The 230686-nt window shown below is 69.8% G+C and carries 186 protein-coding genes, 1 tRNA gene, 1 other RNA gene, 6 pseudogenes and 1 riboswitch (2 of these 195 running past the window's edge); of the genes and pseudogenes, 93 read left to right on the top strand and 101 right to left on the bottom strand.

The genetic code is table 11. The features are described from left to right. Positions 1-162 carry the beginning of a bifunctional [glutamine synthetase] adenylyltransferase/[glutamine synthetase]-adenylyl-L-tyrosine phosphorylase gene (locus OHT21_RS34250; RefSeq protein ID WP_328772129.1) on the bottom strand. Its footprint begins 2844 nt before the window's first position, so the window shows 162 of its 3006 coding nt (coding positions 1-162); the start codon lies at positions 160-162; its stop codon lies beyond the left edge, outside the window. A gap of 175 nt (positions 163-337) precedes the next feature. Here OHT21_RS34250 and OHT21_RS34245 point away from each other — a divergent pair, with 175 nt between their 5' ends. Both OHT21_RS34245 and OHT21_RS34240 read left to right on the top strand, forming a co-directional pair. Next, positions 338-841 carry a pyridoxamine 5'-phosphate oxidase family protein gene (locus OHT21_RS34245; protein ID WP_328772128.1) on the top strand — a complete coding sequence of 168 codons (504 nt, stop codon included), beginning with the start codon at positions 338-340 and terminating at the stop codon, positions 839-841. Between the two features lie 34 nt (positions 842-875). Then, positions 876-1325 (top strand): VOC family protein, encoded by a 450-nt coding sequence (locus tag OHT21_RS34240; RefSeq protein WP_328772127.1) that lies wholly within the window; start codon positions 876-878, stop codon positions 1323-1325. A gap of 89 nt (positions 1326-1414) precedes the next feature. Here the strand turns inward: OHT21_RS34240 and OHT21_RS34235 are convergent, their stop codons facing one another. The 3 genes from OHT21_RS34235 to OHT21_RS34225 form a co-directional block, all read right to left on the bottom strand. Next, the gene (locus OHT21_RS34235; RefSeq protein ID WP_328772126.1) at positions 1415-3169 is read right to left on the bottom strand and encodes an NAD+ synthase; all 1755 of its coding nucleotides are present in this window, start codon (positions 3167-3169) and stop codon (positions 1415-1417) included. Between the two features lie 198 nt (positions 3170-3367). Then, entirely contained in the window at positions 3368-3988 is a 621-nt protein-coding gene (locus tag OHT21_RS34230) for a DUF305 domain-containing protein (RefSeq protein ID WP_328774333.1), read from the bottom strand. 53 nt (positions 3989-4041) lie between these two features. Next, positions 4042-4704, bottom strand: a complete 663-nt coding sequence (locus OHT21_RS34225) for a DUF3105 domain-containing protein (RefSeq protein ID WP_328772125.1) — start codon at positions 4702-4704, stop codon at positions 4042-4044. A gap of 317 nt (positions 4705-5021) precedes the next feature. Between OHT21_RS34225 and glnA the strand changes: the two genes are divergently transcribed. Then, positions 5022-6383, top strand: a complete 1362-nt coding sequence (gene glnA, locus OHT21_RS34220; protein WP_328772124.1) for a type I glutamate--ammonia ligase — start codon at positions 5022-5024, stop codon at positions 6381-6383. A gap of 336 nt (positions 6384-6719) precedes the next feature. Here the strand turns inward: glnA and OHT21_RS34215 are convergent, their stop codons facing one another. The 4 genes from OHT21_RS34215 to OHT21_RS34200 form a co-directional block, all read right to left on the bottom strand. After that, entirely contained in the window at positions 6720-7937 is a 1218-nt protein-coding gene (locus tag OHT21_RS34215) for an MFS transporter (protein ID WP_328772123.1), read from the bottom strand. A gap of 89 nt (positions 7938-8026) precedes the next feature. Continuing rightward, complete coding sequence (locus OHT21_RS34210) at positions 8027-9064, bottom strand: endonuclease/exonuclease/phosphatase family protein (RefSeq protein WP_328772122.1); 1038 nt, start codon at positions 9062-9064, stop codon at positions 8027-8029. Positions 9065-9339: 275 nt separating this feature from the next. After that, positions 9340-9960: a TetR/AcrR family transcriptional regulator gene (locus tag OHT21_RS34205; RefSeq protein ID WP_443050475.1), complete on the bottom strand. Its 621-nt coding sequence runs from the start codon at positions 9958-9960 to the stop codon at positions 9340-9342. A 42-nt stretch (positions 9961-10002) separates the two neighbouring features. Then, complete coding sequence (locus OHT21_RS34200; protein WP_328772120.1) at positions 10003-11595, bottom strand: MFS transporter; 1593 nt, start codon at positions 11593-11595, stop codon at positions 10003-10005. Between the two features lie 252 nt (positions 11596-11847). Between OHT21_RS34200 and panB the strand changes: the two genes are divergently transcribed. The 4 genes from panB to OHT21_RS34180 all read left to right on the top strand — a co-directional run bounded on the left by panB (position 11848) and on the right by OHT21_RS34180 (position 15682). Beyond that, a complete protein-coding gene (gene panB, locus OHT21_RS34195) occupies positions 11848-12711 on the top strand; it encodes a 3-methyl-2-oxobutanoate hydroxymethyltransferase (protein WP_328772119.1) in 864 nt (287 codons plus the stop codon). Positions 12712-13613: 902 nt separating this feature from the next. Continuing rightward, the gene (locus tag OHT21_RS34190) at positions 13614-14687 is read left to right on the top strand and encodes a sialidase family protein (protein ID WP_328772118.1); all 1074 of its coding nucleotides are present in this window, start codon (positions 13614-13616) and stop codon (positions 14685-14687) included. Between the two features lie 37 nt (positions 14688-14724). Next, a complete protein-coding gene (npdG, locus tag OHT21_RS34185) occupies positions 14725-15441 on the top strand; it encodes an NADPH-dependent F420 reductase (protein ID WP_328772117.1) in 717 nt (238 codons plus the stop codon). A gap of 58 nt (positions 15442-15499) precedes the next feature. Beyond that, positions 15500-15682, top strand: a complete 183-nt coding sequence (locus OHT21_RS34180) for a hypothetical protein (RefSeq protein WP_328772116.1) — start codon at positions 15500-15502, stop codon at positions 15680-15682. Between the two features lie 45 nt (positions 15683-15727). On the opposite strand, the gene OHT21_RS34175 is transcribed toward OHT21_RS34180, so the two are convergent. Next, a complete protein-coding gene (locus tag OHT21_RS34175) occupies positions 15728-16528 on the bottom strand; it encodes a site-2 protease family protein (RefSeq protein ID WP_328772115.1) in 801 nt (266 codons plus the stop codon). Further along, positions 16525-17892, bottom strand: coding sequence for an RNA-guided endonuclease InsQ/TnpB family protein (locus OHT21_RS34170; protein ID WP_328772114.1), 1368 nt, complete (start codon positions 17890-17892; stop codon positions 16525-16527). The genes OHT21_RS34175 and OHT21_RS34170 overlap by 4 nt, the downstream gene beginning before the upstream one ends. Before the next feature lie 24 nt (positions 17893-17916). Between OHT21_RS34170 and OHT21_RS34165 the strand changes: the two genes are divergently transcribed. Next, entirely contained in the window at positions 17917-18069 is a 153-nt protein-coding gene (locus OHT21_RS34165) for an Arc family DNA-binding protein (protein WP_328772113.1), read from the top strand. A gap of 486 nt (positions 18070-18555) precedes the next feature. Next, positions 18556-22119 (top strand): AfsR/SARP family transcriptional regulator, encoded by a 3564-nt coding sequence (locus tag OHT21_RS34160; RefSeq protein WP_328772112.1) that lies wholly within the window; start codon positions 18556-18558, stop codon positions 22117-22119. Positions 22120-22195: 76 nt separating this feature from the next. On the opposite strand, the gene OHT21_RS34155 is transcribed toward OHT21_RS34160, so the two are convergent. From OHT21_RS34155 to OHT21_RS34145, 3 genes are all read right to left on the bottom strand, one after another. Next, positions 22196-23011, bottom strand: a complete 816-nt coding sequence (locus tag OHT21_RS34155) for an ABC transporter permease (RefSeq protein WP_328772111.1) — start codon at positions 23009-23011, stop codon at positions 22196-22198. Then, positions 23008-24036: an ATP-binding cassette domain-containing protein gene (locus OHT21_RS34150; protein ID WP_328772110.1), complete on the bottom strand. Its 1029-nt coding sequence runs from the start codon at positions 24034-24036 to the stop codon at positions 23008-23010. Before OHT21_RS34150 ends, OHT21_RS34155 begins: the two co-directional genes overlap by 4 nt. A 566-nt stretch (positions 24037-24602) precedes the next feature. After that, a complete protein-coding gene (locus OHT21_RS34145) occupies positions 24603-24821 on the bottom strand; it encodes a hypothetical protein (RefSeq protein ID WP_328772109.1) in 219 nt (72 codons plus the stop codon). A 61-nt stretch (positions 24822-24882) separates the two neighbouring features. On the opposite strand from OHT21_RS34145, the gene map reads away from it, so the two are divergent. Then, the gene (gene map, locus OHT21_RS34140) at positions 24883-25740 is read left to right on the top strand and encodes a type I methionyl aminopeptidase (protein WP_328772108.1); all 858 of its coding nucleotides are present in this window, start codon (positions 24883-24885) and stop codon (positions 25738-25740) included. A gap of 222 nt (positions 25741-25962) precedes the next feature. Continuing rightward, complete coding sequence (locus OHT21_RS34135) at positions 25963-26622, top strand: biliverdin-producing heme oxygenase (RefSeq protein ID WP_328772107.1); 660 nt, start codon at positions 25963-25965, stop codon at positions 26620-26622. Positions 26623-26848: 226 nt separating this feature from the next. Here the strand turns inward: OHT21_RS34135 and OHT21_RS34130 are convergent, their stop codons facing one another. Together OHT21_RS34130 and OHT21_RS44835 are read right to left on the bottom strand one after the other, a co-directional pair. Beyond that, complete coding sequence (locus OHT21_RS34130; protein WP_328772106.1) at positions 26849-27493, bottom strand: PhzF family phenazine biosynthesis protein; 645 nt, start codon at positions 27491-27493, stop codon at positions 26849-26851. A gap of 37 nt (positions 27494-27530) precedes the next feature. After that, a pseudogene (locus OHT21_RS44835) lies at positions 27531-28511 on the bottom strand (HtaA domain-containing protein); the annotation flags it as partial. A 305-nt stretch (positions 28512-28816) separates the two neighbouring features. On the opposite strand from OHT21_RS44835, the gene OHT21_RS34115 reads away from it, so the two are divergent. Continuing rightward, positions 28817-29812 (top strand): hypothetical protein, encoded by a 996-nt coding sequence (locus OHT21_RS34115; RefSeq protein ID WP_328772105.1) that lies wholly within the window; start codon positions 28817-28819, stop codon positions 29810-29812. Positions 29813-30020: 208 nt separating this feature from the next. On the opposite strand, the gene OHT21_RS34110 is transcribed toward OHT21_RS34115, so the two are convergent. The 3 genes from OHT21_RS34110 to OHT21_RS34100 all read right to left on the bottom strand — a co-directional run bounded on the left by OHT21_RS34110 (position 30021) and on the right by OHT21_RS34100 (position 33260). Next, a complete protein-coding gene (locus OHT21_RS34110; RefSeq protein ID WP_328772104.1) occupies positions 30021-30755 on the bottom strand; it encodes a bifunctional DNA primase/polymerase in 735 nt (244 codons plus the stop codon). 213 nt (positions 30756-30968) lie between these two features. Continuing rightward, positions 30969-31613, bottom strand: coding sequence for a TetR/AcrR family transcriptional regulator (locus OHT21_RS34105; protein WP_328772103.1), 645 nt, complete (start codon positions 31611-31613; stop codon positions 30969-30971). 657 nt (positions 31614-32270) lie between these two features. Then, on the bottom strand, positions 32271-33260 hold the full coding sequence (locus OHT21_RS34100; RefSeq protein ID WP_328772102.1) for a small ribosomal subunit Rsm22 family protein: 990 nt from the start codon (positions 33258-33260) through the stop codon (positions 32271-32273). A 78-nt stretch (positions 33261-33338) separates the two neighbouring features. On the opposite strand from OHT21_RS34100, the gene OHT21_RS34095 reads away from it, so the two are divergent. Next, entirely contained in the window at positions 33339-33638 is a 300-nt protein-coding gene (locus OHT21_RS34095; protein ID WP_328772101.1) for a zinc-ribbon domain-containing protein, read from the top strand. 144 nt (positions 33639-33782) lie between these two features. Here the strand turns inward: OHT21_RS34095 and argS are convergent, their stop codons facing one another. The 3 genes from argS to OHT21_RS34080 all read right to left on the bottom strand — a co-directional run bounded on the left by argS (position 33783) and on the right by OHT21_RS34080 (position 38608). Continuing rightward, on the bottom strand, positions 33783-35444 hold the full coding sequence (gene argS / locus OHT21_RS34090) for an arginine--tRNA ligase (RefSeq protein WP_328772100.1): 1662 nt from the start codon (positions 35442-35444) through the stop codon (positions 33783-33785). A gap of 639 nt (positions 35445-36083) precedes the next feature. Beyond that, positions 36084-37265, bottom strand: a complete 1182-nt coding sequence (locus tag OHT21_RS34085; protein ID WP_328772099.1) for a serine hydrolase domain-containing protein — start codon at positions 37263-37265, stop codon at positions 36084-36086. Then, positions 37217-38608, bottom strand: coding sequence for a Bcr/CflA family multidrug efflux MFS transporter (locus OHT21_RS34080; protein ID WP_328772098.1), 1392 nt, complete (start codon positions 38606-38608; stop codon positions 37217-37219). Before OHT21_RS34080 ends, OHT21_RS34085 begins: the two co-directional genes overlap by 49 nt. 89 nt (positions 38609-38697) lie before the next feature. Here OHT21_RS34080 and OHT21_RS34075 point away from each other — a divergent pair, with 89 nt between their 5' ends. Further along, complete coding sequence (locus tag OHT21_RS34075; RefSeq protein ID WP_328772097.1) at positions 38698-39699, top strand: Gfo/Idh/MocA family protein; 1002 nt, start codon at positions 38698-38700, stop codon at positions 39697-39699. 265 nt (positions 39700-39964) lie between these two features. Here OHT21_RS34075 and OHT21_RS34070 read toward each other — a convergent pair whose 3' ends face one another. Next, entirely contained in the window at positions 39965-41626 is a 1662-nt protein-coding gene (locus OHT21_RS34070; RefSeq protein WP_328772096.1) for an alkaline phosphatase D family protein, read from the bottom strand. Positions 41627-41777: 151 nt separating this feature from the next. Between OHT21_RS34070 and OHT21_RS34065 the strand changes: the two genes are divergently transcribed. Next, positions 41778-42536 carry an SDR family oxidoreductase gene (locus tag OHT21_RS34065; protein WP_443050687.1) on the top strand — a complete coding sequence of 253 codons (759 nt, stop codon included), beginning with the start codon at positions 41778-41780 and terminating at the stop codon, positions 42534-42536. A 417-nt stretch (positions 42537-42953) separates the two neighbouring features. Continuing rightward, a complete protein-coding gene (lpdA, locus tag OHT21_RS34060) occupies positions 42954-44366 on the top strand; it encodes a dihydrolipoyl dehydrogenase (RefSeq protein WP_328772095.1) in 1413 nt (470 codons plus the stop codon). A 48-nt stretch (positions 44367-44414) separates the two neighbouring features. Here lpdA and OHT21_RS34055 read toward each other — a convergent pair whose 3' ends face one another. The 4 genes from OHT21_RS34055 to OHT21_RS34040 form a co-directional block, all read right to left on the bottom strand. Continuing rightward, a complete protein-coding gene (locus OHT21_RS34055) occupies positions 44415-44780 on the bottom strand; it encodes a MazG-like family protein (RefSeq protein ID WP_328772094.1) in 366 nt (121 codons plus the stop codon). A 100-nt stretch (positions 44781-44880) separates the two neighbouring features. Continuing rightward, on the bottom strand, positions 44881-45171 hold the full coding sequence (locus tag OHT21_RS34050) for a hypothetical protein (RefSeq protein WP_328772093.1): 291 nt from the start codon (positions 45169-45171) through the stop codon (positions 44881-44883). Continuing rightward, positions 45168-45908 carry a SigE family RNA polymerase sigma factor gene (locus tag OHT21_RS34045; protein ID WP_443050473.1) on the bottom strand — a complete coding sequence of 247 codons (741 nt, stop codon included), beginning with the start codon at positions 45906-45908 and terminating at the stop codon, positions 45168-45170. The genes OHT21_RS34050 and OHT21_RS34045 overlap by 4 nt, the downstream gene beginning before the upstream one ends. Beyond that, the gene (locus OHT21_RS34040; protein ID WP_328772092.1) at positions 45905-47467 is read right to left on the bottom strand and encodes a sodium:solute symporter family protein; all 1563 of its coding nucleotides are present in this window, start codon (positions 47465-47467) and stop codon (positions 45905-45907) included. The genes OHT21_RS34045 and OHT21_RS34040 overlap by 4 nt, the downstream gene beginning before the upstream one ends. A gap of 227 nt (positions 47468-47694) precedes the next feature. On the opposite strand from OHT21_RS34040, the gene OHT21_RS34035 reads away from it, so the two are divergent. The 5 genes from OHT21_RS34035 (at position 47695) to OHT21_RS34015 (ending at position 53410) form a co-directional block, all read left to right on the top strand. Continuing rightward, complete coding sequence (locus tag OHT21_RS34035; protein WP_328772091.1) at positions 47695-47970, top strand: DUF3311 domain-containing protein; 276 nt, start codon at positions 47695-47697, stop codon at positions 47968-47970. 178 nt (positions 47971-48148) lie between these two features. After that, positions 48149-50326: a carbon starvation CstA family protein gene (locus OHT21_RS34030; RefSeq protein WP_328772090.1), complete on the top strand. Its 2178-nt coding sequence runs from the start codon at positions 48149-48151 to the stop codon at positions 50324-50326. Positions 50327-50337: 11 nt separating this feature from the next. Next, a complete protein-coding gene (locus tag OHT21_RS34025; protein WP_328774330.1) occupies positions 50338-50535 on the top strand; it encodes a YbdD/YjiX family protein in 198 nt (65 codons plus the stop codon). 388 nt (positions 50536-50923) lie between these two features. Continuing rightward, positions 50924-51817: an LLM class F420-dependent oxidoreductase gene (locus OHT21_RS34020; protein ID WP_328772089.1), complete on the top strand. Its 894-nt coding sequence runs from the start codon at positions 50924-50926 to the stop codon at positions 51815-51817. Between the two features lie 132 nt (positions 51818-51949). Beyond that, positions 51950-53410, top strand: coding sequence for a hypothetical protein (locus tag OHT21_RS34015; RefSeq protein ID WP_328772088.1), 1461 nt, complete (start codon positions 51950-51952; stop codon positions 53408-53410). 73 nt (positions 53411-53483) lie between these two features. Here the strand turns inward: OHT21_RS34015 and OHT21_RS34010 are convergent, their stop codons facing one another. After that, a complete protein-coding gene (locus OHT21_RS34010) occupies positions 53484-54935 on the bottom strand; it encodes a family 43 glycosylhydrolase (protein WP_443050472.1) in 1452 nt (483 codons plus the stop codon). A 57-nt stretch (positions 54936-54992) separates the two neighbouring features. After that, positions 54993-56480: a family 43 glycosylhydrolase gene (locus OHT21_RS34005; RefSeq protein ID WP_328772087.1), complete on the bottom strand. Its 1488-nt coding sequence runs from the start codon at positions 56478-56480 to the stop codon at positions 54993-54995. 341 nt (positions 56481-56821) lie between these two features. Between OHT21_RS34005 and OHT21_RS34000 the strand changes: the two genes are divergently transcribed. Next, complete coding sequence (locus OHT21_RS34000; protein WP_328772086.1) at positions 56822-58288, top strand: alginate lyase family protein; 1467 nt, start codon at positions 56822-56824, stop codon at positions 58286-58288. A gap of 230 nt (positions 58289-58518) precedes the next feature. Next, positions 58519-61176: an FG-GAP-like repeat-containing protein gene (locus OHT21_RS33995; protein ID WP_328772085.1), complete on the top strand. Its 2658-nt coding sequence runs from the start codon at positions 58519-58521 to the stop codon at positions 61174-61176. Between the two features lie 380 nt (positions 61177-61556). On the opposite strand, the gene OHT21_RS33990 is transcribed toward OHT21_RS33995, so the two are convergent. Further along, positions 61557-61793: a hypothetical protein gene (locus tag OHT21_RS33990; protein ID WP_328772084.1), complete on the bottom strand. Its 237-nt coding sequence runs from the start codon at positions 61791-61793 to the stop codon at positions 61557-61559. Positions 61794-61814: 21 nt separating this feature from the next. On the opposite strand from OHT21_RS33990, the gene OHT21_RS33985 reads away from it, so the two are divergent. Continuing rightward, the gene (locus OHT21_RS33985) at positions 61815-62168 is read left to right on the top strand and encodes a hypothetical protein (protein ID WP_328772083.1); all 354 of its coding nucleotides are present in this window, start codon (positions 61815-61817) and stop codon (positions 62166-62168) included. Between the two features lie 26 nt (positions 62169-62194). Here the strand turns inward: OHT21_RS33985 and pgm are convergent, their stop codons facing one another. Continuing rightward, a complete protein-coding gene (gene pgm, locus OHT21_RS33980; protein ID WP_328772082.1) occupies positions 62195-63832 on the bottom strand; it encodes a phosphoglucomutase (alpha-D-glucose-1,6-bisphosphate-dependent) in 1638 nt (545 codons plus the stop codon). Between the two features lie 274 nt (positions 63833-64106). Between pgm and OHT21_RS33975 the strand changes: the two genes are divergently transcribed. Next, the gene (locus OHT21_RS33975; RefSeq protein WP_328774328.1) at positions 64107-65462 is read left to right on the top strand and encodes an FAD-dependent oxidoreductase; all 1356 of its coding nucleotides are present in this window, start codon (positions 64107-64109) and stop codon (positions 65460-65462) included. 62 nt (positions 65463-65524) lie between these two features. Here OHT21_RS33975 and OHT21_RS33970 read toward each other — a convergent pair whose 3' ends face one another. Continuing rightward, the gene (locus tag OHT21_RS33970) at positions 65525-65743 is read right to left on the bottom strand and encodes a hypothetical protein (RefSeq protein ID WP_328772081.1); all 219 of its coding nucleotides are present in this window, start codon (positions 65741-65743) and stop codon (positions 65525-65527) included. A gap of 23 nt (positions 65744-65766) precedes the next feature. Between OHT21_RS33970 and OHT21_RS33965 the strand changes: the two genes are divergently transcribed. Further along, positions 65767-66315, top strand: coding sequence for a pyridoxamine 5'-phosphate oxidase family protein (locus tag OHT21_RS33965; RefSeq protein ID WP_328772080.1), 549 nt, complete (start codon positions 65767-65769; stop codon positions 66313-66315). Positions 66316-66537: 222 nt separating this feature from the next. Here the strand turns inward: OHT21_RS33965 and OHT21_RS33960 are convergent, their stop codons facing one another. After that, entirely contained in the window at positions 66538-66822 is a 285-nt protein-coding gene (locus tag OHT21_RS33960; RefSeq protein WP_443050471.1) for an AMP-binding enzyme, read from the bottom strand. A gap of 269 nt (positions 66823-67091) precedes the next feature. Here OHT21_RS33960 and OHT21_RS33955 point away from each other — a divergent pair, with 269 nt between their 5' ends. The 4 genes from OHT21_RS33955 to OHT21_RS33940 all read left to right on the top strand — a co-directional run bounded on the left by OHT21_RS33955 (position 67092) and on the right by OHT21_RS33940 (position 71594). Continuing rightward, positions 67092-68195, top strand: a complete 1104-nt coding sequence (locus OHT21_RS33955; protein WP_328772078.1) for a sugar ABC transporter substrate-binding protein — start codon at positions 67092-67094, stop codon at positions 68193-68195. 126 nt (positions 68196-68321) lie between these two features. Then, a complete protein-coding gene (locus tag OHT21_RS33950) occupies positions 68322-69098 on the top strand; it encodes an ATP-binding cassette domain-containing protein (RefSeq protein WP_328774327.1) in 777 nt (258 codons plus the stop codon). Next, positions 69095-70375 (top strand): sugar ABC transporter permease, encoded by a 1281-nt coding sequence (locus tag OHT21_RS33945; protein WP_328772077.1) that lies wholly within the window; start codon positions 69095-69097, stop codon positions 70373-70375. Before OHT21_RS33950 ends, OHT21_RS33945 begins: the two co-directional genes overlap by 4 nt. A gap of 13 nt (positions 70376-70388) precedes the next feature. After that, on the top strand, positions 70389-71594 hold the full coding sequence (locus tag OHT21_RS33940; protein WP_328772076.1) for an ROK family protein: 1206 nt from the start codon (positions 70389-70391) through the stop codon (positions 71592-71594). Between the two features lie 114 nt (positions 71595-71708). Here OHT21_RS33940 and OHT21_RS33935 read toward each other — a convergent pair whose 3' ends face one another. Both OHT21_RS33935 and brxD read right to left on the bottom strand, forming a co-directional pair. Beyond that, the gene (locus OHT21_RS33935; RefSeq protein ID WP_328772075.1) at positions 71709-73907 is read right to left on the bottom strand and encodes a DEAD/DEAH box helicase; all 2199 of its coding nucleotides are present in this window, start codon (positions 73905-73907) and stop codon (positions 71709-71711) included. Next, on the bottom strand, positions 73907-75256 hold the full coding sequence (brxD, locus tag OHT21_RS33930; RefSeq protein WP_328772074.1) for a BREX system ATP-binding protein BrxD: 1350 nt from the start codon (positions 75254-75256) through the stop codon (positions 73907-73909). Before brxD ends, OHT21_RS33935 begins: the two co-directional genes overlap by 1 nt. A gap of 181 nt (positions 75257-75437) precedes the next feature. Here brxD and OHT21_RS33925 point away from each other — a divergent pair, with 181 nt between their 5' ends. Both OHT21_RS33925 and OHT21_RS33920 read left to right on the top strand, forming a co-directional pair. Continuing rightward, positions 75438-77255 (top strand): GmrSD restriction endonuclease domain-containing protein, encoded by a 1818-nt coding sequence (locus tag OHT21_RS33925; protein WP_328772073.1) that lies wholly within the window; start codon positions 75438-75440, stop codon positions 77253-77255. After that, the gene (locus tag OHT21_RS33920; RefSeq protein ID WP_328772072.1) at positions 77252-78298 is read left to right on the top strand and encodes a CBS domain-containing protein; all 1047 of its coding nucleotides are present in this window, start codon (positions 77252-77254) and stop codon (positions 78296-78298) included. Before OHT21_RS33925 ends, OHT21_RS33920 begins: the two co-directional genes overlap by 4 nt. 49 nt (positions 78299-78347) lie before the next feature. Here OHT21_RS33920 and pglZ read toward each other — a convergent pair whose 3' ends face one another. From pglZ to OHT21_RS33885, 7 genes are all read right to left on the bottom strand, one after another. Next, positions 78348-81251, bottom strand: coding sequence for a BREX-2 system phosphatase PglZ (gene pglZ, locus OHT21_RS33915; protein WP_328772071.1), 2904 nt, complete (start codon positions 81249-81251; stop codon positions 78348-78350). Next, complete coding sequence (gene pglY / locus OHT21_RS33910; RefSeq protein ID WP_328772070.1) at positions 81248-85126, bottom strand: BREX-2 system ATPase PglY; 3879 nt, start codon at positions 85124-85126, stop codon at positions 81248-81250. Before pglY ends, pglZ begins: the two co-directional genes overlap by 4 nt. A gap of 395 nt (positions 85127-85521) precedes the next feature. Then, positions 85522-86748 (bottom strand): tetratricopeptide repeat protein, encoded by a 1227-nt coding sequence (locus tag OHT21_RS33905; RefSeq protein WP_328772069.1) that lies wholly within the window; start codon positions 86746-86748, stop codon positions 85522-85524. A 182-nt stretch (positions 86749-86930) separates the two neighbouring features. Continuing rightward, complete coding sequence (locus tag OHT21_RS33900) at positions 86931-87587, bottom strand: class I SAM-dependent methyltransferase (RefSeq protein ID WP_328772068.1); 657 nt, start codon at positions 87585-87587, stop codon at positions 86931-86933. Positions 87588-87661: 74 nt separating this feature from the next. Further along, positions 87662-88162, bottom strand: coding sequence for a hypothetical protein (locus tag OHT21_RS33895; RefSeq protein WP_328772067.1), 501 nt, complete (start codon positions 88160-88162; stop codon positions 87662-87664). 202 nt (positions 88163-88364) lie between these two features. Further along, positions 88365-88601, bottom strand: coding sequence for a hypothetical protein (locus tag OHT21_RS33890; RefSeq protein ID WP_328774470.1), 237 nt, complete (start codon positions 88599-88601; stop codon positions 88365-88367). Beyond that, on the bottom strand, positions 88594-88803 hold the full coding sequence (locus tag OHT21_RS33885; RefSeq protein WP_328772066.1) for a hypothetical protein: 210 nt from the start codon (positions 88801-88803) through the stop codon (positions 88594-88596). The genes OHT21_RS33890 and OHT21_RS33885 overlap by 8 nt, the downstream gene beginning before the upstream one ends. 175 nt (positions 88804-88978) lie before the next feature. Here OHT21_RS33885 and OHT21_RS33880 point away from each other — a divergent pair, with 175 nt between their 5' ends. Both OHT21_RS33880 and OHT21_RS33875 read left to right on the top strand, forming a co-directional pair. Continuing rightward, positions 88979-89731 carry a DUF6879 family protein gene (locus OHT21_RS33880; RefSeq protein WP_328772065.1) on the top strand — a complete coding sequence of 251 codons (753 nt, stop codon included), beginning with the start codon at positions 88979-88981 and terminating at the stop codon, positions 89729-89731. 10 nt (positions 89732-89741) lie between these two features. Continuing rightward, positions 89742-90593: a helix-turn-helix domain-containing protein gene (locus OHT21_RS33875; protein ID WP_328772064.1), complete on the top strand. Its 852-nt coding sequence runs from the start codon at positions 89742-89744 to the stop codon at positions 90591-90593. Positions 90594-90621: 28 nt separating this feature from the next. On the opposite strand, the gene OHT21_RS33870 is transcribed toward OHT21_RS33875, so the two are convergent. From OHT21_RS33870 to OHT21_RS33855, 4 genes are all read right to left on the bottom strand, one after another. Further along, positions 90622-91542, bottom strand: coding sequence for a hypothetical protein (locus OHT21_RS33870; RefSeq protein WP_328772063.1), 921 nt, complete (start codon positions 91540-91542; stop codon positions 90622-90624). 56 nt (positions 91543-91598) lie between these two features. Then, positions 91599-92474: a hypothetical protein gene (locus tag OHT21_RS33865; RefSeq protein WP_328772062.1), complete on the bottom strand. Its 876-nt coding sequence runs from the start codon at positions 92472-92474 to the stop codon at positions 91599-91601. A 170-nt stretch (positions 92475-92644) separates the two neighbouring features. Continuing rightward, positions 92645-92839, bottom strand: a complete 195-nt coding sequence (locus tag OHT21_RS33860) for a DUF397 domain-containing protein (RefSeq protein ID WP_328772061.1) — start codon at positions 92837-92839, stop codon at positions 92645-92647. Further along, positions 92836-93666, bottom strand: coding sequence for a helix-turn-helix domain-containing protein (locus OHT21_RS33855; RefSeq protein ID WP_328772060.1), 831 nt, complete (start codon positions 93664-93666; stop codon positions 92836-92838). Before OHT21_RS33855 ends, OHT21_RS33860 begins: the two co-directional genes overlap by 4 nt. Positions 93667-93871: 205 nt before the next feature. Between OHT21_RS33855 and OHT21_RS33850 the strand changes: the two genes are divergently transcribed. Next, on the top strand, positions 93872-94456 hold the full coding sequence (locus OHT21_RS33850) for an ATP-binding protein (RefSeq protein ID WP_328774326.1): 585 nt from the start codon (positions 93872-93874) through the stop codon (positions 94454-94456). Here OHT21_RS33850 and pglX read toward each other — a convergent pair. Both pglX and pglW read right to left on the bottom strand, forming a co-directional pair. Then, complete coding sequence (pglX, locus tag OHT21_RS33845) at positions 94383-97973, bottom strand: BREX-2 system adenine-specific DNA-methyltransferase PglX (protein ID WP_328772059.1); 3591 nt, start codon at positions 97971-97973, stop codon at positions 94383-94385. The two genes, OHT21_RS33850 and pglX, sit on opposite strands and share 74 nt — an antisense overlap. Then, on the bottom strand, positions 97970-102685 hold the full coding sequence (gene pglW / locus OHT21_RS33840; protein WP_328772058.1) for a BREX system serine/threonine kinase PglW: 4716 nt from the start codon (positions 102683-102685) through the stop codon (positions 97970-97972). Before pglW ends, pglX begins: the two co-directional genes overlap by 4 nt. Before the next feature lie 416 nt (positions 102686-103101). Here pglW and OHT21_RS33835 point away from each other — a divergent pair, with 416 nt between their 5' ends. Then, the gene (locus tag OHT21_RS33835) at positions 103102-104904 is read left to right on the top strand and encodes an HNH endonuclease (RefSeq protein ID WP_328772057.1); all 1803 of its coding nucleotides are present in this window, start codon (positions 103102-103104) and stop codon (positions 104902-104904) included. Between the two features lie 169 nt (positions 104905-105073). Here the strand turns inward: OHT21_RS33835 and OHT21_RS33830 are convergent, their stop codons facing one another. Next, positions 105074-106960 carry a DUF2075 domain-containing protein gene (locus OHT21_RS33830; protein ID WP_328772056.1) on the bottom strand — a complete coding sequence of 629 codons (1887 nt, stop codon included), beginning with the start codon at positions 106958-106960 and terminating at the stop codon, positions 105074-105076. 348 nt (positions 106961-107308) lie between these two features. Next, a complete protein-coding gene (locus OHT21_RS33825) occupies positions 107309-108508 on the bottom strand; it encodes a DUF6183 family protein (protein ID WP_328772055.1) in 1200 nt (399 codons plus the stop codon). An 89-nt stretch (positions 108509-108597) separates the two neighbouring features. Here OHT21_RS33825 and OHT21_RS33820 point away from each other — a divergent pair, with 89 nt between their 5' ends. Further along, the gene (locus tag OHT21_RS33820; RefSeq protein WP_328772054.1) at positions 108598-113172 is read left to right on the top strand and encodes a DUF6531 domain-containing protein; all 4575 of its coding nucleotides are present in this window, start codon (positions 108598-108600) and stop codon (positions 113170-113172) included. Between the two features lie 64 nt (positions 113173-113236). On the opposite strand, the gene rnpB is transcribed toward OHT21_RS33820, so the two are convergent. The 4 genes and pseudogenes from rnpB to OHT21_RS33795 form a co-directional block, all read right to left on the bottom strand. Continuing rightward, positions 113237-113649: RNase P RNA component class A (gene rnpB / locus OHT21_RS33815), an RNA gene on the bottom strand. Between the two features lie 196 nt (positions 113650-113845). Beyond that, a pseudogene (locus tag OHT21_RS44830) lies at positions 113846-114565 on the bottom strand (DMT family transporter); the annotation flags it as partial. An 82-nt stretch (positions 114566-114647) separates the two neighbouring features. Beyond that, entirely contained in the window at positions 114648-115532 is an 885-nt protein-coding gene (locus OHT21_RS33800) for a helix-turn-helix domain-containing protein (RefSeq protein ID WP_328772051.1), read from the bottom strand. A gap of 64 nt (positions 115533-115596) precedes the next feature. Next, positions 115597-116175, bottom strand: coding sequence for a Uma2 family endonuclease (locus OHT21_RS33795; protein WP_328772050.1), 579 nt, complete (start codon positions 116173-116175; stop codon positions 115597-115599). Between the two features lie 167 nt (positions 116176-116342). On the opposite strand from OHT21_RS33795, the gene OHT21_RS33790 reads away from it, so the two are divergent. From OHT21_RS33790 to eda, 4 genes are all read left to right on the top strand, one after another. Beyond that, the gene (locus OHT21_RS33790; protein WP_328772049.1) at positions 116343-117143 is read left to right on the top strand and encodes a MerR family transcriptional regulator; all 801 of its coding nucleotides are present in this window, start codon (positions 116343-116345) and stop codon (positions 117141-117143) included. A 20-nt stretch (positions 117144-117163) separates the two neighbouring features. Beyond that, positions 117164-117781: a hypothetical protein gene (locus tag OHT21_RS33785; protein WP_328772048.1), complete on the top strand. Its 618-nt coding sequence runs from the start codon at positions 117164-117166 to the stop codon at positions 117779-117781. 12 nt (positions 117782-117793) lie between these two features. Next, complete coding sequence (gene yaaA, locus OHT21_RS33780) at positions 117794-118576, top strand: peroxide stress protein YaaA (protein WP_328772047.1); 783 nt, start codon at positions 117794-117796, stop codon at positions 118574-118576. Between the two features lie 404 nt (positions 118577-118980). Further along, entirely contained in the window at positions 118981-119625 is a 645-nt protein-coding gene (gene eda / locus OHT21_RS33775; RefSeq protein ID WP_443050686.1) for a bifunctional 4-hydroxy-2-oxoglutarate aldolase/2-dehydro-3-deoxy-phosphogluconate aldolase, read from the top strand. Here the strand turns inward: eda and OHT21_RS44825 are convergent. From OHT21_RS44825 to OHT21_RS33760, 4 genes and pseudogenes are all read right to left on the bottom strand, one after another. Continuing rightward, positions 119600-119800: pseudogene (locus OHT21_RS44825) on the bottom strand (histidine phosphatase family protein); the annotation flags it as partial. The gene eda and the pseudogene OHT21_RS44825 sit on opposite strands and share 26 nt — an antisense overlap. A 258-nt stretch (positions 119801-120058) precedes the next feature. Then, a pseudogene (locus tag OHT21_RS44820) lies at positions 120059-120508 on the bottom strand (histidine phosphatase family protein); the annotation flags it as partial. A 55-nt stretch (positions 120509-120563) separates the two neighbouring features. Continuing rightward, positions 120564-121307 carry a zinc ribbon domain-containing protein gene (locus OHT21_RS33765; protein ID WP_328774325.1) on the bottom strand — a complete coding sequence of 248 codons (744 nt, stop codon included), beginning with the start codon at positions 121305-121307 and terminating at the stop codon, positions 120564-120566. Beyond that, positions 121304-122149: a Nif3-like dinuclear metal center hexameric protein gene (locus OHT21_RS33760; RefSeq protein WP_328772045.1), complete on the bottom strand. Its 846-nt coding sequence runs from the start codon at positions 122147-122149 to the stop codon at positions 121304-121306. Before OHT21_RS33760 ends, OHT21_RS33765 begins: the two co-directional genes overlap by 4 nt. 304 nt (positions 122150-122453) lie before the next feature. Here OHT21_RS33760 and OHT21_RS33755 point away from each other — a divergent pair, with 304 nt between their 5' ends. Further along, a complete protein-coding gene (locus OHT21_RS33755) occupies positions 122454-123737 on the top strand; it encodes a hypothetical protein (RefSeq protein ID WP_328772044.1) in 1284 nt (427 codons plus the stop codon). A gap of 962 nt (positions 123738-124699) precedes the next feature. Here the strand turns inward: OHT21_RS33755 and OHT21_RS33750 are convergent. From OHT21_RS33750 to OHT21_RS33740, 3 genes are all read right to left on the bottom strand, one after another. Beyond that, positions 124700-125641: a 3-oxoacyl-ACP reductase gene (locus tag OHT21_RS33750; RefSeq protein ID WP_328772043.1), complete on the bottom strand. Its 942-nt coding sequence runs from the start codon at positions 125639-125641 to the stop codon at positions 124700-124702. 117 nt (positions 125642-125758) lie between these two features. Then, complete coding sequence (locus OHT21_RS33745; protein ID WP_328772042.1) at positions 125759-126835, bottom strand: Zn-dependent alcohol dehydrogenase; 1077 nt, start codon at positions 126833-126835, stop codon at positions 125759-125761. A 21-nt stretch (positions 126836-126856) separates the two neighbouring features. Next, positions 126857-127714 (bottom strand): MaoC/PaaZ C-terminal domain-containing protein, encoded by an 858-nt coding sequence (locus OHT21_RS33740; RefSeq protein WP_328772041.1) that lies wholly within the window; start codon positions 127712-127714, stop codon positions 126857-126859. A gap of 323 nt (positions 127715-128037) precedes the next feature. Here OHT21_RS33740 and OHT21_RS33735 point away from each other — a divergent pair, with 323 nt between their 5' ends. Genes OHT21_RS33735 through OHT21_RS33720 form a run of 4 tightly spaced genes read left to right on the top strand, consistent with a single transcriptional unit; the run spans position 128038 to position 131785 of the window. Continuing rightward, the gene (locus tag OHT21_RS33735; RefSeq protein ID WP_328772040.1) at positions 128038-128976 is read left to right on the top strand and encodes an ABC transporter ATP-binding protein; all 939 of its coding nucleotides are present in this window, start codon (positions 128038-128040) and stop codon (positions 128974-128976) included. Positions 128977-128993: 17 nt separating this feature from the next. Then, positions 128994-129713 carry an ABC transporter permease gene (locus OHT21_RS33730; RefSeq protein ID WP_328774324.1) on the top strand — a complete coding sequence of 240 codons (720 nt, stop codon included), beginning with the start codon at positions 128994-128996 and terminating at the stop codon, positions 129711-129713. Positions 129714-129756: 43 nt separating this feature from the next. Then, positions 129757-131100 (top strand): sensor histidine kinase, encoded by a 1344-nt coding sequence (locus tag OHT21_RS33725; protein WP_443050470.1) that lies wholly within the window; start codon positions 129757-129759, stop codon positions 131098-131100. Between the two features lie 52 nt (positions 131101-131152). Further along, positions 131153-131785 (top strand): response regulator transcription factor, encoded by a 633-nt coding sequence (locus OHT21_RS33720; RefSeq protein WP_328774323.1) that lies wholly within the window; start codon positions 131153-131155, stop codon positions 131783-131785. A gap of 310 nt (positions 131786-132095) precedes the next feature. On the opposite strand, the gene OHT21_RS33715 is transcribed toward OHT21_RS33720, so the two are convergent. The 6 genes from OHT21_RS33715 to OHT21_RS33690 form a co-directional block, all read right to left on the bottom strand. Further along, positions 132096-133532, bottom strand: coding sequence for an MFS transporter (locus OHT21_RS33715; RefSeq protein WP_328772038.1), 1437 nt, complete (start codon positions 133530-133532; stop codon positions 132096-132098). Between the two features lie 166 nt (positions 133533-133698). After that, positions 133699-135750: an RICIN domain-containing protein gene (locus OHT21_RS33710; protein ID WP_328772037.1), complete on the bottom strand. Its 2052-nt coding sequence runs from the start codon at positions 135748-135750 to the stop codon at positions 133699-133701. 112 nt (positions 135751-135862) lie between these two features. Beyond that, positions 135863-137923, bottom strand: a complete 2061-nt coding sequence (locus OHT21_RS33705; RefSeq protein ID WP_328772036.1) for a beta-galactosidase — start codon at positions 137921-137923, stop codon at positions 135863-135865. A gap of 60 nt (positions 137924-137983) precedes the next feature. Continuing rightward, positions 137984-139315: an ABC transporter substrate-binding protein gene (locus tag OHT21_RS33700; RefSeq protein WP_328772035.1), complete on the bottom strand. Its 1332-nt coding sequence runs from the start codon at positions 139313-139315 to the stop codon at positions 137984-137986. 83 nt (positions 139316-139398) lie between these two features. Then, positions 139399-140349 (bottom strand): carbohydrate ABC transporter permease, encoded by a 951-nt coding sequence (locus tag OHT21_RS33695; RefSeq protein ID WP_328772034.1) that lies wholly within the window; start codon positions 140347-140349, stop codon positions 139399-139401. Between the two features lie 4 nt (positions 140350-140353). Beyond that, positions 140354-141280: a carbohydrate ABC transporter permease gene (locus OHT21_RS33690; protein ID WP_328772033.1), complete on the bottom strand. Its 927-nt coding sequence runs from the start codon at positions 141278-141280 to the stop codon at positions 140354-140356. Positions 141281-141475: 195 nt separating this feature from the next. On the opposite strand from OHT21_RS33690, the gene OHT21_RS33685 reads away from it, so the two are divergent. Continuing rightward, positions 141476-142558, top strand: coding sequence for a LacI family DNA-binding transcriptional regulator (locus tag OHT21_RS33685; RefSeq protein WP_443050685.1), 1083 nt, complete (start codon positions 141476-141478; stop codon positions 142556-142558). A gap of 864 nt (positions 142559-143422) precedes the next feature. On the opposite strand, the gene OHT21_RS33680 is transcribed toward OHT21_RS33685, so the two are convergent. Further along, entirely contained in the window at positions 143423-145612 is a 2190-nt protein-coding gene (locus OHT21_RS33680; protein WP_328772031.1) for an acyl-CoA dehydrogenase, read from the bottom strand. A 194-nt stretch (positions 145613-145806) separates the two neighbouring features. Here OHT21_RS33680 and OHT21_RS33675 point away from each other — a divergent pair, with 194 nt between their 5' ends. The 8 genes from OHT21_RS33675 (at position 145807) to OHT21_RS33640 (ending at position 152693) form a co-directional block, all read left to right on the top strand. Next, complete coding sequence (locus OHT21_RS33675; RefSeq protein WP_328772030.1) at positions 145807-147327, top strand: MFS transporter; 1521 nt, start codon at positions 145807-145809, stop codon at positions 147325-147327. 584 nt (positions 147328-147911) lie between these two features. Then, positions 147912-148565 (top strand): class I SAM-dependent methyltransferase, encoded by a 654-nt coding sequence (locus tag OHT21_RS33670; protein ID WP_328772029.1) that lies wholly within the window; start codon positions 147912-147914, stop codon positions 148563-148565. A gap of 91 nt (positions 148566-148656) precedes the next feature. After that, positions 148657-148890 carry a FitA-like ribbon-helix-helix domain-containing protein gene (locus tag OHT21_RS33665; protein WP_328772028.1) on the top strand — a complete coding sequence of 78 codons (234 nt, stop codon included), beginning with the start codon at positions 148657-148659 and terminating at the stop codon, positions 148888-148890. Beyond that, positions 148887-149171 carry a hypothetical protein gene (locus OHT21_RS33660; protein ID WP_328772027.1) on the top strand — a complete coding sequence of 95 codons (285 nt, stop codon included), beginning with the start codon at positions 148887-148889 and terminating at the stop codon, positions 149169-149171. The genes OHT21_RS33665 and OHT21_RS33660 overlap by 4 nt, the downstream gene beginning before the upstream one ends. Next, positions 149159-150142, top strand: coding sequence for an N-acetylmuramoyl-L-alanine amidase (locus OHT21_RS33655; protein WP_328772026.1), 984 nt, complete (start codon positions 149159-149161; stop codon positions 150140-150142). The genes OHT21_RS33660 and OHT21_RS33655 overlap by 13 nt, the downstream gene beginning before the upstream one ends. A gap of 161 nt (positions 150143-150303) precedes the next feature. Further along, positions 150304-151200 carry a hypothetical protein gene (locus OHT21_RS33650; RefSeq protein ID WP_328772025.1) on the top strand — a complete coding sequence of 299 codons (897 nt, stop codon included), beginning with the start codon at positions 150304-150306 and terminating at the stop codon, positions 151198-151200. 127 nt (positions 151201-151327) lie between these two features. Continuing rightward, positions 151328-152335 (top strand): LLM class F420-dependent oxidoreductase, encoded by a 1008-nt coding sequence (locus OHT21_RS33645; protein WP_328772024.1) that lies wholly within the window; start codon positions 151328-151330, stop codon positions 152333-152335. Positions 152336-152396: 61 nt separating this feature from the next. Beyond that, positions 152397-152693, top strand: coding sequence for a hypothetical protein (locus tag OHT21_RS33640; RefSeq protein WP_328772023.1), 297 nt, complete (start codon positions 152397-152399; stop codon positions 152691-152693). A gap of 150 nt (positions 152694-152843) precedes the next feature. On the opposite strand, the gene OHT21_RS33635 is transcribed toward OHT21_RS33640, so the two are convergent. Genes OHT21_RS33635 through OHT21_RS33625 form a run of 3 tightly spaced genes read right to left on the bottom strand, consistent with a single transcriptional unit; the run spans position 152844 to position 156126 of the window. Then, positions 152844-153929 (bottom strand): prenyltransferase, encoded by a 1086-nt coding sequence (locus tag OHT21_RS33635; protein ID WP_328772022.1) that lies wholly within the window; start codon positions 153927-153929, stop codon positions 152844-152846. Continuing rightward, positions 153926-154684 (bottom strand): class I SAM-dependent methyltransferase, encoded by a 759-nt coding sequence (locus OHT21_RS33630; RefSeq protein WP_328772021.1) that lies wholly within the window; start codon positions 154682-154684, stop codon positions 153926-153928. Before OHT21_RS33630 ends, OHT21_RS33635 begins: the two co-directional genes overlap by 4 nt. Next, complete coding sequence (locus OHT21_RS33625) at positions 154678-156126, bottom strand: glycosyltransferase family 4 protein (RefSeq protein ID WP_328772020.1); 1449 nt, start codon at positions 156124-156126, stop codon at positions 154678-154680. Before OHT21_RS33625 ends, OHT21_RS33630 begins: the two co-directional genes overlap by 7 nt. Before the next feature lie 416 nt (positions 156127-156542). Between OHT21_RS33625 and OHT21_RS33620 the strand changes: the two genes are divergently transcribed. Next, the gene (locus tag OHT21_RS33620) at positions 156543-157154 is read left to right on the top strand and encodes a TetR family transcriptional regulator (protein ID WP_328774322.1); all 612 of its coding nucleotides are present in this window, start codon (positions 156543-156545) and stop codon (positions 157152-157154) included. A gap of 41 nt (positions 157155-157195) precedes the next feature. Here OHT21_RS33620 and OHT21_RS33615 read toward each other — a convergent pair whose 3' ends face one another. Next, on the bottom strand, positions 157196-157429 hold the full coding sequence (locus tag OHT21_RS33615) for a ferredoxin (RefSeq protein ID WP_033324547.1): 234 nt from the start codon (positions 157427-157429) through the stop codon (positions 157196-157198). Positions 157430-157432: 3 nt separating this feature from the next. Then, positions 157433-158896 (bottom strand): aldehyde dehydrogenase, encoded by a 1464-nt coding sequence (locus OHT21_RS33610; RefSeq protein ID WP_328772019.1) that lies wholly within the window; start codon positions 158894-158896, stop codon positions 157433-157435. Between the two features lie 194 nt (positions 158897-159090). Between OHT21_RS33610 and OHT21_RS33605 the strand changes: the two genes are divergently transcribed. The 3 genes from OHT21_RS33605 (at position 159091) to OHT21_RS33595 (ending at position 162719) form a co-directional block, all read left to right on the top strand. Beyond that, positions 159091-160116, top strand: a complete 1026-nt coding sequence (locus OHT21_RS33605; RefSeq protein ID WP_328772018.1) for an MBL fold metallo-hydrolase — start codon at positions 159091-159093, stop codon at positions 160114-160116. Between the two features lie 105 nt (positions 160117-160221). Continuing rightward, the gene (locus tag OHT21_RS33600) at positions 160222-161766 is read left to right on the top strand and encodes a fused MFS/spermidine synthase (protein ID WP_443050469.1); all 1545 of its coding nucleotides are present in this window, start codon (positions 160222-160224) and stop codon (positions 161764-161766) included. Beyond that, positions 161763-162719, top strand: a complete 957-nt coding sequence (locus OHT21_RS33595) for a hypothetical protein (RefSeq protein WP_328772016.1) — start codon at positions 161763-161765, stop codon at positions 162717-162719. Before OHT21_RS33600 ends, OHT21_RS33595 begins: the two co-directional genes overlap by 4 nt. Before the next feature lie 221 nt (positions 162720-162940). Here OHT21_RS33595 and OHT21_RS33590 read toward each other — a convergent pair whose 3' ends face one another. Next, positions 162941-163546 carry a helix-turn-helix transcriptional regulator gene (locus tag OHT21_RS33590; RefSeq protein WP_328772015.1) on the bottom strand — a complete coding sequence of 202 codons (606 nt, stop codon included), beginning with the start codon at positions 163544-163546 and terminating at the stop codon, positions 162941-162943. Between the two features lie 98 nt (positions 163547-163644). Between OHT21_RS33590 and OHT21_RS33585 the strand changes: the two genes are divergently transcribed. Together OHT21_RS33585 and OHT21_RS33580 are read left to right on the top strand one after the other, a co-directional pair. Continuing rightward, positions 163645-164658, top strand: coding sequence for an NAD(P)/FAD-dependent oxidoreductase (locus OHT21_RS33585; RefSeq protein ID WP_328772014.1), 1014 nt, complete (start codon positions 163645-163647; stop codon positions 164656-164658). Between the two features lie 106 nt (positions 164659-164764). Next, positions 164765-166387, top strand: coding sequence for an MFS transporter (locus OHT21_RS33580; RefSeq protein WP_328772013.1), 1623 nt, complete (start codon positions 164765-164767; stop codon positions 166385-166387). A gap of 45 nt (positions 166388-166432) precedes the next feature. Here the strand turns inward: OHT21_RS33580 and OHT21_RS33575 are convergent, their stop codons facing one another. Then, positions 166433-167122 (bottom strand): aminoglycoside phosphotransferase family protein, encoded by a 690-nt coding sequence (locus OHT21_RS33575; RefSeq protein ID WP_328772012.1) that lies wholly within the window; start codon positions 167120-167122, stop codon positions 166433-166435. 88 nt (positions 167123-167210) lie between these two features. Next, positions 167211-167293: riboswitch (cobalamin riboswitch) on the top strand. A gap of 124 nt (positions 167294-167417) precedes the next feature. Here OHT21_RS33575 and OHT21_RS33570 point away from each other — a divergent pair. From OHT21_RS33570 to OHT21_RS33545, 6 genes and pseudogenes are all read left to right on the top strand, one after another. Beyond that, positions 167418-168677: a prenyltransferase/squalene oxidase repeat-containing protein gene (locus OHT21_RS33570; protein WP_328772011.1), complete on the top strand. Its 1260-nt coding sequence runs from the start codon at positions 167418-167420 to the stop codon at positions 168675-168677. Between the two features lie 62 nt (positions 168678-168739). Beyond that, positions 168740-169384 (top strand): SCO2322 family protein, encoded by a 645-nt coding sequence (locus OHT21_RS33565; protein ID WP_328774321.1) that lies wholly within the window; start codon positions 168740-168742, stop codon positions 169382-169384. A gap of 471 nt (positions 169385-169855) precedes the next feature. After that, positions 169856-170965 (top strand): CbiQ family ECF transporter T component, encoded by a 1110-nt coding sequence (locus OHT21_RS33560; protein WP_328774320.1) that lies wholly within the window; start codon positions 169856-169858, stop codon positions 170963-170965. Further along, positions 170962-172713 (top strand): ABC transporter ATP-binding protein, encoded by a 1752-nt coding sequence (locus tag OHT21_RS33555; protein WP_328772010.1) that lies wholly within the window; start codon positions 170962-170964, stop codon positions 172711-172713. The genes OHT21_RS33560 and OHT21_RS33555 overlap by 4 nt, the downstream gene beginning before the upstream one ends. Continuing rightward, a complete protein-coding gene (locus OHT21_RS33550; protein ID WP_328772009.1) occupies positions 172710-173567 on the top strand; it encodes an ECF transporter S component in 858 nt (285 codons plus the stop codon). The genes OHT21_RS33555 and OHT21_RS33550 overlap by 4 nt, the downstream gene beginning before the upstream one ends. 19 nt (positions 173568-173586) lie before the next feature. Beyond that, a pseudogene (locus OHT21_RS33545) lies at positions 173587-173757 on the top strand (type II toxin-antitoxin system Phd/YefM family antitoxin); the annotation flags it as partial. Positions 173758-173835: 78 nt separating this feature from the next. Here the strand turns inward: OHT21_RS33545 and OHT21_RS33540 are convergent. From OHT21_RS33540 to OHT21_RS33525, 4 genes are all read right to left on the bottom strand, one after another. Beyond that, positions 173836-174822: a serine hydrolase domain-containing protein gene (locus tag OHT21_RS33540; protein WP_328772008.1), complete on the bottom strand. Its 987-nt coding sequence runs from the start codon at positions 174820-174822 to the stop codon at positions 173836-173838. Then, a complete protein-coding gene (locus OHT21_RS33535) occupies positions 174819-175055 on the bottom strand; it encodes a helix-turn-helix domain-containing protein (RefSeq protein WP_443050468.1) in 237 nt (78 codons plus the stop codon). The genes OHT21_RS33540 and OHT21_RS33535 overlap by 4 nt, the downstream gene beginning before the upstream one ends. Before the next feature lie 220 nt (positions 175056-175275). Next, on the bottom strand, positions 175276-176259 hold the full coding sequence (locus OHT21_RS33530; RefSeq protein WP_328772007.1) for a phosphotransferase family protein: 984 nt from the start codon (positions 176257-176259) through the stop codon (positions 175276-175278). A 114-nt stretch (positions 176260-176373) separates the two neighbouring features. Further along, positions 176374-176583, bottom strand: coding sequence for an integrase core domain-containing protein (locus OHT21_RS33525; RefSeq protein ID WP_328772006.1), 210 nt, complete (start codon positions 176581-176583; stop codon positions 176374-176376). Between OHT21_RS33525 and OHT21_RS33520 the strand changes: the two genes are divergently transcribed. Then, positions 176561-177292 (top strand): alpha/beta fold hydrolase, encoded by a 732-nt coding sequence (locus tag OHT21_RS33520; RefSeq protein WP_328774318.1) that lies wholly within the window; start codon positions 176561-176563, stop codon positions 177290-177292. The two genes, OHT21_RS33525 and OHT21_RS33520, sit on opposite strands and share 23 nt — an antisense overlap. On the opposite strand, the gene OHT21_RS33515 is transcribed toward OHT21_RS33520, so the two are convergent. Continuing rightward, positions 177275-177559: a Rieske (2Fe-2S) protein gene (locus OHT21_RS33515; RefSeq protein WP_328772005.1), complete on the bottom strand. Its 285-nt coding sequence runs from the start codon at positions 177557-177559 to the stop codon at positions 177275-177277. The two genes, OHT21_RS33520 and OHT21_RS33515, sit on opposite strands and share 18 nt — an antisense overlap. Before the next feature lie 218 nt (positions 177560-177777). Beyond that, positions 177778-179022: a monooxygenase gene (locus OHT21_RS33510; RefSeq protein WP_328772004.1), complete on the bottom strand. Its 1245-nt coding sequence runs from the start codon at positions 179020-179022 to the stop codon at positions 177778-177780. A gap of 284 nt (positions 179023-179306) precedes the next feature. On the opposite strand from OHT21_RS33510, the gene OHT21_RS33505 reads away from it, so the two are divergent. Beyond that, entirely contained in the window at positions 179307-180134 is an 828-nt protein-coding gene (locus OHT21_RS33505; protein WP_328772003.1) for an FAD-dependent monooxygenase, read from the top strand. A gap of 86 nt (positions 180135-180220) precedes the next feature. Continuing rightward, entirely contained in the window at positions 180221-182371 is a 2151-nt protein-coding gene (locus OHT21_RS33500; protein WP_328772002.1) for an MMPL family transporter, read from the top strand. Positions 182372-182576: 205 nt separating this feature from the next. On the opposite strand, the gene OHT21_RS33495 is transcribed toward OHT21_RS33500, so the two are convergent. The 5 genes and pseudogenes from OHT21_RS33495 to OHT21_RS33475 form a co-directional block, all read right to left on the bottom strand. After that, positions 182577-184028 (bottom strand): sensor histidine kinase, encoded by a 1452-nt coding sequence (locus tag OHT21_RS33495; protein ID WP_328772001.1) that lies wholly within the window; start codon positions 184026-184028, stop codon positions 182577-182579. Beyond that, positions 184025-184717 carry a response regulator transcription factor gene (locus OHT21_RS33490; RefSeq protein ID WP_328772000.1) on the bottom strand — a complete coding sequence of 231 codons (693 nt, stop codon included), beginning with the start codon at positions 184715-184717 and terminating at the stop codon, positions 184025-184027. The genes OHT21_RS33495 and OHT21_RS33490 overlap by 4 nt, the downstream gene beginning before the upstream one ends. 130 nt (positions 184718-184847) lie before the next feature. Continuing rightward, positions 184848-184961, bottom strand: a pseudogene (locus OHT21_RS33485) (IS5/IS1182 family transposase); the annotation flags it as partial. Positions 184962-185092: 131 nt separating this feature from the next. Continuing rightward, positions 185093-185614 (bottom strand): hypothetical protein, encoded by a 522-nt coding sequence (locus OHT21_RS33480; protein WP_328771999.1) that lies wholly within the window; start codon positions 185612-185614, stop codon positions 185093-185095. Positions 185615-185849: 235 nt separating this feature from the next. Then, complete coding sequence (locus tag OHT21_RS33475) at positions 185850-186284, bottom strand: ATP-binding protein (protein ID WP_443050467.1); 435 nt, start codon at positions 186282-186284, stop codon at positions 185850-185852. A gap of 387 nt (positions 186285-186671) precedes the next feature. On the opposite strand from OHT21_RS33475, the gene OHT21_RS33470 reads away from it, so the two are divergent. Together OHT21_RS33470 and OHT21_RS33465 are read left to right on the top strand one after the other, a co-directional pair. Next, complete coding sequence (locus tag OHT21_RS33470; RefSeq protein WP_328771998.1) at positions 186672-189167, top strand: beta-glucosidase family protein; 2496 nt, start codon at positions 186672-186674, stop codon at positions 189165-189167. Then, complete coding sequence (locus OHT21_RS33465; protein WP_328771997.1) at positions 189164-190774, top strand: carboxylesterase/lipase family protein; 1611 nt, start codon at positions 189164-189166, stop codon at positions 190772-190774. Before OHT21_RS33470 ends, OHT21_RS33465 begins: the two co-directional genes overlap by 4 nt. A gap of 81 nt (positions 190775-190855) precedes the next feature. Here OHT21_RS33465 and OHT21_RS33460 read toward each other — a convergent pair whose 3' ends face one another. After that, a complete protein-coding gene (locus tag OHT21_RS33460; RefSeq protein ID WP_328771996.1) occupies positions 190856-192025 on the bottom strand; it encodes a steroid 3-ketoacyl-CoA thiolase in 1170 nt (389 codons plus the stop codon). Positions 192026-192379: 354 nt separating this feature from the next. Between OHT21_RS33460 and OHT21_RS33455 the strand changes: the two genes are divergently transcribed. The 3 genes from OHT21_RS33455 to OHT21_RS33445 all read left to right on the top strand — a co-directional run bounded on the left by OHT21_RS33455 (position 192380) and on the right by OHT21_RS33445 (position 196478). Continuing rightward, positions 192380-193615 carry a cytochrome P450 gene (locus OHT21_RS33455; RefSeq protein WP_328771995.1) on the top strand — a complete coding sequence of 412 codons (1236 nt, stop codon included), beginning with the start codon at positions 192380-192382 and terminating at the stop codon, positions 193613-193615. A 507-nt stretch (positions 193616-194122) separates the two neighbouring features. Next, a complete protein-coding gene (locus tag OHT21_RS33450) occupies positions 194123-194590 on the top strand; it encodes a hypothetical protein (RefSeq protein WP_328771994.1) in 468 nt (155 codons plus the stop codon). A 226-nt stretch (positions 194591-194816) separates the two neighbouring features. Beyond that, positions 194817-196478 carry a hypothetical protein gene (locus tag OHT21_RS33445; RefSeq protein WP_443050684.1) on the top strand — a complete coding sequence of 554 codons (1662 nt, stop codon included), beginning with the start codon at positions 194817-194819 and terminating at the stop codon, positions 196476-196478. On the opposite strand, the gene OHT21_RS33440 is transcribed toward OHT21_RS33445, so the two are convergent. Next, the gene (locus OHT21_RS33440) at positions 196432-198480 is read right to left on the bottom strand and encodes a bifunctional glycosyltransferase 87/phosphatase PAP2 family protein (protein ID WP_328771993.1); all 2049 of its coding nucleotides are present in this window, start codon (positions 198478-198480) and stop codon (positions 196432-196434) included. The two genes, OHT21_RS33445 and OHT21_RS33440, sit on opposite strands and share 47 nt — an antisense overlap. A gap of 292 nt (positions 198481-198772) precedes the next feature. Between OHT21_RS33440 and OHT21_RS33435 the strand changes: the two genes are divergently transcribed. After that, positions 198773-199453, top strand: a complete 681-nt coding sequence (locus tag OHT21_RS33435) for an O-methyltransferase (RefSeq protein WP_328771992.1) — start codon at positions 198773-198775, stop codon at positions 199451-199453. A gap of 208 nt (positions 199454-199661) precedes the next feature. On the opposite strand, the gene OHT21_RS33430 is transcribed toward OHT21_RS33435, so the two are convergent. Further along, the gene (locus OHT21_RS33430; protein ID WP_328771991.1) at positions 199662-200057 is read right to left on the bottom strand and encodes a hypothetical protein; all 396 of its coding nucleotides are present in this window, start codon (positions 200055-200057) and stop codon (positions 199662-199664) included. Between the two features lie 125 nt (positions 200058-200182). Here OHT21_RS33430 and OHT21_RS33425 point away from each other — a divergent pair, with 125 nt between their 5' ends. Next, positions 200183-200584: a J-domain-containing protein gene (locus OHT21_RS33425; RefSeq protein ID WP_328771990.1), complete on the top strand. Its 402-nt coding sequence runs from the start codon at positions 200183-200185 to the stop codon at positions 200582-200584. Between the two features lie 264 nt (positions 200585-200848). Here OHT21_RS33425 and OHT21_RS33420 read toward each other — a convergent pair whose 3' ends face one another. Together OHT21_RS33420 and OHT21_RS33415 are read right to left on the bottom strand one after the other, a co-directional pair. Then, positions 200849-201250, bottom strand: a complete 402-nt coding sequence (locus tag OHT21_RS33420) for a hypothetical protein (RefSeq protein ID WP_443050466.1) — start codon at positions 201248-201250, stop codon at positions 200849-200851. A 5-nt stretch (positions 201251-201255) separates the two neighbouring features. After that, positions 201256-201933, bottom strand: a complete 678-nt coding sequence (locus OHT21_RS33415) for a hypothetical protein (protein ID WP_328771989.1) — start codon at positions 201931-201933, stop codon at positions 201256-201258. Between the two features lie 133 nt (positions 201934-202066). On the opposite strand from OHT21_RS33415, the gene OHT21_RS33410 reads away from it, so the two are divergent. Next, a complete protein-coding gene (locus OHT21_RS33410) occupies positions 202067-202588 on the top strand; it encodes a GNAT family N-acetyltransferase (RefSeq protein ID WP_328771988.1) in 522 nt (173 codons plus the stop codon). 14 nt (positions 202589-202602) lie between these two features. Here the strand turns inward: OHT21_RS33410 and OHT21_RS33405 are convergent, their stop codons facing one another. Beyond that, on the bottom strand, positions 202603-203415 hold the full coding sequence (locus OHT21_RS33405; RefSeq protein ID WP_328771987.1) for a peptidoglycan-binding domain-containing protein: 813 nt from the start codon (positions 203413-203415) through the stop codon (positions 202603-202605). A 1482-nt stretch (positions 203416-204897) separates the two neighbouring features. Here OHT21_RS33405 and OHT21_RS33400 point away from each other — a divergent pair. After that, the gene (locus tag OHT21_RS33400; RefSeq protein WP_328771986.1) at positions 204898-206979 is read left to right on the top strand and encodes an MDR family MFS transporter; all 2082 of its coding nucleotides are present in this window, start codon (positions 204898-204900) and stop codon (positions 206977-206979) included. A 543-nt stretch (positions 206980-207522) separates the two neighbouring features. Here the strand turns inward: OHT21_RS33400 and OHT21_RS33395 are convergent. After that, entirely contained in the window at positions 207523-208203 is a 681-nt protein-coding gene (locus tag OHT21_RS33395; RefSeq protein ID WP_328771985.1) for an HAD-IA family hydrolase, read from the bottom strand. A gap of 379 nt (positions 208204-208582) precedes the next feature. Between OHT21_RS33395 and OHT21_RS33390 the strand changes: the two genes are divergently transcribed. From OHT21_RS33390 to OHT21_RS33370, 5 genes are all read left to right on the top strand, one after another. Beyond that, entirely contained in the window at positions 208583-209227 is a 645-nt protein-coding gene (locus tag OHT21_RS33390; protein ID WP_328771984.1) for an HNH endonuclease family protein, read from the top strand. A 99-nt stretch (positions 209228-209326) separates the two neighbouring features. After that, positions 209327-211060 carry an alkaline phosphatase D family protein gene (locus OHT21_RS33385; protein WP_328771983.1) on the top strand — a complete coding sequence of 578 codons (1734 nt, stop codon included), beginning with the start codon at positions 209327-209329 and terminating at the stop codon, positions 211058-211060. Positions 211061-211251: 191 nt separating this feature from the next. Further along, positions 211252-213201: an FAD/NAD(P)-binding protein gene (locus OHT21_RS33380; protein ID WP_328771982.1), complete on the top strand. Its 1950-nt coding sequence runs from the start codon at positions 211252-211254 to the stop codon at positions 213199-213201. An 85-nt stretch (positions 213202-213286) separates the two neighbouring features. Further along, complete coding sequence (locus tag OHT21_RS33375; RefSeq protein WP_328771981.1) at positions 213287-213739, top strand: DoxX family protein; 453 nt, start codon at positions 213287-213289, stop codon at positions 213737-213739. 318 nt (positions 213740-214057) lie between these two features. Then, complete coding sequence (locus OHT21_RS33370) at positions 214058-214681, top strand: DedA family protein (protein WP_328771980.1); 624 nt, start codon at positions 214058-214060, stop codon at positions 214679-214681. 147 nt (positions 214682-214828) lie between these two features. On the opposite strand, the gene OHT21_RS33365 is transcribed toward OHT21_RS33370, so the two are convergent. Both OHT21_RS33365 and OHT21_RS33360 read right to left on the bottom strand, forming a co-directional pair. Further along, on the bottom strand, positions 214829-215062 hold the full coding sequence (locus OHT21_RS33365; protein ID WP_328771979.1) for a DUF2277 domain-containing protein: 234 nt from the start codon (positions 215060-215062) through the stop codon (positions 214829-214831). An 89-nt stretch (positions 215063-215151) separates the two neighbouring features. Further along, on the bottom strand, positions 215152-215508 hold the full coding sequence (locus OHT21_RS33360; protein ID WP_328771978.1) for a YciI family protein: 357 nt from the start codon (positions 215506-215508) through the stop codon (positions 215152-215154). A gap of 216 nt (positions 215509-215724) precedes the next feature. Between OHT21_RS33360 and OHT21_RS33355 the strand changes: the two genes are divergently transcribed. Both OHT21_RS33355 and OHT21_RS33350 read left to right on the top strand, forming a co-directional pair. After that, positions 215725-216063 carry an ArsR/SmtB family transcription factor gene (locus tag OHT21_RS33355; RefSeq protein ID WP_328774314.1) on the top strand — a complete coding sequence of 113 codons (339 nt, stop codon included), beginning with the start codon at positions 215725-215727 and terminating at the stop codon, positions 216061-216063. Between the two features lies 1 nt (position 216064). Then, positions 216065-216790, top strand: a complete 726-nt coding sequence (locus tag OHT21_RS33350) for a cation transporter (protein WP_328771977.1) — start codon at positions 216065-216067, stop codon at positions 216788-216790. A 58-nt stretch (positions 216791-216848) separates the two neighbouring features. Here the strand turns inward: OHT21_RS33350 and OHT21_RS33345 are convergent, their stop codons facing one another. Continuing rightward, positions 216849-217334 carry an SRPBCC family protein gene (locus tag OHT21_RS33345; RefSeq protein ID WP_328771976.1) on the bottom strand — a complete coding sequence of 162 codons (486 nt, stop codon included), beginning with the start codon at positions 217332-217334 and terminating at the stop codon, positions 216849-216851. A gap of 46 nt (positions 217335-217380) precedes the next feature. Continuing rightward, positions 217381-217953, bottom strand: a complete 573-nt coding sequence (locus OHT21_RS33340) for a GNAT family N-acetyltransferase (RefSeq protein WP_328771975.1) — start codon at positions 217951-217953, stop codon at positions 217381-217383. A gap of 137 nt (positions 217954-218090) precedes the next feature. Between OHT21_RS33340 and OHT21_RS33335 the strand changes: the two genes are divergently transcribed. After that, on the top strand, positions 218091-218438 hold the full coding sequence (locus OHT21_RS33335) for a hypothetical protein (RefSeq protein ID WP_328771974.1): 348 nt from the start codon (positions 218091-218093) through the stop codon (positions 218436-218438). An 86-nt stretch (positions 218439-218524) separates the two neighbouring features. Here the strand turns inward: OHT21_RS33335 and OHT21_RS33330 are convergent, their stop codons facing one another. Beyond that, positions 218525-219916, bottom strand: coding sequence for a Tat pathway signal sequence domain protein (locus OHT21_RS33330; protein WP_328771973.1), 1392 nt, complete (start codon positions 219914-219916; stop codon positions 218525-218527). A gap of 201 nt (positions 219917-220117) precedes the next feature. On the opposite strand from OHT21_RS33330, the gene OHT21_RS44815 reads away from it, so the two are divergent. Beyond that, the gene (locus tag OHT21_RS44815) at positions 220118-220546 is read left to right on the top strand and encodes a GntR family transcriptional regulator (RefSeq protein WP_443050465.1); all 429 of its coding nucleotides are present in this window, start codon (positions 220118-220120) and stop codon (positions 220544-220546) included. A gap of 85 nt (positions 220547-220631) precedes the next feature. On the opposite strand, the gene OHT21_RS33325 is transcribed toward OHT21_RS44815, so the two are convergent. Beyond that, positions 220632-220703, bottom strand: a tRNA-Val gene (locus OHT21_RS33325). A gap of 231 nt (positions 220704-220934) precedes the next feature. Between OHT21_RS33325 and OHT21_RS33320 the strand changes: the two genes are divergently transcribed. The 4 genes from OHT21_RS33320 to OHT21_RS33305 all read left to right on the top strand — a co-directional run bounded on the left by OHT21_RS33320 (position 220935) and on the right by OHT21_RS33305 (position 225177). Then, positions 220935-221702 (top strand): DUF4097 family beta strand repeat-containing protein, encoded by a 768-nt coding sequence (locus OHT21_RS33320; protein WP_328771972.1) that lies wholly within the window; start codon positions 220935-220937, stop codon positions 221700-221702. A gap of 74 nt (positions 221703-221776) precedes the next feature. Continuing rightward, positions 221777-223231 (top strand): hypothetical protein, encoded by a 1455-nt coding sequence (locus tag OHT21_RS33315; protein ID WP_328771971.1) that lies wholly within the window; start codon positions 221777-221779, stop codon positions 223229-223231. A 67-nt stretch (positions 223232-223298) separates the two neighbouring features. Then, complete coding sequence (locus OHT21_RS33310; protein WP_328771970.1) at positions 223299-223523, top strand: FmdB family zinc ribbon protein; 225 nt, start codon at positions 223299-223301, stop codon at positions 223521-223523. An 832-nt stretch (positions 223524-224355) separates the two neighbouring features. Further along, positions 224356-225177, top strand: a complete 822-nt coding sequence (locus OHT21_RS33305) for a DedA family protein (protein WP_328771969.1) — start codon at positions 224356-224358, stop codon at positions 225175-225177. Here the strand turns inward: OHT21_RS33305 and OHT21_RS33300 are convergent. The 3 genes from OHT21_RS33300 to OHT21_RS33290 all read right to left on the bottom strand — a co-directional run bounded on the left by OHT21_RS33300 (position 225086) and on the right by OHT21_RS33290 (position 229770). Next, on the bottom strand, positions 225086-225925 hold the full coding sequence (locus OHT21_RS33300) for an HAD family hydrolase (protein WP_328771968.1): 840 nt from the start codon (positions 225923-225925) through the stop codon (positions 225086-225088). The two genes, OHT21_RS33305 and OHT21_RS33300, sit on opposite strands and share 92 nt — an antisense overlap. Next, entirely contained in the window at positions 225925-228441 is a 2517-nt protein-coding gene (locus OHT21_RS33295; RefSeq protein WP_328771967.1) for a phosphoribosyltransferase, read from the bottom strand. The genes OHT21_RS33300 and OHT21_RS33295 overlap by 1 nt, the downstream gene beginning before the upstream one ends. Before the next feature lie 156 nt (positions 228442-228597). Further along, the gene (locus OHT21_RS33290) at positions 228598-229770 is read right to left on the bottom strand and encodes an HpcH/HpaI aldolase/citrate lyase family protein (protein WP_328771966.1); all 1173 of its coding nucleotides are present in this window, start codon (positions 229768-229770) and stop codon (positions 228598-228600) included. A 197-nt stretch (positions 229771-229967) separates the two neighbouring features. On the opposite strand from OHT21_RS33290, the gene OHT21_RS33285 reads away from it, so the two are divergent. Next, a protein-coding gene (locus OHT21_RS33285) for a TerD family protein (RefSeq protein WP_328771965.1) crosses the window boundary here: on the top strand, positions 229968-230686 show its 5' portion. Its footprint extends 112 nt past the window's final position; the window shows 719 of its 831 coding nt (coding positions 1-719); the start codon lies at positions 229968-229970; the stop codon falls past the right edge of the window.

Genomic DNA, 230686 nt, shown 5'->3' with positions numbered 1-230686 from the left:
GTCCGGATCGGCGGTCTCCCCGAGTGCGTCGAGCAGCACCGGGTCGTTCCGTATCGGCGCCAGCTCACCGCTCTCCAGCAACCGCTCGGCAGCCGACGGATCGGTGAAACCGTGCCGCAGCAGCCGCGAGAAAGTACTGCTCCTGCGCCCCGGCGTCGCCATCCCCGGCCTCCCCTCGGATCAAGGTCGTACGGCCATGAGCCTAACCGGAGTGCTTGCGGGAAGCGCCCGGACGGGAGTGCATGCGGTGCGAGCGATGAGTTCGGTCGGGCGGCGGAGTCTGCCCTGGTGAGGAGAAGTCTGCCCTGATGAGGATGAAGAGAAAGGGAGAAGTCGTATGGAACCACTGGCCGAACTCGACGCCCGCTACAGCAGCGAAGACGCGACCGCACCCCCCTGGCCGGAGGCGGAGGCGATGCTCGCAGCGGCCGAGCTGTTCTGGATCTCGACGGTACGGCCCGACGGGCGGCCGCATGTCACACCGCTGCCCGCGGTGTGGTCCGAGGGCGCGCTGCACTTCTGCACCGGGCCGGAGGAGCGCAAGGCGCGGAACCTGGAGCGGAACGCGAACGTCGTGCTGACCACCGGCACCAACACCTGGAACAAGGGTTACGACCTGGTGGTGGAGGGCGAGGCGGTCCGGGTCACCGACGACGGCCGGCTGCGGGAACTGGCCGCCGCGTGGGAGGAGAAGTACGGCAGTTTCTGGCACTTCGAGGTACGGGAGGGGTATTTCCACCACGGTGCCGGACACGCCGTCGTCTTTTCGGTGGCGCCCCGGGTCGTTTTGGGCTTCGGTAAGGGGGAGCCGTTCAGTCAGACCCGCTGGCGGTTCGAGTGACTCTTTCGTCGGGGCGAACTGGAGGACACCAGTGATGGAGTACACGCTCGAAGTGATCCCGCTGCCCGTGAGCGACATCGACCGGGCCCGCGACTTCTACCGGGACAAGGTGGGCTTCCACGTCGACATCGACCAGGAGGTCATGCCCGGCATGCGCATCGTCCAGCTGACGCCTCCGGGCTCCGGCTGCTCGATCGCCCTCGGCGACACCCTCTGGGAGACGATGGACGGCCCGACGCCGGCCCCCGGCTCGTACCAGGGCCTTCAGCTGTGCGTCACGGACATCAAGGCGGCCCACGCCGAACTGACCGACCGCGGCCTGGAGGTCTCCGACCCGGTGCAGTACACCCCGGAGGACGGAGCCACCTTCATGCACTTCAAGGACCCGGACGGCAACGGCTGGTCCATCCAGGAGTACCGCCGCCGGGCCACGGAGCCCTTGCACGAACTGCTGGCCGAGCAGAGGCGGCAGCGGGAGAGCTGAGCAGGTACGGGGTAGGGCGGGGGTGCTCTCGGAGATCCTTCTGAAGGATCTCCGAGAGCACCCCTGCCGCCGCCCTTCCAGCGGAGCGCTTACGCCTGCTCCCGCCAGCGGTTCGTTATCGGCAAGCGCCGATCCTTGCCGAAGCCCTTCGCTGAGATCTTCGTGCCCGGCGGGTACTGGCGCCGCTTGTACTCGGCCGCGTCGACCATGCGCAGGGTCTTCACGACCAGGTCGCGGTCGAAGCCGGCCGCGACGATCGCGTCGGCGCCCGTGTCTCGGTCGACGTAGAGCTCCAGGATCGCGTCCAGGACCGGATAGTCGGGAAGCGAGTCCGTGTCGACCTGGCCGGGGCGCAGCTCCGCGCTCGGCGGCTTGGTGAGGGAGTTCTCGGGGATCGGCGGGGTCTGGCCCCGCTCGGCCGCCGCACGGTTGCGCCACGCGGCCAGCCGGAAGACCGATGACTTGTAGACGTCCTTGATCGGCCCGTACGCCCCCACCGAGTCTCCGTACAGCGTCGAATAGCCCACCGCCAGTTCGGACTTGTTGCCCGGCGCCAGCACGATGTGCCCCTCCTGGTTGGAGATCGCCATCAGCATCGTGCCGCGCAGCCGCGACTGGAGGTTCTCCTCGGCGAGACCCGTGAGCCCCAGCGACCCCATATACGCGTCGAACATCGGCTCGATCGGTACGGTCCGGAAGTTGAGTCCGGTCCGCCGCGCCAGCTCGGCCGCGTCCCCCTTGGAGTGGTCCGAGGAGTACTTGGACGGCATCGAGACTCCGTACACGTTCTCCGGCCCGAGCGCGTCGCAGGCGATCGCGGCCACGAGCGCGGAGTCGATGCCGCCGGAGAGCCCGATCAGCACGGAACGGAAACCGTTCTTCGCGACGTACGCCCGAAGGCCCACCACCAGCGCCGAGTACACCTCTTCGTCGTCGTCCAGCCGCTCCGCGTAGCCACCGGCCAGCTCCGGCTCGTACGCGGGCAGCGGGTCCTGGGAGATGACGAGGTGCTCGATGCGCATCCCGTCATCGACGATGCCCGACAGCGGCTCGGCGGCAGCGGCCGGCAGATCCAGGTCGAGTACGACGCAGCCCTCGGCGAACTGCGGGGCCCGCGCGACGACTTCACCGTTCCGGTCGACCACGATCGAGTCGCCGTCGAAGACCAGCTCGTCCTGCCCGCCCATCATGGCGAGATACGCGGTCGTGCAGCCGGCCTCCTGCGCCCGCTTGCGCACCAGCTCGAGACGGGTGTCGTCCTTGTCGCGCTCGTACGGGGAGGCGTTGACGGAGAGCAGCAGCCCGGCCCCGGCGGTGCGGGTGGCCGGTACGCGCCCGCCGTCCTGCCAGAGGTCCTCGCAGATGGCGAGGGCGACGTCGATGCCGTGGACCCGTACGACGGGAAGGGTGTCGCCGGGTACGAAGTAGCGGAACTCGTCGAAGACGCCGTAGTTCGGCAGGTGGTGCTTGGCGAAGGTGAGCGCGACCTCGCCGCCGTGCAGCACGGCGGCGGCGTTCTGCGGCGCTCCGGCCGGTTGGCCGAACTTCGGCTGGGCGGCCTCGGACCGGTCGAGGTAGCCGACGATCACCGGCAGTCCGCCGAAGCCCTCGTCGGCGAGGCGCGCGGCGAGGTCCCGCAGGGCCGCGCGGGAGGCCTCGACGAAGGACGGCCGCAGGGCCAGGTCCTCGACGGGATACCCGGTCAGCACCATCTCCGGGAACGCCACCAGATGCGCTCCCTGCTCGGCGGAGTGCCGGGTCCAGCGGACGATCGACTCGGCGTTCCCGGCGAGATCGCCGACGGTCGAGTCGATCTGGTTCAGGGCGAGGCGTAGTTGAGGCACGGGGCCCAGTGTAATCGTCAAACCGACACAATGGGGTGTGGGCCAGCCCACGTGGGCGCTCCGCTGGGTTGCGCGGATTCAAGGTGCGGGTCCGTTGTGGCTGGTCGCGCCCACGCGGCAGAGCCGCAAATTGATACAGCCCCGCGCCCCTAAGAGGCCTGCGACCTCCTTAGGGCGCGGTGCCGCAGCTGGCCTCGCCTACTCGGGCGGCTTAGCCCCCCGCTTCTTCAGCAAGTCCGTCATCAGCCTCATCTCCGACTCCTGGGCCTCGACCATGCCCCTCGCGAGGTCGCGTTCCACGTCGACCTCGCAGCGCTTCACGCAGCCCTCGGCCATGTGCACTCCGCCCACGTGATGGGTGTACATCAGCTGGAGGAAGCGGATCTCGGCGGCCTTGCCGCTTGCCTTCTCGAGCGACTTCAGCTCGGTGTCGGTCGCCATCCCGGGCATCAGGGCGCCGTCCTCCCCGGACGGCGCGTTGCCCATGCCCATCCACGTCATCGGCGGGTCCGAGGACACCTTCGGCAGCTGCCACAGGTCCAGCCAGCCGATCAGCATGCCGCGCTGGTTGGCCTGCGTCTGCGCGATGTCGTACGCGAGACGGCGTACCTCTTCGTCCTCGGTGCGGTCCCGCACGATGTACGACATCTCGACGGCCTGCTGGTGGTGGACCGCCATGTCACGCGCGAACCCCGCGTCCGCGGAATCGGCCGCGGGGACCGGCGTGCCCGAGTCGCCGTCGGCGATCGCGTAGGTGATCCCGCCGGCCGCCACGAGGACGGCCGCGGCGGCTCCGGCGATCCAGCCGACGTGCTTCATCGTTGCCACAGCTTCCTACTTGCCTTCGTGCGTACGTATTTGCAGCTCGGCTGCTACTTGGCGAGGCCGCCGGTGCAGGCGGCGCCCTTCTCCGGCGTCTGCTCGCCCTGTACGTACTTCTCGAAGAACTTGTTCACGTTCGGGTCCTTCGCGCTCGTCACCGTGCGCTGCGCGCCCCAGGCGGAGAGCATGATCGGGTCCTTCTGGTCCTCGACCGGGCTCATCAGCGAGTACGGGGTCTTCTCGACCTTCTCCGCGAGCGCCTTCACGTCCGCGTCCGAGGCCTTGCTGTTGTACGTCACCCAGACCGCGCCGTGCTCCAGGGAGTGCACGGCGTTCACCTTCTTGATCTCATCGGTGTAGACGTCGCCGTCGCAGTTCATCCACACCTGGTTGTGGTCGCCGCCCACCGGGGGATTCATCGCGTACTTGACGTCGCCGGCGACGTGGCCCTGGGTCAGCTTCGTGTTCCAGGTCCTGACGCCGTCCTCGCCCGTGACGAACTTCCCCTTCTGGGCGGCCGACGAGGTGCTGCTGTCGTCCTCGGACTGCGTGCTTATCAGGTACGCACCGCCGGCCACGAGGCCGCCGACTATGACCACGCTGGCGGTGATCGTGAGGATCCGGTTGCGGCGCTCGCGGGCCTTTTCAGCGCGGCGCATCTCCTCTATGCGCGCCTTGCGTGACGCGGACGCTTTGTTCTTCGCGGAACCCATGGTGAGTCCTTCGTGGCCTTGGGGGAGAGACGGTCGGGTGAGGTTGATCGTAGTCCGGCCGGCAGCGGCGTACGTAGTGGCCCTGGTGGTCGGCCGCACATTTCCCGCCCCGGCATTACAGGGGCGCGAGTGAGCAGGCACTATGGGCAGAAGAGCAGGACACCTGCTGTACGCGAGGCGTTCAGACCGAGGTCGGCCGCCCGATCAAGGTCCGCAACGCGCACGAAATGGTGTTGTGGTGGGATGCTCATGTGCCCGACCGCCTTCCTGGCGCGGGAGCAGGCGGCCTGACCAGCAAGGATGGGTGGAAGCGGAAGATGGACAAGCAGCAGGAGTTCGTACTCCGGACCCTGGAGGAGCGCGACATCCGGTTCGTACGGCTGTGGTTCACGGACGTGCTGGGCTTCCTCAAGTCCGTGGCCGTGGCCCCGGCCGAGCTGGAGCAGGCCTTCGACGAGGGCATCGGCTTCGACGGTTCCGCGATCGAGGGCTTCGCCCGGGTCTACGAGTCCGACATGATCGCCAAGCCGGACCCGTCGAGCTTCCAGGTCCTGCCGTGGCGCGCGGAGGCCCCCGGTACGGCCCGTATGTTCTGCGACATCCTCATGCCGGACGGCTCCCCGTCCTTCGCGGACCCGCGGTACGTACTGAAGCGCGCCCTCGCCAAGACCTCCGACCTGGGCTTCACCTTCTACACCCACCCGGAGATCGAGTTCTTCCTGCTGAAGGACCGCCCGCTGGACGGCTCGCGCCCGACGCCCGCCGACAACTCCGGCTACTTCGACCACACCCCGCAGAACGTCGGCATGGACTTCCGCCGCCAGGCGATCACGATGCTGGAGTCGATGGGCATCTCGGTCGAGTTCTCGCACCACGAGGGCGCGCCGGGCCAGCAGGAGATCGACCTCCGCTACGCGGACGCGCTGTCCACCGCCGACAACATCATGACGTTCCGCCTGGTCATGAAGCAGGTGGCGCTGGAGCAGGGCGTCCAGGCGACGTTCATGCCGAAGCCGTTCTCCGAGCACCCGGGCAGCGGCATGCACACCCACCTCTCGCTCTTCGAGGGCGACCGGAACGCGTTCTACGAGTCGGGTTCGGAGTACCAGCTCTCCAAGGTGGGCCGCTCCTTCATCGCGGGCCTGCTGAAGCACGCCGCCGAGATCGCGGCGGTCACGAACCAGTGGGTCAACTCGTACAAGCGCATCTGGGGCGGCGCAGCCCGCACCGCCGGCGCCGGCGGTGAGGCTCCCTCGTACATCTGCTGGGGCCACAACAACCGCTCGGCCCTGGTCCGCGTGCCGATGTACAAGCCCGGCAAGACCGGCTCCGCGCGGGTCGAGGTCCGCTCCCTGGACTCGGGCGCGAACCCGTACCTGGCCTACGCGGCCCTGCTGGCCGCCGGCCTCAAGGGCATCGAGGAGGGTTACGAGCTCCCGCCGGGCGCCGAGGACGACGTCTGGGCCCTCACGGACGCCGAACGCCGCGCGATGGGCATCGAGCCGCTGCCGCAGAACCTCGGCGAGGCCTTGTCTCTGATGGAACGCAGCGACCTGGTCGCCGAGACCCTGGGCGAGCACGTCTTCGACTTCTTCCTGCGCAACAAGCGGCAGGAGTGGGAGGAGTACCGCAGCGAGGTCACGGCCTTCGAGCTGCGGAAGAACCTGCCGGTTCTGTAGGTGTCTCAGGCGTAGACGGTCGGGGCGCCGGGTTCCGGCGCCCCCTTCCCGTCCCTGGGGCGGCTGCCGTCCCTGCCCCCCTCGGGGCTCCGCCCGGGACCCGTTTCGGGGGCCAGCCCTCGAACCCCCGGTCCTCAAGCTCCCCCAGCTACCTCCCCCAGCTACCGCTGGGGGTGCCCCCAGAGGTGCCCCCAGACGGGCTGAATTTCAGCCCGTCCGGCGCTTGAGGACGAGGCCGCCAGGCCGATAGCGGGGTCTGGGGGCGCAGCCCCCAGCGGGGTCCAGCGGCGGAGCCCCTTGGAATGGGACGGGTAGGGGCGGCGGGGGCGAAACCCTTCAGCGGCGAGCCGCCTCCCGTCGCTGCGGTACATGTGCGGCCACCACACGACCGGTGTGCGTCGACACCCGCCGCCGGTCCACCGCGTACGCGACCGCCGCGACCCCAAGCCCCAGCACCGCGAGCCCCGCACCCGCCACCGCCGGCGACGTCGCCCCGAAGCCCGCCGCCAGAGCGAGCCCGCCGACAAGCGCACCACCCGCGTTGGCAAGATTGAACGCGGCCTGGTTCGCCGAGGAGGCGAGCGAAGGCGCCGCAGAGGCCTTCTCCATGACCATCAGCTGGAGCGGCGAGCCGGTGACGAAGGCCGCCATGCCGAGCAGGAGCACCGCCAGCGCGGCGCTCCACTGCGTGGTCATCAGCAGGGGGAACAGTGCAAGCACCGCGGCCAGCGCCGTGAGGCCGCCGAAGAGCGTGCCCCGCAGGGAGTGGTCGGCCAGCCGCCCGCCGAGCAGGTTCCCGACGGTGGCACCGACGCCGAACAGCGCCAGCAGCACGGTCACCCGGGAGTCGGCGTACCCGGCGGAGTCCGTCAGCATCGGCGTGATGTAGCTGTACGCGGAGAACAGCGCACCGAAGCCCGCGACGGTCGTCGCGAGAGCGAGCCAGACGGGAAGCGGGCGCAGCGCGGCCAGTTCACCGCGCAGCCCGGCGGCCGGAGACTGCGTGTGGTCGTGCGGCAGAAGCAGCGCCAGCGAGGCGATGGCCGCGAGCCCGATCGCGCTGACGCCGAGGAACGTGGCACGCCAGCCCAGGTGCTGGCCCATGAGGGTCGCCACGGGAACCCCCGCGATGTTCGCGACGGTCAGACCGAGGAACATCAGCGAGACCGAGCGCGCCTTGCGCTCGGGAGCGACCAGGCCGGTGGCGACGACGGCGCCCACGCCGAAGAACGCGCCGTGCGGCAGACCGCTCAGCAGCCGGGCGGCCAGCAGCCAGTGGTGATCGGGCGCGAACGCCGAAAGCGCGTTGCCCGCGACGAACAGCGCCATCAGACCGATCAGCACCTTGCGGCGCGACATCTTCGCCGTCACCGCGGCGAGCAGCGGCGCGCCGACGACGACACCGATCGCGTACGCCGAGACGAGGTGCCCGGCGGTGGGGATGGATATGTGCAGGTCGTCGGCGACGTTGGGCAGCAAGCCCATCATTACGAATTCGGTGGTGCCGAGGCCAAAGGCGCCCACGGCGAGCGAGAGCAGGGGTGCCAGGGGCATGGAGGGCCTTTCAAGTGGAGCGAGCGGAGTTCCGTACATCGTATGTTCAAGTACGGAACAAACTCTCTCAGGCCCACTATTCCCAGGGGTTACGAGCCGGTGTCCGCAAGCTTCACGCGGGCGGCGATCGGGAGATGGTCGCTGCCCGTCTCAGGCAGCGACCAGGAGGTGACCGGCTCGACGCCCTTCACCAAGATCTGGTCGATCCGCGCCATCGGGAACGACGCCGGCCAGCTGAACCCGAAGCCGCTGCCCGCCGCGCCCTGCGTGGAGCGCATCTGCGAGGTGATGCCGTTGAGCGCACGGTCGTTCATCGTGCCGTTCAGATCGCCGAGCAGGGCGGCCTGCGGCAGCTTCTCGTCGGAGATGGCGTCACCCAGGGCGTCGGCGCTCTTGTCGCGCTGCCGCGCGGTGAACCCGGCCTCGATCTTCACCCGTACGGAGGGCAGATGTGCCACGTACACCGCGAGCTGCCCGTCCGGCGCGGTGACGGTCGCCCGCATGGCACGGGTCCAGCCCAGCTTGATGTCGACGGCCTTGACCTCGCTCAGCGGGTACTTGCTCCACAGGCCGACGGTGCCCTGCACGGAGTGGTACTTGTACGTCGAGGCGAGGGCCTTCTCGTACACGGGGACCGCGGTCTCCGTCAGCTCCTCCAGGGCCACCACGTCGGCTCCGGAGGCGGCCACGGCGCGGGCGGTGCCGGCCGGGTTCGCGTTGTCCGCGTTGACGTTGTGGGTGGCGACGGTGAGGTCGCCGCCGCTGCCGGTCTTGTCGAAGACCAGTCCGCCGAAGAGGTTGAGCCAGACGATCGCGGGCACGAGCACTGCGATCAGCGCGGTCGCGGACCGCCTCAGCAGGGCGAGGCCGAGCAGCAGCGGGATGAAGACGCCCAGCCAGGGCAGGAAGGTCTCGTTGAGGGAGCCGAAGTTGCCGACCGCGTTCGGGATCTGTGAGTGCAGCAGCATCACGAGGGCGATGAGGACCGCGAACACGGCGAGGATGATGCCTCGACGCCAGATACGGCGGTCGTTGCGCAGGGCGTCGATCAGGCGCTGAAGCCGGGGCTCTCTGCGGTCGGGCTCCTGCCCGCCGCTGCCCGTCTCCGTCTTGTACGCCTGCGCCATGCTCTCGACCTCACAACGTGCCGTTCACCCATCCCCCGCACCCAAGAACCCTAGGGGATGATCGCGTTCAGTTCGGCCGCCTCGGGGACGGCGATACGGGCACGATGACGTGCCTGCCTGCATGCCCAGTTCCGATGGTCCACCCGGCGGTTGTGGTCTGTGACAAAACACTCACATTCATTCAGGGGTCAGCCGGACTTCATGACTTGGGGCCTCTACGGCACGGCACCTTCACGACTGGCGCCTGTACGAAGTGTCGCCTTTACGACGTGCCTCTACGACTTGGTGGGGCGCAGTCCCTCCAGGACGGCGTCGACGATGTTCTCGGCGAGGTTCTCGGGGAGTTCGGCGTCGGGGCGCATGACGGTGCGTACGAGCATGGGGCCGCTGAACAGGTCGCCGATCAGCTCGACATCCACGTCGGAACGGAGTTCGCCGTCCTCCTGGCCGCGGCGCAGCACTTCGTAGGTGAGCCGGCGCCGTGGCTCGATCACGTTCGCGTGGTACGAGCTCCACAGCTTGGGGCTGCTCTTCATCTGGGCGAAGACGTTGTGCACGAGTGCCGAGGTGCGGCTGGCCAGGCCGCGCCTGCGTATCGACTCCAGGAGGGCGATCAGGTCGTCGCGCATCGAGGTGCCGGGCAGCTCCGGGTCGGCCTGCTCGGCGGCGCGCATGACGTCGCAGAAGAGCTCCTCGCGGTCGCTCCAGCGGCGGTAGATGGTGGCCTTGCCCACGCCCGCGGTGCGGGCGACGCGCTCGATGGAGATCTCCGCGAGCGGGACGCCGTCCTCCAGCAGCCCGATGACGCCCTCGATGATGGAGCGCTCCACGCTCTCACTGCGCGGGCGCCCTCTCACTGCCCCACCCCGTCCGGCCCCCTGCTCCGCGAGGTCCACGCCAACTCCGTTCGTCCGCCGCCCTGTTCGGGCCCGATTGTCTCAGTGCTCGGCAGCCACCAGTTCGGTTTCCTCTCCCCCGGGCTCCTTCGAGGCCGGTTCCCGGCCGGGCAGGAACAGCGCCACGACGAGGGTTCCGACGAGGGCGACTCCGGCTCCGCCGAGGGCGGTGAGATGCATGGCGTGCAGGAAGGCGTCGTGCGCCGGGGTGACCAGGGCCTCGCCCTGGGGCCCGAGCTTCGCGGCGGCGCCGAGGGTGGCCTCGATGGACTCGCCCGCGTGGTGCCGCAGGTCCGCGGGCAGCAGGGTGAGCTTGTCCTCGATGCCCGAGCGGTACGACGCGGACAGGACCGAGCCGAGTACGGCGATCCCCAGGGCGCCGCCGACCTGGCGGAAGGTGTTGCTGAGCGCGGAGGCGGAACCGGCCTTCTCGCGGGGCATCGTCTGCATGATCACGACGCTGGTGGGTGTCATGACGTGGGCCATCCCGGTGCCCATCAGGAAGAAGATGACCTCCAGGATCCAGATCGGCGTATCGGCGTCCAGGAAGGTGAACGCGGCCAGCGTCGCGGCGATGAGCAGCATGCCGCCGGCGGTCGTGACCCGGTAGCCGAAGCGGTCGACGACCAGTCGGGCGCGCGGCGCGAAGGTGAGCTGCGCCGCGGCCAGCGGCAGCATCAGCAGGCCGGTCTGGAAAGGCGAGTAGCCGCGCACGGTCTGCGTGTAGAAGACCGCGAAGAACGTCACGCCCATCAGAGCGAAGAAGACCAGCCCTATGGCGCCGATCGCCGCCGAGAAGACCCGGTTCTTGAAGTATGTGACGTCGATGGACGGGTGGTCGATGCGCTTCTCGTACCAGACGAATCCGACGAGTACGGCGAGTCCGGCGCCCATGGTCGCCAGCACCTCGACGTCGGTGAAGTCGGCGAGCTGGCCGCCCTTGATGATGCCGTACACGAGCAGGACGAGCCCGACGACGGACAGCAGTACGCCCACCGGGTCGATCCGGCCGGGCTTCGGGTCGCGGGAGTCGGGGACCAGCCACAGCATGAGCCCGAGCGCGAGGATCACGATCGGGACGTTGATGAGGAACACGGACCCCCACCAGAAATGATCGAGCAGCACCCCTCCGGTGATGGGCCCGATCGCGATGGCGAGTCCGACGCCGCCCGCCCAGATGCCGATGGCCTTCGGCTGCTCGTCCCGCTCGAAGACGTTCATGAGGACGGCGAGGGTCGCGGGCATCACGAAGGCGGCACCGAACCCCATCAGGGCGCGAAAGCCGATGAGCTGCTCCGGTGAGCCGGAGAAGGCGGCGAGCGCCGAGGCACCGCCGAAGACGACGAGCCCGCCGAGCAGCACCTTCTTGCGACCGAGCCGGTCGCCGAGGAGGCCGGCGGTGAACAGCAGTCCCGCGAAGACGAGCGTGTACGCGTTGATGGCCCACTCGAGCTCGCTCTGGGTGGCGCCAAGACCGGTCGGGGCGGGCGTAGAGATGGTCTTGATCGCGACGTTCAGGATCGAGTTGTCGAGTACGACGATCAGCAGGCTCAGCATCAGCACGCCGAGGATCAGCCAGCGACGCCGATGCACGGCCTCCGGTACACGGGGCTCGGTGGCGGCGGGAGTAGTCATGCCGTCGAGGCTAGCGAATAACGATACGAGACGGTCTCGTATCGGAACTCTTTTACCGAGTCCTTACGCGGGAGGGGGCGGGAGGAGCGCGCGAGGTGCGGGCGGGGCGGGAGGAGCCCGTGGGGTTAGGGGGATCACAACGGGCGGCGGGTGAGGGCGGACCCCTAGCCGTTCCATGGCACGAGGTGCCACCATGGAAGGGATCCGGGGACGCCGTCAGGGCGCCTCGAGATGACAGAAGGAGCCGTTGCGATGACGCAGCTCTCGGCTGCCCAGAAGGCCCCCGACAGCAGCAAGGCGCTGTACGGAGGGAAGGGCACCCGCCGCATCACTGTCCGCGACCTCAACGCCGCCAAGGAACGCGGCGAGAAGTGGCCCATGCTCACCGCGTACGACGCGATGACCGCGTCCGTCTTCGACGAGGCCGGCATCCCGGTCATGCTCGTCGGCGACTCGGCGGGCAACTGCCACCTCGGGTACGAGACGACCGTGCCCGTCACGCTCGACGAGATGACCATGCTCTCCGCCGCGGTCGTACGGGGCACCTCGCGCGCCCTGATCGTCGGCGACCTGCCTTTCGGGTCGTACCAGGAGGGCCCCGTACAGGCCCTTCGATCCGCCACCCGCCTGGTGAAGGAGGCGGGCGTCGGTGCCGTCAAGCTGGAGGGCGGTGAACGGTCGCACCGCCAGATCGAGTTGCTGGTCGAGTCCGGCATCCCGGTCATGGCGCACATCGGTCTGACCCCCCAGTCCGTGAACACCATGGGCTACCGCGTGCAGGGTCGTGGCGAGGAGGCGGCAGCGCAGCTGCTGCGTGACGCCAAGGCCGTGCAGGACGCGGGCGCGTTCGCGGTCGTGCTCGAACTCGTGCCGGCCGAGTTGGCCGCGGAGGTCACGCGTGTCCTCCACATTCCGACGATCGGGATCGGGGCGGGGCCTGACACCGATGCGCAGGTCCTGGTTTGGACGGACATGCTGGGACTGACGTCCGGGAAGGTGCCGCGCTTTGTGAAGCAGTACGCGGACCTTCGGTCGGTGATGACGCAGGCGGCGCAGGCGTTTGCGGAGGACGTGGTCGGCGGGACGTTCCCGCAGGAGGAGCACTCCGTCCACTGAGCCATTGCGGCACCGAGGCAGCCCGCCGATCTTCCCCCGTCGGCGGGCTGCCGTTTGCCTCCGGCGGTTGGGGGGTTTCTTTCCCCAGCCCCGCCCCTTCCCGAAACTGGGGGCTCCGCCCCCAGGCCCCCGCCAGGGGGTGGTGGGTGACACTGCGTGTCGCGGCTGCGGGTTGAGTGTGGTTGCTCGCGCAGTTCCCCGCGCCCCTGAGGTGCGTGGTGGGTGCGGGGCCGCGGGCCGGTGCGTCAGCCCGTCGCCAACAGGGCATACGACCCCGTGCTTCCACAGGGTTCTGGTGTGCCCAGACCGAAGCTAAGCGACGGGCATACGACGCACCGGCCCACGTCCCCTCCCGCCGGCGGGAAGCCGCGGGTAGTCGGGGGTCCGGGCTTTTCCGCGCGGGCGGGTACGGGGGCTCGGGCCCCTTCCGGGTCGCGGGCCGGTACCGGGCGCGGGCCCATTCGGGCCGCGGGCTGGTTCGGGGCGCGGACCCCTTCCGGGTCGCAGGCTGGTACCGGGCGCGGGCCCTTCCGGGCCGCGGGCGCCTTCCGGGGCGGGGGCCTTTTCGGTTCGCTTGCTCTTCGGGGTGCGGGCAGTCGCAGGTTTTTAGGGGCGCGGGGAACTGCGCGACCAGCCACAACGCACCCGCAGCCGCGACACGACATGTCACCCACCACCCCGGCAGGCACCCCACCCACCTGCCGTAGGCGCCCCACCCAGCCGGAGGCTGCGGGGCCTGGGGCGCAGCCCCCCACGCGGCGGAGCCGCAAATTGATACAGCCGGGAAGGGGCGGGACTGGGGAAAGAAAAACCCAACCGCCCACTCGTAACGTGGCGTTCACCCCGAATTGGCCCCCCGCGGGCAAGGGGCCCAACCACCCCACAACGCGGCGGAGGCCCCGATGGCAGAAGCATCCGTACCCTTCCGCGCAGGCCAGCACGGCTACGCAAGCTTCCGGATCCCGGCCGTCGTCACCACGTCGGCCGGAACCCTGCTCGCCATGTGCGAAGGCCGCGTCGGCTCCCACGACGACTTCGGCAACATCGACATCGTGCTGAAGCGCTCCACGGACGGCGGCCGAACCTGGGGCCCCCTGGAAGTCGCCGCCAAACACGGCGACAACCTGGCCGGCAACCCCGCCCCGGTCGTCCTGGACACCGGGCGCCTCCTCCTCGTCCACGTACGCAACGCCGCCCTCGCCACCGAAGACGCCATCCGGCGCGGCAAGGTGAGCGCCGCCGACGGCCGCCGCGTCTGGGTCCAGCACAGCGACGACGACGGAGTCACCTGGTCCACGCCACGCGACATCACCGCCCAGACGAAGAAGGCGAGTTGGCGCTGGTACGCCACCACCCCCGGACACGCCGTCCAACTCGCCGGCGGCCGGGTCGTCGTACCCGCCAACCACTCACTCCCCCCGACCGGCAGGGACAACGGCACCGAGGGCAAGTACAACGGCGGCCACTGCCTCCTCAGCGACGACCGCGGCGAAACCTGGCGCATCGGCTACCTCGACGACAACACCGACGGCTACATCAACGTGAACGAGACGACCGCCGCCGAACTCCCCGACGGCCGCGTCTACTTCAACACCCGTAACGACGCCACAGCACCCGGCACCCGCGCCGACGCCTACTCCACGGACGGCGGCCAGACGCTCGTGAAGCCCTTCCGGCCGCAGGCGGGGCTGGTCGCGCCCGTCTGCGAGGGCAGCGTTCTCCAGCTCCGCGACCCCGATGTGCTGCTCTTCTCCGGCCCCGCCGTCCCCGGCTACCGCGCCCTCATGACGATCCGCGCCAGCACCGACGCCGGCCTCACCTGGCGGCCCGTACACACGGTGGACGGACTGCCCGCCGCGTACTCCGATCTCGTACGCCTCGACGCCTCCACCGTCGGCCTCCTCTACGAGACGGGCGACTTCAGCGCGTACCAGACGATCACCTTCCGCAGAGTGCCCGTGACGGACCTCACCTGAGCGCCGGGGCGGGGCGGCGCGGACGTAAAGTCGGGCCATGACCTCTACCGACAACAGTGCACAGCAAGCCGCCAAGGCCCCGGCCAAGGACCCCTGGGACCTGCCCGACGTGTCGGGGCTCGTCGTGGGCGTGCTCGGTGGCACCGGACCGCAGGGCAAGGGTCTCGCCTACCGGCTGGCCCGCGCCGGCCAGAAGGTGATCATCGGCTCGCGGGCCGCGGAGCGCGCGCAATCCGCCGCGGACGAACTCGGGCACGGCGTCGAAGGCGCCGACAACGCCGAGTGCGCGCGGCGCAGCGACATCGTGATCGTGGCGGTGCCGTGGGAGGGCCACGGCAAGACGCTGGAGTCGCTCAGGGAGGAGCTGAGCGGGAAGCTCGTCGTCGACTGCGTCAACCCGCTCGGTTTCGACAAGAAGGGTGCGTACGCGTTGAAGCCGGAGGAGGGCAGCGCCGCCGAGCAGGCCGCCGCGCTGCTTCCGGACTCGCGCGTCACCGCCGCCTTCCACCATCTGTCCGCCGTACTGCTCCAGGACCCGGAGGTCGAGGAGATCGACACTGATGTGATGGTGCTCGGCGAGGTACGGGCGGACGTCGAGATGGTGCAGGCGCTGGCCGGCCGTATCCCCGGCATGCGCGGCATCTTCTCCGGTCGGCTGCGCAACGCCCACCAGGTCGAGTCACTGGTCGCGAACCTGATCTCGGTGAACCGCCGCTACAAGGCCCATGCGGGCCTGCGCGTCACCGACGTGTGAGCGGTTGGGGGACACTGGTGGGCAGGAAAGCAGTGTCCCCCTGACAGGAGTCCGTCCGATGCCCCGCCTTGCCCTCTACGCCCTCGCCGTCTGCGTCCTCTCCGTCGCCGCGGCCGTCGTCTCCTTCGCCAAGGGCTACTGGCTGGGCATCGTGTGGGTACTGCTCGCGGGTCTGTCGTCCAACATGACCTGGTACTACCTGCGGCGCGGCAAGGCGCGGAACGGCTCCGTCACGAACTGACGGTCACGGACTGACGGTCATGCGCAGACAGTCATGCACTGGCGGTCAGGAACCGACGCCGCAGAACTGGTCGGTCTCCGTCCAGAAGCGGTAGAGGTTCTGACCGCAGTACGTACTGATCTCGTCGATCCCCAGGCCGCGCAGCAGCGTGTCGATCACGTCGAAGAACACGCTGTTCACGGCCGGTATCCACAGGATGGCGATCACGAGGAGCAGCCCGAAGGGCGCGAGCGGCTCCACCTGGCGGCGGATCTTGTACGACAGCCAGGGCTCGATCATGCCGTAGCCGTCCAGGCCCGGCACCGGCAGGAAGTTCAGCAGCGCGGCCGTGACCTGGAGCAGCGCCAGGAACGCCAGGGCGAACCGGAAGTCGGCCGGCACACCGTCGAGCGCGTCCAGCCAGAACGGGGCCGTGCAGACCACCGCGAACAGCACGTTCGTCAGCGGGCCCGCCGCCGAGATCAGGCTGTGCTTCCAGCGGCCCTGGATGCGGTTCCGCTCGATCCAGACCGCGCCGCCGGGCAGACCGATACCACCCATGATCACGAAGAGGACGGGCAGCACGATGCTCAGCAGGGCGTGCGTGTACTTGAGCGGGTTGAGGGTCAAGTAGCCCTTCGCGCCTATGGAGATGTCGCCGCTGTGCAGGGCCGTACGCGCGTGTGCGTACTCGTGCAGACAGAGCGAGACGATCCACGCGGCCGTCACGAACAGGAACACGGCGACGCCGGGCTGTTCCGCGAAACCGGTCCAGGTGGCCCAGCCCGTGACCGCCATGACGGCGACGATCCCGAGAAAGACGGGACTGATCCGCCGGTCGCTGTGCCGGGTGGTGGCGGTGGTCATGGGGTCGGGCTCCCTGGGGTTCGTACAAACGGGCGTGCCCGACCGTACCGGGCGTAATTGACATCCTCCCCCTCTTGGAAGAGGGGGATTCCTACCCGTGCGGGGTGAGGTTCACGGGCGCTCGAACGGCTGGTGGCCGCTGTCACCCCTCCGGCACCGGCTGAGCGCCGGGGGCGGGGGATCCCGCCCTGTCCTGCCGCGACGTTGGTTGCTGCGTTGGTGTCCGCGTTGCAGGTGAAGCCGCAGGATACGCAGACGAACTCGGCTTGGCTCTTGCGCGAGTTCTTCTCGATCCATCCGCAGGCGCTGCATCGCAGGCTGGTGTACGGGGCGGGTACGTCCTCGACGCGGCCGGGGGCCTTGTGTTCGGTGCGCTGGCGCAGGAGGCCCCAGCCCTGGGCGAGGATGGCCCGGTTGAGTCCGGCTTTCTGCCGGACGTTCGTGCCCGGTTCGGCGACGGTGCCCCTGGCCGAGCGGGTCATGTTCTTGATGTTGAGCTTCTCGAACCGGATCAGGTCACAGGTGCGGGCGAGCATGGTGCTGGTCTTCTCGCACCAGTCCTTGCGCCGGTCCGCTTCGCGCGCCTTGAGCCGGGCGACCTTCGCATAGGCGGCGGACTTCTCCGGGCTGCCCTTTTCCGCCCGCGCTGCACGCCGCTGGTGTTTGCGGATCTGGGCCCGCTCCTTGACGGTGAGCTGGGGGCAGTTGAGGGTGCGGCCGTCGGAGAGGGCGGCGGTGATGGTGACGCCCCGGTCGATGCCGATGACCTTGCCCGTGCCGGGCGCGGAGGTGGCCTCGGGGAGGACCGCGAACGCGATGTGCCACTGGCCGTTGCGGTAGGTGACGCGGTACGTCTTCGCGGCGGGCACCTCGGCCCGGGTGAGGCGAAAGCGCAGCCAGCCGCATCCGGGCACCTTGACCTGCGCCCACCGGCGGTTCAGCTTCTGCACCACCACGGAGCGGCCCATGACCTGCTTGCCGGTCTTGGCGTTCAGTTTCAGCGATCCGTCCGCTTCGGACTCCGGCACGCGGTCGGTGCCGATGACACGAAAGCCCTCGTGCACAAACTTCCTGCGCCAGGTCGGCTCGCCGAACCCGCAGGTGAACCGGGCGTTCTTGGCCTGGGCGAAGTCCTTCAGCGCCTGCTGCTGCACGTCGGCGTTGCCCTCGCGCAGCCATTCGTTCTCGCGCCGGGCCTCGGTGAGCTGGCGGCACTGCTCGGCGAAACCGGGCGCGGCCTTGCGGCCCTTGTGCCAGTGCGCGTGCTGCTCGACGGCCAGGTTCCACACGTACCTGGCGTGCGCGCAGTGCGAGAGCATCTGCTCCTCCTGCGCGCGCGTCGGGTACATCCGGAAACGTGACATGGCCTCAATCTAGCCTCTGAGGCCATGGTCAACTTCACGTTCCGTATCCCCGAGGACCTGTACGCCCAGCTGAAGGCCCTCGCTACCGCCGACGACCGCTCCGTCAATGCCGAGTTGCTGTATCTCGTACGACGCGCTCTCGCGGATGGTGAACCCCGCTCCGCCCAGGGGGCGTAACGGCTGTTCCCGCCCTGCTCCGCGGGGGCTCGCATTCACACCCGGCCTGAAGGGCTCTGCTAGGGGCAAGTCCTCTGCCTGCGAGACCTGACGAACACTGATTCCACAGAAACTTGAAGATGCTCCAGCGGCAGATGTTCGGCCGAGCCAACTCCTACCGGCCGTCGTCGAGAGCACCGCGAGCGTCCCTTTGGGGAACGCCGCCCGTACCACCCGAACTCTCAGCTCCGGCACTCCCGAATCAGCCCGAGGCTCCAGCGGCGGCCTTCTTGGCCCCCACGATCGCAGCAACCGTGTAGGACCAACAACGCCTGCCTGCTCGAATCACGTCTTTCTCAGCAGAGTTCTGAAGGCCGGGACCCACTGCGAAGAACCGAGGTGGAAAACGTCTCGCGCTCGGCTGTGAGTTCCGTACAGGGTGGGGAGATGTCCGCTCGCCGGCCACGCCGCTCAACCCTGTGACCTCGCCCCAACCCACCAGAGACAATGGACCCCGTGCGCTATCGCATCCTCGGTACCACCCAGGCTCTTCGTCCCGACGGCAGCACCGTTCCCGTCGGTGGGGCGCGGTTGCGTGCTCTGCTGACCGTGCTTGCGATGCGGGCCGGTCGTACCGTTCCCGCGGGGCTGCTGGTCGACGAGGTGTGGGACGGGGATCCGCCCGCCGATGCCTCGGGGGCGTTGCAGGCCTTGGTCGGGCGGCTGCGGCGGGTGCTCGGGGCGGAGGCGGTCGTGTCCGAGGAGGGCGGGTACCGGCTTGCCGCCTCGGCCGACGACATCGACGTGCACCGGTTCGAGCGGCTCGTCGGCGAGGGTACGCGTGCGTTGGGCGACCGTGACCCCGCCAAGGCGGCCGACGCTCTCGACGACGCCCTCGCTCTGTGGCGCGAGCCCGCCCTCGCCGATCTCCCGGACCGCACCGCCGAGTCGGCCCGTCTGGAGGCCCGGCGGCTCGACGCCCTCCGTGCCCGGCACACCGCCGCCCTCGCCCTGGGCCACGCCGAGCAGTCCCTGCCCGAGCTGACCGCCCTGTGCGACAGCCACCCCCTGGACGAACCTCTCCTGGCCCTCCGCCTGCGTGCCCTGCGCGACGCGGGCCGCCCGGCTCAGGCGCTGGCCGCCTACGAGGACGTACGACAGCTCCTGGCGGACCGGCTGGGATCGGATCCCGGGCCGGAACTGCGGGCGCTGCACACGGAGTTGCTCCAGCCGGGAGGGTTGGGTGAAGAGGCGTCCCGGGGCGAGGGCGGCGGCCGTCCCGGCGGTCCGTACGGCGGGACGCGCGGGGCCCGGGGTCCGTACGGGGCCGGGCATCGTGCGGGCGAGACGGGCGCGGACGGCTTGCCGCCCGGCTCCCGCGCGGGTACTGACGGTCGGTGGCCCGGCTCCGGCCGGGGCACGGGTGCCGACCGTCCATCGCCTGGACCCGGTGCCCTCCCGGCGAGCCCCGGCGGTAGCGCGGACGCCGTCGCCCCCGGGGCCGGCGGACACGCGACGACGGGAGCCGAAAGCCCGGCCGCCCCGCCCCGCGACCGCGCGTCGGCTGCGCCCGGCAACCTCCGCGCCCGCCTCACCTCCTTCGTCGGGCGTGAGGGCGATATCGAGGCCATCCGTGGTGACCTCGCGACCGCGCGGCTCGTCACCCTGCTCGGGCCGGGCGGGGCCGGGAAGACGCGGCTTTCGCAGGAGGCCGCCGAGACCGTACGGGATGTCGTCCGGGACGGGGTGTGGCTGGCCGAGCTCGCGCCCGTGGACGACCCGGACGCCGTGCCGGAGGCCGTGCTCACCGCCGTCGGGGCCCGCGAGACCGTGCTGTACGGCGCCGGGGCCGAGGCCATGCGGGCCGGATCCGAACGGCACGACGACCCCGTCGAGCGGCTCGCCGAGCACTGCGGCAAGCGGCGCATGCTGCTGATCCTCGACAACTGCGAGCACGTCGTCGACGCCGCCGCCCGGCTCGTCGAGGAGCTGCTGGAACGCTGCCCGGAGCTGACGGTGCTGGCCACCAGCCGCGAACCCCTCGGCGTACCGGGGGAATTGCTGCGGCCCGTGGAGCCGCTGCCGGAGCCGTACGCGCTGCGGCTGCTCGCCGACCGGGGGGCCGCCGCCCGGCCGGGGTTCCGGATCGAGGACGATCCGGAGGCGGCGGCCGAGATCTGCCGGCGCCTCGACGGTCTCCCCCTCGCCATCGAACTCGCCGCCGCCCGGCTGCGGATGCTCACGCCCCGGCAGATCGCCGACCGGCTGGACGACCGTTTTCTGCTCCTCACCTCGGGCAGCCGTACGGTCCTGCCGCGCCAGCAGACGCTGAGGGCCGTCGTCGACTGGTCCTGGGAGCTGCTGGACGAGGGCGAACGGGACGTGCTGCGGCGGTTGTCCGTCTTCGCCGGCGGCTGCGACCTCGCCGCCGCGGAGGCGGTCTGCGGCCCGAAAGCCCTCGAAGCGCTCGGCTCGCTCGTCGACAAGTCCCTTGTCGTGGCGGCTCCTTCGGGCGACGGCGAGATGCGGTACCGGCTTCTGGAGACCGTCGCCGAGTACGCGGGCGAGCGGCTCGACGAGTCCGGGCGGCGGGCGGAGGCCGAGCGCGCGCATCTGACGTACTTCCGTGAACTCGCCCGCACCACCGAGCCGTTACTGCGCCGCCATGGTCAACTCGCCGCCATCGAACGCCTGGAGCGCGAGAACGAGAACATCCGCGCCGCCCTGCACCATGCCGTCGCCGCGCGCGAGGAGCAGGAGGCGCTGTGCCTCATCCTGTCGATGGCCTGGTACTGGCAGATGCGTGACCTGCGGATCGTCGCCCGCAACTGGTGCCGCGAGGTCGAGGCCCTCGGCCCCGACCCCTTCACCGAGCCCGTGCGGCCCGCCGCCCCGCTGTGGGAGCGCTGCACGGACACGCCGCCTCCGTGGAGCGGCGAGGTCCTCGACGAGGCCCGGCGCCAGCTGCAACTGATCCATCTCGCCTGCATAGACACCGAGTTGCCTGCCTGGCAGACAACCGAGGCTCAGACGAAGCTCCGAGTCATCTCCGAGACGTACGAGCCGGGACTTCCGCAGGTGAGCCGTTTCCCCGGCGCGGTGTGGTTCTTCGCCGTCATGCTCACCGGTGACATGGAGCGGGTGCGGACGATCGTCGACGCGGCCATCGACACCTGCCGTGGTGTGCCCGGATACGAGTGGGATCTGGGCTCCAATCTGCAGATGCGCGCCAACCTTCTCGCCAACCGCAGCGAATGGGAGGGCGACGCCACCCGGGACGCCGACGAGGCGCTGGAGATCTACCGCCGCTTCGGCGATCTCTGGGGCATCGCCGATGCGCTCGCGGCGCGCGGAGAGGCGTATGAGCGCAAGGGCGAGTACGGCAGGGCCGTCGCCGACTTCGAGGCGGCCATCGAAAGTGCCGAACGTCTCGGTGCCCGCGCCCAGATGGCCGTGCTCACCGCCCGGCTCGGCGGCTCGTTGATCCAGGGGGGTGAGGCCGAGCGGGGAGAGCGCCTGCTGCGCGAGGTCATCGAGCAGGGGCGCGCCACGAACGACCAGTCGATGCCCTTCGCCCGGCTGTTCCTGGCCAGTTGGCTCACCATGACCGACCGGACCACCGAGGCGCGTGAGCAACTCCGGCTGTTGCGTGAGGAGTTCACGATCGCCTACTTCATCATCTTCGACGCGTACATCCTCGGCGCCGAGGCCTTCGTGGACGCGGTCGACGGCTGCCACGCGGAGTCCCTGGAGACGATCAGGCGGGCGCTCGAACTTGCCGAGAACCCGCTGTCCGAGGCCATCGCCCCGCAGATGCGCTCCACGTACCTGACCACCGCCGCGTACGCCCTCGCCCGCGTCGACGGCGGCAGCCGTGCCGGCGACGCAGCCCGCTGCCTCGGCGCCGCCGAAGCGCGGCTGCCGCCCCGGCACCGCTGGTCGCCCCTGGAGCGTGACGTGTACCAGCGGGCGGTTGAGCGCACGCGCGCCGTGCTCGGCGACGAGGCGTACGAGGCGGCGTACGCGGAGGGCGGCGGCCTCTCCTCCGTAGAGGCCGCCGGCCTGGTCTGATCCTCCGCAGAGGCCGCCGCTCTGGTCTGAGACGCACCGGCGCGGGGCCGGGTACGTCAACCTCAGGTCTTCAACCTCAGGTCTTCGTACGGAACTTGTGGATCGCGATCGGTGCCATGACCGCCGTGAGCCCCACCGACCAGGCGACGGTCACCCACAGGTCGTGCGTGACGGGACCGCCCACCATCAGCCCGCGCGCGGCGTCCGCGAGCGAGGACAGCGGGTTGACGTCGGTGAAGGACTGCAGCCAGCCCGGCATCGAGTCGGTCGGCGCGAAGATCGACGAGCCGAACTGGAGCGGCATCAGCACCAGGAAGCCCAGCCCCTGCACGGACTGCGCGGTCTTCAGCACCACGCCCAGGGTGAGGAACACCCACATCAGCGCCGAGCCGAACAGCGAGGCCAGCGCGATGGCCGCGAGCAGCCCACCCCAGTTGGTGATGTCGAAGCCGACCAGAACGCCGACGACCAGCATGATCGTGGTGGCGAGCAGCATCCGCAGCAGTTCCACCGCGATCTTGGCGAAGAGCACCGAGCCACGTCCGATGGGCAGGGACCGGAAGCGGTCCATGACACCGGAGTTGAAGTCCGTGTTGAAGCCGGTGCCGACCGACATGGCCATGCTCATGCCCATCATGGCCATCATTCCGGGCACGACGTACTGCACGTAGTCTTCCTGGCCGCCGCCGAGCGCCTGCCCGATCGAGCCGCCGAAGACGTACACGAACAACAGCGTGAACACGATCGGCATCAGGATGGCGTCGAACATCGACTCCGGGTCCTGCCGGATCCACAGCAGATTGCGGCGGATCAGGGCGCCGGTGTGCCGCAGATGGGCGCGCGGACTGATCCGGGCGTCGCCCTTGATGATGTCGGTACTGATGGCACTCATACGGAGACCTCTTCGCGGGCGTCGGTGGGCACGGCGTCCTGCGGGGCGCTCGCGCGGTGGCCGGTGAGGGACAGGAACACCTCGTCCAGGCTGGGCAGTTCGGTGGTGATCGAGGCGATCGTGATCCCGCGTACGGTGACCGCGCCGACCACGGCGGTCAGCTGCTCGTCGCTGAGGATCGGCACGAGGAGGGTGCCGTTCGCGCTGTCCACCGTCGTGCTGGCAAGCCCGGTGATACCCAGCTCGTCGAGCGCGCCGGCCAGCGGGCGCAGCTCGAGCGGGTCGGCCGGGCGGATCCGCAGGGAGCGGCCGCCGACCTTCGCCTTCAGCTCGTCGATGGCGCCGTTCGCGATGACCTTGCCGTGGTCCACGACGGTCAGCTCGGAGGCGAGCTGCTCAGCCTCCTCCATGTACTGGGTGGTGAGCAGTACGGTCACGCCGTCGCCGACCATGCGCTTGATCTCCGTCCACACCTCGTTACGGGTGCGGGGGTCGAGGCCGGTGGTCGGTTCGTCGAGATACAGCACGGTCGGCTGCCCCATCATCGACGCGGCCAGGTCCAGGCGCCGCCGCATCCCTCCGGAGTACGTGTTCACCGGCCGCTTCGCCGCATCGGTGAGCGAGAAGCGCTCCAGCAGCTCGTCCGCGCGGGACCTTGCGTCCTTGCGGGGCAGGTCGAGCAGGCGGCCGATCATGTAGAGGTTCTCCCAGCCGGGGAGCTTTTCGTCGACGGAGGCGTACTGGCCGGTGAGGCCTATCACGCGGCGCAGCTGGCGGGGCTGCCGTACGACGTCGTAGCCGGCGACGGTCGCCTGGCCGGCGTCGGGCTGGATGAGGGTGGACAGGATCCGTACGAGGGTGGTCTTGCCGGCACCGTTCGGCCCGAGCACGCCCATCACTGAGCCCTCGCGTACGTCCAGGTCCACGCCGTCCAGTGCCTTGGTCTCGCCGTAGTGCTTGACCAGTCCCCGCACGGTGACCGCACTGCCTGCGCGGGCGCTGGGGTTGTTGTCGATTCGCGTCATGCCGCCACGGTGCCAGGGGGCACTGACAAACCGCCGACAGGTCGCCGACAGGGGCTGTCAGTTCCCCAGCCCCGCCCCTTCCCGGCTGTATCAATGGCGGCTCCGCCGCGTGGGGGGCTGCGCCCCAGGCCCGCCAGGGGGTGGTGGGTGACACTGCGTGTCGCGGCTGCGGGTGCGTTGTGGCTGGTCGCGCCCACGCGGCGGAGCCGCATATTGACACAGCCCCGCGCCCCTAAGAAGCAAAAGCCTGCGACTGCCCGCACCCGAGCAAGCGAACCGAAAAAGCCCGCACCCCGATGAAACCGGCGCCCTCCCACCGGCGGGAGGGGTCGTGGGCCGGTGCGTCGTATGCCCGTCGCTTAGGTTCGGTCTCGGAGAACCAGGGCCTTGTACCAGGCCAGGGCCGTATGCCCGCCCTGCGACGGGCTGACGCACCGGCCCACGGCCCCGCACCCACCACCCACCCAAGGGGCGCGGGGCTGTGACATTTGCGGCTCCGCCGCGGGACGCGAGCAACCACAACGAACCCGCACCCGACAACGAACCCAACCGCCCAACCGACGGAGTCACTCGCGCGGAGTGCCGTCGTGCCAGCGGGGGTCCGTCTCCCATTCCACATTGCGCTCGCGGGCGATCTCCAGCGCGTGTTCGGCCTCGCCTCGGGACGCGTACGGGCCGATGCGGTCTTTCGCGGGGCACTCGGGGCCCTCTTCGACCTTCTTGTGCTCCAGGCAGTAGTACCACTCGCCCGGTTTGCCGACCGTGCGCTTCTTGAACAGGGCCATGGCTCCGGCTCCTTTCGCCAGGGTCATCGTCCCCCAGCCGCCGCTGGTTAGACTCGCTGGCATGTCTGGCCAGTCGCTGCTCGTACCAGGGGAGCTCTCTCCCACCCGTCCCGTCCCGGGAAACATCCGGCGTCCCGAGTACGTGGGCAAGCCCGCCCCGACGCCGTACAAGGGTCCGGAGGTGCAGACCCCCGAGACGATCGAGGCCATGCGGTTCGCCGGGCGGATCGCCGCGCGGGCGCTGGCCGAGGCCGCGAAGAAGATCGCGCCGGGGGTGACGACGGACGAACTGGACCGGGTCGCCCATGAGTACATGTGCGACCACGGGGCCTACCCGTCCACGCTCGGTTACCGCGGTTTCCCCAAGTCCTTGTGCACCTCGGTCAACGAGGTGATCTGCCACGGCATTCCGGACTCCACGGTGCTGAGGGACGGCGACATCATCAACCTCGATGTGACGGCGTACATCGGCGGGGTGCACGGCGACAACAACGCCACGTATCTCGTGGGCGAGGTGGACGAGGAGTCGCGGCTGCTCGTCGAGCGCACCCGCGAGTCCCTGAACCGTGCCATCAAGGCCGTCAAGCCCGGCCGGCAGATCAATGTCATCGGGCGGGTCATCGAGTCGTACGCGAAGAGGTTCGGCTACGGGGTCGTACGGGACTTCACGGGGCACGGGATCAACTCGTCGTTCCACTCCGGGCTGATCGTTCCGCACTACGACAACCCGAACGCGACCACCGTCATGCAGCCCGGGATGACGTTCACCATCGAGCCGATGCTCACGCTGGGCTCGTACGAGTACGACATGTGGGACGACGGGTGGACGGTCGTGACGAAGGACCGTAAGCGGACGGCTCAGTTCGAGCACACGCTGGTCGTCACCGAGAGTGGGGCCGAGGTTCTTACGTTGCCCTAGGCCGTTGCCCTAGGCCGTTGCCCTGCTGCGTCACGGTGTGAGAGCCGCCCGCTCCCTCCCCCTGGGAGCGGGCGGCTTTTTCATGTGGTCCGGCATGTGGGTGTGCTGGTGATTCGGGGTAGGGTTTTGCCGACAGGGTGTCGGGAAATCCATTGACTTAGGTAAGCCTAACCATAGAAGATGAGCTCGGCTCTCGTCTTCCCTTCGGCCTCGGAGGTCCACATGAACTCGTCGAGTACACCGTTCTCGACGCTCATCCGCACGGCGTCGCATGAGCAGCATGTGGAGGCGGAGACGTCGACGTTCATGAGCGACCTGCTCGGTGGGCGGCTCGGTGTGGACGCTTACGCGCGTTACACCGAGCAGTTGTGGTTTGTGTATCGGGCGCTGGAGGAGGGGGCGGAGCGGTTGTCTGGCGACTCGGTCGCCGGGCCTTTTATCCAGCCCGAGTTGCTGCGGCTTGCTGCGCTCGAGCGGGATCTTGCGCACTTGCGTGGCGCCGACTGGCGGGCCGGGCTTACGGCGTTGCCTGCGACGGAGGAGTACGCACGGCGCGTGACGGAGTGCGCGGTCACCTGGCCGGGGGGCTATGTCGCCCACCACTACACGCGTTATCTCGGTGATCTCTCCGGGGGGCAGATCATCCGTGACAAGGCGGAGAAGACGTGGGGGTTTGCGCGCAAGGGTGACGGGGTGCGGTTTTACGTGTTTGAGCGGATCGCCAACCCGGCGGCGTTCAAGCGGGGTTATCGCGAACTGCTGGACGGTGTTCGCGCCGATGACTTGGAGAAGCAGCGGATTGTTGCTGAGTGCAAGCGGGCGTTCGCGCTTAACAGCGCGGTCTTTTCTGCGTTGGGGGAAGAGTTTCGCGTCAGCGCGTGAGCGCTCCGCTGGGGGTGCGGTTTGAACGTGCGGGTTCGTTGTGGCTTATCGCGCCCGCGCGGCTGAGCCGCAAATTGACACAGCCCCGCGCCCCTGGGTGGGTGGGGGTCACGGTTTGTATCTCGAGTGCCGGTCCGTCGTGGTTGATCGCACAGTTCCCCGCGCCCCTAAAAAAGGGGCTCCGCCCCTTCCCAGGACGCGTCCGCGTAAAGAGGCCCCGTAGCCCTCAGTGCTCCAGGAACACCCTGCCGCCTACCTCTACCCATCCCTCCGGCTGTGGTGCCGTCAGGAGTTGGGAGCCCGCGCCCTGGGTGATGTTCAGGGCTCGGCCCAGTTGGGCTGTCAGCTGGAGGGCTGCCGCGCCCGTTGCCTCGTCCTCCTCTATGCCGTCGCCTCGGCCTGGGAAGCCTCGGGCTCGGACACGGCCCGCTGCCTCGTCCTGCCAGGCCCAGACGTAGAGCCACTCCCCCGGTGGGGGCACCTCCAGTGCGTCGACCTCGGCTGCCGAGCCGTACTGGCGCAGCGTGCGCGGCAGGGCCCACTCGGGGCGGGCCTCGATCCAGCTGAACTCGCCGTCCAGGCGGGTGCCCACCGTGCCTGCGGGGGTGACGAGTTCTGGTACGTCGAGGAGCCAGGCCGCGCCGACGCAGGGGTAGCCGGCGAAGGGGAGGCGTGCGCTGGGGGTGTAGATGTCGATGACCCCGCGCTCGGGGTCATCGACGAACACCGTCTCACTGAAGCCGAGTTGGGCCGCGAAGGCCTGGCGGTCGTCGCGTTGCGGCATTCGGGAGCCGTCGCGTACGACCGCCAGGGCGTTTCCGTGGCGCTCGCCGGGGCCGCAGAACACGCGCAGCACGTCGTAGTCAGTCACTCGGGCATTCAAACATCCCCCCGCGGGCGGCTATCGATCAGCCCTTCTCCCCCGCCCTGCGCCGGCGTACCGCGAAGACCACGCCCGCGCCCGCCGCGACCGTCACGGCGGCCACCGCGCCGAGGGCGCCGGCCGGGACGGAGGAGCCGGTGGCGGCCAGGCCGCCCGTTACGCCGCCGGTGGTGCCGCCCGTGGTGGAGCCGGTCGTGCCCACGCCCGTGCCGCCAGCCGTGCCGGAGGCATCCGTCGGGGTCGCGGAAGCGCTCGGGTCGTCAGTCGGCGGGAGCTCGGCGTCAGCCGAAAGGGCTACCGCGAGGTCCAGCGGGTCGAGTTCGGCGCCGGCCTTGTAGAAGCCGCCGAAGGCGTCCGAGCCCGCCGCGGTGAGCTTGGCGGTGACATCCTGCAGCGTGATGACGTCGTCCTCGGCGACCAGGTCCGCCGACCCCGGCTGAAGGTCGGCGAGGACCACGTCGCCGGACTTCTCGCCGAGGCTGTTCACGTCGGCGGTCAGTGAGCCGGAGTCGCCGCTCTTGGGCCCCGACTCCTTGGCCGCGTCGGCCTTCGGTGTGGCGGTGGGTGTGGCGGACTCGGTGCTGCCCAGGTCGGGCAGTGCGGGCAGTTGGGCGCTGTCGGTCAGGGCGACGGCGAGGGAGACCCGGTCCATTTCCGTGCCCGCCTTGTACATCCCGGCGAAGGCCTTCGCGCCCTCGGCGGTCAGTTTCGCGGGTGCCTCCGTCAGCGCGGCGAGGCCGTCCTTGGGCTTGAAGTCCTTGGCCTCGAAGGTGACCAGCGGGACCTTCTTCTCCTCCAACTCGGGGCCGGTCACGTCGGCGTAGAGCGTGCCCCGGCCATCGGCTACTGCCGCCTTGATCGCGCTGAGCCGCAGGTCGAGGCCGTGTTCGCCGGTGAAGCGCACCGCTCCGGTGAAGGACGCGTCGAGGGTCTGCTCCTTCTCGTCGTACGTTCCCGTTCCCTCGGGGAAGCGGAAGAGGGCGCCGCCATCCTGAGCGCCAACCGCGTCCACCACGATGTGGCGCGCGGCCGCTGGTACGTCACCGCCTCCTGGCAGCGCGCCGCCACAAGTCATCGCGTGGGCGCTGTACTTGGTGCCGACGCTCGCCCTCTTCCTGTCACCGATGCGGCTCGGCGGCGGGACGGCGAAGACGCCCGCTCCGGTGCGCGAGAAGGTCGAGGAGGCCAGAGGAACGGTCGAGGAGGCCTGAGAGGGGCCTGAGGTGGGCTCTCGTACGTGGTCCCGTGTGCGGCGCGTTTCCCCGCCCCGATAGGGTTCGCCTCCGGGAAGGGGAAGGTGAAGACGATCCGATGAAGACGCCGCAGACACTTCGCAGGTGGGGCCGGTTGGGCACGTCGGCGGCAGCGGTCACCGTGCTGTCGGTGACGGCGAGCGGGTGCATGGTGGTGCACGGGGAGCGGGAGATCCTCCCGGGGGCCACGAAGCCCGAGGCCGCGCGTGCCCTCAAGGACTTCACGGCCGCCTACAACGAGGCCAACGCGGCCAACGACCGGGCCCTCGACGCCGCCCGGGTCACCGGCCCGCTCGCCGACATCGACGGCGCCAAGCTCAGGGCGGGCGCGAAGAACCAGCCGGGCGGCAATCCCGACTACGCCCCGCTGAAGCTGACGGACACCGAGTTCACCATCCCCAAGAAGGCGGGCTGGCCGCGCTGGTTCGTGGCCGACTCGAAGGCCAACAAGGGCGCCGGCAACACCCGTTGGCTGCTCGTCTTCACCCGGGGCGGCGCCGACGAGGTGTGGGAGGTCGCGTATCTGACGATCCTCGCCGCCGACGACGTACCGGAGTTCAAGAAGGACAAGGACGGCTGGGCCGAGCCGGTCACCGCGAACGCCGCGGATCTGGCCGTACCGCCGCGGGACCTCGCCGAGACGTACGCGACGTATCTGAAGGACGGCGGCGCCGCCTTCGCGGAGGGCCCGCACACCTCGGCTTGGCGGGACCTCCGCGAGAAGAACGCGGAGAAGCCGGGCCTGGTCCGCCAGTACCTCGACGAGCCGCTGACCTCCGGCGACTACGCCCCCCTGGGCCTGCGCACCACGGACGGCAGCGCCCTGGTCTTCTTCACCACCCGCCACTACGAGAAGCAGACGGCGGCGCAGGGCGTCCCGCTGAACGTCTCCGACGCGAACGTAAAAGCCCTGATGACGGGCGAGGCCAAGCAGTCGATCACCCTGGAGTCGGTGTCGAACCAGGCGGTACTGGACCCGGGGCCGGGCTCGGCGGACCAGAAGGTGCAGTTCTTGGCGAGGATTCAGGGGCTTACGGGGGCGAAGGGGGAGTAAGGGCGCCTTTGGAAGCGGCGGCGACGGGCGAGCAAGAGCCCCTTTGGGGACGGGGCCAAGGGCGAGTTCGGCTGCCCTTGGAAGCGAGGATGCGGGCAGCGCCCCTTTTAGGGGCGCGGGGCTGTATCGAATTTGCGGCTCCGCGCGTGGGCGCGATCAGCCACAACGCACCCGCAGACGAATCACGCCCCCGCGAGAGCGCTCGGCGTCAGCCCCGCAAGGGCCAAGCCAAGTGCTCCGGCTGCGCCCCCGCGTACCGGCCGCACTCATCCGTAAGGATCTCGAGCAGCGTCAGCGGATCCGGGAGCGGATGCTCAGGCCCGCGCACCCACGTGACCGAAAGGTCACCGGGAAGCTGCGCGGGCGGCACCAGCACGTACGACCCACGGCAGTGCCACCGCAACCCCGGATGCTCATCCATCGTCTCGGGATGACAGTCCAGCTCACAGGGCCACCACTCGTCCTCGTCCTCAGGCGTACCACGCGTCGCCGTGAAGAAGAGCATCCGGTCACCGCCGGACTCGGCCACGGGCCCGACCTCGATCCCGGAGGCGAGCAGCCGCTCCAGCGCCTCACGACCCGCGTCGAGGGGCACATCGAGTACGTCGTGAACCATCCCCGTCGCGGTGATGAAGTTGGCCTGCGGTTGATGCCGGGCCCACCGCTCGATCTGCGCGCGGTCGGTCGTGGACTGGGTCTGCCAGGCGAACGACACGGGGTGCCGGGCGGGGGTGGGACAGCCGACGCGGTCGCAGGAGCACCGGTAGCCGGAGGGGTGGGCGGCGGGCGCGAGCGGCAGCCCGGCGCCTGCGGCGGCGAGGAGCAGTTCCTCACGGCTGGTGTCGTCGGCGGCATCGCTCGTCGAGGGACGTCGGCGGCCGCGCAGCCACTGGGAGATCCTGCCCTGCCCGCCGCTCGAACGGCGGCCGAACTCTGCGCTCATCTATCCCCTCGCCTCGCTGTTGTGCGGACAGCGTGTTGCGGACAGCATGCCTCATGGTCTCACCATTCGGCGGCACGGGGTGCCGAAGCGCCCGTCCTGGGGTGGGTGGGGCGATGCGTGCGCGACACAGGGATCAGGCGCTATCACGCACTTTGAGGGGATTTGGCGGCCGGTTCTACGTACCCCCGGTGTCGCCCTGGTCACAATTGCGAGTCAGCGCGGGGCGAGGCCGTGGAGCGCGTAGTCGACGAGGGTGTCGACGTACTCGTACGAGATCGGCCCCGTGCGCTGGAGCCAGCGCTGGGCGAGGGGTGAGACGAAGAGCTCCAGGGCGATGCGCGGGTCGATTTCGGGGCGTACGGCGCCCTGGTCCTGAGCGGCGCGCAGGCGTTGAACGTAGAGCTGGAGCGAGGGTTCGAGGAGCTTGGCCACGAAGACTGCGCCGAGTTGTTCGTTGACGACTCCCTCGGCGGCCAGTGCGCGGCTCGGCGCCTCGAACCGGGGGTTGAGCAGTTCGTCGACGGTGGCGCGCAGCACGAACTTGAGGTCTGCCGCGAGGTCGCCGGTGTCCGGGAATTCGTAGGGCTCCTGTCCTTCCTTCACGGCCAGTTCCGAGGCCTGCTCGCTCAGATCGAGAAAGGCCTCGAGGAGTACGTCGGCCTTGGACGGCCACCAGCGGTAGATCGTCTGCTTGCCGACTCCGGCGCGGGCGGCGATGCCCTCGATGGTGGTCTTGGCGTAACCGACCTCGCCGACGAGGGTGAGGGCGGCGGCGTAGATGGCACGCCGGGATCGCTCGCTGCGGCGGGTGGAGTTGGGGGCGGGCTTCTGCGAGGGCTGGGCGGACTTCTGGGCCATGCGCCGAATTTACCAGGGCGACAAGACGTGCCGTCTCGCCACGGGCCGCCTCCGGCGCGGGGGGGTTCGCCCCCGCCGCCCTTACCCGTCCCATACCAAGGGGCTCCGCCCCTGGACCCTGCTCGGGGCTCCGCCCCCAGACCCCCTCGGGGCTCCGCCCCGGACCCCGTTTCGGGGGCCAGCCCCCGAACCCCCGCTCCTCAAACGCCGGAGGGGCTGAATTTTTGCGGCCGGGCCGAATTTCCAGCGGGGCAGAGTTTTCGCGGCCGAACTTTTTCAGCGCAGGCCCGCATCAACCAGCCCGTCCGGCGTTTGAGGACGAGGCCGTTCAGGCCGATGCGGGGTCTGGGGCGGAGCCCCAGCGCGGTCCAGGGGCGGAGCCCCAGGTGGGGTTCGGGGCGCAGCCCCAGCCGGGTCCAGGGACGGAGCCCCAGGTGGGGTCTGGGGCGGAGCCCCAGCGCGGTCCAGGGGCGGAGCCCCAGGTGGGGTTCGGGGCGCAGCCCCAGCCGGGTCCAGGGGCGCAGCCCCAGGTGGGGTTCGGGGCGCAGCCCCAGCCGGGGTCCAGGGGCGCAGCCCCAAGTGGGGTTCGGGGCGAAGCCCCGAGGATGGGACGGGTAGGGGCGGCGGGGGCGAAACAAACCCCGCCGCGAGTCGGCGCTACGCCCCCGAGGGAGGCCACCCGTCGCCCCAATCCACGTCGCGAGCCGCCCGGTACAGCGGGCCATGGCGCTTCGTCACCGTCTCGCGTCGCAGGCGCTCCTCGGTGTCGCAGAGGTCTAGGAGCACCTGGCCCTTGCGGATCTGCGGGCGACGGACCACGCGGGCCGGAGCCGGAGTCGTCGGGAAGCGGGCGGCGGCTACGTAGCTGAACTTCTCGTCCTCGTAGGGCAGGGAGCCGCCCTTGACCTGCCGGTGCAGGGAGGAACGGCTGACCCGGGCCGAGAAGTGGCACCAGTCCTGGCCGGGGACGATGGGACAGGTCGCGCTGTGGGGGCAGGGGGCCGCGATGTGGAAGCCGGCGTCGATGAGGCGGTCGCGGGCCGCGATGACGCGGGCGTAGCCGTCGGGGGTGCCGGGCTCGACGACCACGACGGCCTGGCCGGAGGCCGCGGCGGCGTCGACGACGGCGGCACGGTCGGTCTCGGTCAGCTCGCCGAGGACGTACGAGATCGTCACGAGATCAGTGCTCTCGATCGTGAGCGCCGCTCCAATACGAGAGCGCTGCCACTCGGCCGCCTTCAACTCCGGGTTGGCGGCGGCGATTTCACGCCCGACCGCCAGCGCGGGCTCGGCCCAGTCGAGCACGGTAACCGCCCGCTCCCCCGCCCAGGTGGCGCTCACGGCCCAGGTCGCCGCCCCGGTCCCGCCCCCGACATCCACATGACCGGCGGGCACCCACCCGGGCACCGCCTCCGCGAAGGCCTCCAACGCCGAGCACACCGCCTCGTACGTCGCCGGCATCCGGTACGCCGCATACGCGACCACATCGGAACGATCCCGCAACACCGGCGCATCCGTCGGCGTACGCCCCCGATAGTTCGCGATCAACCGCTCGACCGCCTGAGCGGCCACCCGCGGCGGCAGTCCGTCGACGAGCCCGGCCAGGGCGGTGCGCAGGGAGTCATCAGGGGATAGTGGGACGTTCACATGGTGATTCTAGGGTTGGGGCCACGACGGTTGAGGCCGCGACGACGACCGAGAGCAGTCCGGGAAGGACAGGCCGACATGATCATCTTTGGCACCAAGGGATACCTCTACCAACTCGCGATACTGACGGTGATGTGCGGCCGCTGCGGCAACCCCGCCGCGCACACCCTCAAGAAACGCGTCACGAAGTTCACGCTGTTCTTTGTGCCGCTCTTCCCGTTCTCGACGAAGTACATGACGCAGTGCACCTTCTGCGGCGCGGAGACGAAGATCAGCAAGGAGCAGGCGGAGCAGCTGCAGGCACAGGGCACGAACGGACCCGGCGGCCAGGCGTACGGACAGGGACAGCCGCATCAACAGCAGCCGTACCAGTCCTGAGGAGCCGAAGGAGCCGAAGGAGCCGAAGGAGCCGAGCGGACGCGGACAGACCGCTCAGCCCTCCCCGCCCTTCAGCAGGTCCGCATATCCCCGCGCCCGCTCCGACGCGTTGAGCGTGCTATTGGGTGGTCAGCGGTTGCGCGCTCACATTCGTTCCGGTGCCGAGACCCCGAGCAACTGGAGCCCGTTGCTCAGCACCAGCCTGCTGGCGTCCGTCAGCCACAGCCTGGCCCGGGTGCGGTCGTCCGGGTCCTCGCCGGCCCGCGGCAGGACCCGGCAGGCGTCGTAGAAGCGGTGGTACGTGCCGGCCAGCTGCTCCAGGTAGTGCGCGACCCGGTGCGGCTCGCGCAGCGTGGCGGCGGTGGCCACGACCTGCGGGAACTCGGCCAGCATGCCCAGCAGGTCGGCCTCCCGCTCGTGGGTGAGCAGGGAGGGGTCGAAGTCCTGCGGTGTGCCCTTCTCGATCCCGGCTTCCTCCGCCCTGCGCTGTACGGCGCACGGCCGCGTGTGCGCGTATTGGACGTAGTAGACGGGGTTGTCGTTCGACCGCCGGGTGAGCAGGTCGATGTCGAGGTCGATCATCGCGTCCACGCTGGCCCGCGCGAGCGCATACCGCGCGGCGTCCACGCCGACCGCCTCGACCAGGTCGTCGAGGGTGAGGACGGTGCCCGCCCGCTTGCTCATCCGGACCGGCTCCCCGTCCTTGACCAGGTTGACCAGCTGGCCGATCAGGATCTCCAGGTGCGTGTCAGGGTCGTCACCGAAGCAGGCCGCCATGGCCCGCATCCGGCCCACATAGCCCGAGTGGTCGGCGCCGAGCATGATGACGACCCGCTCGAAGCCCCGGGACCGCTTGTTCAGGTAGTACGCGCAGTCCGCGGTGAAGTACGTCCAGGACCCGTCGCTCTTCACCAGGACCCGGTCCTTGTCGTCACCGAAGTCCGTGGTGCGCAGCCAGACCGCGCCCTTGTCCTCGAAGACGTGACCGCCCTCCCGCAGGCGGGCGACAGCAGCGTCCAGGTCCCCCTGGTCGTGCAGGTCCTTCTCGTTGAAGTAGACGTCGAAGCGGGTACCGAACGCGGCGAGCGACGTCTTGATCTCGTCGAACATCAGCGTCGTGCCCTCCGTCCGGAAGGCGGCAAGAGCCTCGGACTCCGGCAGTTCCAGGGCCGCGGGCCGCCGACGCAGTACCGCTGCGGCAATCTCCTCGATGTACGCCCCGCTGTAGCCGTCCTCGGGCACCGGCGAGCCCTGCGCCGCGGCGAGCAGCGAGCGGGCGAAACGGTCGATCTGCACGCCGGCATCGTTGAAGTAGTACTCCCGCGACACGTCTGCGCCCGCTGCCTCGAGCAGCCGGGCGAGCACATCGCCCACGACCGCCCACCGGGCCCCGCCGATGTGCACCGGCCCGGTGGGGTTCGCCGAGACGAACTCCACATTGAGCCGAAGGCCTTCGAGCCGGTCCGTGCGGCCATAGGCGTCACCGGCCAGGACGATGTCGCGCGCGAGGGCGCCGATCGCCGCGCTCTCCAGCGTGATGTTGAGGAATCCGGGGCCCGCGACCTCGGCCTTCGCTACTCCGGCGGCCGCGCTCACCAGCGGGGCCAGCACTTCGGCGACGGCACGGGCTGGCAGACCCGCGGACTTGGCGAGTTGCATGGCGACGTTGGTCGAGTAGTCGCCGTGGCTGCGGTGGCGGGGGCGTTCCACGCGGATCTCCTTGGGCACCGCTGCTGAGATGCGTCCGGACTGGATGGCCGTGTGTACGCCGTAGGAGATGGCGGCCGCGAGATCTGCTGGAGTCACGGCGGCGACGCTACCGGGGCGGACGCCGCAGGAGACACCGATTATTCGGGCGGAGCCCCAGCCCTCTCGAACCACGTCGCTCATCGCGCTCGCCCGGACTGCTCGAGGCAGCGGCGGGTCGGCGGGGGCGCTCCACCATGACAGCCGCGCCCGTTCGCCGTCTCGGTACGTCCCGGACGCGATGGCCCTGTGACCAGGGCGATGCAGGTTCGGTGAGACGAGTTGGGCGAAGGGTCGACGGTGCTCTCGTGGGATGTCGTCCGTGGCAAGGCAGTCCCCGTCGAGGCGGTGTGACGGCGTTCGCCGCCGCAGAGGACGGGCCAACGTCCGCGCACGAGAGCACCGCTCACTGGATAGAGCGCTGCTCACTGACCAGAGTTGCGCTCACACTCGAGAGCACCGCTCACTGGTCAGAGCGCAGCTCGCACTCGAGAGCACTGCTCGCAGCCAAGAGCACCGCTCGCGGTCAAGGCCCCACCCCAATCGCGAGCACCGCTCACACCCAAGAGCGCCGATCACCCTCGAGAGCACTGCTCTCCCACAGAGCGCCCCTCACCCCCGAGGCTGTTGCGGGAACTTGTGACACCTTCACGTGTAAGTGTCACAAGTTCCCGCAACAGCCATGCCACCCCCCACCTCTCACATCCCCCGCACCGCCCCCGCCAGCCGCGTCCCCGCCGCGGCTCGCGGGCCGTTGTCCGGGGCGGGGCGCCGTCGCGGATGGACCGCGTTCGTCAGCAGTACCAGGAACGTGTCCGTTGCCGGGTCCAGCACCAGCGACGTACCGGTGAAGCCCGTGTGCCCGGCTGCTCCCCGGCCCGCCAACTCCCCCATGAACCATGGCTGGTCGAGTGCGAAGCCCAGCCCGGGTGGGGTGAACAGCAGCTCGACGTAGTCGGGGCTGAGGACGCGGGCAGTGCCGTACGAGCCGCCCACGAGTAGCGTGCGGCAGAAGACCGCCAGGTCGCGGGCGGTTGAGAAGAGGCCGGCGTGGCCGGCGACGCCGCCGACAGCCCAGGCGTTCTCGTCGTGGACGACGCCGCGCAGCATGCCGCGGTCCGCCTTGGCCCAGGGTCTTCGCTGGTCCTCGGTGGCCGCCGCAGCCGGGCACGGCCCGAAACGGGTCGCCGTCATCCCGAGCGGCCGGGTGATCCCCTCCCGTACGAGGACGTCGAGCGGGCGGCCGGTGGTCCGTTCCAGGACGTGCTGGAGGAGGAGCATGTTGAGGTCGGAGTACGTCTGCTCCTCGCCCGGCTCCGACACCGGCGCCTCCGCCCGCAACAGGTCCAGCCGTGCCGCGTTGCTCCGGCAGTCGTACAGCGGGAGTTCGGGGCGCAGCCCGGAGGTGTGGGTGAGTAACTGCCGTACGGTGATGCCGTGTTCGGCCGCGGCCGTGAAGTCCGGGAGGTACGCCGCCACGCGCGCGTCGATGCCGAGCGTGCCGCGTTCCAGTTGCTGGACGGCGGCGACGCTCGTGAAGAGCTTGGTCAGGGACGCGAGGTCGAAGGGCGTGTGCACGCTCACCGGAACCCATGCGCTGCGCGGCAGTTCGAGGCCGCGGCCGGTGTCCTCGTCGTAGGCGGCGTATCGCACCGCCCAGCCGGCGGCCTCCTCGACGGCGATCAATGGGCCGCGTCCGGCGATGACCACGGCGCCGGCGGCCCAGGGCGGGTCCCCGCTGGTGAGTTCGCGGACCTCCCGTACGAGTTGAGCCAGTTCATCGGGATCGAGCCCGGCACGTTCCGGTGTGCCGGGGCGCAGTCTCGGTGCGCTCAGCTGTCCTCTCCTTTCAGCTCCGCGCGTCGCTGCCAGGGACGGCACAGTCCCATGAAGCAGCCCACGGCCACCAGTGCGCAGGCCAGTTGGACGACGGCCATCGGGACGGCCGTGTGTTCGCCGGCGATGCCCACCAGGGGTGTGGCGATCGCGCCGACGAGGAAGGAGGAGGTGCCGAGCAGCGCGGACGCGGAGCCCGCGGCGTGCAGGGTGCGCATCAGGGCGAGTGCGTTGGTGTTGGGCAGGCACAGGCCCATCGCGGACATCAGCACGAACAGGCCTACGGAGATCGGTACGAGGCCCACCTCGCCGAAGGCTCCCGCCGCCATCAGCAGCAGCGCGGCCGACGCGGCGGTGACGATCGCGAGTCCGGCCGAGAGCACCTTGTCGAGGCTGACCCGGCCGACGAGGATCTTGCCGTTGATCTGGCCGAACAGCACGAGGCCGACCGAGTTGACGCCGAAGAGGATGCTGAACGTCTGCGGAGAGGCGCCGTAGATCTCCTGGATCACGAACGGCGAGGCCGAGACGTACGCGAAGAGCGCGGCGAAGGCGAAGCCACCGGTGAGCATGTAGCCGGTGAAGACGCGGTCGGCGAGCAGTCCGCGCATGGTGCGCAGGGCTTCCGCGACGCCTCCGCTGTGCCGTTGTTCCGGCGCGAGCGTCTCGGGCAGCAGACGCCAGACGACGACGGTCAGTACGACGCCGACAGCCGCCAGGATGTAGAAGACGCCCCGCCAGTCGGTGATCCGCAGCACCTGTCCGCCGATGAGCGGCGCGATGATCGGCGCGACTCCGGAGATCAGCATGAGCGTGGAGAAGAACCGCGCCATGTCCACGCCGTCGTACAGATCGCGTACGACGGCCCGCGCGATCACGATCCCGGCCGCGCCCGCGAGCCCCTGGAGCAGCCGGAAGGCGACGAGCAGTTCGATGGTGGGTGCGAACGCGCAGACGGCGGTGGCGACGATGTAGATCAGCAGCCCCACCATCAACGGCCGCCTGCGCCCCCATTTGTCGCTCATCGGCCCGACGACCAGCTGCCCGAGCGCCATCCCCGCGAGGCACGCGGTGAGCGTCAACTGCACGGTGGCCGCGGGCGCGTGCAGCGAGTCGGTGACCTCCGGGAGCGCCGGGAGGTACATGTCCATGGACAGCGGCGGTACGGCGGTGAGGCCACCGAGGATGAGCGTGACGAGCAGGCCTACGGAGCGGCGGGCGCCCGGCGGCCGTACGCCCGGTTCCACACTCGCCCGGGGCGAAGGGATCGCGTCCGCGGCGGCCGCTCCCGTAGCCGAAGCGATCGCCGCGCCCGGCATGTGGCCCTTTCCGTCCTCCTGGCCGCCCTGCCCGTCCTCGTCCCGTCTCGTACCGCCCTGCTCGGGCATATGCCCCTCCCTGCCGGTTGAACGTTGGACCTATGCTCTCAGCTCGTACAGGGTGGCGAATCACAGATCCGTGGAGCGAGGGGTCGGGGATGGCGGAAGTGGCGGCGGAACGCGTGCGCTGGGGCGTGCTGGCGACCGGCGGGATCGCGGCGGCGTTCACGGCGGATCTGGTGGATCTGCCGGACGCGGAGGTCGTGGCGGTGGCGTCGCGGACCGAGGAATCGGCGAAGGCGTTCGCGGACCGGTTCGGGATACCCAGGGCGTACGGCGATTGGAGCGCCCTCGCGCAGGACGAGGACGTGGATGTGGTGTACGTCGCCACGCCGCACTCGGCGCACCGGGCCGCGGCGGGGTTGTGCCTGGAGGCGGGGCGCAATGTGCTGTGCGAGAAGGCGTTCACGCTGAACGCGCGTGAGGCCGAGGAACTGGTCGCCCTCGCGCAGGAGCGCGGCAGCTTCCTGATGGAGGCCATGTGGATGTACTGCAATCCACTGATCCGGCGCCTCAAGGAACTCGTCGACGACGGGGCCATCGGTGAAGTCCGCACGATACAGGCCGACTTCGGCCTCTCCGGCCCCTTCCCGCCCACTCACCGGCTGCGCGACCCGGCGCAGGGCGGTGGCGCACTGCTCGATCTGGGCGTCTATCCGGTGTCGTTCGCGCACCTGCTGCTCGGAGAGCCCTCGGAGGTAGTGGCGAGAGCAGTGCTCTCCGACGAGAGCGTCGATCTCCAGACGGGAATGCTGCTCTCCTGGGAGAGCGGCGCTCTCGCTTCGCTGCACTGCTCTCTAGTCGGCGGCACATCCACCTCCGCCTCGGTCACCGGATCACAGGGCCGCATCGACATCCCGTACGGCTTCTTCCACGCCGACCGCTTCGTCCTGCACCGCGACGGCCGCGACCCGCAGGAATTCACCGCGGCCGACGCAACAAGGGCCAGCCTCAAACACGAGGCCATAGAGGTCATGCGCTGCTTGCGCGCGGGCGAGACGGAGTCTCCGTTGGTCCCGCTGAACGGCACGCTGGCCGTGATGCGAACGCTCGACTCTGTACGGAAGCACATCGGCGTCACTTATCCGGGGGAGGCGTGACCTTCCGGGGAGGCGTGACCTTCCGGGGAGGCGTGACCTTCCGGGGAGGCATGGCCTTTCCCGGGGAGGCATGACTTATCCGGGGGAGGCGTGACCTGTCCGGGAGAGGCCAGCTGAAGGAGCGCCCCTTTCAGGCGGGTCCAGCCCGGACAGCGGACGCCCAGGCAAGCGCCCCTACTAAGGGGCGCGGGGAACTGCGCGACCAGCCACAGACGGCCCGCAGCCAACGAACAACCGCAGTTCCCCGCCCAACCCAGCGGAGCGCCTACGCGGGCTTCAAGCCCTGATCCCCCACCTCGGTGACAAACGACGCGGCGGTCGTGATCGGCGCCCCCGGCGTCGTAACGGCCGACACCGTCTTGAAGTCCACATTCGCCGCCCCCTGACCAAGCGCAACGGTCACATACCCCCGCTGCCCGTTGTAGTGCTTCATGTGCGGATTGGCGGCCAAGTACCCCGCCCAGTTCGGCGGCTGCGCAGCCCCGTTCTGCCCACTGGAGATCGACGTAGTAACGATCTCCGTCCCCATCGTGCGCGACTCCTGGTTGTCGAAGTCCCGCTTGATGTCGAAGCCGTACGACACATGGACGTCACCGGTGAGCACCATCAGGTTCTCCACACCGGCCGCCTCGGCCCCCTTGAGGAGCCGCTCGCGGGAGGCCGGGTAACCGTCCCAGGCGTCCATGCTGCGCGTGGTGTTGCCAGGAGTGGCATGGTTGCGGCGGGCGAAGACGACCTGCTGCGGAAGGACGTTCCACAGCGCGTTCGACTGCTGCCAGCCGTCGGTCAGCCAGCGCTCCTGCTCAAGGCCGGGCAGCGTCTGCGACTCGGCCTCGGACTCGGGCGTGGGCGTCTTCCAGCCGTCGCCGTTGGCCTGGTTGGTGCGGTACTGCCGGGTGTCGAGGATGTCGAACTGTGCGAGCCGCCCCCAGCGCAGCCGCCGGTAGAGCCGCATATCGGGACCCTGCGGCTGCTGCGGACGGCGCAGCGGCTGGTTCTCCCAGTACGCCCGGTACGCGGCGGCGCGGCGCAGCAGGAACTCCTCCGGCGGGACGTTGTTCTCGGGGATGTCGTCGGCGTAGTTGTTCTCGGTCTCGTGGTCGTCCCAGGTGACCACGAAGGGGTGCGCGGCGTGTGCGGCGCGCAGGTCCGGGTCGGACTTGTAGAGGGAGTACCGCAGCCGGTAGTCCTCCAGCGTGATCGTCTCGCGGTTGAAGATGTCGGGCAGCGTGCGGTCCGTGTAATTGCGGGCGCCGCCGACGGAGTTGACGGCGTACTCGTAGAGGTAGTCGCCGACGTGGAAAACGATGTCGACGTCGTCCTCGGCGAGGTGCTGGTACGCGGTGAAGTAGCCGTCGTGGTACGCCTGGCAGGACACGGCGGCCAGCGTCAGTTCGGCTACGCGGGCGCCGGACGCGGGCGCGGTGCGCGTACGGCCGGTCTCGCTGACCCAACGGCCCGTACGGAAGCGGTAGTAGAAGGTGCGGTCGGGGTCGAGGCCGGTCACCTCGACATGTACGGCGTGGTGGAACTCGGGGTGCGCGGCGGTCGTCCCGCGTCTGGCGATCCGGCGGAACTTCGCGTCGTGGGCCAACTCCCACTGCACGGAGACGCGCTGCGGGGGCAGTCCGGAGCCGGCTTCGAACGGGGCCGGAGCGAGGCGGGTCCACAGCAGTACGGAGCCGGGCTGCGGGTCGCCGGAGCCGACGCCCAGGGTGAAGGGGTCGTCGGTGATCTTCGCCGCGTCGAGTTCGGCGGCTCCGGCCACGCCCGCGGTCGGCAGGTTGGTGGCGAAGGCGAGCGCGGCGGCAGCGCCGGTGACGGTGAGGAAGCGGCGCCGGCCGAGGTGACGGGCGGCGGCGCGAAGCTCGGGGGCGTGCCGTGAAACGCTTTCCTGCGGCGGTAGTTGACGGGCTGCGGGTGTCATCTGGCCCTCCCCTGACGGTTGTTGTACAGCGCATTGGAGTGGCCAGGGTCGACGGCAGCCTGTCGCGTACACAACAGGTAGATGGCCGAAGGATGAGTTCCGGATGGCGGGCCCTCCCGTACGCTGCGGGCCCATGGACGACATGGACGACATGGACGACATGGAAACGAAGATCGCGCTGGTCACCGGAGCAGGTTCCGGCATCGGCCGGGCCGTGACCGTGGAACTTCTGCGCACCGGTTGGTCCGTGGCGCTCGCGGGCCGCCGCGCACAGACCCTGGAGGAGACGGCAGCCCTGGCAGAGAAGGGCAACTTCCTTTGCGTACGCGCCGACGTCTCACGACCCGACGACGTGGCCGGACTGTTCGCCGCCGTACGGGACCGGTTTGGGCGGCTCGATCTGCTCTTCAACAACGCGGGTACGTTCGGGCCTGGCGGCGTCCCGTTCGAGGAACTGCCCTACGACGCCTGGCGCCACGTGGTCGCCACCAACCTCGACGGCGCGTTCCTGTGCGCGCAGGCGGCGTACCGGCAGATGAAGGAGCAGACCCCGCAGGGCGGCCGGATCATCAACAACGGTTCGATCTCGGCGCATACGCCCCGGCCGCACTCGGCGGCGTACACCGCGACCAAGCACGCGCTGACGGGCCTCACCAAGTCCCTGTCCCTGGACGGCCGTCCGTACCGGATCGCCTGCGGCCAGATCGACATCGGCAATGCGGCGACCGACATGACCGAGCGCATGCGGACGGGAGCATTGCAGGCAAACGGCGAGATGGTTCCGGAGCCCGTGATGGATGTCGCGGATGTGGCCCGGACGGTGCGGCACATGGCGGAGTTGCCGCTGGAGGCGAACGTGCAGTTCGCGACGGTGCTTGCGACGACGATGCCGTTCATCGGGCGCGGCTGAAGCCGCCGTAAGCGGAATCTGCACAATCGGAATGGAAACATCCGGGGAATTCAGGCCGGTGACAGGCTTATGCTCGACACTCCTCCACCAGAGCTTCACATTTGGAGCACGAAACTTCCTGATCCACTTTCAAGGGGGATGGGGGGGTGGGCAGCCGTTCCGGGCCGCACGAATGGGGTGGGCTCCCGCGCGGGACCGCGGGAAGACCCGGCCACGGAACGGCTGCCCCGTACACGAACGCCGACGCCCCCGCATGACGAGACGAGTCAGCGGGGCCAGGGTTGTGTCCAGCGCCATTGCGCCGCACGGGTGACCGGGTCACCCGGCTGTCACCCCCGATAGCGCATGCTGTTTTGAGGACGAGGGCGGTCACGGCGAGGTGCCGGGTCGCCATCCCTCATTGGAAAGGACACCCCCATGGACGAGCAGGGCGAGCGCTTCGATGTCGTCGTACTCGGTGCGGGACCCGGCGGCTACGTCGCCGCCATCCGCGCCGCCCAGCTGGGCAAGCGCGTCGCGGTGATCGAGGAGAAGTACTGGGGCGGCGTATGCCTGAACGTGGGCTGCATCCCCAGCAAGGCCCTGCTGCGTAACGCCGAACTCGCGCACATCTTCACGCGCGAGGCGAAGACCTTCGGCATCAAGGTCGACGGGCAGGTCTCCTTCGACTACGGCGAGGCCTACCGGCGCAGCCGCAAGGTCGCGGACGGCCGGGTCAAGGGCGTCCACTACCTGATGAAGAAGAACAAGATCACGGAGCTCAGCGGCCGCGGCACCTTCCTCGACGCGCACACGCTCCAGGTGGCCGACTACGACGGCAACACCCGCACCATCTCCTTCGACCACTGCATCATCGCCACCGGAGCCACCCCCAAGCTGCTGCCCGGCACCCGCCGTACGTCGCGCGTGGTGACGTTCGAGGAGCAGATCCTCGCCGAGGACCTGCCGGCCTCCATCGTGATCGCGGGCGCCGGTGCGATCGGTGTCGAGTTCGCGTACATCCTGAACAACTACGGCGTGAAGGTCACGATCGTCGAGTTCCTGGACCGTATGACGCCGCTGGAGGACGCCGAGGTCTCCGCCGAACTCGCCAAGCAGTACCGCAAGTTGGGCATCGACGTGCTCACCTCCACCCGCGTCGACGCGATCGACGAGTCCGGCCCCCAGGTCCGCGTCACGGTGACGGCGAAGGACGGCTCCCAGCAGGTGCTGGAGGCCGACAAGGTGCTCCAGGCCATCGGCTTCGCCCCGAACATCGAGGGCTACGGCCTGGACAAGACGGGCGTACGGGTCACGGACCGCGGCGCCATCGACGTCGACGGCCGCTGCCGCACCTCCGTTCCGCACATCTACGCCATCGGCGACGTCACCGCGAAGCTGATGCTCGCGCACGCCGCGGAGGCGATGGGCATCGTCGCCGCCGAGACCATCGCCGGCGCGGAGACCATGGAGCTGGAGTACGTGATGATTCCGCGCGCCACGTACTGCCAGCCCCAGATCGCCAGCTTCGGTTACACCGAGGCGCAGGCCCGCGAGCAGGGTTACGACGTCCAGGTGGCCAAGTTCCCCTTCACGGCGAACGGCAAGTCGCACGGCCTGGGCGACGCCACCGGTTTCGTGAAGCTGATCAGCGACGGGAAGTACGGCGAACTCCTCGGCGGCCATCTCATCGGCCCCGACGTCACCGAACTCCTCCCCGAACTGACCCTCGCCCAGCAGTGGGACCTGACCGTCCATGAGGTGGCCCGCAACGTCCACGCCCACCCGACGCTCGGCGAGGCGGTCAAGGAGGCGGTCCACGGACTCGCCGGCCACATGATCAATTTCTGAGGGCGGACGTCAGGGGGAACTGACCGACGTCAGGGGACCTGACCGACGTCAGGAGAGCTGACCCGGGCCGAGCGAACGCTTCCGCACCTGCTCCAAGTGGCTCGTGAACACCTCACGAGCGTCGGGTGTCAGCGTGCGCAGGGCGACGGCGGCCGTGATGATCACGTCGCACAGCTCCGACTGGACGTCGTCCCAGGTGTGGCTCGTACCCTTGCGCGGGTTCTGCCCGGTGGCGCCGATGACCGCCTCGGCGACCTCACCGACCTCCTCGGAGAGCTTCAACATCCGCAGGAGCAGGGCCTCTTGAGGGGGACGCGCGGGTTGGGCCCGTACGAGCCACTCCTGGAGGCGGCCCACCGTGTCCCACATGTCGTCGTACGTGGCTGGTGTCGCCGTCGCGTCGTGATCGCTCATGGCGGTCAGGGTGCCATGCGCGTCCGCGCGGCGATGGCCGGCTTGAGGACAAGGCCGACGGCCGGGGGGCCGAGCCATCAGTACGCCGCCCCGGCCACCGTCACCTCCAACCCGCCCCCGCCGGAGGCGCACTCACCCCGTAGGAAAAGATCACGCTTGGGTCCGACGGGGCCTGGTTCAGGACCCAGAGGCCGATCAGGGTGGCGAGGGCGAAGACCACCGCGATCAGAACGGCCAGGACCACGCGGCGGCGGCGTTCGCGGCGGAGCCAGTCGCCGCGGGCTGTGCGGTAGGCGTCAGGGGCGGCCTGGACACCGCCGGCGAGCGTTCCGAGCGCTTCGCGCAGCGCCTGCTCCGTACGATCCACTTCGTTACGGTCCACTTCGTTCATCGCCGGGCCTCCATCGCCTGGGTCAGGGCGGCGATACCGCGCGACGTGTGCGTCTTCACCGATCCGGCGGAGATTCCCATCGCGGCGGCTATCTCACTCTCCTTCAGACCGAGCCAGTGCCGCAGCACCAGCGCTTCCCGCTGCCGGGCGGGCAGTTGCTGCAGGGCGTCGATCAGTACGCGCTGGTCGTCTCGGAGCAGCGCCGTGCTCTCCGCGGAGGCGACGACCTCGCTCGGCGGCTGCTGGACGTGCTTGCGGGCGACCTGGAGGTGGCGGATGCGCATCCGGGTCAGATTGCAGACCGTGGAGCGCAGATACGCCTCGGCCGCCTCGGCGTCTCTGAGGCGGCGCCACTTGCGGTAGATCTGGTAGTACGCCTCGGCCACCACGTTCTCCGGGTCGTCCGCGCCGAGGAGGACGGCCAGCCGCAGCATCGAGGCGTAGTGCAGCTCGAAGAGGCGGGCCAGGGCGGCCTCCCGCTCGATGTCGGCCGGATCGCTCACGGGTGGGGACAGCACCTCGTCTCCGGTCGGGGCACCGGCCGGCGGGGACGTCGCCGTCGCGCCGCCGGCGACGGGCCGCGGGTAGCGATCGGCGTCGGCGGGCCGCGGGATGCGATCGGTGTCGGCCGGCCGCGGGAAGTGGTCGGTGTCGGCCGGCCCTGGGATACGGGGATCGGTGACGGCGGCCGGAGCGGCCTGCGGCGCCGGCAGTCGCGTGTGCTGTCTGCGTCTCACGGGTTGCTCGCTCCCGTCTCGGGGCGCCGCCTGACGGTCAGGCGGGACGGTAGGTCGGTGAGGTCGGCGCCCCGCGGGACGCCGAAGCGTTCGAGGGCCGCGGTGCCGGCCACCGCGACGGTCAGGTTGAGCAGCAGGGCGACGAGCCCGGCGTAGATCTCCAGCGGCTGGTCGCCGCCGCCGAACGGAACGATGGACGAGAACCCTTCGCGGACCACCAGGAACGTGCCCGCCGCCATGCCCACGGCCCACCCGGCGAGCAGCGCCCGGGGATGCAGTCGGCCCGTGAAGAGCCCTATGGCGACCGCCGGGAAGATCTGCAGGATCCATACGCCGCCGAGGAGTTGGAGATTGATGGCGTCCTGGTCGCGCAGCCCGAACACGAACGCGACCGCGCCGACCTTCGCGGTGAGCGAGACCGCCTTGGCGATGCGGACCTGTCGTTTGGGGGTGGCGGTGGGGTGGACGTACTCGACGTACACATTGCGTACGAAGCAGGTGGCGGCCGCGATCGACATGACGGCCGCCGGTACCAGCGCGCCCACGGTGATCGCCCCGAAGACGAGTCCGGCGAGCGGGCCCGGCATCAGCCGGTCGACCAGCATCGGTACGGCGGTCTCGGCGCCGCCCTCGGGTGCCCGTACCCCGGCGGCGAGTGCCGCGATGCCGAGGAGGCCGAAGAGGGCGAGCAGTCCCGTCCAGGCGGGCAGTGCCACGGAGACCTTGCGCAGGGTGCGCGGGCTGTCGGCGGCGAAGGAGGCGGTGAGCACGTGCGGGTACATCAGCAGGGCCAGCGCTGAGCCGAGAGCGAGCGTGGCGTAGGCGGGCTGTTGCTCGGGGGAAAGGAGCAGGGCGGAGTCGGCGACGCCGGTGCCGCCGAGCCGTTGTGCCGCACCGTCGAAGACCGCGCCGGGTCCGCCGAGCCGGGCGAGGACCAGCCAGCACACGGCGGTGAGCGAGACGAAGACGGCCACCGCCTTGAACGCGGAGATGACGGTCGGCGCCCGCAGCCCGTGCCGGTACGTCGCCACCGCGAGCCCCGCGAACAGCGCGATCAGCACCAGGTCGCCGCTCGCGCCCCGCGGGTAGACGCCTCCGGCGGTGAGTACGGCCCGTATGCCCAGCAGTTGCAGCGCGAGATAGGGCATCGTCGCGAGGATCCCGGTCAGCGCCACCACCAGGGCGAGCGGCGCCGAACCGTACCGGCCGCGCACGAAGTCGCCGACGGTGATGTAGCCGTGCCGGCGGGCCACCGCCCACAGCCGGGTCAGCAGGACGAAGGCGAGCGGACAGACGATCACCGTGTACGGCACGGCGAAGAAGGCGGGCGCCCCGTTTCCGTATGCCAGTCCCGGTACGGCGGTGAAGGTGTACGCGGTGAAGATCGTGCCGCCGAGCAGCATCCACGTCCAGACGGGGCCGAGGCTCCGGTCGGCCAGCGCCCAGCCCTCAAGGGACGGCAGGCGATCGCTGGGACGGAGCCGGCGCGCGGTGACGGCGAGCAGCGACGCCCCGCCGGTCACGGCGAGGAACGTCGCGGTCATGGCGCTGTCCGCCATGGGTCACCGTCCTTGGTGTGCCTGAGGTCCCATGGCCTGTCCGCCGGACAGGCCATGGCCCGAGCCCTTGCCGGAGAGTTGCGCGGGCGTGCGGTCCGGTTGACACGGGTTTCGGAAAACCGGCGGGAAATCTTCTGGAAATTCCCTGTCAACCACTTCCGGCGGGTGGGCAACTCTTGCACAGACCGACCGCGATCGGGAGAGGCAAGGGGAGAGGAGCGCAGGTCATGGCATCGACCGGCAGCACTGGCCATCAACGGCTGCGGCGCTTCGCGATCGCCGTACTGCTTCTCGCGCCCGCCGCCGGACTGCTGTGGGTGCCCTGGTACGCCGGTGCCGAACCGCGGATCGCGGGGACGCCGTTCTTCTACTGGTACCAGCTCGCCTGGGTGCCGGGGTGCGGACTGTGCCTGCTCGCCGCGTACGCACTGACCAGGCACGACCGATCCGACCGCCCAGACGGGCCCGACCTGCGCGAACTGCACGACCGGCCCGATCCCTGAGCCGCTTCCCGCCACCTACCGCCCGCCACCGCGAGCACAACGCGCCGCCCCACAAGACCCGCCGCGTACCGCCCGGCACCACCGCCCACTCAGCACCGCACACCACCTCCCAGTAGCGCCGCACACCACCACTGAGTAGCGCCGCACACATCACCCAGCACCAAGGCCAGGAGCCGCCATGCCTACGTCAGCCATGCCCGAATCCGCTCCCCCGGCACCGGAAAGCCCGCCCCCCTCCGGGTCCGCCCGGCCCCGTATGACCCCTCGGTCCATCCTCCTGTGGACCGCAGTCGCCCTGGTCGGCGCCGTCTGCTGGGGTGTCCTCGCGCTCTCCAGGGGCGAGGAGATCTCCGCGGTCTGGCTGGTACTGGCCGCCCTCGGCTCGTACGCCATCGCGTACCGCTTCTACAGCCGCTTCGTCGCCCGGCGCGTACTGAAGCCGGACGACCGGCGGGCCACTCCCGCCGAACGCCTGGAGGACGGCGTCGACTTCCAGCCCACCGATCGCCGGGTGCTGCTCGGCCACCACTTCGCGGCGATCGCGGGGGCGGGGCCGCTGGTGGGGCCCGTACTCGCGGCGCAGATGGGGTATCTGCCCGGCACGATCTGGATCGTGGCCGGCGTGATCTTCGCCGGGGCGGTGCAGGACATGGTGGTGCTGTTCCTGTCGATGCGGCGGGACGGGAAGTCGCTCGGGCAGATGGCCCGTGACGAGATCGGCCGGGCGGGCGGGGCGGCTGCCCTGATCGCGGTCTTCGCCATCATGATCATCCTGCTCGGTGTGCTGGCCCTCGTCGTCGTCAACGCCCTCGCCCACTCCCCCTGGGGCACGTTCTCGGTCGCCATGACCATCCCGATCGCCCTGTTCATGGGCTTCTGGCTGCACCGGATCCGGCCGGGCCGCGTCGTCGAGACCAGCCTGATCGGTGTGGCGCTGCTGCTGCTCGCGATCATCGGCGGCAGCTGGATCCAGGACTCCTCGCTGGCCGACACCTTCACGCTGAGCCCGACGACCCTGGTGTTCTGCCTGGTCGGATACGGCTTCGTCGCCTCCGTACTCCCCGTATGGATGCTGCTCGCGCCCCGCGACTACCTCTCCACCTTCATGAAGATCGGCACCATCGCGCTGCTCGCGGTCGGAGTCGTCGTGGCCGCGCCCGTCATGCGTGCGGAGGCGGTCAGCGACTTCGCCTCCTCGGGCGCGGGCCCGGTCTTCGCGGGCTCCCTCTTCCCCTTCCTGTTCATCACCATCGCCTGCGGCGCGCTGTCCGGTTTCCATGCGCTGGTCGCCTCCGGTACGACTCCGAAGCTGATCCAGAAGGAGTCGCAGGTCCGGATGATCGGCTACGGCGCCATGCTGATGGAGTCGTTCGTCGCGATCATGGCGTTGATCGCCGCGGCCACCCTCGAACCGGGCCTGTACTACGCGATGAACGCACCCGCCGGGCTCCTCGGTACGACCCCCGAGTCCGCCTCGCAGGCGGTCGCGGGCCTCGGCTTCAGCATCACCCCCGACCAGCTCACCCAGGCGGCGAAGGCCGTGGAGGAGCAGACGCTCATCGCCCGTACCGGTGGTGCGCCGACCCTCGCGGTGGGTATGTCGGAGATCTTCTCCGGGGTGTTCGGCGGGGCGAGCATGAAGGCCTTCTGGTACCACTTCGCGATCATGTTCGAGGCGCTGTTCATCCTGACGACGGTCGACGCGGGCACCCGTGTCGGGCGCTTCATGCTCCAGGACATGCTCGGCAACGTCTGGAAGCCGATCGGCCGGGTCACCTGGAAGCCCGGGATCTGGCTGTGCAGCGGACTCGTCGTGGCCGCCTGGGGCTACTTCCTCTACACCGGCGCCACCGACCCCCTCGGCGGAATCAACCAGCTCTTCCCGCTCTTCGGCATCGCCAACCAGCTGCTCGCCGCCATCGCCCTCACCGTCTGCACCACCGTGCTGATCAAGTCCGGGCGGCTGCGCTGGGCCTGGGTCACCGCGGTCCCGCTGGCCTGGGTGGTCGCGGTCACCTTCACCGCCGGCTGGCAGAAGATCTTCTCCGACGACCCGCGCATCGGTTTCTTCGCCCAGCGCGACCGGTACGCCGACGGCATCGACGCCGGCGAGGTCATCGCGCCCGCCAAGAACCTCGACGACATGCACACCGTGGTCACCAACTCCACGGTCGACGGCGTCCTGATCGCCCTGTTCCTGCTCCTGGTCGCCGTGGTGATCGTCAACGCGGCGGTGGTGTGCGTACGGGCCATCCGCGCGCCCGGTTCGCTCCCGACGACGGAGGCCCCGTACGTCGAGTCCCGCATCGACGTCCCCGAGCAGGCGGACGAACCGCTGGTGGGAGCCCGTACATGAGCCTGCCGTCCATGAACGTCCGGCACTGGACCAGGGGCGTGCGCTGGATCCGCTGGTATCTGCGCGAGCTGACGGGCGAAGCGGAGTACGACCGCTACTGCGCACACCACCGACGCCGGCACCCGGACGCTCCGCTACCCAGCCGACGGGAGTACGAGGTCCTGCGGACCCACCACCGGGAGAACCATCCACAGAGCCGCTGCTGTTGACGCACCGCGGAGACGCCGAAAGTGCCCTCTGGGGGCGCCCCGCGCCCCTAGCTAGGGAGGCCGCAGGCCTCTCAGGGGCGCGGGGCTGTATCGATTTGCGGCTCCGCCGCGCGGGCGCGACAAGCCACGACGCACCCGCAGATACGAACCGCGGCCGCTTGAGGGGCCGCAGGCCCCGATAGGGGCGCGGGGCTGTATCGATTTGCGGCTCCGCCGCGCGGGCGCGATCAGCCACAACGAACCCGCAGATACGAACCGCCCCTTCAAGCGGAGCGCCCCGCATGCCTCCGGTCAACGGAATATCCAGAAGGAGCCGCCGGTTGGGGCCGCTGCGACAGGTTCGTACGACACGTACGACAGTGCACAGCGTTCAAGGGAGTCGGAGCCGATGACGGACAGCGTCACGACTGAGGTTCGCAGCAGTTCACCCAAGGAGGCGGTCGGGCGGTACGGCATTTGGAGTCCCGGACTGCGTTCGGAGGACCCGGCACAGCGGAGCGAGATCGCCGAGTCCGCCGCCGAACTCGAACAACTCGGCTTCGGCGCCGCCTGGTTGGGCGGCAACAGCGCGGCGCAGCACGCCGTGCCGCTCATCGAGGCGACCTCGCAGCTGACCGTGGCGACCGGCATCCAGAGCATCTGGCAGTACGAGGCCGCCGATACCGCCGCGCGGTTCGCCGAGCTGGACGCGGCTCACCCCGGCCGGTTCCTGCTGGGCCTCGGGGTGAGTCACGCCAAGCTGGCGGACCAGTACCGGCGCCCGTATGCGTCCATGGTCAGCTATCTGGACGCCTTGGACGCCGCCGGAGTGCCCGCCGAGCGCCGGGTCCTGGCCGCCCTCGGCCCCAAGATGCTGAAGCTGTCCGGCGATCGCGCCGCCGGCTCGCACCCGTACCTGGTCACTCCCGAGCACACCGCGGACGCCCGCGAGATCCTCGGCGAAGTACCGCTGCTCGCACCGGAGTTGAAGGTCGTCCTGGAGACAGACCCGGACCGCGCACGCTCGCTCGCCCGCGGCGCTCTCGCCATGTATCTCACCCTGCCGAACTACACCAACAGCTTCCTGCGGTTCGGCTTCACCGAGGACGACTTCGCGAACGGCGGCAGTGACCGACTGATCGACGCGCTCTTCGCCTGGGGCGACGACGACCGCATCCGCGAGCGTATCGACGCCTTTTACGCTGCGGGCGCGGACCATGTGGCCTTCCAAGTGGTCACCGACCAGGACGGCTTTGCCCTCCCGCGCCCCGAATGGCGCCGCCTGGCCGAGCTGTTGACCTGACGGCGACGGGGTTACTCGCCGACTGTCGGGCGTGGTCTCGTGGTCCCATTCCCAGAACGGCTGAGCGACGACTGGGCAACGGTCGTCGCATTCGCTGGAGCAGGTCCGGCACGGGATGTGACGGTGAGGCGCATGAAGTCGCGTATCGCCTTGTCGGCCGTCGCCGCGTGCGTCGTACTCGCCCCGCTCACCGGATGCGGCGGCGACGGAACAGGCCGCGAGCCGTCCCCCTCGGGCGGTGGGACGTCGGCTGCGCCGGTTCCCAGCGCGCCCGCCGAGAGCCGGGCGCCGACGCCGGGGAAGGGGTCGAAGGACCCCGACGACATCAACGGCGACGGGCATCGCGATCTCTTGGTTCCCGTCCAGGTCCGCGGCAATCCGGAAACCACCGGCCACGACCAGCGGATCTGTGTGGTCTACGGATCGGCCAAGGGACTCGACCCGGCGACCCGCACGGTCTACGACCGCGGCGATCTGGGCCTGCCCGCACTGCCGCCGGAGTGGTGGGGTCCCGAAGACAGTGTCATCGCGGAGGCCGTGGTCACCGCCGATCTGGACAGCGACGGGTTCCCGGACTTCGTCACGAGCGTCGCGGGCGAATCGGTGAGGGACGGGCAGATCACCGCCTCGAGCTCCGTTCCGTACGTGGCGTGGGGCGGACCGGCCGGGCCCAGGACGGGTGCCGAGGCAACCGAGGTACGGCTGCCCCAGAGCGTGTCCAAACAGGGCGTGGATTCCGAGGTGCGCGGCGACTTCGACGGCGACGGACACCACGACCTCGCGGCCCTCGCGCGGAACCAGTCGTCGCTCGTGGTGCTGTACGGCCCGTTCACCCGGTCGGGGGTGCCCGCGCGCACCGACACCAGCCTGCCCTGGTCGGAAGGCTCGCTCATCGCGGACGACGTCGACCCGACGGGCAAGCCGCGCGCGACCTCTCTGCTGCTCCAGGGGATGAACGACGGCGAGCAGTCCGCCAACACCCTCTACCCGGCCCGCAGCGGCGAGGGCCTGTCCGCGAACGGCCGCCGGCTGCGCCTCGGCAACGCCCACGCCTTCGGCGACTTCGACGGCGACGGGCAGCGCGATGTGGTCATCGGAGACGACGGCAGCCGCAACGACGAGCCCGGCTACGAGACGGAAGCCCCCGACGTCGACGGATCGCTCGCCGTGTACCCCGGCAGCGGCGCCGCACCGGTCACCCACCGGCTGCCCGAGGCACCCAAGGACCGGAAGACCGACTACGGCCCCGGAGTCTTCGCAGCCGCCGACCCCGACGGCGACGGCCGCGACGGCATCCTCGTCGCCACGTACGAGAACGCCACGCTCATCGACGGCGACCAGCGCACCCCGGTCCTGCGCGAAGGACCGGCGAAGGCGGACGGCAAGAAGATCCCGGCGAAGTGGCGCCATGCCCGGCCCGCGGGAGCCGCCGACTTCGACGGCGACGGCAAGGACGAGCTGATCCTCAACTGGGCGGCCGACGCGCTGTTCGGGTTCTACGGCCAGCACCCCACGCACTGGTGGATCACCGACGGAACGACGCACCGCGACAAGACGTCCTTCACGACGACGGGCTTCGCCCCGCCCGGCTGAGAACTGCCGCCGGGCGGGGCTGGATCCCGCGGGGGGCCTTGCACTGCGCCACCAGCGGAGCTACGCGGCGGAGCTACTCCGCGTAGTACGTGGCATCCTGCCGGTCAAGGCTCGTACTGACCGGCTGGATGTACAGCAAATTCTCGTAGTGCCGAATGAACCGCCCCGGGAAGTTGAACGACTCAAAGGAAACCCCCGACGCCGAGTCGGCAAGCCCCGCCCGCCGCGAAAACGTCGCGTCGTTCCGGAAGGTGCTGGACCCGTCGTTCTTCTCCACCCACATCTCGTAATTCTTGTGCCGCAGGAAGTACCCGGGAAAGTTAGCCGACTCCAGGGAAACGGTCCCGCTCCCAGCAAGACCGGCAACCACGCGGAACTGCGAATCGGCAAGATTCGTGACGTTCGGCTCAAGCTTCGCCCGGTACTCCCAGTGCCGGATATACCGATCGGGGAAGTTGTACGAGGAGAACCGCACCGGAGTCACCCCGTCAGCGACCGGAATGCCGAAGTTCGGCGTGCCGTCGGCATTCCAGTACAGCTTCTGGTAACGGGTGCGCCGGTTCGGGTCGTTCAGCGGATCGCCGCTGATGTCCTTGTAGTTGCGGTCGTGGTAGACGAGTACGTCCGACTTCCCGTCCTCGGAGACGGTGAAGCAGTTGTGGCCGGGCCCGTACTGCCCGGTCGCGTCGTTGCTCCTGAGGACAGGCTGCGAACTCTTCGTCCAGGAGCCAGGGTTGAGCAGATCGGCCGAGGCGGAGGCGGTCAGCAGACCGAGGCAGTAGTTGGCGTCGGTGGCGGCGGCGGAGAAGGCCATGAAGACCTTGCCGTTCCGCTGGATGACGGCCGGGCCCTCATTGACGCGGTGGCCCACGGTCTCCCAGGCGTGGGTCGGCGTGGAGATCCGTACCGGAGTCCCGGTGATGGTCCACGGGTTGGACAGCTTCGCGAGATACAGGTTGGTTCCGCTGCCCACGGCCGGGTCGTTCTGAGCCCAGCTCAGATAGCGGCTGCCACCGACGACGAAGGTCGTCGCGTCCAGCGAGAAGGTGTCCAGCGGCAGGGCGATCCGCCCCTTTTCCGTCCACGTCCCGGTCAGCGGGTTGGCGGAGCTGCTCTCCAGGACGTACGGCCGGATCTTCCAGATGTCGTTGGCGGCACCGGCGGCGAAGTAGATGTACCACTTGCCGCCGATGAAGTGGATCTCCGGCGCCCAGATATGGGCGCCCATCTCACCGGTCGAGTGCTTGGTCCAGATGGTGGTCTCCGGGGCGGTGGACAGGCCCTGGAGGGTGGTGGCCCGGCGCATCACGATCTTGTCGTACGCGGGCACGGTGGCGGTGAAGTAGTAGTAGCCGTCGGTGTGTTTGTGGATGTGGGGGTCGGCGCGCTGCAGGGCGATCGGGTTGGTGAAGGTCACGGCGGGCGAGGCGGGGGCGGCGGCGTATGCGGTGCCGCCCGTGGCCAGTACGGCCGGCCCGGCGGCCATCGCCGTGGCCGCCCCGGCGAGGAAGGTTCTGCGTCTCATGAGGGTCTCCTGATCAGGCAAGGTCAGACGGTGGTCCGGCCGTGGTGGGGACGGCGGTCAGGCCGTGGTGGGCTGGAGGCGCCACTGCTGGCAGTTGTTGTTGAGCCAGGTCCACTGGCGTACGTCGGTGCCGTTGGCGGTGCCGCAGTTGGCGACGTCCATGACCTTGTTGGTGGCGGCGCTGACGATCCGTACGTAGTCGCCGCCGGTGTAGACCATGCGGAACTTCTGGCAGTTGTTGTTCAGCCAGGACCACTGCCGGACGTCGGCGCCGTCGGCCGTGCTGCAGTCGGCGATGTCGGCGACCTTGCCGGTGGCGACGTTGACGAGGCGGCTGGTGTCGTCGGCGCGGTCTTCGATGCGCCACTTCTGGTTGGCCCCGCCGTTGCAGGTCCACTGGAAGATGTTGGCGCCGTCGGCGCTGCTGCCGCCGTTGACGTCGAGGCACTTGCCGCTGTTGCGGTTGACGATGGTGTAGGCGTTCGGGGTCGTGGCCGTCTCACCGGAGGGTCCTGCCATCGTCGTACCGAGGCGGGCCGGGGTGCCGAAGTTCGGGGTGCCGTCGGCGTTCCAGGTGAACTTCTGGGCGCGGGTCGTACGGCCGTTGTCGCAGCCGTCACCCGCCGCGTCGTTGGCGTGGTAGACGATCCAGTTCTCCGTGCCGTCCGGCGAGGTGAAGAAGCCGTTGTGGCCGGGCCCGTACACGCTGTTCGCGTCGCTGCGCTGGAAGACCGGGGTCTGCTTCTTGGTCCAGGAGGAGGCGAGCAGCGGGTCGGAGCCGGTCAGCTCCAGCTGGCCGAGCTTGTAGTCGGGACCCCAGCAGGCGCTGGCGGAGTAGATGAGGAAGGTGCGGCCGTTGCGGTAGAGCGGCTCGGGGCCCTCGTTGACCGTGCCGCCCTGGGTCTCCCAGCTCAGCGTCGGGCTGGAGATCACCGTGAAGTTGTTGCTGGCGAGGGTGTACGGGTTGCTGAGCGGCGCGATGACAAGGCTCTGCTTGCTGCCGCCGGCCGAACCGCTGCCCACCAGGTACAGCTTGTTGTTGTGCTTGAGCACGCTGGCGTCGATCAGCCAGCCGTTGGGGTCCAGGTTGGAGCCGGCGAAGGTGTTCTTGTGGGTGTACGGCCCCATCGGGTCGGAGCCGGAGCTCTCCAGCACATGGGTGCGCTGGTCGTCGCAGCAGGCGGAGCCGCGCGGCCCGGCGGAGTAGTACAGGTACCACTTGCCGTTGAAGAAGTGGATCTCCGGGGCCCACATGTTCCAGTTGCGGCTGCTGTTGTTGTCCGACCAGACCTGCACGCTGGGCGCGGTGTTCAGCCCGGCGAGTGTCGGCGACTTGCGCATGGTCAGCTCACCGGTGAACGAGGTCGTCACCAGGTAGTAGTTGCCGTTGTAGTACTCCAGCCAGGGGTCGGCGCCCTTCTGCGCCTTGACGGGGTTGGTGTACGGCCGGCCTTCGGCGGCGGTCCCCGGCTGAGCGGTGACCAGCGATCCCAACAGGGCCAGCAGCGCCGCCCCGAGGATGAACCAGTGGCGTGTGCGGAACACGGTAAGTCCCTTCTGGGGGCGGGGGGGTTGGGCATGGTGAGCGGGCTCAGCGCACGCGCCGTACGGGCACGTTCGAGATCACGAACACTGTGCGTAACTTCGACCAGAAGGTAAAGGTGGGGCGGATGGAGCGTCAATGGATGCGACGGGTTTGGTTTCGATCAGTTTTCCGGAGGGTGACGGCTTTCCCGGGGCGTGACGGCTTTCCCCGGGGCGTGACCGCTCTCTGGGATGTGAGGGTCACTTTTTTGTTATCGCCCGCGGGGTCGCGCGTCTCCAGTCCGTACGCCTACGCATCGGCACGCACCCCACCCCTGAGGACCGAAGCCGTGATAGCAGAGATGAACCGCCGGAGCTTGCTGAAGATCGCCGGGACGGCCGCGGGCGCGGCAGCCATCGGCGCTGCCGTCCCCGCGACCTCCGCGTCAGCGGCAGGCACGACGTTCGCGCATCCCGGGCTGCTGCACACCAGAGCCGACCTCGACCGCATGGCGGCCAAGGTGAAGGCGGGCGCGAACCCGTACACGGCGGGCTTCGCCAAGCTCACCGCCAACCGCCACTCGCAGAGCACATGGCAGCCCAACCCGCAGGCCACGGTCTACCGGGGCGAGGGCCATCCGCAGAACTACGCGATCCTCTACAACGACATCCACGCGGCGTACCAGAACGCCCTGCGCGGCCATGTCACCGGCGAGGACGCGCACCTGGACACCGCCGTCGCCATCCTCAACGCCTGGTCCGCGAAACTGACCGCCGTCGAGGGCTCAGCGGACCGCTTCCTCGCGTCCGGCCTCTACGGCTACCAGTTCGCCAATGCCGCCGAACTCGTCCGCGACCGCGACGACTTCGACCTGGCCCGCTTCCAGAAGATGATGCTGGAGGTCTTCTCGCCGCTCGCCGAGGACTTCCTCAAGAACCACAACGGCGCCGTCGTCTCCAACTACTGGACCAACTGGGACCTCGCGAACATGGCCTGCGTCCTCGCAGTCGGCATCCTCTGCGACGACCAGGCCAAGGTCGACACCGCGGTCGAGTACTTCAAGCACGGCGAGGGCCTGGGCGCCATCAAGAACGCCATCCCGGTCGTTCATGAGGATGACGGCCTCGCCGAGTGGGTGGAGGCGGGCCGCGACCAGGGCCACGCCCTGCTGGGCATCGGCCTGATGGGCACCTTCTGCGAGATGGCCTGGAACCAGGGCCTCGACCTGTACGGCTACGACGACAACCGCTTCTTCAAGGCCGCCCAGTACGTGGCGAAGTGGAGCATGGGCGGGGACGTGCCGTTCACGCCCAACACCCGCGCGAAAGGTGCGATCAACGGCTGGTCGGGCTCGGAGACCGTGAGCGAGGCGGCCCCCGTGGATCCGGCCCACACCCGCCCCATCTGGGCCACGATCGCCAACCACTACACCAAGCGCCGGGGCCTGTCCGCGTCGTACCTGACCCAGATCGCGGCCAAGTCGGCCCCCGAGGGCGGCGGCGGCGACTACGGCCCCAACAGCGGCGGCTACGACCAACTCGGCTTCGGCACCCTGGCGTTCACCCGCGACCGCTCCACCAAGCCGGAGTCCCCGGCCTCCCCGGCGGGTTCACCTTCCCCCGCGAGCGGCTCCAACTCCGGCTCCGACTCAGGCGCCGCCCCCACCTCACCGTCCCCCTCCCCCAGCCCCCAGGGCGGCAGGGACGGCGACCTGGCCGCCACCGGTTCCTCAGACATCCCGGCCTGGACCGCCGCCACCGGCCTCACCGCCGTCGCGGGCGGCCTGCTCCTCCTACGGCGCCGGGCCCGCGCGAACCGCGACGCCTGAACGCTCCGCTGGATGGGCCGGTTCGAAGCTGGGCTCTGCCGGGGCCGTACGACCTGGGCAGAGCCCTGCGGCGTGATCTGCGCCACTTCCCGCTGCCTGACAGTGATGTTTCACGGATGGGGCGCGCTTGGTCCACTGCCACCTGAGTGACAGGTGGTCCTCTTGTGAGGCATTTCTAGGGGTGGGGCAAGTTGAGTCCACGCAAGACCCATGCGTACACACCGCTGAGTTTGAAGCGAAGAGCATGGCTGACGATCGGTGCCGTCCTCGTGGGTGGCGCGGGAGCCGTCACGTACGCCATCGCCGACCCGGCGGCGAAGCCGGACGACGCCCGGGCCGCGCGCAAACCCGCCGTGCACACCGTGAAGCTGAAGGACAAGGGGGCGGGGCGCAAGGGCCTGGACAAGCAGGGCACGGACCGTTACAGCGCGGTCATGCTGACCTGGGACAACCCGCACGCGCAGCTGAAGGGCACACCCGAGGTCCGCTACCGGGCCACCGAGACCGGTGACTGGTCCGCGTGGCAGAAGGTCGCGGGCGAGGAATTCTCCGCCGACGGAGCGGAGGCCGAGCGGGCCGGCACGCGCGGCGGCACGGCCTCCGTGTGGACGGACGACGCGGACGGCCTCGAGGTACGGGTCGTGAACGCGGACGGCACGCTCGCCACCGGCCTTCCGGCCGGCCTGGACGTCAAGCTGCTCGATCCCGGCACCGACCCCAAGGGCACCGGGGAGGTGCGCCCCGAACCCGCCGCGTACGCCGAGGACATCACCCCCACGCCCACGGCGACCGACGCACAGACCCCCGGCGACCCGGCCACGACCACGCCCACGCCCACCAGCGACGCCCCGACACCCACGGACTCCGTGACCGGCTCCCCGACCGAGTCCCCGAGCGAATCCCCGACGGCCTCCCCGTCGCCCTCCGACACCGTCCCGGCCCCCCGCCCCTCCACGGTCGTCAAGCCGCCGATCATCACCCAGGCGGAGTGGGGCGCCTCCACCGACTACGACGGCACGCCCGGGTACGGCGCCGAGATCAAGGCGGCCGTCGTCCACCACACGGGCGTGAACAACGACAACACGATCTCCTGCGGCCAGTCCCGCGCCCGGATGCGGACCATCCAGCAGGAGCACTTCTCCCGCGGCTACTACGACCTCGGCTACAACTTCGTCGTCGACAAGTGCGGCCAGATCTTCGAGGGCCGCAGCGGCGGCATGGACCTGCCGGTGATCGGCGCCCACGACGTGGGCTTCAACACCAACACGGTCGGCATCTCGTTCATCGGCAACTACGAGACCGCCAAGCCGAGCCGCGCCGGACTTGAGGCCATCTCCCGGATCGTGGCCTGGAAGTTCGGCATGTACGGCATCGACCCGAACGGCCAGGTGACGCTGACGTCCGGCACCGCCAAGGGCCAGGACGGCAACCTCGTCGAGAAGGGCACGTCGATCACGCTGCCCCGGGTCTTCGGCCACCGCGACACCAACGCGACAGCCTGCCCCGGCGCCAACCTGTACCCCAAGCTCGCCGAGATCCGCCGGTACGCGGCAAGCGCCGGCAGGAACTCCGCCGTCCCGACCGCCGACTTCGACCGCGACGGCATCACCGACCTGGTGGCCGGTGTGCCGAGGGCATCGGGCAACGTCGGAAACGTCGTCGTGGTGCCCGGCGGTCTCGACGGCCCGGTCGCCGGCGCCAAGGTGAGGCTCACCCAGTCCAGCGCGGGCGTGCCCGGCAGCTCCGAGACCGGCGACAACTGGGGCGCGTCGACCGCCTGGGGCGACATCAACGGCGACGGCCACGCCGACCTCGCCATCGGCGCGCCGGGCGAGGACGACACCTCCGGCAACGCCGACCGCGGTTCGGTCACGGTCCTGTACGGCCCTGGCCTGAACTCCGGCTCCTCCTACACCACTTCGGGCGTCACCGCGGCCGGCGCCAAGCTGGGCTCGGCCGTCACGGTCGGCGACTTCAACGCCGACGGCAAGGCCGACGTCTTCGCGGCCGGCACCGGCAAGGGCGGCAACTGGAACGTCCACCTGACCGGCGGCGCCACCCAGTACGGCACGCTGACCACCGCGACGGGGGGCGTCGCCTACCCGGACGCCGCCACGGGTGACTTCAACCGCGACGGTTACGCGGACGTGGCGCTCAACTACCGTGACACGTCCGGCATCGGCCGCGTCACCTGGTTCAAGGGCTCGGCCGCCGGTCTGGCCAAGGTAAGCACGATCTCCGTCAAGGGTGGCCGCTCCCTCGCCGCGGGTGACGTGAACGGCAACGGCTACGACGACATCGTCATCGGCCAGCCGTACGCCGGGGAGTCCGGCGGGGCCTCGGGCGGCCAGGTCACCATGGTCCCCGGCACGTCCACCGGCTTCACCACCACCGGTATGCGCACCGTCTACCAGGACACCACGGGCGTCCCGGGCGCCAACGAGTCCGGCGACGCCATGGGCTGGTCCGTCTCCGTAGGCGACTACAACCTCGACGGCTACGCGGACGTCCTCACCGGCCTCCCGAACGAGGACATCACCCGCAGCGGCACCAACCAGGCCAACGCGGGCACTGCCCTCCTCCTGAAGGGCACCTCGACGGGCCTGACCGGCTCCGGCGCGCTGAGCTTCCACCAGGACACCTCCGGCATCACCGGCTGGACCGAACCCAACGACAAGTTCGGATCCTCGGTCGTACTCCAGGACCTCTCCGGCTGGGGCCGCGCCGACCTCGCGATCGGCGCCGAGGGCGAGAACGGGTACGACGGCACGATCCTGCAACTGGACTCGGGCAGCGCGGGCATCGACACCACGAAGGGCGTGTACTACGGCCGCGACGGCCTGGGCACGCCTGGCGGCGCACACCTTGGCCAGACCCTGACCCCGTAAACAGCACCCGCGCACAACGCGGCGAACAGACACCGGTGGGGCCCTCCGCTGTGGAGGGCCCCATCCTTGCCCGCGGACGTGACCACCGACCGCGACTTCGTGTACTCCTGGAGCAGTTCGCCGCCGTCGTCTTCGGTGCCGATGATCCGCACGACGCCAGCAGCACGGTGATCAACACCGCGAGGGCTGCACGTACTACAGGCCGGGCGCGCGTCATACGTGTCCTCCGGCGGCAGTTGGGGTGCGTCACCCGTACTGCCTATCCCGCCCGTGCCGGGAGGGGTCCCGGAGCGGCGCCCCTCCGGCGCCGGCCGGTCGCGCAGAACTCCTCGCGCCACGCCCTTGACACGCTCTCGGAAACGAGCCGATAGCACCAGGACTTAAAGCGCTTCAAGCAATAGCGGCCGCTGCCGCTGGGCGCGGTCGTCGGGCACAGCGCGGCGCCCGTCTCCGACGAGTTCGGCGAGGTCGGGAACGAGGACACCGCGTCCTTCACCGCCCGCTTCGAGTCCGGACGTCGTCTTCTCCCCGGTGACCTTGAAGCGGCTCGTCGACGAGACGGGCGCGACGAACCTCGGCGCCGAGATGGACCCGTCCCACCTGATGTGGCAGGGCATGGACGTCGTAGCCTCCATCAAGTGGCTGGGCCCGCTGGTGTTCCACGCGGCAGCGAAGGACGCCACGCTCTGCCCCGGCGCCGACATCCGCGGCGTACTGGACACGTCATTCACCCGCGTCCCCGCAGCCGCCCCGACAGGGTCCCCACGGGCTACGACTTCTGGTGCAACGCCTGGCCGGAGAACCCCGCGTGGAAGTTCGTCGCCGTAGGCCTCGGCCACGACGTCCCGTACTGGACCGACTTCCTGCGCGCCCTCGCCGACATCAACCCCGCCATGGCGGTGAACATCGAACACGAGGACGCGGCGTACTCCCAGACGGAGGGGCTCGCACTGGCGGCGAAGAATCTGCACGGCGCGGCGGCGGGGGTGTAGGACACCGTCACCCCGCCCCCGCCCTGTCAGCTCCCCAACGCCCCCAGCACCACAGACCGGGCCTCCTCCTGCACCCGGCGCAGATGGTCCGCGCCGAGGAAAGACTCCCCGTAGATCTTGTACACGTCCTCGGTGCCCGAAGGGCGAGCCGCGAACCAGGCGTTGGCCGTGGCGACCTTGATGCCGCCGAGGGCGGCGCCGTTGCCGGGGGCCTCGGTGAGGACCGTGGTGACCGGGTCTCCGGCGAGGGTGTCGGCCGTGACCTGTTGCGGGGACAGCTTCGCCAGCAGGGCCTTCTCCTCGCGGGTGGCCGGGGCGTCGACGCGCGCGTAGGCGGGGGCGCCGAAGCGGTCGGTGAGCTGGGCGTAGTGCTGCGAGGGGGTCTGGCCCGTGACCGCCGTGATCTCGGAGGCGAGCAGGGCCAGGATGATGCCGTCCTTGTCGGTGGTCCACACCGAGCCGTCGCGGCGCAGGAAGGACGCGCCCGCCGACTCCTCGCCGCCGAAGCCGAGCGTGCCGTCGGACAGGCCGTCCACGAACCACTTGAATCCGACCGGGACTTCGACCAGTTGCCGGCCGACGTCCGCCGCGACCCGGTCGATCATGCTGGACGACACCAGGGTCTTGCCGATCCCGGCCCTCGCGGGCCACTGCTCCCGGTGCGAGAAGAGGTACGAGATCGCCACGGCGAGATAGTGGTTGGGGTTCATCAGCCCGTCCGGCGTGACGATGCCGTGCCGGTCGGCGTCGGCGTCGTTGCCGGTGGCGATGTCGAACCGGTCGCGCTGCTCGATGAGCGAAGCCATGGCGTACGGCGAGGAGCAGTCCATACGGATCTTGCCGTCCCAGTCCAGCGTCATGAAGCGCCAGGTGGGGTCGGAGAGCGGGTTCACCACTGTCAGGTCGAGCCTGTGCTGTTCGGCGATCCGGCCCCAGTAGGCGACCGAGGCGCCGCCGAGCGGATCGGCGCCGATGCGTACGCCTGCGGTCCGGATCGCGTCGAGGTCCAGGACGTTCGGCAGGTCGGCCACGTACGTGCCGAGGAAGTCGTAGCGGCCGGTACCGGGTGCGGCCAGAGCGCGGGCGTGAGGGATGCGGCGTACGTCCTTCAGGCCGCCGGTGATGATCTCGTTGGCGCGGTCCTGGATCCAGGAGGTCGCCTCGGAACCGGCGGGGCCGCCGCTCGGCGGGTTGTACTTGAAGCCGCCGTCGGCGGGCGGGTTGTGCGAGGGGGTGACCACCACGCCGTCGGCGAGGCCGGAGGTGCGGTTGCGGTTGTGGGTGAGGATGGCGTGCGAGAGGGCCGGGGTGGGTGTGTAGCCGTCGGTCTCGTCGATGAGGACGGTCACGTCGTTGGCGGCGAACACCTCCAGTGCCGTGATCCGCGCGGGCTCGGACAGGGCGTGGGTGTCGGCGCCGAGGAAGAGGGGGCCGTCGGTGCCCTGGCCGGCGCGGTACTCGCAGATGGCCTGGCTGGTGGCCGCGATGTGGTCCTCGTTGAACGCCGCCGTGAGGGACGAACCGCGGTGTCCCGAGGTGCCGAACGCCACCCGCTGCCCCGGCTCGGCCGGGTCGGGATGCAGCGCGTAGTACGCCGTGACCAGTCGGGCCACATCGATGAGATCCTCGGGCCCGGCGACCTGCCCCGCTCGCGCATTCTGCATTTCCCGCTCCTCCGCCAAGGGTCGACCGTGTCGTACGGCCCTCATTGTCGCCTGCCCGGCCCGCTCACCGACGTGAGGGAGCGATACGGAGGGTGCGTACGGGACGCGCAGAACGGCCGGAACAACGGCTGAAACAAGGTCAACTGCCCCTGCGGCGCGGGATAATGGTGTCTTCTCGCGACGCGGCGACCAGGGGAGCGGATCGGTGAACTCTGCCGGAGAAACGGACCGTTGGGGCGTGGGCGGCGGCCGGGGCGGACGGCATGCGGTCGTCGTGGGCGGGAGCCTCGCCGGGCTGCTCGCGGCACACGTCCTCGCCGGGCACGCCGACCGGGTGACCGTCGTCGAGCGCGACCGGTTCCCGGACAGTACGAAGCCGCGACCTGGCGTACCGCAGGGCCGGCATCCCCATGTCCTGCTGGAGGGCGGGCAGGTGGCCCTGGAGTCGCTGCTGCCGGGCTTCCTTGAGGAGCTGCGGGCGGCGGGGGCGCCGCGGGTGGGCATGCCGTCGGACATGGTGATGTGGCAGACCGGGCACTGGTTGCGGCGGCTGCCCGCGTCGACGCACATCTACACCGGTTCCCGCGCGCAGCTCGAGGAACTGGTGCGGCGGTGGGTTCTCGCCAACCCGGTGATCAGCGCGGTCGAGGGGACCGACGTCGTAGGGCTCCTCGGTGACGCCTCGCGCGTACGGGGCGTACTGCTGCGGGACCGCTCCGGCGACGCCCGCGGGGAGGAGCGCGCCCTCGAGGCCGACCTGATCGTCGACGCCTCCGGCTGCGGTACGAAGGCCCCGCAGTGGCTGACGGCGATCGGCGCCGAGGCCCCGCACGAGGAGACCATCGACACCGGGCTCGCCTACGCCTCCCGCGTCTACCGCGGCAAGACCGGCGTCCTCGACGGCGACACCCTCGGCTACTACGTCTACCCCGACCCCGAGCAGGTCCACGCCGGAGGCGCGCTGCCGCTGGAGGACGGCAGCCATCTGGTCATCGTCTCGGGTCTGCGCGGCGACGAACCACCCACGGGCGACGACGAGTTCGAGACGTACGCCAAGAGGCTGCCGCACCCGCTCCTGCACCAGTGGCTGGACGAGGCCGAACCCCTCTCCCCGCCGTTCGGCTACCGGCGCACCGCGAACATCCGCCGCCGCTACGACCTGCCCGGCTGCCACCCCGCCGGTTTCCTCGCCACCGGCGACGCCCTGTGCACCTTCAACCCGATCTACGGACAGGGCATGGCCGTCGCCGCGATGAGCGCGGTCGCCCTGCGCGACGCGCTGACCGACCCGCGCCGGACCCCCACGACGCGCCGCGTGCAACGGGCCATCCTCACGGCGTCCCGGCAGGCCTGGGACATCTCCGCCGGCGCGGACCGCAAGATGCCGGGCGCGATCGGCAACGCGGTCACCACCGCGCCCGCGGACCGTGCCGCCGACTGGTACCTGCGCCGGGTCCAGGAGCGCTACCCCGGCGACCCGGTCGTAGGGAACGCCTTCCGCTCCGTAATCACCCTCTCCGCGCCCATCACCGCCCTCTTCGCCCCACCCGTGGCCCGGGCCGTCCTCTTCAGCCCGCCGCTGCCGACGTCCACCGAGCCGCCGACGGCACCGGAGGAACCGAGGGTCTGAGCGAGGCCTCCCAGGGCGGCGGGGAGCTCATGCGGCACTGTCTCGCCATGGGACGGAAGCGGTCAGCCGGGTTCTTCGCTGACCAGCCGGTCCAGCATGCGCTCCAAGGGTTGGTTGTCGCCCAGGAAGCTCTTGACCGACGCGTCCTCGTTCTCGTCGCGGGCCAGCGTGACCCAGCTGATCGGCCAGCCAGCCAGGTCGAGCGGTGAAGTGGGCCCGTCGACGACTGGGCGCCGCCGGGCCGGGCTGCGTAGCGTCGTCACCAGACGGGGCTTCGTCACCAGACGAGGGAAAGGAGTTCCGCATGACTCCGAAGCAGCCCACGACCGAGCTCGACGCGCGCTACAGCTCCGCGCTCAACCCGCGCCCGGGCGCGGAGAACGTCACCGCCACCGACTGGACCGAGGCCCAGCGCCGGCTGCGGGCCGCCGAGGTCTTCTGGATCACCACGGTCCGGCCGGACGGCCGACTGCACGTCACGCCGCTGATCGCCGCCTGGCACGACGGGGCGCTGCACTTCAGCACCGGCCCGGGCGAGCAGAAGGCGAAGAACCTGGCCGCCAACGCCCACTGCGCCCTCACCACAGGGCACAACTCGCTCTCCTCCGAAGGCCTCGACCTCGTGATCGAGGGCACGGCGGAGCGGGTGACGGACCCAGCGCGGCAGGACGAGGTCATCGCCGCGTTCGAGGAGCAGTACGGCGACCACATCACCTCACCGGAGGGAGTCTTCTACGGCTTCGGCGACGGCATCCGCAAGGGCAACGACCTGCTCTTCGCGGTGGCCCCCGGCACGGCGTACAGCTTCGGCCACGACGGCCAGGCATTCAGCCACACCCGCTACACCTTCTAGGCCGGCGCTTCGCGGGTCGAGCGGGCCTGCACGCAAACAGGCCCCCCGGCCCGAGACGCCCTGGCCGTACCCGGCGCCAACGAGGACAATCCGCTGGTCGCGGTGTCCCGATCGGGGGTCACGGTGGACGGGCTGGCTGCGACGTACGGGCCTGAGCAACTGATGGAGGCATGGACTCCCGCTGCAAGAGGGATCATGCCAACCCCGGCCACCCGCACCTTGTCAGCCATGCGAACTCCCCTGCAGCCAGCGGGATCTGACCTCCCCCTTGAGGACCTTGCCGACCTTCGACCGGGGGATGTCCGGCCACACCTCGACCCGCTTGGGGGCCTTGACGCTGCCGATGCGGGCCTTCGCGAAGGCGCGTACGTCGTCGTCGGTGACGCTCCGTTCAGGGTGGAGCTGCACGACCGCCGTCACCCGCTCGCCCCAGGAGCATCGACGTGCTGACGCGGTTGCCCTTGCACCTGACCGCCAGGACGACCGACAACCCCCGACACATCCCACTGCACTCCAAGTACGGACCCCTGCCGCACAGGAGACCCCAAGCCCGCCACGTTTCGGCAGCGTCACCTAATTGTTATGGCGGATGACAAATAGCCCCTCCCGCACTCTGGCGCACGGGCTCCAGGGTGCCATAAGTTCCCGCTCACAACATTCAGCCGGGCGGATCGCCCGACACCCGGCAATTCAGCCGAGAGCTCGCTTCTCGCCTTTCTCCTCACCACCCTCGTGCGTCCGGTCGTCCGGCCGTAACACCAGAAAGGACCCTGCCCATGCGCAAGGGACTCCTCCTCACCACCGCCTCGGTGGCGCTGGCCAGCTCGCTCACCGCCTGTGGTGGCTCCTCGTCGAGCGACAGTGACACCGGCTCCGGATCTGGCTCCGACGCCAAGCCGAAGATCGGTGTGATCCTCCCGGACAGCAAGTCCTCGGCCCGCTGGGAGACCGCGGACCGCAAGTACCTCTCCGAGGCGTTCAAGGCGGCGGGCGTCGAGTACGACATCCAGAACGCGCAGGGCGACAAGCAGGAGTTCCAGACCATCGCGGACCAGATGATCACCAGCGGCGTGAACGTCCTGGTGATCGTGAACCTGGACAGCGGCACGGGCAAGGCGGTTCTGGACAAGGCCAAGGCACAGGGCGTCGCCACGATCGACTACGACCGGCTCACCCTCGGCGGCTCCGCCCAGTACTACGTGAGCTTCGACAACACCGCGGTCGGCAAGCTGCAGGGCGAGGGCCTCAGCAAGTGCCTGACCGACATGAAGGCCAAGAAGCCCATCGTCGCCACGCTCAACGGCTCCCCGACGGACAACAACGCCACCCTCTTCGCCGAGGGCTACAACGGTGTCCTCGACCCGATGTACAAGTCGGGTGACTACGTGAAGGGCCCGGACCAGTCCGTCCCGGACTGGGACAACGCCCAGGCCGGCACCATCTTCGAGCAGATGCTCACCAGCGAGCCCAAGATCGGTGGCGTGCTCGCCGCCAACGACGGTCTCGGCAACGCGGCCATCGCCGTCCTGCGCAAGCAGAACCGCAACGGCGAGGTCCCGGTCACCGGCCAGGACGCCACCGTGCAGGGCCTGCAGAACATCCTCGCGGGCGACCAGTGCATGACCGTCTACAAGGCGGTCAAGAAGGAGGCCGACGCCACGGCCAAGCTCGCCATCTCCCTCGCCAAGGGCGAGAAGGGCGAGACGAACGCGACCGTCGAGGACCCCGAGGGCAAGCGCAAGGTCCCGTCCGTGCTGGAGACGCCGGTGGCCATCTACAAGGACAACGTCAAGGACGTCGTGGACGACGGCTTCGTCACCAAGGCAGAGCTGTGCACGGGCAAGTACGCCGCCCTGTGCACCAAGGCCGGCATCCAGTAACCCTGACCGGCCGGCCGGACCGTTACCTCTGGTCCGGCCTGCCCGACCGCGGGCCCCGGGGCTCCCACCCCCCGGGGCCCGCGCCCTCACGACCGTAAGGAGCCGTCTTCCATGACAGCGTCTTCCATGAAAGCGACCCCGATCCTTCGCCTGCGCGGGATCGACAAGAGCTTCGGCGCCGTGCAGGTACTGCACGACGTGTCCTTCGACGTCCACCCGGGAGAGGTGACCGCCCTCGTCGGAGACAACGGCGCGGGCAAGTCCACCCTGGTCAAGTGCATCGGCGGGATCCACCCGTACGACGCCGGCGAGTACTGGTTCGAAGGTGAGCAGGTCCAGGTGCACAGCCCGCGTGAGGCGGCGGCCATGGGCGTCGAGATCGTGTACCAGGACCTGGCGCTCTGCGACAACCTCGACATCGTGCAGAACATGTTCCTCGGCCGCGAGAAGCGCCGGGGAATCGTCCTGGACGACGCGACGATGGAGGAGATGGCCGCCCAGACCCTCGAAGGGCTGTCGGTCCGTACCGTCAAGTCCATCCGCCAGCAGGTCTCCAGTCTCTCCGGCGGCCAGCGGCAGACCGTCGCCATCGCCAAGGCCGTGCTGTGGAACAGCAAGGTCGTCGTCCTGGACGAGCCGACCGCCGCGCTCGGTGTCGCCCAGACGGCACAAGTCCTCGAACTGGTCCGGCGGCTGGCCGACAACGGTCTCGCCGTGGTCCTGATCTCGCACAACATGAACGACGTCTTCGCGGTGTCCGACCGGATCGCCGCCCTCTACCTGGGCCGGATGGCCGCCCAGGTCAGCACGTCGGACGTGACGCACTCCCAGGTCGTCGAACTCATCACCTCAGGACGCAGCGGGGACCTCGGCCTCGCTCACAGCAACGGAGCCACCGCATGACCGCCGCAGTCGCCCCCGAGAAGCCGGAGCTGCCGGGCAGTCCCGGTACGTCGAAGAAGAACGGAGCGGCCGGGGCCGCAAGTCTGCGCTCGGTCGCCCGGAACTACGTCGACCGCGTACGGGGCGGCGAGTTGGGCGCCCTCCCCGCTGTACTCGGCCTGATCGTCCTGTGCGTGTTCTTCGCCGCCCTGCGCCCGGTCTTCCTGTCCGAGCTGAACTTCGCCAACCTGCTGACCCAGGGCGCGGGCAGCATCGCCATCGCCATGGGCCTGGTCTTCGTCCTCCTCCTCGGTGAGATCGACCTGTCCGCGGGGTACGCCAGCGGGGTCTGCGCCGCCGTCCTGGCCATCCTGCTCACCGACAACGGGTGGCCCTGGTACGGCGCGGTCGGCGCGGCGATCCTCACCGGCACGGTCATCGGCCTGCTGCTCGGCGTGCTGGTGGCGAAGGTCGGCATCCCCTCCTTCGTGGTCACCCTGGCCGCCTTCCTGGGGTTCCAGGGCATCGTGCTGATGCTGCTGAAGGAAGGCACCAACATCTCCATCCGGGACCAGACGATCCTGGCCGTCGCCAACAACAACCTCTCCCCCGCGCTGGGTTGGGTCCTGCTCGCCGTCAGCGTCGGGGCGTACGCGGCGGTCCAGCTCCGGAAGAACCGCAACCGCCGACAGCGCGGGCTCGCCACCGCCCCGCTCACCCTGCTCGCGTTCAGGATCGGCGGCATGGCGGTGCTCGGTGCGATCGCCGTCCACCTGCTCAACCAGGAGCGCAGCCGCAACGTCATCGTCGACTCGCTCAAGGGCGTGCCGATCGTGGTGCCGGTCATCGCCGTCCTGCTCGTCGCCGGTACGTTCCTGCTCCAGCGCACCTCGTTCGGCCTGCACATCTACGCGGTGGGCGGCAACGCCGAGGCGGCCCGGCGGGCCGGCATCAACGTGTCAGCCATCCGGATCTCCGCGTTCGTCATCTGCTCGTCCCTGGCCGCGGTCGGCGGCATCATCGCCGCGTCCCGGGGCAACTCGGTCGACCCCAACACCGGTGGCAGCAACGTGCTGTTGCTGGCGGTCGGCGCCGCCGTGATCGGCGGAACGAGCCTGTTCGGCGGGCGGGGCAGGGTAGTTGACGCCGTGCTCGGCGGCATGGTGGTCGCGGTCATCCAGAACGGCATGGGCCTGATGGGGTACAGCTCAGGGGTCAAGTACGCTGTCACGGGTTCGGTTCTGCTGGTGGCCGCAGGCGTGGATGCCCTGTCCCGTCGCCGGGCCGTACAACGATGAGGTCTGTGGCTCCATGAAAGCCGGTCCCTCGCAGGAGGAGATTCGCCGGCACAACCTCGGCACCCTGCTCCGTCATGTGCACATCGGCGGATCCATGTCGCGGGCCGTACTGGCCGAGCGTATGGGACTCAACCGCAGCACCATCCTGGGTCTGGTGAGCGAGCTGGGCTCGGCCGGCCTGGTCCGTGAGGAACTGCCACGTGAGACCGGCAGGGCCGGCCGGCCGTCCCTGGTCGTACGGCCCGAGTCCGACCGCGTGTACGTCCTCGCCTTCGACGTGGGCGTGGACCGGCTGGCCGCCGCGCGCATCGGCCTGGGCGGGGTCTTCCTCGACCGCAGGGAGATCCCCGTGCTCCCCGGCCGTCGCGACGCCGGCAAGGTGGCCGAAGTCCTCGCCGGCTCCGCGCTGGAGATGGTGGGCACGGCGCCGCACGGAACCTACTGCGTCGGCGTGGCCGCCGCCGTCCGCGGGATGGTGCGCCGACCCGACGGCCTCGTCCGCGCCGCTCCCCATCTGGGCTGGGAGGACGAGGAGTTCGGCGAGGACCTCATGCGCCGGCTGGGCCTCGGCCTTCCCGTCTCGGTGGGAAACGAGGCCAGTCTCGGTGCGCTCGCGGAGCACCTGCGCGGTGCCGGAACCGGCTCCGAGGACCTCGTGTACCTGCATGGCGACATCGGCATCGGCGGCGGTGTCATCACCGCCGGCCAACTGCTGGGCGGCGACAGCGGATACGGCGGCGAGATCGGGCACATGGTCGTCAACCCGCGGGGTGGCAGGCCCTGTGGCTGCGGGGCCCGCGGCTGCCTCGAAGCCGAGGCGGGCGAACGCGCCCTGCTGGAGACCGCGCGGCGCGACCCGTCGGCCACCGGCCGGGAAGCCGTACGCGCCGTCGTAGAAGCGGCCGACCGCGGCGACATCACCGCCCGCGCCGCCCTGCACGACGTCGGCGACTGGCTAGGCATCGGCGTCGCCAACCTGGTCAATCTCCTCAACCCCCGCACGGTCATCTTCGGCGGAACCCTCCGCGAGGTGTTCCTGGGCTCGGCCGCCCAGATCCGCAGCCGAATCAACCGCCTCGCCCTCACGGCCTCCCGCGAAAACCTGCGGCTGCGCGTGGGGGAACTCGGCGACGACGCGGTGCTCATCGGGGCCGCGGAACTGGCCTTCTCTGAGATCCTGGTGGGCCCTTTGGAGACGCTGGCTCGGGCGGGGGCGTAGCTGGTACGGCGACCCGGTACGGCGACGTGAAGGGCACGGAGGCCGGACGGCGGGGCTCGCCCTGGATCGCGCCCGGAGCCGGCGCCTTCGGCCGGGGCCCGGGGAATTTCTGATTCAGCCGTCGTACTGAAAGCGCGCCGGCTCGCCGAGCACCGAGCGGGCGCTCTCGAAGTCGGCCAAGCGGGCCGCCACCGTGGCTACGGCGAGGCGTTCCGGGAGGGCGGCGGAGAACTTCAGGCCGCGTACGGCCCGGGGGTCCACGTCGGGCAGGACGAGGTTCTCGCCGACGCACTCGCGGGCCGCATGCCAGTCGGCAGCGGTGAGGTTCTCGCGCAGGCGCAGCCAGCTGTCGGTGGGCCGTTGCAGGGGGTCGGTGACCGACTGGAGGGTGGCCGCCAGGGTGGCGTTGGCGCGGTAACCGGCCCAGGTCCACCAACGGACATCAGAACCGACGCGCGTGATCAACGTGCTGTCCGGATGGACGGTGTCAGGTGCGTCGGTGTCACGCTGTTCGGCCAGGCATGCCTCAGCCCGCCGGGTGAGGGAGACGGGCGGGTTCGTACCGAGCAGCACTTCGCGCATGGCACGCGTCAGGGCGTACGACAGTCCGGCGACGCCGCCGCTCATCCACTTGGCGATGCCGCCGCCGTCGGCAGGCTCGACGAAAACACGTTTGCGCAGCCAGTCGATGTACGTGACCTGCCAGCTGCGTCCGCCGAGCAGCAGCCGTCGCGGCCCGGGACGTTCCTCGGTGAGCACGCTCGGATCGGTACGGCCGATCTCCGTCCGCCCCGACAGCACGGTGAACTGCGGCGGTGCGGTGAAGGAAGCGGTGAGCTCGATGAAGTGCCGCTTGCCGAAACGGCGTTCCGCCTCGGGGCCGACGAACAACATGCCTCCGTCGGTGTCGAGGAAACCCTCCTCGGTGAGGAAACACAGGATGGGGGCAGCCGACTTGTCGAAGGGGGCCAGCCCGTTCCACTGCCGGTCCCACAACTGATCGCCCAGCTTGTGCTGTTGCAGGGTGACGGCGAGCAGTTGCTGGGCCACCAGGTGACGCGGCTCTGGCGGGGGGACGACCGGTTCCACCCAGCCCCGCGACCACAGCAGCAACAGGCCCGCCGCCTGCAGCAGTGTGTCCTTGTGGGTGGTGAGGAACAGGCAGTTGCGTACGGTCCCGGAACGCCGGCCGGTGCGGCCAATGCGCTGCAGGAACGAGGCGACGGAGGCCGGTGAGTCGATCTGGATGACGCGGTCCAGGTCGCCGACGTCGATGCCGAGTTCGAGGGTGGAGGTGGAGACGATGACGCAGTCGCGGGCCTCGGCGAACGCCTGCTCGGATCGGGTGCGTTCATCGACGGAGAGCGAGGCGTGGGACAGGAAGACGGTCACCTCGCGTGCGCGGAGCGCCGCGCCCAACTCCTCGACCTGGCGGCGCGAGTCGCAGAAGACGAGCCGCTTCTCTCCTCTGTGCAGCGCCGCGATGAGTTTGGCCGCATTGTCGAGGGAGCCGACGTAGTCGAGTTCCACTTCGCCCGCAGGCCTGCTGGACGGCTCGGGACTCGCTGTGTCGCCGTGTCCGCTGCCGTCGGTGGCCGGCAGGTGCACTCCAGGGGCGACCACCTGACCAGAGCGACTGCCGACGCCCGCGCCTTGCAGCCAGGACAGCAACTCGGCCGGGTTGCCGACGGTCGCCGAGAGCCCGACGCGCTGGATGGGCCGTCCGGTGACCCGCTCCAGCCGTTCGAGCACGGCGAGCAGGTGCCAGCCCCGGTCGTCCCCTGCGAACGCGTGCACTTCGTCGACGACGACGGCCCGCACGCTCCCCAACAGGCGGGCGTGGTCGGTCTTGACGCCGATCAGCATCGCTTCGAGCGACTCGGGCGTGGTCAGCAGGATGTCCGGCGCCTCGGCCCGGATGCGCTGCCGTTGCGATTCCTTGGTGTCACCGTGCCAGAGTGCGGCGCTTCGCCCCAGCCACTGGGCGTAGGAGTCGACGCGGACGACCAGGTTGTTGAGCAGTGCCTTGAGCGGACACAGATACAGCACGGACGTTCCGGTCCACCTCTGCTCTGTCATCGCCGACAGCAGAGGGAAGCAGGCCGCCTCGGTCTTGCCCCCCGCCGTAGGCGCCAGCAGTACGGCGTCCTGTCCCTCCATGAGCGGCGTGATCGCCGCCCGCTGCAGGGGACGCAGATCGGGCCAGCCAAGGGTGTTGACGATGTGATGCAGGACCACGGGGTCGAGTCGGTCCAGTACGTCGGCGTTCTCGTCACCCGGGGCTTTCCCGGCCGGGAGTCCCGCGTCCGCCATCACAGCTCCAGGTCGATGTCATCGGCCGACGCGGAGCCGCCGGAGACCGTGGCGGCCAAGTTCCGCTCCACGTCGGTGAGTTCGCTGCCGGCGACGGTGAGCCGGTAGTGCTGCCGGGGGTCGAAGTCGTCGAACTGGTCCACGCGGTCGAGCACGTCCCCGACGAGTTTCTTCAGGAACAGCCGGGGAGCAACCCCGACCTTCCCGCCCAGCGCCCCGCCGACGGCCACCGCGAGGTCGGCGACATACGCGTCGTCGACGACCTTCCGCACGCGCTCGGGCATGTCCGCGGCATCGGCGTACAAGTCACGGATGGTGAGCCCGAGTCCGACCAGGGACTCCTGGTTGAAGCCGGGAAGCCTGATCTGCACCGCGCGAGGGTTGTCGAAGCGCGGGTCGGTGGTGAAGTCGGTGGCCAGCCGCTGAGCGAGCGGGGCCAGACGCTGCACGCCCTGCTGACCGTCGTAGAAGGCCGGGGTGCCCGTGATGACCAGATAGAGGCCGGGGAAGCGGCCCGAGTGCACCTCGTCGATGAGTTGCCGCAGCGCGTTGAGTGCCTTGTCGCGGGCGTCCGACCGGACCCGCTGCAGCGTCTCCACCTCGTCGAGGACGACGAACAGCCCGGTGTGCCCGGAGTCGCGCAGCACGGTGAGTAGCCCCTGCAGGAACCCGAGCGCACCGAAGTGGTCGAGGTCGCCGCGTACCCCGGCGGCACGGCGGGCGGAGGCCGCGACGTGCGGCTGGCCGCCGAGCCACGCCAGGACGGCCGCGGCGGTCGCCTCGTCGCCGTCCGCGAGGGCTGCCCGGTAGCCGCGCAGAGCGGTGGCGAACGACGGGGCGTGCCGGGAGACCTCGGCGAGCCGTGCGACGAGCAGCTTCGCCACCTCGCTCGCAAGCTCCTCCTCGGTCACGCCGGCCGCGAGGGCGTCCTCCTCCAAGGCGTAGAACCAGGCGTCGACCACGGGACGCAGCGCGCTGGGCGGGAAACTGGCGGTGGTGAGCCGTTCGGTGAGCCGCCGGTAGACCGTCTCCAGCCGGTGCAGCGGGGTCTCGTTCTCCGAGACCTGGATCTCGGCCACGGCGAAGTTACGGCGCTTGGCCCGCTCCCCCAGCCAGCGGGTGAAGAACGTCTTGCCGGACCCGTACTCACCCCGCACGGCCTTGAACACGGACCCGCCGGACGCCACTGCGTCCAGTTCCGCGTCCAGGGCCGCCTCGAACCGGTCGAGTCCGGTGGCCAGCAGGTCGAGTCCGCTGTCGGGCACGGCACCGCGCCGCAGCGCGTCGATGACGGTACGGCGGCGGGCGGCGCTCACCTGGGCGGGGCGCTGGGATCCGGTGGTGCTCACGGCAACCAGTCTTCCATTTCCACGGGCACGCCCGTACGGGGTCCGGACGGCGGCCGTCGGTCGGTCCGCGCTGCCAGCGGCACCGTGGCGAGACGCCCACTTCGTTGAACCGGTTGACGGTCACCCGGAGACGCTGCTGGAATCACTCTCCGTACATACGCAGCGTGGGAGTGGGACGAACGTGGCAGCGCTCGACAATGTGAAGCTGAAGGACGTACTCGCGGATGTGGCGTCCGGGTCCTTACAGTTGCCCGACTTCCAGCGGAACTGGAAATGGGACGACGACCGGATCCGCGCCATCATCGCGACGGTGACGCTGGACTATCCGCTCGGCGTGGTGATGACGTTGCAGACCGGCGGCGCCACCCGATTCCGCTCCCGGACGCTCACCGGAGCCCGCCCGGACGGGGATCCGGCCGCGGACCTCCTTCTGCTGGACGGGCAGCAGCGCCTCACCTCCCTCTTCCAGGCCCTGTGGCTGGACGCCCCGGTGGAAACCGCGGACGCCCGTGGCAAGCCCATCGAGCGGTGGTACTACGTCGACATCGCGAAGGCCGTCGGCCCGTCCGCGGACCGCGATGAGGCCATCCTGTCCGTCCCGGCGGACAAGGTGCTCCGCACCGACTTCAACCGCACGGTGGTGCTGGATCTGAGCACCACGGAGGGCGAGTGCGCGGCCGGACTCTTCCCTCTGCATCTCGTCTTCGACGCCCAGCTTGTGAACCAGTGGAAGAAGTCCTACATCAAGGCGGACGAAGACCGGAACTGGGATCTGTGGGGCCAGTTCGACGAGTCGGTCCTCCAGCAGGTCCGTGCTTTCCAGGTCCCGATGATCCGGCTGGCGGCCTCCACCTCCATGGACGCCGTCTGCGCGGTGTTCGAGCGGGTCAACACGGGCGGTGTGCCCCTGAACGTCTTCGAACTGCTCACCGCGACCTACGCCGGGGACCGCGAGTACGTGGAACAGGCCGGGGATTACTACCAACTCCCCGAAGTATGGCGGGAGATCAAGCAGGGGCTGGCGGCCAAGTACCCAGTCTTCGGCCGTGCGGACGGCAGCGTCGAGAACGGGCTGAGCAGTATCGACTTCCTGCAGGCCATCGCCCTGGTACGCACCTGGGAGCGGAAGCAGGCGGGCACGGGGGCGACGGTGTCGTGCAAGCGCCGGGATCTGCTGGACCTCCCGCTGGCCGACTTCGTCCGGCTGGCGCCGAAACTCGCCGACGCCTTCGCCTGGGTGGGCGACTTCCTGGAACGGCAGTGCATCGTCCGGCCGAACGATCTTCCGTACAAGACTCAGCTCGTCCCGCTCGCGGCCGTCCGCGCCATCCTCGACACGGCACTGGATGGCCTGGGCGCGGAGGACAAGACTGAGCAGTGGTACTGGTGCGGGGTCCTCGGCGAGATGTACGGCGGCTCCACCGAGACCCGCTTCACCCGTGACGTCGAGCAGCTCATTCCTTGGATCGCGCAGGACGACCGGGCGCCCGACACCGTCACGGACGCCTTCTTCTTCGCCGACCGCCTCGACAGCCTCACCACCCGCAACAGCGCCGCCTACAAGGGCATCTACGCCCTGCTGGTCAAGCAGGGTGCGGTGGACTGGCACTACACGGACAGCCCGCTCAGCCCCGGCAGGCTGGACGAGTACAGCGTGAATGTCCGCCAGATCTTCCCCAAGGCATGGTTCCGGCGGGGCAACAGCCAGGGCCTGCCGACGAACTCCATCGTGAACAAGACCCCTCTGTCCTACCGCGCGGCGATGGACATGACCGGGGCCCCGTCGTCCTATGTGTCCACCATGGTCGCGGCCTCCGACATGCGCCCCGAGTGGTTCGACGACGTACTCGCCACCCACCTCATCGATCCGGAAGCGCTCCGCGACAACGACTACGAACGGTTCTACAACGACCGTTCCAAGCAGCTGCAGGATCTCGTGCACGCCGCCATGGGCAAGAGGACCATGCTCCGTGACCTCGCGGAGGGCGACGCCCGATGACGACGACACCGAGCGGGCAGGACCTTGCCGCGCTCAAGGGCAGGACCGTCCCCGTGCAGGACATTCTCGACCTGTTTCAGGTCAGAGTCCGGGACCACCGGACGGTGCACCGCATCTCGCAGGCACTCACGGACGCCGGGCTGACGACGCTGCCGGACTTCGCCGTGTGCGGCCAGCGCAGCAACGTCGATGTGGTACCGATCGCGTCCGTCCCCACACAGGCCGCGCCCGCCGACGCGGAGGAGGACGAGACGGAGGAAGCCCTTCCCTCGGCCGCACTTCCGCAGCGTCTGCTGCTCGGGGACATCCCGTCAGCGAGGCGCGGCCTGGTGTGCGTCGGTCCCGGTACGCCCCTGTCGCAGACCACGTTCCTGATGCGCACGAAGGGCGTCGCACAGGTCCCGGTGACCACCGGCATGGCGCAGATCCACGGGGTGGTCACCTGGGGGTCCGTCGCCAAGATGTACGAGGCGGGCAAGCAGCCGACGCTGGACAACGCGATGGAGAAGGACTCTCTTCCGGTCGCCGACGCCCGCCAGGAGTTCTTCTCCGCCCTGCCGGTCATCCGTGAGCACGGGTATCTCCTGGTCCGAGGCGACGACGGCTGTCTCTCGGGCATCGTCACCGCCGCGGACGTCACGGACCGCTTCGAGGGCGCGGCGCGGCCCTTCTTCATCGTCGGGGAGATCGAGTCTCTGCTGCGACGCTGCCTGGGCGCGGCACTGGACGAGGAGACCATCAAGGCCGTCCAGACGAACAAGAAGGCCGAGCACCGCACCGGCCAGGTCTCGGACCTCATGTTCGGCGACTATCTGAAACTCCTTGACGGCGACCAGACGAAGACATCGCTGGCCGAACGCGCCGACGCCAACTGGGAAGCCCTGAAGTGGCCCAACATGCCCAGGGAACAGTTCATCGGCCGCCTGAAACGAGTGAAGGACATCCGCAACCGGATCGCCCACTTCGACGAGAAGCCGCTTCCGCGGGAGCTGCTCGACGAGCTGACGACGTTCGCGAAGCTGCTGCGGGCGTTCGTGGCCTGAGGCGGCGGGGTGCCTCAGGCCACGAACGCCAGAGACACCCCGAACGCTGTCAGCGCGCTCGGAGGCCGAACTGCTCGCGCAGCAACGCCTCATGGAGCCGTAGCGTGCGCCCGTCCGGCAGGGTCTCCAGCACCTGTACGCCGTCGTAGTTGAGGAGCTGCCGCAGGACCGCTGCGAAGCCGTCGCCCCGGGTGGTGGGCATGCCCGCGCGCTGGGCGAGCGCGGTCACGGGCAGGGTGCCGCCCGCGTCGAGCAGCGCGGCGAGAGCCTTGTGGACCTGCTCCTGCTGCGGCTTGCGGGCCAGACCGTCGAGCTGCCCCTGATACGTCTCCGAGTCGAGCAGCGCCGTCACGAGCGCCTCGGTCCGGGAGACGACGGTCGGCGTGAGCAGGGCGTCGTCTGCTCCGGCAGTCAGCGCTACGTCGAAGAGCGCGTCGGGCAGCGTCCCTGGTTCGGGTTGCTTCTTCCGGGGTTTCGCCGTCCCCTTCTTCGGAGCCGCGCCGGCGGGCTGAGCCGGACGCTCGTCCGATGCCGGCTTCCCCGTCTCTTCCGGAGCCCACCAGACCGGCCGCTGGTCTCCCAACTCCCGCCATCCCTTGGGCGGTTCCGCCCCGAACGGCAAAAAGGCGAGCACCGGGATGGTGAACTCGGCGAGGGAGACCCCGCCGTGGTAGCCCGCCTTGAGGGCGGTGTAGCGGGAGTCCGCGTCCCAGAGCGCGACGATGGACGCGCCGGGCTCGGGCCAGACCACCCGCGGCCCGGAAAGGGCGATCTCCCGTTCGCCGATCGGGCCGCCGCCGGGCAGGCGGTGCCGCGCGGACGCAGGCTCGGTGTCCGCGTCGGCCTTCGTTCCGTGCCGGTCGACGACATGGCCGTGGTCGCTGGTGACGATGACCGCCATGCCCTGGAACGCGGCCACCCGGAGCAGGTCGCGCAGACCGGGTACGTCGTCGACCCGCCAGGCTCCGTCGCCGAGTTTCTGTTCCTTGGCGAGGCGGTCGTCGATGGCGTTGAGGACGACGGCGACATGGGTCCGGCCGTCGGTGAGCGCTTCCGTAAGGGCCGGGCCGAAGGTGTCGCCCGCGGTCTCGGTGCGCAGGTCGTCTTTGTGGAAGACGGCGGCCGGCGCCCCGCTCCACAGTTTCAGCGCGGGGAAGAGCCTCTTCTCGTCGGCCTGGGTGCCCTTCATCAGAGTGCCCGCGAAGAGCGAGGTCCGGGACACGGCCGTCACGGTGGGGAGGGCGGCGGCCATCGCCCGCCGACGCGGGGTGTCCTCGGCCAGCGGGTCGAACTCCGCCCAGGAGCGGCGCAGTTCCTCGCCGAGTTCGTTCGCTATGGCCGCGCTCATGCCGTCGAGCACGAGCAACAGCACCCGCCGCTCCTCACCGCGCCGGACGACGGGCCCGACCACACGGTCGAGGAAGGTCTCGACGGTGAGCATGCCGCCGGGCCGGGTGCCGTCCTGCGTCCAGCCGGCCAGCGAGCGCGCGAAGGACGCGTCGATCTGCCGCCGCCGGTCCCTGACGCGCGTACCGAGGGTGTCGTAGGCGGCCTTGAGTACGGGGTCCGGGTCGCCGCCGGCCTCGATGTGCTCCAAGGCGAGGTCGGCCCAGCCGGTCTCGGCGATGTGCCGCTGTATGGCGTCGGCGACGGTGAGTGCGTCGGCGGACGGGTCGGTGGCCAGCCAGCGGGCGAGACGCTGCCCCATGCGGGCGCGTTCGATGCGGGCGGACTCCTCCGGATCGGTGGCGAGCCTGTGGTCCGCGAGCCGTCGGACGGCCTCCGCGACCGCGGCCGTGTCGCCCGCCGCGAGGGCCTGGCCGACGGCGGTGAACCGGGCTTCCAGTCCGCCGCGCAGGACGGGGCTCGCCGCTGCGGCCGCCTCCGCACCGAACTGGCGGGCCAGCACAGCGGCCCGGTCGAGCACGATGCCGCTGGTGCGGCGCGCCTCGCGGGCCTGGTCGGCGTCGGCGCCGCCGCCCCGGTGTCCGGCCATCAGCAGCGTGCTCACGTACTCCTCGGCGGACCGGCCGAAGACGCCCACCAGGGCATCGAGTTGTTCGCCGACGGCTGGGGGCTGGTCGCCGAAGTAGCGTTCCGCACGGCCCCGGGCCTGATACGTCTCGGGGGCGGCCTCGGCATGCTGCCACAGGGCCGCGCATACGAGGCCGAAGGCGGCGGCGTCCGCACCGCGCTCGGCGGCGGTGAGAGCGAGCAGAGCGCGTCCGGCGAGACCGGCCTGGTCCTCCTCGCCGAGGAAGGCGGTCAGCCCGGCACGCTCGGGACCACGCAGGCCCAGCAGACGCTCGGGGGCTCCGGGCCGGGTCGACCAGTGCAGGAGCGTCTGCGCGTCGAGCCGGTCCTCGCCGTGGCGCCGCGTACCACCCTCGGTGTCGTAACGGCCGAGGCGCAGGCGGCGCTGGGCGAGCGCGGTGAGCGCGTACTGCCGGGACAGCCAGCCGCCGGGGACCGGCGGCCAACCGCCGGGCGGGGTGGCGTCGAGCAGGGCTTCGGCGGCCCAGTTGACGTCCTTCAGGCGCGGGTCGATCTGCCGGGCGCCGAACGCCTCCCGCACGACGTCCCAGCTGTCGACCATGTCGATCCGCTGCTTGTGGACGCGGGCGACGATCGCCGGGTCGAGTTCGTTCTGCTCGCGGTCGGTGAGGACCACCAGGACGGCGGGGCCGGGGCGACGGCCCGCAAGGTGGTCGAGGACGAGCTCGTGGACGGCGAGCGGTGAGGGCGCCACCGCGATGCCGGCCGTTCGGCCCTCGCCCCAGGCGGGTTCGGCGGGACCGTCCCACTGGGGTGCGGACCGCAACAGGATGATCCGGCGCCGCCCGTCCTCCCCCGTCAGGGATGCGGCAAGGTGCGACTGCGAGGACAGGTACTGGGTGATGGTCGCGGTGTTCAGCCGGACGGCGCCCGGGGCGGCGGCGACGGTGTCCGTCATTCGACGACCTGCCAGGTGATCTCGATGGTCGCGTCGGGGTGGCGGGCGGCCAGTTCGGACAGTTCCGCCTGGATGTCGGCGGAGGCCCGTGCCACGGTCGTACGGCGGAATCCGGACTTCCGCGCGGTGCCGCTCCCCGAGGAGGGCGTTTCCTGGGGGGTGAAGGGGATCCGCGGGTCGCTGGTCTGTGTGTTCAGGGAGAGGTCGTCCGCCGTGGGCTGCGGCGCGACAGGAGGGGACGGCGGAGTGGCGGCGGCCTGGCTGCGCTTCAGCAGGGCCACGACCTCGCGCTGAGTGCGGGCGAGCGCGTCGCGCAGGTCCGCGGTGCGCTGGTCGTCGCGGGCGATGTTGCGCAGCGAGTCGAGCAGTGCCGCGCCCTCGGGGCCAAGGCCGGCGGCGAGTTCGAGGGTGCTCCAGGGGGCGGAGGCGACGGCCTCCGCGACGCTGCGGGCCTGCTTGATGGAAGTGCCGTACCGGTCGGCGCTGGTCTCGCCCAGGTCGAAGGAGGCGAGGGCCTCCACGGTCTTCTTCGCCCCGGCCGCACCCTTGCCGGCCTCCGCCGTGAGCGCGTCCAGCAGTTGCAGGGAGCGGCGGGCGAGAGCGAGCCGTCCGGTGTCGGCGGTCTGGTCGAGGCCGAGGAAGGAGGCGTGGGCCTCCAACTGGTGCACCAGGTCCGCCGCATGGTCCCGGTGCGCGCGGGCGGCCTCGATGATCTGGCGGGCGAACTGGTTGACCATCCGGCCGCGCCGCAGGGCAGGAGCCTTCTGCCCGAAGACCGTCTCGAAGCGCTGCCGTGCCGTGTCCCACTCGGACTCGGCGGGCAGCGGCTGGCTGCGCAGCGCGTCATGGTCCTTGATCGCGGACAGTTCGAGCGCGGGATCGAGTACGGTGCCGCCGCGCACCCACACCCGGTCGTCCATCTCGGCGAAGGCGGCGACGACGAGCCGGGCGAGGAAGTCGGGCAGTCCGCGCGGGTCGGGCTTGTCCGTCCAGTCCGTCAGAGTGATCAGGGACAGGTCCCCGGTGACGCCCTTGGCGCTGGCGAGCTGGCGGAAGTGGTCGGCCCAGTAGCGGGACAGCTCGAAGTACGCCTCCTTCTGCTGCCCGAGCCGCAGGGGCCCCGCGATCCGCTGCATGAGCTTGCGGTCGGTGGCCGGGACCTCCACCCGCCCGTCGCGCGCCTCGGCGGCGGCCCGTACATGGGTGAACACCTTGCGTGTGTCGGCGGATTTGACGGCGGTGCCGGTGCCGTCGGGGTCGAGGTCGGGGTGCGCCGGGTACTGGTGGGCGAGCAGCTTGCCCGCGATGTGCCGGATGCCGTCGTACAGGCTCTGCCCGAAGGACAGGGTGAGGCCGTCGACATCGGGCAGCGGTACGAGGTGGTCGTCGAAGTCGGGCACGACGTCGGCGGCCTGCTTCTGCGCGAGCCCGTACGCCTGCTTGAAGGCGCCCTTGACCTGCTTGAGCAGAGCCTCCCGCTGGGTTTCGAGGAGACCCTTGGCGCGGCTGCGGTTGTCGGCGTTGAGGTGGCCGGCGTACTGGGTGTCGAAGCGGTGCTCGTCGGCGAGGGCCTTGTCGATGACGACGAGACGCCGGAAGTCGGCGAAGCGCTGCGCGGACAGGTGGGCGGGCAGCCAGGCGACGAGACGGGACCGCTCGCCCTGCTGCCGCTCACGCAGCCGCCGGATGCGGTTGACGTCCTCGACCGGGCCCCACTCGCCCTCGTCGAAGGGGAGATCGATGGCGATACGCCAGCGACCGTCCTCCTGCGGCATCAGGTCGTGGTCGGGCAGCTCGTCCTCGTCGGCGACGTTTCCGAACACGATCTCCGCGGTGCGGGCGGTGCCGCGCCACACGAAGCCGAGCTGGTCACTCAACTGCCCGTGCTCGACGCCCAGTTCCTCGGCCAGCAGCCGCCGGGCGAGGGCGACCCGGTTGCCGGGGTTGTCGTTGACCTGGGCGTTGGCGATGACGGAGTCGACGTCGACACCGGACAGCTCCAGCCGTACGCCGGGGTTGGCGTCGGTGCCGGTCTCCTTGATCTCGGGGAACCGGGCCGCCCACTCGGCGACCTTGTTCTTGATGATGCCGACCTCGGCGCCCGGGATGGGCGCGAGGACCGACCCGTGGTTGAGCGCGCCGAGCCGACGGATGGTCAGCTCCGCCAGGGAGGGCACGCTGGGCGCGAGCGCCGACAGCAGCAGGGTGCACACGAGCCGGTTGTCGCCGACGAACATGCGGCAGCGGTTGGCGCGTTGCGGGTCGGTGATGGCGTCCGGCCGGTTGAGGTACTGCTCGACGTCGTCCTCGGTGATGTCGTACGAACTGAGGAGGTAGGGCCGCAGCTTGGTCTTGTAGAGCTTGTCGGCGGCCTCGAAGACGACCTTCAGGCTGTCGGTGAACGGCTTGTCGCCGCCGGCCGCGATCACCGGGTAGAGGTCGCCGACCGGGATGAGCTGCCCGAGCCGGATCTCGTTGCGGTGGTCGGCGAGGAGCTGGCCCATCAGCTTCAGACCGGTACGGGACCGCTGCAGCGCGGACGAGATATGGACGAGGGTGTCCATGAACGCCGGCGAGAACGGGTACGTCAGCCGGAACGACTCCGCGTCGGCGCCGGTCGTGCCCTTCTCCGAGCCGAGCAGGGTGTCCCACACCTGCGTGCCGACCCGCTTGGTCTGCTCGAAGGCCTTGTCGACGAGCCGTTCCGCCTCGGCGTCCTTCGGCTTGAGGATGCGCGCGTGAGCGATCTGCGGGAGGTTGCGGTCCTCCAGCGTGATCTTGTCGAAGCGGCCGGAGGCCAGGTTCAGGGTGTCCTGGATGGAGGCTTCCGCCGCGCCGGACACCTCTTCGCCGACGAGTTCCCGCAGGTCGCGCTGGCGGGCGATGAACGACACGACGGGGATGGCGCGTCGGGCGTCACCGCCCTCCACGAAGTTCGTGATCTTGCTGGCCTCGCGGGCCACGAACTTCTGCTCGTGGATGAGGGTCGCGAGCCAGAGGATCAACTCGTCCAGGAACAGGATCAGTCCGTCGTAGCCGAGCGACTTGGCGTGCTCGGCGATGACGGACAGACCGGCGTCCAGCGAGATGAAGCCGTGCTCGTTCTCGGCAGCATTCTTGCTGAAGCCGGGGAAGAGGTTGGTGCTGGCGTCGTTGACCAGCTTCGCGCGCAGCTCGGCCGGGGTGGAGGGATTGGTGAGGTTGAGCGGGGTGCCCCCCTCGTGGTTCTCCTCGGCGGCGAGGGCGGTGTCGAGGAGCTGCGGGGTCCAGGCGAAGCCCTCACCCCACTCGTCCGTTTCGCCGTCGTCCGCGTCGCTGCCACCCAGACCACGGATGACCGCCTCGTCACCGTAGGCGGCACGGTTGGCCCGGATGTCGGCGAAGAGGGAGTCGGTCCGGTACACCTGCGGGGTCGGCGCCTCCGGGTGCAGCTTCTTGACGTGCGTGACGTACCCGCCGAGCACCCGCTGCTCGAGGGCTTTCGCGCCGAGCATGTGGTACGGCACGAGCAGGAACCTCTTGCCCTCGGTGGTCAGCCACTCGTGCTTGGTCAGCACCGGGTCGAACTCGGTACGAGCACGAGCGGACGGATCGCCACTGAGCAGCGCGTACAGCACGGCCATGAAGTGCGACTTACCGGAACCGAACGAACCGTGCAGGTAGGCCGCCTTGGAACGGTGCCCGTCCAGCGAGGACTTGATGAGCGCCAGCGCCTCGTCGAAGTTCTCCAGCAGCCGCTCGGTGACGACGTAGTCCTTGAGCGCGTTCTGGGCGCCCTCGGGGGTCGTCGCCTCGGCGAGAGACAGCACGAAGTCCGAGGTGGAGATGTTCTCTTTGATGTCGATGACATCGCGGAGGAGGGGCGGCTGGGCCATTGCGGGTCTCGCTCTCCCTGACGGTGGTCGGTACTGCTGCTCGTACTCGGTGTCGTGCGGGGGTACGCCGCCGGGGCCCGAGACCGCCGGGCCGACAGGTGGGCGGGGCTCAGGGCTACGCGTGGGCGGTGCGGCGGGCGGGCTGTCCTGGCCTGCGGCGGCGCCGGAGCCGGGCACGCGGTGACCGGACGGGAACGACGCTCTCGGCGCCGGCCGGGGTCAGGTTGGACGGGTCGGCGGCGTCTGCACTCTTCGTCCCCCTCGTACTGAACGTCACCCGTACGGCCTGCGCATAGCACCCTACATCCGTACCCCCATCGACCCCGTGCCGTATACCCTCGCGCACCGTCCGTCACGCACCGTCCATGCGGGCCGCTCCCGTCCCGCCGTAAGCACTACGGCCGCCATCGCCCCGACCGGTAGCCGTCCAGCAGTTGCCGGCTCGCGACCGTGAAGGGGTGTTCGGGGCCCAGGCCGCGTTCCCGCCGCTCGACGACGTCGGTCATCAGCGCGATCCCCTCCTCCATGTGTCCGAGCGCGGCCCGGGTCCGGGAGAGGAGTTGCCGGGCGGCGAGCACCATCGGGTATTCGGGCCCGAAGCACCGCACGTACGACTCGGCGACCCGCCGGATCTCGCGGTCGGCCTCGTCGAAGCGGCCCAGGAGGTACAGCGCCCACGCGTGGTTGTGCCGGGCGCCCAGTGTCACGGTGTGGTCGGGGCCAAGGAACTGATCGCATTCCGACGGCAGCGTGAGCAGTGTGCCGCCTTCCTCGGCGACCACTTCGGCGGCGGGGAGCATCTCCAGCAGGCTGCCGCGGGCCCGCAGGGTCAGCGGATGCGTGGGGCCCAGCGCCGAGCGCCGCCCGGCGACGGTGTCGCGCAGCAGCGCGACGGATTCCTCGCGTCTGCCGAGGTTCGCCAGTACGAGTTGGAGTCCATAGCCGCTGTCCGCGGTGTCGGGGTCGTCGGCGCCGAACAGGCGCTCCTGAGCGTCTCGGACCGCGCGGAGCACCGCTTCGGCTTCGGCGTACCTGCCCAGCCGGAACAGTGCCCGCCCCGCCCTGGACCGGGCGGCGAGGACTGTACGGTGGTCCGCGCCGAGGAGTCGCTGTGCGAGATCCGCCGCGCTTCGGGCGGTCTCCCAGGCGGAGAGGTAGTCACCGGTCCGGTGCAGGGCGACCGAAAGGCGCGTCGCGACGGCCAGTGCGTCGGCGGCGGACGTCCCGTCGATGTGACTCAGCAGGGCCAGCGCGTGAGGTACCAGCAGGCGCAGTCGCGGATCGTGCGGACCCGCGTCGGGTACGCCGGGCACGGCCGCGTCGAGCAGCCGTACGGCTGTCGCATCGAGGGCGGGCACCAGGTCCGCGGGGGTCGCCGCCGAGACGCTGTCGAGCAGGATGCCGTGACTCTGTACGCAGCTCGCGCCAGCGGCGTCGACCAGTTCGGACAGCGACTGGTCGAGGAGGGCTCTGAGGGCTGTTTCGGTTCGGGCACGAGGCAGTACGGCGCTGATGTCGGCGTGGTTGAGCAGAGTCAGCGGCAGCGGTTCGGCGGCGAACCGGGCCAGCAGTCTGAGCAGGGCCGCCGCTTCGTACCCCGCCTGCTGAACCTCGTCGTCCACGCTGCAGCTCCTCCCCTACGACCATCACAGCCATCCGGACTCCGCTCGCCCAACGCACGGCTCGGGGCCCGGTCACGCCCAACACCGTGTACAAGCACACCACTTACGCGTACAGCCCACACCCGTCAGTGCATCGCTCCTGTTCGACTACGCAGAGCCCGTGAGCCTTTGACTGGGGTCCGTCACGGAGCGACCGCGCGCACCAGGAGCGTCCCGATATGCCCAGGGTGAGGAGCGTCGAGGACCCGCGCGTCGGCCGTGGCGAACCCGGCACGGGTGAGCAGGCGCTCCCAGACAGCTGAGCGGTAGCTGTAACGGTAGGTGAACATCGCCTTTCCGGCGAAGCCTCCCTTGTACATGCCCTGCGGCCCGTACGCGCCGGGAATGGCCGGCGGCTGCGAGAACACGAACACGCCGCCGGGCCCGAGCCGTTGGCGGACAAGGGGGAAGAGACGGCCCGGGTCGGTGAACCAGGCCGCCCCGAAGATCGAGTAGACCGCGTCGTACTCCTCTTCGTGCTCGCGCAGATACTCCAGCACCTCGGAGCACACGAACTCCGCACCCGTCCCGCCCCACTTCGAGGTCGTCTTCTTGACCATGACGGGAGACAGATCAACACCCCGAGCGGCGATGCCGTGCTGAGCGAGGTGGGCGAGAGCGCGGCCGGTGCCGCAGCCGATCTCCAGCACGGAGCGCGGGTCGCCCAGTAGCTCCGGGCCGGGTCCATGACCGGCGTACTGGGTCCAGCAGAAGCTCGGCTCCGCGTCCTCCTTGAAGGCGGAAGCGGCGAAGGTGTCCCACAGCTCCGTCTCGGCGGCGAGGTCGTGTTGTGCGGGCAAGTCGATTCCTCTTCGTGAAGGCTGGCCCCTGTCCTCCTGGGGACCGAGGAGGACAGGGGCCAGCGTAGGACTGTTCAGTGGCTGTCAGGGACCTTGTTGTCGCACGGCGAGCAGTCCGTGCCGTCGATCGCCCACAGCTCCTCGTCGATGTCGAAGCCGATGGACTTCAGGAAGTCCGCGGTGCGCAGGCACAGCCCGTCGCGGCGGCGCTCGATGAACGGTGCGTGGTGCTTGTAGCGGCCCGCGTTGTACGCCTCGCAGAGGGCCCACCACACGGGCGTGTCGAGGATGAGCTGGTGAACGCCGATGTCGACGAGCTTGCCGACCCCGAGGTGGACTTCCGGGTGCTCCATGCAGCCGATGGTGTACATGACCGCGTTGCCGAGGATCCGCTCGGCCATGTCGCGGACCATCGTGTGGTCGCGCAGCAGCAGGGCCACCTCGCGGTCCCATAGGGTCATGTCGCCGTCCAGCACGTTGATAGTCAGGTGCTTGATGCGGGGCTGAACGACGTTGAGGAGTTCCTTCGGGTCCCGTGTGCGGGTGCTCAGGGGGCGGTCGAGTGTGGCGGTCATGGACTACTCCTTCGGAGACAGGTCGTGTCTTACCGGTTCGAGCCGCCCCGCCTGTCAGCCTGTCCCGGCTGAAAGTGCGGCGCGGGCGCCTTGCAGATCCCGTTCCAGCGAGGGCTAATGGGTGACCTGGCTGGAGCGGGCGGCTTGGGTGGAGCCCTGGCGGTTGCCCATTCAGCAGACATGGTCGAGGTGTCCGGAGTGGTCATGAGAAGACCCCGCCACTGCTTGCCGAGTTCAGAGCACGGGTTCGCTCCCGCATGGTCTGCTGCCGCTCCTCGTCCGTTGCACGGCGGACACGAGCAGGATCGACCTCCCACTCGCGTCCGCCCGTCACCGGCCGAAGCTGCACGACCGGTCCGAGGTGACCCATGACGTAGCCGAGCTTGTCGCGCTCGGTGTCGACGACCAGCGCGCCCTCCGGCGGCTGTTCCTCAGGCACCACGCGTCACCCCCCGCCGGATCGCTTCGGCCAGGCGGGCGGCCACGTCGGAGCGCACCCGTCCCAGCTCAATGAGCCGCAGCGTGGGGGAGGCAGGGTCGACCCTCAGCGAGGGCAGGACGAGCCCGACATCGGACAGTGCCGCTCTCAACGTCTCCGCCGCCGCGTGTGGGTCGACGTTGTCCCGTTCTTTCGAGGCCATGAGCAGCACGCTAGAAGCGGGGCGTTGACTGGCGGTACGCTGTTTTCTCGAATTTGCTCGCCGCGCGCCCGAGATTGCTGGTGTTTTCTCCTGAGTGCTGCCTGACCCCGTAGTGCCAGACCCGGACCCCCGACCATGCTGATGGGATCAACACCCCACGGAAGGGAGAGCTTCCATGGTTCGTCGGTTGCGCTTCACCGGTACGGACAGCAAGGTCGACGGTTGCCCCGCCCTGCACACGGACGAAGGCACCGGCGAGATCATCGTTCAGGGCACGCCCGTCACCGACCCAGAAGACCTCGCACAGCTCCAGCACTTCGGAGTCGACGAGGCAGCGGTGGCCGTGCCGCGCGAACTGCTCGTGAACTGGGGACCGAAGGAGATGGAGCGGGTGCCGGAACTCGTGGACCGGGCAACCTTCCGCCGTCTGTTCGAGACTTTCGAGCACACCGCCTGGCGGTTAGAGACGCGGCGCGGTTATGCGTCGGACCGACAGGACCCCGACTTTCAGGCATTCCTGGCCACCGGCTCGTCACCCTGCGACTCTGACGAACCCTGGTTCGTCAACATCAAGGCCCAGACGGGCGCCGGTAAGACGGTCGGCCGTGTCCGCGTCGCCGACAACCCGCCCACCACGGAACAGCTGTTCCTGCTCGACTACGCCCGACACAACGCCACCTTCGGCGAGGACATCCGGTACCTGTGGCGCGAGGACGCCGCGCGGGCCGGACTGCCCGCCGAGGACTTCTGGATCTTCGATTCACGGCTGGTCGCCCTTCTGCACTTCGATGACGAGGACAACCTGCTCGACATCGAGCTGATCACCCAACCGGCTGAGGTCGTGCGGTACGCAATGGTGCGCGACGCGGCGATGCACCACGCGATCCCGCGCGACCAGTTCGCCGCGCAGGTGGCCACCGCCGAATAGCGCGTGACCGGTGAGCACTGATTACCAGCAGGCACGGGCGGCGTTGGGGGCGCGGCTGCGCGAACTCCGTTTCACGTGCCCCGGTGGTCGGCTCACCGGTCAGCAGCTCGCGCAGCGGCTCGGCTGGCCGGGCTCCAAGGTCAGCAAGCTGGAGAACGGCAGGCAGACAGCCACCCCCGAGGACCTGCGGGCGTGGGCCGACGCGACCGAGCAGCCGGGGGTGTACCCCGAACTCGCTGCCCGGCTGGCCGGGTTCGAGTCGCACATCAGGTCATGGCGTCGAGCGCTGGCGAACGGCTTCAAGCCCCTTCACGAAGGGCTGAGCGCCGAGATCGACCGCACCTCCGACATGTGGATCTGGGAAGAGTCGGTGATCGCCGGACTGATGCAGACCCCGGAGTACGCCCGACATGTCATCCAGCGGTATGCGGAGCTGCTGGGCGGAGCCGACGACATCGAGGAAGCCGTCCGCTCCCGGGTGCAGCGCCAGGAATGGCTGTACCGGTCCGGCCGCAAGCTGCACGTGTTGATGTGGGAGGCCGCGTTGCGGTCGCTGATCTGCCCGCCCGCCGTGCTTGCGAGCCAACTCGACCGCCTCAACGGCATGATCGGCATGGACACGGTCGAACTGGGTGTCATCCCCTTCACGGCGTCAGTCAAGATCGTGCCTGCCAACGGCTTCTGGGTGCTCGATGACCGGCTGGTCGTCGCCGAGGACTGGCACGCCGAACTGTGGCTGGACGACGCCGACAACATCGCCTTGTACAAGAAGGTCTGGAAGACACTCAGCGAGTCGGCGGTGCACGGGGCCGACGCTCACAACCTCATCAACTCGGCCCGCCGAGCCCTACATGCGCGCTGACGACGTTGCGGGTGTGCGCAGGGCCCGCTCACTGCGTCAGGGTCGCGAGGGCTTGCTCCGCCATTTGAATGCCGACCGTCGCGGCCATGGTGGTGCCGGCCTCCAGTAGGCGATCCTTAATCTGGTCAGTGATTTGCCGCATTCGGCCCGGTTCCGGAGCCGACGACGTCGATTCGTCGTGAAGCTCATCCGCAGCACGTTGCAGTTCTTCACAGTCGGCCTCCGCCAGGCCCAGAGTGCTACTGATTTGACCCACGTAACCAGCCAGTTGAACAAAGGCGCTCGGGTCGACACCGGCAGTGTTGTTCTGAGTGAAGTTCTGCTGCTCGCCGACAATTACTCCCTGAGCGTTCGGCAAGTAAGTGTTGTAGGTGGCTCCCGTACGACCCCGGCCCTCATAGAGGTCGGGATCTCCGTTGTAGTTTTCCATACAGTCCTGCCCTTCTGTAGTGATCCGAGCCGACTCGGGTCCTTCAAGTGATCCCGTGTAGCCGTCAATCAGGCCCTTTCCTTTAAGGTATCCGGCGGCTCGGTTAATTTCTCTCGCGGACAGTGCATAACCCGCGACCAGGGCTTCAGGTGTACCTACCAGGGCCTTCGTATATGACCAGTGCAGACCTGCCTCGCCGTCTAGCCAGACCTGGCGCAGCACGGCACGACGTGCGGCCTTGCTACGTTCAACAGAGGGCGCCAGGCATTTACGGCGCTGCAGCACCAACTCCAACCCCTTCGAGGTCAGACTGACGGTCGGCCTTCCCGGAGTGCCCCATCTGTCACCCACACCTCCTTCGCTCATGCCGTACCGAAGAAGGTCCATGGCTACTTCGTCACTAAGGGCGTGTTCCGCGGCGAACTCCCCCAGACTTGCGCCTTTGTAGCGGTGGTCGCCGACTTTCTCGTACACCCAGTCCATGAGCAGTTCGTAGAATACGCTGAACTCCCTGGCCATTTGGACCCCTCTCGTTATCGGCCGCCCCTTCGGTATCCAGGAGTGCGCTTGCGGTGTCAGGACTGAGGTTCCTCCGGCTTGATGGCAGTGGTGTCTGCGCCGGGCTGTTCAGCGTGTGCTGTGGCGAAAGGTCCGTGGTCTTCCACGACTTCGCCGTCCACGACTTCCCCATCCATCACTCGGTGCGACGGCTTCGTCAGCTCCAAGCTGGAGAGGTGCTTCTTGAGCCTCTTGGCCATGGGACGGTAGGTCGCAAAAGTGAGCCCGCCAGAGACAACGGCCCCTACGAGAGGGATGGCCTTCGAGACGGTCGTCGCGAAGGACTGCGTCGTCATCCTGACACCGAGGTAGCCCGCGACTTTTTTCACCATGGGGTAGACGACCCCATGAGTCAGTGCCTTCTGGGGCAGCTTCTTGGCGACCTGCTCCGCCATCATCCCGGCGACCTTCCCCACAGCGGCGTTCGCCGACTGGGTTCCGAACATCACGCCGAAGAACAGCGTGAGCACCCCCATGGTCGCGTCATCGACGTCATCGCCGTCGTCGGAGAACAGGTCGGGCCAGCTGTAGAGGTAGGCGAGTTTCTGCGCGATACGCACCATGTGGCCGAAGTACTGGGCCACGTCGGCGGGCACTGTGGCGGGAAGGGCGAGGATGCCGGGTATCCCGGCAGCGGCGGAGAGAGCGCTGACCTTGGCGGTTTCGAAGCGGATGGAGTCGTTGGCCACCTTGTCGAGAACCTCGACAGTGATGCCCGCCGCGGCCGGGGACTCTTCTACCGCTCTCCGGATGTCGTCCTCGGAACAGTGACGAGCCAGCGCACTGCGGAGGTACGCCTCCCTGTTGATACGCACCCCCGGAAGCTTCGCTGCCGCCAGCAGCACTGCGGAGAAGCGCGATTCAGGGTTCTCGTTCACTTTGCCCGGTTTCATAGCAGGAACTTACAGTAACTCCGCGTTCCAAGGGCCGGACTTGTCAGTACAGTTGGGGCTCGTTATGTGAGCGACGTGGCGTGCGGGCTGGGTCCGTCAAGATGCCGCTCCACAAGCGGACATGCGCAGGGCCCTCGGCAAGCACACGCCTGCCGAGGGCCCTGCGTCTGTCAGAGTGCCGCGAACTCGACGAACACGGTCCACGCCGTGGGTTCCACGGTCAGGGCGGCACGGGTCGTGTCCTTCGAGTCGCGGACGTGGACCCTGCCGGGGCGGGCGGCGACCTCGACGCATTCGCCGCCAGCCCCACTGCTGTAACTGCTCTTGAACCAAGCCCACTCGGGTACAGGCTGTTCGACGTTCATCTCTCTCCCAGCAACTTCTCGACGAAGGCCAGCGACTCGCGCGGAGTGAGCGCTTGAGCCCGAAGGAGTCCGTACTGCTCCTCGATCTCCCGGACGGGCTTCCGCGCCGTGTAGAGGCGACTGTCCTGCTGAGCCTCCACGTACGCGATCCTCCGTCCTTCCTTCGTTTCGATCAAGGTGAACGGACCAGCCAGTCCGGCGTGCTCATCCCGCTCGGTCGGCATCACCTGGATCTCCACGTTACGCCGCTGGCCATGGAGCAGGATCTGCTCCAACTGCCCTCGCATGACGCCCCACCCGCCCAGGGGCCTACGCAGAATCGACTCCTCGATGACGAAGCTGATGGTGGGCGCCTGCGTGCGGGAGAAAATCTCCTGCCGGGCCAGGCGTGCTGTCACCCTCTGCTCGACCACGTCTTCGGGCAGCAGAGGCCGCCAGTTGGTGAACACCTCCCGCGCGTACTCTTCTGTCTGCAACAGTCCAGGCACCGCCTGGTTCGCGTACACATGCAGCTCAATTGCCTCGGCCTCCAACTTGGCCGCATCCCGAAAGAACGCCGGATACTGAGCCCGAGCCACCTCCTCCTTGCTCGCGCTCAACACCCCACTCGCGTCCAGCACTTCATCGACCCGGTCGATGAACTTCGGCGGTGGAATACGCCTCCCCTGCTCGAACGACGCGATCGTCGAGGCCGAGTACCCGGTCAGCGACCCGAGCTTCGCGCGGTCCATCCCCGCTCGCTCCCGGAACAGCTTCAACTGCCGCCCGAACACATGGAGAATGCCCGCCCCGAACTCGTACTCCGGCTGCTGAACCTCGTCGTTCACGCCGCAGCTCCTCTCGTACGACCATCACAGTCACCGCACTCCGCCCGCCCAACGCACGGCCCGTGAACCGGTCACGCCACCACCACGTACAAGCGCACCGCCCACGTGTACAGCCCGCACCCGTCAGCGCGTTGCGCCTGTTCAACGCTACGCAGAGTCCGCGACCGTTGACCCCATGAAGTCAGCAACTCCCCCGAACGGGCATATGCCACAACGCCCCGCGCAGGAACGCGAGTTCACCATGCGCTTCACCTCAACCCCACGCGGGGCCCGCCTCGCCCGCCGACTCGTCTCGCACCGCCTGAACGACTGGGGCCACCCCTACACGACCCCGCTCAACGAGACGCTCACGCTCATCACGGCCGAACTCAGCGCCAATGCCGTACGCCACGGCCACGTCCCCGGCCGGGACTTCCACCTCCAACTCACCCTGGCCGAGGGCACCTTCCGCATCGAGGTGACGGACACCCGCGCCGAGCGGCAGCCTCCATCCACTCCCCCGGCCCTCGACTCCGCATCCGAGTCCGGCCGCGGCCTCCACCTCGTCGCCGCCCTCGCGGACGACTGGGGTGTCACTCCTCGCCCGGCCGCCCCCGGCAAGACCGTATGGGCCGAGCTGCGCGTACCGACCGGAGGCCACCCGCGCGTGCACCAGGTGGCCCCTCGTCCGGCGGACTCGGCATCGGCGTACGGGCACGACACCGAGTCGTTTGCGGCTACTTCTTCGCGGCGGCTCGACGCCCTCGGGTTGCGGCCACGGGACGCCAGTTGCGGAGGTCGTCGTCCGTGAGTCCGTGTTCGCCCTGCTTCTGCTGGCGGTAACCGGCGAAGAAGTCCGCCGGGGAGCCGCTGTAGAGCATGTCGAACTCGTTGTGCCACTGGGACAGCCACGGCTGGAGTTCCAGCAGGCCGGCGAGGAACGGCGTGATCTCCTCGGTGGACAGCGCGGTGTTGGTGAAGTACGTGGCGAGGGCCTGCGCCTGCTCCCGGTGGTCCCAGCCGGCCCACCCGTACAGCTCGGGGGTGGCGGCGTTGGTCTGCCCGTACGAGATGAACCGCTCCTTCGGCACGTCGAGCTTGCCGCGCGCCCTCCAGTAGGTGGGGCGGAGGAAGTCGGCCGAGGTGTACTTCGGCGGCACGGGGATGGAGTCCCGGATCTTCCGCTTGGCGGGTTCGTCGGGCGCGGCGTCCTCCTTGCGCTGGAGGTCCCACACCTCTTCCCAGTCGGCGCGCTTCTTCAGCCCGGAGGGCTTGTAGCGCAGGGAGGAGAGAAACGGCACATGCTCGTCGCTGATCAACTCGGCGACGACCTTGGCAAGTTCCTTGCGGGGGGCGTAGAGCTTGGCAACGGAGACGAAGTCCTCGTCACGGGAGAGGGCGTCGGTGAGGCGAGCCAGGGTGAGGATGGTGGGCTGACCGTTCTCATCGAACCAGTGGTCGCGGTTCTCCATGCGGTCGAGCAGCCAGGAGCGGAGGGCCTTCTCTTGGAGGGCGTCCCAGCCTTCGGTGGCCCAGCGACGCTTGTATTCCGGGCGCTCGACAGTCCCGATAGCACGGCTGCCCTCGATCGCGTCGATGCGCTTTTGGACTACCTCCCGGTAACGGGCTGGCCAATGAGCAGGGATCTCGGTTGCAGCAATGGAGTTGTGATGCTTGAACCATTCATCGCTAGCCGCATTGTTGGCCGCCCGACGCGCGAGAACGATCTCAAACGCACGCTCTCCGAGGGCAAGTCCGAGCACTTCCCCGTCCGGAGCCCGAAGCTCTTCCGAGTGCAGCCTGTAAAGCGAGTAAACCTGCCAGTCCAGCTCCTCTTGCAGGGCAATCATGCGTGCGCGAGTCTTCTCCCAGACAGCCTTTGCGTCGCGAAGGGCGAGGAGAGTGGGGGTCGCGTTACCTACAATCACGGAAGGGCTCGCGGCAAGCAGTTGTCCAGCAAGCACGTCGAGAGCGGCGGCCAGCTCCGTGGCTGACTCGCGGGGCAGCGGAATGCGTTCCATATTGGTGCTATTGAACTGATAGTTCCATGACCAAGGCTGATCAGCCATCCCGCTAGACGCAGTCGCGTTGCCCTTACAGAAGCAAACCTGCTTCAGCCAGTAGCACACAGTGGAACTATTCAAAATCGCGAGAAGGCGCAGGTGGTCATCCTCGGAGCTACCCAGAGGGAGTTTTATAACTGGTGCACTCTGCTTAAAAACACTCCCTCCTCGATCGAGAACAAACTGATTGTGCGTTGTAATCTCAGCGAACGTAATGGACAAGTCGGAATCATAGGCCGAGGCTGTGTGCTGCATATAGTCCCACCAGTGCAACCCGGAATCAGAGATGTCCCCCTGAAACGTTCGGCGTGCGCGCAAGAGTTGCCGCAGCGGCCACAACTCTTGGGACAAACCGGCCGGATCTGCACCCTTCGCATGCGGGTACCAAATCGCCTCTGCCGGGACAGCATTCCAATCCCGAACAACTTCGCCAACCATCAGCGGCCGCAACAGCTCCTTATCGGCGATAGTGCCAAGAGTACGGCGCATCGGCCGGATGTAAGCCTCGTCGGCCCCGACTCGGACTGCACGTCCTACGGGCGGATCGATCAAAGACCGCACCGTCTGTGTGCTCGCATCCTTGATCTGCTCGATAAGCTCCAGACCGCCATTGGCCAGCACCCACGGATGCCTGGAGAAGAATCGGTCACGTTCCAGATCGTCCACCGCGACCCAATCATCAGATGAGCCAGGGTGATCGATTTGAGCCACGATGGACTGCCAAACCAACCCGTGAGCAGCATTCTCCGGGGTAGCCGGTTCACCTTGAATTCCGCGCACTGAACGAATGTGAGAACTCCGCTGTTTCCCCTTGCGAGGTCGCCCAACGAGAATCACAGTAGGTGTGGAATGCCCGGGGATGTACGCGCCAGCAGAGTCGATCACTTCGGTGAGCTCAACTTTATGAGCAAAGTAGTGTTCGATAAGCCGGGCACCGAACTCACGCGTCGCAAATGAGTTCGCGGTGATTTGCCCCACAAAGCCATACTCGCCGCCGCTTCCTCCGCCCGAGACGGCCAGATGGAAGAAGCGCTCGGCGAAAGGAACCGAAATGGCATACGTCCCAGAGCAACTTGGATACAGCTCTCGGTACAGCATGTTGAGACTCTTGTCGCTGACCGGAGGGTACGGCGGATTGCCGACCACCACGTGATATCGCCCGTCCATTAGAATTCCGTGGTGTTCGTGCACGTCCTCGGTGGCGTAGGCGAACGAGGCCAGCGGGTCGTCGAGATCGTCCTCGTCTCCGCCGAGCGTTAGCTCCAGCTGTCGGGCCTTAATAAGCGAATCCCCCACCGCCAGGTGGATCGGCCACTCATACTTCGCCGCCTGTGCCAGATCCCGCACCCCACTCGCCGCCATCGCCACAACCAGCAGCCGGAATCGCGCAATAGCCACTGCAAACGGGTTGATGTCAACTCCGTGCACCGAGTCCAACGCAGCCCGGACCCGCTCATGCACGTCCTTGCCCGGCTGCCCCTCCGCCCACAGTCGCACCAACCGCCGAAACGCCCCCAGCACAAAGTGCCCCGACCCACACGTAGGGTCGATCATCTTCAGTTCCTCGTACCCGAACTCTCGCACCGCCGGATTCATCGTCCGGTCGAGGATGAACTCCTCCACGAACTCCGGCGTCTGAAGCAGCGCATACGTCTTCCGCGCGAGCTCGCTCAGATCCTGGTACAGGTCACCAAGGAACCGCGTGTCCCACCCCTCCGTACCGTCCTCGTTCAACGGGTCGGTGAAGTCGTGGACCAGAACACCCGCCTCATCCCTCTGCCGCCAGAATTCGACCAACTCCCGCGCACCGTCATGCGAAAGCGGAACCTGGTAAAGCGGGTTGTGCCGCCTATCAAAAAGCAGCCGCCCCGCCTGCCCCTGCCCCAGTTCCTCGAACGCCTTCTCCAGCCACCCCCGGTACGTCGGATCCTCGTCCGACTCCACATACGCGTCGTACCGCGACTCCGCCAACTCCCGACGGTCACCGTCCGCCCCCGTCAAATACGGCTCCGGAATCAGCCGGTTGTCCTCACAGAACCGTACGAAGACAGTCCCCAGCACCCACGCCACTGCGACCTGCGTGACCCGCTCGTCCAGCCACGCGTTCCACATCGCCGCCGTACGCCCGAGCTTCCGCGCCTGGTCGTACTCAGCCTTCAGTCGCGCGCCGACATCCGGCAGCGCCTTCACCTGTCGCCCGAGGTCAGCCTCGACCGCCTTGACCTGCTGCTTCAGGTCGTCCAACAGAGCCTTGCGGTCGATCACTTGACGTCTCCCTCGACACCACTGGCACTAGCCAGAACCTCGCCGGACCCCCGATGGGCGTTGCCCACCCACGTGTCCGGAAGCTGAATCCACTCCCCCAGGCCGGCCTGATACGGCACCGCCACCTGCCCGAGCCGGGGCTCACGCGACGGATCAGCCTGCGGGACCAGAAGCCACAGCCCTCGCCCACCCCGCCGAGCCGCCGACGCCAGCCGGTCCAGGACGCCCATCGCGTCGTACCGCGCGAACACCCCGGCCTCCGTCAGCAGCACAGGACCGGCAGGGCCAACAGGAACAGCCCCGCCCCCGCCACCATCACCCAGCAGCTCCACGATCCGCGGCTCCACCGCACCCCACGCCGTCCGCACGTACTCCGCGAACCGCACCGCCCCCCTCGACCCCGGCTCGGCGGCGTCCGCCTTGAGCAGGGTCTCCCAGGTCGGCTTGGTGCCCGGCGTGACCTGCGCGTGCAGAGCTTCCAGGAACAGCTCCGTCACCGACACCGCATCCGTGCCCAGCCGCTCGGCACCCAGCTCCCGCACCGCGTCCCGTACCAACTGCTGCCGTACGGTCAGCACCCGGTACCCGTCCCGGCGAGCCGACGCGAGCAGCCGTTCCTCCGCGCGAACCGCGCCCGCGAGCTGCGGGTCATCGGCGTACCGCGTCACCGCACCCGTACGCGTCGACTGCCGCCCCGCGCCCGTCGTCAGATAGCTCGACGCGTCGTCCACCCGCGTCGGCAAGTACCGCAGCACGCCCTCGCGTTCATGCATGCTGAGCGACAGCTCAAAACCCGCGTCGCGCAACGCCTTGGTGAGCGGGCCACCCGTCGGCAGTTCGTGGGTCGTGCCGCCACGCCCGTCAGGAACGACAATCTCCGGGAAGCGGGCACGGACCCGCTCGTGCACGGCCTCGCCGGTCAGGCCCGGCTGCTGCCCCTCCGGCATACCCGGGATCCAGCGGACGAGCCCGGCCTGCGTGAGGCGCAGCGCCCTGACCAGCGACAAGTCACGCGGATAAATCTCCAGGCGCGGACTGGCGGCGGCGTTCACGGACGCCGCAGCCGCCAGCTCCACCATGCGCCGCTCGTCCCAGTCCACCGCCCCCGGCGGTACCGTCAGCGCGCCCAGCTCGGCCAGCACGGTCGCCGCCGTCGGAAGGGTGTCCAGCTTGGCCAGCCGATCTGCCGTACGACCAAGACGCGTCGCGTACTCCAGCAGGCCCGGCGCGGTCGGGGTGTCCGGGCCGTCGTTCTCCCGTACGTCGAGGGCGAGCAGGCCGGCGCCCAGGGACTCGTCCGTCGCCTTGCGGTTCGGCTGGTGCTGGAACTCGGCCTCCTGCGGGGCCAGTTGCTCGACCTCGACAACGGCCCGTACGGCCGCCAGCGCCATCGCGCGCCGCTGCTCGCGCCCCGCGAGATGCGTGCCGCGCCGGACCGCCAGGGCATCCGCGATCTCCACCGCCGAAGCGACCCGGCCCATGCTCACCAGCAGGTCGATGATCTCCTCGCGCAGTGCCTGGACGGCGGGCTCCGCCTTCCAGCGCTTGCGCTCATCCTTGAGCATCTGCGGGATACGGCCCTGGCTCAGCCCAAGGCCCTCCGCGACATCCTTCTGCTTCGGCCAGACGCCGATGTCGGGCAGCACCCCGTGCTCGTCGGGCAGGCGCAGCAACAGCCGTACCATCTCGGCCTTGTTGCGGTTGGAGCCGTTGTTGTTGACGGCGGGCACGAAGACGGTGGCGAGGGTGTCGAGGCTGACGGAGCGGAGCGTACGGGGGGACAAGGCGCCCGCCGAGGCGCCCGTGGCGAGTTCGCCGACGAGGGCCGACTCGGCGGCGGTGAGCTGCTCCAGCTCCTCCTTGGCCTCCGCCCGGCCCTTCGGCGTCAGCGGCGAGACGGGGATCTCGCGCAGCCGCTCGCCCCACTCGCGCTGCCGCTGCTGGACCTCGTTGCGGGTCTTGGCACCCAGTCCGGGGGCGTTGACGAGCTTGCGGCGGCTGTAGTCGAGCAGTTCGCCGACCGTCGTGATGCCCAGGCCGTAGAGGAAGGACTGGGCGGCGGGCGTAAGGCCGGAGACGGTGAGCGGGGTGTCGCGGGTGACCTCGGCGGCGAGCCGGTCGCGCTGCTGCTCGGCGGTCTCCGGCTCGGCGTCCGCGATCGCCGCCGCGGCGGCGGCCAGCTCGGCGGGTGTCCCCTCCCCCGTGGTCGCGGCGGCCGGGTGGCGGGAACGATGGCTGGACGGGACGGTCTGCGAGGCGTCGAGGAAGACCTTGCGCCAGGCGTCCCGCATCGGCTTCAGCTCGGGGAACCGCTGACCGGCGTCGCGATGCAGTGCCTTCTGGAAGAAGGCGACGAGACCGTCCCGTACGGCCGGATCGAAGGCCTCGGCCGCGATGGTCGGGTACGGCCACTCCTTGGCGTCGGTCATACGGGGCGGGACGCTGCCGTCGCCCCACTTGGGCAGTTCGCCGGAGGCCATCTGGTGCAGGGTGACCGCGACGGCGTACCGCTCGGCGTGCGAGTCGTACGAGCCGCGGGTGATGACGTCGACGAAGGGGTCGAGGTAGCCGTCGGTGCCCGCGTTGGTGCTCTTCGCCGGGTAGCCGGCGAGGGAGAAGTCGATGAGGACGAGTTCGCGGGTGCGGTTGGGGCGGATGCGGATGGCGATGTTGTCGGGCTTGATGTCGCGGTGCCAGACGCCCTCGCCCTCCAGGAAGTCGACGGCTCCGAAGAGGTAGTCGCCGTACGCCTCCAACTGGTCGACCTGGAGGCGGCCGTTGTCGCGGAGCTGGCGGGCGACGGTCTCCTCGCGGCGGCGTGGGCGTGCACCGCCCTCGGTGCCCTGTCCGTTGTCGTCGCGCTCGTCGCCGACGTACTCCAGTGCCAGGACCGTACGGCCGCCGATGTGCAGCGGTTCGGGTTCGACGAGGCGGATGATGCCGGAGTGGGGGCGCAGGCGGGCCATGGCCTCGGCCTCGCGGGCGAGGATCTCGCTGCGGCTGTCGGAGAGGGCGACCTTCAGCACGGCCAGCGGGCGGGTCCTGCGGGCTTCGGCCTGAAGGTCGCGGACGAGGAAGGCGCGGCTGGTGGAGCCGGTGCCGAGGCGGCGGCGGATCTCCCATCGGCCGGCGAACACGTCACCGGCGACGGCCTCCAGCGGGTCCTTGTCGGCGGCGGTCCCGTCGTCCTCGTCGGCCATCCCCTCCGTGGCGGTGGCCGCCTGGGCCGGGGCGGTGAGGGAGTCCTCGACGACCTCCAGCAGCTCCAGGAACTCGTCCACGCTGGACAGCCGTTGGCTCGGCCGGTAGGCGGTGGCGGCCTGAACCAGGTCGTCCACGTCCTCCGACAGGCCGTCCACCAGGGAGCTTGGGCGCAGGCCTTCCCCCGCCTCCAGTCGGGCCAGCAGCTCGGCCTGGCTCGCGGCCGGGGCCTTGCCGGTGACCAGCAGGTACGTGAGGACGCCGAGCCCGTACACGTCGAGGTGGACCGGGTCGGGGTTGAGGGCGGTGAGTTCGGGGGCGAGGTAGGCGTCGGCGTCGTCGGCCAGGTGCATCGCGGACAGGGCGGTCGGCGCGAAGCGGGTCATGCCCTGGGAGGAGTCGCCGCTGCGCTGAGTGGCTATCTGCCAGTCGGAGATCTGGAGATGCGGGGTGAGCCAGGCGGCCTCCTCCCCCACCGCCTGGCCCTTCCGGCCGCGTGCCCGGGGGACGACGAGCACGGAGCGGGCCGCGAGCGCCCGGTGGTGGATGCGGCTGGAGTGCGCGGAGCGCATGGTCTCGGCGAGCTGGCGGACCAGCGCCATCCTGCCGAGGATGTCCAGCTTCTCGCCGTACTGGACCAGGTACTCGTCCAGCTTCAGGGTGTCCGGGTGGTAGTCGAAGATCAGCGCGGGGCCGGCGGCGTGCCCGGAGGGGAAGTACTGCTTGAGCTCGACCACGCCCGGGTGCTTGAAACGGCCCAGCACCGCAGCCTCGCGCCGGGCGGCGTTCTCGACGGACTGGCGCAGGGAGGCGTCGGAGCCGCGCTCGCTGAGGTAGATGCGGACGCGGGCGGCCTCGGGCAGATCGCTGTGACGGGCGAGGTAGTCGGCCCAAGTGGGCCCGGAATCGAAAGACTTCCGCTCCAGCTCGTACGGGCCGACCTTGTACTGCGCGTCGCTCTTGCGGATGCCGATGTTCTTCAGTGCCGCCGCGATCTCGCGCGAACCGATCGCGGTGATACGGCGCCGCTCGTCACGCGGGGGCTGCTCCAGCATCTCAACCAGCTGGCGGACGGTATAGACGCCGTTCTGGTCGTGGGCGGGCAGGCGCACGCGCAGGCTGTTGTCCGTGAAGCAGACGGCCTCGGCGACCCAGACGCGCTTGCCGCCGGGCAGCGCGAGCAGGCCGGCCAGTTCCTTGGCCTTGCGGTTGACCAGGTGCAGCGGGTTGCCGTGCGTACGGCGGCGGCCGCCGGGTGTGGTCTGCACCCAGGTGCCGTTCTCGGAGGTGACCGAGCCGTGCCAGTCCTTCAGCTCGATCATGCAGACGCCGCCGGGGGCGACGACCAGCAGGTCGACCTCGCGGACGTGGCCGGTGTTCGCGGTGAAGGTGAAGTTCGACCAGGCACGCCAGGGTTCGGAGTCCGGCAACTTCTCCCGAATCGCCTCCAGGCCGCGGCGTTCATGATCGAACTCGGACTCGGTGACCGTGACCCACCGGCCTTCCCGCATGCCTGTCCCCACTCGTCCAGTCCTCTCAGGCCCGCTGCTCCCCGAGGTCGGACCTGCCGCAGATCCTAGTGGTTGCCTTCTACATAGGAAGAGTCCGTGAAGGGCGGAACTATGGGGCATTCAGCCCGAGAGGCGGGAATCGTATGTTCCCCATCATGCAGGCCCGGCTATCGAAAAACACTTGCTTCGCAATGTATCCGAGGAAATTACCCACCTGGACAGGGAGGATCTAAACCTTCGGTCTTCCTCCTTCTCGAGAGTCCCGCGCGTACATGGCATCGGCAGCGTGCGACACCTCCACACAGTCGCCACCCTCAACCCGCCATAACGTCTCTTAACCAGTCCAGCTCGCTCACGGCACTCATAGGCCACCCACGCCGGGATGATTGTCATACTGTCCTACTAGGCTCCCGTGCATGGGACTTAGGGATGTGACGCGTGCGGGAGTGCTGGCCGCGGTCGACGAGTGTCTGCAGCTGGGACGAGAACCGTTTCGCCGCCGGTACGGCTTCGGCCGGGCCAACACGTACGAGCTGGTCCTGGACGGACACCTCTATGACTCGAAGGCCATTGCCGGGGTTGCGCACCTGTATTCAGTCGGCGACCTGTTGTCGGCTGACGACTTCAGTGGTGGTGCGCGCACCGTGGCACATCGTTTGCGTGCGCTCGGCTTCACGGTGAAGGACGGCAGCGATGTCACGGACGAGCCGCGGCAAGTGGCGCCTCAGATAGTTCTCCAGCCGCGAGGCGGGCCCCGGGACCGTGGCCCGCGTAACTTCGCCAAGTCCGTACGACAAGGCGTTCAGATTGCAGAGATCAGGGACGCACTGGGTGAACAGGCGGATGTGCTGACGGCCCTGTACCCGGACGGGATCGCTCGGCTGTGGGGGGCCACTCCGACCACACAGGCCAACAACGAGAAAGCCAGAGCTCTACGGAATCGTCGAGTCGGCGACGACGTGCTCTTCTACGCGGAGAACCACTTCATCGCGCGGGCCCGCATCCTCCATCTGTTCGACAGCCTGGCCGTGGCGCGGGAAGTCTGGGGAACCGACGAGGAGAACGCCACCTGGGAACACATCATGGCCCTTGGAGAGGTCGAGGAGTTCCCCACCCCTGTTTTCGCCGCGCCCATACTGCGTCGCCTGAGCGCACGAGTACCTCTGCGAAGCCTCACCCTGCGGTCCGCCGAGGACTACCTCCGCGTTGCCGAACTTCTCCCTGAGCGGCGTCGGCCGGCCCTTCCGCGACCTGCGGCACCTCGTCCAGCTCCGTCTCCGCAACTCACCGCCGAGGACTTGCTGGTTCGGATCGGCTCTCTCGAGACTCGTCGTGGCTCAGGGAACGAAACGCCCAGCCGCCATCAACCGCTGGCTCTGCTGTGGGCGATCTCCCGGATCGCAGCGGGGAAGCCGCGTCTGGCGCCGTGGTCCTCCTTCCGTACGGAGGTCAGTCCTCTCCTGAGCGCATTTGGCCTGTCCAGTTCCAAAGCCACTCCGGAGGATCCCTTCTGGCACTTGCAGGACAGTGGTCTGTGGGAAGTCCACGGCGTACCAAGTGATGCCGGCCCCGATCCGCAGGCGGGGATCTTCGACACCGTCCAGCCTGTCGCGGGTCTCACCCGTGCGAGTGCCGAACTGCTGCAGAACCCTCTTACCCGCCTCGAAGCCGTCGTCAAGCTGTGCAGCACCCACCTTGACGACATCGATCAGCGTGAGTTGCTCAGTCGAGCTGGCCTCGCCGGATATGCGACCGCCGATGGCATGCTCGACGGAGACGAGGGCGATGGCGGTCAAGAAGCCGCCGATACGGAGCGGACAACCGGTCCGACGGAGCGCCGGGAGTCCACTGCCTCACGACTGGTTCGCAATGCCGCAATCGCAGCTCAGGTCAAGGAACTGCACGGCCATGCTTGCCAGATCTGTGAGACCCGCCTTCAGTACAAGCGCCGGCCCTACAGCGAGGCCGCCCACATCCGTGGCCTCGGATCCCCCCACGACGGTCCGGACGAACTGCCGAATCTGCTCTGCCTCTGCCCCAACCACCACGTTCTCTTCGACGGTCTAGAGATCTACATCGACGTCGACGGCATCGTCAGGCGGACACAGGAAGGCGACGCCTTGGGCCGTCTCCGTCGGCACGTCGACCATGAGATCAATGAGACATACCTGCACTACCACCGAACTCTGTGTGAGCTCCACTCGCTGACGAGGAAATAGCGACTCAGGTACGCCGTTCACCGCTCGGCACTCGTGATCCGACGCTGTGCGAGTGCCGACCGGCGCAGAGGCGCCAAGAATGCACTCGCCGCCTTCTTCCCGTGAGTCGGGCAGAATCCGTCCGCTGGGCTCGCGACAACGTCTGAGCGCATGGGCGCGTGCCCGTCCGTCAGCCCAGTACGGTCTGCCGCGCCACCCCACCCGCAAGCTCCCGCAGCTTCTCCCTCGTCTCGGGGTCCGTCGAGTACACGATCGTGCCGACCATGCCCCGAGTCAGCAGAACCTTGTAGGTGTTGCGGATCAGGCGGTCCACGTCGGCGTCCGGGGTGGTTTTCTTGAAGACCGGGTCCTTGGACGCCGTGCGGTCCGTGACCCAACGGTCGCCTCGCCAGACCAGGTCGGGGCCGATGATGACGCCGGACCAGTCGTACTCGAAGCCCTGTGCGGTGTAGACGCACCCGACCTGACCGAAGCCGGCCGGGTCGGTGGCCCACAGGGCTGCCGGTGGCGCGCCGGAGACGGCGCGGTCGCCGCGCAGGTTCCAGGGGCGGGCCCAATCCCCGATGACGACGTCGGGGGGCAGCGGGTGGCCGGGCTTGGGTTCCGGAGACCAGCGCCAGCAGAAACCAGCGGACATACGTGCGCCGTAGTCCTGGGCCCGGCGAGCATCGAGGAACGCCTCCATCTCCTGCGGGCTGTCGGCGACCAGCAACTGCATGCGGTCGTCGGGTTCCCAGGCGACCGGCCCGCCCGGCTCGAGGCCGAGGAGGCGGACCACCCAGCGCAGGTAGGCGTCACTGCCCCCGCAGCGGAACTGGCTGTCCAGGGGGACGACGCTGCAGGGGATGCCCCGTTGCGCCGCTGCCGCCTTGATGTCGGCCACGGTGCCCATCTCACCGGGGCGGACGACCTGGTGCTCGTCGAGGAAGAAGACGGGCACGTAGGCGACGTCGATGAGTTCGTCGATCTGTGCCCTGCCGGTACGGTTCTCGGCGCGCGTGTAGCGGTTGGCCGAGGTCTCCCGGATGCGGTGTGCCTCGTCGCAGATCAGGGCACCCAGGCTGTTCTTCTCGGCCGTCATGAAGCTGTTGAAGTACTTGAACAGGTCCTGGACTTCCCGCTTGCGGGCTCCGGCGACCTTCCTCATCGTCTTCGTGAACGACTGCGAGCCAGTGGCGTGCAGTGCCGGAACCCCACGCCGGTAGAGCTCACCGAGCAGTTGGAGAGCGATGACGCTCTTGCCGGTGCCGGGACCGCCCGTGACGATGACGACCTCCTTGCGGTCGGCGTGCTTCGCCTTCTCCACCGCATTGAGCACCATCCGGTACGCGACCTGCTGCTCGTCGAGAAGGACGAACTGTGTGCGTTCGCGCACCTCTTCAGCGGCCACGGACATGAGCTGCTTCGACGGCACCTTGGCGCCGTCGTGAAGCTCGTCCGCCGCCCGGGCCCCCGGGTGCTTGTCGCTCAGCCTCGTACGGAGATGGTCGAGGAAGGCACCGCGGCGTTGCTCGGTGAAGAGCAGCCCGTGGCCGTCACGCTCGATCTCCCGCAGTCCGGTCACGCCGAACTCGGTGGCGTTGTGCAGGTACGCCACTCCGGCCACCCGGTGCGCGTGTTCGGCCACCGCCCCGTTGAAATTGACGAGGTATTCGCAGTAGCGGCGGACCTGCTCGACGGGGTTGAGGACCGGATGGGCGTAGGCGTCGACATGGCACAGAGTGGGGTCGTCCTCGTGTGGCAGTGCCTGGCTCCACTGCTTCAGCTCCACCACGACGTACGACGGCTCTCCCGTGACCGGGTGCACCCCGGCGAGGACGACGTCGGCGCGCTTGCTGTTCAGCGGGAGCGCGTACTCGAGCATGACCTCGACGTCGCCCAAACCGGCGTCGTTGAGTGCGGCGGCCAGGACGGGGATGCTCCGCTCCCAGGAACGCACCTCCGAGGCGCCGGGCCGATAGCCGTGCATGTGAACGAACTTGTCGGTGAGATGCAGGAACAGCGAACCGTCGAGTGCCATGACGGCGACCGTTTTCGCGGACGCGCGGAACAGCAAGGACTTCCCCCAGGCAGCACGAAAAGACTCGTGCGGGTGGGGGCATGTCCTTCGAGACTCCACCGGAGTGGAGCGGAAGCCCGTCGGGCCGCGTTGACGACGTGTTTGAGGGTACCTGGCGGTACTGACAGTCGTACCGGTGGTCGCAGTGGCGGCAGCGGACGCCGTGCCCGGTCTCCCCTACCGTACGGATACTGGAGTGCATGGCCTCTGTCCTCTGTCAACGAACCATCGCATGGCGCTTGCCTCGCCCTGCAAGCTCAGGGGGCCCCGCGGGCGATACGAGGAGAGCCCACCGCAACGGATCAAGAACCCTCGGCAAGGATCAGGCCGCCAGAAGTCGGCCTGCTAGAAGTCGGCGTCGACATCCGTATCGGTCGCCGCCAGCACCGCGACCCGCATACGGCTGGGGTCGAGTACGGCGAAAGCCACATCCGCCGTGTCGTGGTGGAACCAGTCCGTGAACGCCATGAAGCGCAGCCACCGGTGGTCGGCGGCGCGCCGAACCGCCTCCATGAACGGGGTGCCGTCGGGCAGCCCCATCAGCGCGTACAGACTGTTCCAGGCGTGCAGTCGGGCGTACGCGCCACCCTGGCCCTGGCCGTTCACCCCGCCGTTGTGTGCTGCTGCGAACAGTTCGTTGATCACGTCGTCGGGCGTGGTGTGGCAGGTGACGGCACGGCCCCGGCGCGTGCCCTCGCCCTCCAGGCACTCCAAGGGCAGTTCCTTGATGAACGAGATGTTGAGGTCGTCCGGAGCGAGCGGGTTGGGCAGCGTGAAGAAGCGCGCCTCGGGCTCGCGGGACCAGCCGCTGACGGTGAAGGGCTCGGCTGCCGACCCGGCACGCCTGGCGTCGGAGCCTTCAACTGCCGTACGCCCGGCTGCCGCACCGCTGTCGGTGGCGGGAATTTCCGGGAAGCGGGATCGCAGCTGGTCGGGGGTCTTCACAGACCCGAGGCCCCGGACTCGCACACCGAACCGGTGCTCGATGTCCAGGCGTGTCCTGGGCAGCCGGGCCAGCGGGTGCGCCAGCTCGCGCAGTCGCTCCGCGTAGGCGTCCAGGGCGGGCCGCCCGCGCCCCACGCCGATCAGGGCGAGCTCCCCGAGGATGCAGGCCCGTACTTCCACAGCGGGGTCCTCAAGCCCGTCCGGCAGCACCCCGAACAGAGCTTCCAGATCACGCGGTTGCTGGGTCTTGACCAGCTTCGCGGCAACCGAGCGCCGCAGCCGGTCGCCTTGGTCGCTTTCCTCCCGCCGCTCGGGCCCGAGCGGCAGCAGCCGCCCCACGATGTCCACGGCGAACCTCGCGCAGTCCCGGGAGCGCGTCTCGGCGAGAGCCTCGGCAATCCGCCCGGCGGCCCGCACCGCGGAGGGCCCAGAACTCCCATCGGGTCCTTCACCCGACACCCGGCTGCCCAACTGCTCCGCCGCCTCGTACAGCTCCTCCGGGCGAGACTCCGCCAGCTGCTTCAGCTCCGCCGGGCCCGACCGCTCCCACAGGGGCCGACCGGAAGCACTATGGCCGGGCGTCACATCGTCGTCGTTCACGCCCGCAGTCTACGAGCAGCGATCTAGTAACTTTGCTGACGTGTAAGCGCCTTGAGCGAAGCGGTGAGGCAGCACAACGGGGGACGAACGTGGGATATCGACCGACGGACTGGCACGTTCTTGATCTGGAGAAGGACCCGACGCCGGGCGACCCGGAGCGGGTCAAGTCGCTGGCCCGGCAACTGCATGAGTTCGCCGATGACGTGCAGGACGCGCTGCGGCTGGTCAAGGGCATGGCGGATGAGGATGCCGTCCTGTCGATGGTGGGCAAGACCGCCGATGTCTTCCGCGACGAGTTCTCGAGCGTTCCGAAGAACCTGAAGAAACTCAAGAAGTCCTACGACCTGGCCGGCGACGCGCTGGCCTCGTACTGGCCGAACCTTGAGCGCGCCCAGGCACTCGCCGACAAGGCGCTCGCCAAGGGGCGGGAGGCACAGGCCGATCTTTCGTCCGCCAAGTCCCGCCTGTCCACGGCCGATTCGTGGGTTGGCCGGGCGAACAAAGAAGCTGACAAGTACAAGGACGACCCGACCGGCGGGAAGGACGTCGACAAGCCCGACGAGGCGAAGGTAAGGGCGGCCACCAGGGACGCGCAGAACGCCAAGTCCGCGCAGACCTCGGCCCAGTCGGATGTCACCTCCGCCTCCAACGCGCTGGACGCGGCGAAGAGGATGGCCGAGGACGCGCGGCAGATGCGCGAGGAGGCCGCCGGGGAGGCCAAGCGGAAACTGGACGAGGCCTCCGACGCCGGGATCCAGAACCGCAAGTGGTACGAGGAGGTCGGCGACTGGGTCTCCGACAACTGGGACACCATCGTCGCGGTCTGCAAGGTCGTCGTCGCCGTGGTCGGCATCATCGCGATGATCATCGGCGGGCCGATTCTCGGCGCGATCGTCCTGATCGCCGCGCTCGTCGTCCTCGCCGACACCCTCAACAAATACGCCAAAGGCCAAGCCTCGCTGTGGGACGTGGCCTTCGCAGCGCTGGACTGCATACCGGGCATGAAGGGCCTGACCACCCTCGGCGCACTCGCAAAGGGCGTCAAGGGACTCGGCAAAACCGGCCTCAAGGCAATGGCCACGGGGCTGAAGGGCGGCCTCCGGCGGGGGGCGGACGACGCGGCAGGGGCCAGCAAGCCCGCCAAGTCGCGCTGCAAGAACGGCGACCCGGTCGACATGGTGTCCGGCGAGATGCTCATGGAGGAGACCGACGTCGAGCTCCCCGGACTCCTTCCGCTCGTGCTGCGGCGTACGCACCTGTCGACGTACCGGTGGGGACAGTGGTTCGGCCCGTCTTGGGCCTCCACGCTCGACGAGCGTCTCGAACTGGACAGCGACGGCGCCGTCTTCGCGGCCGACGACGGCATGATCCTCCTCTACCCCGTTCCCACACCAGGCACCTCGGTGATGCCGCTGGAGGGTCCGCGTTGGCCGCTGGACTGGGACGGCGCTCCGGGCGCACCCATCCGCATCACCGACCCCGCCACGGGCCATACCCGCCACTTCGCCCCGCTGGGCAGAGCCACCGCGGCACACGAGGTGTTCACCCTCCCCCTTGCCGCGGTGACCGACCGCGGCGGACGGCGCATCGACTTCGACCGGGACGAGTCCGGCTCCCCCAGCGCCGTCCGCGACTCCGGCGGCCGCCACCTGCACATCGACACCGAGGACGGTCGCGTCGTCAGGCTGCGGCTGCGCAACGAGGAGGACGGGCCCGAGGGCACGACACTGCTGCGCTACGGATACAACCCCGACGGGCATCTCACCGAGATCCACAACTCCAGCGGCCTTCCGCTCAGGCTCACCTACGACGAGCGGGCACGCGTCACATCCTGGACCGACCGCAACGGTTCCTGGTACCGCTTCACCTACGACGACGAGGACCGCTGCATACGCGGCGAAGGCGCCGACGGGTATCTCTCCTGCACGATCGCCTACGACTCGGAGTCACGGGAGACGCGCTACACCGACTCGCTGGGCCACACCACCACGTACCGGCACAACGAGCGCCGTCAACTCGTCGCCCAGACCGACCCGCTGGGCAACACCACGTACGCCGAGTGGGACGCGTACAACCGGCTGCTCTCCCGCACGGATCCGCTCGGCAACACGTCCCACTTCACCTACGACGAGCGCGGCAATCTCACCTCGGTGGTCCGGCCCGACGGCACGGTCACCACCACCGAGTACGACACCTTCGACCGGCCGTTGACGATCACCCTGCCGACCGGCGGCCGGCGTGGGTACGCGTACGACGAGCAGGGCCGCCCTACGGCGACGGTGGACCCCGACGGTGCGGTCACCAGGTTCACCTACGACGCGTCCGGCGGGCTCCTCGGCGTCACCAACGCCCTGGGAGCGGCCCACCACGTCGAGCCCGGCCCGCTGGGCCTGCCCGTTTCCACCACGGCGCCGCTGGGCGGCACCACGCGCGTCGTCCGCGACGCCTTCGGGCGCATCACCGACACGGTCGGCCCCACCGGCGCGAGGACGCGCACCGCCTGGACCGTGGAGGGCCGCCCCGCCGAGCGGACCATGCCCGACGGAAGCAGCGAGCGCTGGTCCTACGACGGTGAGGGCAACACAGTCCGCTACACAGGCCCCGACGGCCTCAGCATCATCCACGCCTTCACTCACTTCGACCGGCCCTGTGCCCGCACCGACGCGGACGGCTCGACGGTGCGGTTCGTCTACGACACCGAGTTGCGGCTCGCCTCCGTGACGAGCGCATCGGGCGCGGTGTGGTCGTACACGTACGATCCGGCGGGGCGGCTCGTGAGCGAGACCGACTTCAACGGTCGTACGGTCTCCTATGCCTACGACGCGGCGGGCCGCCTGATCAAGCGCACCAACGGCGCGGGCGAGATCACCGCCTACGTACGCGACGCCTGCGGTCGGGTCGTCGAGCGGCACTCCGGCGACGCGGTCACCACCTTTACCTACGACGCGGCCGGCCGGCTGGTCGGAGCCGTCACCCCCGACACTGTTCTCACCATCACTCGTGACGTGGTGGGCCGTGTCGTCACCGAGGAGTGCAACGGCCGCGCTCTGCACACGAGGTACGACATCCTCGGCCGGCGGGTGGAGCGACGCACTCCCTCGGGCACCGTCAGCCGGTGGGAATGGGATGCGAACAACCGCCCCACACAGGTCCGGCTCGCCGGCAACGCACTGTCCTTCGGGTACGGGGCCTCCGGGCACGAGACCGAGCGGCGGCTCGGCGAGACGGCCGTACTGTCCCAGGAGTGGGACGCGGGTCACCGCCTGACCAGCCAGACGGTCACCGGACAGGTCGCCCACGACGCGGGCCCGTCCCCCTCTGCCGAACCGCTGCTGCGCCGCTCGTACACGTACGGGCAGAACGGCGGCCTGACCGCCATCGAGGACCAGACCTACGGCACGCGCCGCTTCACGCATGACCGTCTCGGCCGGGTGGAGGCGGTCTCCGCCGCCGGATGGTCGGAGCGCTACACCTATGACGCGGCGGGCAACGTCAGCAGGGCCGACGCACCCGAGGGCGAGGGCCCGCAGGGCGAGCGGGTCCACGACGGCACGCTCGTACGCCGGGCCGGCCACATCACCTACGTCCACGACGCACAGGGACGCCTCGTCCGGCAGTCACGCAAGCTGCTGTCCGGCGGCACGCGGGAGTGGACGTACGCGTGGGATGCCGAGGACCGGCTCTCCCATGTGACCACCCCGGACGGGCGCCGCTGGGCGTACATCTACGACGGTCTGGGCCGACGCGTCGCCAAACGACTGCTGACCGACGACGGCCGAGTGGTCGAGGAGACCGTCTTCACCTGGGACGGCTCGCACCTGGCGGAACAGAGCGGCTCCGCCGACGGCCCCACCCGAAGCTGGGAATGGGCCCCGGGCACCAACCGCGCGCTGCTGCAGCTCGACCAGCGCCAGATTGATCAGGACCAGATCGACCAGGACGAGGTCGACCGTCGTTTCTACGCCATCGTCACCGACCTGGTCGGTACCCCGACCGAGCTGGTCGACGAGGAGGGCCGGGTCGCCTGGCGGGCCCGCACCACCCTGTGGGGCACGCCCCTCGGCAGCGGGACGGACGGCCCGGACAGCTTGTCATCGCCCTCGCCGGTCGACTGCCCGCTGCGCTTCCCGGGCCAGTACCAGGACGCCGAGACCGGACTGCGCTACAACTTCCGGCGCTACTACGACCCCGAGAACGCCCGCTACATCAGCCCCGACCCGCTGGGCCTGGCCCCCGCTCCGAACCACCACGCGTACGTCAGCAACCCGCTCCGCTTCACCGACCCCTGGGGCCTGGTGAGCTGCGAAGGCAATCACGGAATCACCCCAGAACGCGAGAACCACATCGAGGGCCAGCACGGCCCCGGCGCGCAGGACCGGGTACGGGAAGGAGCCGACCCCACCGGGCCGGAGCCCTCCCTGCCAGGCGAGTTCAACGACGACTTCCTCTGGGACGGTAACGACTTCGTGCTAGGCCGACGACTCCAGGAAGGCATCGACGGAACTCCGGCCACATCCAACCCACGGGCACGGCACGGGCAGGACAGCCACCTGCACCGCTTCGACTACGGCGACCCTGTCGGCGTGAACGGCAGCGGGCGGGAGACCAGCATCGTCGAAGTGGTCATTCGCGACGGCAACATCCATACGGCTTATCCGGTCTGAGGGGACCGAGACGCGGTGGCCGCACGGGAGAAACGGCTTACCGACCAGGCCGGAAACCTGGCGGCAGACGAGTCGGGCTGTACGCCGGGTTCTGTCGCCCGGTCGCCTCGCGGCGGCCGGGGAGACGGCCATCCATCTAGGACCGGCGTTGCCGCCGGCCTCGTGCGGTCTACCCGCGGACTCGGGCGGGCAGCCCTCGGGCGTCCGCGCAGAGTCGCCCTTCTTTCGAAGAGGCGGCTCCTCTTGACCTTGCTCCGGGTGGGGTTTACCTAGCCGCCTGAGTCACCTCAGGCGCTGGTGGTCTCTTACACCACCGTTTCACCCTTACCCAGCGCCTGAGCGCTGGGCGGTTTGTTTTCTGTGGCACTGTCCCGCGGGTCACCCCGGGTGGCCGTTAGCCACCACCCTGCCCTGTGGAGCCCGGACGTTCCTCGGGGAGGTCCACAGGGACCTCCACGCGACCGTCCGCCCGGCTCGTCTGCCGTGTCGACCATGGTACCGGGCGTGCGGGCCGCCCCGGTCCCGAGGTCCTGGAGCCGGCGGAGGCAGTGGATGCCGTGGATGCCGTGGGAGAAGAGGCAGGGGATGTCGTGGGAGAAGTAGCAGCCGCCGTGGCCAGGAAGGAGCCCAGGAGGATCAGAGCGAAGGCCGACACCACCCCTGCGGTCAGCTCCTCGTCCAGGAGCACCACGCCCGCCGACACCGCCACCGCCGGGTTGACGTATGTGAAGACCACGGCTCGGGTCGGGCCCGCCTCCCGGATCAGTTCCAGGAAGACGACGAAGGCCAGCGCTGTGCAGATCACACCCAGGCCGGCCAGGGAGGCCAGGACCTCGGCGGTCGGAAGCTCGGCCGGCCAGGAGGCGGCCGCGGCCGGGGCGTACACCACCGTCGCCAACAGCAGGCAAGGAGCGATGAGTTGGAGGGTCGGGACCTGCTTGAGGTAGCGGGCCATGATCAGGGGGGCGGTCGCGTAGCCCACGACCGTCACCCCCATTTCCGCGAGAGAGCGGGCGTTGCCGCCCGTCAGGTGCGGGGCCGTGAGGACCGCCACTCCGGCCAGGCCCAGCGCCAGGCCCGTCATCCGGCGGACGCCCAGCCGTTCCGTTTCGCCGAAGAAGCGGGCCAGTACGACGCCGACGATCGGTACTCCCGCGATCAGCAGGCCCGCCGTCGAACTGGACAGGTGGCGTTCGGCATCCGTGAGCGTCCACCAGGGGCCGATGATCTCGATGCAGGCGAAGGCCAGCATGGGGCGCCAGTGGGTGCGTACGACAGTGATCAGGCCCCCTTGGCGGACGGCGAAGGGGAGGAGCAGCGCCGCGCCGAGCCCGCAGCGCGCGAACACCACCATGGACGGGGACATACCGCCGTCCACCGCCACTTTGATCATCAGGTAGGGGATGCCCCAGAACACTCCCATCAGGGAGAAGAGAAGCCAGCCGCGTGCAGTCATGCGGGCAGTTTCGGCGGGGTCAGGGGCGTACGTCTTGAACGCTGTTGCGCGATGCGTTGTCGCGCTGAACGCGGTTGCGGTTGCGGTTGCGTTGAACGCTGTTGCGGTACGCCGCCGGAGTCACCCCCAGCACCCGCCGGAACCAGCGCGTCAGGTGCGCCTGGTCCGCGAAGCCAACGAGTGCGGCCGCCTCGGCGGGGCGGTGGCCCGAGTCCAGCAGGCTCCGGGCCCGGTTCACCCGGTGCTGGGCGAGCCAGGCGTACGGGGGCAGGCCCATGGTCGTACGGAAGGCGCGCAGGAGCTGGTAGCGGGACAGGCCCAGGTCGGTGGCCAGGTCGGCGAGGGAGGGCGGGGCGAGGAGTTCGTCGGCGAGGCGGTCGCGTACGGCGTGGGCTATGCCGTACGCGCCGGGGACCGTGTCCGGAGCCGGGCGGGCCGTGGAGTGGCGGCGGGCGAGGGCGGTGAGCAGCCAGGGGAGGCGGGACTCGGTCTCCAGGGGGTCGGGGCAGGCACTGAGTTCGGCGTGGGCGGTGAGCAGGGCGGTGGCCAGGTCCGGGTCGTGGAGGAGGGGTTCCCGGAAGTGCGGTGTGCCGCTGCCGAGGGTTCCGTCGGCGAGGAGAGAGGGGGTCGGGTACAGGGCGCGGTACGCGTAGCCGTCGGGGTCCGCGATCCCGGTGTGGGCCTCTCCGGGGGCCAGGACGATGATCGCGCCCGGGCCCGCGTGGATGCCTCCGCCCCGGTAGTCGATGAAAGAGGCACCCCTGAAGCAGACGCCGACGCTGAACTCCTCGTGGGCGTGGGGCGCGTAGCGGTGGCGGTCGAAGCGGGCGGTGAGGAGGTCGAGGGGGCGGTCGGTCCGGCCGAGGGTAGCTCTGGTCCAGACGGCCTGCTCGCGTTCGCGCATCGCTTCGCACCTCCTGAGGGTGCAACGCGTGGAACCCCTCTTCCATGCCGCCCGTGACTCAGGCTCAGAGGAAGTCCGCCGTGTCCAGGTCGAACGCGAAGGGCTCTGGGAGGGAGAGCGACTTTCCGAGGGGACGGGTGCAGCGCGCGAGGTAGTCGTCCTTCTCCGGATCACTGAACAGCGTCACGGAGGACTTGTCCCGGTCGACGAGGAGGTAGAGGGGGATGCCGCCGCGGGCGTAGCAGCGGCGTTTGGCCACGCGGTCAGTCAGAGGCTTCGTGGACGTCACTTCGATCACCATGGCGACGCCGTCACAAGGCATCCAGGAGTCGGCGCCCCCGAAGAGGTCCAGCTCGATAGGAGCGAAAGTGACGTCTGGGATCGCGTAGTTCTTCGGGCAGGCACCACCGCGCTTCAGTTTCAGCCCCTTGTTCCCGGAGAAGTCCATGTCGGTCCGGGACCGCCGGATCACTTGTCTCACAGTCCGGCTGATGTACCGCTCGTGCTCCCCGTCCGGCGGCGGCGTCACGACAATCTCCCCCTCGATCAGTTCCGCCCGGAAACCCTCCGGGGTGTCCAGGGCGAGAAACCACTCCAGCAGGACCTCTTCCTGCGTGAGCGGCTCGTGTGTCATGGCAGTCATGTCACGCCCCTCCTTCGGTCGCTCGCCAGAATGGGACATCGGGAGATCACCCGTCCATGAGATCGGGAACCGTTCCCTCGATCGTGGCACACGATCACCGACCCCGTCAGGCACCGCCGGAGGCCAGCGCTTGACCCCGCCGCAACGTCAACGTTTCTACTGATCGCATGCGAATCGGAGAGCTGGCCGCGGCCATCGGCGTCACCACGAGGACCTTGCGGCACTACCACCACCTCGGGCTGCTGCCCGAACCCGAGCGGCGCTCCAACGGGTACCGCGACTACGGGCTGCGGCACGCCGTCGTGCTCGCCCGGATCCGGCGGCTGACCGAGCTGGGGCTCGGGCTCGCCGAGGTGCGGGACGTGCTCGCGGACGACGCGGGGCGGGATCTCGCCGAGGTGCTTGCCGAACTCGATGACGACCTCGCGCGGCAGGAGCAGGCCATCCGGGAGCGGCGGGCGCGGCTGCGGGCCCTGCTGGCCGATGCCGAGGCGGGGCGGTTGCCCGTCGAGGGACCGGTGTCCCCCGAACTGGTCGCGCTCTTCGGTGACTTGGACCGGGGGTCACAGGGGCGGCCTGCGTCCCCCATGGCCGCCAAGGACCGCGAGATCATCGCCCTGCTGGACACCGCCGCGCCCCCGGAGGAACGGGAGCGGCTGCTGTCCGCGCTGGGCAGTTTCGCCGGCGAGCCGGGTGCGGTGGATCGCGCGCACGAGGCGTACGCCTTGCTCGACGCACTCGTGGACGCCGACCCGGGCGACCCCCGCATCGACGAGGCCGCCGAACTGCTCGCCTCCTGCCTGCCGGACTCCGCTCTCGACGGGCTCGGCATCGGGAGCATCGCGGGCGCGGCCGGGGAGCAGAGCTTCCTGCGGGCCTTCCTCGACGACTTCGCGCCCGCGCAGGCGGAGGCGATCCGGCGCACGATGCGGCTGCTCGTCGAGCGCCACGCGGGCGGTGCGCGGTGAAGGCCGCCGTGAGGGCCGTCGTGACAGCCGTCGTGAAGGCCGTTGAACTCGTGCGGCGGCTGTCCGCGCACGAGCTGCGGCTGATCGTGAGCATCGCCCTCTGGGCGGCGCGGCGGCGGCATGGCGCCCGGAGCGGGCGGGCGTTCGGGTATGTGCGGGGCCAGGGCGCGATGATGTTCGGGTTCGGCTTTGTGTGCGTGCTCGAGACGGTCGCGCTGGCGGTGCTGCTGCGGCCCTGGCCGGCCGTCGAGCGGCCCGTACTCGTCCTCGACCTCTACGGCGTACTCCAAGTCGTCGGCTTGCACGCGGCCTCCGTGAGCCGCCCGCACATCCTGGACGCCACCGCGCTGCGCATCCGCCGAGCCGCCCACCTCGACCTCCGCGTCCCCCTGGACCTCATCGCGTCCGTACGCCGCGAGACGCGCTACACACACGAGAAGCGCGAGGGCGAGCTCGACCTGGCCGTCGGCGCACAGACCACGATCACCCTCGAACTCACCGAATCCATACGGCACTTCACCTTCCTCGGCCGCCCCAGGTACGTACACCTGATCCGCTTCCATGCCGACGAACCGGACGTCCTCGTTCAGGCGATCCGCGAGATGCGTACGCTGGCGCCTGCCCCTCGTACGCATTGAAGGAGAACCACCGTGCTCGTGCTGCTGCCGCCGTCCGAAGGAAAGGCTGCCTCCGGGCGGGGCGCGCCGCTGAAGCCGGAGTCGTTGTCGCTGCCGGGGCTGGCGGAGGCGCGGCAGGCGGTGCTCGACGAGTTGGTCGAGTTGTGTGCGGGCGACGAGGAGAAGGCGCGGGAGGTCCTCGGGCTGAGCGAGGGGCTGCGGGGCGAGGTCGCCAAGAACGCGGTGCTGCGGACCGCGGGGGCGCGGCCCGCCGGGGAGATCTACACGGGGGTGCTGTACGACGCCCTTGACCTGGCCTCGCTCGACACGGCGGCCAAGCGGCGGGCGGCCCGTTCGCTGCTCGTCTTCTCGGGGCTGTGGGGCGCGGTCCGCGTGACGGACCGGATTCCCTCGTACCGCTGCTCGATGGGCGTGAAGCTGCCGGGCCTTGGGGCGCTGGGCGCGCATTGGCGTACGCCGATGGCCTCCGTTCTGCCCGAGGCCGCCGGGAACGGGCTCGTGCTCGATCTGCGCTCCTCCGCGTACGCGGCGGCGTGGAAGCCGAAGGGGGAGGTGGCGGGGCGTACGGCGAGTGTGCGGGTGCTGCACGCGCCGACCCGGAAGGTGGTCAGCCACTTCAACAAGGCGACCAAGGGGCGGATCGTACGAAGCCTGCTGCTGGCCGGGGCCGCGCCGAAGGGACCGGCGGAGCTGGTGGAGGCGCTGCGGGACCTCGGGTATGTGGTGGAGGCGGAGCCGCCGGGGCGGGCGGGGACGGCTTGGGCGCTGGATGTGCTGGTGGACGAGGTCCACTAAGCGCTCCGCTGGAAGTGCAGTGATTCGACTGCGGGCCGGTGGGGGCTGGTCGCTCCCCCACTCTCGGCTCCTCCCCCACTCTCGGCTCCTCCCCCACTCTCGGCTCCTCCCCCACTCTCGGCTCCTCCCCCACTCTCGGCTCCTCCCCCACTCTCGGCTCCTCCCCCACTCTCGGCTCCTCCCCCACTCTCGGCTTCGCTCGAGCGGGGGGACCCCCATGAGCGGGGGGACCCCCATCGCGGCGGAGCCGCAAATTGACACAGTCCCGCGCCCCTATCGGGGTCTGCGGCCCCTCAAGCGGGCGCGGCACCGCACCGGACTTCGCCAAGGCAGCTGGCCTGAGCACTGAGCGAGCTTTGCAGCATGCGCAACGCTCTTTGCGCATGCTGCTCGGCGGCGGCACGATGTCGGGCATGACCGTCTCCGTGCTTGATCTCGCCCCCGTAGTCCCCGTGGTCGTCGTGCGGGACGTCGCCGACGCCGTTCCGCTTGCGCGGGCGCTCGTCGCGGGCGGGCTGCCCGCGATCGAGGTGACTCTGCGGACGCCGGCCGCGACGGACGCGATCCGGGCGATCGTCGGTGAGGTGCCGGACGCGACCGTCGGGGCGGGGACGGTGATTACGCCGGAGCAGGTGGCGGAGTCGGTGGCGGCCGGGGCGCGGTTTCTGGTGAGCCCGGGCTGGACGAACGTACTGCTGGAGGCGATGCGGGGGTCGGGGGTGCCGTTCCTGCCGGGGGTGTCGACCACCTCGGAGGTGGTGGCGCTCCTTGAACGCGGGGTGCGGGAGATGAAGTTCTTCCCGGCTGAGGCGGCGGGCGGTACCGCCTATCTGAAGTCGCTGGCCGGGCCGTTGCCGCAGGCGCGGTTCTGCCCGACGGGCGGGATCGGGCTCGCCTCGGCTCCCGACTATCTGGCGCTGCCCAACGTCGCCTGTGTGGGCGGGAGTTGGATGCTGCCGGAGGAGGCCATCGCCGCGAAGGACTGGGCGCGGGTGGAGGCGCTGGCCCGCGAGGCGGCGGCGCTCAGCGCAGATGGGACGCGTCGTTGAGCAGGCGCAGGCTGGCGTTGCCGTCCGCGTAGTACTCCACTTCCGAGAGCGAGGCGGCCGACAGTTCCATACGGAACAGGGACTCGGGCGGGGCGCCGAGAGCCAGTCGTACGAGCGTCTTGATGGGCGTGACGTGCGAGACGACGAGCACGGTACGGCCCGGGTGGGCGGCCAGGGCCTGTGTCGAAGGTGGCGTCGTTCGCCCGGAGGGCGGGCCGGGCGGCGGCGATGGGGGTCCCCCCGCGCGAGCTCGGGTTCGAGCGTGGGGGAGCGTGCTCTCGGCATGCCCGGTGGAAGCCCTCGTACTGGACGTACTTGGGCTTTCGCCCGGTGCGGCGAAGGGGGTCCCCCCGTCCGAGCCGTGCGAAGCCGGTTCGAGGATGGGGGCGCGTGCCAGGCGTCGATCGGCAGGCGCCACCTTCGACACAGGCCCTAGCAGCTTGTCCCGGGCGGCGGCCACGCGCTCGGCGACCGCCGCGAAGCTCTCGCCGCCGCCGGTGGGTTCGGCCTCCGCCGAGCCCAGCCACGCGTTCAGGTCCTCCGGATACCGCTCCCGGACCTCCCCGAAGGTCAGCCCTTCCCAAGCCCCGAAGTCGGTCTCCCGCAGCCCGTCCTCAAGCCGTACGTCCAGCCCGAGCCGCTCGGCGACGATCCCCGCGGTCTCCCGGCACCGGGCAAGCGGCGACGAAACGATCTCCTGCACGCTCCCCCGCCCGGCCAGTGCCTCCGCCACCCGCTCGGCCTGCCCGCGCCCCACATCCGACAGCCCCGGATCGCTCCCGCCACTCCCGGAGAACCGCTTCTGAGGTGTCAGCGGTGTCTCCCCATGCCGCAGCAGTACGAGGCTTACGGGCGCCCCGAGATCAGCGGGCGCGGCGGCCGGGGCGACGACGACGCTCGGAGTCGCCGCCGGCACGGACTCAGGCAACACGCGGCCCCTACAGCCCGGACTCGGACGTACGGACCAGAATGCGGCGGCAGTTCTCGCAGCGCAGGACCGTGTCCGGGGCGGCTGCCTTCACGTCGTTCACCTCGGTGATGTTGAGCTCCAGGCGGCAGCCCTCGCAGCGGCGCTGGAAGAGGCGGGCCGCGCCGATGCCGCCCTGCTGCTCGCGGAGCTTGTCGTAGAGCTTCAGCAGGTCGGCGGGGACCGAACCTGCGATGACCTCTCGCTCCTTCGTGGCCGTCGCGATCTCGCCGTCCAGGGACTCCTGGGCCGTGTTCCGCCGCCCCATCGCGTCGTCGATCTTCGCCTGGACGGAGGCGACCCGCCCGGTCAGCTCGGCCACCCGCTCCTGCGCGGACTCGCGGCGCTCCATGACCTCCAGGACCACGTCCTCCAGGTCACCCTGCCGCTTGGCGAGCGAGGCGATCTCGTGCTGGAGGTTCTCCAGGTCCTTGGGGGAGGTGATTGCGCCGGAGTCGAGGCGCTGCTGGTCGCGGGCGGCGCGCTGGCGCACCTGGTCGACGTCCTGCTCGGCCTTCGTCTGCTCGCGGGCGCAGTCGCTCTCCTCGGTCTGCGCGGCGACGAGCAGGTCACGCAGCTGGATGAGGTCCTTGTTCAGCGACTCGATCTCGGCGTGCTCGGGCAGCGACTTCCGCTTGTGCGCCAGCTGCTGAAGGCGTACGTCGAGGGCCTGGACGTCGAGAAGTCGGATCTGGTCGGCGGGCGCGGCGTTCAGTTGGGGGCTCCAGGTGAAAGCGAAGGGGAGTGGGTGGTCCAGGGGTCGGTGACCGTCTTGGAGACGTGGACGCGAAGTCCCCATCCGTTCCGGTCGGAAATCTCGTCGAGCTGGGAGGCGGCCAGCTCGCACCAGGGCCACTCGGTGGCCCAGTGCGCCGCGTCGAGCAGCGCGAGAGGACTGTGGGCGCGGGCCTCGGAGGCCGGGTGGTGGCGGAGGTCCGCGGTGAGGAAGGCGTCGACGCCGGCGGCTCGTACGTCGTCGAAGAGGCTGTCGCCGGATCCGCCGCTGACCGCCACGGTCCGTACGAGCGCCTCCGCGTCGCCCGCGACCCGGATGCCCTGCGCGGTCGCGGGCAGCCGCTCGGCGGCGCGCGCGGCGAGTTCGCGGACGGTCAGCGGATGGTCCAGCTCGCAGATCCTGCCCAGGCCCCGGCGGCCTTCGGGGTCGGTCGGGTCCGGCACGAGGGGCCGTACGACCCGGATGTCCAGCGCACCGGCGAGGGCGTCGCTGACGCCCGGATCCGCCTGGTCGGCGTTCGTGTGCGCGACGTGCAGCGCGATGTCGTTCTTGATCAGGGTGTGCACCACGCGGCCCTTGAAGGTCGAGGCCGCCACCGTCGTCGTACCGCGCAGGTAGAGCGGGTGGTGGGTGACCAGCAGGTCGGCGTCCAGTTTCACCGCCTCGTCCACGATCTCCTGGACCGGGTCGACGGCGAGCAATACGCGCGTGACCTCGCCGTCCGGGTCTCCGCAGACCGTACCCACCGCGTCCCAGTCCTCCGCCCTCTCGGGGGGCCAGAGGGAGTCGAGCGCGGCGATGACTTCAGACAGACGGGGCACGTAAGAAAGGCTACCCGCCCCTGCGGCGTGTGCCGTAGGCAGAGGCAGGGAGGCAAGGGTCTAGGCAGAGGCCGGAAGGGGACGGCAGGGGGGGCAGAGGCCGGGCGCCGGTCGATGGTGGGGCTCGTCGCCGGGCGGCCTACATGGAAGGCATGGAAGGCGGTGCCGGGAGCCGGCCAGCACACCGGCCCTCGTTTCCTCAGGCGAATCGCCGATGGGCCACCCATATGTGTGAAGTGTCTGCCTGTCGATGCTCCGTCTGTGCGTACGAAAACTACCTTCATGGCCGGAGGTGACCCAGACGATGACGGCCTGTGCCATCGAATCCGCCGCAGAGAACGGGACGCGAGCAGGTTGCGTGATCACCGCCGACGGGTCCTACGCGGCCCGCCTCGCCCCACGCGGCGACTCCTGGTTCCCGGAGCGCTGGACCCTGGACGGCCCCGAGCCGTACGCCGTACCGCTGCCCGGCAAGGAGCCCGAGGAGCCCGGCACGGAGGTGCAGCCGATGGCGGACGGGCGCGTGCTCATCCACCGGGTGCCGGAGGGGCGGCACACGTTCGCGCTGCTGTATCCCACCGGGCCGGGGACCGGTGAGGTACCGCTGGGCGCGGTCGAATGCCGGGACGGCACAACGGAGTTGCGGCTGCTGCCACCCGCTCCGGGAGGCCTTCGGGCGTACGCCGTTGCCGTGGGCCGGAGTTCCACCACGGTGTGGCTGGTGGCGGGCGGCGCCTTCGGGCCCGAGCGGCTCGCTACGGTGCCGGGGCGCTGTTCGGGCGGCGTGTGGCTGTCCGGCGACGACCGACTGCTAGCTCTGGACCGGGAGTTGGACGGCCGGACCAAGACGGTGGTGGTCGACCTGGGGTGCGACGGCGAGGTGTCGCCGCTTCTCCAGATCGCCGAGACCAGCAACGACCGGCTGCTGCTCGCGGACGCCGACAGCGGGCTGCTGCTGATCCGCTCGGACGCGCCGTCGCCGGGGCAGGAGCGGCTGGGCTGGGGCGTGTTGGGGAGCACGCTTCCGGTGCGCTTTCCGGACTCGTTGCGGATGGCTGAGCATGTGGTTTCGCCGTTTGCCATCCAGCCGGGGCAGATGCTGACGCCGGAGTGGTGTGGGGTGGCTTTGCGGATCGCAGTCGCCGGTGCTGACGGTGACGGTAATGCTCGCGCTGGCGGGGGCAGTTGGCTGGGGGTGTGGCGGCCTGTTGAGCGAAGGGTTCGCCAACTTGCCGCGCCTGTGGGGTGGTTGGTGGGTTCTGGGTTGTGGACCCGGGATGGGGTGCTTCGGCTGCCGTACTCGACGGGGGCGTTGCCTTGTGGGGTTTCGCGGGTGGTGGTGCCTGCGGAGGTGGTGGACGAGGTGTCGTTGGTCTCACGTTCTGTGGAGGCGGGGGTTGCGGCGGAGGTGGAGTACGCCGAGTCCGCCGAGTCCTCCGAGCCCTCGTATGACCCGGGTTCCTCGGAGCCGGCGGTTTCGTTCACCGTACGGAAGCTCTCGAGTGCCTTTGCGGGGCGGCGGTTGGCGCAGGCGGCTCGTGCGGGCGGCTCGCGCCGGGCGGGGGCCGAAGAAGTGACCGTTGAGTAGCCCCTACCGCCTCTCACCGGCCAGAAGAGTGCCTATTAGACTCACCCGCGTTCCAAAGAAGGATCTTGTCAACGGGGTGAATTTCTAGATGAACGAGGTAAGTAACACAGCCACGGATCCGCGTGTGGCGGGGAGCGATTCGCGGGATCCGCGGATGGCGATGTCTCAGCCTGTCGATGGTGGGCGGGGGCGGCATCGGGGGCCTGTTTCGGTGTCGGACGACGAGGCTGCGCCTCGGGGGCGGCACCGGAAGCCGGCGCCGAGCGAGAGCTAACGAAGGCGCTCCGCTGGGGGTGCGGTTGGAAGCTGCGGGTTCGTTGTGGATTGTCGCGCCGACCCGCGGGGTGCCTCCGGCGGTTGGGGGGGTTCTTTCCCCAGCCCCGCCCCTTCCCGAAACTGGGGGCTGCGCCCCAGGCCCCCGCCAGGGGTGGTGGGTGACACTGCGTGTCGCGGCTGCGGCGCCGTCGTGGTTGCTCGCGCAGTTCCCCGCGCCCCTTGGGTGCGTGGTGGGTGCGGGGCCGCGGGCCGGTGCGTCAGCCCGTCGCCAACAGGGCATACGACCCCTTGCTGACACAGGGTTCTGGTATGCCCAGACCGAAGCTAAGCGACGGGCATACGACGCACCGGCCCACGTCCCCTCCCCCCGGCGGAAAGCTGCGGGTAGTCGGGGGTCCGGGCTTTTCCGCGCGGACGGGTACGGGGCGCAGGCCCCTTCCGGGACGCGGGCCATTTCGGTTCGCTGGCTCTTCCGGGTGCGGGCTTTTCGGTTCGCTGGCTCTTCGGGGTGCGGGCAGTCGCAGGCTGTTTAGGGGCGCGGGGAACTGCGCGACCAGCCACAACGCACCCCCAGCCGCGACACGAAGTGTCACCCACTACCCCCTGGCGGGGGGGCGGGGGCGAAGCCCCCGTTTCGGGAAGGGGCGGGGCTGGGGAAAGAAAACCCTCCCCCATACCGGCAGGGGTCAGGCGTCGCGCTTCAGCCCCAGCACCTCCGTCGCCGCGAACGTTTCGTTCAAGGGCCGTTCCGCATAGTGCGGGGTAAGGACCGTGTCCAGCTCCTCATAGCTGAAAGCGTCCCGCTTGGTGTCGAACTTGGCGGACACCCGTGGCCGTTCGACGATGGCGACCATGCCGCCGTGGACGACCAGGAGCTGGCCGTTGATGCGCGCGGCGGCGGGTGAGGCCAAGTAGCCGACCAGCGGAGCGACATGCTCGGGGGCGAGCGGGTCGAGGCCCTCACTGGACTCCCCGGAACCGGCGAAGACGTCCGCCGTCATCCGGGTCCGGGCACGCGGGCAGATGACGTTCGCCGTGACGCCGTACTTGGCGAGAGCCAACGCCGTGGAGGTGGTGAGCCCGACGATTCCGCCTTTGGCGGCGGCGTAGTTGGGCTGGCCCGCGGACCCCGCGAGGAACGCCTCGGAGGAGGTGTTGACGATGCGTCCGTACACCGGGGTCCCCGCCGCCTTCGAGCGGTTACGCCAGTGCGCGGCGGCGAAGTGGGTCGTGTTGAAGTGGCCCTTCAAGTGGACGCGGATGACGGAGTCCCACTCGTCCTCGGTCATCGAGAAGACCATCTTGTCGCGCAGGATGCCCGCGTTGTTGACGAGGATGTCCAGCCGGCCGAACGTATTGACCGCCGACTCGACCAGTTCCCGCGCCTGTTGGTGATCCGCCACGTCACCGATGTGGGCGACCGCGCGACCGCCCGTCGCCCGGATCTCGTCCGCGACCTCCTCGGCGGGCCCGGCCGACGCCTCGCCGGAACCGTCCCGCCCCGGCTGACCGAAGTCGTTGACGACGACGGCGGCACCGAGCCGGGCGAGCTCCAGCGCCTCGGCCCGGCCGAGCCCCCGGCCCGCCCCGGTAACGATCGCGGCTCGCCCTTCAAGTGGCAGTGACATCAAGGCCCCTTCAGCCATCGGAAGTCAGTTGACAGTCGGTTGGCAGTCGGTCGGCAGTCGGTCGGCGGAATGTGACACCCCGACTCCGAGGTGTCACATTTCGCGCACACACCTGGGTCAGATCTCGATACACGTACGCAGCGCCACACCGGTACGCATCTGGTCCAACGCCTCGTTGATCTCGCTCAGCGGCACCCGGTGGGTGATCAGTCCCTCGAGGTCGATGCGCCCGGCACGCCACAGCGCGATGGTCCGCTCGTACGAGCGAAGGACGTCCCCACCGCCGTACATGCTCGGCAGAATCCGCTTCTCGTCGAAGAACAGCTCGAACATGCTGAGTTGCAGGAAGTCGTCCATGGCGCCGGCGCCGACGACGACCAGTGTGCCGCCGCGGCGAGTGTTCTCGTACGCGGTGCGGGCGGTGGCGGACTTGCCGACGACCTCGAAGACGTAGTCGAAGCCCTCGCCCGCGGTCAACGTCTGCTTGGTGTCGGGGAGTTCGTCCGGCGATACGGCCCTGGTGGCGCCGAACTTCAGCGCGGACTCGCGGCGTGAGGCGACCGGGTCGACGGCGACGATCTCGGCGGCGCCCTTGAGCCGCGCGCCCTGGATCGCGGAGATGCCGACGCCGCCGCAGCCGATGACCGCGACCGACGAACCGGCTTCCACATCGGCGGTGTTGAGGGCGGCGCCGAGTCCCGTGGTGACCCCGCAGCCGATGAGGGCCGCGATGTCGAAGGGCACGTCGTCGGGGATGGGTACGGCGCAGCCCGCGTCGACCACGACCTCCTCGGTGAAGGTTCCGGTGCCCGCCATGCCGAAGACATCGCCTGTGGGGCGCTTGAAGTTGGGCGTGCCGGCGTTCATGAACCCGGCCAGGCACAGCTCGGTCTGGCCGCGTTTGCAGGAGGGGCAGGCGTTGCAGGCGGGCAGCCAGCAGACGACGACGCGGTCGCCCGGTTTGAGGTTCGTGACGCCTTCGCCGACGTCCAGGATCTCGCCGGCCCCCTCGTGCCCCGGCACGAACGGCGCGGGCTGGGGCAGGACCCCGGACATCCCCGAGAGGTCCGAGTGGCACAGTCCGGTGGCCCGTATCCGGATCTTCACGCGGCCGGGGCCGAAGCCCGTCGCCTCGACGTCGTCGAGGACCTCGAGTTTTTCCTGGCCGATCTCGTGCAGTACGGCTGCCCGCATGGTGCGGCTCCCCTCAAGAGTTCATGCGTGTTCGATGATCGTGTCGGCCAGTACCGGCGCGTCGTCCCGCTCAACTGCCGTCACCGCCACCCGGACCCGGCCGTCCTGTTGCCACATCCGGATGCGGAGGGTCTCGCCGGGGAAGACGATCCCGGCGAAGCGCGTGCTGTAGGAGCGGACCCGTGCCACATCGCCGCCGAGCAGCGTGTCGACGACCGCCTTGAGCGTGATTCCGTACGTGCACAGCCCGTGCAGGATCGGCCGGTCGAACCCGGCGCGCTTGGCGAACTCCGGGTCGGCGTGCAGCGGGTTCCAGTCGCCGGAGAGGCGGTAGAGCAGGGCCTGGTCCTCGCGGACGTGCCGCTCGACCTCCCTGCTCGGGTCGCCGGTCGGTGGTTCGAGGCGGGTGGAGGGGCCGCGTTCGCCGCCGAAGCCGCCTTCCCCGCGTACGAAGATCTGGGCGTCGTTCGTCCACAACGGGCCCTCGTCGTCGGCGACTTCGGTGCGCATGACGAGGATGGCGGCCTTGCCCTTGTCGTACACGGCCGCGATCCGTGCGGTGGCACGCGCCTTCCCCTCGGCGGGAATCGGACGGTGCAGCTCGATGCTCTGGCCGCCGTGCAGTACGTGGGCGAGGTCGACCTCGATGCCCGGCATGGACAGTCCGCCGATCACGCCCGGAGAACCCGCGCCCGCCACGGTCGCGAAGCTCGGCAGAACGTGCAGCCTGGACTCGAGGGTGTAGCGCAGCTCGTCGGGGTCGGTCGCCGGGACGCCCGCGCCGATGCCCAGGTGGTAGAGCTGGACGTCCTTGTGGTTCCAGGTGATCTCGCCGGTCCGGGGCTCGGCGGCGAGGGCCTTGGCGGGGTCGATGGGCATGCGGCTCCTGACTGCTGGCGGATCGTCGGCGGAGAAGACCTCGGTGCGACCGTCCGCACCGTCGGACGCACCGAGGTCGACCTCGGGCCGCGGAACCCGCCCGTTCTAGAACGCGTTCCAGTACGGCGACCCTCTGTATAGCCCAGCTCCCAGCACTTGTGAAGACTCCTGACGCTATGTCAGATGAGCAGACTCCGGGCTATGGCGATTGCTATGGACTGCGACACGGCTACGCCCGGAGCCTGGGCAGTGACATTTGTCCCGCCCGAGTCCGTACAAGCGCATCTGCCGGGCGCTGCCTCCGAATTCGTAGCGTCGTACCCATGACGAAAACGACTGGGACACAACAGGCCGTGTCCTTCACGGGGGCGGTCAAGACCTTCGGCTCGGTACGGGCCGTGGACGGGATCGATCTGGAGTTGGCGCGCGGCGAGACGGTCGCCCTGCTCGGGCGCAACGGTGCCGGCAAGTCCACCGCGATATCGCTGCTCCTCGGCCTGAACGAGCCCGACGAGGGTGTCGTACGACTCTTCGGCGCGGCGCCGGAAGTGGCCGTACGCGCGGGCCGGGTGGGCGCCATGCTGCAGGACGGGCGGCCGGTGCCGCGGGTGACGGTGGGCGAGCTGGTCGGATTCGTCGCCCGTACGTATCCGGAGCCGATGCCCGTCGCCGAGGCGCTGGAGCTCGCGGGCATCGCCGAGCTGGCCGGGCGGCGCGTCGACAAGCTCTCCGGGGGCCAGACGCAGCGGGTGCGGTTCGCGGTCGCGCTCATCGGGAACCCCGCGCTGATCGTGCTCGACGAGCCCACCGCCGCGCTGGACGTGGAGGCGCGATACGCCTTCTGGGACTCGATGAGGGCGTACGCGCGGCGCGGCCACACCGTCCTCTTCTCCACCCACTACCTGGAGGAGGCTGACGCCCACGCCGACCGGATCGTGGTCATCGACCGGGGCCGCATCGTCGCCGACGGCAGCGGTGAGCAGCTCAGGCGGGCGGCGGGCGGCAACCTGGTCGCCTTCGACCTGGCGGGCCGTTCCACGGAGGGCCTGACCCTGCTGCCCGGCGTGGTGTCGGTGGAGATACGCGGCGACCGGGCGCGGCTGCGTACGGAGGACTCGGACGCGACGGTGATCGCGCTCGCCGGGAGGGGTGCCATACGGGGCCTGGAGGTGGCGCCCGCCTCGCTGGACGACGCGTTCATGGCACTGACGTCGGGTTCGTCGGGTTCGTCGAGTAACTCGAGCGTCCTGGAGAGGGTGTGATGGGGGTGAGCGGTGTGGTGTGGGAGTACCTGTGGCTCGAAGTGCGGCGGACGCTGCGCGACCTCGGCTTTGTGGTCGGCACGGTCGTGATGCCGGTGACGATGTACTTGCTGTTCACCAATCTCGGTGACGGCGACGACAACGGCTGGAAGACCGCCTCGATGGTCGGCATGGCCGCATACGGCGCGATGGGCTCGGCCCTGAACACCGGTGCCGGGGTCGCCGAGGACAAGTCGACCGGCTGGCTGCGGCAGTTGCGCATCACGCCGATGACTCCGCGCCAGGTCGTGATAGGCCGGGCGTTGACGGGGGCGGTGACGGTGTTGCCGGCGATCGTCGTGGTGCTGGCTGCGGGCGGGCTCGTCAACGGCGTACGGATGGATCTGTGGAAGTGGGCGGTGATCGCGCTGCTGCTGTGGCTGGGCTCGATCCCGTTCACGCTGCTCGGACTCGGCAACGGCTACCGGCTGACCGCGCAGACGACCGGGGTCGCGAACATGGCCTGCAACCTGGTGCTGGCCGTGGTCGGCGGCCTGTGGTTCCCGCTCGAACTCTTCCCGGAGTGGCTGCGCTCGCTGTCCGCGTACCTACCGACGAACCGGTTCGCGCAGCTCGGCACGGCGGTCGCCGACGGGCATGCGCCGACCCTGGGGGCGGTACTGGTCCTGAGCCTCTGGCTGCTGGCCTTCGGCTCGTACGCTGTTACTTCGTACCGCAGGACCGCGCGAACCGTCTGAATCTGTCTGGAACCGTCTGGAACCGTTTGAGCGGGGGCAGGGCATGTCCTGGATGAGCAGGGTCAATTACTGGCTGGCCTTGCGGCATGGCGAGGGCTGCGAGCGGGGCCGGGCCCAGAAGAAGACCGACCGGAAGAAGACCGGCCGGCCGCCGGAGGAACTCGGCCCGCCCAACGGCTTCGCCCTCCTCCCCTGGCTTCTGATGGGCCTGGGCGCCTTCTCCAACCTGTTCCAGGGCAAGACACCGAACCCCTGGATCGGCGGCATCGGCCTGGTGGCCTTCAACTCCCTCTACATCGCGCTGGTGTTCCGCGCCTTCTCGAAGGAGGCACGCGAGGCCCGCTCCACGCGCCTGATGCTGATCGCGCTGGGCGTGGTGACCTGCACGCTGGCCATCATCTACGGAGGCAGCTGGCTGCTCTTCTTCCCGCTGCTCGGCCTGGCGACGGGCGCGATCGTACGAGGCCCGTGGCTCGGCAAGGTCGGCGTCGGCCTGACCCTGCTCGCGGGGGCCACGGCCGCGTTCCGGGACGGCTGGGGCGCGGTGAACGTCGCGTACGGCACCTTCCTCTCCACGATGGTGACGGCGGCGATCCTCTCCCTCTCTGAGGCCGTACGTGAACTCCGCGCCGCCCGCGAGGAGTTGGCCCGTCGCGCCGTCGAGGAGGAACGGCTCCGCTTCTCCCGCGACCTGCACGATCTGCTCGGCCACACGCTCTCCGTGATCGTGGTGAAGTCGGAGGCGGTCCGCCGGCTGGCCCGCCGGGACCTGGACGCGGCGTTGGTCCAGGTCGGGGACATCGAGTCGGTGGGCCGGCAGGCGCTCACGGAGGTCCGCGAGGCGGTGACCGGGTATCGCGAGGGCAGTCTGGCCACCGAACTCGACCGGGCCCGCTCGGCGTTGCAGGCCGTCGGCATCGAACCGGTCGTGCGCCAGTCGGGCCCGCCCCTGTCCGCCCGGACGGAAGCGCTGCTGGGCTGGGTGATCCGTGAGGCCGTCACCAACGCCGTACGGCACAGCGGCGCGACCCGCTGCGAGATCGCGGTCGAGGGCGGCAAGGAGCGTGTCCGCCTGCGCATCTCGGACGACGGCCGCGGACAGTCCGCCGATCCTGCCGGGCCGCCTCCGCCCGGCCCCGGTATCGGCGCCATCGGTGGCATGGGTGGCATGGGTGGCATGGGTGCCGTCGGCGGCACGGGGCTCAAGGGCCTCACGGAGCGCCTCGCGGCGGCGGGCGGTTCGCTGGAGGCGGGGCCCGGTGCGAGGGGCGGGTTTGTGGTGACGGCTGAACTGCCGGTGGAAACGGCGGAGTTGAGTGAGGAGGGGGAGCCGGCTGACGTTTCGGAGGGGGCGCGCGTGCTGAATCTGCCGGGGACGGCGGCCTGAAGTGCAGGGATCGGAGTGCGTCCGCCCGGCCTACGCTTGGGCCGTGAACGAGATGCCCCGGGACCACCGGCCCACCAAGTCCATCCGCGTACTGCTCGCCGAGGACCAGGGGATGATGCGGGGCGCCCTCGCTTTACTGCTCGGGCTTGAGGACGACATCGAGGTGGTCGCGCAGGTGGCGGCGGGGGACGTGATCGTGGACGCGGCGCTTGAGTCGCGGCCCGATGTCGCGTTGCTGGACATCGAGTTGCCGGGCATCAGCGGCCTCGACGCCGCCGCACGGTTGCGGCAAGAGGTCCCCGACTGCCGGGTACTGATCCTCACCACCTTCGGCCGGCCTGGGTACCTACGGCGGGCCATGGAGGCAGGCGCCGCGGGCTTCCTGGTGAAGGACGGCCCCGTGGAGGAACTGGCCGCCTCCATCCGCCGGGTACTGACCGGCGAGACGGTAATAGACCCAGCCCTGGCGGCAGCCGCACTGAGCGCCGGCCCAAGCCCGCTCACAACCCGAGAGTGCGACGTCCTGAAGGCCTCCGCAGACGGCTCAACAGTCGCCGACATAGCCACCAGACTCCACCTCTCCGAATCCACAGTCCGCAACTACCTGTCCTCCGCAATCGGCAAAACGGGCACCCGCAACCGCATGGAGGCAATGAGGGAGGCGAGACAGCAAGGCTGGCTCTAGCCTGCTGAAGGCTGGCTGCGATACAGCGCCCCGTCAGGGGCGCGGGGAACTGCGCGACCAGCCACAACGCACCCGCAGATTCGACCGCGGCGGGTGGCACCCCTTTAGGGCGCGGGAACTGCGCGACCAGCCACGACGCACCCGCAGCTTCGAACCGCGCCCGCTTGAGGGGCCGCAGGCCCCAATTGGGGCGCGGAGCCGTATCAATGTGCGGCCCGCCGCGTGGGCCCGACCAGCGCCCCGAAGGAGGCCGCAGGCCTCTCAAGGGGCGCGGGGAACTGCGCGACCAGCCACGGACGGCCTGCAGTCTTCAAACCGCCCTTCCAGCGGAGGGCTCCCGTGGAAGCCACAACAGCATCAGCACCGCCCCGCCCAGCAGCACCCCCATCCCCGTCCGGAAGACCAGCGCGTACCCGTCCGTCAGGGCGGCTGCCGACGAACCGCCCCCCGTCCGCGCCGCCGCGATCGTGGCCATCACCGACAGCCCGAGCGAACCCCCCATCGTGCGCGAGGTGTTGACGAGCCCCGAGACCAGCCCGGCGTCCCCCGGCGCCGCCCCCGACGTGGCCAGCGAGCCGAGCGGCGTGGCGGCCAGTCCGCCGCCGAGCATCATCAGGATCCCGGGAAAGAGGATCGCGGTGACGTACGTACCGTCCGCACTCATCGTCGACTGCCAGCCGAACCCGACAACGGCCACCGACGTCCCGAACACCGCGACATGCCGCGCCCCGACGAGACGCATGAGTCGCGGCGCGACCTTCGAGCCGAGGATCACCGCGAGCGAGCTCGGCATGAGCGCAAGGCCGGCCTCCAGGGGCGTATAGCCGAGCACGTTCTGGGCGTACAGCGTCATGAAGAACCACGTGCAGAACATGGCCGCGCCGCACAGGAACATCGCCACGTTCGCCGACGACACGGACCGTATGCGGAACAACTTCAGCGGCATCAGCGGCGTCTTCGTACAGGCCTCGACCAGCAGGAAGAGCCAGATCAGCGCGGCCCCGGCGAGCAGCGGGGCGAGGGCCGCGACCGAGGTCCAGCCCTCGGCCTCCGTCTGCACGATCCCGTACGCGAGGGTCGCGAGGCCCGCCGTCACCAGCAGCGCCCCCGGCAGGTCCAGCCGCCGCCGCTCACCGGCCCGGCTCTCGGGGAGCCACCGCAGGGCGGCGGCCAGAACGATGGCGCCGACGGGCACGTTGATCAGCAGCACCCATCGCCACGACAGCCCCTCGACCAGCAGCCCGCCGACGAGCCCGCCCGCCGCGCCGCCGCCCGCGCCGACGGCGGTCCAGGTCGCGACGGCTCGCGCACGGGCCGCCCCCTCCGGTACGGCCGAAGTCAGAATCGTCAGCGTCGAGGGCGCGAGTACGGCCGCGCCCAGCCCTTGCACGGCCCGCGCGAGCAGCAACTGCCACTCGGCCTGGGCGAGCCCGCCGCCGAGGGACGCGAGCGTGAAGAGGGCGAGCCCGATGAGGAACATCCGCTTGCGCCCGTACAGGTCCCCGGCCCGTCCGCCCAGCAGCATGAATCCGGCGAAGGCGATCGTGTACGCGTTGACGACCCACTGGAGGCCCGTCGCGCTCAGCGCCAGATCCGCCCGCATCGAGGGCAGGGCCACATTGACCACGGAAACGTCGAGCACCACGAGGAACTGGCCCGCGCAGGCGAGCGCGACCACCACCCAGGTGGGCGGCGCGGAAGGGCGGTACACGGGTCTCTCTGCGGCGGCTCTGAGCATGGCAGTCATGCTCTCAACCGGCCCGCGCCCCGTACATGGGATTTTCGTCCCAGGGAGCCCTAGGCCGTGGGACCTACCACCGCCCCAGTACGGCAGAAACCAGCACGGCACAAAAACGTGACGCCTCCGGCCGCCGGACCGGAGGCGTCACGCCCCACGCACAGGTGCTGGTGGATCAGTCGGTCACGTCCGTGACCCTCCAGCGCTGGTTGGAGCCGGAGTTGGGCGTCCACAGCGTCACGGCCGCGCCCTCGTTGGTGGCCTGACCGCCGACCTCCAGGAGGCGGCCGGTGGCGGCGTTGACGAGGGTGAAGGTGCCGTCACCGGTCGTGGACATGATCCACTGGGTGGCCTTGTCGCGTCCGCCCTTGTCGGGCTCCACGATCGGGGCGCCGTCACGGACGGCGAGGCGCTTGTCCTCCACCGGGTTGGTGAACACGTACCGCTGCCGGTTGTCCGTGCTACCGCTGATCTTCCGCAGCTTCCACTCCTGGCCGGCAGCGGCGGCACCCGTGGCGGCCGACCTGATGACCAGGTTGGTGCCGTTGTCGGCGACGGTCAGTGCCTTGCCGCTCTGGACGCCGGTCAGCTCGTAGGTGTGGCCCTTCTGGAGCAGCGCGGCGTCCTTGGCGACGCCGGACACGCCCTTGACGACGAAGGAGGTCACCGACTGGGCGGGCACGGTGAAGGTGGCCTTGCGGTCGCTGACCTTGATGGCCTTGTGCCGCTCGAGCTTGTTGTCGGCGCTGGTCACCACGGGGGTGACGGTGGCCTTGCGGCTGACCTTGCCGAACTTGGACAGGTCGACGGTGACCGAACGGGCGCCGGTGGTGCTGTTGACGTGGACGACGCTCGCCCCGTTGCCCTTCTTGGAGACGGCGGCGGCGCTGGAGGTGTCGTTCACCTGGATCAGCCGGTCACCGGGCTTGATGTAGTGCGTGAAGTTCCGGGCGGTGTCGAACTTCGTGTTGGTGTAGATCGGGCACGACTCGAGGGTGTCCTCGGAGGTGCAGCTGAACGGGAGCTGGATGGAGCCCCAGTTGCCGCCCTTCGCGGACTCGCCGCCGGGCTTCATGTTGTCGTAGTCCTCGACCGGCTGCCAGAACACCCAGGCGCTGGGCTCCAGTTCGCGCAGATCGTCGACCATGCGCTGGGCGAGGCCCAGGCCAGGCCGCATGTCCGTGAAGCTCTGGCCGTCGCCCCAGTCGCCCTCGACCTCGCTCATCCACAGTGGCTTGTCCTCGGCCTTGGCGAGGTCGCGCGCGCTGGTGCGGCCGCCGGTGCCGTAGGTGTGGACGTTCATCTGCTCGACGAGGTCACGCACCTCCTGCGGGTAGCTGAGCCAGTTCTGCGTGAAGATGTTCGGGTTGGTCTCGTCCATCGCCGAAATCTCGGCGTCGGTACGGGACTTCTTCAGCACCGGGGCCAGCGCGCGGAGCACCTTCTGCTGGAGTTCGGGGCCCATGTGGGCGCCTTCCTGACGGCCGCCTACGGGCTCGCCGTCGGGTCCCAGCTTGGTGCCCCAGTAGTCGGTGTTCGGCTCGTTGAACGGGTCGAGGGTGTCGACGTCGATCTTGTGGGCCTTCTCAAGGCGCTCGGTGGCGCCCACCAGGTACTTGGCGAAGTCCTCGACGGACTCGGGCTTCAGCTGGTCGGTCTTGGAGTCGAAGCCGCCGGAGACGTAGCCGCTCTCGGTCATGAACCAGGGCGGCGAGTTGCTGAACGTCTCCCAGTGGGTGATGTCCTTCTTGATCCGGTCCACCCACCAGCGCTGGGTGGCGTCGGCCTTCGGGTTCCAGTCGTTCTTGTCCTCGGCGCTCCACCAGTCGGTGTCCTCGCGGGTGGTGCCCGCGGGGGCCTTCCACCAGCCCTCGACGGCGCCGCCGGCGCGCAGGTAGTCCTTGACGTCCGGGGCGTTGCCGCCGCCGATGTTGTAGCGGGCGATGTTCAGCGCGAGACCGGAGTCGTCGAAGAGGAGCTTCGCCAGCTTCTCCCGTACCGCCGGCGGATAGTCTCCGGTGGCGTTCGCGAACCACACCAGGCTGGTGCCCCAGCCCTCGAACTTGTCGTGCTTGTACGACGGGTCGGGCCGGACGGTGACGGACGGGGTGTCCGCCGCCGCGACCTGTGCCGTGGACGACGGGGCGGAGACCAGGGCGGCCCCGGTGGCCAGGGCGGTGAGGCCGGCGGCTCCGAGGAGCCGTCTGCTGCGGGTACGGCGTGCCATCAAGTGCTCCCAACTGCGGTGGTGGTAGCTGTGCTCGTCCTCCCGCCCGTCGGGCAGGAGGGATGGCCCTCGGACGGGTGCGGTGCGGTCCGAGGAGGTCGTGGGTGGGGGGTCAGGTGGCGGGCTGTCGCAGCACTGCGACGTCCCTGGGTTCCAGTACGAGACTGCCGTCGGCGTCGGTGCTGCCGACCAGGACCTCTCCGTCGAGATCGGTCAGCGGCACCACGGAGTCGGTCCGGTTGACCAGGAACACGAAGCGGCCGTCGGCTGAGCGACGTACGGTCTGCTCCACCAACCCGCGTGCGGCGGCGGGCAGTTCGCTCTCGACGCCGGCCGGGGCGAGCAGCCGTGGCAGCAGGGCGGTGAGCCCTTCGACACCGAGCCGGGTGGAGACGTACGCGGCCGAACCCGGGCCGGTGGCACGGCGCGTGACGGCGGGGCGGTCAGCGTACGTACCGGTGCGGTAGCGGGCCAGTGCCTCCGCCTCCGGGTTGGTGACGGTGATCCGGTCGGTCCACAGCGAGCCCGTAACGGCGCCGTCAAGGCCGCCCGGGGCGTCCAGCTCCACGGTCTCGCCGTCGAGCAGCGGCCCGAACTCCTCGATGCGGATGCCGAGCAGCTCGCGCAGGGCGCCCGGGTAGCCGCCGAGCCAGATGTGGTCGTTCTCGTCGACGATGCCGGAGAAGTACGTGGTGACCAGGTGGCCGCCGCTCTCGACGTACCGCGTGAGCTCCTTGGCGAGTTCGGCAGGGACGACGTGCAGGACGGGCGTGATCAGGACCCGGTAGCGGTCGAGGTCGGTGCGGGTGGTGACGAGGTCGGCGCGGATGCCGAGGGCGAGGAGCGCGGAGTACCAGTCGAGCGCTTCCTGGCGGTAGTCGAGCAGGGAGGTGGGGTGCGAGTCCTGCTCGCTCGCCCACCAGGATTCCCAGTCGAAGACGATGCCCACGGGGGCGGGCTCGCGCTCGCTGCCGGCGACCGGGGCCAGGGTCTTGAGGGTGTCGCCGAGGGCCACCACCGCGCGGAACAGGTCGCTGTCCTCCCCGGCGTGCGGCACCATCGCCGAGTGGTACTTCTCGGCGCCGGCCGCGGACTGCCGCCACTGGAAGTAGCAGACGGCGTCGGCGCCGTGCGCGACATGCAGCAGCGAGTCACGGGCCAGGTCACCGGGCCGCTTGGCCACGTTGACGGGCTGCCAGTTGACGGCGCTGGTGGAGTGCTCCATCAGGAACCAGGGCTGTCCGCCCGCGATGCCGCCGGTCAGGTTGGCGGAGAAGGACAGCTCGTCGCGGTCCTGGGGGCCGGGGTGGACGTAGTGGTCGTTGGAGACGAAGTCGATCTCGGGGGCCCAGTCGGCGTAGTTCATGCCCTTGGTGCCGTTCATCACCATGAAGTTGGTGGTGATGGGCACGTCGGGGGTTATCTCCCGCAGTACGTCCCGTTCCGCGCGCAGATACTCCTTCAGCGCGTCGGAGGAGAACCGCTTGAAGTCCAGTTGCTGGGTGGGGTTCGGGTGGGAGCCGGTCAACCGGGGCGGCAGGATCTGCTCCCAGTCGCTGTAGCGCTGTGACCAGAAGGCCGTTCCCCAGGCGTGGTTGAGCGCCTCCAGGGTCGTATAGCGGGCGCGCAGCCAGTCACGGAAGGCGGCGGCCGCGTCGTCGGAGTAGTCGTAGATGTTGTGGCAGCCCAGCTCGTTGGAGATGTGCCAGGCCACCAGGGCGGGATGGCCGGTGTAGCGCTCGGCCATCTTCCGCACCAGGTGGAGCGCGTACTGACGGAACACCGGCGAGGTGGGCCGCCAGTGCTGCCGCGCCCCCGGCCACACCGTCTCACCGGAGGCGGTCACCGGAAGGATCTCCGGGTGCGCCGTGGTGAGCCAGGGCGGCGGGGACGCGGTGGCGGTGGCGAGGTCGACCCCGATGCCGCCCGCGTGCAACAGATCCATGATCTCGTCGAGCCACCCGAAGTCCCACTCGTCCTGGGCCGGCTGGATGCGGGCCCAGGAGAAGATCCCCACGGAGACCAGGTTGACGCCGGCCTCACGCATCAGCCGTACGTCCTCGTCCCACACCTCGCGCGGCCACTGCTCGGGGTTGTAGTCGGCGCCGAACACGAGGCGTGGGGTGGAGTCACCGTCCGGCCCGTGCAGCTGGGACAGGAGGGTGGAGATCATGGTGGTCCTTCCGGTGTGCGACACGGGCGGCGTGGGGGCGTACCTCAGCTACTCGGTCGACTACTCGACGGTGAAGCCCTGCTCCTTGCCGTACTTGACGGAGGCCTCCTGCCAGGACTTCAGGCCCTCGGCGAGCTTGGTGTTCGAGACGTACGCCTTGCCGACGGTGTCGTTGAAGATCGAGTTGGCGTACTGCTGGAAGGGCAGGTACGACCAGTCACTCGACACGTTGGCCGCGGACTCGGCGAAGATCTCGTTGGCCTTCTGGCCGCCGAAGTACTCGAACTCCTTGCCCTGGAACTCAGGGGACTCCAGCTCCGCCTTGGTCGCCGGGAAGGCGCCCTCGTCGATGCGGGTCTTCACACCGGCGCCGGAGTTGGCGTACTCGACGAAGGCGTAGGCGAGTTCCTTGTTCTTGCCCAGCGTGGGCAGGGTCAGGGAGCTGCCGCCGTTCTCCGCGCTGGCCTTGTCGCCCTTGGTCCAGGCCGGCATCGGGGCCGCACGCCAGTCGCCGGAGGCCCCCGGCACACCGGTGACGAAGTTGGCGGGCATCCAGGCGCCGGTGACCAGGGTGGCGATGGTGCCGTCGCCCAGGCCCTTGTACCAGTCGTCGGTCCAGCCGTTGATGGGCGCGACGAGCTTCTCGTCGATGAGCGGCTGCCAGGTGTCGGTGAACTTCTTGGCACCCGCGTCGGAGAAGTCGACCTTCACATTGGTGCCGTCGACCTTGTAGGGACGCGAACCGGCCTGCCACAGCGCGCTGGTGGTGAAGCCCGCGTCACCGGCGTCGGCGGCGATGAAGGACTTGGGATCGGCCTTGTTCAGCTTGCGGGCCGCCTCGACATACTCGTCCCAGGTGGTGGGCACCGCGATCTTGTGCTTGTCGAAGACCTTCTTGTTGTAGAACATCGCCATGGGACCGGAGTCCATCGGCAGGCCGTAGACGGCGTCACCCTCGTTCACCGCGTTCCACGGGCCGGGGGTGTACTTGTCCTTGAGCTTGTCGGCGCCGTAGGGGGCCAGGTCGCTGAGGCCCTTGGTAAGGGCGTACTGACTCAGCGCGAAGTACTCGACCTGCGCGACGTCGGGGACGCCCTTCTCGGCCGAGATGGCGTTCGTCAGGGCGGTGTAGTGCTTGTCGCCGGACCGCTCGGCGACGAGGTTGATCTTGACCTTGGGGTACTTCTTCTGGAAGTCGGCGGCGACCGTCTTCAGCGTGGGCTCCCACGCCCAGACCGTGACCGTGCCGCCCTTCTCCAGGGCCGCGTCGATGTCCCCGGCGGAGACCGGCTTGTCGGCGCTGTCGTCGGAGCCGCCGCAGGCGGTCGCCCCGAGAGCCAGGGCGGAGACGAGGGCTATGCCGCGCAGCAGGCGGCTCGTAGTTCTGCGCATGGAGGTGCTTCCACTTCTTCGTGGGTGGGACAGGGCGAGGGTTTTGACGTTGTGTGGGGGCGTGGGGCCTTCGGGAACGGCGGTCACTCCTTGACGCTTCCGGCGGCGAGCCCGGACTGCCAGTACTTCTGCAGCATCAGGAACGCGGCGATCAGCGGCACGATCGTGAGCAGCGAACCGGTGATCACCAGGTTGAAGATCACGTCACCGCCGATCGTCTCGGCCTGGGAGTTCCAGGCGCTCAGACCCAGGGTCAGCGGATACCAGTCCGGGTCCTTGAGCATGATCAACGGCAGGAAGTAGTTGTTCCACGTCGCGACCGTGGTGAACAGCAGGACGGTCACGATGCCGGGAGCGAGCAGCGGCAGGGCGACCTGGAAGAAGGTGCGCGCCTCGCTGGCGCCATCCACCCGGGCCGCCTCAAGGAGTTCGGCGGGAATCGCCTCCGTGGCGAACACCCACATCAGATACAGGCCGAAGGGCGAGACGAGCGAGGGCAGGACCACCGCCCACGCGGTGTCGGTCAGCCCCATCTTGCTGAACATCAGGAAGGTCGGCACCGCCAGGGCCGTACCAGGGACCGCGACCGCGCCGATGACCACGGCGAACACGCCGCGCTTGCCGGGGAAGTCGAACTTCGCCAGCGCGTAGCCGCCCAGGATCGCCAGGAAGGTGGCACCGCCGGCGCCGAGAACGACGTACAGGAGGGTGTTCAGCAGCCAGCGCGTGAAGATGCCGTCGTTGTACGTGAACGTGTCGCTGATGTTGGAGAACAGGGCGAAGTCGTCGGCGAACCACAGCCCGGACGAGTCGGCAAGACCCTCCTGGGTCTTGGTGGCGCTGATGACCAGCCAGATCAGCGGCACCACGGTGTAGAGCAGCATCAGGCCGGTGAGCACGGTCAGCAGCACACTGCGCTTGGGGCGCCCGGGGCTGTGCTTCTTGCCGCGGGTACGCAGCCGGGGTGTGCCCTTGCCAGAACCGGTGGCCGGAGTGGTCGGGGTCTTGGCGGCGGCGGTGAGAGGGGTGCTCATCGGGTCACGCTCCCTTGCGCATGCCGCGAAGCTGCACGATGTAGGCGATCACCATGGTGATCAGCCCCATGATGATGGCGACCGCCGCGGAGTAGTTCTGCTGCTGGCCGTTGAAGGACAGCGAGTACGTGTAGAAGTTCGGCGTGTAGTCCGTCGTGATGGCGTTGCGCGCCAACTGCCGCAGGATGTTCGGCTCGTTGAAGAGCTGGAAGCTGCCGATGATCGAGAAGATCGTCGCGATGACGAGGGCGCCGCGGATGGCGGGCAGCTTGATGGCGGTGATGACGCGGAACTGTCCGGCGCCGTCGATCTCCGCGGCCTCGTAGAGCGAGTGCGGGATGACCCGCAGCGCGGAGTAGAAGATCAGCATGTTGTAGCCGACGAATTCCCAGGTCACGATGTTGCCGATCGACGCCAGGACCAGATCGGCCGAGAGCGGGTCGGGCAGGGTGACACCGAAGGCTTCGTTGATGTCGCCGACCAGGCCGTAGCGGGTGCCGTACATGAAGCCCCACATCAGGGTGGCGACGACGGCGGGCACCGCGTACGGCAGGAAGATCGTGATCCGGAAGAAGTCCTTGCCGTACAGCCGCCCGCTGTCCAGGGCGAGCGCGATCAGCAGGGCGATGCCCAGCATGATCGGCACCTGGACGACGAGGAAGAGCGAGACCCGGATCAGGGAGTCCCAGAAGCGGTCGTCCTCGAGGGCCTGGGTGTAGTTGTCCAGGCCGACGAAGGTGGTGCCGCCGATCAACTGATCACGGAACAGGCTGAGGTAGATCGAGTACGCGATCGGCGCCAGGAAGACGAGGGCGAAGACCGCCACGAAGGGGCCGATGAACCCCCAGCCCGTCCAGGAGCGGCGGTTCCGTTTCGCCGGGGGCCGTGGTCCAGGAGGCCGGTCCGCGGCCACCGCGTCTAGCGTCGTCATGTCGTTCCTCGTTCAATTCATCCCGGAACCGGCGTTGTGCGCCGCCGAAGATGTTTGCGTAAACATTCCTCTTTGCGAGGGTCCATTGGCTGTTATGTTTACGTAAACATCTGATGGCGGAATGTCTACACTGCCCCGATGACGACGGTCAAGGGTCGGCAGCGGAAACTGCGCCCCGAGCGACTAGGGAGACGGGTGGACACTGCGGACGGCGCGTCGGCGCCTCGGGCACGAGTCCGTACCAGAACAAGAGCAGGTCGCCGCACACAGAGCGCGTCCATGGCGGACGTCGCACGGCTGGCCGGCGTCTCCTCACAGACGGTCTCCCGTGTGTCAAATGGTTATACGGGCGTGACCGAGGAGACGCGGCGGCAGGTGCTGGCGGCGATGGAGGAGCTGGGCTACCGGCCCAACAGCGCCGCGCGGGCTCTCAAGCGCGGCGAGTTCCGCACGATAGGTGTCATCACCTTCGGGCTGGCCACCACGGGCAACGTCCGCACGCTGGAGGCGATCGCCACGTCGGCGGCGCACGAGGGCTACGCCGTGACGCTGCTGCCTGTCGCCGTCCCGACGCAGAACGAGGTGCGCGGCGCGTTCTCCCGTCTCGGTGAGCTGGCCGTCGACGCCGTCATCGTCATTCTCGAGGTGCATCTGCTGGATGCGGTGACGCTCTCGCTGCCGCCGCATGTCCGTATTGTCGTGGCCGACTCGGATGCCGGGGATCGGTACACCGTGGTGGACACCGATCAGGCGGGGGGCAGCCGGACGGCTGTGCGGCACTTGCTGGATCTCGGCCATCAGACGGTTTGGCATCTGGCCGGGCCCGAGGAGTCGTATGCGGCGGAGCGGCGGGCTCAGGCGTGGCGCACCGAGCTCTCCGAGGCCGGGCGGGTCATTCCTCCTCTTGTACGGGGGGACTGGTCGGCCGAGTCGGGGTATCGGGCTGGGCTTGAGCTTGCCCGGCAGGAGGAGTGCACGGCGATCTTTGCGGCCAATGACCAGATGGCGTTGGGGTTGTTGCGTGCGCTGCATGAGCGGGGGCGGAGGGTGCCGGATGACGTCAGTGTCATTGGGTTCGATGACATCGCTGAGGCTGGGTCCTTTCTGCCGCCCTTGACTACGGTTCACCAGGACTTTGCTGAGGTGGGGCGGCTTTGTGTGGAGGGGGTGTTGCGGCAGATGCGGCATGAGGAGACGGAGCATGGCACTACGTTGGTGCCTACGCGGCTTGTGGTGCGCAGCAGTACGGGACCGCTGCGCGCTCGGCGAGAACGGTGATGAACCTGCGGGTTCGTTTGGGCTGGTCGCGCAGCCCCGGCGGGGTGCCTCCGGCGGTTGGGCGGGTGCCGGTTGAGTGTGGCTGGTCGCGCAGCCCCGGCGGGGTGCCTCCGGCGGTTGGGCGGGTGCCGGTTGAGTGTGGCTGGTCGCGCCCACGCGGGGGAGCCGTATATGTCACAGCCCCGCGCCGCTTGGGTGGGTGGTGGGTGCGGGGCCGCGTCGGGGGTGTCCGTCCTCGGACCGGCGCGCGTTGCTGTCGGCTGGTAGGGGGTGCCGGTGTTGGCGCGCCGGCCGCTGCGGGCGCACACCCCCGCCCCGTCCCCTTGCCGCCGTGGGCGGCTGCGGGGCCATGGGGGCGCGGGCTCCCTCCCGGGCGGGCTGTCCGGGCCGCGGGCTTGCCCGGGGGCGCGGGCGCCTTCCGGGCACGGGCTGCCCGGGTGCGGGCGCCTTCCCGGCCGAGGGCTGCTCGAATGCGGGCGCCTTCCGGGGCCGGGCTTTTCCGGTTCGCTTGCTCGTCGGGGCGCGGGCAGTCGCAGGCTTTTGCCTTTAGGGGCGCGGGGAACTGCGCGACCAGCCACAACGCACGCGCAGCCGCGACACAACTGTCACCCACCACCCGGTAGGCACCCCACCCACCCTCGGCAGGCTCCCCACCCACCCGCGGCAGGCTCCCCACCCACCCGCGGCAGGCTCCCCGCCCACCCCAAGAACCCACCCACCCGCCGAAGGCGCCCCACCCACCCGCCGGAGGCAGCGGGGCCTGGGGCGCAGCCCCCCACGCGGCGGAGCCGCAAATTGATACAGCCGGGAAGGGGCGGGGCTGGGGAAAGAAACCCCTCGGGGCCAGACCAGGGCTCGCTGAGTTCAGTCCCTTGGCAGGCCGAGGATCCTTTCCGCAACCACGTTCAGTTGTACCTGGGTTGTGCCGCCGGCGATCGTCAGGCAGCGGGAGAGGAGGAAGCTGTGCACGGCACGCTTCCCCGCTGCCTCGTACAACGCGCCCTCTGGGCCTAGGAGTTCGAGGGCCAGTTCGGCGGTCTTCTGCTGGTGCGTGGTCTGGATGAGTTTGCGTACGGAGGCTCCTGCGCCTGGCTCTATGCCCGACACCTGCTGCATCGTCGTGCGGAGGCCGATGCAGGCCAGGGCGTGGGCCTCCGTGATCAGGGCGCCGAGGCGGAGCCGTACGGCGTCGTCCAAGTCTCTGGCCAGGAGCGCCTCGATACCGGTTCCGAAGGTCAACTGGTCGGCCATGTGGACGCGTTCGTTGCCGAGCGTGTTGCGGGCGACCTTCCAGCCGTCGTCGACGGAACCGACCACCGCATCCGCGGGGAGGAGCACATCGTCGAAGTAGACCTCGTTGAACAGGGACTCTCCGGTGATCTCCTTCAGCGGACGGACGTCGATACCCGCCGTGTTCTTCATGTCGACGACGAAGTACGTGAGCCCCTTGTGCTTCGGCGCCTGCGGATTCGTACGAGCGAGCAGGATCCCGTAGTCCGCCCGTTGGGCCGAACTCGTCCATACCTTCTGCCCGTTGACCCGCCAGCGCCCGTCGGCGGTCCGCTCGGCGCGCGTCCGCAGTGAGGCGAGGTCGGAACCGGCGCCGGGTTCCGAGAACAGCTGGCACCACAGCACGTCACCGCTCAGCGTCGGCAGCAGATACCGCTCCTGCTGCTCCCGAGTGCCGTACGCGATGAGCGACGGTACGACCCAGGTGGCGATCCCCAGGTCACTCAGCCGTACGCCCGCAGCGGCCAACTCCTCCTGAACGGCTAGCTGTTGGACGGGCCCGGCACCGAGTCCGTACGGGGCGGGCAGATGCGGGGCGGCGTATCCGGTGGGCGCCAACTCGCGTCGCACGGCAGCCGGTTCGAGGCCGCGTACGCGCTCGACGACCTCACGGGCCCGAGCGCGGTAGGCCGCCGCCTCTTCCGGCAGGTCCAGCCGCAACTCCCTCCGTACGCCGCCCTCCGCGAGCCGCACAGCGCGCAGCCGGTGTGCGTCGCCCGCGCCGAACAGCTGCCGCGCCACCACCGCCCGCCGCAGATACAGATGGGCGTCGTGCTCCCAGGTGAACCCGATTCCGCCGAGTACCTGAATGCAGTCCTTGGCACAGGAGCACGCGGCGTCCAGAGCATCGGCGACAGCGAGGGCCGACACCAACTCCCGTACGCCCTCTGGCTCTTGAAACGCCCGCGCCGCGTCCCAGGTGAGCGCCCGCGCCCGTTCGACCCGTACGAGCATGTCGGCGCACAGATGCTTCACGCCCTGGAACCGCCCGATGGGCTGCCCGAACTGTTCGCGGACCTTGGCGTACTCGGAGGCGGTGTGCAGCGCCCAGGCGGCGGTGCCGCAGGCGTCCGCGGCGAGGACGACGGCGGCCAGGTCGCGCACGAGCGCGGAGTCGATGGATGCAGTAGGGAGCAGGCGGTCGGCGGGAACACGCACCCTGTCCGCCCGCACCTCTGCAGTCGCCCGCGTAGGGTCGGCGCTCTCGTGCGGCCGCACGGCGAGGTCGGCGGCATCGACGGCCAACCACACCGGACCGCTGGCGCCGTCTGCGGCAGCGGGCAGGATCAGCAGGTCGGCGTCGGCTCCGGACAACACAGGCGGGGCGGTCCCGTCGAGGAGATACCCGCCCCCCTCACGCGAGACAGCAGTCATCGACCCCGCCCCGAACGCCACAGCCGCCACCCGCTCCCCCGAGGCCAGCGCCCGCAGCAACTCCTCCGCCTCATCCGTCCCCGCGCGGAGGAGCACGAGTGAGGCGATCAGAGTCGGGGCGTACGGCCCCGGCAGCGCGGCCCGCGCGGCCTCCTCCACCACGACGGCGAGATCGAGGACGTCGCCGCCACCGCCGCCGTACGCCTCGGGCAGTTGCATGCCGAGCAGCCCCTGCGCGACGAGCGCGTCCCAGTACGGAGGTCTGCCCTCGCCGGGCGAATCGAGGAGTTTGCGCACCTCCTCGGGAGGCACGGCCCGAGCGATCCAGCCGCGCACGGCTTCGGCCAACTCCCGCTGTTCACGCGTGATCCCGATGCTCCCGATGCCCATACCGGCCTCGCCTCCCCAAGGTCGGCGAAAGAGTAGAACACGTTCCATTCTGACGGAAGGTCAGTCACCGCCCGAATGTTGACGCCGGGTCAGATGGTCAAGAATTCGTTAGGTACTCGAAACAATGGAATAGTTGCCTTGGCGCACGGGGTTCACCGTGCACGTACCGCCGCACGCCCCCGGAGGCCCACTCGATGCCCGAGCCCCAGACAACGACGGCCCAAGACCCCACACAGGGGCCGACCGGCAAAGATGCCGGTACCGGCACCAGCAGGGGAATCGTCCCTGTACTGGCCTTCGCGGGCATCGTTGTCGCGGTGATGCAGACCCTGCTCGTGCCGGTCATCAAGGACCTGCCGGAGCTGCTGAACACCTCCCCCGGCAACGCCACCTGGGTCATGACCTCGACCCTGCTCGCCGGCGCCGTGGCCACACCGATCATGGGCCGCCTCGGTGACCTCTACGGCAAGCGGCGGATGCTGCTCACGAGCCTGGCCGTGATGGTGGTGGGTTCGTTGATCGCCGCTTCCACCAGCGAACTGCTCGTGATGATCACCGGCCGCGCCCTCCAGGGCTTCGCGATGGGCGCCATCCCCTTGGGCATCGGCCTGATGCGCGACGCGCTGCCGCGCGAAAAGCTCGGCTCAGCGATGGCGCTGATGAGCTCCTCGATCGGCGTAGGCGGCGGACTGGCGCTCCCACTCGCGGCCCTGGTGGCGCAGAACACCGACTGGCACGCTCTGTTCTACGGCGCGGCGGCCGTCGGTGTGGTGTCGATCATCCTCACCCTGATGTTCGTACCCGAATCCCCGCTGCGCGCGAAGGGCACCTTCGACGTGCTGGGCGCGCTGGGCCTGTCCGCGGGCCTGCTCCTCTTCCTCCTCCCGATCACGAAGGGCAGCGACTGGGGCTGGGCATCGGGCAGGACGCTCGGCCTGTTCGCAGCGGCGGCGGTGGTCCTCGTCCTCTGGGGCGTGATGGAGCTGCGCGTACAGGCCCCGCTGGTGGACCTGCGCACCACGGCCCGCCGCCCCGTGCTCTTCACCAACCTCGCCTCGATCATGGTCGGGGTCGCTTTCTACGCCGTATCCCTGGTCCTTCCTCAACTCCTCCAACTACCGACGTCAACGGGCTACGGCCTCGGCCAGTCAATGGTCGTAGCGGGCCTGTGCGTGGCCCCGCTCGGCCTGACGATGATGCTCACGGCCCCGGTCTACGCCCGCCTGTCCGCCAAGTACGGCCCGAGGGCAACCCTCATGACCGGCATGCTGATCATCGCGATCGGCTACGGAGCCGGCCTCGGCCTGATGAGCGCGGCCTGGCAGACGGTGGTCATCGCCGTGCTCCTCGGAGCAGGCATCGGCCTTGCGTACTCCTCACTCCCCGCACTGATCATCGGGGCAGTGGACCCGTCCGAAACGGGCGCGGCGAACGGCCTCAACACCCTGATGCGCTCGATCGGTACGTCCGTATCGAGCGCCGTGATCGGAATGGTGCTGGCCAACACGGCGAACCAGGTGAACGGGGTCGCCATCCCCACGATGCACGGCTTCCGGGTGTCGTTCTTGATCGCCACCGGGGCCGTGGCGGTGGGGCTGCTGTTCGCACTGCTCCTCCCTCGTCAAGGCAGGCCGCGCGCTCCGCGGGTGGAGCGGTTCGCAAGCCGCGGCTCGGCTACGCCTGAGTCCACCCTCGCCACACGCTCCGCGGGGTAGCGCCGTACGAAGACTGCCGGTCGGCTGTGACCGCGCGCCCACGCGGCGGAGCCGCAAATCGACCCAGCCCCGCACCCCTTTCGGGACGCCCATGCCGAGGCCACTTCGATCGGTCCCCATCGATACGGGGAGGTCGGGACCTAGGAGCGTCAAGATGTGACACTTCGGGGGGCACCTGTCACATTCTCAAAACTGCCTACCCCTCCCCCGCCCCTTCACCAGCAAGCCACCGCCCTCACCCACCAACTTCCCCACCCACTTCCCGTTAGCCGCTAAACCGACCCGGCGTGCAGGCGAGACGCGCCCGCGCCCGCGAGCCGGAGGCCCACGGCCCAACCCACCTCAGCGCAGCCCCACCCGTGGACCCCCACCCTTCCGGGCCGCCCGCTCGCTTCTCACCCGTGGTTCCGTGGCCCGTGTCAAGGGTCGGCCGAAGGCCGATCGGCGGCAGCCGACGCGTAGCGCAGCGGAGCGCCCTTTACTCGGGCCACGGAACCACGACACTGGCAAAGAAGCGGGCGGTCCCCACGGCAACCAAGTAGCCCGGGCCCACCGAAAGCCACGTACAACCAGAGAGGACCCCCATGCCCGCCGCGGCCCCCAAGCCCGAGACCCTCACCGCCTTCGAGCAGGCCAAGGGCTTCATGCCCACTCACGAGGGCCTCGCGCTCTACGCCGCCGCAACCGAAGCGGCAGCCCTAGGGCTCCCCCTCCTCGAAGTGGGAACGTACTGCGGCCGCTCCACCATCCTCCTCGCCGCCGCCGCCCGCGAGACCGGCGTCACCGCGATCACCGTCGACCACCACCGCGGCAGCGAGGAACAACAGCCCGGCTGGGACTACCACGACCCAGAAACAATCGACCCCGAACTCGGCCGAATGGACACGCTCCCCACCTTCCGCCGCACCCTCCTCAAGGCCGGCCTTGAGGACCACGTGGTCGCGATCGTCGGCCGCTCCCCCCAGATCGCGACGTTCTGGCGAACCCCTCTCGGCCTCGTCTTCATAGACGGCGGCCACACCGACGAACACGCGACGGCCGACTACGAAGGCTGGGCCCCCCACATCGCCGAAGGCGGCCTCCTCCTGATCCACGACGTCTTCCCCGACCCGAAGGACGAGTTCACCGGCCAGGCCCCGTACCGCGTGTATCTCCGGGCTCTCGCGTCCGGCGCCTTCACGGATGTGTCGGTGACCGACTCGCTGCGGGTGTTGCGGCGGACGGGAGCGGGGATCTGAAGTCCCCGCGATGTTGCGGCGGACGGGAGCGGGGATCTGAAGTCCCCGCGATTTGACTGCAAAATGACAAAGCGGCCTAAAGAATGCAGTCGTGACGACTGCATTCACCGTACGGAACGTCCCCGACGACATCGCCCGCACCGTCAAAATCCGCGCCGCCGAGGCCGGCCAGTCCATCCAGGAATACCTCCTCGGCGTCATCATGCGGGAGGCATCGAAACCCAGCCTCGCCGAGATGGCCGCCCGCGCCGAGCGCTACGCCAGTGACCAGGTCACCCACGACGACGTCCTCGCCGCCTTGGACGAGGGACGGAGCGGCCGGTGATCGTCGTCGACGCCTGTGCGGTCACGGAATTCCTCACCTCCAGCGGCGTGCTCGCCCGGCGGGTGCGCGAGCGGATCGCGGCCGAGGACGATATCCACGCCCCGTACCTGATCGACACGGAGGTGGCCTCGTCGGTCATCGGCATGGGCAAGGGCACCAGGGGCGGCAAGCCGAAGCTCGGCAAGGAGCCGCGCGTTGACGCAGCCCCGCCCCCTTCGGGGTGCGGCTACCACAACGGGCTCCGGCGAGTCCGCTTAGGGTGGCAGGCGTGTCGTACATAGGCCCTGACTTCGATCCTCCCCGCCCGCCGCGCCGCTTCCGGCGAGGCCCCCTGACCGTCGCCGTAGCCGCGCTCGTGCCGGGCGCGTTGGTGGGCTGGCTGGTATGGCAGACCGTGGGCGACCCGGACGGAGGCGGCGGCTCGAACGGATCGGTGGCGCAGTCACCGAACACCCCCGCACCGGACAAACCATCCTCCCGCACCACCCCTGGAACGGAAGACGCCGACAAGCCGGCCAAGCCCGCCAAGCCGTCGCCCTCCCCCTCCGGCTCCTCGACCTCCCGCCCCGCCGCCTCCGGCCCCCTCAAGGGCAAAGTCGTCGTCATCGACCCAGGCCACAACCCCGGCAACTTCCGCCACACCACGGAGATCAACCGCCAGGTCGACATCGGCACGAACTCCAAGGAATGCGACACCACGGGCACGTCCACCAACGACGGCTACCCAGAAGCCCGTTTCACCCTCGACGTCTCCCACCGCCTCCGCGCGCTGCTCGAAAAGCAGGGCGCCACGGTCAAGTTCACGCAGGACGGCGACCGCCCGTGGGGGCCGTGCGTCGACGAACGCGCCCGTATCGGCAACAAGGCGAAGGCCGACGCCGTGGTCTCCATCCACGCGGACGGCTCGGGTGCCGGCAACCGCGGCTTCCACCTGATCCTGCCGGGCGCCGTGAACGAGGGCGAGGCCGACACCCGCCCGATCGTCGCCCCGTCCCGCGAACTCGGCGAACGCATCGCGGGCAACCTCGTCAGCGCCACCGGCAGCGCACCTTCCAACTACATCGGCGACGGCACCGGCCTCGACGTCCGCACAGACCTCGGCGGTCTCAATCTGTCAACGGTTCCCAAGGTGTTCGTAGAGTGCGGCAACATGCGCGACAGCAAGGACGCGGCCCTGCTGACCAGCGGCGCGTGGAGGCAGAAGGCGGCGCGTGGGATCTCGGCGGGAATCGTGAGTTTCCTGCGCGGGTAATGATCTGCGAACGGATCCGGCCACACACCCTTCACGGGCGGACGATAGTGTCGCCCCTACGATGAGGGGCCACCCCCGCGCTTCACACCGCGGCCATACGGCGACATGGTGACAGCGACGCCTCCACCGAAGACGAGACGACGACTGATGAAGGACACGAAGTGAATATCCGCTCCCTCACTCGAGGCGACGGCGTGGTGATCGGAGCAGCGGTATTGCTGTTGATCGCGTCGTTCCTTGACATCTATTCGCTCGACGGAGCCCCTGACGACTACGCCATCCCGAATGCCTGGGGAAGCGCGCCGGTGCTGATGGGCGTCGTACTTGCCGGCATCATCGGCGCCGCGCTCATCGTCGTCGCCCACGGGCTGCCGCAGGCCCCCAAGGTCGCGGGCCTCGACCTCGCTCCGTTCGGCATCGCGTTCACGGTCTTCGCCGCCTGGAGCGCGCTCGGCAACGTCTTCGACCCGGCCAGCGGCGCGGACAACATCGGCCCCAACGCCGGTGACGGCGGAGTCGATGCCGGCATCGGCCTGATCCTGGCACTCATCGCCACCCTCCTCCTCGCCGCCGCCGCGATCGCCGCCCCCCTCGTCCCGGCCCTCAAGGGCCCCCTCCTCCCCGCCCCCAAGCCCGCCGCCCCCCAGCCCTACGGCGCCCAGCCGCAGGGTGGTTACGGCTACCCGGGCGCCCCCGGCGCCCAGGGGCAGCCGGGCCAGGGCCAGCCGTTCGGCGGTCAGCCGGGACAGCCGCAGCCGGGCCAGCCGTTCGGCGCGCAGGGCGGCCCGCAGCCCGGTCAGCAGCAGCCCCAGCCGCAGCAGGCGCAGGCCCCGCAGGCACAGCAGCCGCCGCCCGCCGCGGACTTCTCGCCGTTCTGGTTCGCGGTGCCCGTGCCGCGTCCGCTGTACGGCGAGGACGGCTCCCCGACGCCGATCGCCGAACTGGCGCCCGGCACCTGGTACTTGGCCGTCGAGCAGCGCGGCCCCGGCCTGGTGGCCCAGACGCAGGACGGCCGCCGAGGCGTACTGCAGGACACCAGCGGAATCCAGCGCGGCTGAACCGTCCGCTTCCACGCACGGCCTCTCGCTCTTCCGAGCGGGGGGCCGTTGTCGTACAGTCACCGTCTCAGCTGAAGGCTGATGGTCCGTCAGATAACCCCGTCAGATCACGAGGAGGCGGCGACGCATGCGACTCGGTCTCGCACTCGGCTACTGGGGACGCGGCCCCAACCCGGACCACATCCCGCTGGCCCAGGAAGCGGAACGCCTCGGCTACGACTCCGTATGGACCGCCGAGTCCTGGGGCTCCGACGTCTTCACCCCCCTGACGTGGATCGCCGCGCACACCTCCCGCATCAAACTCGGCACAGCGGTCGCCCAGATGGCCGCCCGCTCCCCCACCACGACCGCCATGCACGCCCTCACCCTCGACCACCTATCCGGCGGCCGCATGATGCTCGGCCTCGGCCTTTCGGGCCCGCAGGTCGTGGAGGGCTGGTACGGCCGCCCGTTCCCGAAGTCACCGCTCACCGCGACGAGGGAGTACGTCGATGTCGTACGCCAAGTCCTCCGCCGCGAGGCACCCGTTGAGCTGAACGGCCGCTTCCACACCCATCCGTACCAGGGCCCGGAGGCCACAGGCCTGGGCAAACCGCTGAAGCCCATCACGCACCCCCTGCGCCCCCAACTCCCCATCCTCCTCGGCGCGGAGGGCCCGAAGAACATCGCGCAGACGACCCGTATCGCGGACGGCTGGCTGCCGCTGTACTGGTCTCCCCTGCGCCCCGACGTGTACGAGGCGTCCCTGACGGACGTACCCGACGACTTCCTGATCGCCCCCATGGCCCAGGCCAGAGTCTGCGACGACGTGTCAGAAGGCCTGCTCCCCGTGAAGACGATGCTCGGTTTCTACATCGGCGGCATGGGCCACGCAAAGCACAACTTCCACGCCGACCTGATGGCGCGTATGGGATACGAGGAGGAGGCGCGACGAATCCAGCGCCTGTTCCTGGAGGGCCGCCGGGAGGAGGCGGTACTCGCCGTCCCCGACGCCTTCGCCGACGAGATCTCCCTCGTCGGCCCTCGCGAACGTATCGCCGAACGCTTGGAGTTGTGGCGGAAAGGCCCGGTGACAGACCTGCTGGTCCTGTCCCCCGACCGCCACACCCTCCAAGTCCTGGCGGAGCTCAACTAGACCTCGACGTAAGGTAGATCGAACCCCCGGGCGGTTTCATTCAGGATTCAAGGGGCACTCGATGAGCATGCCCTCTCGATCTCGCAGCAACCAGGCAGGCAGAGCCATCGCGATCGTCGCCGACATCATGGCGTCGATCCTCGGCCTGTGGATCCTGATGTACCTACTGGACGCGAACCGGGCGAACGACTTCGTACAGTTCATCCAGGACGCGGCCCGCTGGCTGGCCGGCTGGTCCCACGACCTGTTCACCTTCGACGAGGGCTGGGCCCGAGTCGTCGCAGGGTACGGCCTGGCCGCCATCGTGTACCTCTTCGTGGGCCACGTGATCGCCAACCGCATGTACCGCCACCACTGAGCGCTCCGCGGGTAACCCAGTACGAAAGCTGCAGGCCGTCTGTGGCTGGTCGCTCCCCCACTCTCGAATTCGCTCGAGCGGGGGGACCCCCATCGCGGCGGAGCCGCATGTGCCACAGCCCCGCGCCCCTGACGGGGCGCTAGAACAGCGCTAGCAGCACTCCGTTTCCAGCCCCCAAGGCAGCCGCTCCCCGCTGAACACCGCACACGTCGCCTCGTCCCCGCCCAGCGCCGCGACGGCGAGCAGCAGCGAGCCCGCCGTCCACGCGGTCAGCTCCTCGGGCCAGATGGCCTCGTCCTCGAAGACGTAGCCCGTCCAGTACAGGCCGGTCTTCGGGTCGCGCAGGTGCTGGATGGACTGGAGGATCTCCAGAGCCCGGTCGGACTCGCCCACGGCCCAGAGCGCCAGGGCGAGTTCGGCGGACTCGCCGCCCGTGACCCACGGGTTCGGGACGACGCACCGTACGCCTACGCCCGGAACCACGAAGCGATCCCAGTCCCGTTCGATACGTTCCTTCGCCTCGGCCCCGGTGAGCGCGCCGCCCAGCACGGGGTAGTACCAGTCCATGGAGTAACGGCTCTTGTCGAGGAACCGCTCCGGATGCCGCCGTATCGCATGCCGCAGCGTCCCCACCGCCAACTCCCAGTCCGGCTGCGGCTCTTCCCGCTCCTCGGCGATCGCGAGCGCGCAGCGCAGGGCGTGGTGGACGGACGAACTCCCGGTCAGCAGCGCCTCATCGGACCTAGCACCGGTTCCGCTCCCGGTCCCGTCGTCCTCGCACCGCCAGCCGATCTGCCCGCCCGGCAGCTGGAGCCGCAGCACGAACTCCATGGCGGAGTAGACGGTGGACCACATCCGGTCCAGGAAGGTGTCGTCGCCGGTCGCCAGGTAGTGGTGCCAGACGCCGACGGCGACGTACGCGCAGAAGTTGGTCTCCCGGCCGCGGTCGGTGACGTCGGCGGCGTCCCCGTCGGCGTACGCCGCGTACCAGGAGCCGTCCTCGTTCTGATGCCGGGCCAGCCAGTCGTACGCCCGCTCGGCGGCCTCGTGTTCGCCCGCCGCGTCCAGCGCCATCGCGGCCTCGGTGTGGTCCCAAGGGTCGAGGTGGTGCCCGCGGAACCACGGTATGGCGCCGTCCGCGCGCTGCACGGCGAGGATGCCCCGCACCGTCTCGGCGGCCTGCTCCGCGGTGAGCACCCCGGACAGGACGAGGTGTTCTGTACGGGGCGTCGTCACGAAGCGTCCACCGAGGCGTCGGTTGAAGCTGCCTCAACGGGAAGATGCGGCTTGGTCGCGTACGCCACGAAGCTCTTCCCGATCAACGGGTTCAGCGCCTGCTCGGCGACCCGCGTGGCGAGCGGCTTCTTCATGATGTCCCAGACCAGAAGCTTGTGGTACGCCCGCACCGGCAGCGCCTTGTCGTTGTCGACGCCGAACGCGCACTTCAGCCACCAGTACGGGCTGTGCAGCGCGTGGGCGTGATGCGTGCCGTACGGCTTCAGCCCCGCCTCGCGCATTCTGTCCAGCAGTTCATCGGCCTTGTAGATGCGGATGTGTCCGCCCTCGACCTCGTGATACGCGTCGGACAGCGCCCAGCACACCTTCTCGGGCCCGTAACGCGGGACCGTGACGGCGATCCGCCCGCCAGGCTTCAGTACGCGCACCATCTCCGCGAGTACGCCCTTGTCGTCGGGTATGTGCTCCATGACCTCGGAGATGATCACGACGTCGAACGACTCGTCGGGGAACGGGAGTTGAAGCGCGTCGCCCTCCATGGCGACGGCACTCGACCCCTCCGGCGCCTCCCCGGCCTCCTTCATCGCGGCGAACCAGGTGGCGACCTCGCTGATTTCCTCGGCGTTCTGGTCCAGCGCCACGACGTGCGCTCCGCGCCGGTAGCACTCGAAGGCGTGCCGGCCGGCTCCGCACCCGAGGTCCAGTACGCGGTCGCCCGGGGCGAGCGGGAACCGGGAGAAGTCGACGGTCAGCACGTGGCCCTGCTTTCACGATCGGTTACGACTACTTCTGTGGCTGCTTCGGCTTCCACAGCCCGTGCAACGGCGGGCCGACGCGCTCCCCCGGCGTCAGCGATGGCCTCGCGATACCGCGCCACCGTCCCCTCGGCAGCCCGCGCCCAGGTGAACCGCTCAAGGACCCGTGCGCGCCCGGCAGTTCCGAGCCGCGTACGCAGGGAGGAGTCGCCGAGAAGCCTGCTCACGGCGGCGGCCAGCGCCCCGGAGTCACCCGGCGGTACGGCCAGGCAGGTCTCACCGTCCCTGCCCGCCACCTCGGGAATCGCCCCGCCGGTGGTGGCGACGAGCGGCGTGCCCGTCGCCATCGCCTCCGCGGCGGGCAGCGAGAAGCCCTCGTAGAGGGACGGCACGCAGGCGACTTCGGCGGACCGCACGAGGTCGACCAGTTCCTCGTCGGAGATCCCCTTCACGAACTCGACGGCGCCTTCGAGCCCGTACCGCTCGATGGCCTGCGCGACCGGTCCGTCCTCGCCGCGCTTGCCGACGACGACGAGGTGCGCGGCGGGGTGCTCGGTGCGCACCTTGGCGAGCGCCTCGAGGAGGAAGACGAGCCCCTTCAGCGGCACGTCCGCGCTGGACGTCGTGACGATCCGCCCCGGCAGCTGCGGTACGGACGGATTCGGCGAGAAGAGGTCGGTGTCGGCGCCGATGTGCACGACGTGGATGCGTTCGTCGCGTACGCCGAGGTGGTCGACGATCTCCTGGCGGGAGGTGCCGGAGACGGTGAGGACGGAGGGGAGGCGGCGGGCGACGCGCTTCTGCATGCGGGTGAAGGCGTACCAGCGGCGTTTGGAGGCGCGCTCGCGCCAGCCGTTCGCCGCGTCCAGCTCCAACTGGCGGTCCACGGTGATGGGGTGATGGATCGTCGTGACGAGGGGGGCGCCGATGTCGCCCAACAGTCCGTAGCCGAGAGTCTGGTTGTCGTGCACGACGTCGAACTCGCCGCGACGGGCGCGGAGATGGCGCCGGGCGCGCAGCGAGAAGGTCAGCGGCTCGGGGAAGCCGCCGGTCCACATCGTGCCGACCTCGAGGGCGTCGATCCAGTCGCGGAACTCGCCGGGCTTCGGGGTGCGAAAGGGGTCCTCGGGGCGGTACAGGTCGAGGCTGGGCAACTCGGTGAGCGAGAGTCCGCCCCGGCCCCCGAGCCCGCTCTGGCCGTCACTCGCGCCGCGTACGTCCTCGTCGAGTACGTCTACATCGAGTACGGGATACGGCTGGGCTCCGATGACCTCGATCCGGTGACCGAGGCGGGCGAGTTCGCGCGAGAGGTGCCGTACGTAGACGCCCTGGCCGCCGCAGAACGGGTTCCCTTTGTAGGTGAGGAGCGCGATGCGCAACGGTCGGTCGCCGTCGGCGGCCGAGCCCTCCTCGGGACCCGCCTCCATGGCCTCAGCGGTCACTCCGGGCCCCCTTCTTCCAGCAGTTTCCCGCGAGATTACTTCGGGACGGTAATCTAGAACAAGTTTCAGAGTTGATCGTTCAGGGAGCACTGAATCTACCGGCAGGTAGTCCTTCTGTGAGCGGTGGATCGGGTGATTCACGCCACGACGAGGCTCTACTCTGCTGTCGCTCACCCCGCCCCCACCCGACCCTTTTGCACGAACGTCACGGAACGGGACACATGCCAGCGGAAGCCACCCCACCGGCGAAGACCGCGCAGCCGACGACGGCACAGCCGAAGACCGAGCGGCCGACGACCGCACAGCCGGCGATCGCTCAGCCGGCGACGAAGGCCAGGCGCTCGGCCACGGACGCCGAGAAGCCGACCGCCAAGCCCGCCGCTGCCAAGCCCGCCGCCGCGAAGAGCGCGCAAGCGGTGGTACGAACGCTCCAGTCGGACTCGCCGCCACTCACCGAGCGGCAGGAGGCCCGGCGGCGGCGCATCCTGCACGCGAGCGCCCAACTGGCCAGCCGGGGCGGTTTTGACGCGGTGCAGATGCGCGAGGTCGCGGAGTCCTCGCAGGTCGCCTTGGGCACCCTCTACCGCTACTTCCCGTCGAAGATCCACCTGCTCGTCGCCACGATGCAGGACCAACTCGCCCACATGCACGGCACGCTCCGTAAGAAACCCCCGGCCGGCGACACGGCGGCGGAACGCGTCGCCGAAACCCTGATGCGAGCCTTCCGCGCCCTGCAGCGCGAGCCGCACCTCGCCGACGCCATGGTCCGCGCTCTGACGTTCGCGGACCGCAGCGTCAGCCCGGAGGTGGACCAGGTCTCCCGCCAGACCACCCTGATCATCCTGGACGCGATGGGCCTGGACGACCCGACCCCCGACCAGCTCTCCGCTGTCCGCGTCATCGGCCACACCTGGCACTCGGCCCTCATCACCTGGCTCTCGGGCCGCGCCTCCATCGCCCAGGTCAAGATCGACATCGAGATGGTCTGCCGCTTGATCGACCTGACGGAGCCGCGCGACAAGGGCTGACTCCCGCATGGCTGCCATGCGGGAGTCAGCCCGAGCGATGGTCACTCCTCAGGCGGGAAAACCGGCTCCCCCGACCCCACCAGGCTGATCATGATCGCCTCCACCGGGCAGCCCTCCGCCGCCTCCAGGACCTTCTCGTTGGCGTCCGTGTCCGGGTCCAGGGGGTGGGACTGGCGGGCGGAGTCGAGGTGGAAGGCGTGGGGAGCCTGGTTGACGCACTGGGACGAGCCGATGCAGACCGAGCGGTCGACCTCGATGTGCCAGCGGTCACCCATCTTCTAGGCCTCACCCTCGTAGCCGTTGGGCAGGTGGATCATCTTGTACTCGAAGTACTCGCCGTACCCCTCGGGCCCGAACTCCCGCCCCAGACCGGAGTTCTTGTAGCCGCCGAACGGGCCGAGCATGTCGAGGCTGAAGGTGTTGACGGAGTACGTGCCCGTACGGACCTGCCGCGCGACCTCGATGCCGCGCTCGACGTCCGCGGTCCACACGCTGCCGCTCAGCCCGTACTCCGAGTCGTTCGCGATCTTCACGGCCTCGCTCTCGTCGCCGTACGGGATGAGGCAGATGACCGGCCCGAAGATCTCCTCGCGGGCGATCCGCATGGAGTTGTCGACGTCGCCGAAGAGCGTCGGCTCGACGTACCAGCCCTTGTCGAAGCCGGCCGGACGCCCGCCGCCGGTGAGGATCTTGGCGCCTTCCTCCTGGCCGATACGGATGTAGTCGAGGGAGCGCTGCTGCTGGCGCCGGGCGACCAGCGGGCCCACCTCGGTGGCCGGGTCGAGCGGGTCGCCGACCTTCAGCGCGCCCGCGGTGGCGGCGAAGGCCTCGGCGAACTCGTCGTAGCGGGTTTGCGGTACGAGGATGCGGGTCTGGGCGACGCACGCCTGACCGTTGATCATCCAGGCGAAGGGCGCGATGCCGCCCACGGCCGTCGCCGCGTCGGCGTCCGGCAGGATCACCGCGGCCGACTTGCCGCCCAGTTCGAGAGTGACGCGGGTGAGGTTGCGCGAGCAGACCTCCATGACGCGCTTTCCGGCGCCGACGGACCCGGTGAAGGACACCTTGTCGACGTGCTCGTGCCCCACCAGGTACTCGCTGACCTCCCGGTCGGCGGGCAGGATCGACAGCACGCCCTCGGGCAGCCCGGCCTCGGCGGCGATCTCCGCCAACAGGTAGGCGTCGAGCGGGGTTTCGGGCGACACCTTGAGGATCGCGGTGCAGCCCGCGAGCAGCGCGGGCGCGAGTTTGGCGGCGGCGGTGAACTGCGGCACGTTCCACGGCACGACGGCCGCGACGACGCCGACGGGTTCGCGTCGCACCAGAATCTTCCCGAGGACACCGTCACGCTGCTCCTCGTATGTGAAGCCGCGCGCGGTGGTGATCGCCGAGTCCCACACCATCATCGAGGACAGCGCCTGCACCATCACGGAGGAGGTGTACGGGGTGCCGTTCTCGGAGGAGATGACACGGGCGAACTCCTCGTGCCGTACGGCGAACGCGTCCTTGATGCGGCTGATGACCTCGATCCGCTCGTCGAGCGTCATCCGCGGCCAGGGCCCCTCGTCGAAGGCCCTGCGCGCCGCCGCGACCGCCCGGTCCACATCGGCCGGCGAGGCGTGCGGCACCCTCCCGATGACCTCTTCCGTGTGCGGCGAGACCACCTCGATGACGTCCTGGCCCAGGGGGTCCGTCAACTCCCCGCCGATGAACAGCTGTCCGTGTTCCACGAGCTCGGTCATGAGCGACTGCCTCCTGCGGAGCCGGGCGATCCCAGTTACTGATCCAGTTACTGATCTCAGTTGGTGATCTCTGTCACGTCGGGTATTTCCTGACGCTGTTTCAGATACACACGAGGAACTGATACCAGTTCTAGTTATCATGAGCAATGGCCATGCCGAAGAGGAGTCCGGATGCGGATCAGGACGGGGAACCCATGACGCAAGTGACCGACCACGGCGGCGGCGTACGGTCCATCAGGGTCCCCATCCCTGACAACCCGCTCGGCTACACGCTGGTGTACGTCCTCGACACCGACCGCGGCCCGGTCCTGGTCGACACGGGCTGGGACGACCCAGCGTCGTGGGAGACCTTGGCCAACGGCCTTACCGCGTGCGGCACTTCGCCATCCGAGATCCACGGGGTGGTGATCACCCACCACCACCCCGACCACCACGGGCTGTCCGGCAAGGTACGGGAGGCCTCCGGCGCCTGGGTCGCGATGCACGAGGCGGACGCCTCGATCGTGCGGCGAACGCGCGGGACGCGGCCGGAGCGCTGGTTCACGTACATGACGGACAAGCTCACGGCCGCCGGCGCGCCCGAGGAACACGTGGCGCCCCTGCGCACGGCCCACCCCCGCACCCTCCCCGGCCTCTCCCCCGCGCTCCCCGACCGCGAGATAGTCCCCGGCGAACTCCTCGACCTGGCGGGACGCCGCCTCCGCGCGATCTGGACGCCCGGCCACACTCCGGGCCACGTGTGCCTCCACCTCGAGGAGGACCACCCGGCCCAACTCCCCGGCAAGGGCCGCCTGTTCTCCGGCGACCACCTGCTCCCCGAGATCACCCCGCACATCGGCCTGTACGAGGACCCCGACGACGCCACGGTCATGGACCCCCTGGGCGACTACCTCGACTCCCTCGAACGCGTCGGCCGCCTGGCCCCCGCCGAGGTCCTCCCCGCCCACCAGCACGCCTTCACCGACGCCCCCTCCCGCGTACGGGAGCTGCTGACCCACCATGAGTCCCGCCTGACCGGCCTCCTCTCCCTCCTCACCACGCCCCTCACCCCCTGGCAACTCGCCGTACGCATGGAGTGGAACCGCCCCTGGTCCGAAATCCCGTACGCCTCCCGCAACATCGCCGTCTCGGAGGCTGAGGCCCATCTGCGCCGGCTGGTGAAGCTGGGGCGCGCGGAGGCGGTTACGGGGAGCGATCCGGTGACGTATGTGGCGGTGTAGCGACCCGGTGACCTATGCGGACGTGTGAGGGCGGCAGTTCGCCGAGGTAGCCGGAGGCTTGCGGATTTCCGCAACGCTGTTCGGTCCGCGCGTCGCGATGCGAGGATGTCGCCCGTGACCGGAACGTCTTCCTCGCCCGTCGCCGAGGGCACGCCTCGCAGCCAGGGCCTGGGCGCCCGGGCCGCCGCCGTCCTCGTGTTCGGGTCCTCGGCCGCGGTCCTGGTGGTCGAGATCGTCGCTCTGCGGCTGCTGGCTCCCTATCTCGGCCTCACGCTCGAGACCAGCACGATGGTGATCGGCATCGCCCTCTCCGCGATCGCCGCCGGCTCCTGGCTGGGTGGGCGCGCCGCCGACCAGGTCGATCCGCGTCGGCTCATCGGCCCTTCGCTCGGGGTGTCGGGAGCGGTCGTGGCGCTCACGCCCGCCGTGCTGCGCAGCACCGCGGAGTGGGCGGCACCGCTGCTCTTGTTGATCGCGGCGCTGACCATCCTGGTGCCGGGCGCGCTGCTCTCCGCGGTGACGCCGATCGTGACCAAGTTGCGTCTGACCAGCCTCGCCGAGACGGGGACGGTGGTCGGCCGGCTGTCCGGCGTCGGTACCGTCGGCGCCATCGTCGGCACCGTTCTCACCGGCTTCGTCCTCGTATCGCGGTTGCCGGTGAGCGGCATCCTGATCGGCCTCGGCACACTGCTGGTGGTCGGCGGCGGCCTGGCCGAGTGGCGTACGCGCGGGTGGACCGGCACCCCCGCCCTCACCCTCGTGGTCGTGGCCGGCGGCCTCGCCACCACGGTCGCCCCCGGTGCCTGCGACACAGAGACCAAGTACCACTGCGCACGGGTCGTAGCGGACCCCGACCGGGACGGCGGCCGCACCCTCATCCTGGACGGCCTGCGGCACTCCTACGTCGACACCGACGACCCGACCTTCCTGGAGTTCGAGTACGTACGCGCCATCGCGTCGGCGGTCGATTCCGCCTTCCCCGAACGCGAGCCACTGACCGCCCACCACCTGGGCGGCGGCGGGCTCACCTTCCCCCGCTATCTCGCGGCCACGCGCCCCGGGACGCGCAGCCTGGTCTCCGAGATCGACAACGGCGTCGTACGCATCAACCGCGAGCAACTCGGTCTGCGATCGGGAACCGGTATCGACGTACGCGTCGAGGACGGCAGGCTCGGCCTGCGGCGCGTGGACGACGGCAGTCGTGACCTGGTCGTCGGCGACGCCTTCGGGGGCGTCAGCGTGCCGTGGCACCTCACCACGGTGGAGGCGATGAGGGACGTACGGCGGGTGCTCAACGAGGACGGCGTGTACGTCGCCAACCTCATCGATCACGGTGCCATGGCCTTCGCCCGCGCCGAAGTAGCCACCCTCCGCGAGACCTTCGAGCACGTCGCCGTCCTCGGCGAAGCCGCCGACATCGGCCTCGACCCGACCGCCACCCCCCTGGGCGGCAACCTGGTGGTGCTCGCCTCCGACCGGCCGATCGACGTACGGGCGACCCAGGAAGCGCTGGACTCCCGGCAAACCGGCTGGAAAATCGCCACCGGCGAGGACCTCACCTCCTGGATCGGCGACGCCCAACTCCTCACCGACGACTACGCACCGGTCGACCAGCTCCTCGAGCCGTACAGCCCGCAGAGCATCCGGTGACAGGTGGTTGGCAGGTCGAGGTGCTCGATCACCGGCTGCTGGACGGCCCCATGTGGGGCGAGGGCGAGGCGCGAGAAGCCGTCCGGCCACTGGCTCAGAGCGCGCAGCCGGTGGTCCTGGCCGACGTCGGCGTCGGCGACGGCGACGGCGACGGCGACGGCGACGGCGACGGCGACGGCGACGGCGACGGCGACGGCGACGGCGACGGCGACGACCGGATCGTGGCGGACGGCCAGGATCTCGCCAGGCTCGGCGCGGACGGACGCGAGAAATGGCGTCACCGCTGTGCGGGGAAGCCGCACGAGGCCCATGTCTCCGCGGACCGCCTGCTGGCGCTGACGTATTCGCTCGACTACCACGCCTGGGGTTTCCTCGGCCCCGCGCTGCTCTTCGACCTGGACAGCGGACGGCTGATCGCCGAACTGCGCGGCGAGCGAGGCATCGCCGTGGAGGGCGGACGCTTCCTCCTCGGCCTGGAGGGCTACGACAACTTCGACACCTGGCTCCACGACCAGGACGGCACCCTGCTGACCACGTGGCGCAGTTACGGCCACTACGTCCCCGACCCGGACGGAACAGTCCGCGTCGTGGAATGCGACCGAAAGCTCCCCACCGCCTCACGCGTCGTACGACTGCTGCCGGACGGATCCATCGAGCGCGGCCCACAACTGTCGGATTCCACGGCCCCGAGCCCCGTAGTCCTCCCCGACGGAACGATCGTGCTGCTCGACGCGGGCGTGCTACGTGCGGTGGACCCCCACCTCCAGGACACCGTCCTGGCCGAACTGTTCCCCGTACCTCCACGCGAGACGTGGCGCTTCTCGGGCGAACTCTCCCTGGCGGACGACCGGTTGACGGTGACGCTCCGGGAGAGGTCGACCGAGGTACCGATCAGCTATATGACGAGGACGTGGACCCTGTCCGTCGTGGACCGACACCACGTCGGTGAGTGAACTACGGAGCCTCTCCATGGGGCGCTCGTGCGCTCCCTCGACCGGACCGAACTGGCCCGCGCCCTCCGCACGGTGACAGCCACGCTCGTACGTGAACTGCGGCCGACGGGTGCCTTGCCCCAGGTTCTGCACGACCTCGCCGCCGACGCCTGGCTCAGCAGCGCACGGAGGCCGAAGCCTCCACGGGCACCGTGCGGGGCGGGCCTGCGGCGCCGGAGTAGCTACGGTCTGGTGCCTTGCGCGTCGCTGTCGCCCTTCTCGCGCTGATCATCGGTCTCGCGATGGCCGCGGCGGGCGTCGCGGTCGAAGATGAACATGAGCTCGCAAGGGCCGCCCTCGGCGCCGATGGCGTGCGGCATCATGGTCGGGAACTCGGCGGCCTGGTTGGTCTCGATGCGGAAGCGGCGGTGGCCCAGCATCAGGATCGCGGTGCCGGACAGCACCACGAGCCATTCCCGGCCCGGGTGGGCGCGCATCTTGGAGGGATTGTCGGGCGGCGGCTCGGTCAGCCGCTGACGCATGACGCTCATGGCCGGGTCGCCCTTCATCGGCCAGCTCAGCCGGTGGGTGCCGTGGTTCATGGGGCTGATGACGACATCGTCGGCGGCGTTCTCGACGAGTTGGTCGAGGGTCGTGTCCAGGGCGCGCGCCAGGGCGACGAGTTGGTCCAGCGCCAGGCGGCGTTGGCCGTTCTCGATGCGGCTCAGCGAGGACTGGCTGAGGTAGGCGCGGGTGGCCAGTTCCTCCAGGGACAAGCCCTGTGCGACCCGCAGAGCGCGGATGCGTTTGCGTACGAGGCTGTCCAGCGCCCCATCTTCTTGCGTCATAGGCAACATGGTATGCCTCTGATGCAACCCGGGCTTAACGTCGAAGGCAGCTGACCCGGATCGGCTGGGGCTGCGCACGACAGAAAGGGCGCGAGGAGATGTCCGTGCAGACTTCCGCGTACGCGAGCGACGCACTGCCTGGTGAAACCGTGGACGCCGTGGTGATCGGCGGCGGCGCCGCAGGCCTGAACGGTGCGCTGATGCTCGCCCGCTCCCGCCGCTCCGTCGTCGTGATCGACAGCGGCACGCCCCGCAACGCGCCGGCCAAGGCCATGCACGGCTTCATCGTGCTGGACGGTATGCCGCCCACCAAGATCCTGAAGCGCGGCCGGGAGCAGGTGCGCCAGTACGGCGGCCGGGTCGTCGTCGGCGAGGTGGCCTCGGCCGAGCCTGCCGTCCCGTCGGCCGACGGGGATCTGCGTTTCACCATCACCCTGGCCGACGGCCGGATCATCACGGCACGCCGTGTGCTGGTGGCCACCGGCCTGCGGGACGTGCTGCCCGACGTTCCCGGGCTCGCGGAACACTGGGGCGACAGCGTCGTGCACTGCCCGTACTGTCACGGCTGGGAGGTACGCGACGAGCCCCTCGGCGTCCTCGCCACCGGCCCTGCATCCATCCACCACGCCCTGCTGTTCCGCCAGTTGACCGACGACCTCGTCTACTTCGCCCGCGGCACCGCACTCGATGAGAACAGCCGCGAGCGCTTCGCCGCCCGGGGCATCCGTATCGTCGACAGCCCCGTGGAAGAGGTCGTGAAGGCCGACGACGGCGGTGTCGCGGGCGTGCGCCTGGCCGACGGCGGGTTCATGGCCCGCCGCGTTCTCGCGGTCGCCACCCGGATGCAGGCCCGCACCGAAGGCCTGGACGGGCTGAAGCTGCCGATGGAGGACCTGCCCGACGGCATGGGCCGCCGCTTCGCCTCCGGCATGGCCGGAACCACCGAGGTGCCCGGGGTGTGGGTGGCCGGCAACGCCACCGACCTGACCGCCCAGGTCGGCGCCTCCGCCGCGGCCGGCGCCCTGGCCGCATCCCACATCAACGCCCTGCTGGCCACGGCCGAGACCGACGCGGCCCTCGCCGCAGCCCAGAGCGGTACCACCACCGCCTGATATCCGCGGCACGCACTGCCGCTCCTTCCCTCCGCATTCCGGCGTCCGGGCAGAGTCCGACGCCGAGTTCCCCCATGCCCTTTTCGAGCCTTTTCGAGAGGAATCCATGAGTACGAACCAGCCCGCACAGAGGACCGCCTCCGTCGCCGGTGGCGACGGCGGCACACCGGATGCGCGTCAGCTGCGCACCATCCTGATCGCCGTCTCCATCGCACTGATGGCCGTCATCGCGTCGGTGTCCGGGCTGAACGTCGCCCAGACCCACATGGCCGTCGAGTTCGGGGCCTCACAGAACACGGTTCTGTGGATCATCAACGTCTACACCCTGGCCCTGGCCGCGCTGCTGCTGCCGCTCGGCGCGATCGGTGATCGCCTGGGCCGCAAGCCCATGCTGATCGCCGGACTTGGCGTCTTCGGTGTCGCACACGTCGTGGCGGGCCTGGCCCCGACCGCCGAGGTCATGATCGCGGCCCGTGTGGCCAGCGGTATCGGCGCCGCGATGATCATGCCGATCACTCTTGCCGTCATCACCTCCACCTTCCCCGAGGAGCAGCGCGGCAAGGCGATCGGCGTATGGACCGGCGTCGCCGGAGGCGGCGGCATCCTGGGCATGTTCCTCTCCGCCCTCCTGGTCGATATCGCGGACTGGCGCCGGCTGTTCGTGCTGCCGGTGGTCCTGGTCATCGTGGCCCTGGGCATGACACTGAAGTCGGTGCCCAACTCCCGTGAGCGCTCGGCTCATTCCTTCGACACCGTCGGCGCGCTGGTCTCCACCGTCGCCGTAATCGGCCTCATCTTCGTCCTGCAGGAAGGGCCCGAGCGCGGCTGGACCGCCCCCGCGACGCTGATCAGCCTCGCCGTCGGCCTCATCGCCGGCATCGGCTTCGTGGCCTGGGAGCTGCACCGCCGAGACGCATCGCTGCTGGACGTACGCCTGTTCCGGGAGCGCGGCATGGCCGGCGGCTCGATCACGCTGCTGGTGGTCTTCGGTGTCCAGGCGGGCATCGCCGTGGTCCTGTTCCCGTTCTTCCAGGCGGTGCTCGGCTGGTCGGGGCTGCTGTCGACGGTGGCCATGATGCCGATGGCGGTCATGATGATGATGACCTCCGGCCTGGCCCCCAAGACGGTCGCACGCATCGGCTCCCGCTCGACCATGGCCGTGGGCATCGCCCTGGCCGGTGTGGGCCTGGTGCTGATGGCGCTGTTCGTTTCCGTGGATGGCGGCTACCTGACCATCCTGCCGGGCATGCTCGCGATGGGCATCGGCATGGGCCTGTCCATGACGCCTTCCACCGAGGCCATCACCGGCTCGCTGCCGCGTGAGAAGCAGGGCGTCGCCTCCGCACTCAACGACATCACCCGCGAGTTCGGCACCGCGCTGGGCGTCGCCATGCTGGGTGCGCTCCTATCCGCCGGCTATCGCAACGCGATCGACGACCGGCTGCAGGGCGTCCCCCATGGGGCTGCGGAGACCGCCCGCGAAGGCATCGCCAACGCCGTCGAGGTCTCGGGCAGCACCGGCTCGCACGCACAGCAGATCGTCCATGCCGCCCAGCAGTCCTTCGTCGACGGCTGGCAGCAGGCCATGTGGGCAGGCGCCGCCGTCATGGGCGCACTGTTCGTCTACATCACCCTGCGCGGCCCGAAGAACCCCGCCCCCGTGGCGGTGGACGAGGCCGGGGCCGGGGCCGCCGAGACGATCGCCGCCGGTGATCGCGTAGGAACTTGAACCGGCTTGAACAGAGGGCCTCTTGGGTGCATGGCCGGGCGGGGGCTAGCTCAGTAGCGTACGGATCAACTCCTCTGCATCACCGAGTAGTTCGACCTCCCTGGTCGTCATGGTCACATTGGCGGCGCGACGTCGGCGGGCCTCTGCGAGGCCATCGTCCGTCACGGCGCGCTCGTTGCCGTCGAGCAGCGCGGCGAGTAGCGCCCCGGCCGGCTCGGCCAACGGGTCGTCGTCGGCCGCGACTTGGGCGAGGATCATTGCTGACATGCCCCAGTCCAGGCCGGGTGGGCCTTCCTCCGAGTTGGCCCAGTCGATCACTCGGGGGCCGGTCGGGGTGAGCATCACGTTGTCCGGGTGCAGGTCCAAGTGCAGGACTCGGGCGGTGGGGTCGGTGGAGAGGCGTGGTGGCAGCGCGTGCAGGTCGCGGAGCAGGCGCGCGAGGGTGGCTCCGGCATCCCGGGGCCCGATCAGGCCATCGGCGAGCGCCTGCAGCATGGTTGGTCCGGAGAGGCGCTCCATCATCAGGTCGGTGTGCTTGTGCGTCGGCCGTACGCGCGGTACGGGGTAGCCGTGGGCGCGTACGTGTTCCATGACGGCTGCCTCGGCGGGCGCGTCGCCGTAGCCTTCGCGGTAGCGGCGTAACACCCACGTCCCGTCCTCGGGCTCGTCGAGCGCGTACACATCCGCCGTGCGGCCGGAGCCGAGCAGAGGGCCGAGCCGTAAGTCGCTACTCATGCGCCGAACCTATCGGCGCCGCACAGCCGGGCCTCAGCGTTTCGATACGGGCCGGTACAGTAAACAGGTCGTCATCACACCCGTACGGGGGGAAGCCGGTGCAAAACCGGCGCTGACCCGCAACCGTGAATCGTCCGCCGTCTCGACAGCGGGCGGTGAGCCGGAATGCCCCGTACGGACGTGACCGGCTCGACGTCACCGGGAACCGCCGGTGACGGGCACCGTCGAGGCATACGGAGCCGAGCCGCCCGGGGCTCTGGGCTGCCCGGCTCCCTGTAGGGAGAAACCGCCGATCATGAAACTTCGCCGTAGCGCCGCGTTGCTGGCCGCCACCGCCGTGATCGGTGCGGCCTGCGCGCCGGTCGCCCTCGCCGCCGAGTCGCCCTCCCCGTCGCCGTCGCCGACCAAGGAACTGCCCACCGGGCTGTTCGGCAGTACGGATCCGACGTACGACGGTGTCTGGCGGCAGTCGCTCGCGCTGCTCGCTCAGCACACCATGGGTGTGGAGCCCGCGCCCGAGGCCGTCGACTGGCTGATCGGGCAGCAGTGTGAGAGCGGGGCGTTCGCGCCGTATCGCGCCGATACGAGCGTGAAGTGCGACGCCAAGACGCCCGTCGACACGAACAGTACGGCCGCGGCGCTGCAGGCTCTGGAGCCGCTCGGCGCCGACGACGCCGTGACCGGTGCCGCCGTGAAGTGGCTGAAGTCCGTTCAGAACGCGGACGGCGGCTGGGGGTACGCGCCGGGCGGGGCCAGCGACACGAACTCGACCTCCGTCGTGATCGGCGCCCTGGAGGCCGCGGACATCGACCCGGGGGACCTCCAGACGGAGGAGGAGAAGACGCCGTACGACGCCCTGCTCACGCTCTCAGTTCCGTGCGAGGAGGACGGCGGCGGCGCGTTCGCCTTCCAGCCCGACAAGAAGGGCAAGCTCGTCGCGAACGCGGACGCCACGGCGGCGGGCGTCCTCGGCGCGCTGGGGAAGGGGCTGGTGACGAAGGTCGGGGACACTGCGAAGGTTTCCGCGGAGTGCGTACGCGGTGACTCCTTCACGCGCGAGAACGCGGCCGCGAACGGTGCCCTGTATCTCGTCGACGCGGTCGCCAAGGACGGTTACCTGAAGTCCGCCCTCGCCGGCGCCGAGGACCAGCCCGACCACGGCAACACCGCCGACGCCGTCGTCGCGCTCGCCGCCGCGGGCCGGACCGCCGCGGCCGGGAAGTCGCTCGCGTGGCTGGAGAAGAACTCCGCTGAGTGGGCGGCACAGAACGGCCCCGCCGCGTACGCCCAGCTGATCTTCGCGGCGGACGCGACCGGCAAGAACCCGCGCGACTTCGGCGGCGCGGACCTGGTGAAGCAGCTCGGCGCGACTGGCCCGGAGGGCTGGAACTACACCGCTGCCGGTACCGCCGCCCCCAGCAAGGAGAAGCCGAAGGGGCAGGACGAGGAGGACGGCGGCGTCAGCGTCTGGTGGATGATCGGCGTCGGCCTCGTCGGCGGCATCGGCGTCGGCTTCCTGATCAGCAGCCGCAACAAGAAGCAGCCGAAGCCGTGATCCGCCTCCACCGCCGCCGTACGGTCCTGCTGGTCCTGGCCCCGCTGTTCGCCGTCCTCCCCATGCTCGGGGCGACGGGGCAGGCTCACGCGGCCGGTTACCGCTACTGGTCCTTCTGGGACCGCGACGGCGACAGCTGGGTGTACGCGACCCAGGGACCGTCGATCGTCCGGCCCTCCGACGGCGATGTCCAGGGCTTCCGCTTCTCGGTGAGCGAGGACGCCCAGGACGCGGCGAAGCCGCGCGGGGCCGCGGAGTTCGCGACGATCTGCGCGAAGACGCCCGCGCGGGAGGATTCGAAACGGGTCGCCCTGGTCCTCGACTTCGGCACGAGCGCGGACGCGCCGTCGGGCGAGACGCCGCCCCGTGCGCGTACGGCCTGCGCCCGCGTCCCCGAGGACGCCACGACAGCAGACGCGCTCGCCACGGTCGCCAAGCCCCTGCGCTACGACACGAACGCCCTCCTGTGCGCCATCGCGGGCTACCCGCGCACGGGGTGCGGCGAACCGGTCTCGGCCGCCGAGCCGACGACGACACCGTCGGCCACGCCTCGCGAGACGAGTGCCTCCGCCGAGAACGACTCCAGCGAGTCCGGTGGCGGCTCCGGCGATCAGGGCCCGTCGCTGGGCCTGGTCGCGGGCATCGGGGCGGTGGCTGTACTGGGCGCGGCGGCGGCCTGGCAGACGCGTCGCCGGCGGCGCGACTGACGGGCGGAGGTACGCACGATGAGCGAAGCCAGTGGGGCTGCGGGCAGGGCAGCGGCCGCCCAGAATGCGCCGACCGGCAACCGGCCGTCCGGCGAGCTGCCTGCCAGCAGGCTGCCATCCGGCAAGCTGCAAGCTGGCGATCGGCCATCCGGCAATCAGCCGACGGCCAATCAGCCGCCGAGCAACCGGCCCGCCGGCGAGCTGCCAGTCGGCGAACAGCCTCCCGGTAGCCCGCAGTCCAGCGAACGGTCCTCCGGCAATCCGCCAGCCGGCAAACCGACGCCCGGCAATCCGCCGGCCTGCAAACCGACGCCCGGCAACCCGCCGGCCTGCAAACCGACGCCCGGCAATCCGCCGGCCTGCAAACCGACGTCCGGCAACCCGCCAGTCGGCGAACGGCCCGACGGTACTCCGCAGTCCAGCGAGCGCCCCTCCCCCGATCCCTCATCCGGCACCCCCCGCCACCGCTCCCTGCCAAGCCCGCCGCAGGCGACCCGCTCCAACGCCCTCCACCCCGGCGCCTGGTGGCTCTGGGCCCTAGGTCTCGGCACCGCCGCCTCCCGCACCACGAACCCCCTCCTCCTCACCCTCCTCATAGCGGTAGCGGGCTACGTAGTAGCCACCCACCGCACCGCATCCCCCTGGTCCCGCTCCTACACCGCCTTCGTCAAACTCGCCCTCGCCGTACTCGCCATCCGCCTCGTCTTCGCCGTCTTCCTCGGCTCGCCCATCCCCGGCACCCACACCCTCGTCACCCTCCCCGAACTCCCGCTCCCCGACTGGGCGCAGGGCATCCGCATCGGCGGCCGGGTCACCGCGGAGGGCCTGGTCTTCGCGCTGTACGACGGCTTGAAACTGGCCACGCTCCTCATCTGCGTGGGAGCCGCGAACGCCCTCGCCAACCCGGCCCGCCTTCTCAAGTCGCTCCCAGGCGCCTTGTACGAGGCGGGAGTTGCTGTGGTCGTCGCGCTGACCTTCGCGCCCAACCTGATCGCGGACGTCCAGCGCCTGCGCGCCGCACGCCGCCTCCGCGGTCGGCCCGACCGCGGGATACGCGGCCTGCTCCAGGTCGGACTGCCGGTCCTGGAGGGCGCGTTGGAACGTTCGGTCGCGCTCGCGGCGGCGATGGACGCCCGCGGTTACGGCCGTACCGCCGAGGTATCGCCCACCGTCCGCCGCACCACCGCCGTACTCACCCTCGGCGGCCTGGTCGGCGTCTGCGCCGGAACGTACGGCCTGCTCACCGCCGAAGGCGGCACGTACGGACTGCCCGTGCTGCTCGTCGGCCTGGGCGCGGCCCTCGCCGGGCTCTGGCTCGGCGGTCGCCGCTCGCTGCGTACCCGCTACCGGCCGGACGCGTGGGGCGCACGGGCATGGCTGGTCGCCGCATCCGGCGCGGGAGCCGCGGCGCTGCTGATCCTGTACGCCGCCTACGACTCGCCTGGCTCCGCCGCCCTGCACCCCGGCGTCGTACCCCTGACGTCCCCCACCTTCCCCCTCTGGCCGGCCGCCGCGATCCTGCTCGGCCTCGCCCCGTCCTTCATCGCCCCCACGCCCCCTACCGCCAAGGAGCCCTCATGATCCGCTTCGAGGATGTCTCCGTGACGTACGACGGGCAGACCGAGCCGACCGTACGAGATCTAGAACTCACTGTCCCTGAGGGCGAGTTGGTGCTGCTGGTCGGGCCGTCCGGAGTAGGCAAATCGACGATCCTCGGTGCGGTGAGCGGACTGGTCCCGCACTTCACGGGCGGCACCCTGCGCGGACGCGTCACGGTGGCCGGGCGTGACACCCGTACGCACAAGCCGCGCGAACTCGCCGACGTCGTAGGCACGGTGGGCCAGGACCCGCTCGCGCACTTCGTGACGGACACGGTCGAGGACGAACTCGCGTACGGGATGGAGTCGTTGGGCCTCGCACCGGATGTGATGCGCCGCCGGGTCGAGGAGACCCTGGACCTGCTGGGCCTCGCGGACCTCCGCGACCGCCCGATCGCCACCCTCTCCGGCGGCCAGCAACAACGGGTCGCGATCGGCTCGGTCCTCACCCCGCACCCCCGCGTCCTGGTCCTCGACGAGCCGACCTCGGCGCTCGACCCGGCCGCCGCGGAGGAGGTACTCGCCGTCCTCCAACGCCTCGTCCACGACCTCGGCACCACGGTCCTCATGGCCGAACACCGCCTGGAACGCGTCATCCAGTACGCCGACCAGGTCGCCCTCCTCCCGGCCCCGGGCGCCCCGCTCGTACTGGGCCCGCCGTCCGAGGTCATGGCCGTCTCCCCGGTGTATCCGCCGGTCGTCGCCCTGGGGCGCCTCGCCGGATGGTCACCGTTGCCGCTGACGGTGCGCGACGCACGGCGGAGGGCGGGGGCGCTGCGGGAACGGCTGTCGGAAGTGGCGTACGAGGGCGAGTCTGCGAGCGCGACTCCGGCCGCGGCGCCCGCACTCCGTCCCGTACCAGCCCGCTCGCGCCTCTTTCGCAGGCGCGTCACCCCAACTCCCAGGCCGACCAACGCAGTTGCCGCGTCCGTCGACCACCTCACCGTCCGCCGAGGCGGCATCGAAGCCCTCCACGACGTCACTCTGACCGTCGCCCCCGGCGAGACCATCGCCCTCATGGGCCGCAACGGTGCCGGAAAGTCCACGCTGCTCAGCGCACTGGTGGGGCTGGTCGAACCGGCGTCGGGCTCTGTGCGGGTCGGCGGCGCCGTACCGCACCGGACGGCGCCCCCCGAACTCGTACGCCGAGTCGGCCTCGTACCGCAGGAGCCTCGCGACCTGCTGTACGCGGACACGGTGGCCGCCGAGTGCACGGCCGCGGACCGCGACGCGGGCGCGGAACCGGGGGCCTGCCGCGCCCTGGTCTCCGAACTGCTCCCCGGTATCGCGGACGACACCCACCCCCGCGACCTCTCCGAGGGCGGGCGCCTCACCCTCGCCCTGGCCCTGGTCCTGACGGCCCGCCCTCCACTCCTCCTCCTGGACGAGCCGACCCGGGGTCTCGACTACGCGGCCAAGTCCCGCTTGGTATCGGTCCTTCGGGACCTGGCAACGGCGGGCCACGCCATCATCCTGGCCACCCACGACGTGGAACTGGCCGCCGAACTCGCCCACCGGGTGGTGATCCTGGCCGACGGCGAACCGGTGGCCGACGGCCTCACCGCCGAGGTCGTCATGGCGTCCCCGTCCTTCGCCCCTCAGGTGGCGAAGATCCTGGCCCCGCAGAGGTGGCTGACGGTCTCGCAGGTACGCGCTGCTGTGGGTGCAACGGAGTGGGAGTGGGAGCCGGAAGGCCGGGAGACGACAGCAGACCGGGAGGCGGACGCGTGACCCCCCAGTCGCTCTCCCAAGCCCGCGCGACCCCCCAAGCCCGCGCCATCCGACTCGGCCCCCGCTCCGTCGCCGCCCTCGCGCTCGTCAGCGTCATCGGCATAGCGGCCTTCGCCTGGCCCTTGCTCGCCGGGCCGACGTCCCAGGTCAGCGCCCATGCGCAGGATGCACCCTGGCTGTTCGCGGGGCTGCTCGTGCTGCTGGTCGGGGTGGTGGGCGCCGCGGTCTCGGAGTCGGGGATCGGGCCGAAGGCCGTGGCCATGCTCGGGGTGCTGGCGGCGACGGGGGCGGCGTTGCGGCCGATCGGGGCCGGTACGGCCGGGATCGAGCCGATGTTCTTCCTGATGGTGCTGAGCGGGCGGGTACTGGGCCCCGGATTCGGCTTCGCACTCGGCGCGGTCACGATGTTCGCGTCCGCGCTGCTGACTGGCGGGGTCGGGCCGTGGATGCCGTTCCAAATGCTCAGCATGGGCTGGTTCGCGATGGGCGCGGGCCTGCTCCCGGGCCCCGACCGCCTACGCGGCCGTACGGAGTTGGTAATGCTCGCCGCATACGGCTTCGTCGCGGCCTTTGCCTACGGCACGCTCATGAACCTGTCCGGCTGGCCCTTCATGAACGCCCTCACATCAAGCGTGGCCTTCGACCCGGACGCGGACGTCACCACCAACCTGACCCGTTTCCTCGCGTACTGCCTGGCCACCTCCCTCGGCTGGGACCTCGGCCGAGCCACCGTCACGGTCGCCCTGACCCTCACCCTGGGCGCGACCATCCTCAAGGCCCTACGGCGGGCCACCCGCCGGGCGGCTTTCGAAGCACCGGTGACGTTCGAGCACCCGCACACCCAGGAGCCCTGAAACTAGGATGAGGGCCATGGCCAACCTCATGTCCACCGAGGACTACGCCGCCTGGCAAGAGACGAACTACCTGCTCCGATCCCCGGCCAACGCCCGCCGCCTCATGGAAGCTGTCGCCCGCGACCAAGCCGGCCAGCCAAGGATCACCAAGTCCCTTGAAGAGCTCCAGGAACTGGCCGGTGAGGATTGAGAGACGCCAACTTCGACCCCGAGCGTGGCTTCGGCTCGTCACCATGAGGACCTGTGCGGGCGGACGTGCCTGGTCGTGTTATCGGCCGTTGTTGCGGCTGTGCTCGGCCAGGAGTGTGAACCCGTGACGGTCGACTGGTGCGGCTGTGGCCGAGAGGATGGCGACGCCGGTGCCAGTGCTGCGGTCGAGTCCGAGCCAGGACCGGAAGCCGCCGGTGCCGCCGTTGTGCCAGGTGATTGGTCGGCCTTTCACCTGGATCGTGATCCATGCGGCGCCGATGCGGGCGCCGGCGCCGAACGGGGAGATCGGATCGAGTGCGGCGATGCCCGGGGCACTGCCGTCGAGTATCGCCGCTGTGAAGCGGGCCATGCTGGTGATGGAGGCCCGGATGCCGCCTGCCGGTCCGAGTCCCTCACCGGTCCAGGGTTGCCGCGGTCGTCCTCGGCGGCTTCTGCCGTTGAGCGCCCCGGGGCGGAGCTCGTCGGCTGTCCCCGGGATGTAGAAGCAGTCAAGTTCCAGCGGGGTAGCGATGCGCTGTTGGACGAGCTCTGGGTAGGTCGTCGTGGCGGCGCGGGCGAGGGCGTGTCCGAGAAGTTCGAATCCGAAGTTGGAGTAGCGGGACCGTGGCTTGCTCAGCGGAACATCTCGGGCTTGGTCGAGGAGCTGTTCGAGGTCCTCGCCGTAGGGGTTGGTTCCGTATCGCCACAGGGCGATGGTGCGCCGCAATGGTTGTGCGGATTTGGGTAGCCGGGGCAGGCCGGATCGGTGTGTGCTCAGCGATCGGAGTGTCACTCGTGCGGCGGGGACGTCGCCCAGTGGCAGCAACTCGCCAAGGCTCGTGTCGGGGTCGATCTCGCCTCGAGTGAGGGCGTCGGCGTACAGCAGCCCGGTGACGGCCTTCGCGATCGAGCCGATTTCGAAGTCGGCGTCGAGGTCGGTGCCGCGGCCCGCCACGCTCATGCCCTCGGGCGTGACCACGGCCGCCGCGGCGACCGGGTGGCGCGGGCCCAACAGTTCGCCGAGCCTGGCAACAAGCCGCTGATCGCCGTGTATCTGGGCGGTCATGACCGACCGCCGAACAGGCCCCGAGCGGCGTACTTCTTGTGGACTGCCCGCTTCGAGACGCCCAGGACGGCGGCGATTTGCGGCCACGTGGCACCGTTGTTGCGGGCGCGGCGCACCAGCACCGCTTCGATACGTTCCGTCTCGGCGCGGAGTCGCGCGACGGCGCCCAACCCCACCAGCGGGTCGTGGTCGGCCGTCGATGCCGCGAGTTCGGTCAACTGATCCACATCCATGCGTCAACCGTAGTTGACAGCCACCTGAATCGTCAACCAGAGTTGACGCCACCGGCCGGAGAACACCTCCCGGACGCTGTCGAGACGCGTGTACGCATGACTGGGTGGCGGGCGTGATCGCAGCAGCGGACAGGGCGATGATCGAGCCTTTCAGCGGACTGTCGGCTGGCCCGCCAGTTCACCAAGCTCATCGTCAAAGAACCGCCCCAGCGGCGATAGTTCAGGCATAGCCACTGAAAAGGGATTCAATGTATCTCTCCAGCCTTTGAGTCAGAACACTGGCTGTCAGATCTACGCGGCCCAGTTCACGCCAGGGGACGGCGACCTTCTCCGCATCCGGAGCAAAACTCAACGCGTCCAGAAGCCGCCAATAGAGATGGGCGGTGCCGCCTTCGGCCAAGGTTCCGCCCGCCGCGACGTAGCGATCGGCGAAGCGGATGCCTGCGGGAATCCCGTGCAGCAGGGCGAGGGCCGTTGAGCAATGAGCCACGTCCAAGTCGGCCGGCCCCCAAGAGGTCTCCACCCAGTCGACGACACCACTGATCTGGAGATCATCATCGGTGCCTGTGAAGAGGACGTTGCCGGGGTGGAAGTCCCGATGCAGGAAGCAACCCTTATACGCCGGAGGCTCCTGGCGGATGACGTCGACAGCCCGCTGCCAGAGCTCGGACCGCTCGGTGGCCGCGGGCGGAGTCACTCGCTCGGGAGAGGCCCAGGCCTGGTAGGTACGAGGCCGTTGCTGCGCGGTCACCGGCAGCTGATGGATACGCACCAACTGCCGGGCCAGCAGGTCAGCGCGGTCATCAGCACCCTGATCGCCCAGGCGCACAGTCCCCGGCAGCAGGGACATCAGCAAGGAGGGGCGATCGCAGTACTGCGCCGTCGCATCCACCGCCGCGAGCGTGGCCGCGGGCACGTCCGTGTCACCGAGCAGGCGCAGGACAGTCGCCTCACGGGTCAGCAGGCCCTCCGCGTGCCGAACGAAGAAAGGCTTGACGAAGGACCGCAGGACGAGTGAGCGCCGACCACCCGGACCACAGAGGTCCAGGCGGCGCATCTCCGACGTCCAGCCACCACGCAGCCGCACAACGCTTTCGATGCGCTCCGCCTCGGACAACCCCTTCTCCACCCAGGAGCGCGTGGCCCCCCAGCCCCGACTGTCAAGATCCACGCCGATGCCCTCGGCTCCCTCATCCGAACCCATGAAGGCAGGCTATCCGTCGCCCCGTGAACGCATCCTGTGAGGCGAATTCGCTAATAGTGTCTCTTGACTGGGCCTGAACTGCCCCGAGTTTCGTGGGAGTCCGGTCTTGGTTGTTCAGGCGGACTGCGGGGTGGCTTCCTGGCTCCGCCAGAAGTCGCGTTCGTACTCGGCGGGCGGTACGTAGTCGAGGGCGGAGTGGAGGCGTTCCTCGTTGTACCACGTGACCCACTGGAAGATCGCCCGTTCGACCTGGTCGACGTCCCGCCAGGGACCCTGCATCTCGATCAACTCGGCCTTGAAGGTGCCGTTCAACGCCTCGGCCATCGCGTTGTTCAGTGCGGACGTGTGTGAGCCCAGAGCTGTCGACAAGTCACCAAAGCCGGAGCAAGTCGAAACCGGCGCATACTGGACTCAAGCCCGTGATGTCGAGTCGCTGCGCGAGCCTCTGCGGCAGGACCGGTTGACCATCATCGGCCATTCTGCCGGCACCAGGCTCGCGACCAGCTACGCGGCGCAGTATCCGGAGCGGGTCGCCCGACTCCTTCTCGTCACGCCGCCGTCCACCTATCTGGTAGACGAGCCCGCCGACGCAGCGGAGCTCATCGGTGAACGAAGTGGCGACCCGATGTTCGACCAAGCTGTTGCCGCGTTCCAAGGCGGCGCCGATCTGTCCGACGAGACAGCGTTCAATGCCCGGCAGCAGGCGTGCGCCCCGATGAGGTACGCCGCCTGGACGGCAGCCGAACAGAAGCACGCACAACTGGGGAAGTTCGACCTCGCCGCGGCGCAGGCGTTTTTCAGCGTGCAGCCACCGGAAGACCTGGCCGGAAGGCTCGCTGCGGTGAAGGCACCGACATTGGTGCTCGGTGGCGCGCAGGACTGTCTGACGGGTGTGCGGCCGGTGAAGGCGCCGGCGAGGCTTTTCCCGAACGGTGATGTCGTGCTGATCGACCAGTGCGGCCACTGTCCCCGGGTCGAACGGCCCGCCGAGTTCCGGTGGGCCGCCGACACCTTTCTAGGCGGTCACGACTGAGTCACCGCTGATCTTCACCGGGATCGGGGTCAGGCCAGTGGTTGCCGGCCCTTTCTTCCTCTCGCCGGTCGCGGCGTCGAAAACGCTGCCGTGGCCGGGGCATGTGATGGTGCCGCCCGCCGGTTGGGAAACGGTGACGCCCGCGTGCGGGCAGGCCGGGTCGAGCCCTTTGACCTCGTTCTCCGATGGCCGGACGATCAAGACTTTGCCTGACGGTCCATCCACGATCGCCCCGCTGCCGACCGAGACGTCGGCCAGCTTGGCCAACGGCGTGCCACCGGAGCCGGAGGATCCTCCGGCGGGCGGGTTGGCGGCGGGTGTCTCGGACGAGCAGGCGGCTAGGGAAACCGGTGCGACCAGACCGGCTAGCAGACCGCAGACAACCGTGCGGCGTGTTGTATCTGGCAAGACGATGCCTCCTGAGCGCAAACAGTGGTGTTTTTCGGCTTGTTGACTTCAGTGAGCTCACACACGTTCGGCGTTCGTCAGGACTTGCGGGGGGAGACCGACATGATGCCAATGCACATCTCGTCGCCGGTGCCGTCGCCCCACACAACGTGGCGCGGCGGCAGCTTCTTCAGCTGCGGCAGCTGTTTGCGCAGCCCCGCGTCGTGCGTACACGTCACCCTCAGCGTGTCCCCCGGACCGACCTCCACCGGCGACGGCAGCTTCACCATCCGCTGGTTGTCGAAGTCGAACTGCGGCACGTCCAGCAGGACCTTGGCCTTCGGCGTGCCCGGGTTGAGTTCGACCTTCATGGACCGCCCGAGCATGTGCATGTGACCGAAACCGGCGAACACCGTCACCGGCTCCTCCACCTCGTGGTCGCAGGACTGAGTGTCACCGGGCTTCGGCACGCCGCCCTGGTTGCACTCCTCCACCTGACGGTCCGCGAATTCGCCGACATCCGGCCCGAACCGCTTCGTCACGTCCGCGATCGAGGCCGCCCGGTCACAGAGCGGACCCGACTCGTCGGCGGCGCAGGGCAGGTCGGTCGGCGCGTCGAGCGACCACGTCTCGAGTTCCCGGGTCTGCGGCGTGCCGTCCTTCAGCCGCAGCCGCACCGCCGAGCGGTCCGACCCGCCCGGCTTGCCGTCGGTCGCGAGCAGGTTGTAGTGCATCTGGAGGATGATCAGGCTGCCCGGCTCCAGCTTGAAGCCGGCGTCCTGGTCGAGCAGCGTCTCTGTGGCGCCCGGCGCCCAGGTGTCCACCCACGCCGCGCCCGGGTCGGCGCCCTCGTCGTCGCCCTCCACGTCGGCGCCGTCCACGCCGGTCCCGCCGAAACACTGCCAGCCGAGGCCGGGAGTCTTCGCGTCCTGCTCGCGCACCGCGGCAGCGCCGCCCGGCGGCACCGCGTACACGATGCCGTGGTGCGCGATGGCGCCGTTCTCCGGCATGACCTGGGTCCCGGTCAGGAACGCGTCCTTGGTCAGGCCCGGATCGAGCACCTGGCACCTGTACTCGTCCACGGCGCCGTCCGGCGGCGCGGGCGTGTAGGCCTCGGCCATCTTCAGGTCGACGAACCGCTCGCCGGCGCGCAGCGGCTGCGGTGGAGCCGATGACCCGCCCGCGTGCGCGCTGTGCGAGCTGGGCTCGGCGGGCTCCGCACTGTTGTCGGCGTCCGACCCGCAGGCGGCGACAGCGAACGCCGTCGCCAGCGCCATGATGGCCGCCCCGAACCTCAACCGCCCGGGCGGCGCTTTCCCTGACGGCGCTGTGTCGACTGCCATCACTAGCCTCCTACATACGGGTTGCATCGCTTATCTGGATGCCTACTTCCTACCGAGCGCACCTGAGACGAACGTTAGAGAGCTGCTACCGGTAGTTCTCTCCGGAGCGCCGTTCGACACCCGCACGAGAATCAAGGCCCGTCGCAACTGGGCCCGAAGTCACGCCCACGAAAGTCCGTCGGCGATGGACGGGAGCCAAACTCAGCTCAGAACCGACTTCTACGCCTGCCTGACCGCGCAGGTCGACGCGCTGTTCGAGCTCACCGACGCGGTGCTCTGTACTGATGAGGGTCGAGCCGCTCACCGTCGAGGAGCTGCAGGACAGCATCCGGCGGGTGAGCGGCACCGATGTCACGATCACCACGATGTTGTCCGGGATCCGCTGGATCGACACGGCGCGGCAGGCGACCATGTACCGGGCCGGCCGGGTCCTGCTGGCCGGGGACGCGGCCCCACGTGTACGCGCCGGTCGGCGCCAGGGCCTCAACGTCGGTATCGTCGACGCGGCGAACCTCGGCTGGAAGCTCGCGGCCGTGGTATGCGGCTGGGTCGGCGAGGACATCCTCGACGCGTACACCACCGAACGGCATCCGGTCGCGGCGCGCCTGCTGCAGAACACCCGGGCCCAGATCGCCCTGATGCGACCCGACCCGCAGACGAGGGCGCTGTGGGAGATGTTCTCCGACCTGATGGACCTCGACGACGCCCACCGGTACGTCGCCGACATGCTCGCCGGCAAGCTCGCCGGGATGGACGTCCGGTACGACCTGGGCGACGACCACCGGCTCGTCGGCACCCTGTGCCCGGACATGAAGCTGACGCTGGAGCGGCCCGGCCCGGACGTCGTCACCGCGGTGACCCGGTCGGCGGACCTGCTGCGTGAGGGTCGTGGGCTCCTGCCCGACCTCGTCGACCGCGCGCAGGTCCGCGACGCCGCGGCCGCGTGGACGGGACGGGTCAACACCGTCACCGCCCGCACGGACCGGGTGGACGTCGACGCGTTGCTCATCCGGCCCGACGGCTGTGTCGCCTGGGCCTTGCCCACGGGGCAGGACCTCGACGCCACCACGCGGGTGCGTGCGCTGGGCACATGGTCCGGCCAACCGGCCTGAGCACCGTACTAACAGTCGTCTCAGGTTCGCTCGGTAGGAAGCAGGCATCCAGATAAGCGATGCAACCCGTATGTAGGAGGCTAGTGATGGCAGTCAACGCAGCGCCGTCCGGGGAAGCGCCGGCCGGTCGGTTGGCAGGCCGGTGGGTGCCATGGTTGGTGATTGGCTTGTGGCTGGTGCTGGCGGCGGGCATGGTGCCGCTGAGCGGAAAGTTGAGCTCGGTCACCACCGACAGCGCCGTAGACACCCTGCCGGCCAGCGCCGAGTCCACCAAGGTGGCGGTGCTGGACGACAGTCTCCCCGGCGGTGACAACAACACGTTCGTCTTCGTGTACCACCGCGCCGGCGGCATGACCGACGCCGACCGCGCGACGGTCGAGCGCCACTACAACACCCTTGCCAAGCGGTACCCCCCGAAGGCGACGGCGGCGGCCGGCGAGGACGACGAGGGCTCACCGACGAGCCCCTCCACCGACCGCAAGGCGATGATGTTCACCCTCGAGGTGAGCACGGCCTACGGCGCACCGGAGGACATCGTCGGCCCGTTGCGTGACGCCGCGAAGGACCGCCCCTCCGGCCTGGAACTCGACGTGACCGGCCCGGGCGCGATCGACGGCGACATGGATACCGTCTTCGACGGCATCGACGTGCAGGTCCTCCTCACCACCATCGTCGTCGTCACGCTCCTGCTCATCCTCACCTACCGCAGCCCGGTGTTGTGGATCATCCCGCTGGTGGCCGTCGGCGCGGCCGCACTGACCTCGATGGGGACCGTCTACCTGCTCGTCAAGGGCTTCGGCATCGTGGTCAACGACCAGAACTCGGCGCTGCTGACGATCCTGGTATTCGGCGTCGGCACGGACTACGCGCTGTTGCTCATCGCTCGATATCGGGAGGCACTGCACCACCATGAGAACGTCCGGGTCGCGATGGTCCACGCGCTACGCGGCGCGGCGCCGGCCATCGTCGCGTCCGCGGCCACCGTGGTCGCCGGCCTGCTCTGCCTGCTCGTCGCGGACCTGAACAGCACCAGCGGGCTGGGCCCGATCGGTGCGGCCGGCATCCTGTGCGCGCTGGTGGCCATGCTGACGCTGTTCCCGGCGGTGCTCGTGGTGCTCGGCAGGCGGATCTTCTGGCCGGCCGTCCCGCGGTTCAGCACGGCCGTGGAGGAGAAGCCGGGGCTGTGGGGACGGCTCGGCACCGCCATCAGCCGCCGCCGGTGGCTGGCGACGCTCGGCTCGCTCGGAGTCCTCGGCGTGCTCGCCCTCGGGCTGGCGGGCAACACCGGCGCCCTGCGGGAGCAGGACCAGTTCCTGTCCGCGCCGGAGTCGGTCACCGGTTTCACCGTTCTCCGCAAGCACTTCCCGGAGCTCGGCGGCCAGCCGATGACGGTCTTCACGCGGCCGGCGCACCAGGAGCGGGTGCTCGACATCGTCAAGGACACTCGCGGTGTGGCCCTGGCCATCCCGGAGCAGACCAGTGGTGGCTGGGCCAACATCTCCGTGTTCCCGAAGGACGCGCCGGACACCGCCGCGGAGTACGACACGATCAAGCGGGTGCGCACCGCCGTGCACGCGGTGAGCGGGGCGGAGGCGATCGTCGGCGGGCCGAGTGCGGAGAACCTCGACACCGAGGTGACCACCAAGCGCGACGAGAAGCTGGTGATCCCGCTGGTGCTCGCCGTCGTCCTGATCGTCCTCGGGCTGCTGCTGCGCGCGATCCTGGCCCCGCTGGTCCTGATGGCCACCGTGATCGTCTCATTCGCCGCAGCCTTCGGCGGCAGCGTGTTCGTCTTCGACACGATCCTCGGGTTCAAGGGAATCGACTATTCGGTGCCGCTGCTGGCATTCCTGTTCCTGGTGGCACTCGGCGTCGACTACAACATCTTCCTGGCCAGCCGGGCCCGGGAGGAGACCGTGCGTCTCGGCACCAGCGGGGGCATGCTCAAAGCCCTCTCCGCCACCGGTGGCGTCATCACCTCGGCAGGCCTGGTCCTGGCGGCCACGTTCGCGGTCCTCGCCACACTTCCGCTGGTGATGCTGATCGAGGTCGGGTTCCTGGTCGCCTTCGGCGTGCTGCTCGACGCCCTGCTGGTGCGGTCGGTCCTGGTGCCCGCCCTCACCCTGCTGATCGGCCGGCGGATCTGGTGGCCAAGCCGGCTGTCCCGTCCAGCGGCGGAGCTGCCGGACGGTCAACAGCCGCTCGCCGACGACGAGGAGCCCGCGCTGCAACGGTGAGCGCGGCGGCACGGACGAGATCCGGGACGGGGACCCAGGCCCGTCCCGGATTTTTTTCATGGGCCGACGGCCGCCGCCCTTTGGTCCTGCGCCACACGCCGGGGCTGTGGCCGGCGCATCGCGGTGTCCTGCCCCGACAGTGAGCCGCGCGGGGCCATGCCCGAGGGCCGCCGTCCCTCGTCCTGCGCCGCGCCGCCGGGGCGGGTCAGGACACCGCGGTGTCCTCCCCGGCGGTGAGCCGCGCGATCGGGGCGGGCGGGGCCGCAGCCGGAAGGCCGACCCGAAGCAGCGCGCCACCGCGTGCGGAGCGGGCGACGGCGGCCCGGCCGCCGTGGGCGTCGACGACCCGCTGCACGATCGACAGCCCCAGACCGGATCCCGGCAACGCCCGGGCGCTGTCGGCACGGTAGAACCGGTCGAACACCCGCGGTACGTCGGCGGCGTCGATGCCCGGCCCGGCGTCGTCGACCTCGAGCACCACCGACGCGCCCTCGGCACGGAGCCGGACCTGGACCGGCTGGTCCGCGGGGGACCACTTGCCGGCGTTGTCGATGAGGTTGAGCACCGCCCGCTCGAGCGCAGCGGGACGCCCGCTCACCCACACAGAGGTCACGTCGAGCGCGACCTCGACGTCGGGCGCGCGGGAACGTGCCCGGGTCGCGGCGGCCGCCACCACGTCGGCGAGGTCGAGCAGCTCGGTGTTCTCGTCGCTGACGTCACCGCGCGCCAGATCGGTCAGCTCGGCGACAAGGGTGCTCAACTCGGCCACCTGGGCGCCGAGATCGTTGAGCAGCCGGGTCCGGCTCTCCGCCGGCAGTGCGCTGTCCAGGGTGCCGCGCCGATCGAGCCGGATCAGCAGCTCGACGTTGAGGCGCAGGCTGGTGAGCGGGGTCTTGAGCTCGTGGGCGGCGTCCTCGGCGAGCAGCCGCTGGGCCCGCCGGGAGTCCCGGAGCGCGGCGAGCATGTCGTTGATCGACTGGATCAGCCGCCGGATCTCCCCACCGCCCTCATCCGGGATGTCGGCGTCGAGATCCCGGGTGTGCGCGACACGTACCGCGGCGGCGGTCAGCCGGTCGATCGGTGCCAGCCCGGTCCGCGCCACGGTCCGCCCGACAAGGGCGCCGCCGACCACGCAGAGCAGCCCGATCAGCAGCATGCCGAACCCGAACCGGTTGATCGGGCTGTCGTCGACGACGCGGGCCACCTGGACCGCGCCGTCGCCCGTCCGCAGCGTGTAGATGACGTAGCCGTCCTCGTCGCTGTCGTTCGACTCCATCAGGTCGGCCGACGCGCCCTGCGCCACGCGCCCGGCGTCCTCGCTGACCGGGGGCAGCGCGGGTTGGCCGGCCGGCGTCCGGATCGAGCCGTCGGGCAGGATGACCCGCACCAGCCGACCGGACCCGGGATACGGCGGTAGCTGGACCTGCGCCAGACCGGCGCGCTCCGCGTTCGTCGCCAGGACGCGGGAGTCGGCGCGCAGCTGATTCTCGGCGGTGTTCCGCAGCTCCCAGTCCAGTAGCTCGCTGGCCACCTGGAAGGCCACGAACACGCTGACCGCGATGGCCGTCGCCGCGATCACCGTCAGCCTGGCCCGCAGGGACCACCGGCGCCACCATCGGGTCAGCCGACGCGGTTCCCGGCCGGCGGGCCTGCTCACGGAGGAGTCTCCCGCAACGTGTACCCCAGGCCACGCAGCGTGTAGATCAATCGCGGCTCACCCTCGGCCTCCATCTTGCGGCGCAGGTAGCTCACGTACACCTGGAGGTTGTTGGCGGTGGCGCTCATGTCGAAGCCCCAGATCGCCTCGAACAGCGCGTCGCGGGTCAAGACCCGGGTCGCGTTGCTCATGAGGACCTGCAGGAGGGAGAACTCGGTCCGGGTCAGGCGCAGCGGCCGCCCGCCCCGCCACGCCTCGAACCTGTCGGCATCGAGCCGGACGTCGGCGAACGACAGGATCTGCGACTCCCCGTCGGTCGGCGTGCGCCGACGCAGCAGGGCCCGCACCCGGGCCAGTAATTCCTCGGTGGCGAACGGCTTGGGCAAGTAGTCGTCGGCGCCCGCGTCCAGCCCCGTGACCCGGTCGGAGACCTGGTCACGGGCGGTCAGCATCAGTACCGGCAGATCCCGACCCGCGGCCCGCAACCGCCGGCAGGTCTCCAACCCGCCGAGGCGGGGCATCATCACGTCGAGGATCAGCAGATCCAGCGTGTCGCCGTCGGCCCCACCGACCCCGTCGAGCACGGCGAGACCGTTGGCGACGGTGCTGGTGTCGTAACCCTCGACCTGGAGCACCCGCTCCAGCGACTCACGGATGGCCGCTTCATCATCCGCGATCATGATCCGCACGCCGGCCCGCCCCCTTCCAGTCGATGTTTTTGCCGCTCATTGTCCCCGATCAACCTGAGGCCAGGATTAGAGCGTCGCCGCTGTGGTGCCCGCGGGCCGTGCTCTTACGGATGCCCAAGAGGTCCTGACAAAGGCGTTGGACGTGGCGGCGGGTGATCAGGCAGGTGGCGAGGCCGAGGAAGGCTTCGTGGATGTCGTCGCGTCGTTCCCATCGGACCCGTAAGCGGCGGAAGCCGTGCACCCACCGCCGTTTCACCGCTGAAGAGGGCTCCTCCGCTGTCACCAAACACAGCGCAGTTGCTCGCCTGGATCATGCCGCGCAGCGTGGTGCCGTCGGTGTAGGTGACCGTCGCGTTCGTTTTGAAACGCGCGGGCTCACTGCCACACCCGCACATACCAATCCCCCAGGCGAGTGGGAAACAGGCGGGTCACCACCCAGAGCTTGGGCCCGGCGGGCAGCGCCGCGAAAGTGCAGCCGAGGCCCACGAGGGCGATCAGCACCGTCGAGCTGGTCGCCAGGAGCGAGGTGTGCGCGTCGCGCGCCTGGTAGCCGCCGAAGGTGGTCTGCACGTGTCGCTCCGCGCCGGGGTGACCGTCGTCCCAGGCGAGGCTGGCGTAGTTGTCCACGACTCGGCCGTCGTCGGAGACGAACCTACCGGTGCAGATCCGACGGGCGCCGCCCCTCGCCTCGGGCCCCTCGTGGCATTCGCGCACGGTCAGCGTCCCCGAGGCGCCGGTCCAGCCGAGGACGGAGGTGGTCAACGAACCCAGCACGGCGGTCGCGCCGAAGCACGCCAGCACCGCGCACCACCACGCGGCCAGCCGCCACGGGCTCTTGGGCCGGATACCGACGGGCCGACGTCCGCGTCCGCTCCCGCGCGCCCTTTGTCTCGCCATGGCGCACCCCCGCTTCGGCCATCCTCCGCCAGCCAGAGGCAGCGTACGGCGGGACCCGCCTCAATGGCCGAGCCCATCCGGCAGCTTACCGAGTGCGTCAACGACACCCTGAGGGGCCAGATGACGCTGGAACGGCACGGGAGCCGCACGCCCCCACGGGCGTCACCGTTCGCGTCGCCCAGCGCATCCCGGCCCTGACGAAGCCCTGAAAGGTGACCGCAACGGCGAGCGAAACTCATCGCTCCCCGCACTCGAACCACACCGTCTTCCCACCCCCGCCCTCCGGCCACACCCCCCACTTCGCGACCACCGCATCGAGCAGGACCAGACCGCGCCCACCCTCCGACTCCATCGACAACTCGGCTGGCACGGCAGGCAGTTGGGGCGAGCCGTCCGTGACCTCCACCCGTACCCCCGCCGCCCCTTGCCGAAGCAGCAGCAACTCGCAGCGCCGGTCCGGGACATGGCGTACGACATTGGCGATCAGCTCGGTCACGCCGAGTTCCACGGCGTCGGACAGTTCGGCCATGTCCCACTCGTCGAGAAGCGAGCGGACGATGCGGCGGATGTGCAGGGCCGAGTGCTCGCCGGCCGTGAGGCGCATGCGGTACTGGGCGGGGCGCGGGCCCAGGAGGAAGCCCGGGAAGGTGGAGCGAATGTATTCGTTCACCCTGCGAGACTGACCTGGCACAGCGGCGATCAGGGCGGCGAGTGCGTCGAATGCGCGCCCCTCCATGCAAGGCGGCCATGACGAGCCGCGCTCTCATGCCCCCCACGGGGTGGACCCTATGCCCCCGCACCCCCACCCCGTACCACCCCATGGCGTGATCCCTTCGCTTCTTGCGGACAGTTCAGCCCTCTTCTGTTCACTTCATTGACACGAGTCATCAGCGGACATAGTTTCCGCCGCGTACTCGTGGCACCTGATGGCACGTCAATAGCTCTGACCCCACCGTGGGTTCAAGGGTCGAACGCCGACTGCCGCCGGTGGCACGTGTACACACGCGTACACGCGGTCCCCACAACGACGTGCCCGCACACGAAGGAGTGACGGCTCTTGTCCGACACCGTGTCCCGGCGATCGGCCCTGCGTCTGCTGGGCGGTTCGATCGCGGTCGCAGCCGCGGCCACCTCCACCGGATTCACCACCTCCTCGCACACCTCCTCGCACACCACCGCGCTCAAGAGAGCCGACCCGAGCGCGGGTCCGCGCGTGGAAGGCCTGATCGCCAAACTCACCCTCGACGAGAAGATCTCCCTGCTGCACGGCGCCACCGACCCGAACTCGCTCGGCCAGGCCGGCTACATCCCCGGCGTCGAGCGCCTCGCCATCCCCCCGCTCCGTCTCGCCGACGGCCCCGCCGGAGTCCGTATCACCCGGCATGCCACGGCGCTGCCCGCCCCCGTCCTCCTCGCCTCCGCCTTCGACCCCGAACTGGCCCGCCGCTACGGCCAGGTCATCGGCCGCGAGGGCCGGGCCCTCGGCCAGGACGTACTGCTCTCGCCGATGGTCAACGTCATCCGCACCCCGTACGCGGGCCGCAACTTCGAGACCTTCAGCGAGGACCCGCTGCTCTCCGCCGACCTGGTGGCCGAGGAGATCAAGGGCATCCAGGGCGAGGGTCTCATCGCGACCGTCAAGCACTACGCGATGAACAACCAGGAGAAGGACCGCATGACCATCGACGTGCGGGTCGACGAGCAGACGATGAACGAGGTCGAGCTGCGCGGCTTCGAGTCCGCCGTCCGCGCCGGCACGGGCGCGTTCATGGGCGCCTACAACAAGGTCAAGGGCACCTACGCCTGCGAGAACCAGGAGCTCCTCACCGACATCCTCCGCGACCGCTGGGGCTTCGAGGGCTGGGTGATGTCCGACTGGTACGCCACCCACAGCACCGTCGACGCGATCACCGCCGGCCTCGACATGGAGATGCCGGACGGCAAGTACCTGGGCAAGGCCCTGAAGACGGCGGTCGAGAACGGCAGCGTCTCCGAGGAGTACCTCGACCGCGCCGTACGCCGCACCCTCGCGGTGATGGACGACTTCGGGCTGCTCGACGGCAGCGCCCCGCCCCGTCCGGACCGCGACCCGGCGGCTGGCGCGGCGGTCGCCCTGGACGTGGCGAAGGCCGGAGCCACGCTGCTGCGCAACGAGAACCGCACCCTTCCCCTGACCGGCGCCGCCGCCCGGAGCATCGCCGTCATCGGGCCCACCGGATCGATCCCGTTCGTCAGTGGCGGCGGCAGCGCCCATGTCATTCCGGACCGGGCCGACAGTCCGCTCGACGCCATCAAGTCCCGCGCGGGGCACGGCGCCCGGGTGTCCTACGCACTGGGCGAGGACATCTTCGGCAAGGCCATCCCCGAAGGCGCCTTCTCACCGGGTCTCGAGAGCGAAGGGCAGCGGGTCGCCGCCGGGGAGACCTGGACGTACGAGGGAACGCTGACCGCACAGGACGCCGACGAGTGGACCTTCGTCATCCACTACTCGGGTACTACGCGCCCCAAGGTGCTCCTCGACGGCGAGGAACTCTTCCCGGTGCTGCCCGACTTCGGCGAGTACTTCACCGGCGGCCTCGTGTCGGCGGCGCCCGACGGGCTCGCCGTGCGCCGCAAGACAGTCGACCTCGCCAAGGGCAAGCACAAGGTGAAGATCACCGCAGAGGGCGGTGACGAAGGGCAGTTGTTCCGGCTACGGCGCATCACCGGCGCGACCCGCGCCAAGGATGTCGCCGAGGCCGTGCGGGCCGCGCGCGCCGCTCACAGTGTCGTGCTCTTCGCGTACGAGGACGCCACCGAGGGCCAGGACCGCACGACCGTCGCGCTGCCCGGTCACCAGGTGCGCCTCATCGAGGCGGTGACGGCGGTGAATCCCCGTACCACCGTCGTCCTCAACACCTCGTCCTCGACGTCGATGCCCTGGCTGCGGCGAACCGCCGCCGTGCTGCAGATGTACTACCCGGGCCAGGAGGGCGCGGCCGCCACCACGGCCGTTCTGTTCGGCGACTGCGACCCCGGGGGACGCCTCACCCAGTCCTTCCCGGTGGACGACGATCATCACCCGGTCGCCGGCGATCCGCGTCGCTACCCGGGCGTGGACGGCATCGAGGAGTACTCGGAGGGCATCCACGTCGGCTACCGCTGGTACGACGCCGAGGGCGTGCGCCCGCTGTTCCCGTTCGGGCACGGCCTCTCGTACACCACGTTCTCCTACAGCGACCTGCGCGTACGCGGGTCACGACATGGTCTGGAGGTGACCTTCACCGTGCGCAACACCGGGCGCCGTGACGGCGTCGACATCCCACAGGTGTATGTCGGCCCCTCACCGGAACTCCAACTCGACCAGCCGGTAAAGCTGTTGGGCGGATACCGGCGGCTCGCACTGCGGGCGGGAGAGGAGCGCCGGGTCACCGTACGCGTCGACGAACGCACCCTCTCCTCATGGGACCCCGAACGCCACGACTGGGTGCTCGGAACCGGCCGCCGCACCGTGTGGGTGGGAGCCTCGGCGAGCGAACTGCGCCTGCGTACGGTCGCGGAGGTGCACGCGTGATACGCCGACTCACCGTACGTCGTCTCGCTGTCATGCTGACGGCACTGGCGACCACCGTCGTCACGGCCGCCGGTTCCACCGCGGCGGCGCCCGCCCCGACCGAGCAGAACCCGCCACTCGTCCGGACCGAGTCCGGCTGGGTCCGTGGGGAGACCACGAGCGAGGGACGGCAGTTCCTCGGTATCCCTTACGCGCAACCGCCCGTTGGCAAACTCCGCTGGCGCGCCCCGCGGCCCGTAGAGCCGTGGTCCGGTGTGCGCACCGCCGACGACTTCGGCAACCGCTGCGTCCAGACGGCGAGTTGGGACCCCGGCTACGAGAAGCCCAGCCACACCGAGGACTGCCTCGACCTGAATGTGTACGTCCCCGAAGGCGCCGTCGGCTCCGTCGGCTCCGTACAGCGGCCGGTCATGGTCTGGCTGCACGGCGGCGGGCTCACCGCCGGCGCGGGCGAGGACATCGTGCCGGACACCTTCGCGCGGCAGACCGGCACAGTCGTGGTGACCGTCAACTACCGCCTGGGCGCGATGGGTTTCCTCGCCACCTCCGGTCTCGACCGCGAGGCGCGCGACCGCGTCTCGGGCAACTTCGGGATGCTCGACCAGCAGGCGGGCCTGCGCTGGGTGCAGGCCAACATCGCCCGTTTCGGCGGCGATCCGGGCCGCGTCACCATCGCAGGAGAGTCCGCGGGCGGCCGCTCGGTCTGTACGCAGATGGCGTCGCCGACCTCAAGGGGCCTGTTCCACAGGGGGATCGTCCAGAGTGGTGCGTACGCGGACTGTGCGGCCCGTACGCACAAGGAGGCCGTGGCTCAGGGCGCCGAATTCATGAAGAAGCTGGACTGCGCAAGCGTCGCGTGTGTGCGCGGCAAAACCGCGAAGGAAGTCCTCGCCGCCCAGGCCGACTTCAACTGGGGGCCGGTGGTCGGCGGCGACTTCCTGCCGGTACAGCCCTTCAAGGCGTACGCGAACGGAGCGGCCGCCCGCGTCCCCGTACTCAACGGAGCCAACCAGGACGAGGGCCGGATGTTCGCCTTCGCCCAGTTCGACAACAACGGCACTCCGCTCACGGCAGAGCAGTATCCCGAGGTGGTGCGAGGCGTGTTCGGCGAGGAGCAGGGCGAGCGCGTACTCCAGCGCTACCCGCAGTCGGACTACCCATCACCGACCATCGCGTACGGCACCGCCTACGGAGACTTCCTGATGGCCTGCCCGGCACTCCGCCTCAACGACGCCCTGGCGACCCGAGGCCCGGTCTACGCCTACGAGTTCGCCGACCGCACCTCGCCCCCCTTCGCCTCACTACGAAACCTCAACAAGGACTTCGACTTCGGCGCGACCCACGTGAACGAGGTCCAGTACCTCTTCAAACACTTCGGCCTGAAGTCCCCACTGAACGCCGAACAGCGCGCGCTCTCACGCCAGATGATCCAGTACTGGGGCTCGTTCATCCGGGATGGTATGCCGCAAGCCGCCGGCCAGCCCCCGATGCCCGACGGCCAGGAGAAGGTCCTCTCCCTCCGAACCGCCTCGCAGGGCGGCAACAGCCCGAGCACGACGGTCCACCGTGAGCATCACTGCGACCTGTGGGAAGGAGACCGTCCATAGAGTCGTAGAGCCTTAGAGACTGTGGCGGCGGCCTTCGAACCTGGGCCGCCGCCTTTCCCTCTTCAGACACTCGTGCGCGCCCTACAGTCGCTGAATGATCGTCCCCGTAGCCAGCGCCCCGCCCGCGCACATCGTGACGAGCGCGAACTCCTTGTCCCTGCGCTCCAGTTCATGCAGCGCGGTGGTCAACAGGCGCGCTCCCGTCGCGCCGACCGGGTGACCCAGTGCGATCGCTCCGCCATTCACGTTCACCTTCTCCAGGTCCTGCTCGAAGACCTGCGCCCAGCTCAACACCACTGAAGCGAACGCCTCGTTGATCTCCACGACGTCGATGTCCTTCAGCGTCATGCCCGCCTTGCCGAGTACGGCGCGTGTCGCGTCGATCGGGCCGTCCAGGTGGAAGTGCGGGTCCGAGCCGACCAGGGCCTGGGCGACGATCCGCGCCCGCGGCCGGAGCTTCAGCGCCCGCGCCATCCGCTTCGACGCCCACATCAGAGCCGAGGCGCCGTCGGAGATCTGGGACGAGTTGCCCGCCGTATGCACGGCCGTCGGCATGATCGGCTTCAGGCCGGCCAGGGCCTCCGGGGAGGTGTCGCGCAGCCCCTCGTCCCGGTCGACGAGGCGCCACATGCCGTGACCGGCGCGCTGTTCGTCCTCCGTGGTGGGCACCTGGACGGCGAACGTCTCGCGCTTGAAGCGCTCCTCGGACCAGGCGATCGCGGCCCGTTCCTGGGAGGCCAGCCCCAGCGCGTCGACGTTCTCGCGTGTCAGCCCGCGGTGACGAGCGATCCGTTCCGCCGCCTCGAACTGGTTCGGGAGGTCTACGTTCCACTCGTCGGGCGTCGGCTTTCCCGGCCCGTGCTTGGAGGCCGAGCCGAGCGGCACCCGGGACATGGCCTCGACGCCGCAGCTGATGCCGACGTCCACGACGCCGGCCGCGATCATGTTGGCGACCATGTGCGAGGCCTGCTGCGAGGAGCCGCACTGAGCGTTCACGGTCGTCGCGGCCGTCTCGTACGGCAGGCCCATCGCGAGCCACGCGGTACGGGCGGGGTTGCCCGACTGCTCGCCGGCGTGGGTGACGGCGCCGCCGACGATCTGCTCGACGCAGTCGGCGGGGATGTTCGTACGGCCCAGGAGTTCACGGTAGGTCTCGCCCAGGAGATAGGCGGGATGCAGGTTGGCGAGCGCGCCACCGCGCTTGCCGATCGGCGTGCGTACGGCTTCGACGATGACGGGTTCAGCGGCCATGTTCCCCAGTCCTCTCCTCGCCCTTCACGCATCACGGGCGGCCCGGCCCACCCGGTGCGCTGAACTAGAACGCGTACTAGTTCTCTACGCAGTCTGCTGAGCCCACGCCGTGCACCGCAAGGGTCTTGCACCCCCCGAAGTCGCGATCTGCACGAACTCCGCACGCAATTCGACCCGTCATGCCTATTGCGACTTGTAGAACCCGTTACTACCTTCACGGCAATTCCCGGTACCTGATGGTTCGTCAGAACAGACGCCCACACAGACGTCAACACAACCCCCGGACCAAACCCCGGAACGAAGACCCGGACCAAAACCCCAGATCAAACCCCGTCGCACGACCCGGAGTTGCCGATGCCCTGTCCAGCGCTGCCCGACGGGTTCGATTTCACCGATCCCGATCTGCTGCACCACCGCGTGCCTCTCCCGGAGTTCACCGAGCTGCGTCAGGCCGAACCGGTCCACTGGATCCCCCAGCAGCCCGGCATCGCGGGCTTCGAGGACGAGGGTTACTGGGCCGTCACGCGGCACGCTGACGTCAAGTACGTCTCCACGCACCCAGAGCTGTTCTCCTCCTGGCTCAACACCGCGATCATCCGCTTCAACGAGCACATCCCGCGCGACGCCATCGAGGTCCAGCGGCTGATCCTGCTCAACATGGACCCGCCCGAACACACCCGCGTCCGCGGCATCGTGCAGCGCGGCTTCACCCCGCGCGCGATCCGCGCCCTGGAGGACACGCTGCGCCGGCGCGCCCACTCGATCGTCCAGGAAGCCGTCGCCCAGACCGGCCCCTTCGACTTCGTCACCCAGGTCGCCTGCGAACTCCCCCTCCAGGCGATAGCCGAGCTCATCGGCATCCCGCAGGAGGACCGCCTCAAGATCTTCGACTGGTCCAACAAGATGATCTCGTACGACGATCCGGAGTACGCGATCACCGAAGAGGTCGGCCAGGAGTCGGCCACCGAGCTCATCTCGTACGCCATGAACATGGCCGCCGACCGCAAACAGTGCCCCGCCAAGGACATCGTCACGCAGCTGGTGGCGGCCGAGGACCAGGGCAACCTCACCTCGGACGAGTTCGGCTTCTTCGTCCTCATGCTGGCCGTCGCGGGCAACGAGACGACCCGTAACGCGATCACGCACGGCATGCACGCCTTGCTCACCCACCCAGACCAGTGGGACCTCTACAAGAGGGAACGCCCTTCCACCACGGCCGAGGAGCTCGTCCGCTGGGCGACCCCCATCGTGTCCTTCCAGCGCACCGCGACCCAGGACACGGAACTCGGCGGCCAGCGGATCAAGAAGGGCGACCGCGTAGGCCTCTTCTACTCCTCCGCGAACAACGACCCCGCCGTCTTCGACTCCCCGGAGGTCCTCGACATCACCCGCGATCCGAACCCCCACCTCGGTTTCGGTGGCGGCGGCCCGCACTACTGCCTCGGCAAGTCCCTGGCGACCCTGGAGATCGACCTCATCTTCAACGCCATCGCCGACGCCATGCCCGGCCTCCGCCTCGTCGGCGACCCACGCCGACTGCGCTCCGCCTGGGTGAACGGCGTCAAGGAGCTCCAGGTCAGCGCCAGTTGACCCACGGGGTCGCGCAGAACAGGAGGCGGGGGCACCATCCCCCCATCGCCCCGCCCCCGCCTCCTGCCACCGCGCGATTCGTTCTGCGAGAGGAAGAAACGCGCCAACTGACCGGTAAACGCCGAGAGTTTGTCTGGACAAGTGCCCTGTTTGCCGCGATCCGGCGCGCCCTGTGATCGGTGTCACGAGCTCACTTTGAGTGTGGAGATCCCGGGGAGAAGACGTGACAGAAGTTCACATCTTCGCCCGGCGAGAGATACGCATCGCTACGGCTCGCGCGGCGAGGTTTACAGTTCGCCGCCGGTCGACAGGTATAAACCTTTCCCTTCGGGGCCGCCCTGAGCGTAAGTTGTGGCCGCTTCGCCGGACTGTTCAGTCACTCACGCGCAGACACCAGGGGGATACCTATGTCGATCGACCACAAGTCCAGCCGTGTGTTCCCCTGTGGCTGACGGTACGTCCGGCAGGTCCCGGAACCGGAGCTCCCCACGCTCGCTGCTTGTCGCCGTGGTGGCGGCACCGCTGGTCCTGACCGCCTGCGCATTCCAGGGCGAAGGGGTGGCGGAGAGCAGGTCTACGGTGGATGCGACGGCTCCTGCGGACGGCGAATCCGCCGGGCCCGGGAAGACCGACGTTCGCAAGCCCGAGGACTTCGACTTCGGCCGTCCGGCGGCCACGGCGCACAACGGAGAGGTCGTCGCCTACCTGCCGCGCCTGGACAACCGCCGCGTGGTCGTGCCCCTCACGATGCAGAACACGGGCGAAAAGCGCGCCTCTTACACGGTCACGGTCACGGCCGACAGAGGCGAGAGGGGTGTTCCGGTGACGGTGACGAAGAAGGCCCTCAACGTGGCCTCCGGCACCACCTGGCCGGCCAAGGCCGACATCAGCGCCCCCGGGGCCTGGATCCCCAAGGAAACGAAGATCACCCTAACGGTGACGAAGAACAACTACCCCTTGGGCGACTCTCGCTGAGCTGAAAGGCCAACGGCAGGCCGCTGGCCCCTGGGTCTGATCCCTTGAACCTCACACACCGGTGATTTGGGGTATCGGCTGGTGACCACGGTTGCGGTGAGTCGTTGCATGGCTCGTGAGCCCCTGGCGCCCGCGTCCCAGTGACCGAGTGAACGTTTCCGTGCCGCTCGACGTCTTCGCACGTGACACAGCAAAGTCACAGCCTCGACGACTTCGAACGGAAACGCTGACCGTGGCCTCTGCCGCCGAGCTGTCCCCCGCCCGTCCGCCCTCCGGTCCGGCCGAGCCGGCCACCGGTGGGCGGAAGGAACCGTTCCCGGAACTCAAGGGGTTCTGGCGGCGGCATCGGGTGCCGTTGCTGGCCACGCTTCCGACGATTCCGTTGTACGGGGTGTGGTTCGCGTTTCTCGCCACGGGTGGCGGGGATCTCGCGGCGCAGCAGGCGTGGGCGGAGTTCGCGTCACGGCACGGCGGCTCGGCGTACAGCCTCTTCTGGTACGGCGGGATGCACACCGCCAACTACAGCCTGATCTCCCCGTACTTGATGGCCACCATCGGCGTGCGCACGGTCACGGTCGTCGCCGGGCTGCTCGCCACCTGGCTGGCCGCGGTGCTGATCGTGCGGACCGGGATCCGCCGCCCGCTCGGCCCCGCGCTGCTCGCGTCGCTCGCCCTGTGGTGCAACGTCGCGTCCGGCCGTACGACCTTCGCGCTCGGGGTCGCCTTCGGGCTCGCGGCCTGTGTGCCGCTCACGCGGGAGCGGCGGCTGCCACTGGCCGTGGCTTACGCGGCGCTGGCGACCATGGCGAGCCCGGTGGCGGGGCTGTTTCTGGTGGTGGCGGGCGCCGGTTACGCGCTCGTACGGGACTGGAAGCGGGCCGCCGCTCTCATCGCGCCGCCGTTCGTGGTGGTCGCGGTGATCACGCTGCTGTTCCCGTTCAAGGGCGAGCAGTTGATGCCGGCCGGCCGGATCTGGCCGCCCGTCCTGTTCGGTGTCGTGCTGTTCGCTCTCGCTCCGCGCCGCTGGGGGGTGCTGCGGTGGGGCGGCCTGGTGTACGCGGCCGGGACGGTACTGACGTATCTCATCCCCTCCCCTATCGGCACGAACGTGGAGCGGCTCGCCGAGCTGTTCGCACCGACCGCCCTGCTCGCCGCGCTGCTCGCGCAGAGGGAGCAGCGGGAGAGACGCAGACTCGTCGCCCTCGCCGTGACCCTCGTCGTCTCCGTGACATGGCTGGGCACGAAGACCGTCGACGATCTGCGGATCTCCACCAAGGTGCCCGCCTGGGCCGCCGACACCCGCGGTGTCGTCCGTGCCCTGGACCGGCTCGGCGCCGAGCGGACCCGGGTCGAGGTGGTCCCGGCCCGTAACCATCGCGAGGCCACCGCGCTCGCCCCGCATGTGAACCTCGCCCGTGGCTGGAACCGGCAGTTGGACATCGAGCGCGGGCGGCTCTTCTACGACGGAACGTTCTCGGAGTCGACGTACCGGGCCTGGCTGGACCGCTGGGCCGTCGGCTTCGTGGTGCTGCCCGCCGGGAAGCCGGACGGCTTCGCCGAGGACGAGGCGCGCCTGGTCAGGAGCCGGCCGACCTGGCTGGAGCCGGTCTGGCAGGACGCGCACTGGCAGGTGTTCCGGGTGCGCGACGCGGTGCCACTGGTGACGTCGCCCGGCTCGGTCGTACGGGCCTCCAGCGCCGAGGTCGTCGTACGGATGCCGGGGCCCGGCTCGGTCACCGTGCGCGTCGCCTACTCGCCGTGGCTGTACGCCGAGGGCGGCTGCCTCAAGAAGCGGGGCGAGTTCACGCGGCTGACGGTGACCGAACCGGGGGTGTACCGGATCAGCTCGGGGTACGGTCCTTCGCCTGGTCCGGCTCCGCGATGCTGACCTCGGCGGGCTTGCCGCGCGAGCTGACCCGGGGGCCCTGGAGCAGGTAGGTCAGCGCGAAGCCGATGCCGACGACGGCCGCGCCGCCCGCCGCGTCCAGCACCCAGTGGTTGGCGGTCGCCACGATCGCCGCGATCGTGAACAGCGGATGCAGGAGACCGAGCGCCTTCATCCACCACTTCGGCGCGAGGATCGCGATCACCAGACCGCACCACAGCGACCAGCCGAAGTGCAGCGAGGGCATCGCCGCGTACTGGTTCGTCAGCGCGGTCAGCGTCCCGTAATCCGGCTGGGAGAAGTCCTGCACGCCGTGCACGGTGTCGATATAGCCGAGGCCCGGCATCAGGCGCGGCGGGGCCAGCGGATAGAGCCAGAAGCCGAGCAGCGCGAGGATCGTGGCGAAACCGAGGGCCGAGCGGGCCCAGCGGTACTCGGCGGGCCGGCGCACATACAGGACGCCGAGGACGCTGAGCGGGACCACGAAGTGGAACGACGTGTAGTAGAAGTCGAAGAAGGCGCGCAGCCAGTCGACGTTCACCACCGCGTGGTTGACCCAGTGCTCGATGTCCATGAACAGGAACTTCTCGATCGCCAGGATCTGCTCGCCGTGCTGCTCGGCGGTGGCCCGGGCCGCCTCGTTGGAGCCGCCGTGCGCCTCCAGCCTGACCTGCTGGTACGCGGAGTAGCCGACGCGGATCAGCAGCAGTTCGAGGAGCAGGTTCGGGCGGGAGAGGACCCGGCGCAGGAAGGGCAGCAGGGGTACGTGTTTCCAGCGGGCCTCGACCGGTGGCGCGTACTGCGTGGGGATCGGGACCTGGTAGTGCGGCGAGGTGCGGGACAGGAACGGGACGACGCAGGCGGCGCTGAGTGCGGCGAGCAGGACGACGTTGTCACGCAGCGGGTGGAGCACCGGCATGTTCGGCAGCATCATCTTCGCCGGGAGCGTCATCACCAGGACGACGGCGACCGGCCATACGTACCGGTCCGAGGCCTTCTTGCCGACCCGGCCGACCAGCGCGAGCAGCACCCACAGCAGCTGGTGCTGCCAGGTGGTGGGCGACACCGCGATCGCGACGCAGCCGGTCAGCGCGACGGCGAGCAGCAGCTGCCCGTCGCGGGCGTAGTGCACGGCGCGGCGCAGGCCGAGGAACGCGACGGCCGCGCCGAGCAGCAGGAACAGGGCGATCTCCAGCGGGCCGGTCAGGCCGAACCGCAGCAGGGCACCGTGCAGCGACTGGTTGGCGAGGTCGTCGGCGGGCCGGCCGAGACCGACTCCGGCCAGGTGGTGCACCCAGTACGTGAACGAGTCGTGCGGCATCGCCGCCCAGGCCAGTGCCGTGGTCGCGGCGAAGGTGACGCCGGTGGAGAGCGCGGCCCGGCGGCGGCCGGTGAACCACAGCAGCGGAGCGAAGAGCAGGACGGTCGGCTGGAGGGCGGCGGCGACACCGATCAGCAGTCCGCTGGCCCGTTCCCCCCGGACCGCGAAACAGCCGAGCAGCACCAACAGCACCGGGATGATGCTGGTCTGGCCGAGATACAGCGTGTTGCGCACCGGCAGCGACAGCATCAGCAGGCTGATCGCCACGGGGGCGGCGAGCAGGGCCGTGCGTCTGCTCACCGGCTGCGGCAGGGCACGAGCCGCGACCAGACCGAGCGCGACGACGAGCAGCAGGGTGCCGAAGGTCCAGCCCCAGCCGAGGGCCTGCTCGGCCGCGCGGGTGAGCGGTTTGAGGACGAGTCCGCCGAACGGTGTGCCCGTGAAGCGCGTCGAGTCGTACAGGGATCCGTTCACATGCAGCACGCCGCCCGGGCCGACCCAGGTCTCCAGATCCGTCAGGCGTTCCCCCTTCGGCGTGCTCAGGACGACGGCGACCTGCCGTACCGCCAGTACGGCCGCGACCAGCCAGAGGGCCGCGCGCACCATGCCCAGCCGTGCCTTCGCCGTGCCCGCAGCTCCCGCCGCGAAGGCATCACCTGGTCGTCCACTCTCCACATTCGCCACGCCCCGTCGGCCCTCCCGCCCCGTTGGTCACCCATGCCCCACGGGTGTCAGCTGATCGTTGTCACTGTGCGAGCCCTATGAGGCTCGCACTACCCCCGCGGAGAGACGCAGGCAACCCCCGCTTTACCTGACGTCCTTCCATCTTTTGTCCTGAAGAGGGTGTGGCGCGACCGGAGGTTGCGGTGATGTTCCGGGGACCTGCGTGACCGCCGGGCGGATCCGCCCGTAGCGGTCTATATTCGACGGCGAAACTAGTTAGACCCTCTAACTAGCCAGACGAAAGGCATGGTGCATGACCGAGCCACGGCTCTGGAACGACGTCGACGACTACCTCACCGCGCTCCTCGCCCCACCCGACGACGCCCTCTCCGCCGCACTGCACGACAGCGACGCCGCCGGACTGCCGCACATCAACGTCGCCCCCACCCACGGCAAACTGCTCCACCTGCTCGCCGTGATCCAGGGCGCCCGCCGCATCCTCGAGATCGGCACCCTCGGCGGCTACAGCACCATCTGGCTGGGCCGCGCGCTGCCGGCGGACGGGCGCCTGATCAGCCTCGAGTACGATCCGAAGCACGCGGAAGTCGCCCGCCGGAACCTCACGCGGGCCGGCCTCGACAAGATCACCGAGGTGCGGGTGGGCCCCGCCCTGGACTCGCTGCCGAAACTGGCCGACGAGCAGGCCGAGGACCGCGCTCCCTTCGACCTGGTCTTCATCGACGCGGACAAGGTGAACAACCCGCACTACGTCGAGTGGGCCGTCAAACTCACCCGCCCCGGCAGCCTCATCGTCCTCGACAACGTCGTACGCGGCGGCGCCGTCACCGACGCCACCAGCGACGACCCGTCGATCCGAGGCACCCGCGCGGCCCTCGAACTCTTCGCGTCCCATCCGAAGCTGGACGCTACGGCGATCCAGACGGTGGGGTTGAAGGGGTACGACGGGTTCGCGCTGGCGCGCGTGTTGGCGTAGGACGTCTGCCGTAGGCCGCCTGGTCCCTTTGCGGTATCCGGCTTTGCGGTGGCCGGCTTTGCGGTGGCCGGCTTTGCGGTGGCCAGCTTTGCGGTGGCCGGTGTTGGGGCGCCCGGCCTGCGGGCTCCGGTCTTGCTGCGCCTGGCCTCAGGCCTGGTGATCTCGCGCCTCGTGGCCTCAGACCTCCCGGCCTCGGGCCTCGTGGGCCTCACCCCTCGTGGTAGAAGCCCACGTTCACGCTGCGCGGGGAAGTGCGGTCGTGGATGATCAGTTCGCCGGAACCGTTCTGGGGGAGCCTCGCCGTTCCGCCGTACGGCAGGGGCTGCGGGGTCCCGCCGACCAGCACGAGCCGCACCTCGGACGAGGGGTCGGCGTGCGAGCCCCGCAGCCACGTCACCTGCCACGTCCCGTCCGGCCCGCACAGGAACTCCAGGTGCACCCGCGAGACGAACAGCCAGTCGTCGGGCGTCGCGAGGCGGCAGAAGCCCCGGTCCCGCCCCACCCGCAGCACGGCACCCGGTTCGCTGGGCGAGTCGGCCATCTGCATCCCGGCCGTCGCACCCGCGTCCGCCTCCGACACCGTGGCCATGGTGAGTTCGAGCACGTGCGCTCCTTCGGTTCCCGCAATCCAATGGTTCGGCGCCGGAGCATGGTGGCGCACCGGCGACGATGTATCGCGGCCGAATGATAGATCGCCCGGGTGACATGCCGTCCGGCACACTGGACTACATGACCGAGCGAAAACCTCCCGGTGTCAGCTTCGAGTCCTGGATCGACAAGCAGATCCGTGAGGCGGAGGCGCGTGGGGAGTTCGATCAACTCTCCGGTGCCGGTAAGCCGCTGCCTGCCACCAGCGACACCACGTACGACGAACTGTGGTGGATCAAGCAGAAGATGGCCCGCGAGGGGCTGTCCGTGCTGCCGCCGACGCTGGCGTTGCGGAAGGAGGCGGAGGACGCGCTTGCGCGGGCGTTGGACGCTCCGTCAGAGCGGGTGGTTCGCGAGATCATCACGTCGATCAACGTGAAGATCCGCGACGTGATGTTCCGGCCGCCGCCGGGGCCGCCGCTCGGCTTGAAGCCGTACGACGTCGAGGCGGTCGTACGGGATTGGCGTGACCGCCGCGGTTAGTACGCCTGGTGGCGGACGGTTCCGGGAGCGCCCCTCAGGGGCGCGGGGAACTGCGCGACCAGCCACGACGGGCCCGCAGCCGCGACACGATTGTCACCCGCACCCCCGGCGGGGTCTGGGGCGCAGCCCCCCACGCGGCGGAGCCGCAAATTAATACAGCCGGGAAGGGGCGGGAATGGGGAACTGACCAGCTGCGACGGCCCCGCACTCGCCCACGAACCGAACCCACCCGCCCGGTAGGCGCCCTGCTCAACCGGCGGCGGTTCAGATCCTCAGGAGACGTTCCGCCAGTTCTCGGTAGTCGCGCAGGGCGAGCCGTAGTTGCTCTGTGTCGGCCTTCTCGTCGCCCGGCGTCTGCCAGGACGTGCGGAGGGTGCGGCGGCGCTGGGTTACGGCTTCCGTGAAGCGCTCCGTGACCTCCTCCAGTACCTGGTCCGCCTCCTCCAGAGAATCCCGCGGGCCGTCGACGAAGCCGGCGACCGCATGCTGCAGCCGCAGGGTCCACTTGTCGGCCTCGTCGTGGGACATCAGCCGGCCGGTGGAGCCGCCCACACCCTTGTCGCGACCGATCGTCTTGTCGGGGCTGACTGCCTTGTCGGGACCGATCGCGGCCTCACGCTCCGGCTGCTTCGCCGGCGTCGGCAGACCAGCCATGTTGTCAGTCATACGTCTCAACTCCCCTTGGCGTGGCGCCTGTTGAACGCCCACGGCGCGTGCAGACGTTCGCCGAGGCGGTTCGAGCGGGCGGGGGCGGGCTCGTCGGCCGCGCGGTGGCGCCGCGTGTCCTCGCGACCCGGCGTCACCAGCTCGTCGAAGAGAGCGCGCGCCTCGATCATGGCCTCGCGGAGTTCCTCCGTACCGGTGCGGCTCTCGTCGCCGTCGGCGAGGGGCGCGTGGGCGGCCCGGTGGATGCGCCGGTAGCCGTGGACGTGGTGTGCGTGGTGCACGGAGAGCGCGGCGAGCTGCTCGTCGTAGCGGTCGCCGTCGGGGAAACCGCGGGCCCCGGCCAGTTCGCCGAGCAGCCGGTCCGCCTCGGCCACGGCCTCCCGCGGCGAGTCGACGAACCGCTCCTGGGCGGCGGCCCACCGCGCCTCGTACCGCTCCCGCGCCGCAGGCTCCAACGGCTGCTTGTGCAGCGACCCGTGCCGCTTCACACGGTCCGCGAGCTCGCGTTCGGCGGCCTTGGCGTCGCCGTCGTGCTGGGCGACGGCCCGGTCGTACTCGGGCCCGAAGCGCCGCCGCAGGTTACGCCCGCCGCCGCCCGCTCCGCGGGACGTTGCGAGCCAGACGGCCGCGCCGATGATGATCGCCGCGACCACGATCAGAACAATGATCACGCCAGTGGACATGGAATACCTTCCGGTTACGGCCCGTTGGGGCCGGCTCCCTGCCCGAGTTGCCCTCAGAACGCCGGCCAAACGACACCGGTGCCCGGCTAATTGGCTTGCGGACGGCGGATCGTACGCACGGATAGTGCCCGCCATGACCACTCGTACGTCGACGTCGACGTCCTGGACCGTCGCACCCGAACCCTTCGACTCACCCGCCGCGGCTGCCCTCTGGCGGGCGTACTACACGGAGGTCAGCGACCGCTGGTACCTGCTCCACGAGGGGCACGCCACCGACCCGGCCGAGCTGGAGCGCGAGATCGCCGCCGAGACCGGGGCCGAACTCGCCCCGCCCACCGGGGTGTTACTGCTCGCCCAGTACAACGGCGAGCCGGCCGGCACGGCGGGCGTGCGCCTGCTGGACGCGACCGCGGGCGAGCTGAAGCGAATGTTCGTACGGGCGGACCTGCGCGGCAAGGGCGGAGCCGCCGTCCTCCTCCACGCGGCCGAGGAGGCAGCCCGAGGGCTCGGCGTCGAACGGATGGTCCTCGACACCCGCGGAGACCTGGTCGAGGCCCGCGTCCTGTACGCCCGGCACGGCTACGCGGAGATCGAGCCGTACAACGACCATGACTACGCCGAGCACTGGTTCGCCAAGCGGCTGTGCTCCGCTTGAAGTCCGGCTGAGAACTACGGTTCGTCTGTCTCCGACTCCAGGCGTTCTCGCGTTGGCTCGCCGTAGATGCCCAGTTCGTCGTTGACGCCTCGGGAGCCCTGGAAGCTTCGTACGGAGTTTTCTGTCTGGTCGTCGTACGTGCCTGTCGTGGGGCCTGCGTAGAGGAAGAGCTGGCGTAGGCGGAGTTGGAGTTCTGTGACCTCGTTGCCGGAGTCGCCGGGGCGCAGGACCCGCCCGTTGCTGCGCTCGCCGCCTCCGCCGGAGCCGGGGGGTGCAGAGTCGGCCGGCGGCTCGGTCGACGGTGGGCGGGGCGTGGGGGTTTCGCGGGTCGGGGTGGGCTCGGGCGTGGGCTCCTTGGTCGGCGCGGACGTGCCGGGGGTGGCTGGTTTGGACGGCTTGGTCGGTGGGTCCGCCTGGGGTGGCTGGGCCGGTGGTGACGTCTTCGACGGGCTCAGGGACGGCGGCTCCGGCGAGGGCGCGTCCGGGATGCTCGCGCGCATGTCGCCCGGGCCCGCGCTGTCCCGCGAGGGCGTGTCGTACGAGAAGAACCCGCTCGCGAACCCGGCGGCGGTCATTACCACGGCGCCAACCGCTGTGCCGACGAAGGCGAGCCGACGCCGACGCCCGCGCCGGCGCACGGGCTGCTCGGGCTCGGTCTCGGGCAGGGGACCGGTCACCGGGTCCGGGCCGGGGGTCTGTGCGTCGAACCGGTGGAGGTCCGTCAGTTGGAGGTCTGCCGTGGGGGCGTCGTCGGGCGAATGGGCCTGGGGTGCCGGCGTCGGGGCGGCCTGAGACGGGGTGGCGGCCGCCAGGGGCGAGTTCGGCACCGAGGGGGGCCCGGACTGGTGTTGCCTCGCGGGCGGCGCGGACGGGTGCTGCCCCGAGGGCGGCGCAGATCGGTGCTGCCCCACCGGCGGCGCGAACGGGTGCTGCTCCGAGGGCGGCGCAGGCCGACGCTGCTCCACAGGCGGCTCGGACCGATGTTGCCTCGCGGGTGGCTCGGACTGGTGCTGCCCCGAGGGCGGCCCGGACCGGCGCTGCCCCACCGGCGGCGCGGACGGGTGCTGCTCCGAGGGCGGCGCAGGCCGACGCTGCTCCACAGGCGGCTCGGACCGATGTTGCCTCGCGGGTGGCTCGGACGGGTGCTGCCCCGAGGGCGGCGCAGATCGGTGCTGCCCCACCGGCGGCGCGGACGGGTGCTGCTCCGAGGGCGGCGCAGGCCGACGCTGCTCCACAGGCGGCTCGGACCGATGTTGCCTCGCGGGTGGCTCGGACGGGTGCTGCCCCGAGGGCGGCCCGGACCGGCGCTGCCCCACCGGCGGCTCAGACCGGTGCTGCCCTGCGGCTGGCCCGGACGGCCCTGGGGGTGTCGCGGACGCGCCCGGAGCGCCGGGCTCGACCAACGGGTCGCCCGCCCCGGAGGGCATGTGCTCGACAAACGGGTCGCCCGCGCGCGAGCCTCCGGGCTCGGCCGGTGGGTCAGTCGCCCCAGAGCCCCTGGGCTTGGCCGACGGGTGAGCCGCCCCGGAGCGCCCGGCGCCGGTCAACGGGTCACCCGACCCCGAGCCCCCGGGCTCGCGAAGCGCGTCGCCCGCCCCCGAGGACATCGGCTCGGCCAACGGATCGGCGGCCTCCCAAGACCTGGCCCCGTTTAACGACCCCGGAGGCCCCAAATCCGAGCCCGCGCCCAAGCCACCCGAGCCCGCACCCGAGACACCCGAGCCCTTGCCCGATACACCGGAACCCTCGCCCGATACGCCCGAGCCCAAGACACCCGCACCCGGGCCGCCCGAGTCCACTCCTGAGACGCCCGACCCCGAACCTAAGGAACCCGAGTCCGAACCCAAGGAACCCGAGTCCGAACCTAAGGAACCCGAGTCCGAACCCAAGACACCCGGGTCCACCCCCGAAACCCCCGGCCCCTTCTCCAGGTCGACCTCGTACTCAACCGCCTCCAGATCCACGTACGGCCGGATGCGCAGCGGATCGAAATCCTCCGCTGCGGCAGCCTCCGCGTAGCGGGTTTCCAGGAGTTCGTCCGCCGCCCGCTGAGCGCATGCGCACGAGGGCGCGCCTCCCGGCTCGCGCGGTGTCCCGCATTCCGGGCAGACGTGCACACTCCGGCCACTCACGTATGGATCACTCCCCAAAACGAACTTCAGCGATTATGCAGACCGCCTCCACACCATCTCCCAGCTACCACCAGAATCTCGAACTCCTCTGTGGATTCAACGGGCCATAACCGGTCACACCGACCAGAATGCAAGGACGACGGGGACCCGAGGGCCCCTCGCGGCCGGGAGGTCTGCATGGCCGAGGAAGCGCACCGTACGAACGCCCACGAGACGGCGGACGGGGCTCACCCGCCACCGCCCCGCGACCACTCACGCGGCGCTCCCGGTCAGGAGTACGTACGAGGTGGCGTCCTCGTCTCGATCGGCGCCCTATTGCTGGGCATGCTGCTCGCGGCGCTGGACCAGACGATCGTGTCGACCGCGCTGCCGACCATCGTCAGCGAACTCGGCGGCCTGGACCATCTGTCCTGGGTGGTAACGGCGTATCTGCTCGCGGCCACCGCCGCCACCCCGCTCTGGGGCAAGCTCGGTGACCAGTACGGACGCAAGAAACTGTTCCAGACAGCGATTGTGATCTTTCTCATCGGCTCGGCACTCTGCGGAATGGCGCAGAACATGCCCCAGTTGATCGGCTTCCGGGCGCTCCAGGGCCTCGGCGGCGGCGGGTTGATGGTGCTGTCGATGGCGATCGTCGGCGATCTCGTCCCACCGCGCGAACGGGGCAAGTACCAGGGCCTGTTCGGAGCCGTCTTCGGCGCGACCAGTGTGCTCGGCCCGCTGCTCGGCGGCCTGTTCACCGAGCATCTGAGCTGGCGCTGGGTCTTCTACGTCAACCTCCCGGTCGGCGTGGTCGCGCTCGCCGTCATCGCCACCGTCCTGCGCATCCCCGTCCGGACCACGCGGCACACGATCGACTACCTCGGTACGTTCCTGATCGCGTCCGTCGCCGCCTGCCTCGTCCTCGTCGCCTCGCTCGGCGGCACCACCTGGGGCTGGGCCTCGCCGCAGATCATCGGCCTCGCGGTGCTGGCCGTCGTACTGGCCGTGGCCTTCGTGTCCGTCGAACGGAGGGCCGCCGAGCCCGTACTCCCCCTGAAGCTCTTCCGTATCCGCACCTTCACCCTCTCCGCCGCGATCAGCCTGATCGTGGGCTTCGCGATGTTCGGCGCGATGACGTACCTGCCGACGTTCCTCCAGGTCGTCCAGGGCGTCTCGCCCACAATGTCCGGCGTGCACATGCTGCCGATGGTGGCCGGTCTGCTGCTCGCCTCCACGGTGTCCGGCCAGATCGTCAGCCGGACCGGCCGCTGGAAGGTGTTCCCGATCGCGGGTACGGGCGTCACCACGCTCGGCCTGCTGCTGCTCCATCAGCTCGACGAGAACAGCTCCACCGGCGAAATGAGCGCGTACTTCGCCGTGTTCGGCCTCGGCCTCGGACTCGTCATGCAGGTCCTGGTGCTGATCGTGCAGAACGCCGTCTCGTACGAGGATCTTGGCGTCGCCACCTCCGGCGCCACCTTCTTCCGCTCCATCGGCGCCGCGTTCGGCGTAGCCATCTTCGGCACGATCTTCGCGAGCCGCCTCGCCGACGAGCTGACGGCCGCGCTCGGCGGCCGTCAGCTGCCGCCCGGTATCGGCCCCGACTCGCTCGAGAGCGACCCGCGCGGCATCGCCGAACTCCCTTCCGCCCTGCGCCTGTCGGCCGTGCAGTCGTACGCTTCGGCCATCACGGACGTCTTCCTGTACGCGGCTCCCGTCGCCGTTCTCGGCTTCGTACTGGCCTGGTTCCTGCGCGAGGACAAGCTGCGGGGCTCGGTGACGGTCCCCGACGCCACGGAGACGCTGGCCAGCAATCCGGTGGAGCGGTCCTCGTACGACGAGGTGTGCCGGGCGCTGTCCGTGCTCGGCACGCGCGAGGGGCGGCGCGCGATCTACGAGAAGATCACCGCTCGCGCCGGTTACGACCTGCTGCCCGCGGCGAGCTGGCTCCTGCTGCGCATCCGGCGCTACGGCTGGGCCGAGCCGGGGGTTCTCGCCGAACGCAGCGCCGTCCCGCTGGACGTCATCATGGAGGCGGCCCGCCAGGTCGAGGAACGCCACCTCGCTGTCCGCGAGGGCCTCGACCTCGTCCTCACCACCGAGGGCCGCGAGGTCGCCGCCCAACTCGCCGCGGCCCGCGAGGAGTCCCTCGCCGAGCTGCTGGGCGACTGGTGGACCCCGGACCGGCCTACGGATTTGGCCCAGCTCGTCAGGGAGCTGAGTGCGGAGATGTGCGGCTCGGTGGCGGAACGCCCACGGGTTGCCTCCGGCGGTTGAGCGGTTGGGTTCGTTGTCGACTGACGGTGCGTTGTGATTGCTCGCGCATCCCCGCGGGGTGCCTCCGGCGGTTGGGCGGCTGCGGGTTGAGTGTGGCTGGTCGCGCAGCCGTGCGGGGTGCCTCCGGCGGTTGGGCGGCTGCGGGTTGAGTGTGGCTGGTCGCGCAGTTCCCCGCGCCCCTTGGGTGCGTGGTGGGTGCGGGGCCGCGGTCCGGTGCGTCAGCCCGTCGCCAACAGGGCATACGACCCCGTGCTGACACAGGGTGCTGGTGTGCCCAGACCGAAGCTAAGCGACGGGCATAGGACGCACCGGCCCACGTCCCCTCCCGCCGGCGGGAAGCTGCGGGTAGTCGGGGGTCCGGGCTTCCCGCGCGGGCTGGTACGAGGGCGCGAGCCCCTTCCGGGGTGCGGGCTTTTTCGGTTCGCTGGCTCTTCAGGGTGCGGGCGGTCGCAGGCTCTTCAGGGGCGCGGGGAACTGCGCGACCAGCCACGACGGGCCCGCAGTCGCCCGCAAACCGACCCACCCTCCCGGTACCAGCCCCACTCAACCGCCAGGAGCGACGCTCACCCGAATCGTCCCGTCCCCCGCAGCCGAAACCCGCACCTGCGAAAGGTCCCGCACCACCACATCCGGCCGATGAGCCCCGGCCCGAGCCCCGACCCCCACAACCCGCATCCCCGCAGCGCGCCCCGCCGCGATCCCCGCCCCCGAGTCCTCGAACACCAAACACTCCGCGGGCGCGACGCCCAACTCGGCCGCACCCTTCAAGAACCCTTCAGGATCCGGCTTGCTCGCCCCGACCGACTCGGCGGTGATCCGGACGTCGGGCAGCGGTAGCCCGGCGGCGGCCATCCGCGCGGTCGACAGTGGCACGTCCGCGGAGGTCACCAGCGCATGCGGCAACCCCAACTCCCGCAGGGAAGCGAGGAATTCCGGGGCGCCGGGAATCGCGACGACGCCCTCCATGTCGGCCGTCTCCTCGGCCAGCATGCGTTCGTTGTCCGCGAGGTTCTTCTCCATGGGCCGATGAGGCAGCAGCTGGGCCATCGACGCGTGCCCTTGCCGGCCGTGGACGACCTTCATGACCTCGTCGCCGTCCAGCCCGTGCCGCTCGGCCCATCGATGCCAGACGCGTTCGACGACGGCATCGGAGTTGACGAGGGTGCCGTCCATGTCCAACAGCAGGGCACGGGCGGTCAGCACGGTCGTGGCCGTCATCGGCATGCTCCAAAACGTAGGAGAGGGGGCCGGGGTCGCCGGGGCAATGTGCCCTCAGGGCATGGCGGCCCAAGGACAAGGTGGCCCCGCCCACCGGTCAGGGAAAGCGGGCGGGAGCCACTTTGTTCCTCCACGGTACAAAACCGAAGGGCAATCCCGCCACCACTCAGCGGACCCGATTCCACAGAACTTCGCGTAACAAAGGCCGGCCCAAAAGCCCAACAAAGGCACGCACGAGGCCAAAGCTCCGCCGCCCCCAGCCCCGTAGCCCTTGTTATGTCATGGCCACGACATTAAATTCTCACCCGGCGCACATCTCCCCGAAACGCGGCACCGCAAGCATTCGCACGCACCGTCAACTTCCCACCCCCCTAAGGGAGTTCGCATGCCGAAGGTCTACGCGCGTCGACGGCTCAGCATACTCGCCGCCGCCGGCGGATTGATAGCCATGGTCGGGCTTTTCAACGGTCCGACCGCCTCCGCAGCTCTGCCCACCCCCGTGAGCGCCGCCACCGCCCGCTCCTACCTCTCCCAGCTCACCGTGGCCAACGAGGACCGCACCGGCTACGACCGCGACCTCTTCCCGCACTGGATCACCCAGTCCGGCGCCTGCAACACCCGTGAGGTCGTCCTGAAACGCGACGGCTCCAACGTCCAGCAGGACTCCAGCTGCGCCGCGACCAGCGGCAGTTGGTACTCCGTCTACGACGGCGCCACCTGGCGCGCCGCCTCCGACGTCGACATCGACCACCTCGTCCCGCTCGCCGAGGCCTGGGACTCCGGCGCCGACGGCTGGACCACCTCGCGACGCCAGTCCTTCGCCAACGACCTGACCCGCCCGCAGCTCATCGCGGTCACGGACAACGTGAACCAGGCGAAGGGCGACAAGGACCCGGCGGAGTGGATGCCGTCGATCAGCTCGTACTCCTGCACGTACGTACGCGCCTGGGTTCAGGTGAAGTACTACTACGACCTCTCCGTCGACTCCGCGGAGAAGAGCAAGCTGACGTCCGTGCTCAACGGCTGCTGACCTGCGCCAGACGTCCGCAGTTCAACATGTGGTCACCGGAACCTCCCCACTGACCTCCGTCGTTCCGTACCGTACGGGGCGACGGAGGAGGGTGATCACGTGGCGAGGCTGCGGCTGGGACCACTGCTGAGGTACGTCGACGGCTCGTCCGCGACCGTCTGGGTCGAGGCGAGCCGTCCGTGCACCGCCGAGGTGCGCTGCGCGGACGGCGCCGGCGGCGAGACCCGCACCTTTCAGGTCGCGGGGCACCACTACGCCCTGATCCCGGTGACCGGGCTGACACCGGGCACGTCGACCGCGTACGAGGTGCGCCTCGACGGTACGACCGTGTGGCCGCTGCCCGGCTCCTCGTTCCCGCCCTCGGTCATCCACGCCCCGGCCGACGACGACCACGCGACGGTGCGGGTGGCCTTCGGTTCCTGTCGCTGGGCCGCTGCGCCCGCCGACGAGAAGGACCCGGTGGGCCCGGACGCGCTGGACACGCTGGCCGCACGCCTCGCCTCGGATCCGGGGGCCGAACGGCCGGATGTACTGCTGCTGTTGGGCGACCAGGTGTACGCGGACGAGACCTCCAAAGCCACCCGTCGCTGGCTGGCGGCCCGCCGCGATCTCAAGGATCCGCCGGGCAACGAGGTCGCGGACTACGAGGAGTACACCCGCCTCTACTACGAATCGTGGCTCGACCCCGAGGTCCGCTGGCTGCTGTCCACGGTGCCCAGTTGTATGATCTTCGACGACCATGACGTCATCGACGACTGGAACACCAGCGCCTCCTGGCTCGCCGACATGCGGGCCACGCCCTGGTGGCAGGAGCGCCTGCTGAGCGGCCTGATGTCGTACTGGGTCCACCAGCACCTCGGCAATCTCCCGCCCGAACACCTCGCAACCGACCCCCTGTACGCCGCCGTCCGCGCCATCCCGGACGGCACGGACGTACTCCGCACCTTCGCCGCCGAGGCCGACGCGAACCCCGCCTCGGTCCGCTGGAGCTACCGCCGCGACTTCGGCCGCGTACGCCTGCTGGTGATCGATACGCGGGCGGCCCGCGTTCTCGACGAGAAGGAGCGGGCGATGCTCGCGCCGGGCGAGCTTGCGTGGCTGCGGGAGCAGGTGCTGGAGGGGCGGGGTGCCCCGGCCCCAACCCCAACCCCGGCACCCGTGCCGAGCGGAGCGAACGGGACGGCCACTCCCCCTGCGGACTCCCCCGCCGCCCCCTACGACCATCTCCTCCTCGGTACGTCCCTGCCCTGGCTGCTCCCTCATCTCGTGCACGATGCCGAGGCGTGGAACGCCGCCTTGTGCCGGGGGGAGCGTGGGGAGCGGTGGGCGCGGTTCGGGGAGGATCTGCGGCGGCGGGCCGATCTGGAGCACTGGTCGGCGTTTCCGGCGTCGTTCGACGCGCTGGCCTCGCTCGTCGCCGAGGTCGGGTCGGGGCCCGAGGCGCCCGCGACGGTGTGCGTGCTGTCCGGGGATGTGCATCACGCCTACATCGCCGAACCCTCGTGGCCTCAGGGCGAGTCCGGGCCCGACGCACGCGTGCTGCAACTGACCTGTTCCCCCGTCCACAACTCCATCCCGATGTCCATCAAACTCGGCTTCCACTTCGGCTGGAGCAGAGTGGGCCGGGCCCTCGGCCGCCGCTTCGCCGGGCACGGCGGCGTCCCGAACCCGCCGATCGACTGGCGCAGAACGGGCGGCCCCTGGTTCGGCAACCAGTTGATGACGCTGATCCTGCGCGGACGCTCGGCCCAATTGCGGCTCGACCAGGCGCGGGAGGAGAAGGGCGGCGGCGCCCGGCTGCGGACGGTCGTCGAGTCCGAGCTCACCCCATAACTCATCCTCGGCGTACGTTGCCCGGCTATCGCGCCTGTTGCCCCTGATGCTCGTGAGGCATCCCACACCGGGTGCCGAGGATCCACTCAAGTGCTCGGCTCCCGTGCCCTGCGACGGCATGATGATGCGGACCGTCCGCTTCCAGCGGGCGGTTTGCCGCATAGCGCCCCAGATGCCCGGGAGTCACAGTTTTGTCTGCAGCGACCGCGGAACCGCCGGCGAGCGCCGAGTCGTCCGCAGAGGTCTCCGTCGCCTTGGTCGGCGCAGGCCCGCGCGGCACCAGCGTCCTGGAACGCCTCTGCGCCTCCGCGCCCGAACTCCTGGCGCCCGGGGCGCGCCTGACCGTCCACGTCATCGACCCCTCGCCGCCCGGTCCGGGGCGCGTCTGGCGGACCGACCAGCCGGCCGAGCTGCTGATGAACACCGTGTCCTGCCAGGTGACCCTCTTCACCGACGACAGCGTGGACTGCTCGGGCCCCATCCGCCCGGGCCCGAGCCTGCACGACTGGGCCGGCGGCAAGCTGGACCCGGACGAGTACCCGACCCGCGCCCAGTACGGCCAGTACCTGGAGTGGGTCTTCGCCGAGGTCGTACGCGGGGCACCGCCGTCGGTCCGCGTCGAGACGCACCAGGCCCGTGCGATACGGCTCGACGACGCACCCGACGGCCACCAGCGACTCGTACTCGACAACGGCCGCACCCTGCACGACCTCGCCGCCGTGGTCCTCGCCCAGGGCCACCTGCCGACGGTCGCCGACCGGACGCAGCAACGCCTCGCCGAGTACGCCGACCGCCGCGGCCTGCGCCACATCCCGCCCGCCAACCCGGCCGATGTCGACCTCTCCCCGCTCGCCCCCGGCGAGCCCGTCCTGCTGCGCGGCCTTGGCCTCAACTTCTTCGACCACATGGCCCTGTTGACGACGGCCCGCGGCGGCCGCTTCCTCCGGGCGCCGCAAGGCGTCCTGCGTTACGTCCCGTCGGGCCTCGAGCCACGCCTGTACGCGGGTTCCCGGCGCGGCATCCCGTACCAGGCCCGCGGCGACAATGCGAAGGGCCCGTACGGCCGTCACCTCCCGCTCGTCCTCACCCCGGACGTCATCTCCGCCTTCCGCAAGCGCGCGGACAACGGTTACGCGCCCGACTTCCTCGCGGAGATATGGCCGTTGGTCGCGAAGGAGGTCGAAACGGTCTACTACGAGGCGCTGTTGGGGCAAAGCGTCATGGCCCCACGGGGTGAGGCGGCGACCGTACGGGACTTCCGTGAGCGTTTTCTCGCCATTCCCCACCGCGACCCCCAAGAGGCCCTGCTCCTCGGTGAGTTCGGCATCGCGGAGGCCGACCGCTGGTCCTGGGACCGCATTTCGCGCCCGTACGCGGGACAGGCCTTCAACAACCCGCAGGACTTCCGGAGTTGGCTGCTCGGGTATCTGCGCGAGGACGCCGAGCAGGCGGCGCTCGGCAATGTCGACGGTCCTCTCAAGGCGGCCCTCGACGTGCTGCGCGACCTGCGCAACGAGGTGCGGCTGATCGTCGACCACGGCGGGCTCGCGGGCACCTCACGGCGGGAACACCTGGACCGCTGGTACACGCCGCTCAACGCGTTCCTGTCGATCGGGCCGCCCCGGCGTCGTATCGAGGAGATGATCGCGCTGATCGAGGCGGGCGTCCTGGAGGTGCTCGGCCCGCGTCTGGAAGTGCGGGAAGAGGACGGGGCGTGGGTGGCGTACTCCCCCGACGTGCCCGGCTCCACGGTCCGGGCGACCACCCTCGTCGAGGCGCGGCTGCCGGAACCGGAACTGCGGCGCACCGCCGACGACTTGCTCGCCCGGCTGCTGAAGACGGGGCAGTGCCGGCCGCACACGGTGGACGGTTACGAAACCGGAGGGCTGGACGTAACACCGCGCCCGTACCGTCTGATCGACCGCGGAGGGCACGCGCATCCGCGGCGGTTCGCGCTCGGCGTGCCCACGGAGGGCGTGCACTGGGTGACGGCGGCGGGGGTCAGGCCAGGGGTGGACTCAGTCACACTCTCCGACACGGACTCCGTGGCGCGAGCGCTGCTGCGGGCTGCCTCAACTGCGGCGACGCCGGAAGACGGGGCCGAAAATCGGCCGAATGTTGAACTTGCAACAATCGATTGAGCTAGCCTACCGTCGATCACTCGCTCGGTTTACGTCCCCATGCGGTCCCCCCATGACCGCACCAGACCGAAGGAGTTCCCCCATCATGACCGGACGCCTAAACAGCGCCCAGCCGTACGCCATCGGCCTGTTCCGCATCGTCATCGGTCTGCTCTTCACCTGCCACGGCGTCATGTCGCTCTTCGGCGAGTTCGGCGGCGCCGACGGCAAGGGCGGCACCGTGGAGCCGACCGCCTGGCCGAACGGGTACGCGGCCGTCATCGAGCTCGTCGGCGGCAGCCTGGTTCTGCTCGGCCTCGGCACCCGGTTCGCGGCGTTCATCGCCTCGGGCGCCATGGCCTACGCGTACTTCAAGGTCCACCAGCCGCAGGCGCTCTTCCCGATCGAGAACCAGGGTGAGGGCGCGGCCATGTTCTGCTGGTCGATGTTCCTGCTCGTCTTCACCGGCTCGGGCGCGCTCGGCCTCGACCGGCTCTTCGCGCGAGGCAGCACGTCGTCCACGGCGGACCAGCGCAGCTCGGAGCCCATCGCGGCCTGACGCCCGAACCGGCGCACCGCAGCACGCAAGTCGTACGAGATACGCAAGGCGTACGAAAACGGCGCCCGCCCCTGTCGCACCGGGGGCGGGCGCCGTCGTCGTATCGGGCGGCTCCTCCCGTGTCGTATCTTGCGGCCCTCTGAACGGCACCGTGGCGGCCGGGTGAACGTGGTGTAGCGATCACACGTGCCCCCTGTGGATCTCCCGTCCCATCCCCCGCGTACGCTGTATGGCTGTCACAGGCCGCACCTGCCGCTCCCCCGCGACATCGCGGCTCTCGGCCAGGTTCGGGCTACGGGGGAGACACAGGGAGTTCGGGTGCTTGAGAGTGTGGGGCTGCTGACGGGCAGTCCATGGATCTACGCCGTGGTGGCCTTGTCCGTGCTGTTCGACGTGTTCGTGCCGGTGCTGCCGAGCGGGGTCCTCGTCATCGCGGCGGCGACTGCGGCCGCGGCCGGCTCCGGCGCGGCGACCGGGCACGTACCGGACCTCTTGCCGCTGACGCTCACCGCGGCCACCGCCTCGGTCCTCGGCGACCTGATCGCGTACCGGCTTGCCCGGCGCGGCGGCGAGCGTCTGGACCGGGCCCTCGCCCGTTCCCGCCGCCTGACCGGCGCGCAGGAACGTCTCGGCGCGGCCCTCGCACGCGGCGGCGGCGCCCTGGTCGTCGTCGCCCGCTTCGCGCCCGCGGGCCGCTCACTCGTCTCCCTCGGCGCGGGCGCCGCCCACCGCCGCGTCCGCGAGTTCCTGCCCTGGTCGATCCTCGCGGCCCTGGCCTGGGCCGCGTACAGCGTCGCTCTCGGCTACTTCGGCGGCCATCTGCTGGGCACGACATGGCTCGCCACAGGCGTTTCGCTGCTCGCGCTGTTCGGGGCGGGGGCGGGGGCGGCGTACTTGATACGGCGTCCGGTGGCGGAGACGGGCACGGGCACGGGGGTCTGAGGCGTACGCGGTCGGCCCCTGCGGGCTGCGTACGGGGCCAGTCCGGGGTGCGTACGGGGCCAGTCCGGGGTGCGTACGGGGCCAGTCCGGAGTGCGTTCGGGGCCCGTCCGGGGTGCGTACGGGTTGCGTATGGGCTGGGTACGGACTCAGCCGGCCCGGCGTGCAGCCGTCTGGCCCCGGACCTCGAGCCCGTCCAGCAGCTCGGCCGTCGCCTCCGTGATCGCGTCGACCGCCCGGTCGAACACCTCACGGTTGTGGGCGGCAGGGGCCCGGAAGCCGGACACCTTGCGGACGTATTGAAGAGCGGCGGCCCGGATGTCGTCCTCGGTGGCCTCTTCGGGGAGTACGGGCGGGCGGAGAGTCTTGATGCTTCGGCACATGGGTCCAGTCTCGCGCGTGACTGGGGATCGTGGGGGCGGTAGCGGCAGTACGCCTGTGGAGGCGTACTGCCGCTACCGGCCCGAGTCGCTCAGCCCTCGGCGATCTCGCGGACCTCGACCGTGACCGTAAACTCCGCCGGGTGGATCTCGAGGAAGCGCTTGGCCCACTCCATGGCCTCGGCCTTGTCCTTGCACTGAGTGATGGAGTAGCCGCCGATCACTTCCTTGGTCTCGGTGAACGGGCCGTCGACCTGGCTGAACTTGCCGCCGGTCCAGGTGATCCGGGTGCCCTCGGACGTCGGGTGCAGTCCGGCCGTGTCCAGCATGACCCCGGCCTTGGTGATCTCCTCGAGCAGCGCTCCCATACGCTCCCCGAACTCCGGACCCATCCCCTCGACAGGAACGTCGTTCTCCTCGACACGAACCAGCGTCAGAAATCGCGGCATGGTGACTCCTCGGTCATCTTGGTCGCCTTGGCGACGAGGGCGGGGCTTCTCCCCGCCTCTCACCTCTGCGTCGAGCGGGCGACGGCGGAATCGACAACTGCCCGGAGATTTTTTCCGAAGCCCGCGCGACATGAGTAAAAGCAGGCACAGCCACAGCCCTTGGCCAACTGTCCACGATTTGCTGAATCCAGGATTTCCTGTACGTTCGTGGGTGTGCTGAACGTTGCTCTTGCTTCCGACATCGAGGTGCTGGCCCGCTTCGGCCGCGCGCTCGCCGACCCGATCCGCTGCCGCCTCCTGCTGGCGCTGCGCGATGCTCCCGCCTACCCGTCCGAGCTCGCCGAGGCCCTGGGCATCTCCCGTACGCGCCTGTCGAACCATCTGACCTGCCTGCGCGACTGCGGACTGGTCGTCGCAGTCCCCGAAGGCCGCCGCGCTCGCTACGAACTCGCCGACGAACGTCTCGGCCATGCACTCGACGACCTGCGCACCGCCGTCGTCGCCGTGGAGACCGACCGTACCTGCCCGGACGCAGAGGCAAAGGACTGCTGCTGAGATGACCGCGATATCCCTCGGTCCCACCCCGACCCGCCGTGACGCGCTGGCGAAGCGCATACGGTTCCTGGTCGCGGCGACGATCATCTACAACGTGATCGAGGCGATCGCCGCCCTCACCGCCGGCACCCTCGCCTCCTCCACCGCACTGATCGGTTTCGGCCTCGACTCGGTCATCGAGGTCTCTTCCGCGGCCGCCGTCGCCTGGCAGTTCTCCGCCCGCGACCACGCCCTGCGCGAAGCGCGGGAGCGGACGACGCTGCGGATCATCGCCGTCTCCTTCTTCGCCCTCGCCCTCTACGTCACCATCGACGCCGTCCGCGCACTGGTCGGCACCGGCGAGGCGGAACGCTCCATACCCGGCATCGTGATCGCCGCCCTTTCCCTGGCGGTCATGCCCTTCCTGTCGGCCGCCCAGCGCCGCGCGGGCCGCGAACTGGGTTCCGCCAGCGCGGTCGCCGACTCCAAGCAGACCCTGCTGTGCACCTACCTCTCCGCCGTCCTCCTGCTCGGCCTGGTCCTCAACGCCACGCTCGGCTGGTCCTGGGCGGACCCGATCGCCGCCCTCGTCATCGCCGCCATCGCGGTAAGGGAGGGACGCGACGCCTGGCAGGGCAAGGGCTGCTGCGCTGCCCCCGTCACCGCGGCGGCGCACCCAACCGAGGCCGACGCCAACGCCGAGGCGGACGGGTGCGGCTGCGGGCCCGGCAAGGCCTGCTGCTCCTGACGACGGAATCGGCCCGTCGACAACCGACGAGCCGCAGTCAACCGACGACGAGGCATCGTCAGCCGGCGAGGATGCCGTCGATCTGGCCGACCGCCTCCTGCAGACCCTCGACCGCGCCCATGTTCACCAACTGCTCCATCTGTTCCCGGGAGTCGAAGGTCGAGCGCATCTCCATCCGGGTGCCGCCCTCGCGCTCGGTGAGCCGCACCCGCACATTGCTGGTCGGCTGGTCGGGGATCGGCTTGCCTTCCTGGTCGGCGAAGCCGTCGGTGAACTCCAGGGACGTAGGCGAATCGACCGAGGTGACACGCCACCAGCCGTGGTGCCGCTCGCCCTCCGGGCTGGTCATGAAGTAACTGACGTCCCCGCCGGGGCTGAGGTCGTGCTGCTCCACGGTCGCCGGATAGGTCGGCGGACCCCACCAGCGCTCCAGCTGCCGCGGGTCGGCCCACAGCTGCCACACCCGCTCCACGGGTGCGGAGAAGTCGGCGATCAGGGTGAGGGTCAGGTGGTCGAGGTCCTTGTCCACGCTGGTGACGGTCATCTGTCGGGTCCTTCCGTGGGTCGTTCTCCAGAGGGTTGGGAACTCGTCAGCGCAGGTCGAGCCGCATCAGGATCCGTGGATGGCCGGCCAGCACGGAGGTGGTGTCGGCGGCGTGGACGAACCCGGCGCGTTCGAAGTTCTTGCGGATTCCGGCGTACGCCATCGTCAGGTCGACCTTGGCTTCACCGTTGTCGAGCGGGTACGCCTCGATCACCGGCGCTCCATGGGCGCGCGCGAACTCGACCGCGCCGGCGATGAGGGCGTGCGAGATCCCCTGCTTCCGGTGACCGGGGCGTACGCGGATGCACCACAGCGACCACACCGGCAGGTCGTCGACGTGCGGGATCTTGCGGTTGCGCGCGAAGGACGTGTCCGCGCGCGGCGCCACGGCGGCCCAGCCGACCGGCTCGTCACCGTCGTAGGCGAGCACGCCCGGAGGCGGATCGGCGCGGCACAACTCGGCGACGTACTCACCGCGGGCCGGCCCTCGAAGCTCGTTGTTGAGCTTGGACGGGATCCGATAGCTCAGACACCAACAGACGGTAGCCGTGGGCGACTTGGGCCCGACCACAGCACGTACATCCTTGAAGACCGACGCCGGGCGAACCTCGATGGCCATGGAACCCACGATGCCACGGCACGCGGGGCGCCGCCGCTCAGTCCTCGACGGCGGGGACTCGCACCCGACCGCACCCGTACGTGTGAAGTCCCCCAAGGAACTCGCATCCCAAATTCGAACAGGCGTAGCATTGGCGCGTGGCTGAGACCTATGACTTTCCGAGTGACCTCCTGGCCGGTCAGGAGGAGCTGCATCAGGTCCGGGCCGAGCTGCTGGCCCTGCTGAAGCGGCTCCCCTGGTCGGTCGAGCCCATTGAGGGCATCAGCGACGCCCACGGCTGGCGCAAGGTGGAGCTGCCCGCCTCGCCCGGCTGGAATGCCGACGAACAAGCCGAGGTGGAGAAGCTCCGCCAGCGCGAGCGCGAACTGGCCGTCTTCGTGACCTGCCACCGCTTCTGGGCCGAGGTCACGGGGCCGGAGCGGGTGGACGCGAGGATGCGCCTGAAGCACGTACGGGAGTCGGAGGGGGAGGCGCCGTCCTCGTGAGGCCCTCGTGAGGCCCTCGTGAGGCAAGGGTCGTCGAGGTGCGGCGAGCGGCTGCGCTTTCAGGCTCGCAAGGGGTTGGTGCGCGTTCAGGCCCGCAGGGGATTCGTACGCGTCGCGGCCAGCAGGTACCAGGCGGTCGCCCCCGCGTGCCGGTACGGGTAGTAGCCGAAGCTGAATCCGGTGTCGAGCGGGCTGCTCGCCGAGACGACTCCGGAGCGTTCGGGCAGCGCCTTGTCGCCGAAGGTCTGGCCGGTGCCGAGCAGCTCCTGGGCCTGTTCGATCGAGGCGATCAGACGGCGGGCGCGCGCCTCGTCACCCGGGGCGTGCCGGTCCCGCAGGGCGAGCGCGAGGTGGGCGGTCCCCTCGAACCACACGCCGTTCCTGTCGGGCTTGGGCTGGAACTCGGCGATCGGAGCGTCCTCGTTCGCCACGAGGCTCGCGGAGCTGAAGGAGACGCCCTCGTACGACTGGCCCGCGGGCACCGTGCTGTTCCGCCGGTCGGCGTGGTCGAGGACGGCCAGCTCGGCCGCTGCCCAGTCCAGCGAGCGGGAGTACTTGCGGGCGTCGAGGGCGAGATGGGTCCAAGTCTGGGTGTCCTCGGGGATCGGGGACTTGTTGACCGTGACGCCGTCGTTGGTGCCGGTGTAGAAGAAGCCGCCGGACGGCTCCCACATCTTCTTGACGAAGGCTTCGGCCCTCGCCCGCCGCTCCAGCCACACCCGGTCCCCGGTGAGCCGGGCGAGCCGTCCGAAGAGGCAGACCAGGTCGGTGTTGTGCTCGGTCGAGGTGAACGGCAGCTTCTCGTTCGCCCCGTTGACCCCGAACTTGTAGCCGCCGAGAGGCTCGTCGGTACGGCCGTTCCGCTCGATCCACGCACCGATCCGCACCGCCCCGTCGAGGAAGCGGCGCGCCCCCGTCCGGCGGGCAAGGGCAGTCAGCGCGATGCCCGCCCAGGCCATGTCACCCACCGCCGTCCCCGTGAACCCGAACTGCGTGCCGACGTTGGCGGTGCCGTCCGCCCGCACAAAGCCGTCCGGCTGCGGCGAACCGTCGAAGAAGGTGTACGGCCCGACGTTGTAGGCCTGACGCAGCCGACCGTCGTCGTACGCCGGATCATGGGCCTGGGCATAGAGCAATGCGTCGCCGAGCGCCACGGCTCTGGCCCGCCCGTCGCCGGTACCCACCGCGAGATGAGCCAGGATCGTAAGAGCGTTGTCGTACGTGAACGCCGTGCTGAACAGACCCGCCTGGTCGGCGTAGCTCTGGGTCAGGCGAATGCTCCCGTGCTCCGGGTACGCGTCCATGGCGGCGGCGAGAAAGCCGTGCCCCCGACGCCGGGAGGCCGCACTCCCACCACCCAAGCCTCCGGCGGCGTGCGCCGCACCGGAGCCGACCGAGGCGAACACCGCGGTTCCGACACCGAGTCCGGCGCCGATGAGCGTTCGACGACTGAACGCCGGAGTTTGTCTGCCGGTCATGGTTCTCCCTGGGAAACGTACGGATCAGGACGGTTCGAGCGCGGGGGCGTGCCGGGCTTGAGAGCGCTCTCAAGCGGTGCGCGCTCATTGTGCTGGCACGTGCGGGGCAGGTCAACGTCCTTGACATGGGTGCCCGTTGGGGCGCGTACGCGAGAGACTCCGGCTGGGACTGTTGCTTCTACGGACGAAAGGCCACCAGATATGCCGGAAAGGAAGTTCCCGAAGCCACCGGACGTTCTGCCGGTGCAGCTTCCGGGGCGTACCGCGGACGACGAATCGACATCAAGCGTCCTTGCCCTGATGCGGCATGTAAAGGAAGGCTTGAGGGACGGCCGGTACACGTGCGGAGACATCCTCCCTTCGGAAGCTGAGCTCCAAAAGCTGTACAGGGCGACCCCAGCAGAGGTGCGAGAAGCAATTGCCCACCTCAGGCGCGCGGAACGCCTACACCTTCACGACGAGTACTTGGATACGTACTTCCTGGACCCCGGCCCCGAAGCGGACGGACTGATGCCGGCCAGCGAACTTGGCCGACGACTGGTGCAACTTGAGAGCCATTGCGCGGAGATTCTGGCGCGACTTGAGGCAGTGGAAGCGCAGCTCGCGCAACGAGGCCGCGCAGAGGCCTGACGCCTTCGACACGACGCACATACAGAACCAGGCACACAAAGAACCAGCCAGGCTGCCCGATGGGCATCCTGGCTGGTCATACACGTGGGCGCGGACGGTTTCGAACCGCCGACATCCTGCTTGTAAGGCAGGCGCTCTACCCCTGAGCTACGCACCCGGGATGAGTCGACAGCCTACCTTGCCAGGGGCAGTGCCCGGCAAACACGTATCGGGCGACGTGACGTATCGGGTGCCGATCCCGGCGATGCGGGGGATTACCCCACCCGGGATCCGGGAGCGGGCCGGATCCCGCCAAGGGCCCCCGCTCCGTACGGTCGAAGAGCGTCCCAAGCAGCCGTAGGTCCACGAAGTCCGCGGCCGGGGCGCCCGACACCAGGGGGAGCCCGTCATGACCGTACGTATCCGCCGTTCCGCAGTCGTGGCCAGCGCGGCCGTCGCCGCCGTCACCCTCTTTGCCGCCGGGTGCGGCGCCGACGCGGGAGACGACAAGGAACCCGAGCACCGTTCGTTCGCGCTCGAGGGCAGGACGCTGACCGTCGACTCCGACGACTCCGCACTCGAACTGGTCGCCGCCGATGTCGACGAGGTGAAGGTCACCCGGTGGTTCCAGGGCAGCGTCGTCGTCGGCGGGGACCCCAAGGTGACCTGGGCGATGGAGGACGACAGGCTCACGCTGCGGATGAAGTGCTCGGGCGTGGTCGCCGGCTGCTCGGCCAAACACCGGATCGAGGTGCCGCGCGGCATCGCGGTCACCGTGAAGGACGGGGACGGCAGCGTACGGGCGAGCGGTTTCAAGGAGGCCCTGAACGTCCGCACGGGCGACGGTTCCGTACGCGTCGAGGACTCCAGCGGGCCGCTGACCCTGCACACCGGCGACGGTTCGGTCACCGCGACCGACGTCGGCTCCCGGCGCGTGGACGTCCACACCCAGGACGGTTCCGTGCGGCTCGGCCTCGCCGCCGTGCCGGACCGGGTCGCCTCGAGCAGCCAGGACGGCTCCGTCACGATCGAACTGCCCGCGGAGGCGACGTACCGGGTGAAGGCCAAGACCGGCGACGGAAGCGTCGATGTGTCCGTGCCCCGCGACGAGCGCAGCGCGCACGAGGTGTCCGCCGAGACACGGGACGGGAAAGTCACGGTGCGTACGGCGAACTAACCGGGCCGTGTGTTCGTCCCTACCTGGTGGGAGAATGACACCGGGCAGGGTGGACCACAGCACGGGAGAGGGATGTGACGGCGACACCTTCACAGCCGTACACGCCGTTTGTGCCATGGGCACAGCAACTACCTCGCAACCGTGCCAATTTGAGGGCAACGAGGGCCGGGAAGTCCGGGAGGGCCGACAGGGGTACGAGGCGCGGGGGCGCCGCCCGTGACCTGTTGACCCTGGTCCTCCTTCCGCTTCCGCTGCTCGCGCTGACGCTCCCCGCCGCGTTCACCGGCGGCGGGACGCGGCGGTGGTTCGGCGGCCGTTCCGAGAGCCAGCGGGCCGAGGCGCAGGCGGCCAAGGACGCCGCCGCGGCCGCCTTCTACGAACTCGACACCGCGCAGCGCGATCTGCGCATCTCGATCGAGACCATCACGGCCGTCGACGACTCCCCCGCCGCCCGGCGCGCGGTCGCCGACTTCGACGCGCTGGGTCGTCGTATCGACGAGGTCAGCCATACGTACATCAACGCGGTCGACGCCCACGACCTCGACCGCGACGACCTGGAGGCCTCCGTCGCGGCCCGCGCGCGTACGGAGCTGACCAAGGCCAAGGACGAGCTGTCCCGCGTCAAGCAGGAGCTGGACCGTTTCACCGACGGGCTCGGCCCGCTGCTCGGCAAGGCCGAGACCCAGCTGGCCCGGCTCGCCCCCGCCGTCGAACGCGCCCGCCAGGCCCTGCTCGCCGCCTCGAACGCCCTGGATGCCGTACGGGGCTCAGGCCTCAAGGCCGACGACCTGGCCGCCCGTCTCGCCGCCCTCGGCCCCGAGCTGACCAAGCTGAATCAGGGCGCCGGGCAGCACGGCGTCCCGGAGACACTGGAGCGCGCCGACCGGGTCGCCCGCGACGCCGAGGCGGTACGCACGGAGGCCGAGCGCCTGCCGGAACGGGCCGCCGAGATCGACCGCCGCCTGGTCTCGCTACGGACCCGCGCCCAGGCTCTGACCACCCGCTCCGGGCAGGTGGATCCCGTGCTGAGCGAGTTGCGGCGCCGCTTCACGGCCGCCTGCTGGCAGGACCTTCAGCACGTACCGGACCAGGCCGCCGAGACCGTACGGCAGGCCGAGGCGAAGCTGACGGAGGCCAAGGCCGCGCGCGACGAGCAGCGCTGGGCGGACGCGACGGCGCTGCTGTCCACGGTGCGGGCGCTGCTGAACACGACCGACGAGGCCGTCTCCGCGGCCGGCGACCGCCTGCGGCGGCTGAACGAGGTGCAGAAGGACCCCCAGCGCGAGATCGACCGCACACGCTTCGCGATCCGCGACGCCCAGCGACTGGCGATGGCAGGCCGTCACACCCCCGACCCGCGTCACGCCCGCCCCCTCGACGACTCGGTGGCCCGCCTTGAGCGGGCCGTCGCCACCCTGGAGGGGCGGCACCCCGACTACTGGCACTTCCTGACCGAGACGGAAGCCGTACGGCGGACGGTGTCCCGGGTGGTGGCCCAGATCCGCGAGGAGCGGGGCCACTCGGCCTGAAGCGCACGGAAGTGCGCGGAAGTGCGCGGCCCCTCCCGGCGGCTGCCGCGCCCGCTAATCTGTCCGTATGCCTCGCTACGAATACCGCTGCCGGACCTGCGGCGACACCTTCGAAAAGAGCCGCCCCATGTCCGAGTCGTCCGCCCCCGCAGCCTGCCCGGCCGGCCACGACGACACGGTAAAGCTGCTGTCGACGGTCGCCGTCGGCGGCTCGGCCTCGGCACCCGCGACCGCACCGGCCGCCCCCAAGACGAGCGGCGGAGGGTGTTGCGGCGGGGGCTGCTGCGGCTGACGCCGGGGGCTGCTGCGGTGACATCGGGGGCTGCCGCGGCTGACCCCGGCGGCTTCCGGGCGCCACTCAGCCGTGGAGGAGTCGCTGCTCCACGCAGCCGCGCTCTCCTCCTCGCGCCTCCCCTTCGTGCTCCCACGTCCACCACCGCGGCGCGGCTCGCGGCCAGCTCCACGATCCGCCGCTCCAACTCCTCCTGGTGGCTGGGCCCGAGGAAATGCCGGGCCAACTGCCGCTCCAGCTCGGCGACTCCGAATATCCCCTGCACAGCGAGGAAGCGCAGGAAGAGACCGCCGAAGGACGAGAAGACGATCGCCCAGGGGTGCTCGACGCCGTCGACGATCCAGGCGAACATCCAGTACGTGCTGTAGACGAGTCCGGCCGCCACCGCCAGCATCACGACGGCGCCCAGCGCGCCAAGGGCCCAGCGGCACGCGATGTACCGCAGGGCGCGCGCGTCCTCGTACGCGGGAGAGACGGACACGCTCAGCCAGGTCCCGAGCCGTCGGCGCTCGAATTGCGTCAGTCTCCGCGCACCCGCGAACACGGGCCGGAGCACGGCCTGCCGGCCGCGCGGCCAGGCCAGTACGGGCAACAGGGCGAGGCCGGAGAGCACGGTGAAAAGCAGCTCGACTGCGGCCGAGGCGGCTCCCGTCATGAGCCCCACCCCGCACCACGCCCCACGTCGTGCCACATCTCGCATGATCGCCACGCTAGCGGGACGCCACGTCGCCACGCACTGCGGAAAACCGCAATTCCGGCCTGCGGTTGACCGCATGGAAACTTGCGGTCGTCCTCAGGGTCTCTTCAGCTTCGGTTTTCTAGCGTGTGGGGCATGACAGCCATCGCAGCCGGCGTCGCGGCGGACAGCGGCGCTCCTCAGTGGATCAATAACCTCATGGACACGCTCGGGGCGCCGGGCGCGGGTATCGCCATTGCCCTGGAGAACCTCTTTCCGCCCCTGCCGAGTGAGGTCATCCTGCCGCTCGCGGGGTTCGCGGCGAGCACCGGACAGATGAATCTGTTCGCTGCGCTGCTGTGGACGACGGCCGGTTCCGTCATAGGTGCGCTCGCGCTGTATGGCGTGGGGGCGCTGCTCGGCCGTGACCGCACGGTGGCGATCGCGGCCCGGCTGCCGTTGGTGAAGGTCGCGGACATAGAGAAGACGGAGGCCTGGTTCGTCCGGCACGGCACCAAGGCCGTGTTCTTCGGACGGATGATCCCGATCTTCCGCAGTCTGATATCCGTGCCCGCGGGCGTCGAGCGCATGCGCCTGCCCGTCTTCCTCTGCCTGACCACGCTGGGCAGCGCGATCTGGAACACCATCTTCGTCCTCGCCGGCTATCTGCTCGGCGAGAACTGGACGGAGGTCACCGGCTATGTGTCGGCTTACTCGAAGGTGGTGCTGGTCGCGGCGGTACTGGCGGTGCTGCTTTTCGCAGGCGTACGGCTCTTCAGGCCGGGGCGGGGCGAGCGCGACGGGCGACGGCGCACCAAGGATGGGGAAGCCTCCATAGCCTCGTCCGTCGGCTCGTCCGCCGCGGCCACCACGGAGAGCCCTGGCCCTACCGAGCCTCCCGCGCCGACCGCACCTCCCGCAGGAACTCCCGCAGAATCCGCTCACCCGCGGCGACACCCCGCTCTGGAAGAGAGGTGATCCCGGGGGCCGTCCAGCCCACGTCGGCCAGTTCGCCGTGGCCCGGGCGCCAGCCGCGGTCCGCGGCGAGCAGGAGGTCGGCGTCGAGGAGGGAGTCGCCCGCTGCGAGGGTGAGGTCGGCTCCGGTGCGGCGGGCGATCTCGTGCATCGCGGCGCTCTTGGTGAGCGGCTTCGGCACGGCGTAGATCTTGCGGCCCTGGAGGGAGACGGTCCAGCCGCGGTTCTCCGCCCAGACGGCCAGTTCCTTGACCCAGTCCTCGGGGAGGAGTTCGCGCTCGACGACGACGTACGCGAAGAGGTCCTCGGCGACGCGATGCTTGCGTACCCACGCGGGGTCGGCGGTGGCCGTCATATGGTCCCGTACCTCGGCGAGCGGGGCGCACTCGCCGGCCAGTCGCTCGGTGACCTGGGCGTGCCAGTCCGGGTCCGAGGCACCGTCGACGAGGAGGTGGCCGCCGTTGGCGCAGATCGCGAACTTCGGTGCGGGGCCGGGGAGTTGGATGCGGCGGTACTGCTGACGCGTACGGGTGGTGGTCGGTACGAAGAGGGCCTCGTCACCGAGTTCGCCGAGTTCGGCGAGCAGTGCGGCCGCGGTCTCGGTCATGTACGACAGCGGCTTGCTCTCGTACACCTCGACGCAAAGCAGCCGCGGCGCCCGCTCGTCCGGCAGGGGCAGCGCGAGTGCGGCGGCGGAGTAGATGAGCGTGCGGTCGAGGTCGCTGGCCACGAGGACCTTCGGAGAGGACATCAGGCGCTCACCGCCTTGCCGTCGGCGCCGGTCGCCCCGCGTGTGTACTTGGGGTGGATCAACCCGACGCAGGTGTACGGGAGTTCGGCGACCTCCTCGACGGGCACCCCGCGCTGTTCGGCGAGCAGGCGTACATGGTCCAGGTCGGCGCCCGCTTCCGCGCGGGCGAGGATCTTCCAGGGGACGCGGCGCAGCAGTACGCGGGTCGTCTCGCCGACGCCGGGCTTGACGAGGTTCACGTCGTGGATGCCGTACTCCTCGCTGATGCGCTCAACTGCCGCCCAGCCCTCCCAGGTTGGGCTGCGGTCCATGGAGAGGAGCTCCTTGACCAGGGTGTCGACCGCGTCGCCGACCTCGTCGAAGCGGTCGGAGATGGCGTCCAGGAAGTCGACGGAGACGTCCGCGCCGGCGAGTTCGCGGTAGAACTTCGCGCCGTGGTAATCGTGCTGACCGACCAGGTCGGCGCGGAGCACCGTACGCGAAATGAGTCCGGAGACCGTGGAGTTGAGGCAGGCGGAGGGGATGAGGAAGTCCTCGCGGGTGCCGTAGGTGCGTACGCAGGAGCCGGGGTCGGCGAGCACCGCGATCTCCGGGTCGAAGCCGGTGATGCCGTCGGAGGCCTCGAACTCCTCGATGGCCTGGGAGAGTTCGCGGGTGATGGCGCCCTTGCCGGTCCAGCCGTCCACGAAGACGACATCGGCCGGGTCGTGGTGGGCGGCCAGCCAACGCAGCGCGTTGGCGTCGATGCCGCGCCCGCGCACGATGGAGACGGCGTAGTGCGGCAGGTCGATCGCGTGCCGGTGCTGGGCCCAGCGGCGCATCAGGATGCCGATGGGGGTGCCGGCGCGGGCGAGCGACACGAGGACGGGCCGCGGGGACCGTTCGGCCAGCACGGTCTCCGTGACGGCTCCGGCCGCCTGGGCGATGCGGGCGGCCGAGGTGTCCAGCGCGGCGCGGAACAGCTCCTGGTACCGGTCGCTCGGCTGGTACTCCACCGGCAGCGACTCCGCGTAGTGCGCGCCCCCGCTCTGGATCGCTTCCTCGCGCTCCTCCGTCGGCGCCTCCAGCGTCACGTCCGAGAGGTCCTGGAGCAGCCAGCCGACCTCATCAGGGGCATACGAGGAGAAGTCGGGGCCACGAAGGGGCTCGGGCAGCATGGCGGACCTTTCGGACAGCTGCGGGGTGGGTGCGTACGACGGAGTGGAGGTGGAGGCGTACGAGGGCGTGGCGGCAGGGACGTACGACGGCGTGTACGAGGGGATGACGGCGAGCAGCACGCTCGGGGTGTGTGCGGCGAGTCGCGCCAACAGGCCGGCCGGGGCGTGCAGTTCGGGCGTGTCGGCGACCGAGTCGACCACGGCGACGACGGCGTCGAATCCGCCGCCCGCGACGTTGTAGGCGTACCGCTCGCCAGGGCCGTCGTCCGGATTGTCGTGGGCAGGGAAGACGAGGCGGCTGCGGATCGCGTAACCGGGGTCGTCGACGGCGAGGACCGGGGAGCGGGTCGTGGTGGAGTAGCGGACCTCGGCGTCGGTCAGCTCCTCCAGCGCGACGCCGAGCCGCAGCGGCGCGTACATCAACTCCTCAAAGCCGAGGACGAGTACGCGGCGCGCCCCGTCCGGCAGCGCGTCCGCGAGCCGCGCGGCCATGGCGGGCAGCGCGCCTTCCAGGCGTATGCGGTGCTCGGGCGTGAAGCCGTGTCGGCCACCGTCGGGCAGGTCCTGCGGCCAGCCGAGCTCGACACGCGCGACGGTGCCGCGTTCCGAAGGCGCCGGAAGCCCCGCCGGCCCCGGCAGCTGTGCTCCGGCCGACTCGTGCTCGGCGACCAGGGCCTGCCCCTTCTCCAGTACGCCGTCGGGCAGCCGCACCGTCCCCGAGGCCGCCGCCACCAGGTCCACGCGGGCGCCGATCTCCAGGGCGAAGGCGTCGAGGCGGCCCTGGTCGGCCGGGGAGCGCATGTCGACGAGCGCGACGATCACGTAGTGCCCGCGCGGGTAGCGCTCGTGCAGCGCGCGGATCGTGTTGAGGACGGTGTTTCCCGTGGAGAACTCGTCGTCCACGAGGACCAGCGCACCGTCGCCCGCGAGCAGCCCGGGCTTCTCCGGCAGCAGCAGATGCGAGGTGGCGTGGGAGTGGGACTCCTCGAAGCCGCCCGCCCGCTCGACGCCGTCGACGGGGCGCCGCGTCGAGTGCAGGTAGGGCGCGAGGCCCAGGCCGTCCGCGACCGAGTGGCCGAGGCCCGTCGCCGTCTCCGCGTAGCCGAGCACCACGGACCGGCTCGCCCCCGCCTCGCCGAGCAGTTCGCGCACCCGGTGGCCCAGTTCGTACCCGGACTGCCACACCGTGCGCGGGCTCTGCGGTACGTGCTTGCCCAGCACGTTCGACACCAGCAGATGCGCGCGCTTGGGGTTGCGCCGCAGGGCGAGCCCCAGCAGCTCGCTCAGCTTCTCGTCACCGACGAGTTCGACGCCGAGCCGCTCGGCGACCCAGGTACCGGTCCACACCACGTTTCTCATTAAATCCCTGTGTTCGGCCGGAGAACCCGGCAGCATTTTCGGCCGCGTCGACCCGGCAGCACTCTCGGCCGGTTCGGCCGGCGCCAGATCTCTGTGTCTGGCCGGCTGCCCGGCGGCAGATCCCAGTATCTGGCCGGGCAGCCCTGCGGCGATTCCCTACGTCTGACCGGCCAGCCCCGCGGCGAGCAGCTCCACAAACCCGATGTCCTCGTTCGCGACGCCGAAGACCTCGGCGCGCTGCAGGGTGCGCTCGGCCCAGGCGCGGTGCGGCTTCACCTCGTTCATCTTGTTCGTGTACGCGGACCGCATGACGCCACCGCCGCCACGCTCCGGACGCAGTATGTCCTGAGCGTCGCTGTACTCCTCGTGACTGACCACCGACAGTGCGTGTACGGGCAGTACGTGTGAGGGGTGGATGCAGGTCTTGCCGGTCAGACCGTTGGCCCGGTCGAGAGAGATCTCGCGCAGCAGCCCGTCCATGTCGTGCTCGATCAGCGCGTTGCGCAGGTCCTCGGCCTCCGGGGTGAAGGGGCTGCGGCGCAGTTGCGGCTTGAACATGCGTTCCTGGACCCGGAAGTACTCCCACACGGGCCCCGTCACCGTGAATCCGGTGCCGTCGGCCCGCCCCAGCACGTTCACCACGTCGGCGATCACGGAGGCGACGATCTGCACGTCGTACGCCGTCATATCGGGCGCCCGGCGCAGCCCGTAGGAGGAGCAGAAGTCGGTGACGCCGAGCCTGAGCGCGAGGACCCGGTCGCGGTACTTGTCCACGGCGCGGAAGATGCCCGTCAGGGTCTCCACGCGCGACTCGCGGTACAGCAGGTCCGGCGATTCGAGGACGGGCATGGCGAACAGCCGCCGCCCGCTCGCGGCCTCGGCCGCGGTGAGCGCCTCCAGGAACGGCACGCCCCGCTCCTCGGTGAACTTCGGCAGCACGAAACCGGACAGCAGCCGAGCCGCGTCGCCGAGCCGCTCGACGAGGTCCGGTATCTGCTCCGGCGTACGGACCCGGATGAACAGCAGCGGCAGTTCGGTCTCCGGGCAGCCCGCGGCCAGCTCCTCGAACTGCCGGACCAGGTTCTCCTCGGCGCCCGCGACCTCGGCGTCGTCTATGGAGTCCTCCAGGCACAGCACCATCGAGACCACACCGCGCCCGATCTGCTTCACGATGTCCTCGGCCAGCCTCGGTCTGGTCGCGGGACTGTACAGCGTGGCGCCGAGGGCCACGGAGAGCATCCGAGCCGGGGATTCCGCGGTGAAGACGCGGGGTTCCTGATGGAAGAGGCGCTGCCGCACCTCCGGAGCGATGTGCCCGAAATGACGCATGTGACTCCCCCGGGGCGGCTGAGACGCCTGACGATATGTGGCCGGTAATAGTACGTAGAGATCCATGTCCGAGGTTCCCGCCGGGCATGAAATTCAGGTAACGCACACGAACACAACCATGTCCTCCAGCGTCACATCGAAAGGGTTGTGGCGCACCCGCGTTGTCGTGACCAGGACCGAGAAGGCAGGATGACCGCATGACGCACGCGATGCTGAAAGGGTCGAACGTACCGCTGGACGCCAAGGCGGTACGGTCCGTGCTGCGCTGGTCGCCGGGGCAGGGCGTGCCCGACGTGGACGCCTCGGCGCTGCTCCTCGGGCCTGACGATCGTGTGCGATCCGACGAGGACTTCGTCTTCTACAACCAGCCCCGGCACCCCTCCGGCAAGGTCTGGCGCCTCGGCAAGAAGCGGGTCACCGAGGGGCTCACCGACACGATCCAGTCGGACCTGGCGGGCGTCGAAAGCGCGGTGACGCGGATCCTGCTGGTCGCCTCGGCCGACGACGTCACCTTCGACCGCGTACCCGCCCTGCGGATCCTGCTGTACGACGCCTCCGTCGCCGACGGTGAGCCGTTGGCGTACTTCGACATCAAGCCGGAGACCGGCGAGGAGACCGCGCTGATCTGCGGCGAGCTGTACCGGCGCGGGAAGGGCTGGAAGTTCCGGGCGCTCGGCGAAGGCTATTCGAACGGCATCGAGGGCCTGGCCAGCGACTTCGGCATCATGGTGGACGATTCCGAGCCCGAGTCCGCCGGCAACTCGGCGCCGCTGCCGCCCGAGCAGCCCGCCGCCTCCGGTCTCCCCCAGCAGCCGGCGCAGCCCGCGTACGGCTACCCCCCGGAGTCCACGACCCAGCCGGCGTACGGTTACCCGCAGCCGGCCTCGTACGCCTACCCGCAGGCAGCCCCGGCCCA

The organism is Streptomyces sp. NBC_00286, assembly GCF_036173125.1.
Lineage (GTDB): Bacteria > Actinomycetota > Actinomycetes > Streptomycetales > Streptomycetaceae > Streptomyces.
The sequence above is the reverse complement of the archived record's forward strand: the minus strand, read 5'-3'. Positions and strand labels throughout refer to the sequence as shown.

Bases quoted from the DNA above. Each gene is read 5' to 3' on its own strand.
- OHT21_RS33510 (WP_328772004.1), bottom strand. From the start codon at position 179,022: ATGGCAGTCGACACAGCGCCGTCAGGGAAAGCGCCGCCCGGGCGGTTG.
- OHT21_RS33795 (WP_328772050.1), bottom strand. From the start codon at position 116,175: ATGACTGCCATGACACACGAGCCGCTCACGCAGGAAGAGGTCCTGCTG.
- OHT21_RS34230 (WP_328774333.1), bottom strand. From the start codon at position 3,988: ATGAAGCACGTCGGCTGGATCGCCGGAGCCGCCGCGGCCGTCCTCGTG.
- OHT21_RS34180 (WP_328772116.1), top strand. From the start codon at position 15,500: ATGCCCCGCCTTGCCCTCTACGCCCTCGCCGTCTGCGTCCTCTCCGTC.
- OHT21_RS34080 (WP_328772098.1), bottom strand. From the start codon at position 38,608: ATGCCCGAGCAGGGCGGTACGAGACGGGACGAGGACGGGCAGGGCGGC.
- OHT21_RS34015 (WP_328772088.1), top strand. From the start codon at position 51,950: ATGAAGTCGCGTATCGCCTTGTCGGCCGTCGCCGCGTGCGTCGTACTC.
- OHT21_RS33605 (WP_328772018.1), top strand. From the start codon at position 159,091: ATGACGCAAGTGACCGACCACGGCGGCGGCGTACGGTCCATCAGGGTC.
- OHT21_RS34245 (WP_328772128.1), top strand. From the start codon at position 338: ATGGAACCACTGGCCGAACTCGACGCCCGCTACAGCAGCGAAGACGCG.
- lpdA (WP_328772095.1), top strand. From the start codon at position 42,954: ATGGACGAGCAGGGCGAGCGCTTCGATGTCGTCGTACTCGGTGCGGGA.
- OHT21_RS33720 (WP_328774323.1), top strand. From the start codon at position 131,153: ATGCCCCGGGACCACCGGCCCACCAAGTCCATCCGCGTACTGCTCGCC.
- OHT21_RS33300 (WP_328771968.1), bottom strand. From the start codon at position 225,925: ATGTCCTCTCCGAAGGTCCTCGTGGCCAGCGACCTCGACCGCACGCTC.
- OHT21_RS33320 (WP_328771972.1), top strand. From the start codon at position 220,935: ATGACCGTACGTATCCGCCGTTCCGCAGTCGTGGCCAGCGCGGCCGTC.
- OHT21_RS34165 (WP_328772113.1), top strand. From the start codon at position 17,917: ATGGTCAACTTCACGTTCCGTATCCCCGAGGACCTGTACGCCCAGCTG.
- OHT21_RS33575 (WP_328772012.1), bottom strand. From the start codon at position 167,122: ATGAGTAGCGACTTACGGCTCGGCCCTCTGCTCGGCTCCGGCCGCACG.
- OHT21_RS33535 (WP_443050468.1), bottom strand. From the start codon at position 175,055: ATGGATGTGGATCAGTTGACCGAACTCGCGGCATCGACGGCCGACCAC.
- OHT21_RS33565 (WP_328774321.1), top strand. From the start codon at position 168,740: ATGCTCGGGGCGACGGGGCAGGCTCACGCGGCCGGTTACCGCTACTGG.
- OHT21_RS33920 (WP_328772072.1), top strand. From the start codon at position 77,252: ATGACGACGACACCGAGCGGGCAGGACCTTGCCGCGCTCAAGGGCAGG.
- OHT21_RS33375 (WP_328771981.1), top strand. From the start codon at position 213,287: ATGACCGGACGCCTAAACAGCGCCCAGCCGTACGCCATCGGCCTGTTC.
- OHT21_RS33615 (WP_033324547.1), bottom strand. From the start codon at position 157,429: ATGGGTGACCGCTGGCACATCGAGGTCGACCGCTCGGTCTGCATCGGC.
- OHT21_RS33990 (WP_328772084.1), bottom strand. From the start codon at position 61,793: ATGCCCTGCCACATCAGGTGGGACGGGTCCATCTCGGCGCCGAGGTTC.
- OHT21_RS33885 (WP_328772066.1), bottom strand. From the start codon at position 88,803: ATGGCCTCGAAAGAACGGGACAACGTCGACCCACACGCGGCGGCGGAG.
- OHT21_RS33330 (WP_328771973.1), bottom strand. From the start codon at position 219,916: ATGACCGGCAGACAAACTCCGGCGTTCAGTCGTCGAACGCTCATCGGC.
- OHT21_RS33645 (WP_328772024.1), top strand. From the start codon at position 151,328: ATGCGACTCGGTCTCGCACTCGGCTACTGGGGACGCGGCCCCAACCCG.
- OHT21_RS33935 (WP_328772075.1), bottom strand. From the start codon at position 73,907: ATGGCGGACGCGGGACTCCCGGCCGGGAAAGCCCCGGGTGACGAGAAC.
- OHT21_RS33695 (WP_328772034.1), bottom strand. From the start codon at position 140,349: ATGAGCACCCCTCTCACCGCCGCCGCCAAGACCCCGACCACTCCGGCC.
- OHT21_RS34065 (WP_443050687.1), top strand. From the start codon at position 41,778: ATGGACGACATGGAAACGAAGATCGCGCTGGTCACCGGAGCAGGTTCC.
- OHT21_RS34000 (WP_328772086.1), top strand. From the start codon at position 56,822: ATGAACCGCCGGAGCTTGCTGAAGATCGCCGGGACGGCCGCGGGCGCG.
- OHT21_RS33570 (WP_328772011.1), top strand. From the start codon at position 167,418: ATGAAACTTCGCCGTAGCGCCGCGTTGCTGGCCGCCACCGCCGTGATC.
- OHT21_RS33850 (WP_328774326.1), top strand. From the start codon at position 93,872: ATGCCACAACGCCCCGCGCAGGAACGCGAGTTCACCATGCGCTTCACC.
- OHT21_RS33345 (WP_328771976.1), bottom strand. From the start codon at position 217,334: ATGACCGTCACCAGCGTGGACAAGGACCTCGACCACCTGACCCTCACC.
- OHT21_RS33690 (WP_328772033.1), bottom strand. From the start codon at position 141,280: ATGACGACGCTAGACGCGGTGGCCGCGGACCGGCCTCCTGGACCACGG.
- OHT21_RS33740 (WP_328772041.1), bottom strand. From the start codon at position 127,714: ATGCCCATCGACCCCGCCAAGGCCCTCGCCGCCGAGCCCCGGACCGGC.
- OHT21_RS34190 (WP_328772118.1), top strand. From the start codon at position 13,614: ATGGCAGAAGCATCCGTACCCTTCCGCGCAGGCCAGCACGGCTACGCA.
- OHT21_RS34020 (WP_328772089.1), top strand. From the start codon at position 50,924: ATGACGGACAGCGTCACGACTGAGGTTCGCAGCAGTTCACCCAAGGAG.
- OHT21_RS33790 (WP_328772049.1), top strand. From the start codon at position 116,343: ATGCGAATCGGAGAGCTGGCCGCGGCCATCGGCGTCACCACGAGGACC.
- OHT21_RS33415 (WP_328771989.1), bottom strand. From the start codon at position 201,933: ATGTCCACTGGCGTGATCATTGTTCTGATCGTGGTCGCGGCGATCATC.
- OHT21_RS34145 (WP_328772109.1), bottom strand. From the start codon at position 24,821: ATGGCCCTGTTCAAGAAGCGCACGGTCGGCAAACCGGGCGAGTGGTAC.
- OHT21_RS34010 (WP_443050472.1), bottom strand. From the start codon at position 54,935: ATGAGACGCAGAACCTTCCTCGCCGGGGCGGCCACGGCGATGGCCGCC.
- OHT21_RS33525 (WP_328772006.1), bottom strand. From the start codon at position 176,583: ATGGCCGAGGCGTTGAACGGCACCTTCAAGGCCGAGTTGATCGAGATG.
- panB (WP_328772119.1), top strand. From the start codon at position 11,848: ATGACGCAGCTCTCGGCTGCCCAGAAGGCCCCCGACAGCAGCAAGGCG.
- OHT21_RS33580 (WP_328772013.1), top strand. From the start codon at position 164,765: ATGAGTACGAACCAGCCCGCACAGAGGACCGCCTCCGTCGCCGGTGGC.
- pgm (WP_328772082.1), bottom strand. From the start codon at position 63,832: ATGCAGAATGCGCGAGCGGGGCAGGTCGCCGGGCCCGAGGATCTCATC.
- OHT21_RS33955 (WP_328772078.1), top strand. From the start codon at position 67,092: ATGCGCAAGGGACTCCTCCTCACCACCGCCTCGGTGGCGCTGGCCAGC.
- OHT21_RS33590 (WP_328772015.1), bottom strand. From the start codon at position 163,546: ATGACGCAAGAAGATGGGGCGCTGGACAGCCTCGTACGCAAACGCATC.
- eda (WP_443050686.1), top strand. From the start codon at position 118,981: ATGTCGGGCATGACCGTCTCCGTGCTTGATCTCGCCCCCGTAGTCCCC.
- OHT21_RS33460 (WP_328771996.1), bottom strand. From the start codon at position 192,025: ATGGCCGCTGAACCCGTCATCGTCGAAGCCGTACGCACGCCGATCGGC.
- OHT21_RS33735 (WP_328772040.1), top strand. From the start codon at position 128,038: ATGACGAAAACGACTGGGACACAACAGGCCGTGTCCTTCACGGGGGCG.
- OHT21_RS34240 (WP_328772127.1), top strand. From the start codon at position 876: ATGGAGTACACGCTCGAAGTGATCCCGCTGCCCGTGAGCGACATCGAC.
- OHT21_RS44815 (WP_443050465.1), top strand. From the start codon at position 220,118: ATGCCGGAAAGGAAGTTCCCGAAGCCACCGGACGTTCTGCCGGTGCAG.
- OHT21_RS33725 (WP_443050470.1), top strand. From the start codon at position 129,757: ATGTCCTGGATGAGCAGGGTCAATTACTGGCTGGCCTTGCGGCATGGC.
- OHT21_RS33400 (WP_328771986.1), top strand. From the start codon at position 204,898: ATGGCCGAGGAAGCGCACCGTACGAACGCCCACGAGACGGCGGACGGG.
- OHT21_RS33945 (WP_328772077.1), top strand. From the start codon at position 69,095: ATGACCGCCGCAGTCGCCCCCGAGAAGCCGGAGCTGCCGGGCAGTCCC.
- OHT21_RS34200 (WP_328772120.1), bottom strand. From the start codon at position 11,595: ATGACTACTCCCGCCGCCACCGAGCCCCGTGTACCGGAGGCCGTGCAT.
- OHT21_RS33360 (WP_328771978.1), bottom strand. From the start codon at position 215,508: ATGCCGCGATTTCTGACGCTGGTTCGTGTCGAGGAGAACGACGTTCCT.
- OHT21_RS33505 (WP_328772003.1), top strand. From the start codon at position 179,307: ATGAGGGTCGAGCCGCTCACCGTCGAGGAGCTGCAGGACAGCATCCGG.
- OHT21_RS34115 (WP_328772105.1), top strand. From the start codon at position 28,817: ATGAAGACGCCGCAGACACTTCGCAGGTGGGGCCGGTTGGGCACGTCG.
- OHT21_RS34215 (WP_328772123.1), bottom strand. From the start codon at position 7,937: ATGCCCCTGGCACCCCTGCTCTCGCTCGCCGTGGGCGCCTTTGGCCTC.
- OHT21_RS34150 (WP_328772110.1), bottom strand. From the start codon at position 24,036: ATGACGCGAATCGACAACAACCCCAGCGCCCGCGCAGGCAGTGCGGTC.
- OHT21_RS33745 (WP_328772042.1), bottom strand. From the start codon at position 126,835: ATGCGGGCAGCCGTACTGCACGAGATCGGCCAGGAAAAACTCGAGGTC.
- OHT21_RS33710 (WP_328772037.1), bottom strand. From the start codon at position 135,750: ATGGCACGCCGTACCCGCAGCAGACGGCTCCTCGGAGCCGCCGGCCTC.
- OHT21_RS33420 (WP_443050466.1), bottom strand. From the start codon at position 201,250: ATGACTGACAACATGGCTGGTCTGCCGACGCCGGCGAAGCAGCCGGAG.
- OHT21_RS33750 (WP_328772043.1), bottom strand. From the start codon at position 125,641: ATGTCACTGCCACTTGAAGGGCGAGCCGCGATCGTTACCGGGGCGGGC.
- pglZ (WP_328772071.1), bottom strand. From the start codon at position 81,251: ATGACGGACACCGTCGCCGCCGCCCCGGGCGCCGTCCGGCTGAACACC.
- glnA (WP_328772124.1), top strand. From the start codon at position 5,022: ATGGACAAGCAGCAGGAGTTCGTACTCCGGACCCTGGAGGAGCGCGAC.
- OHT21_RS33365 (WP_328771979.1), bottom strand. From the start codon at position 215,062: ATGTGCCGAAGCATCAAGACTCTCCGCCCGCCCGTACTCCCCGAAGAG.
- OHT21_RS34155 (WP_328772111.1), bottom strand. From the start codon at position 23,011: ATGAGTGCCATCAGTACCGACATCATCAAGGGCGACGCCCGGATCAGT.
- npdG (WP_328772117.1), top strand. From the start codon at position 14,725: ATGACCTCTACCGACAACAGTGCACAGCAAGCCGCCAAGGCCCCGGCC.
- OHT21_RS33965 (WP_328772080.1), top strand. From the start codon at position 65,767: ATGACTCCGAAGCAGCCCACGACCGAGCTCGACGCGCGCTACAGCTCC.
- OHT21_RS33880 (WP_328772065.1), top strand. From the start codon at position 88,979: ATGGTTCGTCGGTTGCGCTTCACCGGTACGGACAGCAAGGTCGACGGT.
- OHT21_RS33350 (WP_328771977.1), top strand. From the start codon at position 216,065: ATGACCGCGATATCCCTCGGTCCCACCCCGACCCGCCGTGACGCGCTG.
- OHT21_RS33290 (WP_328771966.1), bottom strand. From the start codon at position 229,770: ATGCGTCATTTCGGGCACATCGCTCCGGAGGTGCGGCAGCGCCTCTTC.
- OHT21_RS33860 (WP_328772061.1), bottom strand. From the start codon at position 92,839: ATGAACGTCGAACAGCCTGTACCCGAGTGGGCTTGGTTCAAGAGCAGT.
- OHT21_RS34105 (WP_328772103.1), bottom strand. From the start codon at position 31,613: ATGGCCCAGAAGTCCGCCCAGCCCTCGCAGAAGCCCGCCCCCAACTCC.
- OHT21_RS33480 (WP_328771999.1), bottom strand. From the start codon at position 185,614: ATGGCGAGACAAAGGGCGCGCGGGAGCGGACGCGGACGTCGGCCCGTC.
- OHT21_RS34070 (WP_328772096.1), bottom strand. From the start codon at position 41,626: ATGACACCCGCAGCCCGTCAACTACCGCCGCAGGAAAGCGTTTCACGG.
- OHT21_RS34025 (WP_328774330.1), top strand. From the start codon at position 50,338: ATGAACGTCCGGCACTGGACCAGGGGCGTGCGCTGGATCCGCTGGTAT.
- OHT21_RS34040 (WP_328772092.1), bottom strand. From the start codon at position 47,467: ATGGCGGACAGCGCCATGACCGCGACGTTCCTCGCCGTGACCGGCGGG.
- OHT21_RS34175 (WP_328772115.1), bottom strand. From the start codon at position 16,528: ATGACCACCGCCACCACCCGGCACAGCGACCGGCGGATCAGTCCCGTC.
- OHT21_RS33870 (WP_328772063.1), bottom strand. From the start codon at position 91,542: ATGGCCAGGGAGTTCAGCGTATTCTACGAACTGCTCATGGACTGGGTG.
- OHT21_RS34050 (WP_328772093.1), bottom strand. From the start codon at position 45,171: ATGAACGAAGTGGACCGTAACGAAGTGGATCGTACGGAGCAGGCGCTG.
- OHT21_RS33500 (WP_328772002.1), top strand. From the start codon at position 180,221: ATGGCAGTCAACGCAGCGCCGTCCGGGGAAGCGCCGGCCGGTCGGTTG.
- OHT21_RS33895 (WP_328772067.1), bottom strand. From the start codon at position 88,162: ATGACCGCCACACTCGACCGCCCCCTGAGCACCCGCACACGGGACCCG.
- OHT21_RS33455 (WP_328771995.1), top strand. From the start codon at position 192,380: ATGCCCTGTCCAGCGCTGCCCGACGGGTTCGATTTCACCGATCCCGAT.
- OHT21_RS33600 (WP_443050469.1), top strand. From the start codon at position 160,222: ATGTCGCCCGTGACCGGAACGTCTTCCTCGCCCGTCGCCGAGGGCACG.
- OHT21_RS33395 (WP_328771985.1), bottom strand. From the start codon at position 208,203: ATGCCGATGACGGCCACGACCGTGCTGACCGCCCGTGCCCTGCTGTTG.
- OHT21_RS33410 (WP_328771988.1), top strand. From the start codon at position 202,067: ATGACCACTCGTACGTCGACGTCGACGTCCTGGACCGTCGCACCCGAA.
- OHT21_RS34225 (WP_328772125.1), bottom strand. From the start codon at position 4,704: ATGGGTTCCGCGAAGAACAAAGCGTCCGCGTCACGCAAGGCGCGCATA.
- OHT21_RS33585 (WP_328772014.1), top strand. From the start codon at position 163,645: ATGTCCGTGCAGACTTCCGCGTACGCGAGCGACGCACTGCCTGGTGAA.
- OHT21_RS34170 (WP_328772114.1), bottom strand. From the start codon at position 17,892: ATGTCACGTTTCCGGATGTACCCGACGCGCGCGCAGGAGGAGCAGATG.
- OHT21_RS33940 (WP_328772076.1), top strand. From the start codon at position 70,389: ATGAAAGCCGGTCCCTCGCAGGAGGAGATTCGCCGGCACAACCTCGGC.
- OHT21_RS34030 (WP_328772090.1), top strand. From the start codon at position 48,149: ATGCCTACGTCAGCCATGCCCGAATCCGCTCCCCCGGCACCGGAAAGC.
- OHT21_RS34075 (WP_328772097.1), top strand. From the start codon at position 38,698: ATGGCGGAAGTGGCGGCGGAACGCGTGCGCTGGGGCGTGCTGGCGACC.
- OHT21_RS33390 (WP_328771984.1), top strand. From the start codon at position 208,583: ATGCCGAAGGTCTACGCGCGTCGACGGCTCAGCATACTCGCCGCCGCC.
- OHT21_RS33530 (WP_328772007.1), bottom strand. From the start codon at position 176,259: ATGGGTTCGGATGAGGGAGCCGAGGGCATCGGCGTGGATCTTGACAGT.
- OHT21_RS33705 (WP_328772036.1), bottom strand. From the start codon at position 137,923: ATGATCTCCACCCTCCTGTCCCAGCTGCACGGGCCGGACGGTGACTCC.
- OHT21_RS33555 (WP_328772010.1), top strand. From the start codon at position 170,962: ATGATCCGCTTCGAGGATGTCTCCGTGACGTACGACGGGCAGACCGAG.
- pglY (WP_328772070.1), bottom strand. From the start codon at position 85,126: ATGGCCCAGCCGCCCCTCCTCCGCGATGTCATCGACATCAAAGAGAAC.
- OHT21_RS33425 (WP_328771990.1), top strand. From the start codon at position 200,183: ATGACCGAGCGAAAACCTCCCGGTGTCAGCTTCGAGTCCTGGATCGAC.
- OHT21_RS34135 (WP_328772107.1), top strand. From the start codon at position 25,963: ATGAACTCGTCGAGTACACCGTTCTCGACGCTCATCCGCACGGCGTCG.
- OHT21_RS33610 (WP_328772019.1), bottom strand. From the start codon at position 158,896: ATGACCGAGCTCGTGGAACACGGACAGCTGTTCATCGGCGGGGAGTTG.
- OHT21_RS33310 (WP_328771970.1), top strand. From the start codon at position 223,299: ATGCCTCGCTACGAATACCGCTGCCGGACCTGCGGCGACACCTTCGAA.
- OHT21_RS34160 (WP_328772112.1), top strand. From the start codon at position 18,556: ATGGACCCCGTGCGCTATCGCATCCTCGGTACCACCCAGGCTCTTCGT.
- OHT21_RS34210 (WP_328772122.1), bottom strand. From the start codon at position 9,064: ATGGCGCAGGCGTACAAGACGGAGACGGGCAGCGGCGGGCAGGAGCCC.
- pglW (WP_328772058.1), bottom strand. From the start codon at position 102,685: ATGCGGGAAGGCCGGTGGGTCACGGTCACCGAGTCCGAGTTCGATCAT.
- OHT21_RS33715 (WP_328772038.1), bottom strand. From the start codon at position 133,532: ATGACTGCCATGCTCAGAGCCGCCGCAGAGAGACCCGTGTACCGCCCT.
- OHT21_RS33800 (WP_328772051.1), bottom strand. From the start codon at position 115,532: ATGCGCGAACGCGAGCAGGCCGTCTGGACCAGAGCTACCCTCGGCCGG.
- map (WP_328772108.1), top strand. From the start codon at position 24,883: ATGTCTGGCCAGTCGCTGCTCGTACCAGGGGAGCTCTCTCCCACCCGT.
- OHT21_RS33640 (WP_328772023.1), top strand. From the start codon at position 152,397: ATGAGCATGCCCTCTCGATCTCGCAGCAACCAGGCAGGCAGAGCCATC.
- OHT21_RS33295 (WP_328771967.1), bottom strand. From the start codon at position 228,441: ATGAGAAACGTGGTGTGGACCGGTACCTGGGTCGCCGAGCGGCTCGGC.
- OHT21_RS33540 (WP_328772008.1), bottom strand. From the start codon at position 174,822: ATGACCGCCCAGATACACGGCGATCAGCGGCTTGTTGCCAGGCTCGGC.
- OHT21_RS34055 (WP_328772094.1), bottom strand. From the start codon at position 44,780: ATGAGCGATCACGACGCGACGGCGACACCAGCCACGTACGACGACATG.
- OHT21_RS33670 (WP_328772029.1), top strand. From the start codon at position 147,912: ATGCCCGCCGCGGCCCCCAAGCCCGAGACCCTCACCGCCTTCGAGCAG.
- OHT21_RS33305 (WP_328771969.1), top strand. From the start codon at position 224,356: ATGACAGCCATCGCAGCCGGCGTCGCGGCGGACAGCGGCGCTCCTCAG.
- OHT21_RS33950 (WP_328774327.1), top strand. From the start codon at position 68,322: ATGAAAGCGACCCCGATCCTTCGCCTGCGCGGGATCGACAAGAGCTTC.
- OHT21_RS33865 (WP_328772062.1), bottom strand. From the start codon at position 92,474: ATGAAACCGGGCAAAGTGAACGAGAACCCTGAATCGCGCTTCTCCGCA.
- OHT21_RS33835 (WP_328772057.1), top strand. From the start codon at position 103,102: ATGGGACTTAGGGATGTGACGCGTGCGGGAGTGCTGGCCGCGGTCGAC.
- OHT21_RS33680 (WP_328772031.1), bottom strand. From the start codon at position 145,612: ATGGGCATCGGGAGCATCGGGATCACGCGTGAACAGCGGGAGTTGGCC.
- OHT21_RS34035 (WP_328772091.1), top strand. From the start codon at position 47,695: ATGGCATCGACCGGCAGCACTGGCCATCAACGGCTGCGGCGCTTCGCG.
- OHT21_RS33700 (WP_328772035.1), bottom strand. From the start codon at position 139,315: ATGCGCAGAACTACGAGCCGCCTGCTGCGCGGCATAGCCCTCGTCTCC.
- OHT21_RS34110 (WP_328772104.1), bottom strand. From the start codon at position 30,755: ATGAGCGCAGAGTTCGGCCGCCGTTCGAGCGGCGGGCAGGGCAGGATC.
- OHT21_RS33675 (WP_328772030.1), top strand. From the start codon at position 145,807: ATGCCCGAGCCCCAGACAACGACGGCCCAAGACCCCACACAGGGGCCG.
- OHT21_RS33755 (WP_328772044.1), top strand. From the start codon at position 122,454: ATGACGGCCTGTGCCATCGAATCCGCCGCAGAGAACGGGACGCGAGCA.
- OHT21_RS33340 (WP_328771975.1), bottom strand. From the start codon at position 217,953: ATGGCCATCGAGGTTCGCCCGGCGTCGGTCTTCAAGGATGTACGTGCT.
- OHT21_RS33435 (WP_328771992.1), top strand. From the start codon at position 198,773: ATGACCGAGCCACGGCTCTGGAACGACGTCGACGACTACCTCACCGCG.
- OHT21_RS34095 (WP_328772101.1), top strand. From the start codon at position 33,339: ATGATCATCTTTGGCACCAAGGGATACCTCTACCAACTCGCGATACTG.